The following is a 230686-nucleotide window of genomic DNA, read 5'->3' on the forward strand; positions in this document are numbered from 1 at the left end:
AAATTAAAAGAGGAAAATAAAGCCTTTGACGTCAAGAAATACGAACACTCCTATCCCCATTGCTGGCGTACAGACAAACCAGTATTATATTATCCGTTAGACAGTTGGTTTATCCGCACAACAGCTGTCAAAGACAAGTTGGTAGCGCTAAACCAAACCATTAATTGGAAACCAGAAGCTACAGGTTCCGGCCGTTTTGGGAACTGGCTAGAAAACCTCGTGGACTGGAACCTTTCCCGTTCCCGTTATTGGGGCACACCGCTTCCGATATGGCGTTCAACGGACGAGAATGAAGAAATATGTGTGGGCTCCTTACCGGAGTTAAAAGCACGGTTAGAACAGGCGGTACAGTCGGATGTACTGAATGCAGAAGAGAAAGCCGTAAACCAATCTTATCTGGATAAATTTGGGACGGATACGTTAGACCTGCATCGTCCATATGTAGACGATATTGTCCTGGTTTCTGACAACGGACAGAAAATGTTCCGTGAACCGGATTTGATTGACGTTTGGTTTGACTCGGGCGCAATGCCTTACGCACAATGGGGAATTGATCATGACAAATTAGCCCATGGAGACGAATACCCATTCAGGGACGGATACGAAGATGCCTTTCCAGCAGATTTCATCGCCGAAGGTGTAGATCAAACCCGAGGTTGGTTTTTTACACTTCATGCGATTTCAACCATGATTCGCGGATCGGTGGCATTTAAAAACGTCGTATCAAATGGTCTGGTATTAGATAAAAACGGCAACAAGATGTCCAAGCGTTTGGGCAACGCCGTTGATCCGTTTGTCACTATTGATAAATACAGTGCTGACGCAACCCGTTGGTATATGATCAGCAATGCGGCGCCGTGGGACAACCTTAAATTCAATGAAGAAGGCCTAGACGAGGTTCGTCGTAAATTCTTCGGCACCTTGTATAACACCTACGCTTTCTTCGCACTATATGCCAATATTGATAATTTCAACTATAGCGAGCCGGATATTGCTATAGAAAAGCGTCCGGAAATAGACCGTTGGATTATCTCCTTATTGAACAGTTTAACCAAAGAAGTGGACGGATACTATGCAGACTTTGAGCCTACCAAAGCTGCGCGTGCTATCCAGAATTTTGTCGACGAACATTTAAGTAACTGGTATGTACGCCTGTGCCGCCGCCGTTTTTGGAAAGGGGATTATACAGAAGATAAAATTTCGGCCTACCAAACATTATACACCTGTCTGGACACCGTTGCAAAGCTGATGTCACCTATTTCGCCGTTCTTCTCGGATCGCTTGTATCTCGATTTAAACGCGGCCTCTAAAAAAGAACCATACGACTCGGTGCATTTGGCGGATTTCCCTGTTTATCATGCGGACCTGGTAGATAAAGACCTAGAGGAACGCATGGCGTTGGCACAAGACATCTCATCACTGACATTGTCCTTGCGGAAGAAAACAGGTATTAATGTTCGTCAACCGCTAAACAAAATTTTAGTTCCGGTATTAGACAATGCTTTCCAGGAAAAAGTAGAAAAAGTCAAAGAACTTATTTTATCGGAAACAAATATTAAGGAGGTATCCTTCATTACGGATACGGCAGGGATCATCAAAAAGAAAATAAAACCAAACTTTAAGGTTCTAGGCGCCAAAGTAGGAAAGGATATGAAAACGGTAGCTGCGTCCATCCAATCCTTGAACGATGAACAAATTAGCTTATTAGAATACGAGGGATCGTTAAAGCTAGAAGGCACCCCATATACTATCCAACCGGAAGACGTAGAAATTATAGCAGAAGATGTTGCCGGATGGCAGGTCGCCAATCTGGGGAAATTAACCGTTGCTTTGGACATTAACATTACCCCTGAACTGAAAAAAGAAGGATTGTCAAGGGAGTTGATTAACCGCATCCAGAATCTCCGCAAAGAGAAAGGTTTTGAGGTGACAGATAGAATTAAAGTAACAATAACTCAAAATACTGAAATACAAGAAGCTGTAGAGAATAATTTATCGTATATTTGCACCGAAATTCTAGCAAACGCTATTGATTTTGTAGAAGCATCGTTGGAGTCTGGAGACACTATCGAGATCGATGGTAAGGAGTTAAGAGTAATTGTTGATAAAATTTAATTATGGAAATGAGTACAGAAAAAACACGCTACAGTGATGCCGAACTTCAAGAATTTAAAGAAATTATTCTTGCAAAACTTCGCGTAGCAAAAGAGGAACTGGCGGCTTTGACATCTTCGTTAAGTAGCAGCAACGCCAACGGAACAGATGATACTGCGGGGACATATAAGACATTAGAAGATGGCTCAGCGACGTTGGAGAAGGAACAAACAAACCAGCTTGCAGCTCGCCAGAAAAAATTCATCGACAATCTAGAAGCTGCTTTGGTACGCATTGAAAACAAAACGTACGGTATCTGTCGCGAAACCGGTAAGCTGATCCAAAAGGAACGTTTAAAAGCTGTCCCACACACGACGTTGAGCATTGAAGCGAAAAACAAACAGTATTAACAATTAATAGGAGATAGAATGGAGATGTTCAAAATACAACTTTTAAGCATCTCCATTTTTATATATTTATGAAAGGCTATAACCGACCACTCTTACTGATCGCCATTATCTTGTTCATTGATCAAGTATCAAAATTTTGGGTAAAACTCAACATGACTATTGGACAGGATTTTAATATCATAGGCAATAAGTTTCTCATCCATTTTATTGAGAACAACGGAATGGCCTATGGTATGGAATTTGGCGGAGAGTTTGGAAAGCTTTTTCTTACCCTGTTTCGAATCATTGCGGTAATCGGTATAGGATACGGGTTACATTATATGATTAAAAACAAATATCATCGTGGCTTTATACTCAATGTTGCATTGATATTTGCAGGTGCATTGGGAAATATTATTGATTCCACTTTTTACGGTGTTATTTTTAACGAGAGTACATTCTACAACACAGCTACTTTATTTCCGGAAGGCGGAGGCTATTCGTCGTTATTCCATGGAAAAGTGGTCGATATGCTTTATTTTCCTTTGATAGAAGGTAATTTCCCCGATTGGTTCCCTATTTGGGGAGGAGAACATTTCCTCTTTTTCCGTCCGGTATTCAATATCGCTGATTCAGCTATTTCTGTTGGGGTATTCCTTATTTTGATTTTTCAAAAACGTTATTTCAAAGAGGAACACGTGGAAAAAGAAAGCGTGAACAGCGAAGTTTTGGAAGATTAGGTATATTTAGGGCATGAAAAATAAAGCCCCATTTTCTTTTTATATAATAGCGCTACATTTTCTATTATTTATTCCCTTTCAATCTGTTTTAGCACAGATCAACCAAGAAAACCTAAAAAAACACATCTATTATTTAGCTGACGACAAGATGCAAGGCCGTGGCACGGGTTCTAAACAGGTCAAAAAAGCAGCAGAATATATTGAAAAGCATTTTAAGCAATACGGACTAAAACCTAAGGGAGAAAAAGGCTACCGTCAATCTTTCGAAGCGCGGGTACGCCGCGTCGTAGTAAAAGACAGTATTCGCCAAGCACACAACGTTATCGGTTACATTGATAACGACGCCCCGTATACCATCGTTATCGGCGCGCATTACGATCATTTAGGAGAAGGCCATCAAGGTGGCTCAAGGGATTCGCTCGGTGTGGGGCAAATCCATAATGGTGCGGATGACAATGCGTCTGGTGTTGCAGGTTTATTAGAACTCGCCCGCCATTACAGTAGCAACGCTATCATGGAGCCCTTCAATTTATTATTTATTGCTTTCGGAGCAGAAGAACTTGGATTGGTAGGCTCTCGATATTTTACGGATAATCCTACGATTCCATTGGAAAACATCCATTGGATGTTGAATATGGATATGATTGGTCGATACAATGCCGATAATGGTGTTGCCGTTATAGGCTATGGAACCAGTTCGAAATTTCCTACCATTTTTGAAAATATAACAAGCGATATCAAATTTAATCTCAGTCGTGACGGAAACGGTGGTTCTGACCAAACTTCCTTTTATAAAAAAAACATTCCTGTCTTGTTTTTCCATACTGGGGGCCATGAGGACTACCATAAGCCGGGAGATGATCCGGAAAAAATTGATTACGAGGCATTGGAATCGATCTTGAAATTGGAAATTGATGTCATTAACAATTCCATGAAACAGGATAAAATGGATTTTCAATGGACAAACTAAAACAAACAATTCTTATTACAGGTGCGAACGGGTTTCTTGGGCAGAAGCTCGTTGAAAAGTTAATCGATAAATTGCAATACCGTATAGTCGCTACTTCTAAAAGCGAAAACAGGAATTTTATCCAGAAGGGTTATACCTACATACCATGTGATTTTACAAACATGGATGCGCTTCAGGCATTATTAGATGAAGTTCAGCCAGATAAAATCATCCATACTGCAGCTATGAGTAGCGTAGAGGCTTGCGAAAAAGACCCCACACTATGTGAAAAGGTAAATATCGAAACCGTTTATCAATTGGGACAATATTGTGCGCGACATGACAAGCATCTCATCCACCTATCGACCGATTTTGTATTTGATGGGAAAGAAGGCCCCTATAGGGAAAGTGATACGACGAACCCTTGTAATGCATATGGAGAAAGTAAAGTGACGTCTGAAACACGTTTATCATCCACCGGTTGTCGTGCCGCGATCCTGCGTACTATTTTAGTGTACGGCATAAATGGAGATCGCAATCGTTCCAATTTGGTTCTTTGGGCAAAGAAACAATTGGAAGATAACAACCGCATCAACGTCGTAAGCGATCAGTGGCGTATGCCTACTTTCGTAGATGATTTAGCGGATGCCTGTATCCTTGCAATAGAAAAAGAAGCGACCGGTATATATCATATCTCCGGCGACGAAATGATGTCTGTATTGGACGCCGTTTACCATATCGCAGATTTTTGGCATTTGGACAGGACGCTTATTAATCCAATCCGCGCCGTTGATATCGGACAAGAAAACAATCGACCGAGAAAAACGGGTTTTATTCTCGACAAGGCAAAAGCAGAATTAGGCTACTCCCCTACTCCGTTTATAAAATCGCTAGAGGAAATAGAACAGCAGTTTAGTTTTTATAACAGATAACGACAACAAAAGCATGAATAAAAAATTCGCAAAAGAATCCTATACGGAAATGAATGAACTCGTACTTCCAAACGATACGAATACTTTTGGTAACCTGATGGGCGGACGGTTATTATATTGGATGGATATTTGTTCGGCTATGGCAGCCCAAAAGCACTCCAATAGTCCTGTAGTAACCGTATCGGTGGATAATGTTTCGTTTAAACGCTCCATCAAACTAGGCGAGGTGGTTACCATACAAGCGAAAGTAACACGTGCATTTAGTTCGTCGATGGAAGTACGCATGGAGATTTTTGCACACAACCTACCGGAAGGAACCCGTATAAAATCAAATGAAGCGTACTATACATTCGTGGCTATTGATGAGAACACAAAACCTCGAAAAGTCGCCGAACTGGTTCCAGAATCGGAAGAGGAAATAAAGCTCTTCGACGAAGCTTTACAGCGTCGCGAGCTACGATTGATCCTCGCCGGTAAAATGGCAGTTAAAGATGCGAAAAGTATCACGTCATTGATCAGTGCCATGAAGACCGTATAATTTTACCCTTTTAAAGATCGTCCTTTCAGGGACTATATATCACTTCTTCGCTCCAATCGCTTTCCATCTCGTCTTGGTCGACACAGGCGACATAGTAGAGATAGTTATTCCCTTGTTTGATGTCCGTGTCTTCGATGGCGGTTAAGTTTCCCTCAAGTGTTTTGTATAATACAGGTGAGTCCGTGTTGACGACCCGGTAAATATGGTACTTCTGTATAGGCGCTTCGCTCCCATCCCAAGTTAGGTACACTTTCCCCTTATTTTCCATAACTCTTACCTTAAGTGGCGGGAGCAACTTCTCGGGAATGCGTTCGATATGGATAGGCGTGCTCAATGCGCTTTGGTTTTTATGGATAGAGACCGATTGTACCGCGTAATCATACCTATCTTTTGCCCGCAGGGTATCCACATATTCATTGATTCCGACCGTGGCAAGTGGTTCTTCAGAAAACTCCGCACTATCTTTAGGTTTTCGATAGATATTGTAGCGGTCGATACTTCCCTCCCATCTGTCCATATCCCGCCATGTGATAGACACGGTGTTTTTATCCATCCAGATAACCTGCAACTGATCGGGAGCGGAAACCCTTCTATCCTTATGCTCGGGGATACTGATAGCAATCAGTTCAGACATCGGGCTTAAGGACTGGGTCTTGGATACAGCTGTGATGCCATAGTAGATGACTTCGCCGGCATCCGTTGCTGTACTGTCCAGAAAGGTCGTGACGCTATCCTTTTCGTAGGGAATCATGTTGCTCACCTGTTGTAATTCTCCGTTGCGGCCTACAGCCCGATACACATAGTAACCCGCTACGTTGAGGCTGTCTTGGTGCATCCAACTCAACTGTGGTTTATCGTCGATGATTTCGCCCCGTACGTAATGGGGTGGAACGAGATTGACCACTCCTTGGTATAAACCCGACGTACGAGCGGAGGCGAACGACATATTGGATTCACCTTGGATTAACAGTTGATAATAGTAGTTACCCCCACCGATAACATCATAGTCGATAAATTCCGTATCTGTTACGGGCAATGTTGCCAACAACGCATAACTGGTATCGTAGTCCGCACTTTTGTAGATCAAAATATTTTGTAGTGCATAGCGCTGATCCAGTGAATCCCAGGTAATGCGAATACCTCGGTCTACGGCGGTCGTATTGATATTAAAGCCAGCATTGACATTACGATTCCCCCCTACCTGCAGCGATACGGTATCGGATGCTATACCCAAATTACCCATGAGGTCTTTACCTCGGATAAAATAATCATATCGTACGCTCTGGAGGACGGTAGTATCCTGCGTAAAATAGATGACAGAATCCTGCATTTCATTAAGTACCATCCCTTTGGTCGTATGAATCTTTTCAAAATCGTCAAATCCACCACTTGCCTTTCGGTATAGTTCAAAGCTAGGTGCTCCATTTGCAGTTGATGAACGAAACCGAAGTTCGGGATAGCCCTCACCCGGATCGACATCAAAGCTCCGCATCGCAGCGAAATCAATCGTGTCTAACCGGTGGACAACAGAACCGCTGTACCGATCGCCGTCTTCGTTTTCGATAATATAATCATAGCTTTTACCCAACTCTACTGATGTATCGAGAAAGGCTAGCCCAACGTACAATTTGAGGTGGGGAGCCGGCGCCGTCACAAACTCGATCTGCGTCTCTTGATTATGCCAGTAGCTCCAAAGCATATTGACCGTGGAATCCGAGAGCGGTGAGGAGTCGGGCATATAGAACAGCAGATCATTGATCCGCTTAGCCAGTTCCTTGGCCGACCGAACCGGATCGTGTTGCAAGACCGGTTGGTATTCAGCTTGTTGAATCTCCTTCCGAAGCACGACATAGCTTTTGTTACCAAAGTCCATATTGTTCAGGTCGGCGTAGATGCCATTCGGCGTGCTAATCATGTTGATGACGGTGGCCTGCTCTTGCCCGGACAAGCTAGTTGCGTAAAGCAAAATAACACTAAAAAAACAAACTATATTTTTCATCTGTATAAATTTAATAATCAAAAGCATCACTATTACTACAGCTTCCAGATCCTTTGGTAAATTCGAAATCAACGCCTTTGGTACATCCACCGCCCACGCACAGGGTCAACAGTCCCATGACATCCATATCAAAGCCTTTCGAAAAAAGCGTACAATCGAGTTCCGCAGCTACCGCAGCGGAGAAGCATCCCTTGGCATCGAGTGAAAAACCGTTGTCGCTACTATTGGTAAACATCGCTTTGACCCCCACTTCGGCACGTACGTCCCCGCTGATGCTGCAACCGATGTGGGTGACCTTGGCATATGCATGAGCAAATAGCATGGCTCCTATCGATATCTGTTGATGTCGGGCCGCAAAATTTCCGTAGATACGGGCGTCCAACCCTACTGATGCACCTACTTCCACATTGGGTATACCCAACGCAAAAGCCGCAAAATCCCCTACACCGAATTTGATTTTAAACTCCGGTAGAAAATCCCGTCTACCAGTTATCAAGAAGCCTCTTAGCCCGTTCGAATGGAACGTCGACGGCAATTTCTTAACATACGACCTGCTGGTCATCTGCTGTTCGATCTGTGGCGTCAACTCAGGATAATAACCTATGCCGATCCCCACATCCACCGGGAATATGATAGGAACCGGGGCCGTTACTTTTGCGCCGGCAAAGAAGTACCAGCCTTTGGGTTCAAACAACATTTCAATCTGTATGTTATTTAATGTAACCACACCAGCCGTCAACAAGGGCATACTGAGACTTCCCGTAACACGACCGCTCTTGAAGTCAAAGTCAAACTTACTTCCCGAGAATCCACCGTTGCCTCCTGCCAATCCATCGGCAAGATTGTCAACCGGTAGTTCCTCCATAACGGCTTTCACCGTTTGCATCGCGACTTGCTTGACTTTCTGCTCTGCGGCATCTTTCACATTGATTCCGGTGACACCTTCGATCAAGCCGTTGAGCTGCATCATACTACCGATTGGATTGCCGTCAATCAGCGAATTGACTACGCCAAGACCTTGGCCGGCAAGCCGCATACGTCCCGCTAGGTCAGCTAATAGCTGCGAACCGGATTCCGCCATAGCCATCGCCTGACCATAGGTGCTCTGTCCTTGATCCAAAAAGCCGATAATCTCATCACGCATACCCGATATCGCCGGATCGTTCAAGACCTCATCAACCATATTGGCCGCAAAGTTCTCGGCTTCACTCTTAAAATTTCCGAGGAGTATCTCTGTTTGCTTTTTGACTTCAGCAGCCACTCGACCTGTCACTTCATCCGTCACCATACTGACCAGATGGGTATATATTTTCTGATCAGATTTTGGCAAGGTGATGACCCCGGCCATACCCAATCCCTGCGCATTAAACAGCTGGTCGTTTTTGCCCTTGCTGATTGTTCGGAATTCCGTTCCACCATCGCCGATAAAGGAAAAATCCAGATGTGACATCACCATTCTGTTTCTACCTCCATCTTCGGCATAATAGCTTAAAGTCGTGTTGATATTGTCCGGCGCCTTGGGTATGTGTAGGTTGGTGCTACCCGTAAACACCACCCGGTCGGTTGTACTGAAAAAGGAAACCGGACGGAACGATGCTTGATTGTACAAGGTAATCGGCGCAGCATTCTTTTTGAAGCTCGTCAGTTCCTCGTCATTACTCAATACAGATACATACTCAAATATAATTTTGTCACTTGATCGGGTCATACCCTCCAGTTCACTAACATAAGCCGCTTCGCCGCTTCTGTTCGTTAGTGTAAACTTAAAGTGTCCTTTACCAGCAACCCGTCCTACATCCGGATCGTAAATTAATACCGCTTCGGTACCGGACATCATGTTCAGTTTTACTTTCGCCGTACCACCCAGATACAATTTATCCCGGAGATCATTGGGATCGGCATCGTGAAATATCAATTCGCCAGGGATAATGGAGATTTTCCGCAGTGCGATATCCGCACGCCCGGTAAACAGCGTACTGTTATTCAAGATGATACCACCGGAATTTGGCGCCAGATTCCAGGACTTGCTGACAATTTTCCATTTATCCAGGTTGATCGTTACTTCCCCCATTCCGGTAAGCGGCCGGATGCCATCATGGGTAATCTGTGCCTTACCGGCTTCCATACTGATCGTGAGTCCGCCTTGTATCTTAGGGCTGAGCGTGAGGAAGAGATGTGCTCCTTCTTTATCCATAAAGGATTCCCGATCATCTTTGGTATCACTGACACCGTCAAAGCCGAGGTACTTGAACGAGATAGCCTCTCCCCGATCTCTGCTGATGGAATACTTACTAGACAGTGCTTCGTTTCCTGTACGGAATACGTCCAAAACCATTTTTTTGGTCCGATCCGTATCGCCGTAATTTCCTAAGTAGAAGTCCGTCTTTTCGATGGTCATGTAGCTCGTCGGGAAGTTAAACGAATTGTCTACCAGACGAACCTTCCCCTGTATCGTACCGGTGCTATCGGACGATAGCCGGTTAAGCACTATACCGGACGATTCGCCCATCAATTCAGCATTGTAGTGTTCAAAGGCTCGAATCTGTGTCTTTTGGTTGACAAATGTAATCTGTTCAGTTACAGGCACAGCAATCGGTATATTGCTCGCATTGCGCAGATTTGATTTGCGGACTTTGAGGTCGGACACTTTGAGTGCCAATCGTCTGTCAGCCAACGCGCGTAAGGCGAAATTGTCGTTTCCGGTTACCTGGATGACCTCGCCCGAGACCGTGTATTCCTCACCGTTCTGTTCGTATTTTTCCAATCGGAAATCAAAACCGTACAACTTGCTTATATCGATATTGCCCAACTCGGTGATAACAAGGTCTATATCATTTATGCTACTACTGCCGGCAACCATATTGACCATCCGCTCGGTTCCGACATAGGTTTTTGCATCCTCGTGGTAACTGCCTTTTATTTTTGCAGACGCAACTTCTAGGGTGCCAGTACCGCCATCCCAAAAGGTATATTTGGGTATCAGCAGCTCATATCTGCCATTGGCATTGGTATAGGCCTGACTTTCGGAATTGGAACCTTGCCCGAGATCCAGATAGACCAAGGCATCTTTGACAGGTGTATCACTTTGGGCAAAACGTACTGTTCCGGTGATTTTGACGGCCGGCATGACGGTGATATCGACGACCCTTTCTCGAAGGTCATCCTCGCTGTGTACATTGTTTTTGCTGGTCGGTATAAATGGAATGCCATTGAGCACCATCATATACATCCCGTTTGCCGTTATTTCTACACCACGGTTTTTGACATAGATATTGAAGTTGCTCTTCGAATTGTTAACAAACTCGAATCGGGCTTCTCCACTGCCATTGGTATTCACGTGTTCTTCCCCTGCCCCCTCGATATAGACACTTGCATTTGGTACCGTTCGCCCGTCTGTCGTTTTAACACGTACCTTAATTTTATGCTTGCGTTTTTGCAATTTGAAATCTCCGAGAAATGCGCCAGGTCCCGAAGGATTGACTGCCGCCGTGAGTGTCAGATATGCCGGATCGTAAGGCATGATGATGATAGAATCCGGACGGGTGGGCAGGTCTATAACAAATTTTTGCCGACCGATGGCTATGAGCTGGGTGCCGACCATGAACGTCTCGTTCACGGCGGTGCTTAGGCTCTGGCTCGCCGTACTGCTGAACGTACCTTGGTTAATCGTCTGGTTGGTAGCCGCATTGACAATTTGGAGATTTCCGTTTTGGTAGCTTGGCGAGTTAAACGCACTTTGTATCACGTGGTTGTTGCCGGTGTTCAAATTAACCTTAAAGACAGTAGAAATACCTGTTGCATTTTGTCCCTGCGTGGTAGTTGTAGTCTGTATGCTGCCGTATTTTCCGATAGTTGTAGCTTTGCCGGGATTCGCTTTGGTATCCACGATGGTATTTTCAAAATTCTTAGTTGCAAATGTGACAGCATGGCCGGTATACGCAGTTCCTGTATTCGTACTCCCCTCATGTTCGGCAAAAGTATCCACCCATTTGCCATTGACTTTCATCTTTACTCTCGCCGTGACACCCCTATTGGTTTCCGCGTCCATCACGTAGCCGTAGGCATTCGTACCGAGTGGATTCAGGTCAAAATTAACATTGATCTGCTCTCCAGACAAGCCATGCGGTATGAGGGGTAAATTATCTTCGGTCTGCCGTTCGAATCCTGGGGCAGACAAGATGGATACATTATTTTTACATCCATAACAAACACGTCCTGTATTGATCACTTCGGGGTTGAAAGATTCCAGTCTCTTTGCTAATGATTCAAAGCTATAATATCCCTGTTCGTCCGTAGTTGCCCAATCTTCGAGCAGAAAATTTTCTCGTTGATTTTGATAGGTCTTGCCGTTGATGAGGATTTGCGCCTTTACCTGCACGCCTTTAATGCCAAGTGTCGTCGTTTTATCGGTGACTCTCCCACGTATAGCCGTTGGTTTAGGTACCAGACGGAGAGCGTAATCCAGTGTTACATTCGGATCAAATTCATGGTTGAATACAATCTCCTGATCACTTATCTGATAGCCAAACGGAGGGAGAATAGCTTTCTTTTCGTTTTCTAATGCCATATTCATGGGACTAGAACGATGATTCACCTTGTGAATCAGTCCTTCGAATGTCACCATGTCTGTCCTTCCCTTGTTGTCGGCATGGAAAACATAGCTATCCTTGTAACCAGGTTTATTGGCGGGGAGCGTCACCACATTTTCAAAAAGAACATAGCTGTTGTTGGATGTCTCAGTGCTGTATACCATGTCCCTGACTTTGGTATAACTATACAGTGCGGAAAGCCCATTGTTGGTTACATTTTGTACCATTCCATTGTTAATCACCACACCTGTAAATGTCGCATTGACATTAGGAGTGTACATGGCTGCCATGGCAGTGATATTTCTCTTTCCAGTCGACGCTTGGCTCTGGGTACCTATTGGCTTGTTCGGCTCACGATCACCCGATAGGTTTGGCCCTTTGATGCCCTGGGCTGACAGGCTCGCGAATTGACCCGCGTTTGTCCAAGGAGCAGGGTCGGACGTGGTCACGCCTTGTATAGCAGAGGTAATACCGCTATTCGGCAATCCCGAATGGGGGCTGACGCCACTTTGATGGAGATCTAGGCCGGGAATGGTTGGTAACGCGGCCTTTGCTTTGGCATCGATATCCCGATAGAGGGCAACGGGCACATGAGGAAAAGCCGTTGCACTTGTCGGGTTAACGGCTTTATCCACCTTAGACACATTGACCCTTAGGTTGTATGTCCGGACAAAAGATACCAGCGTCCCCATGTCTTTGCTCTCCCACGGCTGTACAATCACATTCTCATCGAGCGCGCAGTAATACGGCTCATCCGGAACGATGCGGTAAACCCGTCGAAATGTGACATCACTAGCGCCATACAAATCTCCGCTCATGCCATTTGTGAGCACGCCACTTTCATACGTTCCATTTAGATCACTGTTTGGGAAATCAAATTCAAAATTACCCTGCGCATCGGTCGTGACCGTTTGTAGCACTTTACCATTATCTGCTACGTCCTTACCATTGATAAATACGGTGTTGCCCGTTGCGAGCTTGGCGGGTGTCCCATTAAGGTTGACCATAGCGGATAGTGTATAGAAATTGGTTGCACCGGCCGCAACCTGCATCGTCGTATTGTTTGTATTGGACGTATTTTGTTTCTGGTACTCATAGAAGACCATCAGCTTGACTTTCATATTGGCATAAGGTTGCTCGGGCACACCTTTCATATTCTTAAAGGCGTAGTTAAGCTTTCCGGTTACCTTCGTGCGCGGCGGTGTATGCAGTTCCTTTTTTAACGTCAAGTAGGCTATTTCAGGCTGATCACGATAACCATAGTCCGTCCACTTGCTCGCCGTGTAATTACGGGGTGTTTCCCGGTGTCCATATAAGGAACCCAAAGCGGCTTTCGTCGGGATGCCGTTCAATCCTCGCGTATTGGACGTCTGTACAGCTTTTGGATCCTTGTTGTTGTTCGTTGCTACGTCTTGGATCAACTTATTCATATCGAAGGACACTTCGGGTGCTTTTTGAATACCTGATAGCGCGCTGAGGTTGTTTGTATTAGTCTTTGCATCAGTACCAGTCGTATTGGTATGACCGGTTTTGCTTACCGCATTGACGGCTGTCGAAAAGTTCATTTCCCGGGCCACGAAGCTACCATCGACCAGCTCTAGTTTGTATTGATAAGCATCGGCGGGAAGGTTCTTAAATAGATTATTAAAAACTATCCTTGCCGCTTCAGCAGATTTTTTGTTGGTCAGTTCCGGTGTGGTGCGCTCCGCAATCAGCACCTTGTCGTCAGAAAGTGCCGATAGCAGGGTCGATTCATTTGTAATATCACCTTCATATAGCGGTATACCGTAGGTCTTGTCTTCTTTGAACCGCCGTTCACGATAAAGACGTATTTTGGCACCGGACACATAATCTCCTTCGAGACCATTGAATACTTCCCGCACATTAATGGACAGGGAGTAGCTATTGGCATCGATCATGACATCATCCAAATCCCTGACCGCTCCGGGCTGAATCTGCAGGTATTCCTGACTTTGGAGAAAGTGAGGATTATTGACCTTCACCTTATAGTAAACCCCTAATTGTCCTTTCAACTTTCCAATCTCTTGATTTTGCCTCATCATCAGGCCGTGTATGACTTGATTCCTTCCGAGGTTGACATTTTCTTCCCATTTTTCAGTCGGGATAACACCTGCGCTGTCAAGAGATGACATATAAATTTTAAGCTCAAAATTACCATCCGCATCCGTCATCACAGATTCGCCGTTCATCATATCCTCTCTTTGCAATGCCTGGGTCACCACCATCGAAGGATCGGTAATGCTGCTGATACCGTATTCATCGATATTGGCAATCCCATAGACTTTGGATAGGTATACCTCTTGGTTGGCTATCGGATAGGTTGCACCTGATGCGTCTCCTTTGAATCGGTACACCAACCTTCCCCGGATGGTCGTCTCTTGCTTGCCGGCGGTATCTAGATGTGCCAATTCAGCACCATATCTAAAATCAACGGGACTACTTTGCCCTTCATCGACAAACATAGCCGACCCATCGGGTGACATAGCGGTAACTTGCACACGATAGCGTCTCCCTTTTGTCAGTGCAGGCATCGTTACCGGATCGTAGGTAAGCTGTTGCGCATTGGCGACCGTGGACGTTATCAATGGCTGCGCCGATATAGCTTGCCCCGCGGAATCTGCCATTTCGAACAGTCGGACAGTGTACCGGGTGTTAGGGGGAGTTTCAAAATCTGCGTTCCAATCGAATCGGAGCTGTTGGGCACCGGTAAATTCACTGTTGTGGCTCGGATTCATAATAACAGGTGCTTTGATGGGATCGCCATAGGTAAAGGCAATGGCCTCACTCATCCCCTTGTTCCGGAAAAATGACATACCACTCGGATCCACCGCCTGCACAATCATGGCGTATTGGCGGCCACGAATCAGGGTGGGATGTGCCGGTCCGTAAAGCAGGCTATTGCCATTGACCGTTTCTTCGTAAATAGGTGGCGTGGACTGGATAGCATCGTTGGGATCTCTCGGCACAACCATTTCCACAATTTTCACCTTGTATTGGATGTGAGGCGAAGAGCCCGGAGGAGTAGCCCAGGTAATAGGCATGGCTTGCACTCCCCTTGTACTGACCGTCTGCTGATGCATCGGCATCAGAATGCGCGGCGGTTCCAGATCGGAAATCCTGAACATAGTACAGCCAATCGGTTCATTGGGGCTCATGGGCTGCATGGTCTGGTAGTCCAACGCCCGGATACAGAGCGTGTAGTTACCCTCCAATAGCCCCAGTCCACGCGTCATATCTGATCGGCTAATGCCGGTATATTCGATGGTGTTGACATCAAAAAGAAAGGCAATATCGCTTCCGTTCAAGCTCGCCGTTTGATTAGGGCCTAGTACGATCGGATTGGGGCTGCGGTAACCCGGTTTGACCCAAGCCGAGATACCGTTGTCACCGGTGATCTTCGCCGTCAGTTGTATATGCAGCTCTTGTGTGGTTGTGTTGGTCACCGTCACCAACATGAGCTCGGGACGAGACACGTAATCTGCAATCCTGCTCTGATAGGGCGGCAGTACGTGCGTCGTAATCTGTACTTGTGCCAACAATGCTTCGGCCCACAATAACATAGGGGCTAGCATCACGAATATCTTGTATATGCTGTGTGCTTTCATAGTCCAAAATTGAATTGGTAAGCTAGTTCTCCCCGGGTCTCCGAAAAAGAGGGACTTCCTCCGGTGATGGCGCTTCCGGGATTGTTCTTGGTGAAATACATCATCGCACGCAGTGATTGCCATTTATTGATCGTGTATCCGATATTAGCTGACCCGTTGAAGATCAAGCTTTTGTTTCCTTGGCTTTTCCCCTGCATGATGCTACTATTTATCCCCGTGGTCAACTTGTTGTTTGCAAAGGCGTAATTTGCGCCAAGGGTAATTCCTCGATAGCTGTTGGTCATCGCTTCACTGTTGAGATTGGTGTAGCTGAGTGAAGAGCTGAGCGAGAGTCTCTTTTGCGGGAATGAAATAGTATAGTTGAGTAGATATTGACTGGTGGTGATATCCCTACTCGGGACATCCGGGTTGTTGTCAAAGTAGCTGTTGTAATCGTTCATGCTGCTGATGTTAGCGGAGAGCAGAAAGATCTGTATCTTGTCTGTCTGCTGTAGGCTATAACGAGGCATGATACCGATCGTCCGGGTTGTCTGTACAATTTTGAGCGAATCGGCAAAGCGCAGGGTATTCGGTCGTTGGTTGTTAGAGAAATTATTGAAATTGACATCTAATCCCAGTTGTGACGTTAGTTCGCCCGATATTAATCCAGATGCTATTACCCGTCGGGAGGTAGCTTCTTTCTGTAAGCGGATATTATCTTGTTCCAGACCGAAGCTCACATTGGCCCGAAACTTTCCACTCGGGTGATTATACGAGGGGCTGATGGTCAGGTTTTCAATATCGTTATTGAAAAAATAAGCACCCATGGACGTGAATCCCGGTTCGATACGCCGGTAATTGGTCTTGATGGCGTAGTTTTTACTTTGATAACCGAGTCCCACATTGAATGCTAGAAACCACTCGGAACTACCGTTGATATCGAGCAGTCCAGCGAGATTGCGTAAGGTCTTGTCAGGAATGGAATCCAGCGTCAATGTCGAATTGAGGTCGCGGGTCAGTAAACTAATCGCTCCATCACTTTCTACAAAAAAACGCTTAAACAAGGTGAATTTTGTCGCATAAGCCAATACAGAATTGGCAGCAGGTTTGATCTGGTTCTCAAAGATAGCCAAATCTCCCGGCATGCTCGTGCTATCGTCCCGGGCGTGCAGAAAGCTGAGGTCGATGTAGTTGGTAGCGGATCCATAACCTATTTTTGCGGCTAAGCCTTTCCGGCTGAAGGAATATGGGACTAAAGACATAGAGGTCGTGTCGATCACTGTCGCGCGATTGAGCCGACCATACATCATACCGATACGTAATTTCCCTGGATTGATCTCGAATCCCCCTCCCAGCATAGTATGTCCAGCCAAGGTATAGGGCGAAAAGGTTACGTTGCGATACCCCGCGTGCAGGGTCACCCACTTATAGGTGGGGCTTAGTCCATATTGGTTAAAAGGTTGCTGGAAATTACGCTCCTGCTTGCTGAAAGTGAAGCTCGTCGGGATCGTCCAGCCGTATATCGACAGCGTAGGCGACCCACTTAGCACATAATTGTACGGATCCATCCGGTTGGGAATCCCACTAGCATTGTAGTACAATCCCCTTAGGCTGACATTTCCGTTAAAAGCAATAGGTTTTTGTTGTGCGATGTTAGTAAAGTCCTGGGCTACGAGGAGCCCGGGACTTAATACCAACAAACCATAAAACACTACAATATGAACTATTCTCTTCATGACAGATTGGTTAATCAGATCGTTCATTTCTTTAATCCGGAATATGGAACACCGTTTTCACTTGATTAAAATCACGGAGGTCTACGTTGGTGCTGGCCAAAACACTTCCCGGAATCAGCACATAACGGACGGCATGGTACCCATCAATAACTAACGTACCGTGATAATAAATAAAGATATTTCCCGGTTGAACGAAATACCAAACGGATGCACCACCTACTTCTCCGCCGAGTTGTTCCACATAGTCAACTTTACCGTTATTATATCGCCTATACACCAAAATCTGTCCACGATCCATAATGGCTTGGGTAAGTTGTGGTGCAGTAATCCCATAACCTTGCTGTATATAGGTATCAATCACATACCAATTGCTGTATATTACATTAGCTGCACCAGGTTCTCCATCCTTGCCAGGAGGTCCCTGAGGTCCTGCGGGACCTCTCAGATTCATGGTAGGGCTACCCCATCCAGAAGCCGTCTTGGGGCCGTAGAGATTGGCCGTGCCGGTATGGATATAAAAGTCTCCTACAGCGCCGATACTTGTGGTAGGTGTGGAAGCTCCACTCCATATCTTCGATCCGGGCGTACCGGCGGGACCTTGTGGACCAGTGGCTCCACTTAAATTGGTGGGGGTACCCCAGCTTGAAGCTGTTTTAGGACCGTAGAAATCGGACGTGGTCGTGCGGAAATAAAAATCGCCAACAACGCCTAATGAAGTTGCCGGAACCGTTGTTCCACTGTATATTCTAGAACCATCATCGCCTTTTACGCCTTTGAGATTAATAGGTGTTCCCCAGCTTGTAGCCGTCATAGGCCCGTAGAAATCACCGGTTGTGGTGCGGAAGTAAAAGTCGCCGACAGCGCCTGTTCCTGCCGTAGGAACAGTTGTGCCACTCAAAATCCTCGAGCCGGCTGCTCCGGCGGGACCTTGGGGTCCCTGTGCCCCCGTTGCACCGGTAGCTCCACGAAGGTTCGTTGCTGTTCCCCATCCAGCATCGGATTTAGGTCCGTAGAAATCGCTGTTGCTGGTACGGAAATAAAAATCTCCGATGTCTCCGATGTCGGCGGTAGGTGCGGCACTACCGGTGTAGATACGTGTGCCGTCCTCACCGTCGACACCATGCACACCGTCTTCGCCGCGAGGGCCTACATCGCCCTCTTTGGTACAACCTAATATAACGCACAGAAAAAGCAGTCCTGCGAAAACTGTCCGGATTTTTATATTCATCTTCATCATGTTTTATTTGTTGTTGTTAACATTAACCTAGTCTGGAATCTGAAATACAGCCTTTACTTGATTATAATCTTTCAAATCTATATTTGCATTTGCTTGTACGCCGCCCGGAATCAAAACATACCGGAATTGTACGGCTCCAAAGCCGAGGTACGGTTGCGTGTTGTCATGTGTAAAACGGGTCAGCAACAGACGTCCTGCACGGGGAACGAAATTGACAGTATTGGGTCTTGCGCCCGCGCGGGAGGTGTAGGGTAACGTAAGCACCGTGGTTCCAAACCGCATGTACACCTGGATCATTCCATTATCGATGATGGTCTGGGTCAACGGAGAAGCTGCAAGATGGTTGACTTTTAGATTTGTCCCATCAATCAAGGTATCCCGTTCAGCTTGGGGAAAAGACCTCCATCCACTATAAATCACATTGGCTGTACCGGCAGAACCTTGAGGACCACGCAGATTGATAAACGTCGTTGGCCAACCGCTGGCAGCCTTGGGACCGTACAGCGCAGCGTTGGAGGTACGCAAGTAAAAGTCTCCTACCGCACCGACATTAGCGGCTGGTACAGTCGTGCCACTCAAGATCTTCGCCCCGGCTGCTCCGGTAGCGCCGCGCAAGCTCGTCGGTGTACCCCAGTCTTCTGCTGTCTTAGGTCCGTAGAAATTGGAGTTGGACGTGCGGAAGTAGAAATCTCCAACACGACCTAGATCTGCTGGAGGAACAACCGTACCACTATATATGGTTGTTCCATCATCACCTTTTTCGCCCCGGATACCTTGCTCTCCTTGTGGACCTTCTGGGCCGATATCGCCTTTTTTGCAAGACGTAACTATAAATAGCACGCAGGTCATCCCGATGAATAATAATTTGCTGATGTTTATGTTAAACGTTTTCATATTGCTGTTTTTTTGGTTACATAGATATTGTCCAGTAAATCCCCTTATCTTTCCACTAAATTAAATCTTCCGCTACCCCGACACTATTGTCTATAGATAAACGACATTTTTAATAGACGAACGACATCTTTTTAATTATAAACACTATATTTATCCACCTGTAAATCTTATCTTTATATGGAATAATTGTTATGAAGCCTTTCAATTGCATAGTTGTAGACGATGACGAGATAGATCGCCTGATGATTGTTTCTTTTGTAAAGCGATATGAACAATTATGCCTTGTAGGAGTATTCGAAAGTGCGGAGGAAGCCTTGTCTAACGGTGATTTTAGCCAAATAGATGTTGTTTTTCTAGATATCGATATGAATGGAATGGACGGAATTTCGTTTCGCAGGATGATCCAGGAAGTTCCGGTCTGTATTTTCATCACCTCGCACCCTGAGTATGCTTTGGATAGCTTCTCGGTGGAGACTTTGGATTTTATAATAAAACCGATCACATTACAGCGATTTAATGAGGGTATAGTACGGTTACAAACCTTTTTAAGTATCCAACAGAAAGCACACCTATATGAAAATATGCTTGGAACCGATCATGTCTTTATACGTGAAGGACACCGAGAGACCAAAGTTGCTCTGCACGATGTGTTGTATCTGGAGGGACTGAAAGATTACACACTTCTGGTAACCGAAGACAAGAAACATTGCGTATTATCGAGTATCGGCAATCTATTAAAAGAATTACATTTCCATCATTTTGTACGCATCCATCGAAGCTTTGCCGTCAGAAAGGATCTTATTAAATCGGTTTCTGCCAAAGAGGTATTGTTGACAAACGATATCAATATCCCGATAGGCCGGAGTTTTAAGGATAATATTAAATCATTGTTGATATGACAAAATTGGAACTAGATTAAAAACCGATGAAACATATACTGACTATACTGCTACTAACATCTGCAATCTCTCTGTATGCACAAAAGCAGGGACAGGAGCGGGTTGACTCCCTACTTACTGAACTCGAAAAAGCAGAAGCCGATACCACAAAGGTGAATATATTGAATGAGGTGAGCAGGCAAAACATTAGTTTCGGGAATTATGAAATTGCTATGGAGCAGGCTGAAAAAGCCTTATTAGTGGCCCGAAAAGCCCAGTTTAAAAAGGGCGAGGCCGATGCCCACAGCAGCATAGGAATTATTTACAGCAACCAGGGAAATTATCCGGAAGCATTAAAAAATCATTTGGCATTGCTGAAAATAAGTGAAGAAACGGAGAATAAAGCGAATATGGCCAGTGCCCACATGAATATCGGGATTGTTTATGCCATACAGGGCAACTATCCTGAAGCATTGAAATTCTTTTTAAACGCACTAAAAATATTTGAAGAAATTGGGAATAAAAACAGAACAGCCAGTACTTACGGCAATATAGGTAATATTTACCGCATTCAGGGAAATTACCGGGAAGCACTGAAAAATCATCAGGCAGCATTGAAGATATTTGAAATCATTGAGGATAAACGAATGATTGCCAGCTGTTATATTAATATCGGGAATATTTATGTCGACCAGGATAATTATCCGGAAGCACTGAAAAATCATCAGGCAGCATTGCGAATATGCGAAGAGGTGGGCGCAAAAAGAGAACAGGCCCTTTCGTCTAATAACATAGGGGGAATTTATAGAAAACAGGGTAATTATGCGGAAGCATTGAAAAGTCTCTTTGCATCACTTAAAATAAGCGAGCAAATTGGGCACAAAGAACTAATGGCTATGACCTATTCCAGCATAGGATTTGTTTACGAGAAGCTGGGTGAACTACGGGAAAGCGAGAAATGGCTCTACAAAAGTTTACAGTTAGGCAAAGAAATCGGAATGACAGATAATACCCGGGATACGTACGAAGCGCTTGCACGTACCGACAGCGCACAGGGCAATTACAAAGGGGCTTTTGAAAACTACAAAATGTACACCGCCTACAAAGACAGCCTCTTCAACGAAGAAAACACCAAAGAACTAACCCGCCTGGAGATGAACTATGGTTTTGAAAAGCAGCAGGACTCCATCCGCCTTTTGAACGAAAAAGAAATCGCCGTACGCGATGCTTCTATAGCGAACGTACGCAAGCAGCGCTTGTTTTTTATTGGCGGAATAGTTGCCCTGACCATCATTGGAGGATTATTGTACTACCAAAGCAAACAACGGAAAAAACACAATGAAAAACTCCATTTGCTGAATACCGAACTCGATCAGGCTAACCGCATCAAAACCCGGTTTTTCAGCATACTGAATCACGACCTCCGTAGTCCGGTGGCTAATCTCATCCACTTCTTACACTTACAAAACGAAAACCCTGAACTGTTGGACAAAGAAACGAAAGAACGTCTGCAGGGCAAGACCATATCGGGAGCGGAGAACCTGCTTGCTTCGATGGAAGATCTACTATTATGGAGTAAAGGACAAATGGAAAACTTTAAACCCGAACCAAAACAGATCCAAATAAAACAACTGTTCGAGGATAATCAAAAAGTTTTTTCGGGATATCAAAATATTCATTTCGTATATAATAATCCAGATAATATAGAGGTATTTACAGATCTGAATTATTTAAAGACAATCGTCAGAAACCTGACTAGCAACGCCATAAACGTATTTACGACTGCAGAAAACCCTACTATAATATGGGAAACCCGGCAGGAAAACGGACGAGTATTGCTTTCCGTGACGGATAATGGTCCTGGTGCGGACAGCAAAAAATTCCGTGCCTTGTACGATGACAAGGAAGTTATAGGAATTAAATCGGGATTAGGCTTGCACTTGATTCGTGACCTTGCCAAGGCGATTGGCTGTACAATAGAGGTGGAATCCACGATCGGCAAAGGAACAACCATACGGTTGTTGTTTTAATGAATGCTACGCGTTCCCCAATTCCACGATACGGTCAAATTCTTCTGCTTTCAGTGGCATCACCGACAGCCGTCCTTGACGTACCAATGCAATTTCTTGCAGGAGTGGGTCGGCTTTTACCATTTCTAACGTTACAGGTGTTTTGAATGTCTCGACAGGTGCTAAATCTACCACTACCCAACGCTCATCGTCCGTAGTCGGGTCTTGATAAAATTCTTTAACAACCTTGGCGATGCCCACGACTTCCTTTCCTTCGTTACTATGATAAAACAACACCAGATCCCCCTTCTTCATCGCTTTCAGATTGTTTCGGGCCTGATAGTTGCGCACGCCGTCCCAAAACGTTTCTCCGTCTTTATTAAATTGCTCCCAGCTGTACTTAAATGGTTCAGATTTTACTAAGAAATAGTTCATTTTTCCTCCTCCAATACTTCCATTTTTTCCGCAAAATGCGCACAATAATCCCGCAAATCGCCAATTACTTTATCCGCCATCGGATCGCCGCCTGATGCACGTAAAAAAGTATCGCCCAAGGTTTGCAATGTCTCATAGAAAAATCGCTTCATTTCATCATAAGGCATATCTTTTGTCCAAAGGTCGATACGTAAAGAGTTCTTATATTGCGCATCCCAAAGGGCTAAGAACATAGCCTTTGACGGCATTTCTTCGGACGTCTCTCCGTCCGTCGACGACCAATCGATACGCTCCGGAATATTTTGTTCGTCTAATGTGACGTTTAGCTTTATTTCTGCTTGTTTCATTTCTTAAAATCAAATTTTAAATAGTTACATCACCCGTATGACCACCATCAATATCCCAACGACTACTATAAACGTCATCTGCGCATACCACAATTTTTTCAAATCTTTAAAAATCATACGAAATCCCAAATCTACCAACGACAAAATTACACATAGTGTAATTAACCACCCCCATGAGAATGTCATTTCGGTGTCCAAATTCATTTCTGAAATAACCCAGACCAGCACACAGGCCAATGTGATATTTAACGGTGTAAGCTTCACTAATAGTTACTTTTTCCGGAATTTAGCTGATTTCCCTTTAGAACTTGATGCTTTTCCTCTTGATGGCTTTTTTGCGCCAAAATTACCTTTTGGAACATGTTTCTTCTCATGAAAAGCTCCTTTAAAATCCGGATCTTCTTTTCTTTTCTGATTATCTATTTCACGTGCAATATCCTGTCCTTCCTTAAACTCCGTTTTTTCAACAAACACCTCTTCGGGAATAGCATATACGGGTATTCTCTGTCGAATAAGCTTCTCAATTTTGTCGACATAATATTTTTCCGCCGGGTTACAAAATGTAATCGCATCACCATTATTAAATGCCCGACCTGTTCGACCAATCCGATGCACGTAATCTTCGATAACAATAGGTACATCAAAATTGAACACATGACTCACATTAGAGACATCCAAACCACGTGCAGCGACATCGGTCGCTACCAAAATACGTATATTCCCTTCCTTAAAGGCATTGATCGAGTTTATACGTGTGTTCTGTCCCTTATTAGCATGAATAACCCGTACCTGCTCCTGTCCGTATTTTCGCTCCAGATAATGGAAAACATTATCTGCAACCGTTTTTGTTTTACAGAAAACAATAATCCGATGGAAAGATTCATCATCTTTCAAAAGATGTTGTAGGAGATTGAGTTTAGTCTTTAGGTTGGGTACTTCATAAAGCGCTTGGGTCACGGTCTGTGCAGGGGTTGCCTGTTCTGTTACTTCTATGATCGTCGGAAAAGCGAGGAAGTCCCCTGCGATCTTACGGACCAATTCACTCATCGTAGCAGAGAAAAGAAGATTCTGTCGTTTCCGGGGTACAATTTCTAATATCCGATGTATTTTACCAATAAAGCCCATATCCATCATTTTATCGGCTTCGTCCATCACTAAGAATTTCAAAGATTTGGTGTTAATATCACCTTCCAGATAAAGATCGAGAAAACGTCCCGGTGTAGCGACAATAATATCACATCCGCTGGCTAACTGCTCCTTTTGCGTCTTAGGCCCTAAGCCTCCATATAAAACTACCGTACGTAAATCCAGATAGGCCGAGAATAAGCGGATATGTTCTTCTATTTGCATGGCCAGCTCCCGGGTGGGTGATAATATCAAAGCACGGGGGTCATTCCCCTGCGCATATTTCAATTTCATAAGCATCGGTAGTACGAAAGCAGCTGTTTTTCCCGTACCTGTTTGTGCAATCCCCATCACATCCTGCCCCGCAAGAATAGGTGTGATTGCTTTTTGCTGAATTTCCGTAGGGACCGTGTAACCCGCTTCTGTAATCGCATTTTGCAATTGTTTATTGAGCTTGAAATCTTCAAATGATGCCATTGAACAAAGATAAGGAAAAGCACTATTATTTTGATTTAATAAGGAATTAAATCAAATTTGCATATCAAAATTGGTTGAATATGAAGAAAATTTGGATTTTTATACTCCTTACCACAGTGAGTATGACCACATTCGCTGATGAGGGAATGTGGTTTTTAATGCATTTAAAACGTCTGAATGAGGCGGATATGCAAAAGAAAGGGCTGCAGCTGACGGCCGAAGAAATCTACAGTATCAATAATTCCTCTCTGAAAGATGCCATCGTGCAATTTGCCGGCGGATGTACCGCCGAGATTGTGTCTGGTAAAGGATTGGTTTTCACCAATCACCATTGCGGTTACGGTGCCATCGCCGAGCTTTCTACACCGGAAAACGATTATTTGACAAACGGATTCTGGGCAAAATCATTGGAAGAAGAATTAAAGCCCAAATCTTTATCGGTTCGTTTCTTCGTACGTATGGACGACGTTACCAAACGTATTTTGAGTTTGGTAAATGATGACATGAACGAAAAAGAGCGGGAAAAAATCGTTAACCAGGAAATTGCCAAAATCGAACAGGAGAATAGCGAAAATGGTAAATACATTGTTTCCGTTAAATCGTTTTATAACGGAAACGAATACTACTATTTCGTTTACCAAGATTACACGGATGTACGTTTGGTAGGTACACCTCCTAACAGCATTGGAAAATTTGGTGGAGATACCGACAATTGGGAATGGCCTAGACACACCGGTGATTTTTCTGTTTTCCGCGTATATGGAGATAAAGATGGTAATCCTGCCGCTTATTCGGAAGACAACGTACCATTAACACCTAAGCATTTCTTGCCTATCAGCATTAAAGGTTTTCAAGAAGGTGATTTCTCTATGATTTTAGGCTATCCCGGACGTACAAACCGTTGGATGCCTGCTGCCGGCATAGATCAAAATGTCCAGTATGCATACCCGGCATGGGTAGAAGCCTCTAAAGTAGGGATGGACGCGATGAAGAAGCATATGGACAGCGATCAAGCGGTAAAATTAAACTACGCTTCAACTTATTCCGGTGTTGCAAACTATTGGAAAAACCGCCAGGGAATGATTGACGCATTGACTAAACACCGTACCGCAGCCACCAAACGCAAGCAAGAAAAGAAATTTCAAAAATGGGCAAATAAAAAGAATAATCGCGCAAAATACGCGGATGTCCTTTCTGATATCAACGCCTATTATGCGGCAACCAATGAAAAGGCGAAACACGACAACTATCTTATCGGCATGCTTCGTTCTTCGACATTTGCCCCATTGCCATACAGCTTGGGAAATGCATTGAAACAATACGCCGCTGCTGACGAGAAAGATCGTACAAATAGACGTCCAAGCCTGGAAAACGGAATTGCAGAGACATTTGAGGATGTCTATCTCCCATTGGAAATTGACGTCCTATCGGACGAGCTAAACCTATATGCTGCAAAAGCAGGTGATATCGCCCCCTATATACAAGAATTAGCCTCCAAAAATAACGGTAATTTTAAAACAGACATTCAGACGGCTTTCGACCAAAGTATTTTTTCTTCGGTTGATAAATTGCATTCATTTTTGTCCAATCCATCAATAGAAACGATTGATCGCGACCCACTCTATTTGATTTCCACTTCTTTGATGGATAAATATCGTGAACGAACACCAGAAACAGAAGCTTTGGATGACAAATTTCAATCGGCTTACCGCAAATATATAGCCGGCACATTGGAAGCTGATCCAAAAGGGAAATATTACCCGGATGCCAACTCTACTTTGCGACTAACGTATGGAACCGTCCGCGCTTTACCCAAAGATCCACGTAATGATGCAAAAACAAACAACTATACAACGTTAAAAGGTACAATCGCGAAATATCAACCTGGCGACGAGGAATTTGATTTGCCGCAACGTCTAATGGATTTGTATGAAGCAAAAGATTACGGCCGTTATGCCGATAAAGCCGGACACATGTCGGTGAATTTCCTAAGCGATCAGGATATTACCGGTGGTAACTCGGGGTCTCCGGTATTAAATGGAAACGGCGAACTGATTGGCTTGGCTTTTGATGGGAATATAGAAGCTATGGCGGGCGATGTGATTTTTGATCCGGTCTTGCAGCGTACCATATCCGTCGACATTCGTTATGTATTATTTATCATCGATAAATTTGCAGGGGCGCAAAATATCATTGATGAGCTAAAAATTGTCGAATAATAGCGTCAAACGAAATTTATTTTTCAATTTTAATACAAAAATTGTACTTTAAAACGTTGTTTTTGTATATTTAGCTTGTATTTATAATCAGCTTAAAATATAATATTCATAAAAACTAAATTTATTTTTAAAAAAATGGAAAACTACAACAAACTAAAAGACTTAGTAGCATCAATCGAAGCTGATGCAGACAAGTTCTTCAACAATGGTAATTCTGCAGCAGGAACACGTGTACGTAAAGGTTTACAAGAAATCAAAACGTTAGCTCAGGAACTTCGTAACGAAGTGACGGCGAAGAAAAATTCCGAGAAATAGTCTTTTGGCTTTTCGCTTATAAAAGCCCGATTGTGTGTACAATCGGGCTTTTTTTATTACGTTATTCGTTTCTCCTATAGAAACATGGCTGCAAACAGTAGATTAAGCTGTTGATCGCTCATCCAACGCCCTAAAATATCTTTTAGCCTACCACGTGCTTCTTGGCGTGTCATCGGTTCATCTCTTTTTCGACCTGCCACGGTTTTTATAGTTGGGGAGCCAAATTTTACATCTGTGGCGTAGATATTGAAATGCTGCTCCGGCACGACCAACCCTAAAATCATTCCAGGTAGCCCATGTACCGTGCCCGGGCCGGCAGACAATGGGATCTGATCGGTATAGAAAGCTACCACATATACAGAATCTAGGGTCACGCCGTTTGCTCTTCGACAATCGTATCCTGCAATATTACGGTACTCATTCGTGATTTTCCATTTTACATGAAGCAACGAGTCCTGAATGAGGACTGGCGAGCCGCCGATTTCAAAGGTTGATTTGGAAACGGATTTCGAAAGATCTTGATATAGCGTCTGCTGATAATCCAGCAAACCGGATCTTAAAAGATTGGAAACAATAGGATCATATGTTTCTTTTACACTTTCCAAGCTCATTTCTTCTCCCCGAAACGAAACTTTCTTTTTTAATACAGCTGTTTCGGAAACTCTATCCATCAATTCCTGATAATATTTCTGACTAAAATTATCATCTTTTAGGGTGGAGATATGTCTTTTCAACAGGTTCTTAACATGTACGGTTTTATCGTAAAGAATAGTACCTTCCGTAGGGAAGTAAGCGTGTTGTGCTTTTACTGTTCCTGCGACAAAAACCATCAGCACAATGACCATCATATCGGTTATCTTTTTCATTATTCTTTTCCTCCTTTCATGGATGTAAAATCCCAGCTGACTTTCAGCATAAAATAGCGTGATATCGTATTGTACGTATTTTGTGAAATCATACTGCCCGATTGGAATCTTCTGAACCCTTTATTCTGGTTAAAAATATCGTTGACGTATACATCCACGGCAAGACTTTCGTCTTTTAAAAATTTCTTTGATATCCCCGGTTTGAACAACAAGAGTTCAAATTTCTCGTTAAGCGCTTTTGTTGGTGCCTCATAATTATACGACATATCGCCGTAAAAACTTAACTTCCACGGCAATTTCCAAGAATACCAAACATTGGTGCGATAAACAAACCCTGAGCTATTTAACTCCGGTTGCAAAGAGGTCTCCATCAACCGCCATCCGGGGTTAAAGCCGATATTGAAATCGATATTCTTCGTGGTATTTTTATAAAGATTCAAACCAAAAGAATAATCATAGTTTGTATTCTCGTTCAACTGTGAATTGATATAATTATAATAATTATTGTAACTTCCGTTTCCTGAAATGCGCGCTTTCAACTGTATTTTTTTGCTGACGTCGAATCCTCCACCTAGCCATATCCTTCCGTTATTGGTGACGTAGCCATCTAAGTTTTCATAAAATAACGTCCGTACGCCGTTTTCAATCATTACATTCTGCTGAATGGCATTTCTTGTTTGTCGCCACTCCATATCGACATATAAATTCGTACCCTTCATCATATTGTAATTGCTGTAATACATATTATATCGGTCGTTACGTGCCGGGGTCAGATCCTCATTTCCGACAACAATATTTAAAGGATCCTGATTCTGCCGAAGTGGCTGGATCTGGGAAAGCGAGGGCAGTGTATTCGAATGATTGTAGTGAAAACCAATCCTTTTATTACTACTTAAATTATAGCGCAATCTTGCCGAAGGATTATACGTAAAAAAGTCACGGTTTGCGCTGAGGTCTTCGTAGTTATTTTGCTGAAACATATCATCGTTCCGAAAGTTATTCGTGAAATTAGCTTCGAATTTTTCCAGTTTGTAATTCAAAGCCACATTTACGGCATTTCTGACCGTATTAAAATTAAAATCACTACTAAATTCTTCATCAAAGTCTGTATAACCTCCATTGCCGTCGTTGTTATAAGAAGTATTGATGGCGTGCGCTCTAGACATATTATACTCATATCCAACGGAAGAGTTCAATTTGGAGGTAATCGGTTCTGTATAGGTCAACGAGCTGGATATACTATTCGACTGACGGTTCATTTCTTTCAACTGATCCGTATTTTCCGTCAGCGTATTCCCCTCTTCATCATACGTGTTAAGGGTCGAGTTCAAAAAGCCTGTCCCTTGGTTATCGCTGACATTGCCACCAAACCGAAAGGACATCGACCGTCCTGTTTTTTTGAACCGCCGCGTAAGATAACCCCGGTAGTTAAAGTCTGTATTATCGGATACCGAGCTTTCCGTCCGTTCGTTGTCGTTTATCGCATCACCATCCTGATTCCAAGACTCAGCCCGGGTATAACTTTCCGACTCTGACCGACCTTTCGATGCGGATAGATTGAGCGTAAGGGTGGTCAACGAATCTATTTTCAAATCGTATTTCGTATTAAAACGATGTCTGCGCGCATCGGTTTCCCGATTGGATGTACTGGATGTATTCAATTCCTCATTATCCGGCAAACTATTTCTGGATATAGAGCTCTCTCCCACCTCATTTTGAATCATGCCGTATTTATAGCTCCCATTGAGTTTATGCTTATTTTCTTTCCAGGCGTCCAGAAAACTCACACCCGTACTCAGTGCTTGAGGCCTACCTTTTCCATCCCAATAATCGAAACCGTCGCCTGATGAGTAAAAATACATGTTGCCGTCGTCCGACATCTCCGTTTCCATTGTCGACATTCCGAATTTCTCCGCTTCCTGCCAATTTAAACTTAGATTGCCGTCATTAGCCCCCATCAGGTAAGCTCCAATCTTCTGGCTACCATTAAATTTGTTGAGGGCTAGCTTTCCCAAATAAAAATCATCCGTTCCTCCGGCTCCTTCAACTTTTCCAAACATCCCTTTTTTAGCATCCTCCTTCAATTTTACGTTGATAGTCTGTATACGCTCTCCATCGTCCACGCCCGTCCGCTCGGTTTCTTCTGACTTCTTCTCGTATAGTTGTACTTTATCCACCATATCCGAACGGATGTTACGGGTTACGAGTGTCGGATCATCACCAAAAAATTCCTCTCCATCCACCAGTACCTTCTCTACCGTCTTTCCCTGGGCGGTTATTTTTCCATCGGCGTCTACCGAAATACCCGGTAGTACCTTTAATAAATCTTCTACTTTCGCATTTTTTTCAACAACAAAACTCGACGCGTCATATTCTGTTGTATCTCCTTTTATGACGACGGGGATTCTGCCTGTCACGATAACTTCTTCAAGAAGATGACTAATGCTGGTCAATTTGACATCGCCTAAATGCACATCCCCATCGTCTTCTATAGCCTTAAAATAATCGCCGTATTTAGGATAACTCACAATGAGCAAATAGGGAATGGTATCGGGTTTGAGCAATTTAAATCCGCCATTCTCCCCCGCTCTGGTATGTGCCACCAGAATAGAGTCTTTGGCCTGCAACAACATAATTGTCGCGTTCGTAAGCGAGGTTTGGTCATTTTCATCCAATACCTTACCGGTGATTTCCGTTTGTGCCTGTAAATGATTAAAACATAAGAGAAGGGAGAATACAAAAAGTATGGCAGATAGTCTTTTCATTAAATTGGTAGCTAAAATTCACAAACTAAAGTTTATGCGAAAATATATATAATTATATCACAATTCATACTTTTTCGAAATCTTTTGCATTTTTTAACATCTACCGATTACATCTTCCGTTTCGAAAAAATCGGTAACTTTGTAAAAACACAACATTATGCTGACAGTAAAAGAATATGTCCAATCCAATAAGGATAGATTTTTAGAAGAATTATTCATATTATTACGTTTCCCATCCATAAGTGCCGATTCTAAATACAAAGAAGACATTGTGAAAACGGCCAACTTTGTTGCTGATAAGTTGAAAGAGGCCGGTGCGGATGAAGTAGAAGTTTGCCCAACGGCAGGAAACCCAATTGTTTACGGCGAAAAAATTGTAGACCCATCTCTTCCTACAGTTTTGGTATACGGACATTACGACGTGCAACCTGCCGATCCCTTGGAGCTATGGGATACTCCACCGTTTGAACCTACTATCCGCGATGGTAAAATTTACGCAAGAGGAGCCGCAGATGACAAGGGGCAATTCTATATGCATATCAAGGCATTTGAATATATGATGAAAAACAACGCCTTGGCCTGTAACATCAAATTTATGATCGAGGGTGAAGAGGAAGTAGGCTCTGCCAATTTAGGAACTTTTGTCAAAGAGAATAAAGCGCGTTTAAAAAATGATGTTATTGTCATCTCCGACACATCGATGATCAGCTTGGAACAACCTTCGCTGGAAACAGGGTTGCGAGGGCTTTCTTATGTCGAAGTAGAAGTAACCGGACCAAACCGCGACCTGCATTCGGGTGTGTATGGTGGAGCTGTGGCTAATCCCGCAACCATCCTTGCCAAACTGATCGCATCTTTGCACGATGAAAACAACCATATTGCCATTCCCGGATTTTATGATGATGTGGTAGAATTAAGTCAAGAAGAAAGGGAAGCATTGAACAAAGCTCCGTTCGACATTGACGAATACAAAGCGGATCTAGGCGTTGAGGAACTCTGGGGAGAAAAGGGCTACACCCCGATTGAACACACAGGGATCCGCCCGACATTAGAAGTAAATGGTATTTGGGGCGGTTATATCGGAGAAGGAGCGAAAACTGTATTGCCCGCTAAAGCTTACGCTAAAATATCCATGCGATTGGTTCCCAATCAAAATTCAGAACGGATTACCCATCTCTTCAAAAAACATTTTGAAGAGATTGCTCCTGCATACGTTAAGGTAGTCGTAACACCACATCACGGGGGCGAACCGGTCGTAACACCAACCGATAGCATGGCTTATCAGGCAGCCGAGAGAGCACTGGAAGAGGCATTCCATAAAAAACCTATCCCCACACGCGGCGGAGGTTCTATCCCAATCGTTGCACTGTTTGAGAAAGAGCTGAATGTAAAGACGGTATTGTTGGGCTTTGGGCTTGACAGCGATAATCTACACTCACCAAACGAAAAATACGGCATAGAGAACTACCTGAAAGGTATCGAAACAATTCCGTTATTCTTCAAATATTATGCGGAATTAAATAAATAATAGATTATAATTGTAGAGACGCAATATATTGCGTCTCTACCTTTTAAATATGACCAGACTCTTAAGAAAGATACATCTTTATGCCTATTTTGCTGCTGTTCTATTCTTCTTTTCCCTAGGCTATCCGTTTCTATTTTATTATGCCCGAAATCCCCAAAAGAATTATAAAAAATTGGTATCTTTTCGGAGATGGATAAGTTTAGCCGGAATGTATGCTGTTGGCATCCAAATCCACGTAGAATATGAAACACCTATTGACTGGTCCAAAAATTATGTCCTTTGTGCCAACCACACTTCGTTTCTCGACATCACCATTTTAAATTATCTGTGTCAATCCCCTTTTTCCTTTATGGGAAAAATAGAACTTCTAAAAAATCCGGTCACGCGTATATTCTTTCAGACTATCGATATACCTGTCAAAAGAGACAGTAAAATATCAGCCTTTAAAGCCTACAAGAGGGCGCTGGAACTCCTTCAAGAGGGAAAATCATTGGCTATCTTCCCAGAGGGTAGAATTGACGACGATTATCCTCCACTTTTACATCGTTTTAAGTCCGGTGCTTTCCGAATGGCCTATGAAAATAAAACCCCTATCCTTCCTGTTGTTATTCAAGATGCGTGGCAAATATTATGGGATGATGGGAAAACTTACGGGGCAAAACCGGGTGTCATCCATGTCAAAGTACTCGCTCCCATTGCTCCGAATGCAGCAGGTGGTGAAGCCTTCAGTTCGTTGGAAGCCGAGGTCTATTACAAAATGAAGGAAGCATGGAACACCTGTAATAAATAAATTTTGTATCTTATCCCCACTTTAACGCGAAAGGCATGGAAGAGCATTACTTAATTCAGATAGAAGATATAGGAAGAGAATACGTCATCGGAGCAGAAAGGATACATGCGCTAAAGTCGGTATCCCTAAACATAAAAAAGGGAGAATTTGTTGCGCTTATGGGACCATCTGGTTCAGGTAAATCTACCTTGATGAATATTTTAGGCTGCCTTGATACACCAACTAAAGGACAGTATATACTGAACAACATTAACGTCTCCGAGATGAGTGAGAACGAACTGGCAGAAGTTCGTAACAAAGAAATTGGTTTTGTTTTTCAAACATTCAACCTTTTGCCAAAAAATTCGGCCTTAGAAAACGTGGCACTCCCCTTAATTTATGCCGGCTACAGTAAAAAAATACGGGAGGAAAAAGCATTACAGGCACTGGAAAACGTCGGGTTGGGAAATCGTGTAGATCATAAACCCAACGAGCTATCCGGCGGTCAACGACAGCGTGTGGCCGTAGCGCGCGCGCTCATTAATGATCCTTCCATTATTTTAGCAGACGAACCTACTGGAAATCTAGACACAAAAACATCCATTGAAATCATGGGATTGATGGAAGATATACATTCGAGAGGTAATACTATTATATTGGTCACCCACGAAGAAGATATTGCACAACATGCCCATCGAATCGTGCGTATGCGCGACGGATTAATCGAGGATGACTACCCCAATCCCGATATCAAATCTGTACACCCCAGACTTGATGCACTTAAAGAAAAAGGCTCTGATTTTGAAAACATATAATTTTATAAAGCTGTAACACAACAGATTACATCAAAACAAATTTAATAACAATCGTCTGACTTGATTTAGTGGATAATAATGTTATTTTTGCGAAAAAAAGGATTTCACTAAAATAGTAGATATATGTATTGGACACTAGAACTTGCTTCACATTTGGAAGACGCACCATGGCCAGCAACTAAGGATGAGTTAATTGACTATGGTATTCGTTCGGGGGCTCCAGTTGAGGTTATTGAAAACCTGCAAGCGCTGGAGGATGATGGAGAGCCTTACGAAAACATCGAGGAGATTTGGCCAGACTATCCAACAAAAGACGATTTCTTCTTTAACGAAGACGAATATTAAAAAAGAGAAGGTATTAATCCTTCTCTTTGAAAAGCTGTCTTATTTCCATAAAGTAAGCTTTTTATGTTAAAAATATTATCAAGTTTTCTTCTCTTCTGTTCCGTCGTACACGTTACAGCACAAACCACTGAAACGTCCACGCAAGACGATATTAAACGTATTAAAGATTTTATCGCGGACATAGCGGACGAAGCACTACGCCCGGACATCATTCTGAGCAGACATGTATTGTTGGAGCAGACAGAAACAGATGAAGAATACGACTATCTGGAAGCTAGTATAGAAGAAATACGCATCAATCTCCAACCCAAAAACCTTGATGAAATAACCTATATTCCTTTCCAAGCATTATCTAGGCGAGAAACTCGTGATATCGACCCTGAGGGAAAACCAACAGATAAAATATATTTTTTACATTACCGCAAGCGTCAAATGCTTGCCGTTTATATCGCACAGGATAAAATCGCGTCGTTTACCCTCGTATCTAAAGGAGATAAAGCACACTTTGTCACGTATTAAAGGAACCTATAACATCTTTTTTCATAATTTTTCTTGCATTTTATTAACAAATATTAGACATTTGCTATTGTATAGTAACAAAAATGAAACTGAACAATGTAAATAGAGCTTGGTGGTGGCACAACAGTTAATGTTGTGGCAAAAACCTATTGCTTGAAATTTTTACATCAAAAAATAGTGGGCTTGCCTAAAGATTAGGCAAGCCTTTTTTTATAGACTTTGTTTTGCATGATATGAAAGAAATACTAGCTCATTTATTTGAGTATAAAACATTCACGACGGAAGAAGCATATACTATTCTTACGAATATCGCAACTGGAAAATATGACTCCCATCAAATAGCGGCCTTTATGACGACCTATGGTATGCGCAGTATTCGGGTAGAGGAGCTTAGCGGCTTTCGAAACGCGATGTATGATCTTTGTCTTAAGGTAGAATTCCCAGGGTATGACTTGATTGATTTATGCGGCACCGGCGGAGACGGCAAAAACACGTTTAATATTTCCACATTGGCATCCTTTGTTGTCGCGGGAGCGGGTTATCACGTAGCAAAGCACGGCAATGTCGGTGTTTCTTCTGGATGTGGTTCTTCCAATGTAATGGAATATCTGGGTTATACATTCACCAACAACCGTGATGAATTACAACGCCAATTGGATGAAGCTGGTATCTGTTTTTTACATGCCCCTCTTTTTCACCCGGCAATGAAAACTGTCGCACCGATTAGACGGGCCCTAGGCGTTAAAACATTCTTCAATATGTTGGGGCCACTTACCAATCCTACCAACCCCAAATTCCAGGCTGTAGGTGTGTTTAGTCTAGAGCTCGCCCGATTATATAATTATCTTTATCAAAAAACATCCAAACAATATAGCGTTATCCATGCATTGGATGGCTACGACGAAATATCGCTCACAGGCGATTTCAAAATTATCGATAATCAAGGGGAGAAATACGTGAAGGTAGAGGATCTGGGTTTTTCGCAGATAGCTCCTGCTGATCTAGCTGGTGGAGACACCGTGGAAGAGGCGGCTGCTATCTTCCGTCGTATAATCAGCGGAGAGGGCAATGACAAACAGAATAATGTAGTGCTGACTAACGCTGCTTTTGCTATTAAAACCATACATCCCGAAAAAACATTTGGCGATTGTTATTACGAAGCGGAATCATCTTTGTTGGGAAAAAAAGCATTACAAAGTTTTCAAAAACTGGTCTCTGCATAACATGAATCATTTAAAAATAAAAGTATGTGGTATGCGCGAACCAGCAAACATTCAAGCGCTCGCGTTGCTTCCCATCGACTATATGGGATTCATCTTTTATGAAAAATCCGCTCGTTATACGCCGAATCTTCCAAACATCTCTATTCCTGCTTCCATTAAAAAAACGGGGGTATTTGTGAATGCAGAACAGGCCATGATCCATAAAAAAATTGCCCAAGGGCTACAAGCGGTCCAGCTACACGGACAAGAGTCCCCTATGTACTGCGAACAAGTAAAAACCCAACGTACAGAAATCATCAAAGCATTTGGAATTGACACGAGCACATCATGGGAAAGCCTTGCTCCTTATATGGGAATTGTCGACTATTTTCTATTTGACACGAGTAGCCCCCAGCATGGCGGCACAGGTCGCTCTTTCAATTGGGAATTGTTAAAGGCTTATCCATATGACGTTCCCTATTTTTTAAGTGGTGGACTCGACCTCGTTAATATTCCAAATGCACTAGCGATTAAAGACGAACGTTTGATCGGTTTAGACATCAATTCGAAGTTTGAAGTAGAGCCAGGAATAAAAGATATCGACAAATTACAGAAAGCATTGAAAATAATCAGACATGAGTAAATATCAAGTAAACGAAAAAGGATATTATGGTCCATTTGGAGGTGCTTACATCCCGGAGATGTTGTATCCAAATGTAGAGGAGCTCCAAAAAAAATATCTGGAGATCATGCAAGAGGAGAGCTTTCAGCAAGAATTTCAAGAATTGTTGAAAGACTATGTAGGACGTCCCTCCCCTTTGTATCTAGCCAAACGTTTATCCGCACGGTATGGCGCAAACATTTTTCTTAAACGTGAAGACCTCAATCACACCGGCGCACATAAAATCAATAATACGATCGGACAGATTCTCCTCGCCGAACGTCTAGGTAAAAAAAGAATCATCGCGGAAACCGGCGCAGGTCAACACGGTGTCGCTACGGCTACCGTGTGTGCACTAAAGGGACTAGAATGCGTTGTGTATATGGGCGAAATCGATATCCAGCGGCAAGCACCTAATGTGGCACGTATGAAAATGATGGGCGCCACCGTCGTTGCTGCTCAATCGGGGAGCAAAACCTTGAAAGATGCAACCAATGAGGCTTTACGTGACTGGATAAATAATCCAGTAGATACGCATTATATTATTGGTTCGGTAGTGGGTCCACATCCCTACCCCGATTTAGTAGCCCGCTTTCAGTCCATTATATCTGAAGAAACAAAAAAACAGCTTGCAGAAAAAACAGGCAATAGTCTACCGGACTATGTACTCGCCTGCGTAGGTGGAGGCTCGAATGCAGCGGGGATGTTCTACCATTTTCTAGCGGATGAGCAGGTACAACTTATCGCAGTGGAAGCTGCTGGGCATGGCGTAAATAGTGGTGAATCAGCCGCTACGACGGCTTTAGGAAAAGAGGGCGTGTTGCACGGAAGCCGCTCCATTCTTATGCAAACGGAAGACGGACAAGTCGTTGAGCCTTATTCTATATCCGCAGGATTAGATTATCCCGGTATTGGACCTCAACACGCTTGGCTGTATAAAAGTGGACGCGGAAAGTATGTCAGCATTACCGATGATGAAGCCATGGAAGCAGGGTTATTGCTCACCAAACTAGAAGGAATCATACCGGCAATAGAAAGCTCACATGCCTTAGCTTATCTGGAAAAGATGAAGTTTCAAGGAAATGAGAATGTCGTGATCTGTTTATCGGGTCGTGGCGACAAGGATTTGGACAACTATATGAAATATTTTGGATTTTAAAAATCATGCAAGTACAAGATATATTTAAAAAAGATACGTCAAAAGAACTGCTATCCATTTATTATACGGCAGGATATCCGCATTTAGACAGTACGATGGCTATCGCTGAAAAATTAGAACAGGCAGGGGCAGACTTTCTGGAGATTGGCTTTCCCTATTCCGATCCGGTAGCAGACGGGCCTGTTATTCAACACAGTTCGGAGGTAGCGCTAAAAAACGGCATGACACTCCCGCTGCTCTTTCAACAATTGGCAGCATTAAGATCACGGGTGTCCATCCCTATTTTCCTGATGGGATACTTTAATACAGTCTTACAATACGGTGTTGAAAACTTCTGTAAATCTTGCCAGGAAGTAGGTGTGAACGGCGCTATTATACCCGATTTGCCTATGTACGAATATGAAGAGCTTTATCAAGAGGTATTTGCGCAATACGGCATTAGTAATATCTTTTTGGTTACACCACAAACCTCCGCGGAACGGATACGAAAAATAGACGCACTCTCCAATAGCTTTATTTACCTACTATCGTCTAATGCAACGACAGGTAAAAACTTGGAAGTCGGTGAACAAGCGGAACAATATTTTCAACGCTTGAAAGACATGAACTTAACCAATCCATTGGTAATAGGTTTTGGAATTTCGGATAAGGGTACTTTTCAGAAAGCTACAAACTACGCCAAAGGAGCCATTATTGGAAGTGCATTTGTCCGCTTATTGGCAGACGATAACTACATAGACAAAATAAACCCTTTTATCAAAAGTATAAAAACCTCATAAGAGGTGTTTGTCTTTACGCCTGTCCTTATTTCACTGTTCGGACAGGCATAAAGATAAAATTTCTTACAGCTCTTTTACATACCTGGAGTATACCTTAAAGATACCAACAGCTATGATCAAGAGTGATACTGCTAAAGAAAGAAGAACCCTAGGTTCGGACAGTAATTGCTCCATATCGATTAGTTTTATGATGTGATAAATTTAATATCTTCTTTACTTAAATACAATATCTTACAAAGATTTTTTTCCACACAACTTTTCAGAGATAAAATATCTTTTCTATCTTTGTTTGACATGAGAGCATTCTTATCGAGCATTATATTATTCTTTTACACCCTTACGTGTACAGGAATGACTGTGTATATGCACCAATGCCATGGTGGCTCGTTCGTTATGCTTCAAGATAATGTGGAAAAACACCATCAAAGTTGCCCCGTTTGTCTGGATCAGGAGCATGAAACAGCGTCAAAATCGTCTCACGCCTGTGATATGGAAGGCGACGATTGCTGCAAAGACATCAAAATTGATTTAAAGAAAGGGCAAGAAGAAGTTGAAAGTACGCCTTCTTCTCTTAATTTCATGACATTATCACCTGCTACACTCTCTATTATATGGATAGTGGTTCTTCAACCACATTTCGATGCACAAAAAATAAATGTAGGGCCTGATCCCTTTCTCCTGACAAAACAGTCTACCCCTACCTATCTTCTCCATTGCAATTTTCGCGTCTGATTTCGCTGTAACAGCTTAATAACAACATTTCACTTGGGACCGCCTATAGGAAACAAAGGAAATGTCAGTATCATGTATTTAACAGTAATCAAATAACGAAATATAATGAACGGACTATATAAAGGACTTATTACCTTACTTTTTATTAGTATATATACCATCGGTTTTGCACAGCAAGATAGCACCATTACTTTCGAAGTAGCGGGAAATTGTGCCCTGTGCAAGCAACGAATTGAGAAAGCAGCGAAAATCAAGGGTGTTTCCCAAGCGACGTGGGATACACAAAGCGGCATGGCGACTGTTGTTTTCAACCCAAGCATCACCTCCTCTAAAAACATTAAGCAGTCTATTGCTGATGTCGGTCATGACACCGATGAGATACGCGCAAAACAAGAGGTCTATGAAGAACTCCATCAGTGTTGTTTGTACGATCGTCTCGGCGAAGAAAAAGATAAGGAGGATCACGACGATGATCATTTTAACCACGACCATGACCATATTGTACGAGGTGTTGTTGTGCAAGAAAACAACCGCGGTGATTTAACACCTATTGCTGGTGTCAACGTGCATTGGCTGGGCGATCAGTCCACACAAAAGCAGAGTAACGGCGAGGGGGTATTTGAACTTCTCCATAAAAAAGAGTCCAGACATCTCGTTGTCAGCTACGTGGGCATGCAGTCCGATACTATCGAAGTAAAGAACCTACACGAGATCTTGGTTATCCATGCGAAGAATAACGTTTTAGGAGAAGTGGTCGTTTCCAGAAGACAGCGCACGGCTTATGTAGATAAATTGAACGCTAACCGTGTGGAGACAATTACAGCAAGGGAACTGTTTAAGGCTGCTTGCTGTGATCTGAGCGAAAGTTTCGAGACAAATGCCTCTGTGGACGTCGTTTCAAGTGATGCGGTAACAGGCGCGAAGCAAGTACAATTATTGGGTCTGAGTGGCATCTACACGCAATTAACGGTCGAGAACCTCCCCGGTCCACGCGGCTTTGCATCTCCACTAGGATTAAATAGTATGGCGGGGCCGTGGATAGAAGCTATACACATCAGTAAAGGGATGGGATCCGTAGCGAACGGATTCGAAAGTATGTCGGGACAAATCAATGTCGAATTAAAAAAACCCCATGACACCGATCGCCTCTATTTTAATGCTTATGCCAATAACATGGGACGTACGGATGTTAATTTAAATCTGGCTCAAAAACTAAACGACAAATGGTCTGTAGGCCTTTTACTGCATGATAATTTCATGTACAACAAAAACATGAACTTTAGCCATAATGGTTTTAGAGATATGCCTGTGGGCAACACATTTTCGGGTATAAACAGGTGGCATTATGAAGATGGAAAAGGTTTCATTGCACAATTTGGCGTCAAGTATTTAAGTGATGACCGTACCGGAGGAGAAATCGATTTTAATAAAAGCACGGACAAATTGACCGCTAATCGTTACGGACTGGGATTCGATATCGACCGCGTGGAAGGTTTTGCGAAGATTGGCTACGTTTTCCCAAGCAACAAACTCCGCAGCATAGGTTTACAGCTCTCGGGGTCACATTTCCGTCAAAACAGCTTTTTTGGGTTAACAACTTATGATAACGAGCAAAATAGTGGATATGCTAATCTCCTCTACCAAGATGTCATCGGCTCGGTAAATCATAAATACAGAGTTGGAGCCTCCGTATCATACGATAAATACAACGAAAATATCCTCCAATATGATTTTAACAGAACGGAAACTGTCTCGGGAGCATTCCTAGAATACACCTATACGCCAAGTGAGAAATTTGATGCCGTATTGGGTCTTCGCCAAGACTACAATACTATTTACGGCTGGTTTACAACACCAAGAGCGGTACTTCGCTATGCCCCCACCAATACGACGACCTTTCGCTTAAGCTCCGGAAGAGGACAGCGGACGGCTAATATATTTGCGGAAAACCTCGGTATATTTGCCTCCAGCCGGGCAATAGACTACGGACAGCTTACCCACCAAAATGGTACGGCCTACGGGTTAAAACCAGAAGTATCCTGGAATACAGGATTTACTTTTGATCAAGATTTTCAATTGTTCGGCCGAGAATCAGGCCTATCCGTTGAACTTTTTCATAACAACTTCACCAACCAGGTGGTCGTAGACTGGGAGAATCCCAGAGCGGTATCTTTCTACAACCTGGACGGCAAATCATACTCCAATAGTTTACAAGCTGAATTTAGGTTTATGCCTGCTCAACACTTCGAAGCCAGAATGGCTTATAGATTATTGGACGTACAAACAGATTATCGAGAAGGACGTTTACAAAAGCCATTGACTGCCAAACACCGGGGTTTTGTGAATATGGCGTATAACCTTCATAGCGGATGGAGTTTCGATTACACCTTAAATGTGGTAGGCAAAAAACGTCTACCGTCTACCCTAGACAATCCTGTTGCATATCAATTGGCAGCCTATTCAGATGCCTATGTTACGATGAATGCGCAGATCAGTAAAAGCTTCGGTGCAGATAAAAACTTCACGCTATATATTGGTGGGGAGAATTTGACAAACTTTTATCAAAAAGATCCTATCTTAGCGTTTGAAGAGCCTTTCGGCAGTCATTTTGACACCAACTTGCTGTGGGGTCCGATAACCGGCCGGATGTTCTACACTGGAGTACGATATACGATTAAATAGCGGTATACTAAATAATAATAAGGGATAGGGGCAAAAAATTGCCCCTATAATTTTTTCATCTCCTGATACAACCGGGCTGTCGGCAATCCCACCACGTTTTCATACGAACCTGTAATAGATTTTACCCCGATAAATCCTATCCATTCTTGGATTCCATATGAGCCCGCCTTATCAAACGGGTGATAATTTTCCATATAAAAAATAATTTCTTCAGCTGACAAGGGATAAAATTCCACTTGCGTTTCTTCAACAAAAGAATGTCGCTTTCCTTGGTACTGTAATGCGACAGCTGTCAATACAACATGATGGGCACCTTGCAACTTGTCCAGCATATCAAATGCCTCTTTCTCGTCGTGGGGTTTACCTAAGATTTCATCCTGATGGACAACGATCGTATCGGCTGTGATAACCAGTGTGTCATGAAACGAAGTGCTGTCAAATCCTTGAATTTTGTTGGTAGCAATATGTTCAACGACTTCTCGGGGTGATTGCTGTTTATCAAAATGTTCATCTGTCTCTTTGACGATAACTTGAAAATCAAACCCCATCTTTTGCAGGAGTTCTTTCCGCCGAGGTGATTGGGACCCCAAGATAATAGGTATACCTTTAAACCTTTCTATTAACATCTAAATACTCTTTACGTGATCATTATCGTACCATTTCTTTTGAAGCTTCAGGATCTTTTCGATGACATCGCGAACACAACCCTCTCCACCATTTTTCGGAGAAACATAATGGGCAACAGCTTTTATCTCCTCCACTGCATCTTGTGGACACATGGGTAGCCCCACCTGTTTTAAGCAGGTCAAATCCGGTATATCATCTCCCATAAAAGCTACTTCGGTTAATGCGACTTTATAGCGGAGAATAATGTCCCGCATTACGGTCAATTTATCGCCTACACCAAGAAAAACATCTTCCACACCAAGCCCACGAAGGCGTTGTAACACACCTTGCGATTTCCCGCCACTTATTACTGCGATACGAAGTCCACGCTTCATCGCCAATTGTATGGCATAACCATCTTTAATAGAAAAACGCCTTAGCTGCTCACCTTGTTCCGTAACAAGTACGGAACCATCTGTAAGAACCCCATCGACATCCAAAAAAAGAACTTTAATATTGGCAAATGCTTGCAGCACCATAAAATAGCTAATTAATAAAAGTCAAAATTTTATCTAAAAACGTCATATCATCAAAGGTTTGTCACATATTGATTGCAAACGCAACTATACACACAATAGGCTTGACAAATATTATTTTTCGACGTACTTTTGTACTGTAATCGATAAGCAAATGTAAGATTACAGCATTAAAATTGTCTTTTCATAATTTAGGTTTATAATTGGTTAGTAGCAAACCCTGGCGCCCATCGCCAGGGTTTTGTTTTAAGAACAACTTTATTACCTTATGCTGTTATGATTTTCCTTTTCCACCCGATGTTGGCTTAGAAATCGAAGAACGCATTTCGGTATCAGCTTGTACATTTTGCATTTTATAGTAATCCATGACACCAAGATTTCCGCTCCGGAAAGCATCCGCCATGGCCAAGGGAACCTGCGATTCTGCTTCAATCACTTTTGCTTTCGCTTCTTGCGCCTTCGCACGCATTTCCTGCTCGGTAGCGACGGCCATAGCACGACGTTCCTCTGCCCGGGCATTGGCCACTTTCAGATCCGCCTCTGCCTGATCTGTTTGTAATTTCGCGCCCACATTTTCGCCGATATCAATATCAGCGATATCAATAGATAAGATCTCAAATGCCGTTCCCGAATCCAATCCTTTGGATAAGACCGTTTTTGATATACGATCAGGACTTTCCAACACTTCTTTGTGATCCGTGGACGAACCTATCGTCGAAACAATACCCTCTCCTACACGGGCAAGGATGGTTTCTTCTCCGGCACCTCCTACCAATTGATTGATATTGGCGCGTACTGTAACACGTGCCCGCGCAATGAGCTGTATACCATCTCTGGCCACAGCAGCCACAGGAGGTGTATTAATAACATTCGGATTCACCGACAATTGCACCGCATCAAAAACATCCCGGCCTGCGAGATCGATAGCCGTAGCCAACTTAAAGTCAAGCGGTATATTCGCTTTATCCGCCGAAATAAGTGCTTTAATAACTTTATTCACATTGCCTCCGGCAAGATAATGGGTTTCGATTTCATTTGTCGAAATACGTAAGCCAGCTTTTGTGGATGTTATCATCGCGTTGGTTACCAACGATGGCGGCACTTTCCGCAAACGCATCAACACCAAATTTAACAGGCTGATTTTTACATTGGAAAGTTGCGCCGTAAACCAAAGATTCACCGGCAACAAATAGATTAACACAAAAAAGGCTACAACTCCTCCTACAATAATTAAAACTAAGCTAATTTCAGGTTCCATACGATATATTCATTTAAGTAACTCCTTAAAGATATTATTTATTTTGCGTTTTCAGCAAGTCAATTACTATTTTTGTATCCAAGGGGATTTATTCTAAAAATATAACATGGTTATAATCATCAAGATTAGCCTTTAACATACCATAGGGACAACAAGCGGTATATCGTTAGATATGATATCAACAATAATTTATTAAGATGAAAAAAAACGTAAGCCTTAAATGGCAATTGTTCATTGGGATAACCATGACCTATGTCTTAATTATAGGCGCTGCTATATATTTTTTCTATGGAATTGACAAACAAATCAAGAGGTTCAAGGAAATCAGCTCCGAGATAGAAAATCAAGCAAGCTCCCTAAATGAACTTCATCTTATCGTTGATGAATTCAGTCAATCTGCTGATGCCCTAAAAACGAGAACCTACATATTAATCGGCTTCTTGATGATCATCCTGCTTTACATCATTAACAGGATCTTAAAAGCCATGCGTGAACTAGGACAACGTTCGAAAGAGACGCATTTATTGAACAAGGAAATTAAAACTGCCCAAAAGCATATTGAAGATACGAATTGGATCCTTACCGAATCCAGCAAACTAAACGAGCAGATTAGCGGTATTGATGATGAAAACCAGATTGCCCAGATTGCTTTTGAGAAAATCTTAGAAACGTTAGCCCCACCCGCTGCAGCCTTCTATATCCAGCAGGCAAACTCTTCGACATATGTCTTAAAGCAACACATTGGTGTGAATAGCACGGACAAGCTACCCGAAACTTTTCTGGATGGGGAGGGTTTGATGGGCCACGTTGCAAAAAGTAGAAAAATGCGGGTTATCCATGAAAATGCGGAAGAGCTATTTAGCTCCTCCAGCACCCTCAGTTCAAACCAGGTGCGAACTATCGTTTTAGCACCTTGTGTAGTGGACGGTCGCACATGGGGCATACTCGAAATCGGCGGCCATTATACGGACGAGGTTTTACCTAAAATCATCGGTTATCTAGAGCGTATTGCCCGTATGTTAGCGATTACGATAAAGAGTGGACAGGCACATATTTTGGTTGAGAATCTCTTGGGTGAAACGCAGCAACAAACGGAAGAACTGGAAGCGCAACAGGAAGAACTCCGCATTACCAATGAAGAATTGATCTACAAAACAAATTTATTAGAAGCATCAGAAGAAGAGCTACGTGTACAACAAGAAGAGCTACAACAAACTAACGCCAAACTGGAAGAAAAGGCTAAATTGCTGGCTTCCCGTAATGAAGAGTTACATGCGGCACAGCAGACCGTGGAAGAAAAAATTCGGGAAGTGGAGCTTGCTAGCAGGTACAAATCAGAGTTTATGGCGAATATGAGCCACGAACTCCGAACACCATTAAACAGTATCTTGATTTTAGCAAAGTTACTGCAAGATAATAAAACAAAAAATCTCAACACCGATCAGGTTAAGTACGCGGCTGTTATCCACAGTGCAGGAAGCGATTTATTGCAGCTTATCAACGAGCTATTAGACCTCGCCAAGATAGAAGCAGGGAAAGTAGAGCTCAACCATGACATCATCCGCACACAAGAATTTGCTAACAACATCGAAAGCCTATTTGCTACAGTTGCACAGAAGAAAGATATACAATTTGATATCAACATCCAGAAGGATGTCGCTTCAACTTTTGTCTGTGATGAGTACAGACTGGAGCAAGTCCTCAAAAATTTCCTTTCGAACGCATTCAAATTCACCGGCAAAAATGGAAAGATCCAGTTAACCATTACCCGTGAAAAAGAGTATTTGAAATTTGCCGTCTCCGATACGGGCAAAGGTATACCCAAAGAAAAACAGGCGTTAATCTTCGAAGCGTTTCGTCAAGAGGACGGCTCTACAAGTCGAAAATACGGCGGAACAGGATTAGGGTTATCCATTAGCCGGGAAATCGCTATATTATTGGGCGGGCATATCACCTTAATCAGTGAAATCGATAAAGGAAGTACATTTACCTTGACCATTCCATATCAAATAAACGAAAAAAACATCGTGTCGGATGGACAACCATTGGTAGCGAATCCGATTTCTGACGAAGAGGCATTAGATATACCTGACCCCGCTCCTACGCCAATCCATGTAACCGCGGGGAATATGGAAGAAGGAGAGGCAGTTCGAACACTCTTGATCGTGGAAGATGACATTAATTTTGCGGAAATTCTCCGTGAGTTTGCGGAGTTAAATGGTTTTCAGGTTATGTTAGCACACAATGGTGATGATGGTATAAAAAAAGCACAGCAATTTAAACCACAAGCTATGATATTAGACGTCATGTTACCCATATCTGATGGTTGGGAGGTATTGCGCACGTTAAAAGCAGATCCTGAAACAAAGCACATTCCTGTCCATATGATGTCTGCGGCTTCGTTCAACCAACGTGATTTCATTGAAAAAGGGGCTATTGGCTTTCTCTCCAAACCAGTTTCTGAAGATGCGCTAAAAAAAGCTTTTGGAAATATTCAACTTAATATCAAAAAAGGCATCAAAAAAGTACTATTAGTCGAAGATCAGGAATTTCAAAGTGATATTATTAAATCGGCATTTGCCGAGCATCATATTAACGTTATACAGGCATTCTCCGCACAATCTGCCCTCGTTAAACTCCAAGAAGAAGAACATATTGATTGTGTCATATTAGACATCAAACTCCCAGATGCGAACGGATTAGATTTACTAGATCAAATTAAGTCGATGCCGGCTTATGTCAAAACACCTGTTATCGTCAATACTGCTTATGATCTTTCTACAGAACAGATCGAGCACATTAGATTACACACAAAGGCAATGGTGCTTAAATCAGGCAAAAGCAATAGCCGGTTGATAGACGAAGTGACCTTATTCCTTAACAAAATTAGCACGGACGATTATACCCCTATAAAAAATATCGAGAAGCTTAAAAAGAATAATCTACAAGCGGGTAGTCTGGAGGGGAAAAAAGTGTTGATTGCCGATGACGATATGCGCAATGTCTTCGCATTGACGACTACGCTTCAGGAGTACCATATGGAAATTGAAATTGCGAACAACGGTTTAGAGGCTGTAGAGATTGTTAATAACAACATCGGAAAGATTGATATCGTACTGATGGATATTATGATGCCCGAAATGGATGGATACGAAGCGATCAAAAAAATAAGAGCACATAAACAAAATGCAAACCTCCCTATAATTGCCGTGACGGCCAAAGCCATGCAAGGAGACCGGGAAAAATCTATAGAGATCGGTGCAAGTGATTATATTAGTAAACCGATCGACATTGACAAATTAATATCGTTGATGCGTGTATGGCTAAGTTAACATCATCCCATATCAGTTTTCAAGAGCTGGAAGATATTATCGAATTATTGGGAAAAGTTTCTGGCTTTAATCTCGTGGGATACAGCAAATCTTCGCTAAAACGCCGTGTACAGCGCGTGCTGGATTTGGAGCGAATGGATATCGTTGATTTAAAGAATGCCATTGTCAATGTAGAAGGTTTCCGTACCTACTTGATGAATGAGATCACGGTCAACGTCACGGAAATGTTTAGGGATCCGTTTTATTATGCTGCCTTACGGACAGACGTCTTTCCCTATCTTGAAACCTTTCCCCGTCTAAAATTTTGGAGTGCCGGATGTTCCAGCGGAGAAGAAGTCTACTCATTAGCGATCATGTTAACCGAAGCGAGTTTATATAACCGTAGTTTTATCTACGGCACAGATGTAAACAGCCAAGTATTAGAAGTTGCCAAAAAAGCGATTTATCCGCTTAAAAATTTCAAACTATATACAGAGAACTATAATGCAACGGGGTCCTTCAGGAGCTTATCAGATTACTATACAGCTATGTATGATGCAGCCATTATCCATGCGGATATACGGAAGAACATGCTCTTTTCCCAACATAATCTCGCTACAGACTATGTATTCAATGAATTCCAATTTATATCCTGTCGCAATGTGCTTATCTATTTCGATTTGGAATTGCAAAACCGTATCTTTCATTTGTTCTATGAATCCTTAAGTGAATTCGGTTTTCTATGTTTAGGTACAAAAGAAACATTATTCAATCACGAAATCATGGCTAAATTCAAGGTGATTAATAAAAAATTTAATATCTATCAAAAAATAAAGTGATGGAAAAAGCGAATGAAGTTGTTTTAATTGGCGGGAGTGCTGGGTCCTATACACTAATTACCGACATGATGGCAGCTTTACCGGAGACTTTCTCTCCTGCAATTATCATCGTTATTCATCGCAACCCGAGGTTTACCACAAAAATAGAAGACACACTATCGACGAGGCTCCAGAAGGAAGTTGTCCAAGCAGCGGATAAAGCAGCCATCTTAAAAGGGGGGATATATTTTGCTGCACCGGGTTATCATTTACTGGTAGAGCCAGATAAGACCTTTTCGTTGGATATTTCCGAACGCATTCATTTTTCCCGTCCTTCTATAGACGTGCTTTTTGAGACGGCGGCAGACGTATTCCTCGACCGTTGTACTGCCTTTTTACTATCGGGGGCCAATCAAGATGGTACAGATGGCATTCGGCAATTGCAGCGGATGGGGGCAAAAGTCATCGTGCAATCTCCAACCGAAGCTTCTATTTCAACGATGCCGAAACATGCTATTGAGGCCAGTGAACGTGTCGATATATATAGTAACCGACAGATTATGTCGTATTTCAGAAATTTAAAATAAAATCAACATGAAGCATGTTAATCTTCTCATTTTAGATGACAAGGAAGAAAACATCGTCAGTTTATCGGCATTGCTTTCGGAAGTCGAACATATCCATATTATCAGTTCCACCGATCCCAATGAGGCGCTTAAAATTTGTTGGAAAAACGATATTGCCATTGCCCTGGTAGATGTGCAAATGCCCGAAATAAACGGTTTTGAATTTGTTTCTCTACTGAAATCAAATCCCAAGACAAATCATATTATGGCCATTATGGTGACGGCAATTTCAAAAGAAGACAAATACCTGTTGAAAGGATTGGAAAGCGGAGCGGTAGACTATCTTTACAAACCCCTCAATCCGGAGATAACGATCGCAAAAGTGTCTTCTTTTGTAAGCCAAATCCACATACAAGAAGAGATTAAGCAAAAGAACATCGCGTTGGAGGAATCGCAAAGACAACTCATCCTTGCAAAAGAAGAAGCAGAAGAGGCCCGCAAATCAAAAGAAAGCTTCCTGGCCAATATGAGTCATGAAATCCGAACACCGATTAACGGTATTGTAGGCATTATACACATCCTTCGGAATACATCCCTTAATGACGAGCAACGCGACTGGATCAATCGATTAGACAGTGCTTCAAATTCCCTTTTACTCATCATAAACGATATTCTCGATATTTCCAAGATTGATTCGGGTATGATGAGAATAGAATATGAAAACTTCTCCATCCACAAGAAATTGACAGATATCAATAACTTTTTCAAGATAAAGGCGCTAGATAAACATATTACCTTCGAAACAATTATTGATCCGCAATTACCGGAATATATAAAAAGCTCTCCGATACGTATACAGCAGATCATCGACAATTTCATATCCAATGCATTGAAATTCACGAAAGAGGGTAAAATTACATTGAAAGCAAGTGTTGTGGAACAAGAGGATGCTCAATGTACGATTAAATTTACCGTAACAGACACTGGAATAGGTATCAAATCAGAAGCCCTCGAAAAGATATTCCTTGCTTTCGAACAGGGAGATGACAGTATCACCAAAAAATATGGTGGGACTGGCTTGGGATTGGCTATTGTAAAACGGTTAGCAGATCTACTCGATGGAAAAATCGAAGCGGAGAGTACTTACGGCGTCGGGTCTACGTTCTCGTTCCAAGCAACGTTCCAAAAAATAGACGATTTTAAACAGCAGGAAACATTAGATACGGAAACTATACCGTCTTTGCATAAATTTGATCATGTTCGGATTCTCGTCGCAGAAGACAACGAATTAAACAGTTTTATGCTTGAACACATACTAAAATCTTGGGGATGCGAGGTCGATGTGGCCAAAAACGGACATATTGCCATCGAATATGTAAACCAATACGATTACGACCTTATCATGATGGACACACACATGCCTGTTATGTCGGGATTTGAAGCTATACAGGAAATTAAAACGCACCCCAATCCGCAAAAGGCCTCTACGCCCATTATCACGATTTCCGCTTCGGTATTAGAACATGAACAAGCCGCTGCATATGAAGCGGGAGCAGACAGTGTAATCGGAAAACCTTTTGATCCTATTGATTTATATCAGAAAATTGACAAACTTATCTCAAAAAGGGTGTAATATCTTGGTTATAAAATAATATTGGTTAAATTTGTTCAAAAGCATATACATAATTATATATTTAACTTTCTTTAAAATGAAAAAATTATTTGTTTTTCCAGCGATTGCTGTCGCATTGTCGTTCGCGGCTTGTGGTGGTTCAGAAAATAAAAGCACATCAACTACAACAGAAGAAACAACGACAGCTGATGCAGGAAGTACCTCTACAGAAACTGTTCCAGGCATTGAAAACGTGGAATTATCCAATAAGCCTGTTGTGGAAGGTAATGATCAAATGAAATTTAACACCGAGCTTTTACGCGTAAAAGCAGGTGAGGAAGTTCAACTAACCTTAAAAAATGTAGGTGAATTGCCGAAAGAATCCATGGGACACAACTTCGTGATATTGGCACCAGGTGTAGACGTAGCCACCTTTGGCGCGGAGGCTGTTGCTGCTGCAGACAACGATTACATTCCTAAAACATCTTTAAGTTCCGTTGTTGCACACACGAAATTACTAGGTCCAGGTGAAGAAGACAAAATTACCTTTACGTTAGAAAAGGGTGTGTATACATTCATCTGTAGTTTCCCTGGACATTTCGGCGTCATGCAGGGTAAAATCGTTGCCGAATAAATCGGCGTGATTCTTATCATATTGCCCATAGAGAAAGCATTTACAGCCGTAAATGCTTTTTTTATTTTACGCATTAAATACAATTAAATTTATTTAAATCGTTAACTTTGAGACCGTAACTACAATACTATTTTTATGCAATACGACGTAATCGTTATAGGAAGCGGCCCCGGTGGATATGTAAGTGCTATTCGCTGTGCCCAGCTTGGACTAAAAACGGCTGTAATCGAGAAATATAGCACTTTTGGAGGCACCTGTCTAAACGTAGGCTGTATTCCCTCCAAAGCATTATTGGACAGCTCCGAGCATTATCACAATGCCGCACACCATTTTGAAGCGCATGGTATCGGTTTGAGCAACCTCAAGATCGATGTCAAAAAGATGATGGCCCGTAAAAATGACGTCATTTCACAAAATACGGCTGGTATTACGTTTCTTTTTAAGAAAAACAAAATAGACACCTATGAGGGTGTTGGATCCTTCGTTGATAAAAACACCATTAAGGTGGCCCAAAAAGATGGTAGCACAACGGAACTAAAAACAAAAAATGTAATTATTGCCACGGGTTCAAAACCTACGGCACTTCCGTTCTTACCGATCGACAAAAAACGCATCATTACGTCTACCGAAGCGCTCAACCTTCAAGAAGTTCCTAAACATCTTATCGTTATCGGTGGCGGCGTAATCGGCTTAGAGCTCGGATCCGTATACGCACGTCTCGGCGCAAAAGTATCCGTTGTTGAATATGAAAAATCGATCATCGGCACCATGGACGGTGGCTTAGGAAAGGAATTACAGCGTGTATTAAAGAAAAATTTAGGTGTGGAGTTCTTTTTGGGACATAAGGTTACGGGGGCTACTGCAAAAGGTAAGAAAGTGACGGTAACTGCGGAAGATCCTAAAGGTGAAACCGTGTCCCTAGAGGGTGACTATTGTATTGTTGCCGTGGGAAGAACGGCCTATACGGAAGGTCTCGGATTAGAAAATATTGGTATCAAAACCGAAGAGCGAGGCAACAAAATCCCCGTTAATGAACATTTAGAAACTGCTGTGGAAGGTGTTTATGCGATCGGCGATGTCATAAAAGGAGCCATGCTTGCGCATAAAGCAGAAGACGAAGGTATTTATGTAGCCGAGTACATTGTCGGTCAAAAGCCGCATATTGACTATAACCTTATACCTGGCGTAGTATACACTTGGCCGGAGGTTGCTTCTGTCGGAAAAACAGAAGACCAACTGAAAGAAGCAGGTATAAAATATAAAACCGGTTCATTCTCTTTCAAAGCTTCCGGACGTGCTAAAGCTTCTGGAGACACTGATGGTTTCATCAAAGTTTTAGCAGATGCCGAAACAGACGAAGTATTAGGTGTACATATGATTGGGCCTAGAGCAGCGGATATGATCGCAGAAGCGGTTGTAGCTATGGAATACCGCGCATCAGCTGAAGATATCGGCAGAATATGCCATGCACATCCAACATTTACAGAAGCCCTAAAAGAGGCAGCATTAGCCGCGACAGCAAACAGAGCAATTCATGCTTAAATAATAAAAGGCAAGATAAATTATCTTGCCTTTTTTAATTAATATTAACATTATGAATTTTCACACTAGAAAATGGATAAAACCCGAAGATCTAAACCCCAATGGCTCCCTGTTCGGTGGCAGGTTGTTAAGTTGGATAGATGAAGAAGCCGTAATCTATGCGATTGTACAACTGAGCAATCCTTATGTGGTCACGAAGTACATTTCCGAAATCAATTTTGTAAGTTCCGCTAAGCAGGGCGATATTATAGAAATGGGCATCACGGCCACACATTTTGGCACAACATCCATCACCATGCGATGTGAAGTCCGCAACAAGATTACCCGAAAAACCATACTTTCGATCGACAAGCTTGTATTCGTCAATCTGGATGAGGAGGGCAATCCTGTACCCCATGGAAAGACAGAGATAACCTACGCTTACATGAGCATCGACTCCTTTCCGGACAGACAACAAGGCTAAAGTGAAGTACCGGTCGTCTTTTGTGCGTGGATCTGGCGCTTTACATCCCGCTCCACCCAAAAGGATACAACAGGTATCAAGGATGCTAAAAAGTATTTTACCACGCGGCTAAAAGGCCATTTATACTCATTCCAGCACATCACCAGCAGAACAACAAACAATACGACTAAAAAACCGTGAATAGAACCGGCGATTCGGACAGCTTCTGGTATATCGGCCAGATATTTCAAGGGCATAGCGACAAAAAAAAGAATAACAGTGGAGATAGCCTCCCATAATGCAATTTGCTGAAAAATCCGTAGCATAATGAACGATTAAAAGTTTCCGCAAACATACGGTCTAAAGTCCAATCGCGCTATATTTTAATCATCTATTGACCAAATGCTGACATGTTGCTAGGAATATGGCGAATTCTATATCGAAAACAATTTATTCGAATGAAAAAAATATGTATTTTTGGAACGTTCGCAAAGCGGGCAAGATCTTTTACTACAAAACGTTAACATTAAATGCGTACTCGGAATACACATTGTGTGATGAATATGCTTAAAAACAAATACACATTATGAACTACGATATCATAGTAATCGGTAGTGGTCCAGGAGGATATGTAGCTGCCATCCGTGCTTCTCAATTAGGTTTTAAAACTGCGATTGTAGAACGGGAAGCATTAGGTGGCATCTGCTTAAACTGGGGCTGTATCCCAACCAAAGCGCTATTGAAAAGTGCGCAAGTATTTGAGTATTTAAATCATGCTGAAGAATACGGCATTAAAGTGGAAGGTGGCGAAGCGGATTTTTCGGCCATTGTAAAGCGGAGTCGTGGCGTAGCGGACGGTATGAGCAAAGGTATCCAGTTCTTGATGAAAAAGAACAAAATTGATGTGATTATGGGTACCGCCAAAATTAAAAAGGGCGGTAAAATAGACGTAAAAGGTGCAGACGGTTCTACGAAAGAATATACAGCAAAACACACCATATTGGCAACCGGAGCACGCTCGCGTGAATTGCCTAACTTACCACAAGATGGCAAGAAGATCATTGGCTATCGTCAGGCAATGAATCTTCCTAAACAACCAAAATCTTTGGTTGTTGTGGGATCCGGTGCTATCGGCGTAGAGTTTGCTTATTTCTACAATGCGATCGGAACAAAAGTAACCATCGTAGAATTCATGGATAGGATAGTACCTGTAGAGGATGAAGAGGTTTCCAAACAATTGGAAAAATCGCTAAAAAAAGCAGGCATCGATATCATGATCAAATCGGAAGTCCAATCCGTAGATACCAAAGGTGACCTCTCGAAAGTTTCTATCAAAACAGCCAAGGGAACAGAAACTATTGAAGCTGAAGTTGTACTCTCGGCTGTGGGGATTACCCCAAACATCGAAAATTTAGGTTTAGAAGAAGTTGGTGTAAAAACAGATAAAGGTCGTGTCATCGTAGACGATTTCTATAAAACAAACATTGACGGTGTTTACGCCATCGGTGACATTGTAAAAGGTCAGGCCCTGGCACACGTTGCTTCTGCGGAAGGGATAACTTGTGTAGAGAAAATAAAAGGCTTACATGTAGACCCTATCGATTACAATAACATTCCGGGATGTACATACTGTTCGCCAGAAGTTGCTTCTGTAGGTTATACGGAAAAAGCCGCTAAAGAAGCTGGTTATGAACTTAAGGTGGGTAAATTCCCGTTTTCTGCTTCTGGTAAAGCCTCTGCTGCAGGTGCGAAAGATGGATTTATCAAATTGATCTTTGATGCGAAATATGGTGAGCTCCTAGGAGCGCATATGATAGGTGCCAACGTGACCGAAATGATTGCAGAAATTGTTGTTGCCAGAAAATTGGAGACTACCGGACACGAAATGATTAAAGCCGTTCATCCACACCCAACCATGAGTGAGGCCATTATGGAAGCTGCTGCTGCAGCTTATGATGAGGTGATTCATTTATAGTAATAGAAAAGCGAGGCATATGCCTCGCTTTTTATTTTAAAACCAACTTCGATTTAAACACGACCGTTTCCGGTTTCTGTCCATCATCGTTTGTACTTATATGATCAAACAGGATTTCAGCTGCTTTGCGGGCTTGCTTATCGGGATACTGTTCTATGCTACCCATCGGCGGATTTTCCATATATTTCCATAACGGATAATTTGCGTAGCTGATAAAAAACACATCTTTCTTTTGTACTAATCCTCGCTGACGTACATATTTTATCACATCTAACGTGACAAAATCATTAAACGACACAATGGCCGATGGGCGCTCCGACAATACCAATAACTTGTCTATCGCTTCGATATTTCCTTGCTCTGTTAAATCAGTGTGTACTTCATAACGCGCATTGTATTCCAGATTTTCACTTTTCAACGCTTTTCTATAAGCTGCTGCCCGTTCTTGTGAAGCCAGTAAATTTTCCGGACCGTTAATCAATGCAATATTTTTATGTCCTAAAGCGGCAAACGATTGGACAGCTTCCCGCATACCGGTAGAAAGATCACTATACACCTTATTAACGCCATCAATTCTGGGTACGCAATCAAAGAAAACAATAGGAATTTCTGCATCATTTAACATCTCGACAAAACCCAAATCTTCCGTATTTTTTCCTAATGACATCAAAATACCATCCACCCGATGCTTCTTGAATGTTTGGAGAATTTTTAATTCACGCGCGGCATTGTCATACGATTGTCCCATCAGCACAGTATAATCGTGTTCTCCCGCCACCTTTTCAATTTCACTAATGGCAGACGAAAAGAAAGGCTCAGAGAGACTAGGAAGAATAACGCCAATGGTAAATGTACGTCGCTGTTTAAAAAATATAGCGGTCTGATTGGGTTCATAATTCAGCTCTTCGGCCATCTTTTTTACCCGCATGGTCGTTACCAACCCAATGCTCGGATGATCATTCAGTGCGCGCGACACGGTGGACGGCGATATTTTCAGCCTACGTGCAATCTCCTTTATCGTTGCCGGTTTTTTCCTCATGCCTATACTTTTTTTGATAAACATCCCCTATCAAAATTCCAACTCCTTCCCGGTAACGATTGAAATTTCATCTGCCGAAACCTGATACTCCTCTTTAAGAAAATCAATAGGATTGATGTTGCGAAACATCAATTCACGTATAAAAAACACTTTTAATAACGGCAAAAACCTCGATAAGTCCTGCCAATCGATGTGTTTCAGTTTATTTAGTTGCTCTACGGGGTTTCCATCTGTGAGTATCCCCACATGCTTTTCTTTCTCAAATAAAGATAACAATAATCTTTTAATATTATCTTTCAATATAAGTTTCAAAGGAAGGTGCGCATTGGCTTTCAACCTTTCAAAATTTTCACGATAACCTTCATGTAACCCAAAATGTGCGATTGTCTTTGACAGGACTTCATCCTCTCCCATTGTCTCCAACGTTTCCTTCATAAAATCCACCATATCCTTAGCGACGGGCCGTCCTTCGGTATATTCTACGAAATTGGAAAACAGATAATAGACTTGTAATAAATATTCCGGCTTGGGATACAATACATCATCGATTTCAAAAACATAAACTGATTTATTAAAAGCGTGCATTCCGTTATTCATCATTTAAACCAAACATAATATCGGCTCGTCACCAGAATCTGGCAATATGCCTGCTCCTGAAAAATGATCCCCACATAATTGGTCACCTGTTAGTATATCTTTTCCGGATTTTAACACATGAATCTCTCCTGAGGGGCTTTCGAGCATAAAGCATTCTTCCAGGTCACGAGGCAATAAAACCGCTATTCCATATTCTTCTAACAAAATCTGGGCTTCGTTTATAGGTTGCAACTCCATCTCACCCAAAGGCAGTATCATTTGGCAGCCCTTATCCAAACACAGCTTTAATATCTCATGTGCGAACGTAGGGTTTGCCCCTGTAGGAATCCGATGATAGTTCTGTTTTAGCAATAAATCAGGAAACGGTTCCGAACTGGCATAAACCACTTCGTAACGTGAAGACAACAATCTGCTTACACGCTGTGCAAAAGGCCGTGTGCCATACGTGATCAAAATAGTATCCATCATTTTTTCAAAGAATCTGTCCGTCACGCATATGAATTGTTCTATCGGAGATATTAGCCAACTCCTCATTGTGCGTAACAATGATAAAGGTCTGTCCCAAGGACGCGCGCAGCTCGAAAAACAACTGGTGTAATGAAGCGGCATTCTCGGAGTCCAGATTACCGGAGGGTTCATCTGCCAGGATGAGTGCCGGTTGGTTGATCAATGCTCTCGCCACAGACACTCTTTGTTGTTCTCCTCCAGACATCTCCGATGGTTTATGTTGCGCTCGATGTCGTACGCCCAATCGTTCCAAAAGATCCATACCGCGTGCTTCTGCTTCTTTTTTCCCTACCTGGCTGATAAAGGCAGGAATACAAACATTTTCGAGTGCCGTAAACTCGGGCAGCAAGTGGTGAAACTGAAAAACAAAGCCAATATGCTGATTGCGGAATAGACTCATCTTCTTTTCACTCAGCGCCTTTACATCGGTACCATTAATGACTATCCGACCGCTATCCGGCCTATCCAATGTACCTATAATATGCAATAACGTACTCTTTCCTGCTCCTGATGCGCCAACGATCGAAACAATTTCCCCTCTCTCTACCGATAGATCTACACCACGCAAAATCGGCAGTTGACCGAAAGACTTATATATTTGGTTTGCTTCCAATATCATAATGCGAAGGTAATGAAGAAAAAACAATTCGGTGAAAAAACGAGGAAAAGATTACTTGTCCTTTCCATTTAAAAATCATAATTTTACGACAAATTTTTTAAGATGAACATTCACGAATATCAAGCAAAAGAAATACTTAAAAGTTTTGGCGTAAGAGTTCAAGAAGGAATCCTTGCAGAAACTCCCGAACAGGCTGTTGAAGCCGCACAGACATTAAAACAAGATTTTAACTCGGACTGGGTGGTTGTAAAAGCACAAATCCATGCAGGTGGCCGTGGTAAAGGTGGTGGTGTGAAATTGGCAAAAAACCATGATGAGGTATTGCAACGTGCAACAGACATCATCGGCATGCAATTGGTTACCCCTCAAACGGGGCCGGAAGGGAAAAAAGTAAACAAAGTTTTGGTAGCACAGGATGTATATTATCCTGGAGAAAGTGAAATCAAAGAATTTTATGTTTCTGTTTTATTAGATCGCGCAACAGGACGTAACATCATTATGTATTCTACCGAAGGCGGTATGGATATTGAAGAAGTCGCTGAGAAAACACCACATTTAATTTTCAAAGAAGAAATTGATCCTAAAGCGGGATTACAAGGTTTCCAAGCACGTAAAATCGCTTTCAATTTAGGTCTTTCTGGTGCAGCACAGAAAGAAATGGTGAAGTTTATCGCTGCTTTGTATAAAGCATATGATGCTATTGATGCATCGCTGTTTGAGATCAATCCGGTATTAAAAACGTCTGATGATAAAATTCTAGCTGTCGATGCGAAAGTTAATTTTGACGAAAATGCGTTATACCGCCATACGGATTATGCTGCTTTGCGCGACTTAGCAGAGGAAGATCCTACGGAAGTAGAAGCTGGAGAATCCAACTTGAACTATGTAAAATTGGATGGTAACGTAGGCTGTATGGTGAATGGCGCTGGCTTAGCGATGGCAACCATGGACATCATTAAACTTGCCGGTGGTGAACCCGCAAACTTCTTGGATGTCGGTGGTACCGCAAACGCAGAAACTGTCAAGGCTGGTTTCAATATTATCTTAAAAGATCCAAACGTAAAGGCTATCTTAATTAATATTTTCGGTGGTATCGTTCGTTGTGACCGTGTTGCACAAGGGGTAATAGATGCGTACCAAGAAATTGGAAACATCCCTGTGCCTATCATCGTTCGTCTTCAAGGAACAAACGCTGAGGAAGCCAAAAAATTAATTGATGAATCTGGCTTGCAAGTTTACTCTGCTATCTTGTTGAAAGAAGCAGCTGAATTGGTAACGAAAGTACTGAAAGGATAATAAGGATTAGATTATAAAAAACCGGTTTCCTTTCGAAAACCGGTTTTTTTTATTAAAATATTTTTTATGTTCTTTTTTCCCGTAAAAAAGAACCAAAAACCTCGTCGCTTCGGATGTTTTACATTTGGGGTAGTACTAAGGATGAGTTTATACAGTTGTAAAACATCCGGATGCGACATTAAAAGTTAAGGGAGGGGATCGTGCAATGCGTACGGGATACAGATTGACCCTTTGTATTGCGTGAATGAATTTGAAATAGTGGAGTTAAGGGTATTACGAAGCGTAGGGGATACAAATTGACCATTTGTTTTGCGTGAATGAATACGGTCATTAACAGACCGCGATGATGCGGACTAAAACGGCCTTGTATTTTTTCGCGGCCAGCTTTACGTAGACTATTCCGTTAAAAACAGAATGTTGTTTGAGCGAAGCGAGTTCCATTCTGTTTAGGAATAGACAAGTAAAGGTAGCGAAAACATACTAAGCCTTGATTTTTTGTCTCCTTTTTTATCAAGAAAAAAGGAGAGTATAATAATACTATTATGAAAATGAAACATACACGTATAAAAGAGTTATTAAAAACAGAAGAATTCGGTAAAGAAGTTATCGTAAAAGGTTGGGTAAGAACCTTCCGGAACAACCAATTTATAGCTATTAATGACGGTTCGTCTATTAATAATATACAGGCTGTTGTCGATTTTGAAAATACGGATGAAGCCTTGTTGAAACGAATAACAACAGGCGCAGCGGTACAGGTAAAAGGGCAGCTTGTAGAATCTCTAGGAAAAGGGCAGCGTGTAGAGATTAAGGTTAATGAACTGACTATCCTGGGCGATTCAGATCCGGAGAAGTATCCATTACAACCGAAAAAGCACAGTTTAGAATTTTTGCGGGAAATAGCGCATCTGCGCTTTCGTACAGGTACTTTTAGTGCCATCTTTAAAATCCGTAATGCACTAGCCTTTGCCGTCCATACATTCTTCAACGAGCGAGACTTCGTATATATGCATACACCTATTATTACAGGCTCTGATGCGGAGGGTGCCGGCGAGATGTTCCAAGTAACAACGTTGGATTTAAACAATCCACCCCGCACCGATTCGGGCGAGATAGACTTTAAAGAAGATTTTTTCGGTAAACCGACAAACTTGACTGTTTCGGGCCAATTAGAAGGTGAGCTTGCAGCAATGGCATTGGGCAACATTTATACATTCGGCCCTACGTTTCGGGCAGAAAACTCCAATACAACACGTCACCTAGCCGAGTTTTGGATGATAGAGCCCGAGATGGCCTTCTATGAGCTCGATGATAACATGGATTTAGCAGAGGATTTATTGAAATACGTCATCAAATATGCGCTAGATACCTGTCCAGAAGAAATCGAGCTATTAAACAACCGGGTACTGGAAGAAGAGAAATCAAAACCGCAGAACCAGCGTTCTGAAATGAGCTTGATTGAAAAATTGAACTTCGTTATCGAAAACGATTTTGAACGTGTAACGTATACAGAAGCTATTGAAATCCTAAAACGAAGCAAGCCCAATCAGAAGAAGCAATTCAAATACCTTATCGAAGAATGGGGTGCGGACTTGCAATCGGAGCACGAGCGCTATCTCGTAGAAAAGCACTACAAAAAACCGGTGATTCTTACGGACTACCCACGCGAAATCAAATCGTTTTACATGAAACAAAATGAACCCGATGCACATGGTCGTCATACGGTACGTGCCATGGATATTTTGTTTCCGGGAATCGGTGAAATGGTGGGCGGTTCACAACGGGAAGAAAATCTAGACAAGCTGCTCACACGCATGGCAGAAGTTGGTATCCCCGAAGAAGAAATGGATTGGTTTTTAGACACACGTCGTTTTGGATCTGCCCCACATTCGGGTTTTGGTGTAGGTTTTGAACGTTTGGTATTATTTGTAACCGGGATGACCAACATACGAGATGTTATTCCGTTTCCAAGAACACCAAAAAATGCAGAATTTTAATAAAAGGATAAAACCGCTGAACTTTTTCAACTTTCAGCGGTTTTATTTTTAGCGTCTTATTTATTTTATCAAATGCTTTTAAGAATACACGAAGAAAATCCGAATCCGAAATTTATCGAGCAAGCTGTAGATATCCTTAAAAAAGGAGGAGTCATCATCTACCCTACGGATACGGTATATGGTATCGGTTGTGATATCACAAATCAGAAAGCGATCGAACGCGTATGCAAGATAAGAGGCCTTAAGCCTGAAAAATCTAATTTATCTTTTATATGCTACGATTTGACCGATATCTCCCAATACACCAAACCTTTTGATACGGTGGTATTTCGTGTACTAAAAAAGGCCCTACCCGGTCCGTTTACTTTTATTTTTAACGCAAGCGGACAAGTTCCTAAACTGCTAAGCACCAAAAAGAAAACGGTGGGTATTCGTGTTCCCGATAATAATATTGTACGGGAAATCGTCAAAGAACTCGGTAATCCGATTGTTACCTCTTCTATTCGTGATGAAGATGACATCATTGAGTATTCTACCGATCCTGAGCTCATTCACGAAAAGTATGAAGAGCTCGTTGATCTAGTGATTGATGGCGGATACGGCGATAATGTTGCCTCTACAGTTGTTGATGTAACGTCTGGCGATTTTGAAATTATACGGGAAGGAAAAGGAAATTTGGACGAGTATTTATAAAATAATAAATTCTTCAACGACCACGTGTCCGACGTATTCGTTCACACGACCTATGATCTGACGGCGCATCATCGCCAGTTCATTCTTGATCACCGCTGATTCAACCTTAACAAACAATTTTTTATCGCGAATATAAATCTGCTGCGTACGATTGGCAATAGCTTTTCCGATAATATCCGGCCAAGCATTCACGATTGACGACTCATCATACTTAGAGCGTAGCCGATAAGTCTCAATCCACTTCTCGATAACCTCTTTAATACCTACATCATCTTTCGTATGGATTTCATCCAGTTTTTTCTTATACATTTATAGCGCCCCCTTTCACTTCAAAAATACGAATTGGTTGCGCTATTTCATCAAAAATATCTTTTATTCTTCCTGCATCTGTATCCGTAATAAATATCTGTCCAAATTCATCCTCTGAAACGAGCTGCATCAATTTTTTTGTCCGTCTGTCGTCCAATTTGTCAAAAATATCATCCAATAACAGCAGCGGCTTATCCTTTTTCTTATTCCTAAGGAAACTGTATTGTGCTAACTTTAATGCTATCAAAAACGATTTTTGCTGCCCCTGTGAACCAAACTTCTTTAAGGGCATCTCCTCATGAATAGTGAACAAAAGATCGTCTTTATGGATCCCTTGTGAGGTTCGCTCTAATACACGGTCTTTCTCTAAACTATTTCGTAACAAGGATTCAAAATCAGCCTTCATTAATGGCGATTCATAAACTAACGCAACTTTCTCTGCCCCTTCTGTTAAGAAGGCATAATATCGTTCGAATTCGGGATGAAATTCATCCATAAACTGCTTTCTTCTTTCGAATATTAGCTCCCCTACTTCGGTTAGTTGGAGATTCAAAACCTCCAATACACCCAAATCCAACATCCCTTTTTCCCTTACCTGTTTAAGCAATATATTGCGTTGCAAAAGAATTTTATTGTATTGGATAAGGATATCGAGGTAATGGTTGTCGGTTTGGGAGATAACATTGTCCATGAATTTACGTCGTTCTTCACTTCCTTCTGTTACGATAACCGTGTCATTAGGAGAGATCATGACCAACGGGAATAAACCGATATGGTCTGCTAGACGTTGGTAATCCTTTTTATTACGTCTGAACTGCTTTTTCTGATTTCTTTTTAGACTACAAGAAATGACGTCCGGCACCTGATCACGCTCGAACTCACCCTGCACAATAAACCAGTCAAAACCTTTTTTTATATGCTGTGAATCTATCGGATTGAAATAGGACTTGCATAAAGCAAGATAATGGATGGCATCCAATAAGTTGGTTTTTCCCGTACCATTTGCCCCAGCAAAGGCATTGATCTGGGGCAGAAACTCCAAAGAGGATTCCGTATAATTCTTAAAATTGAAAACAGAAAGTTGTTTCAACCACATTTGGAAATGTTCAGATATTATCTAATTTCCTCAAAATCGATAAATTCACCCGCAGTCTGTGTTCCCTTCTTTGCTTTCGCATCTTCTTGCGGAACATAGTCTACACGTACCTCTCCCTCCTTTTTGGGTGGCGTTTGTTGTTTAAATTGATCAAAGGGATTCCCTCCAGTCGTATAATATGTCCTGCTGCCTCCTGCAGACTGCTGTTGCTGGGCTTTATGCATAAGGCGCTCTGTCATTTTGCGCAGGGCAAAAGGCATCAGCAGGCGAAACAAATATTTCAATCCATAAAAAACCAGCAAAAATATAGCGAGTATTTTAAGTAGTTCCATTCTTTTTTACGTTTTCATCAAATTTAGTAATTTAATTCTTTTTTCACCGTCAACAGAATGTCAGCATCAAAATCGTTAACAAAATTTAAGTATTTAGCTTTCGCTTTGCTTCCATAACCGCCCGTGCCAGCTCTTCTGCTTTATGCGAACCAATAATATACCTTAATCCTTCTTTATCCGTCAGCCAAACGGCATCTTTACCTCCCGAATAAAAACGAATTTTCCCCCCTTTGTGCAAATTATAAACCGGGTTATTGAAAATAAAAGAACTATAGGGTTTCAATTCTACTTTCGCGATATTATAGAGATCAATTTTAACCAGTTTAGACGACCACAGTCCACTCAAAATTAGAAACTTCCCTTCTACGGTTGTTTTATAATGCACCATGTAAATCATGATGATCGAGACGATAATCACGCCTGTACCGACAATAAAAAATAATTGTCTGGAAGGTAGATTCTCTATATTTAAATAATAGGCGACAAAACAAAATAAAGCCAAAATCATCCGTACACTAATCCACGTAGCATCCCGCCCCAAATATTGCTTTTCCTGAAAAAGAGATTGTTCGCTCATAGCTTTTATTTACAAACTAATGTAAAGACTTTTTTTGTACTTTTCGTTATCCTATACCGATTATCTGCACGATAATCCACAATCCACACAATGTCCCCATTTCCATTAATTAAAATAGGAATTGTTTGCTTTTCGTATCGTCCTATTTTCTTTTGTACAAAGTAATCGCTAAGTTTTTTCCGTTTTCCGCCCATACCTATTGGATAAAAATAATCTCCCTCTTCCCAAAAACGTAATCTCAACGGAAACTTTAACCTATCAAAATCTACTTGTAGTACATTTTCTGATGGACGTATAGCCGTATCTTCTACTATTGATCCTTCAAACAGCTTACCTCCAAAAGAAAAAACGGAACTATCGTCTGGTATTTCTAACGTATTGTGCGGATAAAACTCATCTACCTTCACTTTCAACCAAAGGTCGTCTCTATCCAACAACAATTCATAATGTGATGCGTGGAAAATTTTACCCGACTCGCTGTACCAATTTGCTTGCACATCAGCCAAAATATTTTTGGAAAAACCATATGGTTTAAACAATTCGAATAATAAGGGCAGACGATGAAGATAAGGCTGCAATTTTAATTTGCTAATTCGGATCAAGTTACCTTCCGTTACAAACAATTCCGCTCGGATCGGGAAAATAAACGATTGGAGCAGATCGTGTGCTTCTTGAAAATGAACAATGTTCTCCTGCATGATAGTGTCAAATTCCGGACTAATTTCCCGAAACTTGGGCATAATTTCCAAGCGGACTTTGTTTCTTGCATATTTTGTAGAGAAATTAGATTGGTCATCCCGAAAAGGAATCTGTAATTGCTGTATACAGGCCGTAATTTCTGCCGATGATAAAAACAATAGCGGCCTAATTATTTTTCCTCTTTTAGGAAGGATGCCCTGCAAGCCCTGCAATCCTGTTCCTCGCGTCAGGTTAAGCAACACAGTTTCGATATGGTCGTCTTGATGTTGTGCGATAGCGACCCATTGTGTATTTTGTTGTATACGTAGTTCTTCAAACCAAGCATAGCGCAATTCGCGGGCTGCCATTTGGGTAGATAGACCATATTCCTGTGCATAGTCGTTGGTTTGGAAATGCCGGACAAAACAAGGTACGTTATGCTGCTCTGCAAACTCCCTTACCAACTGCTCATCTAAATCAGCATCTCGCCCGCGCAAATGAAAATTACAATGTGCGATTATACAGGAATAGCCACTTCTTAAAAAAAGGTGCGTCATCAACATCGAATCACGCCCACCGCTAACCGCCAGCAACACGTTATCATCCACACTTATATCCAGTGTTTCTTGCATGTATCTTTGAAAACGGTGAACCAAATCCATATGTCAAAGTTAAGAGATGTTTTTCTTAAACAACTTTTTTTAGAAAAAAGTTGTGCAAAAAAGCGTCCTTCGAATCTTTGAGGAGAGAGGATAGTACTAAGGATAAATTTCTACATGCCTCAAAAATTTGATGCGTCCCTCTGCCCCGCACTTATCCCGCATCGAGAATAGTACGCATGGACATCAGAGGCTAATAAGGGATAATACAATTGCATGACCCCTCCGTTAACACTGAAATGCCGCATCCGAATGTTCTACAACTGCACAAACTCATCCTTAGTACGATCCCAAATGTAAAACATTCGAAGCGGCGAGGTTTTTGCTTCTTTTTCACGGGGAAAAAGAAGATAATTACCTATTTTTGCCTTCGTGAAATACTGTTTTACACTTATTTTAAACCTCCTCTGGCTGACATCATTGTTTGCTCAGGAAGAACTACGCCTTATCTCTTCGAGGTACAGTACGATTATCGATCAACAAGGGTTCAGCAGTATTCAACCCGTCTATGCACACAAAGGAAATACGCTATCCGCAGACAGTGGTATTATCTACGAAGATGAGGTTGGCCGACAATTCTTTGAAGCGTTTGGGAACGTCGTGATTACGCAGCCATCCGGAACGATTATCTATTCTGACCGGCTACATTATGATGCCGCTCCGCAGATTGCGACGCTGACAAACAATGTCCGCATGGTCGATGCCAATTCGGTATTGACGACGAATCATCTCATCTATAAGATGCGCGATAAAATAGGCAACTATACCGGGGGAGGAAGAATTATTTCTAAAGGAGATACCATTACGTCGCGAACGGCTTATTACTTCGAAAATACAGAAGATGCTTATTTTCGAAATCAGGTTGTTGTACGGACACCTGATGTAAAGATTTATACGGATACCATGCGCTACAATTCTAATCAGCGCATGACCTATTTCTTTGGACCAACGAATATCAAAGGAAATAGCGGCGAAAACCTATATACCGAGAAAGGAAACTATAACACAGAGACGGGTGTTGCTAATTTCTCGAAAAACAATCTATACACCGAAGGAACACGTTTTTTAAAGGGCGACAGTCTTTACTACGATAGAGCAACGGGTGTGGGAAAAGCGTATAGAAACGTTGTATTTGTCGACACCTTGGATAAATTCTATGCGTATGGTGGCTACGGTTTATATGATCAAGCGGACGAATCTATTACCATGACAGACAAACCATTAATCACGATGGTGGTGGAAAATGATTCTACTCGTTCTGCACCAGCGGATAGTGCCGCCATAACGTCTGTGGATTCTATGGAGACAGATTCCATAGACATAAAGAAGGATACCGTAGCACAAGCGGAGATAACGCAAATAGAGGAACCCGATGTAACTACTGACAACGAGATCATTACCGTAACGGATTCCACACAAATGACTCTCCCCCGTGATACCGCAAAGGTAGATTCCGTTTATATGACTGCCGATACACTCTATTCGCGCATGATTATGCTACGTGATTACAAAGCATTAGATTTTAAACTGGACCGAAGTGGTGGAGAAATTGAGACCGACGAGGACGTTGATTACGGAGACGAGGGCGACTATGGATCGGATAATACGGACATAGAAACAGAAAATCTGACCCCTTTATCCGATTCTGTTAAAACGGCTATCGATAGTGTTTCGATGGACAGTATTTCTGTTGATGGGATCATAGACAGTATCCCCATAGATAGCACAGCGATTCATGTGGAGATGGATAGCGTAAAGACTATCGTGACGGAAAAAGCGGACGAAAAATTAACCATAGAGAAGCCGCAAGAAATCAAAAAAGTCGTTCCAGTGGACGCCGCTAAACGAGCAACAGTTATTAAGGAGGCGGCTAGAGCGGACATCTCTAGAAGCATGCGACAGGATTCGATATTACGGCAACAAGCGGTGATTCCAGAAGAAGCCACAGCGGACAGCCTAATTAATCAAGCGATAGCTACGGCTCAAACGCCCGATACTACGTTCAAAGATACGAGTGACGAAGCTTATCTTGATACCGCTCGAACACGGATTGTCAAGGCTTATTACAATGTCCGGATGTTCAAATCTGATTTGCAGGCGGTGGCTGATTCTGTTTATTACGGTATGGCTGACTCCATGTTTCGATTTATGGGGAGGCCTATGATCTGGGCGGAAGGATCGCAAATTTCGTCCGACACCATCTACATGCAGATTCAGAACCAGCGCATGGATAACGCCTTACTAATTAACAACGCTTTTATGGTAAACGCGGTGCTGGACACGGTCAAGTTCAATCAGCTCAAAGGTCGAAAGATTACCGCTTTCTTTGCCAATAACTCTATTGACCGAATGTATGTAGACGGAAATGCAGAGAATTTAAGCTTTGCCACGAATGATAAAACCCACCGGATAACGGAGATGTTCCACGACCGAGGTGCGCGTATTAAAATCAAAATGGAGGGCAAAAAAATCATTGACTACATTACGATACGAAAAGTAGACCAAAAGCTTTATCCTTTTAAGCAAGTGACACAAGAAAATGAAGTCTTACCTGGATTCGTCTGGCGACCACAAGACCGGCCCAAATCGAAAGAGGATATGATGAACCGGAAACGAGAGGTGGAAAAACCGGAAGCTCCTGCAGGAGGGCCTCAGGATGAAAGTTCGCTTGAAACACCGGGTGACGTGGTGGAACCCGAGGAACTGACGGAAACTGTGGAAGAAGCATCACCGTCGAAGGAGCAAAAGGAAGCGCCAACCCAAAAAGAGGAGAAAGAAGAAACGCCACCAGTCTTTAGAAACGAAGAAGAAGCTTCGCAGTCACCATCGACAGAAGAAGAAGGTGAAACGGAAGTAGAATAGGGAGTTGTTTAAAAATGCTTTTAGGTGTCCTGTTTGCATTTTGCACAACAACATGAGCATGGCGACAGCGTACTTTGACCAATCGCCGGGCAACATGACCAGCATCACAGACAACACGATCAGCCTGACAGACAACATGACCAACATCACCGACAACATCACCAGCATTACAGACAACTTTACGAGCTTGATGGGCATCAGCATTCCATTGAGGTAGCTCAAAGCGACAAAGAGAGGTGGATAACCGTCAAACTCGGGGTTCCCCATCAATATCTCCTCCTTCTATACGCTCTTGTCAGGCAACAATACCAGCTTGCGCCCCCTAAAGATCTTTTATCCACAGCACTACGCTGCGTCGAGGGGGGATAAGATCGTTTCGAGGCAGGGATGTGCGTGTAAGTAGGATAACCCTGCCACACACATGACTGTACACAATACATTGAGGATGCTAAGTGACGTATATACTGCCCTCAATGGCGCGAAGACCAACGACAAAAAAGCTTAGTCGACCATACACATCGTCAAATACCCCCGCAAGATGTCCAAGAAGCCCGGCGCCAAGCGAAAATACTACGACGACAAGGCCAAGTAGTCCCTCAAAACAACAAGAAATAGGTTTTCTAAAAAGGTCGTCGAGCACTGAAAAAACTTGCTATTCCCCCCTTATCAGCGATTATCTTCTTTCAAAAACGCCGCTAATTTCCCAACCGCAATCGCCCGATGGCTAATTTGATTTTTCTCTTCGGGGCTCATCTCCGCAAACGTTTTATCATACCCTTCGGGGATAAAAATAGGATCATAACCAAACCCACCCGAACCTCGGCGTTCATGAATGATGCGTCCCTCGATACTTCCCTCAAAGAAATATTGCTGTTGGTCTAGAAAAAGCGAAATTACCGTTCGAAAACGTGCCGTCCGTTTCGGATTATCCCCTAACCTAGATAATACCAGATCAATATTTTTTTCCATATCACGTGAACCGGAATAGCGGGCGGAATAAACACCCGGCTCTCCGTTAAGGGCATCTATCTCCAACCCAGAGTCGTCGCCGAAACAATCCAGCCCGTATTTATGGAAAAGATAGTCCGTTTTCTGTTTTGCATTCTCCTCAAAGGTCACACCGGTTTCGGGAATATCATCCGAACAACCAATATCCGTTAAAGATTTTATACTGAATTTATCCCCAATAATAGCTTGTACTTCTTCAAGCTTATGGGTGTTGTTCGTTGCAAATACTAATGCCATGTTTTTGTTGTTAGACAAGGTTAAGAGGTTAGGATTTTTTAACTCCTTACGTCCCAATAAACACTTTAAACTCATTCCAGAATAGCCTTTTCTTTTGCATGTCAGCAAACATTTCCTCGAAGCTAAAGGTATTGAAGACCGTTGCTACACGACCTTTCATATAGGAGTTATGTGCAATTTCGGGAAGCTTGAGTGAGATAGGTTCTACACCAAGCAAGGTAATCTTAGTTGGTTGAAAAAACTGCATGATCCGCTTGAAATCATTGGGATTATGCGAATTTGCAAGGTTGACGACCGCAACATTTTCAAACGACAGATTAAGCGCGCCCAACGTTTTTACAAAAGCATCCTGGGCCTGTGGTGAAAAATACGGAAAATCGGGGTAACGTAAGATAAAGAGGACACCTGTAGATTTATCGCCTTGATATATAAATTCTTCTGCTTCTTTTCCACTTGCATCATCCTTTATATTGCCGACAGATGAAACCATTGCCTCCTCTTTCTCCTTCGGAAGGAAAAGAGTTTCCGATAGAAGAGCTTGAAGTGCAATGGGATTATCTGTTTTTAAATGACTCATAGGTTGGAAAGATCCACTAATGCCCTAAAATATAAGAGAAAATCAACGGTGCTACGATCGTCGCATCAGACTCCACCACAAACTTAGGTGTGTCTATATCTAATTTACCCCAAGTAATTTTCTCATTAGGGACAGCACCCGAATACGAGCCATAAGAGGTTGTTGAATCTGATATCTGGCAGAAATAAGACCAAAAAGGCACATCTTCCCATTCTAAATCTTGATACATCATCGGTACGACACAGATAGGAAAATCACCCGATATACCACCTGCAATCTGAAAGAATCCTACACCTTTACCTTCTGAATTGGCACGGTACCATTCTGTTAAATAGATCATATATTCAATACCCGACTTCACCGTACTAGCTTTTAAGTTACCTTTAATCACATTGGCCGCAAAGATATTTCCAGTTGTCGAATCTTCCCAACCGGGACATACGATCGGTAGATTTTTCTCTGCTGCTGCCACAATCCACGAATTCTTCGGATCAATTTCATAGTATTGCTCCAATACCCCCGAATTTACTACTTGGTACAAAAATTCGTGCGGTAGATAACGTTCACCTTTTTCTTCTGCGGCATGCCAAACATCTTCCAAGTGCTTCTGTAAACGACGAAAGGCTTCTTCTTCCGGAATACAGGTATCCGTTACGCGGTTATAATGTTGGTCTAACAATTCGCGCTCTTGCTCCGGCGTCAGATCACGATAATTGGGTACACGCTTATAATGTGAATGAGCCACCAGATTCATCACATCTTCCTCCAGATTCGCACCAGTACAAGAAATAATATGGACTTTATCTTGACGGATCATTTCCGCCAGTGAAATTCCTAATTCGGCTGTACTCATCGCACCGCCCAAAGAGATTAACATCTTTCCACCTTCCAATAGGTGCGTTTCGTATCCCTTCGCTGCATCTACCAAAGCAGCTGCATTGAAATGCAAGTAGTTTTTCTCGATGAATTGAGAAATAGGACCTTTTTGTGTACTCATAGTTTAAAATTTTCTATTCTACCAGCAAAGGTACATATTTTATAGTGATACTCGTGAAATCGGTTACTATCACTTCCGCTTCAATAGACGGCTAAAAACTATTCCAAAAAAAGCCAAAATTAAGATCAGAATAGAAAGTATAATAATTTCCTGTGTGCCTATTATCCAAGTAAGTATATGCATATTCAAAGATAGGATTTTCCGTAAAAATACCCAGTAGTGGGTATTTCAAGTTTTATTATCCCGTTGTAGGTTTGCAAGGGTAAAGATTTGTTGAAATATAAAGAAAGCTACTGAAAGAAAGCTACTGACAATCTAAGATTAAATATTATGAAGAAATTCCTTTTAAAAACAAGTTGGCTTGCGCTCTGCTTCTTGACCTTGGTTGCCTGTGAAAAGGACAACCCGGGTGCGGATGAGGACGAAACACCAACAATCGACGAGACCACTTCCCTCAGCAAGAAATCCGGGCTTCCCGGGCAGATTTTTGAATTGACAACAGCGAACAAAATAACCGGAGAGAACTACCTTCTCCGAATCGGCAGCGAGGAAGTACCTGCCTATAAAACAAGTAGTAACACGTTGGTTTTTTCCTTGCCTTATTTATCACCCGGAGACTATTTCATCGATCTCAACATCATCGATGTCTATTTAGGCCAGCTACCCATCAAGGTTGATCAGTACACCCCCATTGCCGACATTGACCAGACATACAACGAGATCATGGCCTGGGTGGAAGACAAAGACGCCCCGGTAGCCGACCAGCAAATCGAGAACCTGATCAACCTGCGCATTGAACAAGCATTTAGCAGACTGACCGACGACGAGAAAAAAGCACAGCTCTTTCAGGTAAAATCGTTCATGGAGCAGGTAGAGCATGAAACAGCCGCTCTAGAGAAAAGTCTCGCCGCAACAGCAGTGGACGGCCAGCTCAATGGCATTAAAAAAAAGAGCAGCGTCAGCCTGAAATCATCTTCTAGGCCTTACCGCAATGCAAGGATGCAGGAAATCAACCGCCACGCTGCCGATTTTCTTGCTGCCGGCATGACTATAGGAGCCATCGGAGCCGTCGGTGTTATCGCCTCCTGGGCTAGCGGTCCGGCAGCACCAGTTGTGGGGACATTCTATGCCCTCGTCATGGTTAAGCAGGTAGGCCGGATGCTCGGTATCATGTTGGATTCTGTCGTGGGTATGAAAAACGTTGTTGGCATAGCCATATCGGATGCCTTTTCTTTCCGGGCGCACCATGTCAGACAAAGTACATCACCTTCAGGTATCTCTACTATGAGCAATGGAAACAGCATCGTATTCATCAAGGATACCCCTCAGGAAGTTGACATCACCTTCACCTTTGGCAGTGTGGCCTTGGAGCTTGAATCGCTTGTACAGAGTGAATTCTTCGGTAAGTTCTTTGCTACCTACCACAAATTTATTGAGCTCTATACACCCCTGTATAACGGGCAGCAGAAAGTGCAGCAGCTTCTCCTGACAGAACAGCAGATATTTCCGCCACCATCAGACTTCATGCCTACGGACTTTGTACAGGAAGACTTATCCGTAGACGCCGAAGAGATCAGTATCACAAATATCTCCCCGACAGGGCTAGATATACAGATCGCACAGGGAGAAAACGGCATCCTTTTTACGACAAGCAGTGCAACTATCATCGATAGCGTCGATATTTCCTTCGATATAGTCTATACACAGGAAGAATTTGAGCATACCGTTACCCAAACCATAAACGCATCGTATGACGGACGGGAACAGGAGACTTACCGCCTCGAGGTTGCCTCCGGCAATGAACAAACCGGGCAGTATGGCAACAAGCTGAAAGAGGCATTAATGGTTAAAGTGACTAATCAAAAAGGCGAACCCATGGTCAATGCCAAAGTCAACTGGCGTATAGTCGGTGGCAATGGACAAGTGATACCTCACGCCGATACGACCGACAGAACCGGAACCGCATACGCCGACTGGACATTGGGCACATCTGGAAATCAGGAGGTCATTGCCGAACTGTTGGACAATCAGGGATCGGCTATCGCTGAGGTACGATTTATAGCAGTAATTGAGGAAAATGATCTCGCGGGGGTATGGGTTATGAGATCTGCCAGAAGATGGGGATGGACTTGGGGAGAGAATGAAGATGGTGTTCGCGAGCGAAAACCTTATGATGGCGTGGAAAATTCTAGCGGACTCTCGATTACTTTAAATGAAGATTATACTTGCATTGTTATCGATGAAGATGGAGCCCGTTCCCAGGGTATCTATTCGACCAATGGAAGTAAACTGATATTGATGAATACGGAATATACGTATTCTTTGACAGGGAATACGCTAAAAACCATGTTTCGTCATGCAGATGCTTATGGCGAACATAACTCGGATACAACCTTTGAACGAATACGATAAAATAACCATATATAATGACTAAACAATTATTTATTGCCATACTTGTAGCATTAGCACTGCTTCCGATCGAAGCTGGTGCTCAAACCCTACCTTCCAACGAAGAAGCCGAAAAAAACATCGTCAAATTCAACCTGCTCACCTTGCTGGGTGGAAAGTTTGCTTTCGAATACGAGCGACTGTTAACCGACCACATCACGGTTGGTGCTACATTAAACTTACGACCAGAAAAAGGGATTCCCTTTAGTTCTACCGTAAAAAACATCGTAGATGATGATGAACTGAATAACCTCATCGATAACTTTAAGAGTTCCAATTTTTCCATCACGCCAGAGGCTCGTTTTTACACTTCCAAAAGAGGACCTTTCCGCGGATTCTATATTGCACCCTACGTCAAATACGCCAGTTATGGAACTTCACTGCCCTTCGATTTTGAGGTCGACATAGAAGATGGAGGAACTGACGTATACAGCCGGACAGAGACCATCCCGTTAAAAGGAAGTATTCAAGCTTTTACCGCGGGATTCTCCCTGGGCACCCATTTTAAGCTATCCCGCAATATCTATCTGGATTGGCGCATATTCGGACCGGGCTATGGTACAAGCAAAGGGAGCGTCAAGGGGAATATGTCATTGGACACTGAAGAACAACAGGAGTTACGCGAAAGTTTAGCAGATCTAAAGACCGATTTAGAAGACTTGCCCATAGGCATTAAGATCGACTATGATGTACGTGAGGATGGTGCGGACATTCATATTTTACGAAGCCCGTGGGCTAGTATCCGAACAGGCCTGTCCATAGGATATCGTTTTTAAACAAAAAAATAAACATATATAATATTAACCCTTAAAATAAAGCAAGATGAAATTCACTTTTTTCACCAGATTACTGTTCATCATAACAACCTTTTCCTTGATATCAATTTCCTGTTCAAAAGATGGAGATGACGATGGCGACATAACTGACCCAACAGAAGAACAACTACCTACCAACAAGCAGGATGCCGAAACGAAAATCCAAGGCAAGTGGGATGTTAATGCCTCTGGTGAAATACGTAGCGTGGAATTCCTTGATGGAGACACCTACGTATTGGAAGTAACCAGTTCCTCATCATTAGCATCACGCAAAGCTATGCTGTCCGCCCGCGCCACACTTTTCAGCGTCACCGGTGGATTTAAATCCGAAACAGGAGGAAACAGCTCTACCCAGAAAATATACGGCAAATTCAGCGTCAGCACAGACGGTAAGACAATTACTTTAGACGATATCGCGCGTATCACCATCAGCGGCATCTCGGAAAAGAGTTTTTCATTTACCATCACCTTTACCGAAAACAACCGTGAACAAAGCGTGTCCGCGACCATCGTCGCACCTGTAGCTACCTCGCAAAAGACGCAATTACTAGTCGGCAACTGGGGGTTCTCAAGCTGGATGTACTATGAACCAGCGGACGTACGGGTTTTAGAAAGCAAAGGGTTCAAACCGCAAGATGAAGGATTTACATTTACCGCAACGGGAACGATGATCATGCGGTATATAAATTTTGAGCAAAGCAGTTCCGACGATCCCGAAACCGGCCTGCCCAGCGAAGTGATTACGAACATAAGTCTGGACGCCGACGTTTACTCCTGGGAATGGAAAGACAGCCAGCAAACGGTTGTTAAGGTAAGCAGGAATGGAGAGACGTTCGAAATAACGATCGAGAATTTGACACAATCACGTCTGACCGCACGTCTTGACAACGACAATAATTGGGTATTGGAATCATTGTAAAGGTAATACCAAACCATTCAATAACATAAAAATAAAAAAATGAAAAAAAATCCTATTGTATACCTCGGCCTCGCCTTGCTGCTTGCAGCAAGCTCCTGTAAGACACCCCATGTACAACGTATGTCCGAAAATTCGGTAACCGATCTCAGCGGACGATGGAATGAAACAGATTCCAGAATCACGGCTGAAGAAATATCGGCAGAATTGGCATCCCACCCTTGGTACAACACCTTCTCGTCTACCAACCAAGGGAAGAAACCCGTCATCATCGTCGGTATGATCACCAATAAATCGCACGAACATATCCCTACAGAAACGTTCTCCCTAGATATCGAAAAAAGCATGATCAATTCCGGAAGAATCTCCGTGGTACAAGGTGGAGGCAAACGGGAAGAGATACGTGCTGAACGTGCAGATCAGCAGAACTATTCCTCAGAAGCAACTATGAAGAGTTTCGGCCTAGAGAAAGGTGCTGATTTTATGCTGCAGGGAACCATCAATTCAATCGTAGATCAATATGGAAAAGAGAAGACAATTTACTACCAGATTAACTTAGAGCTTACCCATTTGGAGAGCAACGAGAAGGTGTGGATCGGCGACAAGAAAATCAAAAAATACCTCGGCAACAAACGCATGCGGTAAGACAATTATACACCACCATACCCGTTCAGTAACAGCTTTCTAGGAGCTGTATGGTGGTGTATTGCCCTAACTTTAATCTAAAATGGATATGAAAAAATTATTGACCCCCACCCTTTCACTACTGACCGCACTTGTCCTCGCTTCTTCCTGTGCCACTACAGGAAGATATCAGGATAAAGCCAACGAAGTATTTGAAAATATCGAGTTTGCTGATTTTGATCAGGCGTCGGCTAGGATCGATCAGATCAGTTTCTACCAAAAAGACCGCAACAGGCTGCTATATCTGCTGGAAAAAGCAAAGGTCGAGCACATGCGCGGAAATTACCGGAGCAGCAACAGCTATTTCGAACAGGCCTATATCCTTCTGGATGATGGCATCAAAAATTCCGTAGGCCAGATTGCCCTTTCCAATCTTTCCAACCCCATGATGACCAAATACAAGGGGGAAGATTTTGAAAAGGTCATGCTCCACTATTACAAGGCGTTGAATTATTACTATCTGGGCATTCCCGATACCGCACTGATCGAAGCACGGCGCATCAACATCAAACTCAATGAACTGAATGACCGTTATGAAGACCATAAAAACAAATATCAGTATGATGCCTTTGCGCAGGTCCTGCAGGCCAGTATCTACGAGTCTACCGGGCAGCTGAACGATGCCTTCATTGCCTACCGGAATGCAGAAAAAGTCTATGATGACCATGACGGCGTCTACCTCGATGTATCCATGCCCGAGCAGCTGAAAAAAGATCTGCTGCGCACCACAAAAGCACTCGGCTTTGGTGAAGAATATGCACATTACAAAAAGAAATACGCGGATGTCCCGGAAGATGAACATACCGCCGCGGCCATTGTCTTCTGGGAAAACGGAACCGGCCCTAAAAAGAGCCAGATGATGATGACGGCCAACAGCTTCGAAGGCGTGTTCGTCGGAACATATAGCGATGACCAAACGCAGATTGTTATCCCCATCCCCGCTGGTGTTAATATAGGCTTCAATGCTGTAGCATTCCCCGAATACATCAGCGGAAAGAACTACTTCCACCGCGCCAGTGTAACGATTGACGGACAGCCGAAATACTTTGAACTGGCAGAGGATTTCAATGCTATCGCCAAACAGTCCTTAAAAGATCGTGCTATGCGCGAAGTCGTTCAAACGGTAGCACGGTTAGCGACAAAAAAAGCCGCTAGCAAAGGACTGAAGATGCTGGCCAATCATTATGGGGGAGGCTTAGCCGGCGACATCGTCGGTACCGCCACGGATATTGCCGGAGCTGCTATCGAAAAGGCCGATACCCGAAACTGGCAGAGCCTGCCTTCGCAGATCAGCTATGTACGCGTCCCCCTGCCCAACGAGGGAGAGCAGAAAGTAGTGATGACGAAATATGCCGAAAATGGCAATGTAGCTGATACACTGACGTTGAAAGCTGGGAAGAACAGCCACTTGATCAGCCTCTTTGATATGTCCAATTCCGGGTATTACGGGCAACAGGCTGTTGCATCCGCAAACGCTCCGGTCAATGATTATGCAATAGCAGGAGCTGAACAGACGATAGCAACTATAACTAGTAGACAAGACCCCATCGCAGCCCCCAAGGTAAAAGAACCGAAAATGATCCCCGATGATGTGATAGATTATACAAGTTTCGGTATCGCCGCATCGATTGGCTCAGGATCGTTTGCCGAGGAAGGAGCAATCGCCGACGCGCTGGAATTCATCGGAAAAACAACCTGGCAAGCTGAAGCACTATTAGGATTTAACAAAGGGACAAAACGATCTGTTTTTGGTGTATCGTTAGGTATTGCCAATTACGTTGACCCTTGGAGCTTTGATGAAGAAGCACCGGATAAAACCACCGATTTAAGCCTCGGGCTTCTCGGCAAGTTCTATGTTGCACCTACCAAAGGATATTACTTGACCGGATTCAATTTCTTTTTTCAGCCGTCAGTCCGCTACAGTATCTCCAACAACCTCAAGTATTCGTTCGAAGATTATGATGATTATGGATACACTACGGAAACATACGAACACAGCAAGCCTTTTGACATTGGCATCAAGACGGGGGTCGGATACACCTTCCCGATGAGCCCGGATAAAATGAGCAGATTGGGTATATCCATTTTCGGAGACGCCGGATTTTTAGAAAGAAGTGACTGGGGCAATAAAACGGGATTCTTTGGCCTTCAACTTTCTTATGATTTTGGAATAAAATAAGCATATATGAAAACATTACTGACGTTATATATGATCATCTGCTCACTTAACAGTACCGTACAAGCGGAATGGAGCAACTGGAAGAAAAGCCCCTGTTATGACAAGGTCGAATATCGATATAGATATATACGTACACATGGCACTCGTCAGATTTTCGAAATACAATTCAAAAATCGATATGAGCGAACGATTTACTTCGATTATGCGTTGGCAGGTTCCAAACAGGACGAAGACATGCATCACGCCCGGCGAACAAGCTTACCGGCCAATCGAGCATCAAAACCCGTCCAGCTGTTTAGTAATTCAGAAGAGTTTCTCATAGAGGTCGGGCGACTGAACTTCTCTCCTTACGACACGGAATATGAAGAATGTGATCCGGAAGCAACATAAACGATCATCCTATCTAAATGTGAAAGCGAGCTGTCCAACCTAATATAACAGACCTGACAGAAAGCTAGTTAAGCATTAAACTTGCTCTCCGGACGGCGTGGAGAATGGGAGTATTATAAAATAACCGACAACAAGTAACTACATTTTCCATAACTTTATAGTTCTATCTAACTATAAAGTTATGGAAATTCTCAGCTTCAATAAAGCAAAGGAGATATGGCAACGTATAGTAAAGTCTGATGATGACGAGGGGTTTGTCTTTGAACTGGAAATGCATCGCCGGTTATTGGATCTTTTCCACGTAGGTCCGCATTATTACTATATATTTAACTGTGGAACCGGTGAATTTGAGGTTTTAGATGAACGTGCATCGAAAGTGACCGGGTACCCGTTAGATTCCCTTTCTCCAAGATTTTTAGTGGACAGGCTGCATCCGGAAGATGTTTCCTACTTTTTAAATTTTGAAAATACCATTACGGATTTCTACTTCAACTTACCTGTCGAAAAGATACTGCATTATAAAACTTCCTACGACATCCGTTTTCGCGCGAGTAACGGCAAATATATGCGTATGTTACAACAAGTCACACCTATTCAAACAAGTGAAACGGGTTCTATTTTCCGTACGCTTGGTGTGCATACCGACATCTCCCATATGAAACAGGAAGGTAAGCCCGTGCTAAATATCATAGGGCTAAACGATGAACCTTCTTATTATAATGTACAGTCGAATGTTGTTTTTGAACCTGTAAAACCAATCCTAACCAAACGCGAACAAGAAGTCTTAAATTTAATCATCGAGGGAAAAATGTCAACAGAAATTGCCGATTCGCTTTATATCAGTGCCGAAACCGTAAAAACGCATAGGAAGAATATATTACGCAAAAGTGGAAGTAAGAACATTGCTGAGCTGGTATTACTGGCGGTGGATAAAGGATGGTTATAGCTGGTTACGCTCCCTAGTATATTAGAAAATACCCACTAGTGGGTATTTTCTTGCTGACGAAAAGCCTCTAATTTTAACCCTAAAAAAATAAACTGAGCAAGTCATGAAAAGAGTCTACATTATTATTGTCATGCTAACATTACTTGTTACAGCTTCCGGGATAATCTATAAACGTATACGATACGAGCAAAGCGGTTATATTGATGGGCGGGGAGCCGCACGGGCTATGTACGCCATCGAAGCAAACAACCACTTAGAAAAGCTCACGAAAAATATTCGATTTGCATACGACACCTCCATATTGCCCTCGGAAAGCTATGCCGCGCTGGACAGTGTTATTACTGTCATCAAAACATACGAAAAGGAAGGCTTTCGTTACATTTTCCACATACATAGCCACCAACAAAACCGCAACGATACACTAGAAACGGCCTATGCACAAGAGGTAGCATCATCCATCAAACAATATGTGGTGAACGCCGGTATTTCAAGCGATATCATCAAAGCGGTCGGTATTGGGCGGAAAAACCGTCTCTGCCTGGACGAAACCGAACCGGATTGCTTCCGTCAAAACAACCGATTGGAAATCCATGTTGATTAACTATATATGATCATGCACGCTATCTTACGCCCTATTTTCTTTCTTTGCTTATGCTTTCTAGCCGTGTCCTGCGGAATCACATCCAAAAGCCGGCTCCAACAGCTGCCCACTGCATTACCTCCGGCAAGTTATCCCAACACACACTGGCTTCCCACTATGGAACAAACCATAAAGCCCGATAAAAATGCGGTATATGCCAGCCTCCCCCTCCTTTGGTCTGCTTTGCAGGAACAACTTGGAAAAGCCATTCAGGCTAGCGAACGATCGCAGACTTTACAACAGCTTGCTCATGCCACGGTGGACAAAAACAGTGTCAATGAAAAACAATTTCAAACAGCTGTACACCGTGACGAAAACACCATATCCTTAACGGCAACGTTAGACGTCACGCTCCTGTTTGAACCGTATTTTGAACACATGGCTACCAGTGCCACGTTTAATGGTATACCGGTGAACTCATTCGGTATGAGCAAAAATTCCTTTGACCGTCTGCATAAGCAAATCGAAATCCACCGCTATCGCGACGATGATCATTTCATTATCGGTTTACTTCCAACCGACCGGAAACAACAGGTTTTAATCTACAGAACCGACAAGAAGTACCCGACATTGGCCGCTATGTATGTCGATCTTCAAGAAGAAATTCAGCACGGGCGGGCGGACATGACTGTTCCGGATCGTTTATGGCGTTATAGCTGGACACCTTATGACCGCGTGGTCATTCCTCGGGTAGCCTTGGGTGTTCAAGGGGAATATCCGCAGCTATCCGGCGGTGTGCTACAAAATGGAAATGAGCAGCTGACATTGGCTAATGTACAGCATAAAACAGCCTTTTTGCTGAACGAAACAGGCACCAAACTGGCAGTCGAAATGGACATTGGGGTGGATATAGATGGTCTGCCCCGAGGAGGCTCTAAACCGAAAAACATAATACTGGATAAGCCCTTTTATATCGTCGTCAAAAAACGGGACGATAATATTTCGCCATATCTGGTGCTATGGATCAGCAATACGGAGCTATTGGAGATAGATTAAAAGTATTATTAATCGGGTGCCGAAGAAGATAAAAGATTATTTTATTAACGTTTCATTTAGTTTGAACTCCAGAAATGTCCAGTTAAATAAAAGACCGTATCAATAAAATAGAGCATCCCATTTTGGGTAAGTACATTTTCATCGTGTAGGTCTTCTAATATAATCCCTAATTCAGCATTAAAATAGTCGTTATTACGGGTATTTGTAAAACCATTTTCTGTCAAAAAACGCCTTACATTCTCTAATTCTGTCGGAGCAGTTGCCTTCACAAAGGGCTGCTGAACAACAGCATATAGTATTCCTCGCTCTTTTACAAAGCCCAGAAGTTCATATGCCGTATCGGCAAAAAAATAGTTATGAAGAATAAGGTTCTTAAAATAATCTATCCAAGAGTTATAGTATATAGCATCGTTCAACTTAAAGACGTGTCTTTTATCTTTTAAGTACACTCTTTGTTCAGCGCCCTCGCTCACGTAGCATGAAAAATCTACATTTTCCATCCAAAGACCGTGTTGCGCACAAAACTTTTCTATATGCGTTTCTTCTTGTTTTTTGAGGTGCTTTTGGTCTTTAGATCTTTTGCTTGTTGACGTGCTTTCTCTAAGGTAACCGGCAATTGCTTGGATAATTGCTCCATACCTAACTTGACTCTTTCCTGAAATGATATCGAGTAATTCATCTTTCATTAAACCTTAACAACTATTACAAATATAATAAAAAATTCGATACTTGAAAAATACCTTTCATTGGGTATTTTAATAGATAATGGAAACCTTTAATTTTAGCCCAATTCAACAATTAGATTGAAAACAAAAGTGGATGACGATCCTTGTTTTGCTTTTGTATGGCATAAAACGAACCGAAAGAACATCACGATGGATAACAACAAACGCTTACTTTTAGAGCAACGACGCCAACAGCTACAGGTCGAGATAAAAGCGGAAACCTATATTGAACGCTATATAACACCTGTGCAGGAGATATTTGATTATTTACGCCAGCAAGAGGTTACATACCAGATCGCCGGAATCGTATATGTACCTGCAGAATATCTCCTTTATGTAGAACAGGCTATTACGAAGACACCCTACGATACCTATGGGTTCCAGTCCACCCATCTGCAAAAGCCCTATTTGGAACAGCTGATTGACACGATGTTCAATCGGTTCCCGTCTACCAACCCACTGCGGTATGTACCGGATCTACCGGAATATGCAAATTACAATGGCGTACGACCGGAAAACGGCTTCCGTGATGGATTACAGCAAGTAATGCAGGCACTCGGTCTACAAGACCAACAAGCATACATATATTACCTAAACTACGGGGTTGTACTGCAATTACCCCTTGCCGCGCTTTCCAACCACGAACACGAAGAACTGTTCAACGGCTGGCATGGTGAGGTCTTGATTTTCCCCATTGAGCTGGAGTGGCTGATCGTTTTTACATTGGAAGAAGAATGGTTAGGGGGTACTGGAGAATAGAGATTGGAAATTGGAAATTAGATAGGAGGATGAAAACGGACAAAAAATATAAAGCCCAAAATAGGAGAACTTCCGTTTGTATCGGGATATTATGCATGTTGTTAGCTATTCAAAGCTGCAAAAGAGAAGATATCCCTCCATTTACAATACATGTATATAATGCATACGATTTTGATATTACACTGTTTGGGTCGGCCAATCGATGTGATTACGGTGAAGATCGGGAGACAAACCCCTTGTGTAGGCTCCGGGCAGGCGAACAAAGAGCATACGAAACCTATGGCCCCGGTCGTCCTTTTACAATCACGACCTATAAAACGGGGACAAAACAGGAAGTGGGCTCTCTATATTATGTAGGTAAATCGGGCAAACATTATAGATGGGAGGTAGGTGAAGATAATCCCGTTGTAGAAATTCCAGAAAGAAGATAAAAAAATGATTTGTTCCATGTACACAAAGACGTCCTTGATTCTATTTTGGTTATTGTTGACCGTACTAGCTACACGCTGTCAATTGACCAGCGGAAATCAAATTGTTTATGCAGCAACACCAGACACCTCCGACCTTTACTTTACCCCCACTATGCAAGAGGTGCTTCCAGCAAATCAGAACGCTTTATACGCAGCTAGCTTCCCGTTCGCCTGGCAAACTATCCGCAAAGAACTTCGCTTATCGGATGACGTAAAAACGGAATCTAAAGACCTCCGTATGCTCGATGGCAGCGAAACGGTCAAAGACGCATTGAACGAAGACGGCATCAGCATGAAAACAGAGGCAGAAATCATCATCAATGATGGTGCTTCTCCTCCGGAAGAAACTCCAGTTCCCAAAAGACTCGTATTCGATAAGCCTTTCTACATCGTCATGAAGAAAACGGATAAGAAGAATCCGTACATGATACTGTATGTAGCCGATGCATCCCTATTAGAAAAAACAAATAATAAAACATGAACAATCCAATAACAAATACCTTATCCTGTTTTATACTCAGCCTGCTGAGCAGCATAAGCCTTGCCCAGCCGGCAAGCTCGCTGAAATCCTTTTTGGAAACGCGTTTGACCGAGTACATCGCCCCGTCAGATTTCGCGCAATATTTTCGCTTTGCCGACACAATGTTTCCCGATCGCTTTACGGTCATCCAGCAGAAAAACTCGATCTACACCGAGTACGACCTCAAACTGACACAAATCAAGACGATGGATATTATATCGCATGATACCGCTGTCGCCTTGGTACTGACTTTCCATACGCCGTTAACAGTTGTGCTGCGCGATGATATCCATGGTGAGGAAACCGGTACCGAAGAACGCCAAATACTAACCTTTCCGCTCGGGAGCTATCGAGAAGCCCTGCATGTACAGCGGGCATTACAGGACTCCGACAATAGACTCAACTTCCGTATTCGAAAACAAGAAGCGAACAAAAGCTATCCGGAGATGATGCCTATGCCGGAAATCAAAGCCCGTCCGGTTTGGCTGGGCAAATACCCGGTTACCGTGCAGCAGTATCGCACTTACTGCAAAACGCAACAAAAACCGATGCCCCCTGCTCCGCCCTGGGGCTGGCATGCCGACCATCCGATAGTAGGAATCACCTGGAAAGAAGCAAAAGACTATGTGCTGTGGCTGAGTAAGCAGACAGGACATGGGTATGATCTGCCGCCCAAGCATGTATGGCAGTATGCCGCATTGGACAACTTGGAGGAACGGGTGATCGATGAAGTCGCCTGGTGGGGTGAAAATGCAGCGGAAAGCACGCAAGCTGTCGGGCAAAAGCTACCGAATGGCTTTGGGCTTTACGATATGCAGGGCAACGTATGGGAATGGTTGGACGAACCAGAAGATAATAAACAGCGCACCGCGGCAGGAGGCAGCTGGGACAGTCATTTTGCGCAATGTCAGTGGAACAGTATCACACAATTGTATCCCAACGAACGGGATTTCAGTATAGGTTTCCGAGTCGTACAATACCAACGCTGAAAACATAAACCTCCGTAAAAGGGAGGTATATATATCCATTCCGGTTTATCAAAGAGACTTGCGCGTGTAACGGCATGTCAACAAGAATTTTCAAAATACCCATTACTGGGTATTCCATTGCTTGGCAATCACGTGTATCTTTACCATCTCATTACACGATAAAAACACATTATTAACATGAAGAAAAACTTACAATTATTGGTCATCTGTATATGTCTGTGTGGCATAGCACACGCCCAGCCCGGCAAAACAATGTACGGAATTAAAGGAGGTTTAAATCTCCCCAATATAAAAGGTCTGCATGAAGAATCCATGACATTGACTACATTTCATGGTGGTCTGTTTTACAATTTCGCGTTCGCCCCCCAATCGAGAGGTCGTGCACAGTTTGAGTTGTTGTATTCTGCGCACGGGGCAGATCTACGTGACGATAAGCAAGAGATACGGCTGAATTATCTTGCCCTCCCGATTTCCTTACAGCTCGGATTGGGAAGGAGCGACCGACCATTTTTGGATAACGTGTATCTAGAAGGCGGAATGCAGTTCGGTTATTTGGCCGCTGCTAAAATGAAAGATACAGAAACCAAAGAGAGCATAGACCTCCAAGATTATTACACCACTAAAAATCCAGATGCAAAATTATCTAAAATAGACGCTGCTGTTTTTGGCGGAATCGGCATTAATTTATCTTACACTTATCAAATCAGTTGTCGATATTTATATGGGCTAAATTCTTTTGTAAACTCTTCTAGTACGGAATACGATTTTTCCAATAGCGTATTTCAGTTATCAATGGCCTTTGCTTTTTAGATCATATTCCTGCTTATCTTGTAACGTAGAACAATGACGCGGAGTTGTTGGATATATTTTAAAATCCAAACTTAGATTGTATATTTGTTTGTTAAGGTTACAAATTCTTGGAAGATATGCCGTACAAAGAACGTGAAATAAACAAGCTATACTATACCATGGGTGAAGTGACCGCCATGTTTGGTGTAAACGCATCACAGATACGCTTTTATGAGCGGGAGTTTGATATTATACAACCCAAAAAGAACAAAAAGGGAAATCGCCTTTTCACGCAAGACGACATCGCTAATCTAAAAATTATCTTCAATCTGGTAAAAGATAAGGGATATACATTGCAGGGAGCAAGAGATTATATCCGCTCCAATAAAAATGAAGTAAAAGAGAACCAGCGGGTTATTGATTCGTTGGAACGATTAAAAAAGTTCTTATTAGAGGTTCGGGATAGCCTGTAAGTTTTACGAATTATCGTACGCCCAACTCAATTACTTCCAGGTTTTCTATTTTATCGCCGTTGATATCAAAACGCATTAACGTGCGTACCTTATGCCAGCCTTGTTTACCGGCGGCACCGGGGTTGAGGTGCAACAAACTCAGTTTTGGGTCAAACTGTACCTTTAGGATATGAGAATGTCCACAGATAAAAAGTTTCGGCGGATGAAGAACAATTTCCGGCTTTACCTGCACCGCGTATCGCCCCGGATAACCTCCGATATGCGTCATCCATACATCTACCTCTTCGCAATAGAAACGTTGATGCTCTGGGCATACTGCACGTACATCCTTTCCATCAATATTACCCCACACCCCCTTAAAAGGCTTAAAGGCGGCTAGTGTATCGACGATGGCGACCGATCCAAAATCTCCTGCATGCCATATCTCGTCACACCGTTCGAAATATTTAAAAACGGCATCATCTAAAAGACCGTGGGTATCCGATATAAGTCCAATTTTTGTCATGTCAGAATGCTAAAAAATAAGGCTTTAATAATGTTTTATAGTCGGCAGAATAAATACCTCTTTCTGCATAAATATGAAAAGCCTGTGTTTCCAAGAGTACTTCTTTCTTTCCAATCCCCCATATTTTCCGAATCGGCAATTCCTTCGAAAAAGACGATATGGCTATTTCATCCTGCACATACAGTTTATAGTCAGCAAGTATAGGCGCAATTTCTTCGTCTGCCAACGCGACCGGAATGATCAGTTTGAATTGCCCGTTATCTGTTAAGTAACGCGATACAAAAGACAACAGTTTTTCAAAAAACAATATGTCCGTATGTTTTGCTAGACGTTTTCGCGTATCGGGATTATGAAGTGAATTCGTATAAAACGGTGGATTCGATACGATCAAATCATAAGCTAATTCCGGTTGGAGATCAGCAAATGAACCTGGAAATACCTGCAGACGTTCTGCAAAATCTGATTTTTGAAAATTAATATTGGCTTGCTGACAAGCATCTTCTTCAATTTCGACAGCATCGATAAGGGCATGCGGATGACTTTGTGCGAGCATCAATGCAATAACACCAGTACCCGTTCCGACATCCAATATGCGTCTTGCTTCCGGAAAATTAGTTGAACTTCCCAACAATACACCATCCGTATTGATTTTCATCGCACAATTACCTTGATCTATCTCAAACTGTTTAAAACGAAAAATTGAACGCATACTGCAAAAGTAGCTTTTCTTATGCTCCTTTTTTAGAAAAAGGAGCGCAAACCGACTGAAAGGAGCTCATGAACACCAAAACAAACACTTGTTCATAAAATCGTCGCTTCAAATGTTTTACATCTGGGATGGTACTAAGGATGAATTGGTACAGTTGTAAAACATTTGGATGCGACATTCATGTTTAAGGATGGGACAATACAATTGTATGATAGGATAAACATAGGAGCTTTTTGTTTCTTTTTCGCGGAGAAAAAGAAAAATAAACAATTAATTCCGTACTTTGGTTTGCGATTTGTTGCACCATGGCTAAATTTTTAACATTTCTTCTGTTTATACAGCTTGCTTCCCTTCCCATGCATAGTTATGGGGAAGAATACCGGGTATCTAGAAGATGGCAAGATTGCGAACAGGTAACGAAAGTAGCTTTGGACAAGCTGGTTGATATTCTTCGCAAGAATGATTTTGAACAACTGGAAACTGTCTTAAATACCATTCAAAGCGTATGTGGCGAGAATGAGTTTACACAGCGTCTTCGCATTCTCCGTGCATTGGTGGAGAAAAAAACTACCGGAGATATCATCGCGGATTATTTAGCAAAAAATTACCAAGAGATATTGGTAATGCGTTGGGATTATTCGGTAGAAGAAAAGTATGTGGAAATATATCAAAACAACAAAGCAGATTTTGATTTTGTTCCCTTAAGACACCCTATTGATCCGCTCATCAAAAAGAAAGCGTTAGCACTTTTAAACTCCCCTTCTTATAATTTGACCGAACAGGAAGAGAAAATTGCGCTGTTGTTTGCCGACGATATCGATGCGTTTTATGAACTTCATGGCGGGATTTCTCCGTCGGTAGTACCAAGTGAGGACAAGCCAATAGCCGGATCTCCCGATAAATATCGACACGGCGTGAGTATTTATGCTGGCGCTGAAATTCCATTAACTGGGTCCAATCCCGTATTTAAAACAAGCCCCACTCTCGGTGTTTTATTTTCTTCTAGACTCTCCAATCCCTTTTTGTTTGAAGCGGGTTTAAAGGTACGTATCAATACCAGCCATGACAGGGAGGTGGAATATAGGCTATATGACGACGTAGAAATCATCAGATCAACTGCGAGTCTAGGTATTGGCGGGACAGTCGGGTACAAGATTTTTGACAATGATAAATTTATTATTGCGCCTAAGGCTGGGCTATTCTGGGAACTAGCAACCACCGGGTTGTCAGAAGTCAATGAAAGCTATTACGATGATGGTTATGACTATTACGAAACGCAGAATGTTCGCTATTTCTATATCAACACGATGCGGAGTACCCTGGCACTGTCCGTTATGCGCCATCTATCGGGAAAAACCTATGTAGGACTAGAAGCTGCTTATCATCACGTCCCCTACAACTGGGATAGTAATCTTCTGACGTCGGTTCAGCCAAATTACGGTAGTTTGCAACTGTTTTTCAGGTTCTAATATAGGGGACAAGAAACTTAAGGATTAGAAAAAAATGCACTATCCTCCCTTAACCCTAAAAGGTCGCATCCAGATGTTTGAGGTATGTAGAAACTCCTTCTTAGCACTATCCACTATCTCAAATATCTGAAGCGACGAGGTTTTTGCCAACTTTTTTACGGGAAAAAAGTTGAAAGTCTAATTTTTTAATAACCGCTGTATCTCATCCAGCTTCATAAGCGCTTCTACCGGTGTCAGCGTATTTACATCCAGATTATTCAACATATCCCTTATCTTTTCCAAAACAGGATCATCGATGGCAAACATTTGTAACTGATACGCTTGCTTTTGCATCTTGCGCATACTATCTTTAATCTGCTCTCCTCCTGTACGTTCTTGCTCCAGCCGTTTCAAAATTTCATTGGCACGTCCGATTAGCTTGGGGGGCATCCCTGCTAATTTCGCTACGTGGATACCAAAGCTATGTTCTGACCCACCGGGAATTAATTTTCGCAAAAAAATCACCTTATTATTCATCTCCTTGACCGTCACATTGAAGTTTTTGATACGTGACATGGAATTCGTAAGTTCATTAAGCTCATGATAGTGTGTCGCAAAGAGTGTTTTAGCACGAGCAGCAGGGTGGTTATGCAGGAATTCTGCGATAGCCCATGCGATGGATATACCGTCATAAGTACTTGTTCCTCGTCCGATCTCATCCAATAATATCAACGATCTGTCAGACAAGTTATTCATAATACTGGCGGTTTCATTCATTTCCACCATGAACGTTGATTCTCCTGAGGAAAGATTATCCGAAGCACCCACCCGGGTAAAAATTTTATCTACTAAACCAATAGACGCTTCTTTTGCCGGCACAAAACATCCTATCTGAGCCATCAATACAATTAGGCCTGTCTGGCGCAACAACGCCGATTTACCGGCCATATTGGGTCCCGTGATGATAATGATCTGTTGGTTTTCGGGGTCTAATAAGGTATCATTTGTAATATAATCTTCGCCTATTGGCAGATGTTTTTCAATAACGGGGTGTCGCCCTCCCTTGATATCGAGTACTTTTCCTTCATTAAGTTGGGGTTTGACATAATAGTTCTTCTCCGCGATCAATGCAAAGTTCAGCAGTACATCCAACTTAGCTATCAATTGCGCATTCAGCTGAATGGGTTTGATATAGGCGGCAATATCAAGCAAAAGCTCGGCGTAGATACGATTCTCAATAGCTTGTATTTTTTCCTCCGCTCCCAATATCTGCTCCTCATACTCTTTCAGCTCTTCTGTAATATAACGCTCGGCGTTTACTAACGTCTGTTTCCGTACCCACGATGTTGGCACCTTATCCTTATGCGTATTTGTCACCTCTAAATAATAGCCAAAAACATTGTTGAACGCTATTTTCAAAGAAGGTATACCCGTAGCTTCCGATTCTCGACGCTGAATTTCTAATAAATAATCTTTTCCGCCGAAAGCTACTTTACGTAGCTTATCCAAATCCTCATCCACACCGTTTGCAATTACATTCCCCTTATTCAGTGCTACCGGAGGTTCTGCTTGAAGGGTTCGCTCCATTTTGTCGCGGATGATCTGGCATACGTTCAACTGCTCTGAAATGACACGCAATGCTTCGGACGCTTCTTGATTAGTCAACGCTTTCAGTTTTTCTACGACATATAAGGCGCGCTTCAATTGTGTAATTTCGCGAGGATTCGCTTTTTGAAGACCAATTTTAGAAATCAAACGCTCCAAATCACCAATCTGCTTGATTTCCCTTATCAGCTCGTCCCGGAGTTCGCGGTTATTATAAAAATATTCCACCACGTTCAGTCGCTCATGTATAGACTTCAAGTCCTTCAGTGGCATCACCATCCAACGTTTTAACAGCCGTGCACCCATAGGTGAAGCGGTTTCATCAAGTATATCGACCAACGTCGCCGCATTTTCGTTTGCGGAGCCAATAAGTTCTAAATTACGTATGGTAAAGCGATCCAACCACATATAGTGGTCTTCCTCTATACGGGAAATATTCGATATATGTTGTAGATTACGATGTTCTGTTTCATTGAGATAATGCAGGGCAACACCTGCAGATAAGGTGCTTAAAGGCATTCGCTCAATACCAAAACCCTTCATGGATTTAACTTCGAAATGCTTCAATAGTGTTTCCGTAGCGTAATCTCCCGTATAAGGCCATTCATCTAATGTATAGGTATAATACTGGCCACCAAACTGCTCTACAAAATCTTTATATTGTTTTTTGGGCAAGATAATCTCCGTCGGTTTAAACCCCTGTAAAAGTTTATCTATATAGCTCGCACTTCCTTGTGCTACCAAAAATTCCCCGGTAGATATATCGAGAAAAGCCACACCATATTGCCCTCTTTCATTAAAAATCGATGCCAAATAATTATTAGCTTTCTGCTGGACAATGTTGTCGTTATAGGAAACCCCCGGTGTTACAAGTTCCGTGACACCACGTTTAACAATAGTTTTCGTTTGTTTGGGATCTTCCAACTGATCACAGATAGCAACACGTTGTCCTGCCCGCACCAATCTGGGCAAATAGGTTTCCAAAGAATGATGTGGAAAACCGGCAAGTGCTGTTTCCGATTCGGTTCCATTTCCCCGCTTAGTCAATACAATCCCCAAGATCCCGGCTGCTTTAACAGCGTCGTCTCCAAAAGTTTCGTAAAAATCGCCTACTCTAAACAGCAATAACGCCCCTGGATATTTCGCCTTGATCGTATTATATTGCTGCATTAAAGGTGTTTGCTTCTTCGCCTTTGCCAATGGTTTTATGATTTTTAATGAACCGTAAAAATAAGGGAAATGATGTGATTTGGCAAGGTGAATGATATTTTGAAAAAAATCTTCTAGTTTTGCTTATCGAACCAGAAAAAAAATGGCAATCAAACGGTCATCAACGAAAAAAAACACGAGGAAAAAAGCACCCCGTAAGACATGGCGCACAGCGGTCAAAAAATGGTCGATGCGTCTTATCATTGGCTTTTTCGGACTTACTATTACCTGGGTATTACTACTTACCTTCATCAATCCTCCCCTCACTTATCTTCAAGTCAAAAGGGGTTTTGAACGAAAAGCTGTCGGGAAAGAATGGAAAATAGATAAAAAATGGTTGTCCTATGACGATATGTCTGACAATCTCAAGCTTGCAGCGATCGCCGGAGAGGATGCGTATTTCTTAACGCATAGCGGATTTGATACAAAAGCCATCGAGAAAGCAATGGAAAGAAACAAAGCCGGAAAATCGTTACGGGGAGGCAGTACCATCAGCCAACAAGTGGCTAAAAATGTTTTTCTCTGGCCGCAACGTTCTTGGTTACGAAAGGGACTGGAGGCGTATTTCACGGTGTTAATCGAGGCGTTTTGGAGTAAGAAACGTATACTGGAGGTATACTTAAATGTCATCGAAATGGGACAAGGGGTATATGGAGCTGAAGCAGCAGCACAGTACTACTTTCACAAATCTGCTAAAAGCTTAACCAGAAAAGAAGCTGCACTTATTATCGCTATTCTGCCAAGCCCTCAAAAGTGGGATGCCAAACGCCCGTCAGCTTACGTTAACCGACGGGCGAATAGCATTGTAAGATATATGGGACATTATCGTATTCCGTGACAACGATAATCACCGGTACCTTTAACGTTTCGCGAAAGAAACTACTCCATTATCATTTCCTCCTGTTAAATCGACCGTAAGTACATATGTGGCGCCTTCCTCCAATGTCACACCATCAGCAAGCCCAATATTCCAACTACTGGTTAGTTTTATCAAGCTTTCCGAGCCTGCTGCTAAAGTCAGACTGCTGAACTCACCACCCCAGCCGTTCTGGAAGAAAAATTTAAAATCTAAATAATCTGTGCGGAAACGTTGTCCGAGTGATGAACCCTGCTCCGGTCCGGCAATACCGGTAAATTGATACTTTTTAGCTGAAATTTCAGCTACACAGTACGCCGCTCCCGGATTCCAGCCAAATTGTGAATCCAATGAAGGTGAACCTACACCCCAACCCATCAGCCAAAGCGCTCCATGCCCATCATCACCAAGCGTTGCTTCGTTCTCGCCTTCCATACGGGCAATCGCAAAAGATTTCGATTCCGTGTCGGCAACCACACGATATTCCCCACTCATCGGTAAGAACGTCAAACCACCATCCGTTCCTTTTATAAAATAATCCGGATCGACCCACCATTCGGCCAGCTCAACACCTGTGACCTGAATGGTTTGTCCCTGCGTCAGCGTCTTTTGTACATAGTAACTATCAGCATCCAAAGCGATCATATCCTCTCCATCAAACGTCATTTCCACCAAAGGTCCGTGCTCATAAGTCAGGACATTGAGGGTAACCTCATAAGCCGTTTCCGTACCGGAAAAGCTGATCAGATCGGCGGTTTCCCCTACGATTATTTGATTATCAACCGATTTTCCGAAAATCAGCTCATTACCGTTCTCTCCTACTTTTGGCGATTTTATACGTGCACGGAGTGCTTGCGGAAAATTGCCGGTTACGCTATAATGATACAGTGATTCTTTCTCCATCCGATACTCCTCTCCATCCGAATCCACTAAGGTCAAGTAAGGAAAGTCCGGACGGGAAAGTGCCAGATCTTTCTGCTGCTCGTTTTTCACCATCCCGACATTTTCCAGCACGAATTTCAGTTGTGCTGTTCCATCTGGAATATTTTTCAAGAATGGTACATAAATTTTACCATTGTAATTACCGTATTCCTTGGTACGGATAATCGTTTCTGAAACCAGATCACCACTGAAATACAATTGCGCTTTTAACGTAGACAAGGCCTTTCCATCATCCGATACATGCACATTAAAAGGGATACTATCGCCAAACAGGGCCGTTGTAGGCACCTCGTTTAACGTCATAATCGGGTTTCCACCCCCAAGAGGATATTCATAGTCTTCTTTACAGGCTACTACCGCAACCAAGCAGAGAAAAAAGCCTATATATTTCTTTATCTTGTTCATCATTTCCAAGTATATGAAACCACCGACTGTGCCGGAATTTCTGCTCCAAAATAGTTTGTTCCATCCGAAAAAGTAATACGTTTATCCGCCGTGTTCTCATTGAGCAACACCACCGCATAGCTGTTGTCTGGATTCTTAAAAGCTGACAGCACAACTCCATCTTCCGTAAAACCTTCCGTACCGATACGTAATGCGCCAGGTTTTACCACCGATGAGAGGTGCCCTACAATAAAGTAATGTGAATTTTTCTTTATCGTTTTATAGTCTGTCGAACTGATATCTACCGCTCCGAAACAAGTTTGACAACCTCCGTCCCGGTTCGGACCCCGTTCTGAATCTAACATCAAATTCCAAACGATAACACCACGACACCAGTTGTTAACCGTACCCAATGCGACCTCTTTCATATCCTCCAAAAGCCGTTTTCCAAGATTTTGACCGGTATTCCAGGTACCGATAGATGTTTCCGTGAACACCAGCTCTTTTTCGGGCGCTTTGGTATGTATATCCAATAATTCCGCTTTATCACCTCCATAATTATGATAAGCTGCTCCGGCAAAATAAGCTGCCGCCTCCGTATCCTCATAAATCTTAGCGGGATAATCGTCCTGACTACTTATATTGTCGTAATTATAGTTATGGTCAAAAGCATATATTTTTGCGCTGATGCCCGCTTGCTGAAACTTAGGTCCCAGTGCATCGCGCACAAAATCACGTTGTTCGTCCCAATACATCAACATAGAAGCCGAGTTTAAGGGATTCAAGGGTTCATTTTGCGGCGTGATGGAATAAATTTCAATGCCTTCCGCTTTCATAGCCTGAATCCACTTTACAAAATACGTGGCGTAGTCTTGATAATATACAGGATTCAGATGACCACCGGTCCAGGAATCGTGTGGTGCCAAATCCGTTAGATTATTTACTTTCATCCACTTGGGGGGTGTCCAAGGCGATCCCATGATTTTGATATCGGGATTAATAGCGAGAATTTCTTTCAGAATCGGAATAACATATTTCTTTTCTTCTTCCTGCAAAGCAAAATTTTCAATACCTGGTTGGTCGGCCAAGGTATATTCACTCATGGAAAAATCTGAACAGCCGATCGCGATACGGATATAGCTTTGCCCCATACCCTCATTTACATCGAACGTCTCTTTCAGAAATTTTGTCCGGTCAGCCTGTGTCATCTTCAACAGGTTATACGCCGTCGAACCGGTTATCGCAGCACCGAAGCCGTCCATCGTCTGATATTTTACATGCTCGTTCAGTAAGATAGTGCGTGGCGACATATTTACATCGGAACCGAAATCGACATATGTTTTTCTAAACTCTTGCGTACGCGCTGCTGTCGTTATATAAACGGTTACATCGCCCGAAGTTGGGCCTGGTAGATCCGGCGTCACATCATTTTTGGTACTCGATCCGCAAGCCATAACCATCATACTCAGCAGATTCCCTAATATCATTTTCTTCTTGAATGTTTTCATCTATTTTATTTCTTGATTAATAACCTAAATTCTGTTTTAAATTCGGATTCTGATCCAGCATGCTTTGCGGTATCGGCATACGATAAGAATATTCGTTGAACGGATATACCTGGGCTCTTCTACCCGAATCTTTGGCATATACGCTATTCATCACTTCTTCCACTTTATCTAAACGCCTTAAATCATACCAGCGCTGACCCTCAAAAGCAAGTTCCAACCTTCTTTCTGTCAACAACGCTTCCACCATAGATGTCTTATTACCGCGAACAGCAGACGAAAGCGCACTTAACCCTACCCTTGCACGTACTTGGTTGATAATAGTAGCCGCTGCATTCAGATCAGGACTGTCTTTCATAATCAGTGCTTCGGCTTTAAGCAGTAGAATATCCGCATAGCGATATTTAATGATACTGCTCACCGCTGAACGCAGCTTGTACATAAACGGATAATTATTAGCTGGATAGTAATTGCTCCAGGTCGTTTGGTAATACACCACAGATTCGCTGAAACGTATATCGTCGCCCTCCCGTTGAAAAGCACTGATCAGATCGCGCGAAGGTGTAACCCATTTTGCCCAGGTAAAATTTTCATTGTAGTTGATCAAATTTCTCCCAAACATCCAGGTAGCCCAGTTGCCGTTACCAGAGAAAAATTGCCCTTCCAATATAGATTCTGTAGTGTTACGTTTCTTTGCATCGGTCTGTTCTGTGTTCATACCAAACAGATTGGTAAAATCTTCTTCCAGCGCAAAACCATCTGCAGCCAGTTCATCGGCATACTGAATCACCTTATTGTAGTCGCGTAATGGTTTCTCTGCATATATTTTAGCCAGCAATGCGCGGGCAACCGACTTACTGAATTTTGTCTTGTCGCCTGCGTTATTGGCAGGTGCATCCGGAATAGCCTCCAACAGGTCTTTTTCAATTTGCTGGTATACTTCCTCTTCTGTATTCTGTTCTGGAAAATACGTAGGGTATACTTCTTCAATATTCTCGGAAGTGATGTCTTTAGCCACTGTCGTAATCACCGGCACATCACCCCATAGGCGTACCATATCGAAATAGATCATCGCCCGGAATATCTTCGCTTCTGCTTTATATTGTTTACGTTCGGCAGTGGTCAATGACGTATCATCTACAGAATCAATGTAGACAATCAGACGATTAGCGCGTCCTACATCCTCCATGAAACGATCCCAATCCCGCGCCAACACGCTGTTGGAACCGTCAATAGCATTATTCTCAAAGGGCAATACCTCAGCACCTGTCGTTCCGGCATAAGCATTATCGGCATGTGCGTCGCCGATCAGCAAATAATCCAGGTGCCAGTGTTCCTGCCGGTCACGAATCTGGTTATACAGCAGTTGCAGGTGGCTGACCACCGCAGCTTTATCACGAAACGCGACGTATTCACCTGCTTCGTTCACGCCTTCCGTTACATCCGAATAAGCATCCAACGGATCCCGTACCAGCGAACAAGATTGCGTCCAAGTCAGTATCACCATCAAAAGTATACTGTTGCATATAGTTCTATATCTTTTCATGTTCATCAGATTTACGAATTAAAACTCTACATTTAAGCCAACCACAAAAGATCTGTTCTGTGGATAGGTTCCCCAATCTATTCCCTGTACTGCACCAGAATTACCCCACTGATTCACTTCGGGATCGAAACCCAGGTATTTGGTGAGGGTAAGTATATTGTTCACCGATGCAAAAGGCTGCAGTCGGTTGATACCAATACGGTTCAACGCGGCGCTTTTCACATCGTAAGACAGGGCAATATTCTTTACCCGAAGGAAACTGCCATCTTCGACGAAATAGGTGGAATTTTTCAGGTCGAAGCCTGCTTTAGGAATGACCGTTTCCTGTCCCGGTACACGCCAGCGTTCCAATACACGTGTTGATTGGTTTTTACCGTCGTACATGCCTTCGGTTTCCATACGCGAGGCATTAAAAATATCATTTCCGTAAGAACCTTGCAGGAACACACTCAGATTAAAGCCTTTGTAAGAAAAACTATTCGTCAGACCGAAGGTAAAATCAGGATTCGGATCACCGATATATGTCCTATCAGACGAAGAAATTCTTCCGTCACCGTTCAAATCCCGGTACATCAGTTCGCCGGTTTCTGGATTTACACCATCGCTGATATAGCCGAAGAAACCGCCTAGAGCACGTCCGGGTTCATTGCGGACCGCATAATCATTAATAAAATCAGAAGTAGTCGCCGTATAGTATATCTTTTGCAGTTCCAATTTATCCAGACGATTACGGTTGAACGAAATATTGAAGTCCGTAGACCATTTAAAATCGTTCACCATATTCTTGCTGCTTATGTTCACATCCACCCCCTTGTTAGTTATCGCACCCTCATTCCGCCGAATGGCGCCTACATCCCGCGCGCCGCTCGGCACCGTGGCATACATCAGGACATCTCTTGTTTTTTTGTAATAATAATCTAGATTCACCGTCAAGCGATTGGCAAAAGCCGTGAAATCCACGCCCACATTGGTTTGCGCAGTTGTTTCCCAACGCAAATCACGGGTCCGCAAATTGGCTGCACTTATCACCGGTAAAGCATTTTCCTGTCCGGTTGTAAACCAAGACACGCGCGTTATATTATAGGTCTGTAGATAGGAGTAATCTCCTAACCCCGATTGGTTTCCCGTCTCACCCCAACCACCGCGGATTTTCAAATCATTAATCCAGCTAACATCCGAGAGAAAATCTTCTGATGATAGTCGCCAGGCTGCGGATACCGATGGAAATAGACCCCAACGGTAATCTGGATGCAATTTAGAAGAACCATCTGCGCGCAGATTGGCCGTAACCAAATACTTCCCGTCAAAATTATAAGCTGCCCGCCCAAATAGTGACATGATAGCCCACTGCGAACCACCCGATCCAGTTCCCGTCCACGAAATTTTATTCGCTGCGTTCAAGGTCTGGATCAGATCATTACGAAAATGCGAACCATTAATCCAACTATTCCGGTAGTCCGACGTTGTCCAAGAGGTTCCGCCCATCAAATCGATGCCGTGCTTGCCATATTGCTTATTGAAATTCAACACGTTATCAAAAGTCAGCACCGTATTGACATTCCGATTATCCGTTGCTTCGCCATATTGGTTACGCCCCCAAGAGGTCGATATCGGATCCAGAAAAGTCGTCGTCAACCCATTCCGGCGGTCGATAGATAGCATGGTTTTAAAATTTAGCTCCGACGTAAAGGTCGCCGTAGCACTTCCAGAAGCGATCAACCAGTTTTCCCGACCATTGTTATTTTTTGTCCGGGCGATATTCTCCAACGGACTAGTAATATTCACCCCATAAAAATCCGTGTAATATTGCGTCGGATTGTCCAGATCCCAAATTTCCGCATAGCTCGGGGTATTGATTACGGACAGCACTACACCTCCGCGATTCGCGCCATTACCGGTGTTGATGCCATTTATATTCTTGTCTGAATACGAGATATTGGCATTAATTTTCAGCCAGTCGCGTACATTATTCTCTATACTCGCCCGGATATTATAACGACGGAAAAAAGAGGATTTGATTACACCAGCCTCATCCAACATACCACCCGAAAGCATATAGCGGAGTTTCTCATTACCATCTGAAATCGATAGCTGGTAATTTTGCATCAGACCGTTTTGAAAAGTTTCGTCAAACCAGTCTGTTTTATCCTGAAGCCCCGTCGGCACATGCACAATACCGATTTCATCCTGCAAATCTTTATATTGTGCGGCATTCAGCGATTCTATCTTACTGATGACATTGTTCCGCGTCAGTTGTGTATTCAAGGCTATCTTGGCATCGCCTGCTCTCCCCTGTTTGGTGGTCACCAATATAACTCCATTGGCTGCCCGCGAGCCGTAAATAGCTGCTGATGAGGCATCTTTTAGGATTTGTATGTCGGCAATATCGTTGGGTGAGAGAAAGCTCATGTTTTCCACCGGTACCCCATCTACAACATAAAGCGGTGAATTGCTGGCGTTGAAAGAAGTTGTACCGCGTATGCGGATAGACGTTTCGCCACCGGGTGCACCATTAGGCTGTATAACAGATACACCTGCTGCCTTACCCTGAATAGCCTGTCCGGCCGATACGACGGGTCTTTCATTCAAGTCTTCCAACGAAACACTCGAAATCGCTGTGGTTACATCCTTCCTTTTGATGGAACCATAACCGATGACCACCACATCATCCAATGTAGAACTACTTGGTTCCAAAGCAATGTCTACAGCCGTACTATTCACAATAGTTGTAGATGTCTCATACCCGATATACGAAACAACTAAAGCTGCCCCCGAGGGTACGTTGGCAAGCGTAAAGGTTCCCGTGTTAGAAGTAGATGTTGTGATCGACAGACCCGATACCGTGACCGTGGCGCCTACGATGGGTTCTTGTGTCTGTCCATCTTTTACTGTTCCGCGCAAGGTGGTAATGGTCTGCCCAAACAGCATTCCTCCCCCCATCAGCAGTATTGTTAAAAGAAATAAAGGACGTAGCCTTTTCATCGAAAATACCATAAGTTTTTAGCGTTTGTTTTTGGATTATAACTGTAAGTTTCCTCTTCCCAAAAGGGATTACACAAAAGTAGTCAAGGAAGTGTGCAAAAAAGATAAAAAAAGCCTTCCTACACCAGAAAAGTAAACCAAAAAAAATTACAACTACTTAAAAAAAAGGTATTTAAGATAAAAAATCAGAAAGCAAAAAGTAAATAGTATACCCGTTTAAAAAGAACGAATGGTACCTATATCTCGAATTTTAGCTTCAAATTCATCCTTTGAACCGGCGACTTTATTACGTACTTTCACGCGATAATTGTATACCGTACGCAACGAGTACCGAAGAAAGGACGCAATCTTCGCAGAATCTGTGATGCCGAGGCGAATTAACGCAAAGATACGCAGCTCGGTATTCAGTTCCCCTTTATTTGTGGTCATGTGTTCCTCCGGTCGTAACAGTTTATTGAAATCGTCCAGAAACGACGGGTATAGATTTAAGAAAATAACATCGAAATTCCGGTATAGATCTTCGAGCTCATGTTTCACAACATCCTGTGATTTTAACATTTTGCCAATATCATCCAGTTGTCCTCGTGCGAATTTCTTTCGTATTGCCGCACGTTGTTCCTCAATCTTATCGATATAGCTGGAACAGATATCAAAAAACTGGGCAATATACTCTTCCTTAATATGGTTGGCTTCAGAGAGATCGGTATTGACATGCAGCAATTGCTCATTGAGATGTTGCAATGCTTGGTTGGCGTTATGCAAATCTGCCCGTGCAATTTTCAATTTTTTAATTTGCTGATATAAGGCGAACAAAACGAGCATGAGCAAGATGGTAAGCGCACTAATGATGATCAGGTTTTGCCGTAGTATACGCTTTTGTTCCGCCTCCTTTTCCTGAAAGGAAGCGTTAATAATGGAGTAAAACGACGAGTTCTCCAGTGTACGATAGCGGACATTGGAAAAGACCGCATCGTCGATCGCTTTCTGAATAAACGTAAAAGCCCTATCTATATCACCTGTCTCATAATAGCATAACGCCAAACTCTGCAAGGAAGCATTATCTTTCACCACCTGCTTAATATCGGTTATGGCCGAGACTGCAAAATAATAGCATTGTTTTTCTATATCTCCTTCGTTTTTATAAATAATCCCCATTAGGTAGGCAATTACAGCCCGTTCGGGTTGATTATCGGTTGTTTCACGGAGCAGCTGCGATAATATCTCCCGGGCTTTATCCGCCTCATGATGAAAGAGGTATTTTGTCGCCAACGCAATACTATAATCCAATGATGATGCATCCAAAACAGTCAATAAAGAATCTCGATAAATTTCACTTTGCGTAAAATAGCGTTCTGTATTGCTGCTTTGTCCGTAATGGCTGTTAAACGCTAGAAAAGCATCAAAATAATCGGGCAGTAATGCCGCAGACAGGCTGTCTCGTTCGATTTGTCGCAGCAGATTTCCAGATTCAATAAATTTTCCGGCGGAAGATAATAGGCGGGCTAATAAAATGGAGGCTTGGTTAATCCGTTCCGGATCTTGTAACCGCTCCACAACGTCTTTATATTGCTGCGTGTAACGAATAGCCGAATCGATCTGATATTTACGGTATTCCTGAATAAGCTGGAACAGCAAATCCGCTTGCTGCGCGATTACCTGGTTATGCTTCAGATTACGTTTTATTCCCTCTATTTTTCGCAGCTTATGCTGCTCAAACCGCTCACTGTCTCGAAGCGCCTGCTCCAATTCTCTTTGCACCGAATCTACATCCGTCCCTGCAGAACAACAGAACCAGCAGGAACATAAAATAGCGAATAGGGTTTTAGCTTTCTTCATCTTCCCACCAATCCGATTTCAAATCGTCTATCTCGCGACGATCTTTCTTTGTCGGTCGTCCCGTACCCCGATCACGCTTCAACACGGGAGCGTGGAATGTCGATTTAAACGCATACGTTTCTTCTACCGGTGTCTGGTCTTCGTAAAACTGCACCGCCGTTTTCGCATCTACACGTCTTTCTAATAATCCTAAAACATGAATCACTTTACGTTCGATCCCCTTCTGAACCGAATAGGTTTCCCCTATTTTGACAATATAAGAAGGTTTTACATTCTGCCCATTGAGTTTTACGCGTCCAGCTTTACACGCCTCCGTTGCCAAGCTTCTCGTCTTGAATATACGAATTGCCCACAAGTATTTATCAATTCGTAGTTTTTCCGTTTCTGCTGCCATATAGCAAAAATAAGTTTTTTATCTTCTTTTCCCCGCGAAAAAGAAGCAAAACCGAGCGAAGCGAGCTCATGGATGCCAAAATAAACACGAATCCATAAAGCTCGTCCTTCAGATTTTTGACAGGGAGGGAAGGTGCAAAGGGAAGATTTCTACAGTTGTCAAAATTCCGGATGGACGTCATAGGTTAAGAAAGGGACAATACAATTGCATGATCCCTTCCTTAATATTAAAGGTCGCCTCCGAATTTTTGAGGTTTGTAGAAACTAGTTCTTAGTACGAACCTTCTCCTCAAAGATTCGAAGCGACGACTTTTTTTGAGAGAAAAAAAGGAAAAGCAAGGATTTTTTTTAAGTTTGTATTCAACCTTTACATGTTATAACATAAAATAAAAAATGGATTTACACAAATTGCAAAAATTAATTGAAGATGCTTGGGAAAACAGGCAGTTATTAGAATATAAAGAGCATTACGAGGCTGTTAAAGTGGTCATCGATAAGCTCGACAAAGGTGAATTACGTGTAGCGGAGCCGATTGGCACCCGATGGCATGTAAATGACTGGATAAAAAAAGCGGTTATCCTTTATTTCCCCATCCAGGAAATGAAAGAGATCAATAACACCCCTTTTGTTTATCATGATAAAATGGAACTAAAAACGAATTACAAAGCCCTTGGGGTGCGTGTTGTTCCGGGAGCGAGTGCGCGCTATGGCGCTTATCTATCTAAAGGTGTCATCATGATGCCTTCTTACGTGAACATCGGTGCCTACGTGGACGCAGGTACGATGGTAGACACCTGGGCTACCGTAGGTTCCTGTGCGCAAATTGGTAAAAATGTCCATTTAAGTGGTGGAGTGGGTATTGGTGGCGTTTTGGAACCTGTCCAAGCAGCACCTGTTATCATTGAAGACAATGTATTTGTAGGCTCACGTGCCATTGTTGTAGAGGGTATCCGTGTGGAAACAGAAGCGGTTTTAGGTGCAAATGTGGTATTAACCGCATCCACAAAAATCATTGACGTTTCGGGCGCTGAACCGGTGGAATACAAAGGCTACGTTCCAGCACGTTCTGTTGTGATTCCGGGTTCTTATACAAAAGAATTTCCTGCCGGCGAATACCAAGTACCTTGTGCCCTGATTATCGGCCAGCGTAAGGAATCTACCGATAAGAAAACGTCATTAAACGACGCACTACGCGAGCACAATGTAGCGGTTTAATGAAACATACCACGGTACATAGAGAAGATGTGAATAAAGCCCTTGAAACATTGAAAAACGGAGGGCTTATTCTTTATCCTACCGATACCATTTGGGGTATAGGATGTGATGCTACCAATGCAGAAGCTGTAGAAAAAGTCTTTGCTTTAAAAGGACGCGATCAGCATAAAAGTCTAATCGTCTTGCTGCACAACGACAACCAACTTGCAAGCTACGTCAATGATATACCGGAGGTCGCATACGAATTGATAGAATACAGTGAAAAACCCTTAACTATTGTGTATTCGAATGCCAAAAATCTAGCTCCGAATGTTGTTGCTCCCGATGGCAGCATCGGCATACGTATTGTTCGCCATCCTTTCTGTGAACAATTACTACAAAGGTTTCGTAAACCTATTGTATCTACATCAGCAAATAGCAGTGGAGAGGTTTCTCCATCTTGTTTCGGGGAAATTTCCGAACAGATCAAAGCCGGTGTTGATTACATTGTCGAGTACGGTCAACATGAAAAGGGGGATGGCAAGTCTTCTACGGTGATGAAGCTGGACCCTAGTGGTAAATTTGAGTTTTTACGGAAGTAACGTGGAGTGAATTCATACATGAAGTATTTACAAACAACACCTACACAAACTATCAATGCGAGGGGGCAATTGATCACGTTCGAGAAGCCCTTGATTATGGGAATTCTAAACGTAACACCCGATTCCTTTTTTGATGGAGGAAGGCATAATGATCTTGATCATGCTTTGCGAAAAGCGGAAGAACTCATTCAGGAGGGGGTGGATATCATCGACATCGGCGCTTATTCTTCCCGTCCAGGGGCATCCCCTGTCTCCTCAGAAGAGGAAATAAATAGAGCCATACCGGTTATTCGGGAATTAACTAAAAGACACCCTAACCTTATCCTTTCTATCGATACGTTTCGGGCCGATGTCGCAGAAGCCTGTGTAGAAGCTGGTGTACACATTATCAATGATATTTCGGGCGGCACACTCGACGAGCATATGTTTGCTATCGTAGCTCGATTACAAGTGCCCTACATCTTGATGCACATGCGGGGCACACCAGAAACGATGCAAACGTTAACGAATTATGATGATATAGCTGTAGATGTGGCGACAGCATTAGGAGAAAAGATTTCTGCATTGCGAGCATTGGGGGTGAAAGATATTATTCTTGATCCGGGTTTCGGATTTGCGAAGACAATTGAACAAAACTATGAACTCTTGCATCGGGTAGATGAATTGCACTATTTTGGTTTGCCTATATTAGGTGGGATTTCCCGTAAATCGATGGTTTACAAAAAACTGGGTATTACTGCCGATGAGGCGTTGACAGGTACCATCGCATTAAACACACTATTACTAGCGAAAGGCGTACAAATGCTCCGCGTTCATGATGTGAAAGAAGCGAAACAATTGGTTGAGTTATTATTTTAGTATATTATTTTGAGAAAATTACGAGATATTACCACCATCGGTTTTGCTCTATTTGCGATGTTCTTTGGAGCGGGGAATTTGCTGCTGCCTCCTTTTATCGGTCTACAAATAGGCGATCATGTTTGGATAACTATCTTGGCATTTGGGCTTACCGGAATCTTACTCCCTTTTCTGGGAATACTCTCGGTTACTAATTCGGGAGATGATTTTAATGATTTAGGCCACCGTATCAATAAGAACCTCGCTGCTATCCTCGGGTCTGTCATCATGATCTGTATTGGCCCGCTAATCGCGCTTCCACGCACCGCGGCGACAACATTTGAAGTCGGGATACTCCCCTCCTTCCCTAACAGCAATCCGGTGTGGACATCTATTCTCTTTTTTGCTATCACTTGGCTGTTTTCGATTGTTCCGTCTAAGGTTGTGGATTTGGTTGGAAATATCCTAACACCTTTTTTACTCCTTGTACTTGTTATCTTAATTGGTATGGGCATCGCCAACCCTATTGCCGAGCCGCAAACCGATATACTTTCTGCTCCGGAAGCATTTACCCTGGGATTTATCGAGGGTTACCAAACACTCGATGTATTAGCGTCCGTAATATTTGCGGGTATTATTATCTCAGCAACGAAAGCCAAAGGTTACGAGCGTATTAGGGAAAAGAACAAAGTCGTCATTGCATCGGGGGCTCTTGCCGCCGCTTGTCTATTTTTTATTTATGGTGGATTAGTTTATCTCGGAGCTACTTCTGATATAGAAAACACCGACCTCACACGGTCAGCCTTGCTCATTCATATTTCTAACAGTATCCTCGGACAATATGGTACGTTAGCTATAGCTATCAGTATCGCATTGGCTTGCCTAACTACTGCCATTGCACTGACTACCGCCGTAGGCACCTTCTTTAGTAACTTGACCAATGGTAAACTAGGGTATAGGCTATTGGTCACTATTTCCTGTATTATTTCAGGCATCCTTTCTGTCACGGGAGTAGATAACATTATCCAGTTTGCTTATCCGCCATTGGCTTTCGTCTACCCTATTGTCATTACACTGGTTTTATATATCGTTATATTCGGACGGTTCGTCAAAACCAAACTACCGTATATCTTGGCATTAATTGCTTCCACGATCATCGCAACCTTAAATGTCATGAAGATATTAGGCATCTTACATACCGATAGTTTGACATGGTTCAACCACATCCCCTTCTTTGCTTATGAATTAGGTTGGGTAGTTCCTTCGTTCGTGTTTTTTGTTATTGGCTTTGGCGTTGATAGGATGAAGACAAATAAACACTAAAACACATAATGACAACATAACTTAAAATTGGCAAAACAAACGCGGTCTCCCAAGAGTACCCGTCTTTCAATACCCCTTGTAGATAAGTCATCATAGCGCCTCCAACAATCGCTGTTGATAATAATCCGGATGCCGTCCCCGTATTGTTTCCTAATCCAGCTATAGATAGCGAAAAGATGGTGGCGAACATAATAGAATTGCAAAGCCCTGCTAAAACCATACACCAAACAGAGAAATGACCTTGTCCTATAATGGAAGATAATACCAATAAGGCGGCAATAAAGGAAACTACAAACAACACCCTTGTACTTTGAAACCTTTGAAGAAAAAATGCACCTAGAAATCGTCCCACCAACATGCCTCCCCAATAATACGAAAGGTAAAAACTGGCGCTACTCTCCGTAATAGACAACCGATCTGCAATATAATTGGTTAGATACGTACCTATACCAACTTCTGCGCCTACATACATGAATAGCGCAAATATGCCGAATTTTAAGTTAGGAAAGCGTTGAATCACTTGTATCGTCGTCAGTCTTTTTACCAATTGACTTCCTTCGTTTTGTATAATTTTGACGACAGGGAGTTTTATAGAAAATATAATAATACCAATCAGAAATAAACCCGATCCTATAACCAAATAGGGTTTCACGAGAACAGAAGAAGCACTACCCTGCTCAGCCACCCGGGCCAGAATAAACTGCGCACCGAAAATAGGTGCTAACGTTGTTCCCAAAGAACCCACACCTTGTATAAAGGTTAATCGTGAAGCGGCACTTTTTGCTGGTCCAAGAATCGTAATATAGGGATTGGCCGAGACCTGAAGCAATACGATACCCATAGCGATGACAAACAACGCACCGAGAAACAATCCGTATTCATGAAATACAGAGGCTGGATAAAACAAAATTGTTCCGAAAGCTGCAATACAAAATCCTAATACCATTCCATTTTTATAACCGATTCTATCGACCACCTTACCCGCGGGAATGGAAATAAGTCCGTACGTCAGATAGAAATAAAATTGCACGAGGGAAGACTGGGCATAGGAAAGATTAAATCCTTCTTTAAAAAATGGAACCAATGTATCATTCAACACCGTGATAAATCCCAGCAAGAAATAAAGAATAGCCAATATTAACAGGGCTATTTTGTATGAAGGAACGTGTTGTTCCGCAGATGGATTTTGGATCGTAGATGATGTTTCAGGTATCATATCTATTTAAGTTAAAAACGAACAGGTTGCATATTGTGTATCTCATTAGCTATTGTCGCAAGCTGATACAACGCACGTGGCGTATGAAAAAAGCCTTTCCACTTACCGCCTTTTAATGGAAGCAATGCATCTCCTTCGCGTGTTAAATAGCCAAACATCTCCCCATAGGCTGGATCCACAAAATATTTCCAGATGTAATTGTGCAAACGTTGATACCATGCCAAACATTCGGGATTTTGGGTAAGCTGATAGCCTTTTAGCATGGCAATCGCTGCTTCAAGATGTACCCACCACAGTTTTTGATTCCATTCCAGTTGTTGAGGGGGATACCCTTTCATATCCAAAAAATAAAAAATACCTTCGTGTTTTGCATCCCAACCGTATTCAATGGTTTGAAGACTTATCTGGACACATTGTTCAATAAGCTTTTGATCGCCCCATTTTTTTGCGATATCCATAACAAACCACATCGACTCCAGTCCATGACCTGGATTCACTAAGCGGCCGTCAAACGAGTCATGAAGATTCCCCTGTTGATCAACATTTTCTACAATAACGCCCAACTCTTTTTTATAAAATACGTTCATCACTTCATTTACACCATAATGCAATACCTCTTCAACCTGATCGGCAGGTAAAAGATGTTCTATTTCCAAGACCAAGTTGCATAAAATCATGGGTAGAGAAAAACCTTTTAAAGATCTGGTTTCAGTCACCTGTTTGTTATAGCTACCCTTCGGATTGTCCTTCCTTTCCAAAATTCTAAGAAAAGTACTTTTAGCGATATCACGATACCGTTCTTCAGCTGTTGCTTTAAACAACTGGGCATAAGCCATCGTTGCGAAACAATCTGAAAATATATTATAGGGTTGAGTTAACGGATTGCCTTCTTTATCAAGTGAAAAATACCAATCACCATTTTTATCCCGACCATGTGCCAATAAAAAATCCGCTCCTTGCTTGGCGACTTCCAGATAAACCGGATTTTGTTCCACATTATTGTAGAGCATTGATAAGGTCCAAACTTGGCGATGTTGAAGCCACATAAATTTGTCTGTGTCGAAAATCTTTCCATCGCGATCCAGACAGGTAAAGAAACCGCCGTGTTCCTTGTCCAATGAATGGTTTAACCAAAACGGAATAATATCATTTTTTAAATAGTCGATATAGAAATTTGCTCTATCTTTAAAGTTCATGTTGATGATTACTAGTTATAGGAATGTATATAGCGTTAATCCTTATATTGTACCTTCATGACAACAGGTAAATGATCTGAAGCATAGGTTTCGGCAAATGTTTCGTAGGATTTTATCTTAAAAGCATTATTTGCTGTATTATTTAGGATAAGAAAATCTATGGCGGTTTGCGGATTGGTGGCCGAATGTGTACTGGGGCAGTTTGTACAAGGAACATGAAAAATAGCTTTCAGCGTATCCCAAACATCATTTGATTGATCCATATTAAAATCCCCTCCTAATACAATAGGGTATCGTTGGTAAGATTTTAAAGCTTTCAACAATTCACGCGATTGCAATTCCCGATTTTCATCGGATAAGTGGTCCAAATGGGTAGAGGCAAATACGAAATCTTCTCCATTTTCCAATTTGACCCGTATCCAACCAGCAGTTCTAATTTCAGCACCACTTCCTGGTACGATTGGAAGCGACACTTGCTGATGTTCTTCTATCGGGTATTTGGATAATATCGCCACGCCATATTCGCCATTCGAACGGTCAATAGCTTTAAAAAATTGATAATGCATACCCGTAAGCTCCGCTAATGCTGCAGCTTGATCCAGATCTTTGCCCGAACGGTCTGTAAACCGGTCTACTTCCTGTAAAGCAACAAAATCAGGTTTAACACTATTGATCGCTTTCGCGATCGCGGAAACGTCTACGACAGAAGCTGGTTGTGACGGAGGGTTTGCAATGTGTATATTATATGTCATAAACGTTAAGACATCTCCGTCTTCCTCACCGCCATTGTTTCCTTCGTTATTTTTTTCACATCCTGCAAATACCATAAGGACAGATGTAAAAAAAACAACCGCCAGTAAAAATAATTTTCTATTTGTTTTCATCATTACCAATTTGGATTTTGTCCTAGATTAGGGTTCATTATATAATCGTTTTCGGGAATCGGATATAAATACATGCGATCTTCCCAAATACGCGGAATCGTACGCATCCAGATTATTTCTCCGCTGTTGCCATTTTCGAGAATCATATTATTTGTTTGTCCATTTACTGTAGATGCAACATTGACATACATGACACCGGTTTCGGGATTTGCTGGATTACTCGTCACAAACGCCACATCATTTTTCCCGTCACTATTAAGATCGTAAGCGGTATTCAATGCCGGCACATACATACCTTGCCAGGTTTCTTTAAATAATTCTCCTCTTCTCCACCGCACAACGTCATAAAACCGGTGCCCCTCCAAAGCCAATTCTATTCCGCGTTCGCGTCTCACTTCCAAAATTGCAGGATCGTCTATTCCTGGAAAATAGGCGCTGCGCAGGTAACTGTCTATGGTTGTCGGCTTCGAATCCAAGCCCCCCGTAATGCCCGCACGACGGCGCAATAATCCGATAGTACCTGCCCAGTCGGCATCGCTCATTTCTCCTAATTCCGCTTTTGCTTCCGCATAGTTCAGCAGGACCTCTGCATAACGGATGATGGGAATATTGGTTGCATTTCTTACCCCTCCATCTAACGAAACATCTGCTTCCACCCATTTTATGGGCTGGTATCCTGTATACGTATGGGAAAACGTAGGCGGGGTTAAAACAGGTTGTCCACCATTTACGCGCGTATAGCCAGCTGTCCGAATCGTCTGCTGTAACCGTTTGTCTCTACCGGTTGTTTCTTGTTGAAATGTTTGCGTTTGATACGCTGGATCATTGGTAAATGGCGTACCATTTATATTTAAATAGGTATGGATAAACTTACGGGTAAAACTAAGTCGATCACCATAGGAAGCACTGGTATAATACCAATTGGCATCATGATAAACGCCGAGTTCCACACTATATGCTATATTAAGTATCGTTTCGTTATTTACTCCCTGCTGGATAAATAGATCCCGATAACTTGTTTCTGTGCTGGAACTGACCAGCGAATATTGCTGCGCATCCATCACGGCCTGTGCCGCAGTTGCCGCCTCTTCCAGCCAAAAATCAGCGGTAGATTTCAATCCTAATCCTTCGTGATATTTTCTAAATGTCCCCTCAAACAAACAAATTCTGGATTTAATGGATTGCGCAACTGTTTTCGTCATACGGGTCCGAGTAGGGTCCGATAGCGCAGTAATATGCGCTATGGCATAATCTAAATCCTTAAGTACTTCATTCATGACCAATTCCCGCGGATCTCTGCCGCTCGTCAACAATTCGTCTTCTGTACTTAATGTACGATCTATCCAAGGTACGTTGCCAAAACGCTTAACTTTCTCAAAATAAAACAATGCCCGAAAAAGCCGCGCGATCCCGTTGTAGTTTTCTCGGATCTCTGTCGGCACATTTTCTGATATATTGTTTTCCAAAAAATAATTAATATTTCTCAAATCAGTCCATGTCCAACCCGTACTTTGGCGTGGACCAAATGCCCCTGCACGAAAGAAATTCGGAACATCTTTACGAGCGACAAAATCGCTCATGTTATCTCCCCGGAGAATATCATTTGATGTGGGAAGAATTGTATAGAAAGAATTACTGTATAATTTTAGTCCTGATTCCGTATTAAATACAGCTTCCTTACTAACTGTCGATTTAGGCTCTTGTTCTAGTTTGTTACAAGAAGAAGCAATAGCCACGAGACATAAATAAAATAAATACCTTTTCATATTCATAAGATTAGAAGGTTAATGTGAGACCAAAAGAATAGCTTTTCAACATCGGATAGTTAAATCCGTCGCCTTGATTGGAGTCACCCAACAGCGTATCCGAATCTCCCGTGTTTTCTGGATCGATATTACCCTTGGTTATTTTAAACATCGGTGAATACGTGAACAGATTTTCGCCGGAGAAGAAAACAGACATCGATTTTGCCCTCATTTTCTGTACAACTGACTGTGGTAGCTTGTAGCCTACCTGCAAATTTTTCATCCGTACGTAAGCGATGTTTTGTAAGTAACGTGTCTGCGCTTCGCGTAGCGTTCCTCCTGCCGTCCACGCGAGATAGCCTGTATATCGCGGAAAATAAGCTTCGGGGTTGTCTTCTGTCCAGATATTACCCAATTGTGATACTAAAGGATGTCCATACGGCGCGTTATATTGTCCCCAGAAAGAATTTGATCCGCGGCTCGGATACCATGCCTGTTTACCTATTCCTTGGAAGAACGCCGAAACGAAGAAATTACTATAATCTATGCCTAAGTTCAGTCCGAAGCTATACCGCGGAGATTCATTTCCGATGATGACACGATCACCGGGATTATCAACCGTATTTTCCCCATTATTAATAACACCATCATTATTCACGTCCTTAAATTTAATATCCCCCGTTCTCCATACGCCCGATGCAGTCGTGTTGAAAAGGCGCTGATCAGGGGATGTACGAATCTGATGCTCACTTGTAAAAAACCCGTCCGTGACGTAACCCCAAATCTCGCCTAGTGTTTGTCCTTCATAGTAATCGGTCAATAACCGTCTTTCATTATTGAATTTTAGAATCTTTGATCTGCTGTCGGCAAGTGTTGCCCGAATATCAAAATTCAGCGGCTTGTCCGCCACATTTATTTTATCTCTATAGTTGACCGTTAATTCAAACCCTTTAGTTTCTAAATCCGCGTAGTTACCCCGTGGAGAGGCTGCTCCAAACACAGCAGGCAGTTCTCTTCCGGCCGTAAACATATTGGTCGTTTTACGGGAATAAAAGTCCGCATTGATCATAACCTTATTCTTTAGCAGACTTAAATCAATACCATAATTTACGGTAGTCGCGGTCTCCCATGTCAGCCCATCCGGTAAGACATTTGGAGCACTCGTACTCGCATTTTGCCTACCTTCTAATATCCTTGCCATTTGGCTAAGCGCCAATTGTTCTTGGAATACATAAGAGCTAATATTCCCATTACCTAATGATCCATACGAAGCCCGTACTTTAAAATCAGAAACAATAGCAGGATTAACTTTCCAAAACGATTCATTCGAAATCCTCCAACCAGCGGATATAGAAGGAAATAACGCATATCGCTCATGGGCCGGAAATTTAGATGAACCGTCATATCGGCCATTCACTTCCAATAAATAGCGATCGTCATAAACATAATTGAATCGAAAGAAACCACCCAGAATATTCCATTGTTCATACCCACCGGTCGTCGCCATATAGTCCCCCAATGCCAGATTTATGTCTTCGGCATCTTCGTAAATTAAACCATTACGCTCCATGCCAATACGTTTGTAGGTGCTTAATTCATAATTATATCCTGCCAACGCTTTAAAATAATGTTTATCCGCAAATACCGTCTCATAGTCCGCATACAGATTACTGGCGATATATTGTGTATTACGTTGAATTTCTCGAATATCATTATATTGTTCTCCTAGATATTCTACCACGCCCTGAATTCTGCTATACGGAACTGGAACACGTATCCGGTTTTCATTACTATTCGTATTCTGGTAAGTAAAATCTCCCCTGACATTTAGCTTATTATCTAAAAATTTTGCGTGAAATCCCGACATTGTACGGATAATGTTTCGATCGTAATCCATTCCGTTTTTGCCATACACATAATCACCTACCGTATACGCTGCCGAATGTGTCAATGTACCGTCCGGATTAAACATGGGCACCATCGGATGTCCTTCCGCGACCATATTTCGCCATATACCACCGCCTTCTCCGATATTCATGGGGATATGAAACAGATTTTTCGAAAACTCCGTGTTATTATGTATACTCAGCCAATCCGTTATTTCGATCGTACCTTTTGCCCGAATGTTATATCGCTTGAAATCGTCAGAATTATGTTTAAATAATCCCGGTTGCGTCAGATGACTGGCAGAGAATATATAACTCGTTTTATTGCTTTTACCGGAAATGCTTAGGTTTTGATTGACTGCATAGGTATTCTTTTTATATAAATCCGCCATCCAGTCATGACTATCGTAATAAATATACTCTCCTGTTGCCGGATCAACTTCCACCCTTGGAAGACTTGGATCTTCGGAGCGCCTTTTCAGCTCTTGGAGATACTCCTGCGAGAACCGCATGGTTTTATTGACATTTTGTGGATAGCTGGCGTAGTTGTTCCAGCTCGAAAATGCTTCGTTAAACATAGATGCCCATTGGTAACCATCGGTTACAAATTCGGGAATGTAAGTAGGGTCTTTTATGGCATAGTTACCACTGTAATTTATCTGCACCTGGTCTTCTGTTGGATTTTTTGTGGTGATAAGAACAACACCGAAGGCCCCTCTTGCACCATAAATAGCCGAAGAAGCGGCATCCTTTAGTACGGTAACAGATTCAATATCCTGTGGGTTTATTAATGCAGGATTACCTTCCACACCATCTATCAGAATGAGCGCAGAACCTCCTTGTCCGATAGAAGTTGTACCTCTGACATTAAAACCAGGTGATTGACTTGGGCGTCCATCTGCCGGTGTGATATTAAGATTGGCTACGACCCCTTGCAATCCTTGCGAGAGATTGGTTATCGGTCTATTTTGCAGCGCTTCACTATCGATATAGTCGACCGCACCGGTAAGATTGCCTCTTTTCTGCGTACCGTATCCAACAACAACGACTTCTTCGATATTCGTATTTTCCCCCTCAAGAAAAACCGTAACCGGATTTAGGTTTTGAAAAGGTATTATTTGTGTTTGATAGCCGACCATCGAAATTTCGATAGAACCTCGATCAGACGTAACCACAAGGATAAAGCGACCATCAGCACCAGACTTTGTTGACGTGGCCGTTCCTGTTAATTTTATGGTTGCGCCTTCAATTAAGTTTTGATCGCTATCCTTTATCACCCCAACAAGTTTTTGTTGAGACTGCGCCCATGATATGGCCATGTTTCCAAGAAAACAAAAAGCACATATAAGACACGTTATACTCCGTTTGAATTGATGTGTCATGATTTAGGAATATTAGAATTTAAAATGGATGTCATCTATATTAATCCGAGGTCTATTATTGTTGGCAAACGGCAGGGATGTATTTACAATACGTATCCGTACATTTTCGCCTAATCCAGCGTTGACCTCGAAAACAGTTGTTTCTAATGAAGTGCCTGATTTATCTACTTCACCTGTGCCGATCGGTGTATATGTATTCCCGCCATCTCTTGATACTTCGACTGTAAATACGGTAGGATTCACGTTGCCCGTCTCGGCCGCGGCTGGATAGATGCCATGCGAAACAGCAACGGTCTTGATACCTTTTAGATCAAAATTCATAGCAATGATTCCGTTTCGATTATTATTACCGACAGTACCTTGTAAACGAATACTTTGCCTTCCGTTTTTCGGATCCGCCGCGCTGGTTGCTGTTATACCGCCGTCAATTAACCAAGATCCTGTAATGAAGTTCATATTTTTCGAATCATAATTTGTATTGGACGAGAGTTCGAAATCCTCCAAAAGTTCTGTAAGCCCCACTTGAATATCGGCTATGTTCCGAGGCATTAAAAAAACTTCGTCTCCAATGATCCGGGCGAGACCTACCATAGATTCGACAAACAACGGGTTTGTCTCAACTGCGAAGACAGAGGCGTCACGAAATCTTGTTTGTATTTCTACAATCTCATCATCAATCAATAAGTCGCCACTTAGCTTTGTGGATCCATTATCGGATATATTGATCTTATTCAGACGCACCAACAATGGCCCCCAATATTTACAATTCGTCATCAAAGTAGCTATGCTTACAATTTTGGGGGTGAAGTTATTACCGGAACTTTCTACCGTTATGTTATTTAGGCTTAAATCGGAAACCGTAAGCTCACCATCCATGTATTTCAAAGTCGACTGCTCTAGATTGATCCGTACAATATCTCCCTGTTTGATGGCATCATTTTCTTCACGCAGTTGCAATAAAATAGCAGCATCATCCGTGAGATCCTGCACGACGATGATATTACCTTCAATATTTTTTGATTCGTAGTCAGATGTCACTATTGCCCGAATCGCTGTCGTTCCAAACTTCAGATTGTCGTCGGTTTGGATTCGTCTCAGCGCGTATATACTCGATGGACTCGAAGTTTCATAATGAGGAATTTGAGCGTCATCTCTACACCCTGAGAATGCTGACAGCAGCAACAGCATTCCAAATAAAAGGTCACGTGTCTTCATTGGTTAATCAGTTTAATTTTAACATGTGTTGTTTTCTATTTTCAAATATTTCCTGAAATTTTTTGTTCTTTCCAATATCCTGTGTTGTATCCCAAAAGTTGGTCTGTTTAATATGTGACATTAACGAATTCAGTACCCAGCTTTGCGTCCATCCAGTTTGTGTTCCCCAAGGCCCCCAGCCCGAATCCGCATTGCTTGCCCAATAATCCCATCGATTAAAATCAAAGGCACGGAACCATGCCCCGTCAAGATCGGGGTGAACCTCACTTCGTACTTGCGCTTTAACAAAAAAACTGTTTATCTTATCTAATGATTTTTTATAGAGCGTATCCTGCGTTGCAGCAAGCGCTTCGTTTAATCCAAAGGAGGCATAATTTAACGTGTATAGCAGATCTGTAACTTCATCACCGTATTCAGAAATTAAAGGGGCTTCTTTCACACCATATTCTGCATTACTTCTTACTTTATCGTATCGTCCTAAACCAACAATACCCAATCTTTCTTTGATCGCACCACACTCATCAAGATCCTGCAGCAAGGTATTAGCAACCATCTTAAGCCAATACCGATGCAATTCATTATCTTCAATCCGAACAAGCCAAGCCAAAGGCAATAACATCCTTGCATACTCCTGTTGGATACCATTCGTCCATTTCCAGACGGGAAAGTTCTCCATCGTCGTTTGAATAGCTTTAACCGCACGGGATTTGAGAGGTTCATATCCTGTTTTATCGTAAAGCCACAGGTAATTGGCCCAAAGCCAACATTCGTAATGAGGATGTATATTCGTTAATTCGCTATCAAAAAGTTCTTGCCAAGTCAACGTCTGCAATTTTGCATCTCTAAACCATGGGCCCCGAAAACCAGATTTTCCTGACGTACGAAAGTTGCCTAATATCCCTTCGATAATATAAGGGAAATACGTCTCTGTCTGTAAATTACTACTTGCCCCTATCGTCGCCAGTAAAACACGCGCATTATCATCGCCGTAATAAGCATCAGGATCTGTCGTGGCCCAGCCGATAAGGCCGTATGATGTGCTTGCTGGATCGCTTCGCTCTCCACCGCGTAAATTTGATGCTTTATAAAGGTATTGCAATAGATTATCTGCTATGGAAGCATATTGTTTGTCATCTGTTAATAGGTATCCTGAACTAAATGCAAAAGCCGTTTCTGCTTGGCAATCCGCCCTTATCCACCATCGAATAGGCTGCGTACCATCCTGATTAATATAAGAAGCATGCCCCTCCAATATTCCGAGTGAACCATCTCCAACAGGACTCCTATCGGAAACAGGTGGAAAAACAACATCTTCCCCATTTTTTTTTGTATACTGCCCAACAATGTCTACCCAATCTTCGTGAATTAACAATTTCGAATGCTGATACCATTGGAGACCCCTATTAATGGACTGCGTAAAATCTTCCGTATGAAGAATAGCATTCCTTTCGAATGTAGGCCTTACATCAACGTTTAAGATGAGCGTATCCACCTCAATTCCCACATGCCGAAAAACAAACTGCCATATCCTGTTCCAAACTTCCGTTGGCCCAAAACGAGATTTCGGTTGATTGCTTAACGCCACACTTGAAACGAGGAACTGTCCTTCTTGAAACATTCCCGGATAGCTCTCGGTATCGGTAAGCCCATATTCTGCTTTATCAAATCCAGCTACCTTTGCGATACTCATTATAGAAGAAGGATGCGTATAACAATAAAAATATTGATCGTTTAGTGTGACAATACTCATCGGAGCGACACCAGCTATCGTATTGGAAGAAATAACCCCCCGTTCCAAATTGATTTTTTTTATTTCCGGCTTATCGCTCGTTAAATAGCTTGGATATTCTACATAAACTTTCAGTTCCCTATCCTTCATTTGATGAGCTTGTCGCTTCGAGATAGCTCCTGTCGTTCCAGCTAAAACCATCAGCCCATCACCTCGATTTGCGTTGGCTAATGCTTCATCTACTGTCTGATATTGCTTGTAAGATATTCCATTATCCGCTAATAGTCCTTGGAAATTATTCGTGTTCTGATCGGTTACCAACAACAGTTGCGCATACGTCATACAAGCAAACAACATAAAACTTATCGTCAAAAAAAACCTGTAATTGCTCTTCATAATTGTCTATATCAACCATTCAAATTTATTAAATAGAATTTTTAATATCAAAATTATTTTTAAAAATAAATTTTAATATAACAATCATTTTAAATTTATTTTATTTAATAAAATATCGAATACGAGAATAACCATCCTAGTTCCGCATTTTTATTCATAAAAGGATTATCATAACAAAATATTTTTCAATACAACCTATCATCAGCATCATTTTTTGCTTTATTCTAGCTTTTACGCTATCAATTCAGTATAATTGCATTTCTAGGGATTGTCGGATGAAGTCAATAAATGAAGTTTTTTCTCCACTAAAGTTGGAGATGACACAGAGTAACGCGGTGCTATATAAAACTGCACTTTTAAAACAGGAAATAATAGTTTTCTTAATCAAGCATGAAAGAGCTACTATTGCCGAACTTGCGCAAGCAACAAAAACCAGTATACCCAAAATCAATGAAACGGTAACAGAACTTATTGAAGACGGTCTCGTACTTGATTATGGCAAAATTGTAAATGGTGTTGGCCGAAAACCGAATATATATGGCCTTAATCCCGATTGTGCTTATTTCGTTTCCGTGGAAGCGAACAGGCATCATATGAATATTGCCATCATCAACTTTGCTGAAGAAATTACACTCATCAAAAAAGATATACCTTTTATATTGGAAAATACACCGGCTTCTTTTGACACCCTTTGTTCTCTGGTGGAGGATTTCATACAGGAATCAGGATATGAGCGTTCTAAATTTGCGGGCTTAGGGTTGAACTTAACAGGTCGTATAAACCACGATACGGGAAATAGCTACAGTTACTTTAACTTTCATGGGAAACCATTGAGTACCGTATTGGCCGAACGGTTTTCTATTTCCGCCTATATAGAAAACGATACACGCGCTATGGCTTTTGGAGAGTATGCTAAAGGTATTGTGAAGACAGAAAAAAACATACTTTTTATAAATCTGGACGAAGGAATCGGGATGGGTATCATCATTAATGGTGTCTTATATTCCGGTAAATCGGGTTATGCGGGTGAGTTCGGACATATGCCTTTTCTTAACAATGATTTGTTGTGCCATTGTGGCAAAAAAGGATGTCTTGAAACAGAAGCTTCCGGCTTAGCGCTAATTCAACAAATGAAAACGGCCATTTCCAAAGGTGTATCCACACTTTTAACCGATACAGTACCTGATCTCGAACAGCTTAAATTGCAAGACATCGTGACCGCGGCATTACGGGACGATATGCTATCCATCGATCTTATATCCCAAGCAGGTGGGAAAATAGGCAAAGGAATCGCTATATTATTGAATCTTTTTAATCCAGAGCTCGTCATTCTAGGTGGAAAGATAGCAAGGTCTGGATCGTTAATTATGTTACCCGTACTTTCTGCGATCAACAAATACTCGTTAAGCTTGGTCAATACCGACACGCAGTTCAAAACATCGCAATTGGATGATACAGCTGGACTCCTTGGCACAAGTCTTTTGATCAGAAATCGGCTGTTAGGCATTTAGCCTAACCTACCTTACCGAACTACCCGGTTTAATCGTCGAAGTTGGATTAACGAAATCTAACCTACCATCTGCATCTTCCGCCATTAGGATCATCCCTTGTGATGTAATGCCTTTGATAACACGCGGCTCCAGATTCACTAATATAGAAACTTGTTTACCGACAATGTCCGCTGGATTGAAAAACTCGGCGATGCCCGAAACAACTGTTCGTTGATCAATACCCGTATCGATTTTAAGCTTCAAGAGCTTCTTTGTTTTCGCTACTTTCTCAGCTTCCAAAATTGTTCCTACACGAATATCCATCTTTAGGAAATCTTCGTAAGTGATATTTGCTTTCGCGGGTTCGGCTTGTGCCGCCGCCGCTGCGTTTTTTGTCTTCGCCTCTTCTAGTTTTTGCAATTGGAAGTCCACTTGTTCATCGGTAATCTTTTCAAATAACAGTTGTGCTTCACTTAACACATGTCCTGCTGCAATAAGATTTTGCTGCCCTGCCCTCGACCAATCTTGCGATTCCATATCCAACATCGCAAATAACTTGTTTGCTGTTTTCGGAAGAAACGGCTGTGACAATACCGCTAGATTAGCGACAATCTGTGCGGCGACATACATCACGGTTTTTACGCGCTCGGGATTTTCCTTATATACCTTCCAAGGTTCTTCATCGGCCAGGTATTTATTGCCCAAACGGGCGACATTCATAAAATGGCTCAATGCCTCCCGAAACCGATATTGTGCGATCGTTTGGCTGATTAGTGGTGGATAGCTTGCTAACTCGTCCAATGTCGCTTGATCCCCTTCCGTCAATGCCTCTCCTAAAGAAACCTGCCCTTCAAAATATTTATGAGACAACACCATCACACGATTCACAAAGTTACCGAAAATGGCCACAAGCTCGTTATTTACGCGCGCTTGAAAATCCTTCCATGTAAATTCACTATCTGATGTCTCCGGCAGAATCGAGGTTAACACATAACGTAACTCATCTTGTTTACCTGAAAACTCCCGTAAATACTCGTGCAACCATACTGCATGATTTCGGGACGTAGACAATTTATCTCCTTCTAGGTTTAAAAACTCATTCGCCGGAACGTTCTCAGGCAATATATAGTCACCATGTGCATGTAATATCGCCGGAAAAGTAATGCAGTGAAATACAATATTATCTTTCCCGATAAAGTGAATGAGGGTGGAGTCATCCGATGTATCAGCTTGTTTTTTCCAGTACTTTTCCCAATCTTGATTGTTATCGAGAGCCCATTGTTTCGTAGCCGAAATATATCCTATCGGTGCATCCAGCCAAACGTACAATTTCTTTCCTTTCGCTTCCTCAAGTGGAACATCAACGCCCCAATCTAAATCACGTGTCATAGAACGGGGCTGCAAGCCCGATTTTAACCAAGATTGACATTGTCCAAAAACATTCGGTTTTAACACACCTTTTTTTCCCTCGATCAGCCATTTTTCTAACCAAGGTTGATACTTATCCAACGGGAGATACCAGTGCTTAGTCTCCCTCAATACAGGTGTTTTTCCACTTAATGTTGATTTAGGATTGATGAGGTCTGTTGGGTTCAATGAGGTTCCGCATTTCTCACATTGATCGCCATAAGCACCTTCATTATGGCAGTGCGGACAGGTCCCCACAATATATCGATCAGCTAAGAATTGATGGTATTCCTCGTCATAATATTGTTCAGAAAATTTTTCGATAAATTCGCCTTTCTCGTAAAGATTCATAAAAAACTCTTGTGATAGCTCGTGATGTACCTTTTCCGAAGTACGGTGATAAATATCAAACTCAATCCCGAATTCCTCAAAGCTCTCTTTGATTTGCTGATTATACTTATCAATAATCTCCCGTGGTGTTACCCCTTCTTTCTTTGCTTTAATCGTAATAGCCGCCCCATGTTCATCCGAGCCACAGACAAACACTACATCTTTATGGTTCAAACGAAGGAAACGTGCGAAAATATCAGCAGGTATATAAGCGCCCGCAAGGTGCCCGATATGTAAAGGGCCATTTGCATAAGGCAAAGCCGATGTAATAGTAAAACGATTTTTAGATAAGATACTCAACGTATACAGATTTTTAAGTTGACAAAAAATTAAACCGAAGAAATACTTGTTTCTTTGGCAAAGATAACTCAAATTGCGCGTATAATAATAAGGACGGGGCATGAAAACACCAGAATTTCTTAAAGAAGGAGATAAAGTCGCCATTGTTTGTCCGGCGAGTTATATCAAAGGAAATATCGATATAGCGGTGAAAGTCTTGAGTGACTGGGGACTTCACGTCGAAATAGGCAAAAGCGTAACCTCCCAATTTCACCAATTTGCCGGAACAGATGATGTACGCAGACAGGATTTACAGGCTGTACTTGACGATCCGGACATTAAAGCTATTTTCGCTGCTCGCGGTGGTTATGGTACAGTTAGGATTATCGACCAATTAGACTTCCGAAAGTTCAAAAAACATCCGAAGTGGATTGTCGGATTCAGTGATGTTACCGTACTTCATAGCCACCTTCACAACAAAGTTGGTATATGCAGTATACACGGACAGATGCCGAAGTCTTTTGATGAAAGTACTACAGCAGCCTTAACATCTTTAAGACATGCCCTTTTTGGAAAAAAAACAGATTTCAACTACCGTCAAAATACATTCCCCAACCGCTCTGGCAAGGGATATGGCCGCTTAATTGGCGGTAACCTAGCCATCCTTCACAGTATTTTAGCCTCTCCCTCCGATGGAAAATATGATAACAAGATACTCTTTATCGAAGACGTGGGAGAACAGCATTACAATATCGATCGCATGTTATGGACACTTAAGAGGGCCTATAAACTTTCCAAATTACAGGGTCTAATTGTAGGTGGCTTTACGGCATTAAAAGACAGCAATCCACCCTTTGGCCAACGGTTTGAAGAGATTATCATGGACAAAGTCGCCGAATACGATTTCCCGGTGTGCTTCGGTTTTCCTGCTGGACACATGGAGAATAATCATAGCCTTATTTTTGGAAAAGAAGTGATGCTGAAAGTGAATCAAAAAGAGGCTTGGTTGAGCTATAGCGACATCAAAGCTTGATGTGTTAATTATTCTGCAAAACACAACAAAAACCAAATATTCATCTATTTTATCCAATAGTATACGAAAATTATCCTGCACTGTCTTTCCATAGATATTCTCCCTACTTTCGTTTCATAAACTAAATCATGATTCTTATGATTATGGAAACGAAACATCCGAACCCATTTCGCGCCGATTATTTCTTGGCTGCTGCTTCTTCAACAATCTATCTTAATCAAGATGCAAATACGTTAGTCCAACAGACGCTAGATCGCGGACAAGGGAAACTAAGCGACACCGGGGCGCTTTGCATCCAGACCGGAAAGTTTACGGGACGTTCTCCTAAAGACCGGTTTATCGTTCGCGATAAATTCACGGAAAATACCGTTGACTGGGGAGAAATCAATATTCCGATCGCCCCCGAAATCTTCGATAATCTGTTGGAGAAAATGGAAGCGTTTATTCAAGACAAAGAATTGTGGGTACGCCATTGTTATGCCGGAGCAAATCCCTCCTACCGACTCCATGTTACGGTTATTAATACCACACCTTGGGCGAATCTGTTCTGTCATCATCTTTTCTTACGACCTGCTGTCGATGACCCTGAAAACGATCAACAAGAATGGACCATATTACAGGTACCGGAGTTCTTAGCGAATCCCGCAATTGACCAAACACGACAGGAAAATTTCACCATGATCAATTTCAGCAAAAAAATGATTTTGATAGGCGGCTCCGCCTATACCGGTGAAATGAAAAAAGGAATCTTTTCTGTCTTGAACTTCATACTACCTCACCAATATAATGTACTTCCGATGCACTGTTCAGCAAATGAAGGAGAGCAGGGCGATGTTGCTCTATTCTTTGGATTAAGTGGTACAGGTAAGACGACACTATCCGCTGACGTTAACCGGAAGTTAATTGGCGACGATGAACACGGCTGGGCCGACGATAGCGTTTTTAATTTCGAAGGAGGTTGTTACGCCAAATGTATCGATCTACACCCGGACAAAGAACCCCAGATATATGCTGCCATAAAACATCCTACACTTCTGGAAAATGTAGGTTTTTTTTCAGGCACAAATAAAGTTGATTTTAGTGATGCTGGTATTACGGAAAATACGCGGGCAGCCTACCCTATTGATCATATTAAAAATGCAAAAGAATACGCTGTCGGCAACATACCGAAAAATATCTTTTTCTTAACTTGTGACGCTTTTGGCGTGCTGCCCCCGATCGCTAAACTTACGAAGGTGCAGGCAATGTACCACTTCTTATCTGGATATACGGCCAAAGTGGCTGGAACAGAAGTCGGCGTCCGCGAACCGCAAAGTACCTTTTCCGCATGCTTCGGAAGAGTTTTTCTTCCGCTTCATCCGACAAGATACGCCGAATTATTAGGGAAGAAATTAGATGCATATCCCGAAGTGAACGTTTGGCTAGTGAACACCGGCTGGACAGGAGGTGCCTATGGGATTGGAAAAAGAATCAGCCTACATCATACCCGTGCGATGGTACAAGCGGCTATTCAAGGACACCTTACGGATCAACCCTATACCCGCCACCCTCATTTTGGTGTTCTAATGCCCAAAACATGCCCCGGTGTTCCGGTAGAAATACTTAACCCGCGGAATACTTGGAAAAATAAGGAAGCATACGATAAACAAGCTGAAACGTTGGCAAAGCTTTTTGTTCAGCATTCTGAACAATATCAGGCAGAGGCCAGTCAGGAAATACGAAATGCTTCACCTGGACTGATCCAGAAGGTTTGATTCTATAAAAATACTTTGGAGTGCCAACTTGCTTTCATTGGCACTTCCCATTTTGTCGCCAATTCTTCAGCAGAGGTTACCATATTATTAAAGACAACAACGGTATCGGAATTAACCTCGTCCTTCGCCAACAAGCTCCGAAAAACATTTTGTGGAACTACCTGAATAGGTTCGTTCGCCGATCTTCGAAAGGCTATTTGTAAGCGATCAAATAACGATACCTCCAACGCTTGCTCTATTTTCTTTAAGAGATGAACCGACTTATCAATAGAACATCCTGTTACCATTGCCTTCTCTTCGTCTACCATTAGGACAATAAACAAGTCGTAACGAATTTCGAATGATCCCGCCAATTGGTTGCCATGGGCTGTCCATTGTGCTACAAATTCCTGTAAAATTTGCTCTATTTTACGAATCTCATCCTGTAGAAAAAAACGATTGCTTTGATAAATCCAAACTCTTTTCATTTTTTTAGTATTGTGAAGTTGTTATTTACAGCTCTCAACTATAATAAGGTGAAATCATCAAATAGACAATAACCCCCGTTACGGCCACATATAACCACATAGGGTAGGTAATACGCGCCAGCTTCTTATGCCGCTCATACGCGCCTGCAATACCGCGTACAAATGTAAACAATACAAACGGTATGATGATAATGGACAATAGAATATGGGATATCAATATAAAGAAATAAATATACCGGATTACCCCTTCACCACCGTAAGATGTAGATTCGGAGGTCATGTGGTAAGCGACATACATCAATAAGAAGGCAACAGAACAGCCCATACATACCTTGATAAGATTTTCGTGCAATTTCACATTGCCTCTTTTAATCGCCGATATCGCTACCACCAACAATACAGCGGTTATTCCATTGATCGTGGCATAAATTGGCGGTAGAAAGGTTAAGGGTTCTACATCATAACCCAATTTTCTTAAATTGACCCCAAATAGCACCGCTACTGCTAACGGAATAATGATGGAAAGCGCTACAATCCACTTTTTGTACTTCTTCTCTTCTGCTGTCATCATGCGAATGTATACTTATTGTTTTTCTACTTTCATTGGTCTGTTCCTGATCTCCTCTACCATCAGCAATTTTATCTCATCTTCCAAGCGATCTATCTCCCCCTTTAGACTTATATCGTAGAAACCACGAATACGGCCTTTGGAGTCCAGCAACACCAATTGGTTACTAATCAAAAAACGTGTTGAATCAGTCGGATCCGGCATTGCATCAATAAGCAATTGTTCCCGAGCGTAGCCAAAGATATCCACATTCGCATTATGGACAACATGCCAATGCTTCCCGGTCATGTTTTTATATCCATGCATAAAGGCGTTCACATCTGCTTGGGTATCTGTACTATCAACCGAAATAGAGAAAAAATTCACCTTAGAATTCTCTTGAAAACGCGTGGCTAACATATCCATGTGATCTAACATCAATCGTGAAAAAGCAGCGTCCCGAGTATAAAAAAGATGTGCTATGCTTATACAAGTATCTGGTGCGGGAAACGCCACATTTGCTCCTGCTCCATCATTAAAGCCAATATGGGATACCGTATGAAAAATCGTATCCGGGTACTCCCTGCCCCAGTTACGTTTCATTTCGCCACTCAGCTTCTTCTCTCCAAAAACGGGTAGCGAAGCATATTCATTAAAGCCAAATCTATTAACGGCTATATATAAAAATCCTGGCACCAGTAAGATTAATGCCAGGATAATTATCTTTGATTTACCTCTTTGAGTATGCTTACTCATTTAAAGCCTCCTCGTTACAACTTAATTATTGGGAAATAATGGATGTGATTGTAAATGATATAATAAATAATCACCTTCGATCAACATCAATACAATAAAGTATACAATAAAGATGAAACCGATACTCACACAGACAATAAAACCCGATTTCTCAAACTTCAGGTGCATGAAATAGGCAATGATGTAAAAAGCTTTTACCAACGTCAATGCAATATAAATTACATTAACGAATATCCCTTTTTGGAGGATACCCCAGTGGTGAACAAAACCTAAAGCGATCAAAAACTCTAGGGCGGTCAACGCTAAAAGGATAAAGAAAACTCTCCAAATTCCTTTTTTATCCATACCACCATGATCATGGTGGTCATGTGTTGTTGCTATATTTTCGTGATTAGACATTTCTGTTATATAGTAATGTGATAAATTCCGTAACCAATTAAATCAAATAGAAGAACGTAAATACGAATACCCATACTAAGTCTACAAAGTGCCAATAAAGACCTACCTTTTCAACCATTAAGTATGTACCTCTTCTTTCGAATGTATTATTGAGCGTCATGCTCAAAATGATAATATTCAATAAGATTCCGATCGATACGTGAAATCCGTGAAAACCTGTTATCGTGAAGAACAGATTAGAGAACTGTAAAGCAGCAGTATAGGATATATCCTTTGTAAAATAAGGCGCCAACGCTTGTGCTACAGCATCACCTTCCAAACCTGTTGCCGGGTTTCTTCCAAACCAAAAACCTTGATGATGTAAGTGTGTCCACTCGATAGCCTGACAGCCAACAAAAGCTAAACCACCCAAAATCGTCCACAGCATCCATTTTACGACCTCATCTTTCCTGTTCCGATGACCTGCATCAACAGCCAATACCATGGTTACAGATGACATAATCAAAATAAAGGTCATGATACCGACGAACACCAAAGGTTGTCCAGACTCGGCAATACCTGGAATAGATTGGAAAACCTTATCTGCATCAATCCACGTAGGCTGCGCAAATTTTTGCGCGCCATAGTAAATCAGAAATGCAGAAAACGTAAAGGCGTCCGACACCAAGAAAAACCACATCATGATTTTTCCATACTCCAAGTTCCAAGGCGACTTACCACCACTCCAAGGGCCGTCTTTTACCTTATCCAATTGCGATACAGTTGTTGTACTCATTGTTTACTATTATTGATTCAAAAGTAAGAAAACATAAATATAAATCCACAAAAGACCGAGAAAATGCCAAAATATAGTGGCTAAGTTCATGCGGAATTGGTTGTCCGGAAATGGGATCGGCTTCATAGCTCCCCATAAACATCTTACCAACACGATCAAACCCGCAATAATATGTGCCAAATGCATCCCCGTAAACACATAAATAAACGACTGCGATGCATTATTATTCACAAAATAAATACGTCTGTCTGCCAGTACGGACCAAGCATCGGTCTGTAAGACAAAAAATACGATACCCAATACTATAGTCAGCAATAAAAATAACTTTTGCTTGCCTAATTGCTCCAGTTTCGTTGCACGATAAGCCAAATGCAAGGTTAAGCTACTCGCCACAATAATAATCGTACTATATATAAAAGTATCCGGCAAAATAGTTTTTATCCCTTTATCTACTCCACTAGCCGTATACACGATGAATCCACTGGACAATGCAGCAAACATCATAAACATACCAATCATACCTAGCCAGAGGTTAAACTTCTTGGCTTTCCTTGATTGAATTAATTCTTCTGTTGTATAATCGTCCGTATGCTCCATCTATTTCAAAGGAATAAAATCAAATAACAAAACCAATTGCGTTAATGGCAAATAAATGAACGATGTAAACATCACTTTCTTTGCCGTAGCATCGGTCATTTCTTTTATGTGCTTAAAACCATAATAAGCAAACAACAATCCGCCCAACAACGACACCACCGTAAATACCCAACCGCCAAAACCGTAGTACATAGGTAATACACCCACTGGAACCATCAATACAGCCGAAATAAAAATCATCCAAGCCGAGATTGTGTCTTTTCTTGTTGTCGGCAATAACCTAAACCCCGCTCGCTTATAATCCTCGTCAGCAACCCAGGCAATCGCCCAAAAATGTGGAAACTGCCAAAAAAACTGAATCAAGAACAATACCCAAGGTGTGATAACAATCGCTGCCTCACTAACAGCAGCATATTCAAAACCAAATCCCGCAGATTTAAAAGCAGCATAATAGCCAATTAACGGAGGCAATGCACCTGGAAAAGCACCGACAAACACAGCTATAGGCGATTTTTGCTTTAACGGCGTATACACAAACGCATATAGGATGATCGCGAAAACCGAAAGCAAGCCTGCTAAAAAATTAAGCCGGACAAGTAATAAGGTTCCAAAAATCCCCATAAACAAACTCAACACCAATGCTTGTCCTGTTGTCATTCTTCCTGCCGGCAACGGTCTGTCCTCCGTACGTTTCATCAGTTTATCGAGATCACGCTCAATAATTTCATTAAAACCGTTTGCAGAACCTGTTATCAGAAATCCACCAATTGTCAAAATCAACCAGTTTATCCAAATAATATCGCCCTGTTGCTTGGCTCCAATCAAAAACGAAATAGAAGCCGAGAAAACAACGGTTAAGGTCAACCTAAGCTTAACTAATTTATTAAAATCAGAGATGAACTGCTTCATGAAAATCTTTATCCTCTTCTAAAAATGAACAAATATGCGTTAAAACCACAAATGTCTGTAACTTTGTTCATACTATCGTTTTAATTTTGTCATTAATAGCATCAAATAGTACAAGGCGCCAAAAAACAAGCTAGCGATAACCAAATGTGTAGTTTGCGCAACCGCCGGCACATTAAAACGAGCTAGAATAATTCCGGACATCATCTGAATGCCAATTAAAATTAGTACAGCCCAAGCGTATTTACTTTGCAATGTCAATGAACTAAACTTATTTTTTACCAGGAAGAACAGTAACACTGTCGTTCCTAACGATACATAAGCCAATATACGATGTATATCATAAGACGATCCTAACCGGGAAATCCATTCCTGACGTGAAACGCCTTCATCGTTTAAATGATCTATAGCTTCCCTCACTTCTGTGCCATAGACGACTTGTATCACCGTCAATACCAATAGGAATATCGCTATGCCTTTTAGCAAATCAAAACGATGATTAATCAGGATGCTTTTATTTCGCATGGTTGTGGCTAGATAGAACGTATATATACTAATGGCCACAATAACCAATGCTAAAAGCATGTGTACCGTAATAATCCAAGGCATCAAGTTCGTCGAAACAACAATAGAACCGAGCCAAGCCTGAAGAATTACTACAAAAAGATTTAGAACGCTCCACCATACAATAGATGGCTTACTTTTCCAATACGTAAACGAGAACAAGGCAGAAAACAACAAACAAAAGCCTACAATAACACCAACCAACCGGTTAATATACTCTGTCCAGGTTTTTGCGGCATTAAATTCTTCGTGCTGTAGAATGGACTCATCGTGGCGTATTTTATCCGCCATTTCAGGATAGCCAAAGAACGCAACGATTTTTGCAAAACGCTGATTCTTTTTAGCCCTTCCTTCCATATAATGTTTCTCATATCCCGAGGGAAGTTGTGAAACATCTGTCGGCGGGATTATGCGATTAAAGCATTTGGGCCAATCGGGACATCCCATTCCTGATCCTGTACTTCTGACGATTCCCCCTGCTGTGATAACAAGGAACAGAACAAAGATCGTAATCCTGTTTGTTCTAATGAATCGCTTCTCCGTACCGGGATACATAACACACCTCTTCTCTCTACTTCTACGTTAAATTTATCCTTCTATTACTTCTCTATTATTCTCTTTGTTCCATTCATTCTGAATGCGGATAGCCTCTTCGTTACCTTCAAAATCGTGTGGTAAATTTGAGCTCATTGTTTCAGAGAACGGTACTGTTTGCGGGATGAAATCCGTATCATGCCCTGGTTTACTATAATCGTAAGGCCAACGATAAACCGTAGGAATCTCACCTGGCCAATTTCCGTGTATATGTTCTACTGGTGTAGTCCATTCCAATGTATTGGAATTCCACGGATTTTGTGTCGCCTTCTTGCCTTTCCAAATAGAAGCAAAGAAATTCCATAAGAAAGCTACTTGTGCTAAGCCCGCAACAATAGCAGACCAAGTAATTAGCAAGTTTACGGAAATCCATTTATCCATGAACGGGAATGCCGTAAATGTGTAATAACGACGAGGTACACCATCGATACCCATAAAGTGCATCGGGAAGAACACCAAATATGCGCCGATAAATGTTAACCAAAAATGAAGATATCCTAATTTTGTATCCATCATACGTCCAAACATTTTTGGATACCAATGATAGACACCAGCCAACATACCGAAAATCGATGCCGATCCCATCACTAAGTGGAAATGGGCTACCACAAAATAAGTGTCATGTAGATTAATGTCCAATGCAGCGTTACCCAAATACAAACCTGTAAGACCACCCGACACGAAGAATGAAACCATACCGATAGCGAACATCATCGCCGGTGTGAAACGTATATTACCTCTCCATAGTGTAGCTATATAGTTAAATGCTTTCACCGCAGACGGTACAGCAATAATCAACGTCGTAATCATGAATACGCCTCCTAAAAACGGATTCATACCGGTCACAAACATATGGTGACCCCAAACGATAAATGACAACACGGTAATACCAACCAAAGAGTATACCATCGCATGGTATCCGAAGATTGGTTTGCGAGAGTTTGTAGAGATAATCTCAGAAGTTAAACCTAATGCTGGCATAACCACGATATATACCTCTGGGTGACCTAAGAACCAGAACAAGTGCTGGAATAAAATAGGTGAACCACCTTCGTTTGGTAAAATTTCCCCTTGAACTACTAAATCGGAAAGGTAGAAAGATGTGCCTACCGAACGGTCAAAGAATAGAAGCACAACAGCCGAAACTAATACTGGGAATGACAACAAACCAACGATAGCTGTTAGGAAGAATGCCCATATCGTTAATGGCATTTTCCAAAGATCCATCCCTTTTGTACGCATATTCAATACAGTACTGATGTAGTTTACACCACCCAATACTTGAGAAGCGATAAACAAGGTCATACTAATCAACCACAATGTCATCCCCAAACCAGACCCCGGAATGGAAGTCGGCACGGACGATAATGGAGGATAAATGGTCCATCCAGCAGAAGCAGGCCCACTTTCTACGAAGAAAGATGCCACCATAATAACACACGCTGTAAAGAAGAACCAATAGGACAACATATTCATTAAAGGTGACGCCATATCGCGTGCACCCAACTGATATGGAATCAATAGGTTACTGAATGTACCTGACAAACCAGCTGTCAATACAAAGAATACCATCATGGTACCGTGAATAGTCACCAACGATAGGAAAAACTCGGGTTTCATCCGTCCACCTTCGGCCCATTTACCTAAGAAGACCTCTAAAATCGGAAAATCTGTATCCGGCCACGCTAACTGGATACGAAATAAGATAGAAAGCAACATAGCGAAGACTGCCATCACAATACCTGTGATCAAAAATTGCTTCGCAATCATCTTGTGATCCTGACTGAAGATATACTTCGTCAAAAAGGTCTCTTGATGATGATCATGTGCGTCATGATGCGCTGCGCCGTGCGATATAACTGTACTTGACATATTCGTTTTATAAATTTCTTTAGTTTAATGAAGCTGTAGTGAATTCTTTCGAATCTCCCGAATCTACCGCGGCAAATTCTTTCTGCAAATCTTCAGTAAAATACTTGTTCTGCGTACTCAACCATTCTTTATATTCTTCCTCCGTAACTACCACAACTTTTTTCTGCATATTGTAGTGACCCGATCCACAAATCTTGTTACAAAGCATGACAAAATCATACTTCGGATCGTTCATTTTCTCACGCATATCTTCCGTAGTCATTGTTGGCGTAAACTGGAAGTAGTTGGTCATTCCCGGTACGGCGTTTATCTGTACACGGAAATCAGGAATATAGAACGAGTGAATAATATCTTTTGAAATAATATGGAAACGCACAGATTTATTTACCGGAATAACAATGTCTGATGCCTGGATATCATCCCACGCATGCTTATCGTTAAAATCGATACCATAAGAGTTCATCGGTGTCGTCATTTTATAGTTACGTTTCCCGATTACCCCATCAGCTCCCGGATAACGAATTTGCCATTGGAACTGCTCACCCAAAACTTCCACCTGAATAGCAGATTTCTGCAAATCCTCCGGAACATTGGTAATAGACCTCCAAGTAAAGAAACCGAACAATACCAAAACCGTTAAGACAACAGCTGGTACAATTGTCCAAATTTTCTCTATCGTATCGTTATGTGGATAATAGTACGCTTTTGTTCCTTTACGCATTCTATAGATATACGGGAACGTCAATAGTAAAATATGTACCAGTACCAATACAATGGTGATGATCACCGTCGTAATGATAAACATGGTATCTATACGTTCACCGTGTTCCGTAACCGCCGAACGCCAGGCCCAATCTCCCCAAACTGCATATCCATAGTATACAAAGCCTAAAAAGGCAACTAGGAATATAACCAATAGAACCGACTGAAACGTGTTGTTCGCAAAAGGATTGTATTTGCCATTCATTTTACGAGTAAGCTCATAAATAGCCAACACCTTACCAACAACCGCCACAACTGTACAAACAATTAAAAATAAAAGAATGTAGTAAGTCATGTTTTTGTAAACCTGTGGGTCTATCTGAGGCCCCTCATCAACTACCGTAGAAGATGATGATGACGATGATGAGGTCGTTGTTGTTGCGGTCGCAGCCTCACCCTCCGCCGCCGTTGTATCCGCTACCACTCCTGTTGCAGCAGTATCAGCCTCACCCTCATCAACCGTATCAGCAGTGGCTGAAACAGCAGTATCTTGGGCTAATGAATCTTGCTGAAATGCAAAACTTGGTGTAGAGAACAACAATCCTACGGCTAGTAAGCATCCCAACACGGCTCTGAATCTGTTATTAATTTTAAATTTCATTTCTTATTAAAACGTTTAAACGTATTCTTATGCAATGATTAGAAACTATATTTGATGATGTAAACTCTCTTCCAAAAACGGATGATTTTTAGGAGCCAACGCATGTTTGCTCAACTTACTCATCACGAGGAATGTGAATAATCCGACAAAACCTATAGCTGTTCCAATCTCGATAAATCCGAACCCGCGATGATTCTCCACAGTACCCGGCATAATCATGATATAATAATCTAGCCAGTGTCCGCACAGCAACAAGATGGCAACGAACAACATTATTCCTTCCTTACGCTTCACATCGCGATCCATCAATAGCAACAACGGTGCTAAAAAGTTAATAATAATATTCAACCAGAACCAAGGCTTGTACTCTGGCTCCCATCTCTTGTAGAAATAAACTGTTTCCTCCGGAATGTTGGCGTACCAAATCAGCATAAACTGGGCAAACCATACATAAGTCCAGAAAATCGAAAAACCGAACATTAACTTCCCTAAATCATGTAGGTGGTTTTCGTTTACCCAAGCCAAATATCCAGCTTTTCGAACCAAAACGAGGATAATAACAATAGTCGCGATTCCACTAACCCACATTGCCGCGAAATTATACCAGCCGAACATGGTTGAAAACCAGTGTGCCTCCAATGACATAACGGTATCAAATGACCATATAGGTGTAGTAAAACCAAAGATGACTAAGAAAATAGCAGATAACTTAAAGCTCGTTTTATAAGAGTTCAATCCTCCCTCTAAGTCTTCTTTGTAGGACAATTTAGCTAAAATGAACGCAAATATACTATATGACCCCATGAACAAGATCTGACGAATCAAAAATCCAGGAATATTTAAGAAAGCTGATTTGCCAGCCACAAGCGCATCGTAATGTGGACTATCGGGATCTGTCAAGCCGTCAGCGTTCCAATGATGATATAAATTATGTGTGAATAATCCTACGCCAACAATCACAAACAAAATGATTGCTGCTATCGGTAACACGCTAGCCATAGCCTGTGGTATACGGATTAAACCCGCTGACCAACCTGATTGCGTGACAAATTGCAATGCTAAGAAAAACGCGCCCGCGGCACATACACAAGTGAAATAATAACCCATCAATAATAGGTTAGCGTATGTACGTTCAACCATAATATGGTCACTTGATAGAAGGCCGAAAGCGATAGCTACCACCCCTACAGCAATTCCAACCAAGCTGAGTATCTTAGCGATACCAGCGAATTGAAATTTTTCGCCGAAATTATAATCGTGATGATGATTGTGAGTTCCCATTTACTATATTGATGTTAGATTATTTTTTTTGTAATTCCTGTACGTACATGACAACCTGCCAACGTTCCTCCGGTGACAACTGTGAAGCGTGCGAGCCCATCGAGTTGTGCCCATAATAAATCGTATGGTATATTTTACCTACCGAAAGCTCACTCATTGCTCCACCGCGTGAAGAATTTGCCCCATCCGATTTTTGATAAGACGGCGGAGGAGGGAAATTCTCTAAGGCGCGCGTACCACGAGAATCCGTTACCGAACGGTCTTTCGTAATCGGGCCATCACCTTTACCATCCTTACCATGACACACCGCACAGTATGTATGATATAAGGCATCCCCTTTCGCCAAGTTTTCCTCTGTAACAGTCAATGGATTGGCCAACTCTCTACCTGCACGTTCGTATTCCTCTAACGAGTTATCGAATTCAAACCGCTCAAAACCAATTGGAGTCGTTTTTTCCGGTGGTAATTGCGCCGTCATTTTATTTTTAAAATTATTATTAGGCTGATCCGGATTGTAAGCAATCGGATCATACATATTTCTGGAGAATTCCCATCCTGTACTACGCGTCTTTCCATCGCCACAGCTGGAAACTACCGCCGCCAAAGCAAATGCGGCGCATACAGATCCAAGAAAATTCTTCTTATTCATAGCTAACATATTTTCTTTCATTGTATTTAACTTCAACCGCACCGGCATCCTTTAATAACGATTCAATTAACGCATGGTCTGCGTTCTCATGCGCATCAATGGCAATAATAAAACGATCATCTGAAGCTCTCAAGTCCATCACGCGCGGTGCACGACCAGGAAACAAATGGTTGCGAAAGAAAAACGTCGCCACCATACCTAATGCACAAAGCAAAATTGTAACCTCGAATGTAACCGGCACAAAGTTTGGCAACGGCAACGATGGTTTCCCCCCGATATTCATCGGCCAGTCATGCGCCATTGTATAATACAATAAGCTAAAACCTAAAACCGTACCTAATGCGCCAAAACAAAACGCCGCAATTGGTAAGCGCGATGGCTTAACACCCAACTTAGCTTCTATTCCATGAATAGGCATGGGCGTAAAACAATCATATATGCTGATATTGTTCGCTTGCAACTTGTCGATACCGTGCATCATTTCATCAGGATCGGCAAAACTACCTAATATATATTTTGTATTGCTCATTGCTTATTATTTTCTAACATCTAATGCCTTAATATCTTCTTCTGAAACAGAATCATATTTATCTAATGAATTCTGGAAGAATTTCACTTGTTCGTCTGGGAATGCACCCTCTTGCACCAACTTCGTCTTCTGTTGTAAACTTGCAGATTTCAATAATAATTTAACCTCTGCAATAGCGATACCCGGTAAGAAACGTAAGAACAACAAGAACAATGTGAAAAATAACCCAATGGAACCCACGAATATTCCAACGTCGACCCATGTAGGATAGAACATCGCCCAAGAAGATGGCAAGTAATCACGGTGTAAAGATGTCACGATAATCACGAAACGCTCAAACCACATCCCAATATTCACCACGATAGACAATACCCAAGAGATAGGAATACTCGTACGAATCTTCTTAAACCAAAACAACTGTGGTGAAATAACGTTACAGGTCATCATCGCCCAATACGCCCAAGCGTAGGGACCAGCAACACGGTTGGCGAACGCATACATCTCATATTCCGAGCCTGAATACCATGCAATAAACAACTCTGTCAAGTAAGCAACACCCACAATAGAACCGGTTACCATAATAATCTTGTTCATCGACTCGATGTGGAACATCGTAATGTAATTCTCAAAGTTCATCACCTTACGGAGAATTAACAAGAGGGTTTGTACCATCGCAAAACCGGAGAAAATCGCTCCTGCAACGAAATATGGAGGGAAGATGGTCGTGTGCCATCCCGGAATCACCGAAGTAGCAAAGTCCATAGATACAATCGTGTGGACCGAAAGTACAAGTGGTGTCGAAATCCCCGCCAAAATCAAGGAAACGATTTCAAAACGTTGCCATGTCTTAACAGAACCGTTCCATCCGAAAGACAGGACGCTGTATATCTTTTGTTTAAGGCCTGTAGCACGGTCACGTACCGATGCGATATCAGGTAAAAGACCACAGTACCAGAACACCAATGATACCGTAAAATAGGTAGAGATCGCAAATGCATCCCATACCAATGGTGAATTGAAGTTTACCCATAAGGATCCAAATTGGTTCGGTAATGGGAAAATCCAGTACGCTAACCATGGACGTCCCATGTGTGCAACAACATACGTAGCCGCACAGATAACGGCGAAGATCGTCATCGCCTCTGCAGAACGGTTAATGGAGTTACGCCAATTCTGACGGAAAAGTAATAACACGGCTGAAATCAACGTTCCGGCGTGACCGATACCTACCCACCATACAAAGTCGGTGATATCCCATGCCCAACCTACCGTTTTATTCAGTCCCCAAGCGCCGATTCCCGTCCAAAAGGTATATCCGACACTCACTACCCACAACATGGCTCCTAGAGCGGCTACAATAAAACCGATCCACCAAGCTTTGTTTGGTTTATTTTCAACCGGAAGCAAGATATCATCTGTCACTTTAGCATAAGTGATATCCTTGCCGGTTACTAATGGTTCTCTTAATATTGATTCGTTATGCGATGACATAGTTGTTTTATTTCAGATTAGAATAAAATTATGCTTCAAAGGTGTTTCTAACTTTCGTCATATACCCAATGTTAGGTTGAACGTTGATTTCTTCCAACACATAGTATACACGTTCGTTACGTAAAGCTTTTGAAACCTCTGATTCCGGATCATTAACATCACCAAAGATGATAGCATTTGCCGAACAAGCCTCTTGACAAGCCATTTTCACATCGCCGTCTCTCAACTTGCGATTTTCCATCTTCGCCTGTAGTTTACCGCCTTGAATACGTTGGATACACATAGAACATTTTTCCATAACCCCACGCGAACGTGTTGTTACATCCGGATTCAACACTAACTGTGTAAACTCGCTATTCAAATAGTTATCAAAACGGGAATCATTCCAGTAATTAAACCAATTGAAACGGCGTACTTTATACGGACAGTTATTTGCACAGTAACGTGTACCGAAACAACGGTTGTAAGCCATGTGGTTAAGTCCTTCTGAAGAGTGTACTGTCGCCAATACCGGACATACCGTCTCACAAGGAGCATGATCACAGTGTTGACACAACATCGGCTGGTGAACGACCGTAACGTTCTCGTAATCGTATTCTGTAGCTTTCGCTATTTCTTTTTCTTTCGTTAATTTCGAACCGTCTTCTTGTTCTAGCGTATAATAGCGATCGATACGCAACCAGTGCATCTCACGACGACGGCGAACCTCGTCTCTACCAACAACAGGAACATTGTTTTCCACACTACAAGCGACGATACAAGAACCACATCCTGTACATGCGTTCAGATCGATTGCCATCACCCATTTGTGACCAGGTGATTCAAATTTATTCCACAAGTCATACGTTTTATGCGAATCTGCAAAACGTCCTGACTCCGAGTTTGGATCTTTCAAATATTTAGCAAATGTCGTTTCGCGGACAATGTTACGACCTTCGATAGTATGGTGTGTTTGCGTTTGTGCTAACTCATAGGTACCACCTGCTTTCGCAACCGTAGCTTTTGCTTCAAACTGAACAGTACCATTAACCAAACGTGCGAATGGATAGGCGTTCTGTCCTACGTTGTTACCGGCTTTACCTACTTTTGTACGGCCATAACCAACAGCGATAGAAACCGTACCTAAAGCCTGCCCCGGTTGCCACACAACAGGTAGCTCTACCGTGTAGCCATTTGCTTCCACAGTTACCTTACCATTTTCGCCCAAACCTAGCTTTTCTGCATCACGAGGGTTCAATGCCGCATAGTTGTCCCAAGTTACCTTAGAAACAGGATCAGGTAACTCTTGCAAGAACGCATTGTTTGCATAGCGACCATCACGCATGACAGTTGATTCATACAACTTCAGTTCGAAATCACCAACGACAGCTTTAGAAGCTGCACCAATAGCAGTTACTACTGCATTGACATCCACATTAGCCGTATAGGAAGATCCTACCGACGAACCTTTGTAAATAAAGCCCGTTTGTAAAACATCATTCCATGATTTACCTGTGCCTGCAAGGATATTTTCTTCCCAATTCCTTCTTACGAAATCATAGATATTGGTATTGTCACCTGCCCAAACCAACAAGCTCTGTTCTGCTTGACGCGTATTGAAGACAGGATTGATGGTTGGTTGTATAATCGTAAAATACCCTTCTTTTGAAGAAGCATCTCCCCATGACTCCAAGAAGCTAGAGGCTGGGGCAATCGCTTTCAATGTAGATGCCGTTTCGTCGGCACGGTCAGCAAAAGAAAGCGTGAAATCTACTTTTGCAAGTGCATTGGTTACATCTTCCGCTTTGAAGTAATCATAAACAGGATTACTGTTTAAGAAAAGAGCAGCACCTATTTGTCCCGCTGCAGCTGTAGCTATAAACTGTTGAAATGCAACATCCGAACCTTGATATTGCTTCGAGTAATTATCTAAGTCAATGATAGCACCGTAAGCTCCTAGCGCACTATTGATGGCATTCGTTAGAAGCTGAATATTGACGTCATTAGAACCTGCAACCACAACCGCATTACCTCTATTATTCATCAGCTCTTTCGCTGCTAAGGCAATCGCAGTCTGTGCTTTTTTATTAGAAACACCACCAGCTATAGACTGCCCAGTAATCGCATTGTATAAAGAAACCAACACCGCACCTTCCTCTGAAGGTTTAATAGCAATACGCACATCCGCATTAGAACCCGTCATACTCAACCCGGATTCAAATTGGATATGACGTGACATCTTACCGTTTTTCAACGATTTATAATCACGATTCTGAATATAATCTTGTGTATGTTCTTCACCTGCCAACCAAGAACCTAAAAAGTCAGCAGCCACCGAAACCACAACATTTGCATTTGCTAAATGGTAAGAAGGTATAACAGCCTTTCCAAAGCCTGTTCTATTGGCCTCTATTATACCGCTGTACGACACCGCATCAACCTGTACATGCGTCGCTGTTGGGTATTTGGCGACAAACGCTGCAATTGCAGCCAATGCCGATGGACTATTTACTGTATTCGATACAATCGCAATTTGCTTTCCTGCTGCTGCAGCCTTATTTAACGCATCTATTACCGTTGCATCTAATGTCGACCAATCTACATCCTTACCATCCAATTGTGGGTTTTGCAATTTGGACATATCGTACAAATCCAAAACAACAGCGGCAGTAGTTGCGTCTGTACCTTGGTTTAATCCAATAGAATTTGGATTTGCGGCAAGCGAAATCGGACGCCCTTCACGGGTTCTAACCAATACACTTTGACCATTAAAAGAAGAAGCGTAATAATTCGGTATACCCGGTGTTACTTCCTCTGGTTTGATTACATATGGTACTGCTTTATGAACAGGTGTACGATTACACGCTGCCAATGTCACAGCCCCTAAACCGAATCCCAAAGCTTTCAAAAAGTCACGACGGGGTGTTCTCGTGCTTAAGCCTGCTTCATTTAATACATCTTCTACAGGAATAGGTTCAGCAAACTCACCTTTATTACTTTCCATGAAAGCAGGTGTTTGTTGCAATTCTTCCAAACCTTTCCAATATTTTTTATTGCTATCCATTTAAGCTGTATATAAGATTGCGTATTTCTAAATTAATTATTAATAGTGACACTTACCACACTCCAAACCACCGATCATCGCAGCAGTCATCTTCTCACCTTTCTTCAATTTCTCGTGTGCCTCGATCAATTGGTCGTAGTATTCATTGTTCGTATTCACCTCCGTCGTTTTGTGACAATCTACACACCATTTCATGGTTAAAGGAGAATACTGATAAACTTCTTCCATAGTCTCTATCGGCCCGTGACATGTTTGACACTCTACCCCAGCCACAGAAACGTGCTGCGAATGGTTAAAGTAGGCAAAGTCTGGCAAGTTATGGATCCTCACCCATTCAATAGGTTTCGGATTATTTCCGTACTCACGTGTAGCCGGATCATAATCTAATGCTTTATATATCTTCGCAATTTCCGGAGAGGTTTCACCATCATAGTGGTCTGCAGCAGTAACCGTGTTATGACAGTTCATACATACGTTAGCCGAAGGAATAGATGCATTTTTCGATTTAAACGCTCCTCCGTGACAATATTGACACTCAATCTGGTTAACACCCGCATGGATCTGATGCGAAAACTTAATAGGCTGTACAGGCTGATACCCTGTGTGAACCCCTACATTCCACATGGTATTCCATCCCCAAACACCTAAAAGTGCTACCAACATCAACACTGCGAAACCAACTAATTTCTTATTGCGTACAAAAGCTCTGGCAAATTTACCAAAACGATTCTCCTCATATTCTTCGTTCTCCGCTTGCGCAGCCTCAATCGCAGCCTGATTACCAGCGATGACCTTCTCTAAGGTACGGATTACGCGATTTAAGACAACAATGACGATGACAGCCAAAACAACAATAGCAAGCAAACCAAGAATCATTAATGTATTCGCGTCACTTGATTGCGCTCCAGCAGCACCAGCACCCGTGCCTTCAGCCGGCCCAGCAGCAGCTTTAGCTTCTTCTGCGTCTACATAAGCAATGATACTTTTAATTTGGTCATCAGACAAATCCGTAAAAGATGTCATGACCAATTTGTTCCAATCATTAAAAAGCTGAACCGCGGCCTCATCGCCAGAAGCAATCATTGCCTGCGAATTGTGAATCCAAGAGATCAACCACTCTTCCGAATGTCTTTCCGACATCCCTGCCAACGCTGGACCCACCATGTTCCTCGTCACACTGTGACAAGTTGTACATTTCGATTTGAAAAGGGTCTCTCCCTCTTTAACATCCTGCGCATGCGCCATTGTAACGGCAAAAAACAGTACCAGACCAACCGATACCGACTTTGCAAGTCTTCCCAAAACGGATGAGATATTTCTCATATTTAGCACTTTATACTATTTATTTGTGATATAAAACTTTTTAAAACATGTCGTCTAGACGGTCTAGACCCTTCAAACAATGCACAAAAGTATAACTATTTAAGCAATCAGTGACAATTTAATGACGCAAATTATCAATTTAAAACAATTCTAAATAATTCCAAAAAACCCTATAAAAACGGCATATCTACCCCCTCAAAAATACACGGTACAGAACCTTCCTTCTTAAAAAAAGTAACAATTCTTGACATATACCAAACAAAATTATACGGAAAGTTCGCGAACTTAGACTCATGTTTAACTACAGGGTACTTTTACTGTTATTAGCTGCTACCCTATATGCTTGCAGCCAGGCATCTGTATCGCAAACAGATAGTAAACAAATATCAACACTTTTGACTATGGATGACAGCACAAAATACAACAAACTGACTTCGGAAGAGGAATACATTATTGTACATAAAGGTACAGAAAGGCCTTTTACCGGGGAGCTGCTTAATAATAAGGAAGAGGGAACCTACATATGCAAGAGATGCGAAGCACCTTTATATCATTCACACGACAAATTCGAATCGCACTGTGGGTGGCCAAGTTTTGACGACGAAATCCGGGGAGCTGTAAAACGTGTGCTCGACGCGGATGGACGGCGTGTGGAAATTCTTTGTGCTAAATGTGATGCTCATCTTGGGCACGTATTTGAGGGGGAAAGGTTTACACCAAAAAATACACGGCATTGCGTCAATTCACTCTCTATGAAATTCGTACCTGCTAATAAATAGAAGATTCACGTACAATCAATGTACAAGGAACACGTATTTTACGTACCTCTTCCAGCTTTCCTTCGATTTCCATCAGCAATGTCTGCGTCAGTTCCGCAGCTATGCGTTCCGTATCCTGCACGATCGCAGAAACGGCTGGTGCGTGGAGCGAATACAGCATATGGTCGTCAAAAGCTGTCATTTGAGGCCAAACAGCAGCCTGCCCTTTCATAGCATTCAATCCGTTAATGGTTAAATGATGGTTGACAAACAATACAGCATCCAGTTTATTATCCACAATAAACTCCCGTACCTGTTCCTCCCGCTCTCCAACCGGACTTTCAGCGCTCAGTTTTCGAATAAAAGATTGCATTCGAAATTCGTCCATAGCATCCATGTAACCGTCCAACCGACCACGTATATGCGTCTGATTGGAGTACAAGGAAACTAGGCCGATCCTTTTGTTTCCCTGCTCCAACAAGTATTTAGTTGCATCATACGCTCCTTTCCTGTTGTCCGAAACCACATAACTTATTTCTGCTGCCGGCAGACAACGATCGAACAGCACCATCGGAATACGCCCCTTGATCTTATCGATTACTTCCTCGAAATCTTCTGGCGGAACAACGATCACCCCATCAACCTCTTTTTCTATGCATAACTGAATATGTTGCCTCGTCTTATTGGCATCGTTAGCTATCTCGCAATAAAGAATTTGATACCCGTGTTCAGCAGCTATGTTTTCTATATACCTCCCTATTTCGGTAAAGGGAGGGTCCCCTATGTTCTCGACCAAGAACGCAATCACTTTTGTCCGGCCTGCTGGCTTTCTGACCAACTGGCTTGGTTTATATCCCACCTTTTTCACGTAATCCAATACCCTTTTATTCACGGCATCGCTGATCCTTCTTTCTTTCGCCTTGCCATTCAAAATAAAAGACACCGTCGTAATGGATGTTCCCACTGCCTTTGCTATATCATTAATTGATATCCGTTTTTTAGCCGCCATAACGGATCCAATCTACTAAAAATTTCCCACACCCCATGGTACACTTATTGATAAAGTATAACAAAGGAGAAAAAATAATGAGTGAATTTAATAATGATATTCATATTCAAGACCTTCCGGATGACGGAGGCAACAACGCAACAGATTTCTATGACAACTTCCGCGCGAAGTTAAATGCCGTAGAACAGTTTCCCTCGATGTATACTTTTAAATTTATTGTAAAGGCTACAAACAGTGCGGAGAACGATGTAAAACAGATATTTACACACGACAGCACAAAGTTTTCAGAGAAAGATTCTTCTGGCGGAAAGTATAAATCCATTACCGTGGAAACGTTCGTAAACCACGCAGAAGATGTAATTGATTATTATAAAAAGGTATCGAAGATAGAATCAGTCATTATGCTTTAGGGGAACTATAGGCTGTAGGTTATAAGTACAAAAGGAAAGAGCTGTCAAATTGACAGCTCTTTCCTTTTTATAATGTTTTATTATCTATGATATAAAAATACACGCGATTGGCCATATAGGGGTTATAATAAGAAACATTAATCTGTTTCCCTCCTAAAAACGTGACGAGTTGCTCCAATTCGTTTACAGAGCCTTTATGAAAAACCGGTGCGACATAACTACGGTTTTCATACGCTACAGACAATATCGTGCGGACATCTTTCTCTCTAGGCAACTTATAACCAAAACATACTATTTTCTCTTCGTCATTTATATTTATACGTGTACGGAGTCCCGCATGTTGTTTATACATTAATTTATCATAGTCCATCCCGTGAGACGGTATCTGTAACGCTACATACTGTACCAAAGGTCGTCCACTCATGATACCGGGTGCCCAAGGCTTTTCATCTCGGATAAATTGCCGAAGCAACTGCCCGGTCTCCGAAGTATCCCGGCAAACTAGAGATCCGTCTACTTCGACAACCAAATACACGAAACTATCAAGACCTGTATGTTTATCATCAAACTTGTCGATCCTCTTCAAGGAGTCTAAAAAACCTCCCCACCGTTTCATGAAACCTCGCATTCCACCTCGCGGCTCTGCCATCACATGCATCGCATTAATAAGCAAAGCAGCACCAATCACCTCCGAACGGATAAAGATGGCGCTAGTATAGTCGTCAAAACGAATCGTTCCTTTGTATGAAGCCGCCGTTGTTCGAGGCAACGCATTCACCTTACTGTCAATCCTTATACGCATAATAGAATCGACAAAAAGCTGCGGAGCTTGGAAGACATACTCCAGTTGTAATGAATCGTACAATAGAGAGTAAGATACTGTTAAATCCCTATAGGGCAGTGTCCGCAACTCTTTTTTCAGCAAATTGACATAATTGGATTCAAAATCCTGCCCCTTACACCTCCAAGACATATTCATGAACAGAATTAAAAACGCTGGCAGCAAATATCTTTTCATATTTCAGTGATGTAAAAAAGAACTATATTCCATAAAAAAGCCTGCTTTTCAGCAGGCTTTCTATATAATCCGTTATCCTTTCGGCGTATCTTTCGCCTCTGTTTCTGCTTTCGGCTTATCCTCTTTTGGCGGCCTTGGCAACAAAACTTTCCGGGATAATTTTAATTTACCTTGTTTATCAATATCCAACAATTTAACCTTTACGACATCTCCCTCTTTCAACACCCCGTCCATGCTCTCCAGACGTCTCCATTCTATTTCAGATATATGTAACAGGCCGTCCTTACCCGGCATAATTTCCACAAAAGCGCCAAAAGGCATAATCGATTTCACTTTACCTTCGTAGATTTCGCCCACCTCCGGTTTTGCTACAATAGCTTTAATACGTGAAACGGCAGCATCGATAGCGGCTTTGTTATCTGCAAATACTTGTACGATTCCTTTTCCGTCGACTTCCTCAATAGAAATAGTAGAACCTGTTTCCCGTTGCATCTCTTGGATAATTTTTCCACCGGGTCCGATGATCGCTCCGATAAATTCTTTATCGATACTGAAGGAAACAATACGAGGCGCATGCGGTTTATAGTCTTCGCGAGGTTCCGCAAGTGTTTTCTTCATCTCCCCCAAAATGTGCAGTCGCGCTTCTTTGGCCTGATCCAAAGCTTGCGTCAATACTTCCCACTTCAATCCGTTAATCTTCAGATCCATTTGACAAGCCACAATACCATTTTCTGTACCGGTCACTTTAAAATCCATATCACCGAGATGATCCTCGTCGCCTAAGATATCGGAAAGGATAGCATACTTACCTGTTTTCTCATCGGTGATAAGCCCCATCGCGATACCCGAAACTGGCGCTTTTAATTTCACACCTGCATCCATTAGTGCCAACGTACCTGCACACACTGTCGCCATCGAAGACGAACCATTGGATTCTAAAATATCAGAAACCACACGGATAGTATAAGGATTTTCGTTCTCCGCAGGTAACACCTGCTTCAACGAGCGCATAGCTAAGTTACCATGCCCTACTTCACGACGACCTGGCCCACGGTTTGGACGCACCTCACCTGTAGAAAATGCCGGGAAATTATAGTGTAAAATAAACTTATTGTATCCATGAATAAATGCACCATCAATCATCTGCTCATCATCTTTTGCCCCTAGTGTCACCGATGTTAATGATTGCGTTTCTCCACGCGTAAAAACAGCTGATCCATGTGCTGCAGGCAGATAATCCACTTCAGACCAAATCGGACGAACGGTACGCGCATCACGACCATCCAAACGGACACCTTCATCCAACACAAGATTACGAACAGCATCATACTGCACATCATGGTAATATTTCTTTGCCAAGAATGCTGTTTCATCGTCAATATCCTCGCCCATTGTTGCAAAAAACTCCTCTCCTATTGCTGCAAATTGTTCCGTACGCTCGTGTTTCGTAGAACCCGATTTCGCTACAGCATATACCTTATCATAGGTAGCTGCAAAAATCGCATCACGTAAATCAAGATTCGAGGGTTCATGGTTACCGTCACGTTTTACAACGGCACCAACCAAATTTGCCAACTCTACTTGAGCCGCCACTTGCTTCTTTATTGCCTCGTGCGCAAAAGCAATTGCTTCCACCATTTCCGCTTCAGAAATTTCTTTAGCCTCTCCCTCTACCATGACAATATCTTGCGCAGAACCTGCCACGATATACTCCAACGTCGCATTTTCTAATGCAGATAAACGAGGGTTAATAACCAATTGACCATCAACTTTGGCAACACGCACTTCCGAAATAGGCCCGTTGAAAGGAATATCGGAAACCGCTATTGCCGCCGAAGCGGCCAAACCAGCTAACGCATCTGGCATGATATCTTTATCAGCAGAAATCAAGGAAATCATCACCTGTGTATCTGCATGGTATGTTTCAGGGAATAACGGACGCAACGCTCTATCGACCAAACGGGAAATTAAAACCTCATAGTCCGACAACCTTGCTTCCCGGCGAAGGAAACCACCTGGAATACGACCTGCCGCTGCATATTTTTCTTGATAATCGACGGAAAGTGGAAGAAAATCCACCCCCTCTTTTGGTTCTCTTGCAGATACCACCGTCGCTAATAACATGGTATCCCCTTGTTTCAACACTACTGAACCATCAGCTTGTTTCGCCAATTTACCAGTAGACAACTCGATCGGAGCCAATCCATTGCCCAAGTCGATCGTTACTTTTTTTTCGTTATAACTCATTTGTGATTCCATTCGACATACGGGTTCATCTTTTTACTATTCTTTCGTATGTCACCTTATTTATAGACTTTTAAAATTCTTACAAATGTAATAATTTTTTTTAAGTTCTTTTTTCCTAACAAAAAAGCCGTTTACAATCGCAAACGGCCTTTTCTTGTTGATCAACTAAAAGCTTATTTTTTGATAATATCACGTAAGCCTAGTCCTTTGATAATCGCACGGTAACGCTCGATATCTTTTTTGTACAGGTAAGCTAATAATGAACGACGCTTACCTACCAAAATCTGTAGAGCACGTTGTGTGTTAAAATCTTTTCTGTTTTTTTTCAAATGCTCCGTTAAATGAGCAATTCTTTTAGTGAATAAAGCCACTTGTCCTTCTGTAGAACCTGTGTTTGTTGCTGAACCTGCAAATTCTGCGAAGATATCAGCTTTGTATTCTTTACTTAAATACATCTCTTGAATAATATTAAAGCGTTAAAAAATTATTAATTGAGCGCAAAGATAGAAATTAAAATTCTAAATTTTAAGCTTTACACTTTAATATATATCTTTTTCTTATCCAACACATAACAAATCCCCCACATTACACCTAAAAAACAAAGGGAATAAACAAACGAACCTAATTCCGGCGGCCCCGGAATTTTTGCACAAATATATTTATAAAACCAAGACAAAGCCGTTACATACTGTGGCACACCCTCTGAAGAAACACCATCCGAGATCCGAAATAATCCCAAGAACCGAGGCAATAAGCCGCTAAGCACAAAAATAAACAGTGGGTTTTTACCGAAAACATCAAAAAACTTTGTTGTGCTGTTTTTTATATGCTGTATTTCCAGAAACCAAATCATCATACCTAGCGAAAGAATACCCAACCCTGTCGTATAAAGCACATAGGAACTTGTCCATATTTTCTTATTGATCGGAAACCCAAGCGACCACGCCCAACCCAACACCAACATGATGAATCCGGTCACGAATAATCCGGATAGCAGTTTAAAATGAGGTTCGCTTGTTGCAGGCACCTTTGCCCATAACCAATCAACTTGTCCCTGCTTCCGAATAAACATCCCTATCAAATAACCAAATACCACTTGCACGATTGCAGGTATGGTACTCATCAGACCTTCGGGATCAAAAGGCACCCCCTCTCCTTTATACATATGCGCAACACCCAATACTAATTTGTCAATAGCCGTTCCGAACCACCCTTCCAATGAATAGGGATCTTCCTGTCCTAAAAACGCGCAAAGCCCCCAATAGCCGAATAATAGTATAGTCGATATATAAATTAAACTTTTGGGCTTAAAGAAATAGACTAAAATAGAAGCAAAAAAATAGGAGACGGCAATACGTTGCAAAACACCGAAGATACGGACACCACGCTCCACATTATCCGGATCCACCCATTCCCGAAACTGCAAATCATCCCCTACCCACTGTACAAATGGCCACCAGTTCAGAAACAAACCTATGGCAAAAATCAACAAGGTTCTTTTGATTACTTTCCTCCAAAACACCGGTTGTCCCGCATCTTGCAGCTTAGGTATCACAAACGCCATCGCATTTCCAACAGCAAACAAAAAGAACGGAAACACCAGATCTGTTGGCGTACAACCATGCCAGGCTGCATGCTTTAAAGGTGTAAACATATACGCCCAAGTGCCTGGATTGTTAACCAAAATCATTAACGCCACGGTTGCTCCTCTAAATACGTCTAAGGAATAATAACGTTGCTCTGTCATCAACATTTAGATTTTATATAAAAACGAATCTATAAAATTAAGCAAATATCCTCTTCTACGACCACAACTTTGTTACAATAGCACGAATGTTTATATAAAAAAACATATGTGAAGCTATACTTTTAAAAAATTTTAAAAAGTATTTGGAAGTTAATAATAAATACATATATATTTACAACAGCTAAGTAAACAGGAAAACTACACAATAAACATATAATCACCATGGAGAGCCTAAAACTATCTATCTTACGGTCTTTATATTTTTCTCCGAACCAGTCTATTGCGGAATTGAGCAGTCAGATTGGCAAGAGTATCCCCCTCATCACGAAAGCGATTAATGAACTTCTTGTTGCCAAACTAGTTATAAGTTGTGGTCTGCGGGCATCTACCGGTGGACGGCGTGCTATACACTTTATGCTGAACAGTGACAAACAGGGGTGTATTATCGCTGTGGCTATGGATCAATATGCTACCCGTATTTCTGTCGTTGACCTCGCCAATCAGCAGCTTCTGCCTACAAAGAAAATATCGTCTCATTTATTGGATGACCCAGATATTTATACCAAAATAATCGACACGTTGACGACGGTTATTTCTGAATTTTCAACCGATAAAATCTTAAGTATCGGCATTACGATGCCTGGCTTTGTAGATTCAAAAAAAGGCATTAACAACTCGTTTTCACCACAGTCTCCTTTATATAACCTTCGTGAAAATATTCAATCACATTTCGAAATCCCGACTTACCTGGAAAATGATTCTGCCGCAATAGCTATTGCAGAAAGGAACTTCGGCTTGATCCAGGACGCACCAGACGCATTGGTTGTCAACTTAAACTGGGGTGTTGGTCTAGGCATGATTGTCGACGGAAAGCTTTTTAAGGGGCATAGTGGCTTCGCGGGCGAGTTTAGCCATATCCCTTTGGCAAGTGAAGACAAACTCTGCTCATGTGGCAAGAAAGGTTGTCTGGAGGTAGCCGCATCGTTATTATGCGCTATTGAATATATCATTGACGCTATACAAGAGGGACAACCTTCATCGCTGGAGGCGACCTACCATCAACACCAAAACATTTCATTGGAGGATGTTTATGAAGCGTACGTCAGGGGTGATCAGGTAACAATTATAGCCATCAGGAAGATAGCTTATATGTTGGGAAAAGGTATCGCTACGCTCATTCATATCTTAAATCCCGAAACCATTGTTATCAGTGGAAGGGGTGCCATGTTTGGGGATGTATTGTTACCCCAAATTCAATCGTCCATTCAGGAGTATTGTATACCACGCTTGGCAAAATGTACATCCATACAAATATCAGAAATCAAGGATATCCAATTGCTCGCCTCCACGTGCATAGCCGTGCAGCAAATGGATTGGGACATACACACACAACAAACAATTAACTAATGTAAAACTATGAACAAATTTTACAAACAATGCTGCAGTTTAATGTTAGTTATGCTTTTTAGCGTAACGACGTTATTTGCACAGCAGACCGTTACGGGGAGAGTAACGGATGCAAACGGAGCACGCGCCGGTGTTACTGTTGCTGTAATTGGCACCACGGTCGCCACGCAGACAGATGCGGAAGGTAACTACGCTATCCAAGCAAACAATGGGCAAGTTTTAAGATTCTCGATGGTTGGTTACTTATCACAAGATTTATCTGTATCTAGGACAGTATTAAACATCACCCTGCAGGAAGATGCCGGGGCGATTGACGAGGTTGTGGTAACGGCCATGGGAATCAGACGGGAAAAGAAATCTCTTGGTTATGCATTTCAAGATCTAAAAGGTGATCAATTAGTTGATGCAAAAGAACCGAATATTTCTAATGCGCTCACTGGAAAAATAGCAGGTCTACAGGTAGTAAAAGGTTCTAATGGTCCCGCTTCTTCTTCAAAAATCATCCTTCGTGGATTTAACTCGTTAAAAGGAGACAATCAGCCTCTTATCGTTGTAGATGGTATTCCAATGAATAACCGCGCAGGTAACCCCGATAAGAACAATGACTTTTGGAATCCGTCTACTGATTTAGGAAACGGTTTAGGTGATTTAAATCCGGAAGATATTGAGAGCATGTCCGTTTTAAAAGGTGGTGCAGCGGCTGCACTTTATGGTTCTAGAGGAGGAAATGGTGTAATAGTTATCACGACAAAATCTGGGAGCGCACAAAAAGGCTCCGGAATCACTTACTCTTCCACGTTAGGAATTGAAACTTTATTCATGATACCCGAACTTCAAAACGATTTTAGTCAAGGTACGGATGGAAGTTTTGTAAATACACAATTTAATAGCTGGGGTGCAAAAATAGAGGGACAAACCGTAACCAATTGGAACGGACAAAACACGACTTTAAGAAACCACGACAACATCGGAAATTTTTTCAACACCGGGATTAATCACACACAAAACATCACATTTCAACAACAATTAAACAACAACACTAACCTCTACACGTCGGCTACTTATCTCAATGATAAAAGTTTAATCCCAGGATCGTCCATGAGCAGATTGAATTTGATGACACGGGTTACAACGACTTTTGGCGAGAACAAAAAATGGTCTTCCGATGTGAAAGCCCAATACATGAAAATCGATGCAAAAAATCGCCCAATAGCTGGGCAGAATCAATCCAACATGTATAACTCATTGTTTTTGTTCCCACGTTCTTTAGACATTACAGAATTTGATGCAGCTTCTGCGAGTAACGGAGATATGCTATGGTTTGGTAATGGGAACGAAATAAACCCGTATTGGATTGAAAGATATCGGTTAAACAATGACAAAAGAGATCGGTTTCTTTTAAGTGGATCTTTAAAATATGATTTCAACGAATGGTTAAATGCAGAAGCGAGATTAGGCTCAGACATATACTACACCACCATTGATAACAGAACCTATGCAGGAAGTCCATTAACAAATGATGGCGAAGGCAGCTATTCATTTGGCAACAACAATTTCTATGAAAATAATTATATGCTGTCTGTAAACGCCAGAAAAGACAACCTTTGGGGAAAATGGGGAGGAGCCGCCTCGCTATTTGGTCAAATTATGCGTACGAAATCAGAATACAGAACAACTGACATCGGCCAATTGATTATTCCGAATGTTTTCAATCCTAACAATGGCATTAGTAATCCAAATATTAAAACAACCCCCAGCGAAAAGCAAATAAACTCTGTTTTTGCCACAGCCGAACTCAATTATGATGGCATTTGGTTTGTAAACCTGACCGGAAGAAATGATTGGTCTTCGGCTTTGAGTAGAGAGAACCGTTCTTTTTTCTATCCCTCCATTAACACGTCTTTAATCGTGACGGATTTAATCAACAAAAATGGAGGTTCTCTGCCTAACTGGCTGAGTTACGCTAAGATCCGAGGATCCTATGCTGCTGTAGGTAATGACTTAGATCCGTTTCAATTGTACAATACATATAAGTTGGAAAAAGATCCAAATGGCAATACGGTAACGACACGAGAAGACGTCATGTATAATGAAAACATCAAATCCGAACTGATCAAAACGTATGAGGCAGGTATCGAGGCGAGGTTTTTCAACAGCCGTATCGGAGTAGACTTTACCTGGTACAAAACCAACGCAACAAACCAGATCATTGATGTTCCTATGGATCCTTTCAGCGGATACCAACGTCAATATATCAATGCCGGAAATATCGAAAATAAAGGTGTAGAAATTTCGTTGAATGCGAGAATTTTAGAAAGTTCAGAAAAACTGAACTGGAACATGGACGTGAATTTCTCCAAAAATAGAAATAGGATCATTGAATTATCCGAGGTCACAAAAACATATAATCTAATCGCATTAGAAAATATAGCCATAAAAGCAGATGAAGGTTATGATTACGGCGAAATCTATGGTTCATCGTATGCCAGAGTAGAAGATCCTAATAGTGAGCATTTCGGAAAAATGATTGTGGCCGCCAATGGCTTACCAACAGAAGGACCTTCCACATTCTTAGGAAAGCAAAATCCTTCCGCGCTTTTAGGTATTACTAACTCCTTCTCCTATAAAAATTTCGGACTAAGTTTTCTCGTCGACGGAAGATTCGGTGGCAAATTCTTCTCCGGAACAAATGCAGCGTTACAGCAATTCGGAGTTGCGGCAGTGACAGTAAATAACGGGAATAGAGATCGGTTTGTGGTAGACGGTGTCGTAAGTAACGGGAGCGGCGGTTACAACGTTAACACGGTAGAAGTGAATCCTCAACAGTATTGGAGTGCAATTGGCAATCCTAATCTAGGTATCACAGAGCGCAATATATATGACGCGACAAATGTGCGTTTGCGAAACGTATCATTAAGTTATTCACTACCAAATGCTATGCTCAAAAACACTGTTGTACAACGTGTTAAAATAGGATTAACCGCCAACAACGTATGGATGATCAAAAGCTATGCAAATGGTGTAGACCCTGAATCTGTATTTGCAATCAGTTCAAATGCGGTTGGTTTCGAAAACTTTTCTACCCCAACGGCGCGATCTTATTTTCTTAATTTAACCATTGGATTTTAATTTAATACCGAATTAAAATGAAAAATAACATAAAAAAAATTGCAGTCGTCATAGCATTAGGTACCGGATTTATCGGGTGTTCTAAATTTGACGAAATAAATACACATCCTTATAACGTCAATGACGCATTAACTCAACCAGAATACTTTTTTAACAAATCGTTGACCGATGCGCAACAAGACCCTAATATTGCTGAAAGGATTTTCGTATTAGATTGGAAAACGGCGGGCCGACAACACTTAAGCAGTGGTTTAGCCGTGGGTGCAGCAAACGACTCTTGGTCGGCTGAATATTGGAAATACTCGAGTCAATGGCACAGTAATATCCATTTAGCAATCCAAAAAGCTGAGGGGCAAATAGCTGAGGACGCGGCGTTTGAATACACTGCGAATATGCTACAGGTTTCTAGAATTTGGCGAGCTTACCTACTAACGGAGATATCCGATAACTTTGGTCCAGTGCCTATCGAAAACTCCGATGGAACGAATCCCACTCCTTCCTCGACACGAGATGTTTATTATTACGCATTGGCTGAACTTAAGGATGCGGTTAATAAGTTAGATGTTTCCGCTCCTACGGATGATCGAATAAAAAAATACGATCGTGCTTATCAATTTTCTTGGGAAAAATGGAAAAGATATGGCAATTCCCTACGACTCCGCTTAGCTATGCGACTTTCGGAAGTAGAACCTGCAAAAGCAAAAGAGGAATTTGAAGACGCTGTTTCTGTCGGACTATTTATTGAAGATGCCGCTCATAACTTTACGGTAGCAGAAAGACCAGGTTGGGATCCGCTATCGGGGGTCATGTCCAGATCTTGGAACTCACAAGTTCTCCCAACTACACTCAATAATATTTATATTGGTTTAGGCGGTATTCCTTCTTCTGACCAGCTGAGCAACGCATCCATGCAAAGCTATATAAAGCCGGAAAACTATTTGGGTAAAAAGTATGATAGGCAATTCACCCTCATGACCAATGATCCTTCGGCGGGATATTGGCTCGATGGTCTTCCTAATAAAATAGATCCCAGAGCTTACAAAGCATTCTTCATTCCCGGTGATTTTACCAATCCAAATTTTTTAGCGGATAACAATGAGGCGAAAATTACAACAAGTTATCTTGTGAATGCACCCGGAGATACTATTAAACTAGATACAAAATTTACCTGGAACGCTTTTGCGATTGGAAGCTGGGGAGAAAAAGGGAGTAAAAACAATATGTATAATGTGTTGGTAGGTAAACTACCGGCGCTTTCACAAACTTTTCGTGGATCTACAAATTCACGTATATTCTTCGCCAATTGGGAAACATATTTTCTTTTATCCGAAGCGTCTCTGCGAGGCTGGAACACTGGAACTACCGCACAAGAGGCCTATGAAGATGGCGTGAAAGCAAATTTTGATTATTGGGATGTGGGCCAATATGCAACACAGTATTTAGCATCTGAAGATTTTAATCGTGTTGGGACTTCTGTCAAATTCACACACACTGCCGAACCAGAAGCAGGGAAGGACATGATTTACATCGATGGTTATTCGAATGCAAACCGGACGGTTACGATTAAATATCCGACAAATAACTTATATAAAAACGGAACAGTCAAAAATGATGCGTTGACGAAGATTATCACCCAAAAATTTATTGCTAATTTGCCTTGGTTACCATTGGAATCTTGGAATGACCACAGAAGACTGGGTTTACCGTTTTTCGAGAATCCTGCCATAGAAGTTGCACTTACTAATATGCCAGATCTCACAAGTGCTAATTACATGACTAACAGTATCAAATTCTACCCACAGAGACTACCTTATCCATCCAATTTTAAAAGCGGATCATTAGAAGGTTACAATGTAGCTGTCTCACTTTTAGATGGTCAAGATAACGTATTCACTCCCCTTTGGTGGGCAAAACAAAATTAATTATACATTGCAATTTGAATAAAAACAAAGAATCCCCGAGGCCAGCGAGCATTGGGGATTTCTCTTTCTCACCAACCCTTTTAGGCCCCGCAGATAAAACAAGGAAGGTTTCGATTTACGTGGATATTATTTATATTAGGGTTAATAAAATCTTTCCTTGCATGACACAACATATCCCGTATAAAACATGGTGGCTTATCATATCGCTGTATTGTTTTACATTTTTCTTCACTCAGGCTCAAGTATCCCGTACCGAATGGTTCGAGGAAGCGCGCTATGGAATGTTTATTCACTGGGGGCTATACAGTGCTGCCGAAGGACTATGGAAGGGTGAGCCACTCCGTTATGCCAACAATTACGCGGAGTGGATCCGATACCGGAATCGTATTTCCAAAGAAGAATATGGCGCTCTAGCAAAGCGTTTTGTATGGGATAGAATCGATCCAGAAGAATGGGTTTTACTCGCCAAGAAATCGGGCATGAAATATATTATCATCACTTCAAAACACCACGACGGCGTAGCGCTATGGGATACCAACATAGGCGATTATTCCTTACCGAAACTGTCTGGAACGAACCGTGATGTCATCAAAGAGATTGCCGACGCCTGTCGCAAACATGATATGAAGCTCGGATTTTATTACTCTCATTGGCTCGATTGGGAACACCCCTATGCATGGGATCATAATCAGGAATTAACCGGACATGTAACAGACGAACAGTTTGACGAGTACTGGCAAGAAAAAGCTATCCCGCAGATGCGGGAACTTTTGACCAATTATGGCGATATCGCTATCATGTGGTTCGATATGTGGATTCCCTACGAGAAGACAATATTTAAACGAGAGCAGCTGGAACAAGCCGTTGCTCTTATCCGTGAACTACAACCCAACTGCCTGATCAATTCCCGTCTTGGCCTACCGACCGATGCTAAATACGTTGACTTTGAGACATTAGGAGACAATCAATTTGGCACGAGCTATGTTGATCACCCCTGGGAGACACCCGGCACCATTGCCCATTCCTGGGGTTACAACGGGCAAGAAAAAGAGTGGAAATCAACCGGTCAACTTTTTGAGTCATTGATCAGCAATGTAGCCCTCAACGGAGGTTTCACGTTAAACATTGGTCCCAGAGCCGATGGTGCAATACCTTATGAGAGTATCAGCCGCCTCAACGATATAGGAAAATGGCTTGGGCAATATGGCGAAGCGGTCTACAATAATACCGGGCTTGATCTGCGGTTTGATCAACACGACTGGGGTAAGATCACTAAAAGTAGAAAAAGTAATACGGTTTATCTCCATATATGGAACTGGCCGCTGGACGGAAAGCTTCGTTTATCGGGAATAAACAATAAGCCTCAAAAAGCAGAATTGTTATCCGTCGAAGGAAACCAATCCTTATCGTTTGAACAATATGGCCCGTTGACACATATAAAATTGCCGCAACAGCAGAGCGACCCTTTTGTATCGGTTGTGCGATTAACCTATGGCAATATCGTAACATCTCCGACTATCGTAGCAGAATCTACTTTCGGAGGATTTACACTGACGGGTCAGAACGCTACAAATAGCGGAAACCTTTCAATTTTGAAAGCGGATAATACACGTCCGGCTCATGTACAGACAGCTGGCGAAAAAATAACCTGGGAACTGTATCTTCCGGAAACGGGCACTTACCGTGTTGATCTATCAGCGCACAACCCTACAAACGAACACATTTCCCTCTCGGTACGCGCAGGTGACCATACGTTGCGCGGTTCTATTGCACCAAATGGAAAAGTGGTCGCCGAACCCAACGAAAACAATTACACCGATGAATTTGTGGACAACCGCATCGGCGAAATCACTATCGGTCAAGCCGGCCAATACAAAGTGGAATTTCAAGTAGACGGAAACGAAGAATTATGGCTAAACCGGATCTGGATAGAAAAAGTGAAAGGTATCAAAAAAGCCAGCCTATCTGGGCAAGAAAGACCCTTAATTATAGAACAGATTAACCCTAGCCTCTACCTTTACACTACGTATCAAGAATATGAAGGCACAAAAGTTTCAGCAAATGCGCTATACCTTATCACAAAAAAGGGTGTATTGCTTTTCGATACCCCGTGGGATCCTTCCCAATATCAACCCCTCTTAGATAGCATACAGGAAAAACACGGTCTGCCGGTCATTGGCGTATATGCTACCCATTGGCACGAAGATCGCGCGGGAGGTTTCGGTTATTATAACAAAGTTGGTATCCCGACTTACGCAACAACGCGTACAAACGAACTATTGCGCGCGAATGGTAAGTCACTGGCGACGCATAGCATCAAAGAAGGTAAGACTTATTCTATCGGCGGAGAATCTTTTGTGTTTGATTTCTTCGGTCCGGGACACTCCATGGACAACGTAGTGGTGTGGTTTCCCGATTACAAAATACTGGACGGCGGTTGCTTTATCAAAAGTGCCGACGCGAAAAATCTAGGCTTTACGGGCGATGGCAATGTCAAAGAATGGAAACCTTCTATGGCAAGATTACTGGCCCACTATCCAGCAATCAATTTAGTGATACCTGGCCACGACGATTGGAAAGCTTCCCGACAGCATATTGAAAACACCTTTCAGCTTTTGAAAGAGGATTAAATGCTGTATGTATAATAAAATGAACCACTGGTGATATCTGTTAGTCCGAAGTATCCCCATTGAGCTTTCGTCCCTACTCTTTTCTCCATTGCACACGGTCTTCCACGACTCCTTTAAATCCGGAAACGCGGTATCCCGTTTCTTCGGTTTGTACTGCCTTTGGTAAAGCCTTGCTCCGGAGGGAAGCCGATGTACCGCTTATGTCCGATAACACCACCGATAAGCTCGCTTCACGAACGTCACCGAAGTCATAACCAATATCATCTGTAGCAGGGATATCGGGTATAATGCCATCATAATAATCTCCTTCTCCGTCACCATTACGGATATGGAAACTGCTGAAATAAACCGTGTATTTATCGACGTTGACTCCAAAAAACCCGACGGGTTTACCATAGGTTGTCATACCTACAATCTTGACGTCCACATAAGGTCTAAAGATCTGTATCAACATTTCGGAAGCCGAAGCTGTATTTCCACTCACGATAAAATATACTTTCTTCAAGGATTGGAAGTTCCCTGTTTTTTGGAAAGTCCTGGTGTTCCTCGTGGTACTGTAATCCACATCATGATACGTCGCCGGGCGGCCTTGGATCGTGACAGGTTTGCCATCTGCGCCATAATATGGCTGATTTTTGAGGATAGTGGCTTTACCCTGTTGCATGGTCTGATTAAAATGCTCGGCATACATCGTTTTACCATTCAGCGTGGATGGAGCCATCAGGTTGCCAAGGGTTTCGACCACCTTAACGTATCCCCCGGTATTATAGCGCAGGTCGACGACCAACGTCTCCACCGATTGTACGGCAAAGGTCTGGAATATATTTTCCAGATCCTCTTCCAGACCATGGACGTTGGCAAATCTTGCCAATGCAAGATAACCTAGTTTTTGACCACTGGATTCTATCACCTTATTTTTTAAGACGCCATTGCTCGAATAGGGGCCCTTTCTTAGTGAAGCTGTTTTAGTCATACCATCTGGGCTTATAGCTTCCAAGTTGATTTCGGATTGGCCTATTAAGGTACGTACCACCCCAGTAGTCGTAATCTCTACACCATTGATACGCAGAATACGGTCACCACGTTTAAATCCTGCATGATGAGCAACTGAACCGGGATTAACATACAATAAGCGTACATCTCCCGACACATATTGCCCCACTTCAAAACCATAGTCGTCACCGATGCCTTCTAGCGATACGGCTGCCAGCTGATCCGATGATCCGCTACCCGAAACCTCCATATAAGAATATTTCAGGCGGTTGCTTCCAACGGGTTGCTCGTAGGGTGTACCGTTATCCCTTCTTGCATATTGCAGGAGGTTGAAGAGGCAATTTCGGTAGGAAGCTAAGTCAGACTCCGTCGTATATTTACGTGGGCTAAAAGCATCATATCCAGGCAATGCGGTATTCCACAACCATATTTCATTGGCATACATGTAGATCGAATCGAGTGTCAGCTCGGTGCGATCATCTGTAGGCGGGATGTAACCATAAGGATCGGATATATCATCGTCCTTTTTACAAGCGGTAAACGCCAACAAAAACACAAATGCATAGTATTTGACTCTTTTCTGCATTTTTTCAATAAATAAAAAGCCAAAAAACGACCCGCTATCCGATTCGTTCAATGCACAACTTTCTAAAAGCGTATCTTATAATTTGGTGTTAGCAGATCGAGTTTATTATTATCTGTTCAGTACCATAACTGATTACGATTAATCATATCGACACAGGTACGACGTCTGTGTAGCAACCTTTACCTGAAAAGTAGAATTTCCCGGCACGTCAAAGCTATTTCCATCCCCGTAAGTTGTCCAAGTGTCTTCACCGTGCAGCAACACTTCCATTCGACCTTCTATCACGATCATGGTCTCTGCACTTCCCGTGCTGAATGTATACTCTCCTGGCTCCATAACGCCCACGGTTGACTTTCCATCAGTCCGTGTGTATCCCAGAGACTTTACACTTCCTTCAAAATACTCATTTACCTGTATCATATTTCTTTGTTAAATCCGTTTAAAAAAATCGTGCTAACCCAGCATCGAACTTGCGGGAAGATCAGCACCATCAAACACATTTCCAAATCTACGAAATGTTTCGTTTGCTGTATCAATAGCTTTTACCTTATCCAGTTCATTTTCGGGCAGTGCATTCAGTACGGCTGTAAACGATCCCCATTTCTGTCCGGATTCTGCCCCGTAACCGCTAAAAAAGGAAAAACCTTTTTCGATACCTTTTTTCTGCAACATCTGCACGATATATGGCCCGCCCATAATAGAGCCTTCCAATACGTACAACGCGCCCATAGCCTGCACGGCATCGTTGACTTCCGGGGCAATGGCGACAGGCAATTCATCTGTCGTTCCCCCAAGCGCTTCGATATCCGCCTTAATATAGGATGAATTTCGACGTTCGCGGTAATCCGGCAATACCTTTTCGATATAAGGTGCTATAGCCTTTTCCACCGCATGGAAATACGCGTAAAAGCATTTCAATAATTCCACATAGTCGGCATCATTGCTAATGCCCTTGATACGGAGGACCACTTTTTTCTCCGTTTCTTGATGACCTACTTTTGTGGTCTCTTTGATTTTTGTACTTAACATATTATCTCTCTTTTTATTTAGTTGAAAATTATCACCTCTCCATTCTTCAGTTCTCCATTATCACATAGACCTCATGCATCAACAATGCCTGCTGAACGGCGTGCTTGAAATCCGAAAATTCATTTTGCTCCATCGCAAAACGTATTTCCGGGCTAGGGGTATCTATGATGACTTTCCATTCACCACTGGGAAATTCCACACAATCCGCCTCAAACAGGATTCCATTCAGGAATTTTGAAAAATTTCTTAATCCTGTAATGCTCAACCGCAGAATGAGGTTGTTGTGCCATATATGTATGACTCCACAACACGCTGCCTGTGTGACGAGTGTTTCTCCAATCTGACTCAGCGTTCTTAGGCTACACATTGTTCATATAAGTCACGTAAAAATGATTAATTATTCGGTTACGTAAATATTACGAGTTCCCGATCCAAATCCTTCCTCTATCCTTCCATTCACCGGCGCTACTATAGTTTTTACTCCCCAGTAATTATATCTTCCTGCCGGGGTATCTTCTGGAATTCTGAAGGTGATACTGGTCAGTGTATAGCTTTCTATAACGAGCGGGCGGTACACAATAGGAGACTCGAATGTACTATACATAATCGCCGTATTTTCTTGTAAAAACCTGATATTCGAACCGCTAAGCGTAAAAGTTTCGCCACGTTTTACATCAAGTCTTGCATTCAACCTCGCAACATTCATCGGGGAATAACCGACCTGGAGCGTGTCATAGCCGTTAAAAAGATCACTCACGTAGCCCGACCGTGTCCCGTGCACCATTTTTATCCTGTACAGGGCCGTGTCCACCGTATTGGGTATGGTAGTACTGTAGGTGTTTGTCGATACAGCAAATGTAGGTATCGGGAGCTCGTAGACTCGTGTACCGTCTGCCTCCTCGAGGAATACCTGTGTATTCAGCCCTCCGAAAAAACCATCGCCATTTAGGTAGATTGTGCTCCCCAAGATGACTGAATTATTTCCAGTTTGGTAAAAGTAAAATGGAGGTTGCTGATCTGTTACTTTGAGCGTGTATATTCTTTGCTCTCCGCTTTCGGAAGTCACGGTATAGACCACCTCATCACCAAACGGCACACTTTCTCCCGATTCAGGGCTAATGCTAGCCTTGATCGGCAGTGCTATCTCGGGAGAAATGGTTTCAGGCTTGGCTTTCCATACTGGCCAGTAGACGAGGATGCTGTCTCCTTTTACGGCTGCGTATGTCATATCGTCTGTCTCAGGTTCGGGGACCGCAAAGGAAACGATATTGTTGAAGCCCTGTACCTCTACCGTATCTGTATATACGGTTTCATAAACGTCGGTATATTCCTTTTTGCAGGAATGCAATAGCGCAATACTTAATAATATAAATAGAGCCGGAAAGATGCTGATTTTCTTTATCACAGATTGTTGTATCAAATTATCCATTTTTTATCATCCATAACTTTTAATATACATATATCAAAGGGTTTCTGCCCTTTGATATATGTAATCTTAGTAACTTTAGTTGTTGTTATCTTCGCATGTTGTTAAACATTCCCAACTAAACTTAACGGTACTGGTCCACAATCCTGTCCCTGAATCCTGAGATGGTTTGAACTCAATATCTTTTATACGGTAAGCTACTGTAGCGGTACTGTCATTAGCCAAACAATTGTCTGAAGAACCGCATACCTTCCATATCAGTATATCTCTGAATACATCTGGATTGGCCACAGAAACGTAATGATAATAGCCTAAACCGTAATCTCCAGTTACTGCGGTACTTGGCGTATATGGCCCGTCTAATCCAATTACGGTCTCTAGAGGAGAATAGGGGCCATAAGCTGCAGGACTAATGGTAGTACCGGTGTTGCCACATCTTTCTGCAAAGCTTAAATCTGCTATAAGCGTACAGAAATCCGTACCGACTGCTGCTGTATCAATTACCCCGATATTCCATCCCGATCCTACACGCAAGAAGGATCCGAATGTACCCTCCCAAGTTAACGTCGGGCCTCCAGTACATAAAGTAAAGGGCTGGTCTCCCCATACGTCGTATTGACCTACGAATCTTGATTCTATCCCATCTGTAAATTCAACGGAATCGGTTCCACTATTGCAGCATTCACAGTTGGTATCTGATAAAAGACTAACGTTAGCCAAGCCGGATACCTCCAAGTTATCAGCCGGTCCTTGTTTCTGGCAACTTGCAGCGAAGAATAGGGTAAAAATAACAAGTGTAAAAATGTGGATAATTTTTAGACTATTTGCATTATTGTCTTTAGCTTTGTTCGATTTTTTATTTATTGTTATCATAATGATAAAGATTATGTTTCCTTTAATCTGTCTTTATAGGAAACGAATTAAACATTAGTTATCAACTCATTAGATTGCACGGCGTAACCTTGCGTCTTGCAATCTTTTTAGTTCTCTTTCATTTCTTCATAGGCTCCTGTTTTGTTAGTTATTAATTTAATATACACGTGTACTAGATTTGTTCTATTGGACTCTAACAGGATTTGTCATTCTTTTTGTCAGAGCATAGCTGCGTACTTCTACCCAGTATAACCCGGGTTCCAAAGGAGGCTTGTTAAAACTAGAACCCCATCCAAAGTGCACCTGATATGAAAAAGCAGGAACATTTCCTACATCAGCAAAAGCATAAACTTCATTACCGTCTTCATCCATTAAGAATCCTTTTGTCACAACTTGATTCCCCAACATACCCCTGCCTTGTACGGTTATCGTTCCTCCGGCGTTGGGTAATGTTCTGGGGCTGTTAATGTTTGTCGTCAATTCATTTATTGTGAAGTCCTGTTGCTGTACAATAATATTCAGTGTATAAGTTGCTTTTTCTCCTGCTGGAGATGTGACTTCATAGGTGAAAGGTGCTTCAGAAAATACCGGTACAGGTTCATCGGCAGTCGGTGAAATAGCAGTTCCTTCGGGCAGTACGATTTCCGGTTGTATAATTCCTAACATGTAATAAGCAGGTAAGTAAACCGTGATAGTTTTTTTACTGTCATCAATAGCGCTATATATGGTAGTTTCGTCAATATTAGTTACATTGTACTCTATTATCCTATTGACCGGTAATGTCCTTAATGTATCGTATAATGTTTCTTCTACTGTAATAAGGTTTTCTTGTTCTTTGGTACAGCTGCTGCTGCCGACTATAATTAGGGAAAATAAGGCTATGTGTATAAAACGTCTCATTTTTGTGTTTAATGTTTAATATGATTATTTTATCTATTTAATTTCAAATTTTGTACTCCCTGCTGGTACAAGGACGTATTCAAATGTGAAGTAAGGATACTGTGTCTTTCTGAACATTTTATCCGGCGTGAAAGCATCTTTATACAGACTGATCATCTTTACTTTTCCATAATTGCCCTTTGCGGTTTTGACAATCAATGTCCTTACTAGAGTTCTTCCACTGTTCAATGTTAATGGATTGCCGAGAGCATAAGCGACATGCTGCTTTTCATAGTTACCATCAGCCACCTGCTCTCCACCCCAGTCGTACAATGCCCACCCAAGCCCATCACCAAAAGTGCCGTTTTCATCTAATCCAGCTCCAATTTTAAAAAGGTTATCAGCAGGGATGTCTATTACTTCATCAAATGGTTTATCGGTGATATATATCATTCCGACACCGGATGAGCCATATCCAGGGCTCTTTAAATTCTTTCCATTATTAGCCACAATACCTGAGTTGGCAATGCCAATAAATGACATATCCCATAAATTACTTTTCTGGTAGAGGTCAGGTAACCCTTTCTTAGATTCTAGCGAGAAATATATAGTTGCTCTATTTCCATCCACTGGTCCATCATATTCCGTATCTCCTGCAAAGCTCTCCACACGGTGCAGTTTGTAAAACATGCTTTCATCGGTAGGTGTGGTGTCTTCAATAGGTTCTTCTTCCTCGGGTTCTGGTTCAAGCGTTGGGTTATCCTTACCGCATCCGATAAATAGAACAGGCAAACTGATAAATGCTACCAGTATCCATAATCTGTTCAGTTGTTTGTATATATATTGTGTATTCATATCCTATTGTGTTCTTAAATTCTTACTTCCATCCTGTTGCACATAGTACCGAAAGGAAAAATAAGGTGCCGGCCAATTGAGATTGGTTACTTCCGGAGGATTGCCTTGATAGGCGGTTATCAGTTCCAATTTGGCATATTTTCCATCTGGAAGCTGGATCGCATAAGTTCTATTCTTGATGGGGATCATGATATGCGTATCCAGTGAATAAAAGAACCAACCGTTCGCATACTGATCAGACGCCCATCCGATCTTGTTGACGTCACTTTGTTCAAAATCTCCATCTGACGGCGCATCATTCACCAGATTATAGGCTTTGTCCAATTGTACGACAGCACTGGTAGCGGGTCCACCATAGCCCGGATTAAATTCATAGCTTCCCTTGTTCACAAACACCTCACTATTATACGGCCCGGTAAATGCCAAGTCCCATTCGTCGGTTTTTAACCAACGAGCCGAGTCCGCCGCATTGCGCAACCAGATCTGCTTTTTGTCCGAAAAACGGAAGAGGAAGACATCGAAACCTTTCTTTGTCTTACCTTCTGCTTCATCACCCATTGACCCATTGGTATCGCCTGCCAGATCCTTGATCAGTGTACTCTTGCCGTCTTCCAAGCCAGCCCAGGGATCGAGATCTTCATCCTTTTTACAGGAAGCAAAAGCCAAGGGCAGAAGCAGTAGCATCATCAATCGGTATGTGCTTTTTGTTGTGTTCATTGTACTTTTTGTTACTCCTTTCTTTTTTATTTTTTATAATGATGTTAGTTTTTATAAAACCGATACGTCAATCCCAATAGCAATACCCTTCCCGGTTGTCCGGGCATGAGCCTGTCCGTGTAGTCCATCATGTTGTCGGCAGTAAGCTGCACGCTCAGATGCTGTTTCATCAGTTTCTTTTCCACGCCCGCATTGACCAAGAAATGCCCATTCACAAAGGTGTCGTACCGGTCAAGGAAGCGATTGTTGTTACGATCGACAAAGCCGTACTTGCCTCTATAACTGACTCGCACATTGGCGGTCATGTCCCATGGTGTATAGCGATAGGCCACACGCAGGTTGGCCATATGGCGGGAGCGGTTTTCCAATCCGAAATAATCGGATAGTTTTGATTCCCGGAACAGTCCAGTTGCATTGTCCCTGATAGAAGCATAAGCCCCCGTGCCATTACGGATGCTGTCCATCACGCCTCTGTCCTTGGTCACGAGGTATTGATACCCCAATGTGATGTCCATGTTTGTAAACGGACTATAGGCCACACTCCCTTCCAGTCCAGTATTGAACGATTCGGGCAAGTTTTCGTAGGTATAGATGTCCCGTATCGAGATACCCGTAGCCACCCGGATGCTGTTGATTTGATTATACAGATTATGGTAAAATGCGTTGACATTGATCTTCAGGTTTTGCGATGGTGTAAAGTCAAACCCACCGTTGAAAGACAACGACTTTTCTGCCTGTAGGTTTTGATCCAGCTGATTGACAAGGTACTCCCGGATCTCACTGATCTGACCGGCATCCTTCATGTCTTCGAGTGTTTCGCGCAGCAGTTCAGCTCCGATGACCAAGTAGTTTGCCACGGGATTCATAAACACTTGGTAGCGCTGGCGATAGTCGGGCGTTTTGAAACCACTGCCCAGTGCCATCTTGAAAGTCAGTGTAGGTAGGATGTGATAATTCAGTCCAAGACTCGGATTCAGCCGTCCGCCAAAGCTGTTGTGGTGATCATAGCGCAGTCCGCCCACAGCATCCACACGTTCATTGATCCGCCAATCCCCCTGTAGATATCCAAATCCGCTCCACAGCCCACCCGGCACATTAAAATCGCGATTGTCCATCTGCTCTACGCTTCCACCAAGTCCACCTGTCAATTTCAGATTACGCACGGGGCTGTAGGCAAATTGCTGTTCAAAGCGGTGCAGGGTTTGTGCAAATTTTTCAGCAGAAGCCTGCGTACCTGACTGTTGCCACAGGATACTCATGTCCGATATATACCGGGTGAGGTAATAACGGCTAATGCTGCGCAGGCCACTGCTAAAGGTCTTATCGTAGGTCAGGGAAACATTAACATCGGTAATGTCCTGGCTATCGCCCGCTGTATTCCGGCTATCGCCCGAACCAAATATCTGCTCCATATAGGACTTGCGCAGGGCGTAACGTGCAGAAGTACCGATGGTACTGGTTTCGGTCAATCTATATCTTGCCCTCCCTTGCACGGTATAGTCGTCATAAGGAGGTGCTGTTGTACCATTCATAAATCTAGGGTCTGTATTAAAACCATCCGTTCGGTAGTAGTTGGCCGATAGATTGACCGAACCACGTTGATGGTGAAATGGCGTCTCGCCTTCCAAGGTAGCATCCACGATGTTCAGCGATCCGTAGCGCAGCGAAGCCAGCGCCTGCGGTTGTATGGCGCCGTGACGGGTAACGACATTGATCGCACCACCCAGCGCCTCGCTGCCGAACAGGCAGGAGGAAGCGCCTTTTATAATTTCGATACGCTCGATATTACTTACACTGATACGGGAGAGGTCAAAGTTCCCGCTATTGCGCCCCACCATCGGTTGTCCGTCGATGAGGATCATGACATAGTCGCTGCCGAACCCCTGCATCTGCACACCTACGGCTCTTGCACCGCCGCCGATATCATTGACCACAGCAATACCTGTTTGTTCTTTCAGCACCTCGTCCAACCTCCGGCTCCCCATCTGGGCAATGGCCTCCCTACTGATAACGGTCACGGGCATGGCACTGCGCTGTATGTCGAGCAAGTGATCTACCGCGGCGACTTTTTCCTGTACAACTACCGCTTCAAGGGATGTTTCATTAGGTTTCAGCTGTATGGACAGCGTAGCCTGTTGCCCCACCCGAATATGTACTTTGGTGTTGTATGGCTGATAACCTAGGTTGTTTGTTTTAAGAGTATAGTCCCCGACTATGATATTTTTGAATTGGAAGTTTCCTTTATCATCTGTCTGTGCCTGATGCAGGTCCGGTTCCAATTGGATAATCGCCCCCGCAATGGGTCGTCCATCTGCATCGGACACGCCCCCATTCAGGCCACCACGGATACCGGATTGTGCCTGAATAAGATTTGGCGATATAGACAAGAGCATCAACATCTGACAATAGATAATAGCTTTCAATTTCAATGTGATAACAATTACTTTTTTTATTTATAATCTTTCTAAATAAATACAGTGCAAATATGTCTATAACATCCTGTAGGTAGTTTATCTCATCCGTTTTTTCTTTTATCCTATCCGTTTTATTTTTTATCCCATCCGTTTCCTTTCAAACCTATTTTAGACGATATCTTATAGAAAAACAATCTCACACAACGACCCAAATAAATGTATATCAAACAATTAACACACAAATCATTATCCTATAAAATAAGATCTCTATTTATCTTATCCGTTTTTTCTACTGGATTACAAATTTGTATTTAGAAGCATTAAGTCCTTTTTTTGTGCCTTATTGTTCGAACGTTTAAACTATGGAGATAAGATCATGGAGCTGGATTTACGCCTTCTGCTTACTGTTTTTTTATGCCGCTGCGGGTACAGCACAACCTAAACGCATCATCACCTTGGGTGGTGCTATCACAGAAACGGTCGCGGCAATGGGTTTTGAAAAGCAAATCGTTGCCGTTGATGTGACCAGCGAATTTCCGGCTAACATTACAAAACTGCCCAAGGTCAGTAAGAACCGTTCCGTATCTGCGGAAGGGTTGATGGCCTACCGCCCCGACTTGGTCATCGCGCCCGAGGGTGATGTACCTTATGGTGTTATCGAGTCATTAAAAGGGGCAGGTATACGCTTTGTGGCACTCAAACAGGAATATTCTGTCAAAGGAGCGTTGACGTTTATCCGTGCAGTAGGTGCCGCACTTGGCGTAAAAGCCAGGGCCGAGAGGCTGGCTTTGGATACAGAACAGCGGGTAAACAAGGCGTTGCAGACAGTCAAAGCGAGTACACAAAAGCCTAAGGTGCTTTTCATCTATGCCCGTGGTACGGGCACAATGACCGTCGCCGGTAAAGGAAGCAGTATGGCAGCGATTATCGAGCTGGCCGGGGGTCGCAATGCGATACAGGAATTTAACCAATATAAGACGTACAGCACAGAAGCCTTAGTATACGCCAATCCGGATGCACTGTTGCTGTTCGATTTCGGAATGGAAAGCCTCGGCGGGAAAAATGGTGTGCTGGGCATGCCGGGGGTAGCTTTTACGACGGCGGGCAAAAATAAAAATATAGTTTCCGTAAACGGACCGCTGATGATCAATTTTTCAACACGGCTAGATCAAGCAATACTGGCTTTGCACAGGGCGATTAATTAACAAGCGGATAGCTCACGACGAGAATACATGACAAAAACGAAAGTTATATATATAAGCCTGACCATCGGATTGGTTTTGGTTATCTTGTTTTCATTGGGAATGGGTGCCATGAAAATAGCGGTTATGGATACCGTAAAGATCCTTGCTAAAGGCGCAGGATTGGTAAAGAATGTCAGCGTAGATAATCTGGCTGAAAATGTGCTGTTGTATGTACGCCTGCCTCGTGTTCTGTTGGGATTGCTTGTTGGTGCGGCGTTGGGTATTTCGGGCGCGGCCATCCAAGGCATCTTTCGCAATCCGCTTGCCGAACCGGGATTGATCGGCATATCGGCCGGAGCTTCACTCTTTGCGGTGCTTATCATTGGATTCGAGGCAGTCCTGTTTGTTACACTGGGTAATATATTAGGATTTTACTTATTGGCTTTCGGCGCATTTGCCGGAGCAGGACTGGCTGCGATGTTGGTCTACCAGTTTTCCAAAACAGATGGCAAACCGAATGTAGCGACGATGCTGTTGGCAGGGATTGCCATCAATGCTTTGGCGGGTGCTTTGACGGGTCTGGTCACCTATATGGCAGACGAACAGCAATTACGTACCATTACCTTTTGGATGTTGGGCAGTCTCGGAGGGGCAAACTGGAACATGATATGGGGAATTACCCCCTTCGTGCTGATCCCCGTATTTTTGCTTCCCTTTTATGGTCGTGGGCTGAACCTCTTTGCTATTGGCGAGCATCAGGCTGAACAGATCGGTATGAACCCTAATAAGATAAAAAGCGGCGTGGTCATTTTGTCTACATTGGCTGTGGGAGCCTGCGTATCAGTAACAGGCATTATCGGGTTTGTCGGCTTGTTGGTTCCGCATATCATCCGTCTGGTAGGTGGTGTAGATCACCGCGTAGTATTACCTGCCTCGGCACTATTGGGAGCGTTGGTGCTGACATTGTCTGACATGCTGGCTAGGGTACTTGTCGCTCCTGTAGAACTGCCTATAGGGGTGATCACGGCATTGCTGGGCACACCGGTATTCCTGTACATTCTGTATAAGGACAAAAAGAAGATATTACAGTAGAACAATACGATAAGATATGTTAAGGATAGCGTCCGTTAGTTATAAAATCGGTAAGCGGTACTTGTTGAAAGACATCACATTCAGTATCCGAAAAGGAGAAATGGTCGCCATACTCGGTGCCAATGGCGCTGGCAAATCGACGTTAATGAAAATCCTCTGCCGGGAGAAACAACCCACGGAGGGGAACATAGTCTATGACGGTAAAAACCTCAACGATTATACCGCAAAGGAATTAGCCGTAAAGCGCGCTACGCTCTATCAGCAGAATGCCATTAGTCTCGCGTTTACAGTGGAGGAAGTCGTACTGATGGGTAGGTATGGGACAGAGGGGACAGATGCTGATCAACTCGACCGGACGGCGTTGCGGGAAACCATGGAGATATGTGGTATCAGCCATTTGGCGGAGCGATCGATGCTCACATTGTCCGGCGGTGAGCAACAAAGGGTACACCTCGCCCGGGTATTGGCACAAGTATGGGATAATAAAGAAGCACTCCTTTTACTGGACGAGCCGATTTCCAATATGGATATGCTCTATCAGCACCAGACGTTGGCCATTGCCAATGCGCTGGCGAAGAAAGGTTACATGGTCATATGTGTACTGCACGAAATCAATTTGGCAGCCCAATATGCCGATAGGGTCATCATGCTGAAAGGCGGGCGCAAATGGTGGGACGGTGCTCCCGAAGAGGTTTTTACCGCACGTAATATATTTACTGCTTTTGGTGTACACACGACGGTACAGACCAATCCCCGCACTTTGATCACCCAAGTCACACCGAACGGTATCAAGTTCGACGCAGCGGCTTTTAACTCCAATCTCGCCCGAGAATACAACAAACTTTCACTCAAAGAGCGGTTTGTTTCCTATCGAGACGAATACCCCGCACAACCGCTCTGGCAGGTTGCAGATGTACTTAGTGTTAGCGAGGCCGATCTGATGTTGTTGGGCTTAGGTGAAAACGTTACGTTGTTACGACCTGAAATGGATCATATTTTGCAATGTATCGAGGGTATCGGTGTGGTAAAAGCCGTAACCTACAATCCATATTGCGAAACAGAACGATGCGGGGTATACCGCAATTTCTCCAAAGAAGATTTCACCACATTGTTTTTGGACGAGGACATAGACCTGCGCATTTTTACAAGTAGGTGGAAGATTGCGCTGGCGGCGGAAGAGATGGGAAAAGAGAGCTTACAATTCTACGATGTCTCGGGACGGGCAGTGCATAAGGTTTACCTGACAGATGCCAGCTATCGCCAGGTCTATCTCGGTTTGATTACCCGTTTCCGTGACGACAGGCAGGCCGTTCCACGTATCGAAAAACCTGTGCGGAAGCGCATGGAAGAACGCCGGGATGCAGAGATCGACATCGAAGAATTCCAGAAAGCATGGAACAACATGCAGGGTACACATGATTTCTTTGGCTTGATCCGAAAGTTTAGGCTGACACGTATGCAAGCGCTTAGGCTTGCACCACCACATAGAGCCATGCAGATAAGCTTAGAATCTTTTCGCCGAACCATTATACAGTGTTCGGTAACCGAGACGCCGGTCATGATGTTCACGGCCAATGAGGGCTGTGTACAGATCAATACGGGGAAGCTGGATCGCATCAATCAAAACACTTCATGGTTAACGATCAGCGAGGCATCCGGTGGAAAGGTAAGCTTCAACGAAGATGCGGTGCATAGTGTATGGCATGTGGTCAAGCCCACGGCCGATGGAAATGTAAACTCACTTGAACTTTATGATACGGAAGGGGAACTGATCGTACAATTTTTCGGATACCGCAAACCAGGTATCGCTGAATTGGAACGTTGGCGTGAGGCATTAGGCAGTAATCTGTTATAGGCTGAAAACAATTCTATGGAATACCATGACGAAGAAGATCCAATGTGGAAACGGTTAAACGAATACTGTACTGGCAAGTATATGACCTACTCGGAAAAGAGATGGCTAGTGGCCCGTTCATTGCGAAAACATCAAGACGTTATTGAGGTAGAAGATTTGTGGATCTCCTTAAGAACACAAGGTTATCAGATAAGTCTTAGTTGTGTGTATACCTCACTTAATATTTTGGTGGAAGCTGGTGTTGCCATTGTAGAACGGGAGAATAGGCGGAATTATTATATGGTACATCCAGGCTATACCCCCACTTCGGTAGGAGAAAGTCCGTAATACCGCTTGAAGGCCCTCGTAAAATTACTCTGGTGTTTGAACCCGACCAACATCGCGATCTCATTCATGTTGTTGTTTTTTTCCTCCATGATTAGCCGACGAGCTTCCACCATGCGCAGCCGGGTTATAAAATCGTAGATGGTCGTACCATAATATTTCTTGAAGCCTGTACGCAGCTTTGATTCGTTGATGGTTGCAACCCTTGCCAATTCCTTTTGGGCGGGTGGATTCACATAGTTTGATTCCAAAAGCTCCCGAACGACCTCTAGTTTTTCGATATCCTCACCATGGAATATTTCATTTTCGTTCTGCAGGAACTGGCTGAACTGTTCAAGCTGATAGATAATCAATTCCATAATACGGGCATCCGTAAACATCCGTTTGAGTCCGCCATCGTGCTTGCATTCCCGTATTCCCTCAATGGATTTTCGCATTTCTGGCGTGATATAAAGGTCTTCGTCCATAAACGAAATAGTCACGCCTTTTTCCATCTCGCGCATGAAATCCTCGTGCAGAGGTGAAGAGGTATCCACAAGATTGAGATAATAGTCTTTGGACAGCACGACCAAAAAGTAAACATATTCCTGATCGGCCTTTACTTCGTATGATTCCCTGCTGGCCGGAATATAGCGGATATTGTGTCGACCACGGGCGTATCGCGCACTTTTCGACGGTGTTGGATTACCTTTTTCCTTACAAAAGATAAATTGGCTGGCTATGGCATCTCCTTCAACTTCTGTCTCTATCCTTATATTCTCCGTGAAATTCATCTCTGAATACAACAAGAATAATCCGTTCGTGGAGAGCTGATAGTTTTTCATATCGACAGGCGCATGCTTGATGCTTATCTGCCGTTCGGATAAACGATGATTGGGAACGTATTTTTCGGGAATTTCTTCCAGAAATAACCATTCATTATGGTTTTCGAGCTTCGCCTTGACCAGCATTTGTTTTCTTCTTAATTTAAAGGATATAAATTGACAATATCATATATCAGCATCAAATATACACATTATTTATATACATTCTAAATAAGAGTTTTTTATTTAAATCGCCTTCGTCTTTTCCTTCAGCCACGCGGCTTCCTCCGTATTTAAATGAGGCGCCAATTTCATAAATACCCAAGCATTATAGTGGTTCAACCATTCCACGTCTATGTCGTGTAACAACGATTTATCCACTAAATCTGTAGCAATATAACATATCGTCATCGTTTCGAAGTGCATAAAATTCCCGAATTGATTAGTGTCCAACTCTTTGCTCAATACCAAATTTTCAATACGAATACCATACTCTCCTTCTCGGTATAAGCCAGGTTCAATTGATGAGATCATGCCCTTTTCTATCGAAATATCGACGTTTGTCGGATTAAAAACATGCGGACCTTCGTGTACATTCAGGAAGAAACCCACGCCATGCCCTGTTCCATGTCCATAATTTCGTAACGCATCCCACAACGGACGGCGCGTAAGTGCATCGATTTGATAACCGCGAGTGCCTTTCGGAAATATAGCCGTAGAGCCAGCAATAGTTGCTTTCAACACAAGAGTATAGTCTACTTTTTCCTCGTACGTAATATTACCTAACGATACCACCCGGGTAATATCGGTTGTACCATCTCTGTATTGTCCACCCGAATCCACCAGCAATAAGCCTTCTGCTTTCAAAGTAGCATTACTTGCTTCGGTGGCCTTATAATGTGGTAACGCGCCATGAGCTCGGTAACCAGCAATTGTATCGAACGAGATGTCGACAAATCCCTCCCCTTTTGCACGAATCTCCTGCAATTTATCGGCGATGGATATTTCGGTCAGCTGCCCCTGTTGCACCTCTTCCTCTACCCATTTAAAAAAACGTGTCATAGCCACACCGTCTTTTATCATTACGTTTCGTGTGTGGGCAATCTCCACTTCGTTTTTTACAGCTTTCATCAATGTAGACGGATTGATGTCTTCTATTATTTTAGTCGATACTGGAATCGAATCGTACATCGCGAAACAGGTTCGTTTGGGGTCTAGCAAGATCGTATCAACTTCTAACGATGAAACCGCAGAATAAGCGTCTGTATACGGCCTGATCTGTACCGCTGCTTGCTCAAATACAGCCTTATTCTCCTCGCTTATTTTTTCAGTATCTATAAACAAGATTGTTTCTTTCCCAGCTAACAGTACAAAACCTAATACCACGGGGTTACACGGCACATCGTTTCCCCGAATATTCAACAACCATGCTAAATCATCTAGAGAAGAAATTAAATGCGCAGAAACACGCTTCGTTTTCATTTTTTCACGAACTCGGTTTAATTTACTGATCGTGTTTTCCCCTGTTGTGGATTCATCCAACAAAAATGCCGGAGAGGCCGGGAGTATGGGTCGATCGCTCCAAATTGTTTCTAAAATATCTACATGTCCGTCCACCACGATATCTAATGGCAAGAGGGTATCTTTAACGGTCTGTGCCACGGCTACGGATGCTAAATTACCATCGAACGCTACTTTACTGCCGGAAGTAAGCTGTTCTACCAGCCAAGTGGCGTACTCTGCAGCGCCCTGCGTCTTCAATTTCACGAGCTCGAAGCCCGTTCCGGCCAACTGTTCATTCGCCTGTACAAAGTAGCGCGCATCCGTCCATAAACCCGCAAAATCAGCCGTAATCACTAATGTACCTGCCGACCCGGTAAAACCAGAAGCCCACGCAATACATTTGTAGCGTCCGGGCAAATACTCACTAATATGGGGGTCTGACGACGGAATGATATACGCATCAATCCCTTGCAACTTCATCTCTCTTCGGATAGCATCTAAGCGTTCTGTATACGACATATTAAATCAATTCTAGTATTCACGCAAGTTAATTTAATCTTTTTTTCCCGCAAAAAAAGAAAGCAAAAATCACATCACAGCGAATCAAACATCCAGGACGATGTACATTTTGGAATGCTTCTTGAATAGAGAAACCGGCATAAACAGAAAAAAGCACATATGTTAAAGAAAGCAATTTACACGATATTATTCCTTTTTATATTTTTACCCCTGCATCCAAGTTATGGACAGATAAGCAAAGACAACATCAACAACGCTTATCAACAGTTTGTAAAAAGTGGCAAATTTCCGAACGGCATAGCATCACTCACCGTACTGGACGGTAAAACAGGGCAACCGATATTTACGAACAACGCTTCCATTGGGTTACCAACCGCTTCGACGATGAAAGTCATCACGTCTATCACTGCTTTGGATATATTGGGCCCCGACTATACCTATCAAACCAAGTTAGCCTATACGGGCGAAATTGACAGTTTGGGTGTGTTACATGGCGACATTATCGTGATCGGTTCCGGCGACCCTACACTAGGCAGTAATCGCTATGCTGCTACTAAATCCGAAACCATATTAAACAAGTGGGTGTATAAAATTCAGCAGGCGGGTATCACCCATATCGATGGGCATGTGGTGGGTGACGATCTGTATTTAAACGGCAATGATGTCCCCTCTACGTGGAACTGGGTCGACATGGGAAACTATTACGGCGCGGGCATTTCGGGATTAAACTGGCGCGAAAATAAAACCGGTATCACTTTCTCTCCAAGTTCTGTAGGACAACCTACCACTATTTCTTCCACCTCATTGACCGGAATGACCGTAATCAATGAGGTGACAACAGGTCCAAACGGCTCCGGCGACAAGGTATATGCCTATTCGGCCCCCTACTCCAACATCATTTACCTACGCGGAACTTACGGCAGGGATCTTAAAAAGGTGATCGAAATCGCTATACCCGATCCAGCTTTGGAACTAGCGCTACAACTGACAGCTTCTTTATCGGATGCGGGTGTTGTCGTAGACAGTTTACCTACTACTGGAAAACGTCTGTTAAACCAAGGGATACGTCTAAACAATCCTAAACAAGAACTTGACGTCCATCAATCTCCCGCTTTGAAAAACATCATACATTGGTTCAACCAAAAAAGCATTAATCTGTATGGCGAAGCCATGCTGAAAAGTTTTGGTATCATCAGCCACAATAAATCCAATAGCGAAGAAGCCGCTACATTGCTTAGTAAATATTGGGAACAAAAGCTAAAAATTCCCGCTAGCGAACTGCACATCCACGACGGATCCGGTCTTTCGCCGCAAAACCGTGTCACTACACTAGCTATGGCGAAAATAATGCATTATGCACAAAGCAGACCTTGGTTTGCCGATTTTCAAAAAAGTTTACCTACCATCAATGGTATAACCATGAAGAGCGGTACCATCGGGGGAGTTTTAGGATATACGGGGTTTCATACGAATAACGCGGGTACGCCGGTTACTTTTTCACTCTTAATCAATAACTATACAGGAAGTACTTCCGCCATGCGGCAAGAGATGTTTACATTATTGAATAGTCTTAAATAACCTAAAAAATTCGCTAATCTTCTTTTGAAGTTATAGATTTGTAGCTATAGAGATGACGATAATTTACGTAAACAGATGAGTATTAATAGAAAAAAAGACGCTTTAGACTACCATTCTAAGGGAAGACCTGGCAAGATTGCAGTCGTTCCGACCAAGCCTCACAATTCACAACGGGACTTATCATTGGCGTACTCACCCGGCGTAGCTGAACCCTGTTTAGCCATCGCTGAAAATAGTGAAGACGCGTATAAATACACATCCAAAGGAAACTTGGTCGCCGTTATCAGTAATGGTACGGCTGTGTTGGGGTTAGGTGATATTGGAGCGCAGGCAGGTAAACCTGTCATGGAAGGAAAGGGTTTATTGTTCAAGATATTCGCAGACATTGATGTTTTTGATATTGAATTAGATACTAAAAATGTAGACGAATTTGTCAATATCGTTAAAGCGCTCGAGCCAACTTTCGGAGGTGTAAACCTGGAAGATATTAAAGCTCCCGAGTGTTTTGAAATAGAACGTCGTCTAAAAGCAGAAATGAACATTCCGGTCATGCACGACGACCAGCATGGTACAGCTATCATTTCAGGTGCGGCGTTAATCAACGCTTGCGAACTGATTGGAAAAGATATCAGCCAGGTTAAAATCGTTGTTAACGGTGCCGGAGCTGCGGCCATCTCCTGTACGTCCATGTATATGGCTGTTGGTGCAAAAAAAGAAAACATTGTGATGTTGGATAGCAAAGGTGTTATCCGTACCGATCGTGAAAACTTGGATGCCACAAAAGCGCAGTTTGCTACGGAGAGGGACCTCTATACTTTAGCCGATGCGGTGAAGGATACAGACGTCTTCATCGGATTATCTGCAGCAGATGTACTGACACCGGAAATGCTGCTTTCTATGGCGCCGAGGCCCATCGTATTGGCGATGGCAAACCCTAATCCGGAAATCGCTTATGATCTGGCCGTGGCTACACGCGACGATGTGATTATGGGCACGGGCCGCTCGGACTACCCCAACCAAGTTAACAATGTGTTGGGATTTCCGTATATTTTTAGAGGGGCCTTAGATATTCGCGCAACGAGTATTAACGAAGAAATGAAGATTGCAGCGGTTCACGCCATTGCTGCATTGGCGAAGCAGCCTGTTCCGGAAGAAGTAAATCAAGCTTACGACACCAATAATTTGAAATTTGGCCCAGAATACATTATTCCAAAACCAACAGACCCTCGTCTCATTACAGAAGTATCCGTAGCCGTAGCAAAAGCAGCGATAGCCTCCGGTGTCGCTAGAATAGAAATCGAGGATTGGGAACACTATAAAGAGGAGTTACGCAAACGTCTGGGCAAAGACGATCGGATTATCCGTAATTTGACAAGCCGAGCTAAGAAAAACCCGAAACGTGTCGTTTTTGCTGAAGCCGACAATTATAAAACGCTCCGGGCCGCTCAGATTGTAAAAGAAGAAGGAATCGCATTCCCTATTTTATTGGGTGATAAAGAGAAAATACAAAGTTTAATTCAAGAATATAGTTTCGATTTGAACGATGTAGAAATCATTAACCCAACAGAACAAAAAGGTTCTGAGCGCTTCAACAGATTTGTCCAACACCTTTATGCCAAAAGGCAACGCCGCGGTCTGACAGAGCACGAGGCGACCAAATTGATGGCGACCAACCGTAACTATTTTGCGGCAAGTATGGTGCAGTTTGGCGAAGCGGATACCTTGATTTCCGGACTGACTCGCAACTATGCAACGACTATACGGCCTGCTTTGCAGGTTATTGGTGCAAAACCAAACAGTCGTGTGGCGGGTATGTATATCATGTTGACTTCAAAAGGACCACTTTTCTTTGGCGACACCACCGTCAACGCTGATCCTACACCAGACGAACTGGCGGATATCACCATCTTATTGGATGAAGCTATCAGACGTTTTAATATTACGCCACGCATTGCGTTGCTGTCCTACTCCAACTTTGGGTCAAACGATGGCCATACTGCCGTTAAAGTGCGTGAAGCTTCAAAGATCCTTCGTGAAAAAGCGCCACACATCATCGCTGACGGAGATATACAAGCAAATTTTGCTTTAAATAGCAATCTTTTGAAAGATAACTTCCCATTCAGCACCTTAAATGGTGAACCGGCTAATACCCTCGTATTTCCCAATCTTGAATCCGGCAATATTGCTTACAAACTCTTGCAGGAAGCAGGTGATGCAGAGGCTTTAGGTCCTATTCTATTAGGGATGAATAAGCCAGTCCACGTATTGCAACTGGATAGCTCCGTCCGAGAGATTGTCAATATGGTGACCATTGCTGTGGTTGATGTGCAAGAACACGAGAAGAACAAATAAAATGTACGATTATTTCAACGGAAAATTAATATTCAAAGCCCCCACCCATGTCGTCTTGGACGTGGGTGGGATCGGTTATCATATCCATATCTCGCTGACAACCTTTAGCCAGATCAAAGACCAGGAGCAGTGTAGACTATACATCTCTTTTCAAGTCCGAGAAGATTCTCAAACGCTATATGGGTTCTCGACAGAGGGAGAACGACAACTGTTCAACCATTTGATTTCGGTGTCAGGTATAGGTCCGAATACAGGGCGGATGATGCTTTCTTCCATTACACCGGAAGAAATCCAAAGCGCCATCATTAACGGGCAAGTACAGGTAATCCAGAAAATAAAGGGAATAGGCCCGAAATCTGCACAACGTGTTATCCTCGAACTGCAAGATAAACTGAAAAAACAAGGGCCGGATGCGCTCATTCCGCTTCCGATTGCCAAGCAGTCTGTACCCGAAGAAGCACTCACGGCATTGGTTATGCTAGGCTTTGGTAAACCACAAGCAGAAAAAGTATTAAACAGCTTGGTAACGAGTGATCTGGAACAAACCGTGGAACAGCTTATTAAAGCGGCGTTAAAGCGTTTGTAAACACATAGGTTAATTCTCCTGTGCAGAGATCTCCCACACTTTCACTAACTTATCGTCGCCGGCGGTAATCAACTGGCTACCTATCCAGGTCGCCGTATTGATAGACAAACGGTGGGCATCATAACCACGTTCTATGCTTATATTTTTGAGCAAAGACAACGATAGCACATCCCATATTTTGATGGATTTATCCCGACTAATGGTGGCTACAATAGGTAAGGTGGAATGTGGAAGAATACCATACACGGTAAACATATGCGGGGTTAGGGATTCCAAAACGGACAGATCGTTCTTTGCCAACCGAACGAGCTTCGCATCTCGACCGCCCGAAAGCAAGCTGGTGTCAGCCGTAGCCAATGCTGTTACAGGTAGACTGTGTATTTGTTGCTTTGTTATCTCCCGAAAATCTGTCGTGTCGTATAGATGTACGATGCCATCCTTATCACCAAACGCGACTTGCTTCGCCTTCACAGAAGGTTCGATGACACGCACAGTCGTGTCTGTTATTTTGAATCTGTACAACAAGGCGTAGGTATCTAATGACCATACATAGGCCATACCTTCTTCTCCTGTAGCGATGATTTCCCGTTTTCCAGGGAGTACTTTAATCGCGAAGACCGCTCCCTTTTCCGTTTGCACCTTGCTGATAAGGGATTGCTTTTCTATATCTACAAACCACACTTCGCCATTGCGCAAACCAATGACCAAGATCCCTTCTCCCTCCAAAAGTTGCAACGCATAAACCGATGCCGGTACCGCACACAAAATACGTCTGAATTTCCCTTCTTTCAAATCCCATTCCACTACCCCCTTATCGTTTCCACCTGTAAAAATGGTCGCCGCATCCATTCCGGGGGATACCGTAAAAATAGGGTTTTGATGACCGGCTAGCGTATTAGATAAAGAAACATCGATCCTAAGCATATCTCCGTTCTTTCTTATTGGTGCCGGCTTTCCAGATTCTTGGCAATCGTTTGTAAATCCAGTCCTTTTTCCCGAAGCAATACCAAAAGGTGAAAAAATAAGTCGGAAGATTCGTTTATAAAATCCTGTTCTGTTTCCGCTAATGCAGCAATAACGGTTTCTACAGCTTCTTCACCTACTTTTTGTGCGATTTTATTCAACCCGCGCTGACGTAGTTTGTTGACATACGACTCTTCGGTAGGCATATCATAACGTTGCTGTATAATACGCTCCAATTGCAAGAGAAAATTTTGGTTATATTCCGTTTGGAAACAACTACGGGCACCTGTATGGCAAGTAGGCCCTGCTGGTTTAACTTTAATCAACAAGGTATCCTGGTCACAATCTACATGGGCGGAAACGACATCCAAAAAATGGCCGCTTTCCTCTCCTTTTGTCCACAACCGATTTTTACTTCGCGAATAGAACGTTACGCGCCCCTCTTGTTGGGTTTTCGTCCACGCTTCCTCATTCATATACCCTAACATCAGTACTTCTAGTGTCTGATTATCTTGTATAACAACGGGAATTAATCCGTCTCCCTTTTTAAAATCCATTTTTATTTATTTTTTATTCCTCCCTCACCACAATCCCATTGGCTCGTAACGTTTCTTTCAGTTCTGGAATCAATATTTCTCCGTAGTGAAATACCGAAGCCGCCAATGCTGCATCCACATTTGCCTGTTGAAACACGTCCACAAAATGCTGTTGTTGACCTGCTCCACCCGATGCTATTAACGGAATATGTATCGTATCGTTAATTTTCTTTAAAAACGTATTATCAAAGCCGTTCTTTGTTCCATCGTGATCCATCGAAGTCAATAGAATCTCTCCTGCACCCCGCTGTTCGGCTTCTTTGATCCAGTCCTCCGTATGTATATCCGTTTTATCCCGTCCGCCACGTAGATAAACAAAATTTGCACCGTCCACGACACGCGTATCTACCGCTACCACGACAAACTGCCTACCAAACGAACGGGCAAGTTCATCAATTAGGTTCGGATTGCGTACCGCGGCAGAATTAATCGAGATCTTATCCGCCCCTGCGTTAAGCAACACTTCCGCATCTTTCAATTCATTAATTCCTCCACCTATTGTAAAAGGAATATTGACCTGACGTGCTACCGCCTTGACCAATTCTATGGTCGTTTTCCGTTTTTCATGTGTGGCCGTAATATCAAGAAAAACCAGTTCGTCCGCGCCCTGTTGTGAATATTGCCAAGCGAGCTCGACAGGGTCTCCCGCATCCCGAAGGTCAACAAAATTAACGCCTTTCACCGTACGGCCATCCTTTACATCCAAACAGGGGATGATACGTTTTGCCAACATACTAAATACTGATGAGGGTCTTCAAGTTCCAATCTTTAATCTCATCAATGGAAATCTTGTTTTCGTAAATAGCTTTACCCACCACGCAGGATTCTATTCGACTTAACGCATTCAAAGCACGAATATCGTCCATGGAGCTTATTCCACCTGAACCAATTAGTTTGATGATCGGCGAATGATCCAAAAGTTTCTGATAGAGTTCAACACCGGCTCCTCCTAGTTTACCGTCTTTACTGATATCGGTACAAAGAAAGCGGAAGAAACCTAACGAAAGACACTTATCTATGTATGAGATCAGCTTAATAGGTGAACTTTCCAACCAACCGGAATATTTGATAACCTCGTCTAACACGTCAATCGCAATAACAATATGTTTTGCATATTTTACACGTCCTTCGTTCAGCTTAGCCAACTCCTCCAAAAAAGTAGGGTTGGTAATCGCTTGCGTTCCCACGATGACACGATAGATTCCCGCATCAACCAATTCCTTTACTTTCTCAATACTTCTTACTCCTCCTCCATATTGCACTTTCATATCCGTTTTACGAATAATATCAAACAGATAGTCCTGATTGCTGAAATCGCCCTTTGCTCCATTCAAGTCAATGATGTGCACGAGTTCGGTACCATTGGCATGATACATTTTAATTTGTTCTTCCAATGATATGTCATACGTCGTGACGTCATCGTAATTGCCCTCTCTCAGACGGACAACCTTTTTATCCAAAACATCAATAGCAGGAATGATATACATATTTTAAAGTAATAAGTTAAAAGTCAAAACTTGTAAAGTCGTCAATTATTAATCAACAATTATAAGCAATATCTACCTATAATCTGGAAAAATTAAGCAATATCTGCTCGCCAACCTTTCCAGATTTCTCAGGATGAAACTGCACGCCATAAAAATTACCCTTTTTTATTGCTGCAGAAAAAACAACATCATACGTGCAAAACGCACTGGTATACTGCTCATCAGCTTCAATAAAATAGGAGTGTACAAAATAAAAATAGCTATTATCTGCAATATTCTCAAAAAGAGGACAATCCTTTTTCGGCGACACACCATTCCAGCCCATGTGCGGAACTTTTTTGCCAATACGTTTATCAAAATGTAACGTCTTCAATGGCACGATGTCCAAAAGCTCGGCATTCCCCTCTTCCGAAAAGGAAGTTAGCAATTGCATACCTACGCAAATTCCCAATACGGGTTTCTTCAAGGATATTATATGCTGAACCAGACCTGTTTCCTCCAGCTTGTGCATGGCAGCGCCGGCATGTCCCACACCCGGAATAATAATACGGTCATAATCATTAAATTCATCCAATTTATCGATCATGCCATAGCTTATCCCCACGCGATCCAATGCCGCTGTCAACGAAAAGATATTCCCTGCTCCGTAATTTACTATTCCAATCATTTTTTACAATCTACAAAACTCCTTTAGTACTCGGTAACTGCATATTTTCTGCATCTCGTCGTACGGCTTTCTTTATCGATTTCGCAAAGGCTTTGAAGATAGCTTCAATTTTATGATGCTCATTATCGCCCTCTGCTTTGATATTCAAGTTCGATTTCGAAGCATCGGAGAACGATTTAAAGAAATGGAAAAACATTTCGGTCGGCATATCTCCTATTTTTTCCCTGTTGAAAGCCGCATCCCATACAATCCAATTCCTGCCCCCAAAATCAATGGCTACCTGCGCCAAACAGTCGTCCATAGGCAATGTGTAAGCATAACGTTCGATACCCCGTTTATCACCCAATACCTTCAGAAAAATTTCACCCAATGCGATACCCGTATCTTCAATGGTGTGGTGCTCATCGATATGCAAATCACCCTTAGCTTTTACCGTAAGATCGATTGCACCGTGTCGAGCAATTTGGTCGAGCATATGATCGAAAAATGGTAATCCGGTATCTATATCCGATTTTCCGGAACCATCAAGATTCAATTGGACAAAGATATCTGTTTCATTCGTTTTACGATGGTGCTCCCCGGTACGTGTACCTAATTTTAAAAACTCATATATAGATCTCCAATCAGTTGTCTCCAACGCAATGGAATCGCTTTTTATACGTAGGCTTTCGGCCTGACCTAATGCATCATTATTACGCAACCAGATAGCCTTAGCACCTAAATTCTCTGCTAATTTCACATCATTGACACGATCCCCGATCACAAAAGATTCGGTTAAATTATATTGTACGGCATCAAAATATTCATGCAACATACCAATACCGGGCTTACGTGTCAGCGCATTTTCGTGCGGGAATGTGCGATCGATGTGTTCTTTCACAAAACGAACACCTTCTCCGGAAAATGTGTCGACGATAAAATGATGTACGGGCCAAAAGTTCTCCTCTGGATGAGAAGAAGTTCCCAATCCATCTTGGTTAGACACCAACACCAATTCAAAATCAAGTTCTTTCGCGATACGCGGGAGATATTGCAACGCTCCTGGGTAAAATTTGAGCTTGGCAAACGAATCTATTTGTTCGTCCTCGGGCTCCAATATCAATGTACCATCGCGATCTATAAATAATACTCTTTTCATTTATCCATTATAAAATCTCTTCACTTCTTTCAACAGCGTATTGTTTTCCGCTGGTGTGCCGATAGTCAGACGTAAACATCCTTCGCACAACTCTACTTTGGAGCGGTCTCGTACAATAATTCCCTTATCTACCAAAAAATTGTAGAGAGCTCGAGGTTCTTCCAATTTGACCAGTATAAAATTGGCATCCGACGGTGTTACGTGTGCAACTTGAGGTAATACCTGTAAAGCTGCAGACAACTTCTCCCGTTCGCCAACGACTTCCTTAATCCATTCGTTTACAATCTCCACACCTTCCAACGCCTCCAAAACAATGTCTTGGGTGGCCTGATTAATATTATAAGGTGGTTTTATCTTGTTAAATATCTCAATAATTTCTTTATTGGCAAAAGCCATTCCTAACCGCAATGCCGCTAGCCCCCATGCCTTCGATAGCGTTTGTAACACAACTAAATTCGGAAACTCTACCAAATCTGTGGTAAAGGATGGTTGTTTTGAAAAATTGATATACGCTTCATCTACCACTACAATCCCATCAAAATTGACCAAGATCGTTTCGATATCTTGCCGACGGATACTATTTCCGGTAGGGTTATTTGGTGAGCAGATAAAAATCAGCTTCGTATGCGCATCAATCGCCTCTGCGATTCCGTCTAAATCTAGCTGGTAATCGATCGTTAAGTTTACCTTTTTATAGGCTACATTGTTGATGTTCGCCGAAACTTCATACATACCATAGGTAGGCGGCACCAAAATAACATTATCCCTTCCCGGTTCACAAAATGCGCGAAAAAGGATATCGATAGCTTCATCGCTACCATTACCTAAAAAGATATTTTCTACCGGAACACCTTTAATACGATGCAACTTTTCCTTCACCCGATGCTGAAGCGGGTCTGGATAGCGATTATAATTTCTAGCATAAGGTGAACCAAATGCATTTTCGTTTGCATCTAATAAAATAGAGGCCTCTCCCTTAAATTCATCTCTTGCCGATGAATAAGGTACTAATTTTTTTATGTTATCCCTCAGCAACAGGTTAAGGCTAAAAGACGTCTTCATATTTTTCATTAGAATAATGTATTCTTTATGGCAATGAAGCTTGCATGAGCTAAGTTATTCATATCCTTTTCTTAGCGGCAGCTCATGCAGGTTTCAATTGAGCGTGTAAAGATGGGGAAAAATCTACAAAAAGCCTATACTAAAAACCACTTACCTTCTTCAGACAACTCTGTGTGGGGAAAAATTGTTCGAGATTCGTCCAAAAGAGGTTGCAAATCTTTATAACGGGCGGAGAAATGTCCGAGCAAAAGTTTCTTGGCATTTACGGCTTGTGCTACCTGCGCTGCCTCCAAACTGGTGGTATGAAAGGTTTCCTTAGCCCGTTCTATACGGTCGTGCAGGAATGTCGCCTCGTGATATAATAAATCTACGCCCCGAATAGCGCCTAAATAATCCGCATTCATCACCGTGTCAGAACAATAAGCATAACTTCTAGGCTGTGGTGGCGCATAGGTTAAATCTTTGGCCGAATAAACAGTACCATCGTCTGCAACATAATCGATGCCTCTTTTCAAAAGGCGCCTATAGGGAACAGGTATATTCAACCGCTCTACTTCTTCTTTCTTCAATGACGCCGACCGTGGCTTTTCATCAAATCGAAAACCAGTACACGCAATACGGTGTTGTAATGGGAAGCTGGTCACCTGGAGTTGTGTATTTTCGAATATCACTTCTTGACGATACGCATTCGTCGGGTGAAAAATCAATGGATAACGTAACCGCGTATCAGAGTGTTTAAATTGTAAATCTAATATCTCCTTCAACGCGGAAGGACCATAAAGGTGTAGTTCGCTCTGGCGCCCTACCAAATGTTGCGAAGAAAGTAGCCCAACAAGCCCCAAATAATGATCTCCATGCAAATGGCTGATAAAAATATGACTTATCCGGCTACCTTTAATTCCATAGCGGAGCAACTGCATCTGTGTACCTTCCCCACAATCTATGAGGAAGAACTGTTCGTTAAAGTTTAGAACTTGGGACGTCGGATGACGACCATACATAGGTGTCGCCGAACTATTCCCCAATATCAAAACCTCAAACCTCGTCATGTTGGCCCGTTCTTAAATCTAATCGAATCTCATTGCCAAAAATCATATCTTCGGCAGCAGAAACCGTCGGTGCAGTTTTGAAATAACCCTCCATATTGGCCATTTTAAGTAGGGTCAAGAGTCGGTCGTTTAATCCGGTAAGAATAAAGAGTCCGCCAGAGGCTTTACATAGCCGGCGTGCCAATAATCCCATGCGTAAACCATCTTCATCCGCATCCGCCACATGACAAAGATTTAATACAATATTACGTTGCCCACCTGTATTGCGCAACATAAACTCACCTTTCAATTTCGCCGCCGCTCCTCCATCTAGGAAATCTGTCAATGGTTCAATAACCACATAGCGTTCATGCTTGTCAACCGTAAATTTCATCAGTATATTTTTATCTTTTCGTCTCTAATCTACAATAATTTGTTTAAAGCTTCCATTATATTTCGCTCTACCCGCGAAATGGTATCTTCATCTGCCGGATATTGAAATTTTTCACCCGCTATATGTTCATACAGTTCAATATAGCGTTCGGATATGGATTGAACAATATCGTCGGTCATTTCAGGCACGGTCTGCCCGTCCTTTCCTTGAAAACCGTTATCCATTAACCATTCTCGTACAAATTCTTTAGACAACTGCCGTTGCGGCTCACCATTCGCCTGCCGTTCTTCATAGCCATCAGAATAAAAATAACGAGACGAATCTGGCGTATGGATTTCATCCATCAAGTATATTTGATCATCTTTTTTGCCAAATTCATATTTCGTATCCACCAATATCAACCCTCGCTCCCGTGCCATTTCCGTACCTCGCTGATATAATGCATGGGCAAATTTCTCCAGCTGTATATAGTCTTCTTCAAGTACAATACCCTTAGCTATAATATCTTCCCGTGAAATATCTTCGTCATGTCCCACATCGGCTTTCGTTGTCGGTGTTATAATAGGTTCTGGAAGTTTATCGTTCTCTTTCAATCCTTCCGGTAGGGTTACTCCACACAGCGTTCTGCCTCCGTCGCGGTAAGTACGCCATAAATGCCCAGCCAAATATCCTCTAATCACCATCTCCACCTTAAATGGTTCGCATTTGTACCCTATGGTAGCATTCGGGTCTGGCACGGTAATGACCCAATTTGGAATAATATCTTTTGTGGAAGAGAGGAATTTCTCTGCAATCTGGTTAAGCACCTGTCCTTTATAAGGAATAGGGCGCGGCAAAACGACGTCAAAAGCAGAAATTCTATCTGAGGCCACCATCACCAGATATTCATCGGCTATGGTATATACATCACGCACCTTCCCTTTATAAAAGGCCGTTTGTTTATCAAAATTAAATGTTGTTTCTTTTATTGCGTTCATTGTATTAAATCTTATATATCTCCATAAGCCTCCAAAATACGTCTCACCAATTTATGCCGAACGACATCTGATCCGCTTAAATGGATAATATCAATACCATTGATGTTTTCCAACAACTTCACCGCTGTTGCCAATCCGGACTGGCTTTTCTTTGGTAAGTCAATTTGCGTAAGGTCACCCGTAACGATAAACTTCGCCGTTGGTCCCATCCGGGTAAGGAACATTTTTAACTGCATATCCGTGGCATTCTGCGCTTCATCTAGGATAACAAAACAGTTGTCCAATGTGCGTCCTCGCATAAATGCTAATGGAGCCACTTCTATTACGCGGCGTTCCAAATAATCTTTCAGCTTATCAGCGGGAATCATATCATCCAATGCATCATAAAGCGGACGTAAATAGGGATCCACTTTTTCTTTGAGATCACCCGGTAGGAAACCTAGATTTTCCCCCGCTTCGACGGCAGGACGCGTCAAGATAATACGTTTTATCTCTTTATTTCGCAATGCCCGAACCGCCAACGCGACCGCTGTATAGGTTTTGCCCGTACCTGCGGGGCCAATGGCAAACAGAATGTCATTTTTGGCTATACTCTCCACCATTTTAAGCTGATTTGGTGTACGGGCACGAACAATCAGTCCATTAGGCCCGTATACGATCGGCTCCCCTTTAAAAACAGCGGGTTCTCCGATTTTCTTTTCCGCCGACCTTTCAGTTGCACCATTTATCCCCACCAAATCCTCCAGTGCATTGGAATCCAAGTTTTGGAATTGTTCAATATGTCGCAATATACCCTCAAAAACTTGTTTAAACCGTTGTTGTTCGGATTCCTCTCCCAACACCTTCAATTCATTTCCACGTGCCACCAACCGCAGTTTCGGAAACCCTCTTTTTATCCACTCAAAATGCTCGTTTTGAGCGCCCCATAACGTCACTAAATTAACGTCGTCTAATGGTATACGTATTTCGTTCAAATTGTCTATTTTATTTTTTACGTAATAAAGATAAATCAAAAATACAAACTATAATCATCTATTTGTATCTACATAACAAAAAATGGAAATTTAGCTTTGCAGCAATTAATATTGCACTTTCTTTTATTACTTTTGTAGTTCTTTTAAGAAGAGGGCAGCATCGTATTTTAATGTTTTTAGTATCTTTAAAGGGGTACATAGTGTATGGGAGTAATAACGCTTACAACAGATTTGGGGCATCGTGATTTTTATCAGGCGGCATTGAAGGGCAGCATCATATCGCAATTGCCGGATGTCCGTCTAGTAGATATTACGCATGAAATTCCTTCTTTTGATATACAGCGTGCCGCTGTGGTACTTCGTAACGCCTTCCGTTACTTTCCGAATGGCACCGTTCATCTTATCGGTATCGACACGGTTTTTCAAGAGGATTCGCATTATGCCATGATGAAATATGACGATCACTTTTTCGTGGGCGCAGACAACGGCATTTTCAGCATTATCCTTGGAGAAAATGATCCGCAAGAGCTGTATGAAATTGACATCATGCAGGACTTGCGCTATCTACACTTTCCACTTGCCGATATATTATCTAAAGCTGCCTGTCATATTGCGAAAGGGGAACCGCTGTCCGCCATTGGGCAACCGATCGACAAACCGCTTAAAAAAGTACTTGTACAGCCGTTGGTTACCTCTAATGCAATAAAAGGCCATGTATCTTATATTGACGCTTTCGGGAATGTCATCAGTAATATCAGCAAAGAACTTTTTAACGAAATACAAAAAGGCCGGAGTTTCAAGCTGCATTTTAAAAGAAATGAAACTATAAATAAGCTGAGCTGGCATTATAATGAGGTCCCAGAAGGCGAAAAGCTCTGTTTATTTGGGATTAGCAATTTTCTGGAAATAGCTATCAACAAAGGGCATGCGAGTCGGCTGTTGGGCTTACAGCAAGATGAGGTTGTTATGGTAGAATTTTTAGATAGCTAACATGAAACCCCTTTCTTTATTTCTTGTTTTTTTCATGGGTTTGCTCTATATGGGGAAGTCCCAAAGCCATATCGATATAGATTCCATCAATTTCGAACAGCAGCGAGAGCATGTCAACAATTTATTGGAACAGCGTAGTAAACGTTTTGGAGAGTTTGACCATAGTCTGCGGCAAAAGACGGGTGTATTTGGTATTTTCAAAAGAAAAAAAGATATGCAGAAGTCGATTGACATCCTTCGGGAAATCGTCTTAACAGATAACGACATCTTTTTGGAAACAAAGAAACTACTCGACATCAAGGAAAACGAAAGTGACCGAAAAGAAAACTTAGCTTCCGCATACGACGAGCAGATCTCCGGCTACATGCACACGATTACGAAGCTCCAAGCGGAAAACGAAAAACTGCGCAACCAAATCAACGATCTAGAAAGCAAACAACGAAATAGGCACCAAACCATCCTCCTGCTCGTCATTATCATTTTAGCGTTAAGCTTTACATTATATCTGCGTATGAAGCCGCATAAGCCGAAAAATTTGACGCAAGAGTGATAAGGGCACATAAATAATACTGTATTTTTGCTCTCTAATAATTCGAGTTGAAGAATGGCGAGATCGCGTTTGAATAGTGGCAATACACAGTCGGAAGACTTACCCAAACCCAGGCTTAGTAAAGAGTTACTCAAGAAAGCGTTAAAAATTTTCACCTATTTGAAACCATATAGAGGAAAATTTATATTGGGTATGCTTTTTCTTATCTTATCGAGCTTGACTATGCTGACTCTCCCGGCTCTGGTGGGGGCGATGATTGACGCAGCGCAAGGGCAACAAAGCTATCCTTGGTTGCCTGCCAGTATAATCAGCATCGGCGCAATTTCGATGGTATTACTCTTGTTTCTATCGATTGTATCTTTTGCCAGAATACGGCTATTTGTAGAAATAGCGGAGAAAGCCCTCGCCAATATCCGTAAGGATACGTATCATAAGCTCATCACACTACCGATTGAATTTTTTGCCAATAGGCGGGTAGGAGAATTAAATAGCCGCCTTTCTACGGATTTGGCCCAGATTCAAGATACGTTAACAACGACATTGGCCGAAATATTAAGACAGACAATTAGTCTGGCATTAGGCGTATGTCTCTTGGTATTCGTTTCTCCGAAGCTTGCATTAATGAATTTATCGATTCTGCCTATTATCATCGTCATCGCCATTATTTTCGGACGCTTTATACGTAACTTATCTCGGCAAGCACAAGATCAACTAGCAGATTCCAACACCATTGTACAAGAAACCCTCTCCGGCATCAGTAACGTTAAAGCATTTGTTAACGAATACTACGAAGCAAATCGCTACGCCCATAAACTCGATGCTGTAGTCAAGCTGGCGGTCAAAGGAGCAACATACCGTGGTATCTTTGCATCCTTTATTATTTTCTGTATTTTCGGTGCTGTCATCGTTGTGATCTGGTACGGCGCATCGCTGGTATCTGCCGGTGAAATCTCCGTAGGCGACTTAACAACCTACATCTTATACTCCTTTTTTGTAGCCGGATCCATGGGTAGCTTTCCTGAATTATACGCCAATATACAACGTTCTATCGGTGCAAGCGAACGGGTTTTAGACATATTGGATGAAGAACCGGAACCGATAGCGATAGCGGAAAACAATAATGATATCGAGATGTCCATGCAGGGCGCACTTACCTTTAATCACGTCGGATTCACCTATCCTTCTCGTCCGGACATCCCTATCCTAAAAGATATTTCGTTTCATGTAGAGGCCGGAAAAAAATTAGCGTTAGTTGGACCAAGTGGCACAGGAAAATCAACCATTGCCTCGCTTATTTTACAATTTTATATGCCTACGTCAGGGACCATTGCTTACGACGGTAAGGACAGTACAGCATATTCCCTAACAGACATTCGTAATCAGGTAGCTATTGTCCCGCAAGATGTGCTATTATTCGGAGGCACTATCCGTGAAAACATTGGATATGGCCGTCTAGATGCCAACGCGGAAGACATCATAGAAGCCGCAAAACGGGCTAACGCACACGAATTTATTATGGCTTTCCCACAAGGTTATGACACGCTAGTAGGAGAACGAGGCGTAAAACTATCGGGCGGACAGCGTCAACGTATCGCTATCGCACGCGCACTACTGAAAGACCCTGCCATTCTTATTCTGGATGAAGCAACCTCCTCTTTAGACTCAGAATCCGAGAGATTGGTACAACTGGCTTTAGAAGAACTTATGCGCAACCGCACATCTGTCATCATTGCACATCGGTTAAGTACGATTAAAGATGCTGATCAAATTGTAGTAATTGAAAACGGAGAAGTATCGGATATCGGAAATCATGTGGATCTAATGTCCAAAGGCAGCGGACTCTACCACCACCTTTATTCCTTACAATCCATCCAACATGTCACACGGGATTAAAAAATCCTTTTTGCCCATAAAAAACACCGACATGAAAACTTTTTCCAGATTTTTTTGTTAGATTTAAGAAAGGATGATTATTTTTTTTAGAAACGACAAAAACAACAGGATATTATGGAAAATAAAAATGGATTCATTGCATTCGCGCTTCTTGGTTTAGCTGCTGGAGCAGCTGCTTATTACTTACTAGGTACAGATGATGGCAAACGCCAATTGGAACGTGCAAACGAGGGTGTCAAAGACCTGACAAAATCAATTAAAGAGCTCTCTAAAAAAGAAGCAAAACGCGCTGCTAAAATAGCAAAGTCTACTAAAGCGGAATTGAACAACTTGAAAGCCAAAGCGAAAGATGCCGGTGTACGAGCAGTAGATGCCGCTGCCGAAAAGGCTCATAAATTAGCTGATAAAGCGTCACAAGCCGTGCATAGTGCAGAGGACAAAGCGGAAGAGATAGTTGCTAAAGCAAAATCAGAATTAGACAAAGCCTAGCGCTTATTTTGTGGAGTTGACGCGGTTTCGAAGACAAGTATTTGTATCTTTGCTGCGTACATGAATACACTCCAGCAAGTAAGGACTTTAGTTTATAAAGATATCGTTTTGGAATGGCGTTCAAAATACGCAATAAATGGTATCTTATTATATGTTGTATCTACAGTATTTGTTTGCTATCAAGCATTCCAATCTGTAGATACACTTGTTTGGAACGCGCTGTTCTGGATTATTATGTTGTTTGCCAGTGTTAACGCCATCAGCCGCAGCTTCGTCCAAGAAAACCAAAGCAGACAGCTTTATTATTATACCTTGATTAGCCCCCGGGCGATTATATTATCAAAAATAATTTACAATACGCTGGTCATGATACTCTTGTCAGTGATCGCATATATTGCCTATAGTATCACATTTAGTAACCCTGTCGGCGATCCCTTTTTGTATACAGTCTCCGTATTGTTGGGGAGCATGAGCTTTGCTTCCGTTTTTACAATGGTATCTGGTATTAGTGCGAAAGCAGGCAACAATAGTACCCTTATGGCTATATTAAGCTTTCCGGTTATTATACCGTTACTCATCGTCTTAATTACCTTATCCCAAAATGCCCTAACAGGGATTCCAAGAGATGAAAGTACCAATGAAATACTCGTCTTACTGGCAATTAATGTAATTACGATTACCATTTCTTTATTGTTATTTCCTTATCTTTGGCGTGATTAATTCTTTCGAATCATGAGAAAATCTTGGTGGAAAATTTTGGGACTGGTGATGGTGGCTGCTAGTATTGTGGTGGGCTTTCTGGGCCCGGTTCCCGCTTTGTTCCTTTTACACGAAACCATCCGTAATGTGTATTTCCATGTACCGATGTGGTTCGCTATGTTTGCCCTTTACCTTATTTCCGTTATTTATAGCATACGTTATCTGAACAGCGGACGTATCAACGACGATTTAATTGCCGTTGAGGCTGTCAATACCGGTATCGTTTTCTGTATCATAGGTTTGCTAACCGGCATGCAATGGGCTAATATTACTTGGGGAATGGCTTGGCCTAACGATGCTAAAACAAATGGTTCAGCAATAGCGACGCTTATGTATCTAGCTTACCTCGTTCTACGAAATGCTTTAGAAGAAGAACAGAAAAGAGGTAAAATATCTGCCATCTACAATATTTTTGCGTTTCCTATTATGATCGTATTGATGTACATTATGCCCAAAATGACAGACTCTTTACATCCTGGAAGCGGCGGCAATGGAACATTTGGCGATCTCGATATGGACAATCAAATGCGTCCCGTGTTCTACACAGCGATTATCGGCTGGATACTCATAGGTGTTTGGATATGTACTTTACGTTATCGTGTACGCCTAGTAGAAAACAAAAGAAACGTCATCGATTAATCTCATAGCCCATGATCATCATGAAGAAGATAATTACAATTTTACTACTTTTTTTTCTAACCAGTAGTTATACATTTGCCCAAAGTCAAATCGAAATGGCCACAGCGCTTCGTAGCTCTGGAAAGATATACGTCGTGGTACTTGTACTATTGACCATTTTTATCGTTTTGGGTATATTCTTATTTATGCTGGATAGACGTATTAAGAAGCTAGAGAAGTAGTCAAGCATGATCATAAACCAACATCGAAAGTTTTCGCCGGTCAATATTGTATTCGTCTCGGCTATCGGTTTGGTTCTGTGCTTAGGCATTTTTCTCAGTCTGCCGGATCATATCACACCTATCCTATTTGAGCCTGCTATTAATAACCTCATCGGGATACGTATAGGCACCGGCCTTTCGCCAGGTGCAAATGTGATGATTACATTAATTCTTACACTGTTGCAGGGATTTTTCCTAAACCGGATTGTCAACAACTTCAATCTTTTAGGTAAACCTAATTTCACTCCGGCGTTGATGTATATGACGTTGGTAAGTTTGTTCACCCCATTTTTGGTACTTTCCCCTCCCCTTATCTGTAATTTTATTACGATATGGATGCTAGGCAAGCTGTTTAATATCTATAAGCAACACGATATAAAAGGATTAATGCTTGATTTAGGGATGATTGTGGCAATCGGGAGCCTGATTTATTTCCCCTTTATGGTGATGATGATATTGCTGTGGATAAGCCTATTGATTTTCCGCCCTTTTAATTGGAGAGAATGGATAACGCCTCTATTAGGCTTTTCGACGATATATTTCCTTTTAGGTGTCATTTATTACTGGACAGGACGTTTACAGGATTTTTTCGCGATTTTCAGCCCTCTTGGTTATGCTTTCCCGACCGAGTTATCCCTTAATATGTATGATTATCTTGTGATCATTCCCGTAGCGATTACTTTACTGTTTTTTCTGGTGGTATTAAAAGAGCATTTCTTCAAGAGCGTTGTCCATCTGCGCAAATCTTTTCAGCTTTTGTTTTTTATGATATTGCTGACTTTGGGCTCCTTCTACCTTAATGATCATATTACCATTAATCACTTCTTACTCTGCGCACCACCCATTGCTATTTATCTGGCATTTTATTTTACCAATTCCAAGTCGAAATGGATATACGAAACCCTTTATCTTGTTATCGTAGCAGCCATTATTTATTTCCAGTTTGTTTAATATTAAAACGGCGGCATCTAAAAAAATAAGGATGTAAAACACTACGCATCAACCGATTAACCTTTTTTAACAAATAGAACTAACGGAATAGTTAAAAAATAGATAGTTTTGTAGCAAATTTTGACCATGCACAGACGTTCGATTGAAAGTTTCACCAAAATAGCATTGCAGTTCTTGTTAGGATTAGGTTTATTTGGCATCCAGCAAGGATATGCACAACGATCCACCTCCCATTCTCCTTATTCACAATTTGGATTGGGGCAGATGCGGAACGACTTATTACCACAAACCCGTGCTATGGGTGGGATTTCTACCGGTGTGCGGTATCTCACAGGGCTGCCGACATTGAATATTGCCAATCCTGCTTCTTATTCGGGACTAAATCGTACTGTCTTGGAAGCCGGTATGTACGGTAATTTTACGCAGCTGTCAAGAGATAATATGAGCGACAATACCGCTGATTTTGCCTTCGGACACCTTGCCATTGGTATCCCATTGCAAAAATACGGTGGCTTTTCCTTTGGATTACTTCCTTTTTCGGACGTGGGATATTCCTCAAGAAACGTAGAATCTATCGACGACTTGGTTTATGAAAAGCAGATATTCGGAGAGGGTGGGATCAACAAAGCTTATCTAGGTTACGGTGTATCGCCTATCAAAGGGTTAAGTATAGGTGCCAATGCCGGTTTTCTTTTTGGAAATCTTTATGATATTACGCAGGTCAAGTTTCTAAGCGATCTTTCTGCTTATCCGGCAGAACTAAAGGAAACACGCAATATACGTGGTGTGACTGTTGATTATGGTATTCAGTACAGTAAATCTATAAACAGGAAATATAATCTAACATTGGGTTACACAGGAACATTAAACAACACCATCAACGCGAGACCAAGCAGGTTCATCACCATATCGGAAAATAATTTTGACGACGAATATATTGCACCGCCATTAGACACCATCAGTACAGGAACTTTTCCTACCAGAAAAATCCAACTTCCTTTAAAACATAATGTCGGCTTCACATTATCAAAAGGGTACAACTGGCTGATAGGTGCTGATTTTAAATATGCCGATTGGTCGAATTTTGAAGTACTGGAGGGTCAGAACAAATTGGAAAAAAGTTACGGTTTTGCGGTAGGGGGGCAAATCAAACCGGATCCAACTTCGGTACGTTATTGGAACCAGGTCGATTACCGATTGGGATTCCGTTATAACCAAACGCCCGTTGTATATAGAAACCAACGAATTAACGACATGGCTTTTAGCGTAGGGGTAGGCCTACCGCTACCGGAAACAAACTTCGGACGTACATTTTCTCAAATCAATATTTCAGCTGAGTTCGGACAACAAGGTTCACTCAACCACAATCTGGTACGGGAACGGTATATTAATATTAATTTTGGTTTCACGATTAACGACTCTTGGTTTATCCGCCGAAGTTTAGATTAACGATGCGTTTTCTTCTGCTCCATACTAAAAAACTATCCGCTCCCCTATCTATATTATTAGGTGCAGTTTTATGTATGGCTTGTGAAAATGACCTTCGTGACGTCGAGAAAATTGCGAATATACAGCAAGAAGAAAATGTAAATATCTCGAAAGATGTAACAGTAGTATATAGTGATTCTTCGAAAGTAAAAGCAGAATTGACTTCTCCTGAACTGCGGGAATACCCGGATAGTATCGCGATGTACGAATTTCAAAAAGGTGTATTGATTCGTTTCTTTGATGAAGAAGGTAAGGAGTCGCAGCGCATACGTTCGGATTATGCCGTCCAAAAAGTAAATGAGGAATTAATTGAATTCCGCAAAAACGTGGTGGTCAATATGGTAGACGGCTCAATAATAAAAACGGAAGAGCTTTTTCTCGACCAAAAAAAAAGCATCTATTATAATACTGTCCCTATAACCTTCGACTTCAAGGACGAACGAGGCAGCTTACAAGCCACCTCATTCATTTCCGACACGGATTTTAAAAAAATTGATGGACAGAATATGACTGGTTTTTATATTCCATCAAGCGGCCAACAACTTCCTTCGTTCGGTAATTAAGATGTCTCAAACAATTTTTTACTTTTTTTTTCATAAAAGTTGTATCTTGCGCCTTGTTTTTAATAAAGGTCAATTAAGTAACTGAATAAACAGAGTATATAGACTATGGGATTAATGAGCTATTTGCGGAACCGAGCGGGGCTGGTAGTAACTGTCATTGGTTTAGCAATTATTGCGTTTTTATTGGGAGATATCATCAGCTATGGGACTCCCTTTTGGATGAAGAATCAAAATCAAGTGGGTAGCGTCAATGGAGAATCCATCGACTATCAAGTATTTAACGCACAGGTTGATCAAACAACTGCCATGTATCAACAACAGATGGGGGGGACTTCATCTCCTCAAATGCGTAATTATGCGGTACAGCAAGTTTGGAATCAATTTATCTCACAAGAGCTTTTAAAGCAAGAGATTGAGAAAATAGGTCTTTCCGTCGGACGGGATGAGTTAAACAGCTTGGTATCTGGTATCAATCCTTCTCCACAAATTGTACAAGCATTTACCAATCCACAAACAGGTGTATTTGATAAAACACAGTTGAATACGTTCCTTTCACAAATCAACAGTCAGGGAACACCGGAAATGCGTCAGCAATGGGAAATGCTTTTAGAAAACATCCGCAATGAGCGTTTGAATGAAAAATACTCGAACTTATTGACCAACAGTGTATATGTTACGTCGTTGGAAGCACAAGAAGAGTATATCCAACGCAATAAATTGGCAAACTTTAAATATTTGATGCTGGATTATTCTTCGGTAAAAGATTCTGAAATCAAATTAACTGATTCAGATTACAAAGCTTATTATGACGCACATAAAAATACATTTGACAATCCAGAGGAAACTAGAACGATCGAATATGTATTGATTGATGCCAGAGCTACTGCTAACGATACAGCAGCAACTAAATCAGTTATCGAACAATTAAAATCAGAGTTGATAAATTCTACTACAGATTCTCTATTTGCTGCAATCAATTCCGACACAAAATATCCGTTTGCTTATATCCGCAAAGGGCAAGTGAGTCCAGCGTTGGATTCTGTGATTTTCAATGCATCTGTTGGTACAACAGTGGGACCGTTCTTGTCTCAAGATAGATTTGAAATTGCTAAAGTTGTGGATGCGAAATTTAGTCCAGACTCTGTAAAAGCTTCGCATATTCTATTGAATACAACCGCAGAAGGCGGTATTGATAAAGCACAAGCGAAAGCGGATTCTATCAAAAGATTGATTCAGCAAGGAGAAAGCTTCTCCGCTCTTGCTATACAATTCAGTTTGGATGAAGGCAGCAAAATAAACGGAGGTGATCTCGGTACTTTTCCGCGCGGACAGATGGTTCCCGAATTTGACGAAGCGGTATTTTCGGGAAAGGCTGGCGATGTCGTTATCGTTAATAGCCGTTTCGGAACACACATTATTCGTATCGAAAAACAAATCGGCAATTCGAAAATTGTTAAAGCAGCTATTGTAGACAAGGTAATCAATAGTGGTAAAGCCACAACAGATGCTGCATATGCAAAAGCAAACAACTTCTTTGGCGACGTAAATAGTAAAAATTTTGCAGAAGTTGCCAATAAACAAAGTACCACAGTACATAAAGCAGAGCGCGTAGTACCAATGGACAATACATTTAACGGGGTGGAAGTTCCGAGAGAACTTGTGCGTTGGGCTTTTGAAGCTAAAGAAGGAGAAGTTTCCGAGCGGATATTTGATACCGAAGATAATTTCATCATTGCGCGAGTGGCCAATATACAACCAAAAGGCACACACTCATTAGATGCGGTAAAACCACAAATTGAAGCGCGCGTACGCAATGAAGTAAAAGCAAAAATGCTTACTGAAAAGCTAAATAACGCTTTAAATGGTGCATCCTCTATAGATCAAGTAGCTCAAAAACTAGAGAAAACACCGGTCGATATAGAGAATATCGTTATGGCCAACCCAGTGCTTCCAGGTATTGCAATGGAACCAGCGGTTGTAGGAACCGCATTTGGCTTGCAACCGAATAAGCTGTCCAAAGCAATAAAAGGTGAGCAAGGCGTTTTTGCAGTGCAAGTGACTGGTTTTGTTAACCCTGCAGAACTTGTAGCCAGTGATATGAATAATCAAAAGCAACAAATGCAAACGTCAAAAGCACAGCGTTCCTGGGGAGCTATTTATCAAGCGCTCCAACACAAAGCCGATATTCATGACAATCGCATTAGATTCTATTAGGATATAATAAGTAACTTTATAGCCGGACATATTTTTGTCCGGCTTTTTGTTTTGTATCATGGACATTCAAGAAAACATCGTTAATAAAGTAGCCCAAAGTGGCCTAATTACCATTGACTTGGCGCATTATGCACCCAAAGAAGAAATTTTGATATATGACATCAAGGACAATTTATTTCACGGGCTTATATTAAAGGAAAAAGATTTTCGAGCGTTTATTAAGGAACACGATTGGAGCCAATATCAAAACAAGCATATCGGTATTATCTGTTCAACAGATGCTATCGTCCCAACCTGGGCATACATGCTCCTCGCAAATAAGCTAGAGCCTTACGTGCTTTCTGTACATTTCGGCAATAAAGAAACAGTAGTGGACAATTTATTTAGCCAAGCATTGGACGAGATCGACTTCAGCATCTATCAGGATGAACGTATCGTGGTAAAAGGATGTGGAGATATTTATATACCAGAATCTGCCTTTATTAAATTTACACTTGGTTTAAGCAAAGTTGTCAAGAGCATTATGTATGGCGAGCCCTGCTCTACCGTACCGGTGTATAAGCGCAAAAGTTAAACTATTGTCGACTATCTTTGTCCATTACTATATGAGAAAAATTTACACGTTTATCGCGTTTTTCATTTGCAGCATAGGCTTGACCATCGGACAGACTTTACCATACTTGGCACAACCTACCTACCAAGCTGGTGAAAACTTGACCTATAAATTAAAGTATGGGATATTGTCTGTTGCGACGGGTACGTTAAAGGTGGAGAAATCTAAATTGCGCTTCAGCAATCCTAACGCTTTTCACCTATCCGCCTTCGGCCAGACATCCGGATTATTTGCTGTTTATAAAGTAAGAAACAAATACGATTCCTATATAGACGGTGATAATTACCTGCCCTATCTATATATAGAAGATATACACGAAGGCAGTTATACGCGTGAGGAATATGCTACTTTTGACCATCGAAATAAAAAAGTTTCGGGGAAGAAAGGTACATTCACCAGCCCGACCTCACAATTTTTCGATTTACTATCCGCTTATTATTTTTCCCGTAATTTGGATCTTTCCTCTCTCAAAAAAGGAGATTCATTTAAACTTACGTACTTCTTAAACGATGAAGTCGCACAGTTGGGCATCAAATATATCGGTATTGAAAAAATCAAAACATCGTTGGGGGAATTGGAATGTATTAAATTTAGTCCCGAGATTACACCAGGTCGGATATTCCGAAAAGATAGCCAGCTTTTCTTATGGGTTACCAACGACGGCAACCGGATTCCGGTAAAGGCACAGGTAGAGATTTTAGTGGGCACCGTGACGATGGAATTAGTGGATGCAAGTGGATTAAAACATACACTTGGAAAACGCGTCAGTTATTCAAAATAAACAATATGATTGAAGTAGGCAACGTATTAGTGCATGAGGATATCATTAAGAATGACTTTGTTTGTAATTTAAACAAATGTAAAGGCATCTGTTGCGTAGAGGGTGACGCAGGAGCACCCTTGAACGAAAACGAAACCGATATTCTACGGGAAATCTACCCAAAAGTTAAGCCCTATATGACCGAAAAGGGCATTCAGGCTATCGAAGAACAAGGAACCCATGTTATTGATATGGACGGTGATCTAACGACTACCTGTGTGGATGGCAATAAGGAATGTGCTTATGTCACTTGGGATAATGGCATAACAAAATGTGCTATCGAAAAGGCATACGAACAAGGTGAAGTGAATTGGAAAAAGCCTATTTCCTGCCACCTCTACCCTATTCGTACCACACGTTATCCCGCGTTTGATGTTTTGCATTACGATCGTTGGCATATCTGTAGTGATGCATGTACATTCGGCAAAGAATTGGGCGTTCCCGTATACAAGTTTCTCAAAGAACCCCTCATTCGTGAATATGGCGAAGAATGGTACAAGGAATTAGAATTAGCTATCGACACTTTATAAGCTATTTATTATTTTCATTCGTGTTTATGTTCATGCTACGTGGATATTTCTTATATTTATTGCAATTTTAACTGCTTAAAAAGCCATGGTGATTTAGCCATTTTTCATGCTGAAATTAAAAGATATACAAACCCCGATAGCACAGGAGCTAAAAGAATTTGAAAGTCGGTTTAAAGAATCGATGCATAGCGCTGTCCCGTTATTAAACCGCATTACGCAATATGTTTTGAAACAAAAAGGAAAACAGATGCGTCCTATGTTTGTTTTTCTTTCGGCCGGATTATGTGGGAACATCAACGATTCTAGCTATCGGGCAGCTTCATTGGTTGAACTATTACATACGGCGTCCCTAATACACGACGATGTGGTGGATAACGCAAATGAACGTCGCGGGTTCTTTTCGGTCAATGCTTTATGGAAGAACAAAATAGCCGTATTGTTAGGTGATTTCTTGCTTTCAAAAGGCATGTCCCTTTCTGTTAAACATAATGAACTAGACCTGTTAAAGGTCATGTCTGACGCAGTAGAGGAAATGAGCGAGGGTGAGTTGCTACAAATAGAAAAAGCACGTAAACTTGATATTCAGGAAGAAGTATATTTTGAAATTATCCGTAAGAAAACAGCGTCTCTCATAGCTGCATGTTGCGCTTGTGGTGCTTCATCTGCAAAGGCACCGCAAGAGACTGTCGATCGCCTGCGTCTGTTTGGAGAAAAAGTAGGTATAGCCTTTCAAATAAAAGATGACCTTTTTGATTTCGGCCTAGACGATGTTGGAAAACCTGTAGGGAATGACATTAAAGAAAAAAAGATGACCCTACCGCTTATCTACGCCCTCAAAAACACCAGCTCCTCGGAGAAAAGGCGTATTATCAATTTGGTAAAAAACCACAGTGAAAACAAAGATAAGGTCGCGGAGGTTATTACCTTTGTACGAAGTAGCGGGGGCATGGACTATGCACGGGAAAAAATGTTGCAGTACCAACAGGAAGCCTTTGCTATATTGTCTGCATTTCCAGATAATATCTACAAAGTAGCACTGGAACAATTAGTTAGGTTTACTACAGAAAGAAATAAATAGAATCTACATCATATGAGTCACGAACTGTTATTTTTTGGAGGGTTTATTGTATTCATTGTCCTCATGCTCGCCATTGATTTAGGATTGTTCTCTAAGAGTGACAAGCCCGTATCATTTAAAGCAGCGGCTATTATGAGTGCCGTTTGGGTTTTCTTTGCCCTGGCATTCGGTTTAATACTATACATCTGGGGGAATGAGCTACACAATGTCCATGATTTCGCTCGACTGAAAGAAGTTATTGCGAAGCATTATCACAACATTCGTATCAATGAAAACGATTTGGCCGCCAGTATTCAACTCTACAATAAGACACTAAGTTTAGAATACCTTACGGGTTATGTAGTGGAATATGCCTTGTCGGTGGACAATATCTTCGTTATGGTACTTCTATTTTCGTCTTTTGGTATACCAGAGAAATACTACCATAAGGTCTTGGTCTGGGGAATTATTGGTGCTATTATATTACGTTGTATATTCATCTTTGTTGGAGCAGCCCTAATTGCTAAGTTCGGGTGGATTCTCTATGTTTTCGGTGCATTTTTGGTCTATACGGGGATTATGATGTATCTCAACCGAAATAAGGAGGAAGAAGTCGATCCTCAAAATCACCGTGTCGTAAAATTCATGTCCAAGTACTTTAAAGTAACTTCCCGTATGGACGGCGGTCGTTTTTTCCATATAGAAAACGGTGTGAGATACATGACGCCTTTGTTTTTAGTATTATTGGTGATCGAATTTACCGATTTAATTTTTGCGGTGGACTCTATACCGGCTATCTTTTCTGTAACAAAAGATCCTTATATTGTATTCTTCTCCAATATCTTCGCCGTCTTGGGATTGCGTTCGATGTTCTTCCTTTTGGTGAATATTATTGATAAATTCCATTACCTAAAAGTTGGGTTGGCATTTCTATTGATTTTCATTGGAGCAAAAATGCTACTGCACAGCTGGCTGGAGGAGTTCGGTTTCCAAACAGTTCACTCCTTGATTATTATTATATCGATTCTGGTAATTAGTATAGTGGCTTCATTGATGTTTCCAAAAAAAGAAGAGGTGTAATTTCTTCATTTTTTTCCTTGAGTGACTGTTGCGCAAAAAATAATTTTTTGTGCAACAGTCACGCGGAGAAAAAGAACAGACTAATTAATAAAATCTCCTTGTTGATTTACTGCTTTTACATAAGGGTTAGCATACTTATCCATAATAATAGCAAATTGATAGCGGCTAACAAAAGCTTCTTCGTCAAAACTGCCTTCAAATTTTAACCTTGCCGACCATTCCTTCTCTATCTGCTGGCTTATTTCGTCTCCTCGGAGCCCTACGAATTTAATTAATGACAGAAAATCTTTCCATTGGAAATAGTCACCCTTATTATCTAAAAACCACAATTGACTACGGGAGTATAATCTATCGAAAATAGGTTCTACTTCTTTAAAACTAACATGTTCATCTTTTTGGAAACGAAAACCTTCATCTTTATGTAGATTTGGCAGTACACTTGCTAATCCAAAGCGTTGTAACGCATAAAAATGTATATCGCTGATCGGTACATCTTGATAGGGTAAAATACGGCCTTTATATGTCATTAATTCCGTTTGCAATTTTCGAACGTCCACCTTATCCGCAGAAGTTTTAAAAAATGCTAAGTAAGCTGCCGTCGCGCCAACAGCTTGCCCCACGGCAGCACGAAAAGGACTTAACGCAAGATCGTCCTGGAGCAACTCCGTTACTCCTCTAAAATCAAAAAAACCTTCTTTTTCTCCTGCAAAAATATTTTCCAATTGTATACCATATAAACTACCACCGATTTCTCCTGCGGCCACTAATGTACGTACTTGGGCCAAAGATAATGTGCCGAGCGGTTGCATTCGTCTGATATTATTATCCCAAGATATAGCCGCTAATTTGTATAGCGCTTGCTGTCGGGATGCATCTACTATACACCTTATCACATGCTTGTGTTTACTGGATACCTGTATCTCCCAATCGCGCTTCCGTCGCTTGATTGACAATACATCTTCTCCCCTTATTACCGTTAATTGAGGTAGCTTTCTTACTATTTTATCTACCGCATTCTGAAATAGCCGAGGATTCATTTCTCGTTTGACAACTGTCGCCAGTGAATCATCCGGGGATTTCGCAAGTGCCATTTCCATCAAGATCTCCATCCAAATCCCACCATCTGTATGCGTCATGCTCTCTATCTGTACCTGTCCACCAGAAAATTCAGGCATCAGTTGTTCTCCATCCACCAACCATATTGTCGGAACACTCGATTTAGCACTCTGCACAGCCGCCGAAAAAGCTAACAGATCCGACCCGTATACGAGAACTTGGGGTTTCTTTGCTTTTTGCCCAAAACAGGGTTGTGGAACGATCAATAATAAAAGAAAGATATTGTTTATGAGATGTTTCATATTCGAAAATACAGAATTTTCTTCTTCTTTTCCCATTGATGGAAAAGAAGCAAAAGATCTAGGCTTGCAAGGTTCCGCTACCTTTACTTGCCTATTCCTAAACAGAAAGAAACTCACCGCCCATCGGCGGCTCAAACAACTTTCTGTTTTTAACGGAATAGTCTGCGTAAAGCTGGCCGCGGAACAATGCGAGGCCGATTTAGTCCGCATCACCGCTAGTCATTATTGAGCGCGTTAGCTGCCGCTATACCCCTTCTTTGGAGGGGTGCCCGTTTAACGGGCGGGGTGGTCACTTTGCCCTATCCCATCCTTAACGCTTAATGTCGCATCCGGATGTTTGAGGTATGTAGAAATTCATTCTTAGTACTATCCATTATCTCAAATATCCGAAGCGACGAGTTTTTTTTGGTTACTTTTTTTTGAGGTAAAAAAAAGTAACTTTGTAGTTATGTTAAACGAAGAAAAACCACTAAATTTTATTGAGGAGATTATCGAAGAGGATCTCCGCAAAGGCACCCATGACGGGCGTGTTCTGACACGTTTTCCGCCGGAGCCGAATGGTTATCTCCATATCGGTCATGCCAAGTCCATTTGTTTGAACTTCGGGCTTGCCCAGAAATACAATGGAGCGACCAACCTACGTTTTGACGATACAAACCCGGTCACGGAAGATACCGAGTATGTGGAGAGTATTAAACAGGACATCCAGTGGTTAGGTTTTCAATGGGTAGAAGAATTATATACGTCGGATTATTTTGAGACGCTCTATACATATGCAGTAGATTTAATTAAAAAAGGATTGGCATATGTAGACGATAGCAGCTCTACGGAAATTGCTGCTGCTAAGGGTACGCCAACCGAGCCGGGTATTCCTACTCCTTATCGCAACCGTAGTGTGGAAGAAAATCTTACGCTTTTTACGGAAATGCGTGAGGGCAAATATAAAGACGGTGAAAAGGTGCTCCGTGCAAAGATAGATTTGGCAAGCCCGAACATGCATTTACGTGATCCCTTGTTATATCGTATAAAACACGCTCATCATCACCGCACAGGAGATAAATGGTGTATTTATCCGATGTATGATTTTGCACATGGTCAATCAGATTCCATCGAAAAAATCACACATTCTATTTGTACGCTGGAGTTTATTCCACATCGGCCGTTATATGATTGGCTTATTGAAAAACTAGAAATATTTCCGTCCAAACAATACGAATTTGCTCGTTTAAATATGACTTATACCGTGATGAGCAAACGTAAATTATTACAACTGGTTAACGAGAAATTTGTAGAAAGCTGGGATGATCCCCGTATGCCAACTATTTCGGGACTAAGGCGTCGTGGCTATACGCCAGCCTCTATACGTAACTTCTGTGAGCGCATCGGTGTTCAAAAACGAGAGAATATGATTGATGCCGGCTTACTGGAATTCTGTATCCGGGAAGATCTCAATGCCACCGCTTGGCGCCGAATGGCCGTATTAAACCCAATTAAACTGGTTATCACCAATTATCCAGATGGGAAAACGGAGGAATTAATCGGGGAAAATAATCCGGAGGTAGAGGGTGGCGAAGGTTCACGTATTCTTCCATTTTCCAACGAACTTTGGATAGAACGGGATGATTTCATGGAAGAACCTCCGAAGAAATTTTTCCGTTTGGGTCCTGGCCTTTCCGTACGCTTAAAGCATGCATACATCGTTCAATGTCACGATTTCAAAAAAGATGAAAACGGGAACATAACAGAAATACATTGTACATATGTACCTGATTCGAAATCAGGAGAAGACACTTCGGGATTAAAAGTAAAAGGAACTATCCATTGGGTATCAGCAGCACATGCTAAAGAAGCCGAGGTTAGGTTGTATGATCGTTTGTTTAATGAAGAAAACCCTGCTGCTGCAGAAGATTTCAAAGCCTCTATTAATCCAAATAGTTTACAAATTATTAATAAGGCGTATATAGAACCCGATTTATCGACAGCAGAAGCGGGTAAAGGGTATCAGTTTATCAGATTGGGTTATTTCACCCTAGACACTAAATCTACAGCAGAGCAGCTCGTGTTTAACCGCACCGTTACGCTAAAAGATAGCTGGGCTAAAGAGGTTAAGAAAGGATGATAAAAAAGAGACCGCCTCATAATTGACTTATGAGACGGTCTCTTTTATTACTTAATCTATTCCTAAGCCAGTCGTTCCACAATTTTCTTTGTCGGTCCGGGATTACTCATCGTATAAAAATGTAATACAGGTGCACCAAACTTGATAAGCTCTTTACATTGTTCTACCAGCCATTCCTCTCCTACCTGACGCACATCCGCATTGGTTGTACAATTCTCAACCGCTTCACTTAATTCTTCCGGGATATCCAAATGAAAAATCTTAGGCAATGTAATCAATTGCCTTTTAGTCGTCAATGGTTTGAGTCCTGGAATAATAGGCACATGAATACCATGATCTCTACATTTTGTCACAAACTCTTTATATTTCTCCACATTGAAAAACATTTGTGTTACGATAAACTCCGCTCCCATCTCCACTTTCTTCTTGAGCCATTTAAAATCCGTATTGAAATTAGGTGCTTCGAAATGTTTTTCCGGATAACCTGCTACGCCAATACAAAAATCTGTTTTTGCCGAGCTTTCAATATCTTCATGTAGATATTTTCCACTATTCATATCAACCACCTGTTGAAGCAATTCGGTCGCATAAGCGTGGCCACCCGGGGTGGGGACAAAATCGGGATCACCCTTTCTGGCATCACCCCGAAGCACCAACACATTATCGATACCCAAAAAGTTTAAATCGATAAGTGCATTTTCCGTCTCTTCTTTCGTAAATCCTCCACAAATCAAATGCGGCACAGCATCGACTTTGTATTTGTTCATAATGGCGGCACAGATAGCGACCGTACCGGGTCGTTTTCGATACGCGACACGTTCTAAGAGTCCGCTAACATGTTGTTTATAGAGGTAGTCCTCCCGGTGATAAGTGACATCAATGAACGGAGGTTTGAACTCCATAAGCTCATCCATTGTCTTAAAAATACTCTGAATGCCCTGTCCCTTTGCGGGAGGTAATAACTCGAATGAAAATAAGGTTTTTCCGTTTGCGTTTTTTATATGGTCTACGATCTTCATTTTTATATAAAAGTTACGAAAGATATGGAAGTTATAGAAGTTATGCAACTCCTGTTATCACTATCGATACATTTCCACCAATCCGTCCGGCAATTCTACTTCTATTACTTGTTCCTCCTCATCAATTCCCAAAATAAGATCTTCACTTAAGGGAAACATTAATTCCTTTCCATCAAAATCAACCGTAGCGATAAATTGCTGCGGAAATTCCTGTACCGCGGTTATTTCACCAATTTCACCTTCGTGCTCATCAATAACGAGATAACCCACTAAATCGGTGTAGCGAAAATCGTCCGGATCTCTTTCCGGCATTTTATCGTTTGGCAGATATACCTTCTTTTTTATAAGCTCTTTTGCTTTGTCCACATGATCTACGTCTTCTAGGTTTAGATAGGCCGTACTATTGTTATGCAACTTTATGCTATCCACAAAATAGGGCACCAATTTTTTGTCCAATTCCAAAAAGAGCACATCCAAATCCAGTTCTCCATAATCTTCAAACTCGAAAAACAGCTGCATTTCGCCCTTTAACCCACGTGTTTTCGTGATATAACCAATATAGAATGCGTCGTTGATGTTCATAATATTGTATTTAATCTCCTTTTTTCTTGATAAAAAAGGAGACAAAAAATCAAGACTTGTCTGCTTTTGCTATTTTTATTCGCCTATTCCTAAACAGAATGAAACTCGCTGCGCTCAAACAGCATTCTGTTTTTAACGGAATAGTCTTCATAAAAATGGCCGCAAAAAAAGACGATGTCGTCTTAGTCCACGTAATCGCAATCAATCAATGACCGCGCTCATTTACGCAATTGCACCTCCCCTCCTTAACACGTCAATGTCGCATCCGGACATTTGAGGTATGTAGAAACTCATCCTTAGTACTATCCCATTTCTCAAATATCCGAAGCGACGAGTTTTTTTGTTTACTTTTTTTGAGGGAAAAAAAGTAAAAAAGCCGAATTTTCATAAACTCGGCTTTCTTGAATCTGTATGAATAATAATTATCCTTCAGTTTCTTCTGTGTTTGCAGCATCTTCTGCTGTTGCTTCAGGAGCCTCAGCGGGAGCTTCCGCCTCCACTTCTTCTTCTGTAGCTTCAGTTTCTTCTTCAGCTGGTGCATTTTTAGCAGCAAGAGCAGCCGCTTTTTCCGCATTTTTCTTTGCTTCTGCAGCAAGAGCAGCTTTTTTAGCGTCCTCTTTCGATTGAACTAAACCTGTTTTCTTACCTTCAATCTTCGCGTCTTTTTCTTCTAACCATTTAGCGAATTTCTCTTCCAATTGAGTTTCGTCAAAAGCACCTTTCTTCACACCACCTTCTAAGTGTTTTTTGTAAAGAACACCTTTGTAAGAAAGGATCGCACGAGCTGTATCCGTAGGTTGTGCACCTACATTCATCCAGTACAATGCTCTGTCGAAATCCAAAACGATAGTTGCCGGGTTTGTGTTCGGGTTGTAAGAACCTAAACGCTCAATGAATTTACCATCACGTGGAGCACGTGAATCTGCTACTACTACGTGGTAAAAAGGTTTTCCTTTTTTACCGTGTCTTTGCAATCTGATTTTAGTTGCCATTCTTTTTTAATTTTTTATGTATTCAACATATCCCCCGTACTTAGCGCAAGAGGGGATGCAAAGATAGCAATTAAAAACTAAAAAAAGAAAAAATAGAGCTTATGAGTTGATCGAAGATAATTAAAATTTATCTATAGTAATCGCTTGCTTAAAAACTACTCATACGTAATAACTGTACGCTGCATGATTCCATCACCTTCTCCAACAATTTCCGTCGGCAATTCTAATGCATTGAAACGATAACTGTATGTGGTTTTTCCATTAAATACGGGCGAATTAATCCCCACCTCTCCATCAGGGTAGAGATCTGTCCAACGAATATCTCCATTCTCCGGCGGGGTCCATCTATCATCCACCCCTTCCGTGTCTACCTCAACCTTACTTGTCGCCATCACCTGGCCACTTATCACTTCACGCAGATGATAAGGATGGAATCCTAACTGGGCATAAATCTTTGCTAAATGATGAGGGTTTATTAAATAGGTATAGGAACTATTCTTTTTAAAAGGATGCGGTATATAAGAAATATCTCCCGTAGAGGATAGCGGAAGCTGCAGATAACTCATGAGTTGACTACCGACAACATTTGCACCGTCATAAGCATATTTCACCTCTTCTTCCACTCCTATATAAAACATAGAAGAGGAAGGTGTCTTGCTTATCTCCCGGTACCTGATCGAAGACGGTTTACGGTTCGTTCCCTCGTAATTATACGTCGCCAATACTATATCGGCGACCATACCACCTTCATCAGAACTTACAGCCCCTTGCTCCGAAAAGTATTTATATCGCTGATAAAGACTGTCCACCCGAACCTCATTTAATCTACCTTGTGTATCCCAATGATAGCTTAAGCGCTCTATATACTCTTCATTCCGATATTCATCTTCAGCTTTTCGTTCGACTCGGGAATATTCTACACGTCCGTTAGCACCATAGTAGAACGCCTTATCATTAACTTTATTTAAACGTCCGGCGGCATCATATTCAAAGGTGTAAGTCAATTCTGCTGGAGAGGCTCCATAACCACCCACCGTGCTGATCTCCAAGCTGGAAACCCTATCCGTCATGGGAGCTTCCATATCATCAGAGGCACAGGCTGTTAATAAAACGCAAACCAGTAGGATGTACAGTACTTTTTTCACAATGTTAATTAACTAGTAGTTACCGTAATACACAAACTTACATAAAATGCTTAGCATTTACGAATTGAATTTTAAATGAATTTATGCATGCTTCTATAAAGAAACAAAAAGCATAATGCTAAAAAGGTAAAATAATGAAGAGTAATTCACTTTTATCTGCATTATAATTGCGATACATATATAAAAGAAGGGGGAAAATAGTTACTTTGTAGCATGAAGACTGTTGCGCCTTTAAAGATATTGAAAGCCTCGGCCGGCTCAGGGAAGACCTTTAGCCTAACACTCCACTACCTTACCTTACTGTTATCCAATGAAAACAGCTACCGGGAAATTCTAGCGGTGACGTTTACGAATAAAGCCACGGCAGAAATGAAAGAACGCATACTGGGTGTCCTACACGGGTTGGCAATAGCTGATAAGCGTCAAAAAACTGAGGATTTCAGACAGTTATTACTCGAACAATTCGTGGAATGGGATGAATCACAATTGCAACAAAAAGCGCATACTATATACCGAAAAATATTACACGATTACAGTCATTTTACCATCAGCACAATCGACGGATTTTCACAAAAGGTAATCCGGAGTTTTACGTATGAACTTAATCTCGATGCGGCCTATAAAATCGAGATGAATACCGCGAAGGTTAAGCAAGATTTATCGGTGATGCTCAACCAGCTGTTGGACGAGCGTCCAGATCTGCTCACCTGGATTATCGCATTTGCCGAGCAGAAAATCGCCAACAATGAAAACTGGAACTACCGGCAACAGCTGGTAAATTTGGCTAGCTTGATTTTTACAGAGAATTTTCAGGAGTTTAATGCTCATCTGGCATCTGCACCAGTAGAAGATGTTTTCACGCTATTGAATAGAGATGTACAAGAGAAAACTGCCTTTTTTCTAGACACGTTAAGCCAGACCATCCGGACATTCTCCACGACATTCCGTTCATTAGGTATCACGGCCGATGAATTAAAAGGGAAAACACGCAATAAGTTATATACAGCTAGTAGAATCAGTATCAATGTTCATAAAACATCGACTACCGAACTCCAAAAGCTTTTTACTCGATTTTTAGCTGTGGTAGATGATGACGATGCTTATACCGCATCTGATAAGCGTTTTCGTCAGGACATTAAACAGGCTTTGCAGCCTATTCTCGAGCAATTTGTAGAACTCTATCGTCTATTCCCTAGCTATATCGGTTATCAAGCAGTGCAGAATAACCTATATTATCTACGCTTATTAAAGGAAATGAGCGATCTATTAAGTCAATGGAGAAAGGAAAATGGTGCCCAACTCATTTCTGACGCCCAAATCCTACTCAATCGACTTGGCTTAGACGAACAAAATGATCCCACCTTTATCTGGGAAAAGATCGGTAACCGATACAACTACTTTCTGTTTGACGAATTCCAAGATACTTCCCGTATTCAATGGAAAAACTATAGCCCACTGCTTATCAATGCACTCGGACACTCAAAACAGCAATTCAATGAACATCTGATTGTTGGTGACGTGAAACAGAGTATCTATCGTTGGCGCAACGGCGATTGGCGTATATTATTGCAACAGGTAGAAGATCAGGTAGCACAGGCCTTTCACTTGTCCGAAAAACAACGATCCGATTTTATCGAAAACGGTTCTCTGGAGACGAATTTCCGGAGCTATCCCCATATCATAGCGCTAAATAATTACCTTTTTGGTAGCATACCCCAAAAACTACAGGCCGTGCTGAACGAAAAAGTACGAGAAGAACTAGATGAGGATGGGCAGCATTGGTGGGCGGCATCGGGAAATGCGCATATGCTCGTCAAAGCGTATGAAAACAGCACACAGCAGGTGCCTCCAAACCGGCAAAACTCACCCGAAAAAGCGGGTTCCATTGAGATTCAATATTTGCCGGTACAAGATGGCCGTTATAGACGGAATCAGGTAATAGAAGACGCACTTCAGCTTGTTTGTGAGAAAATCAATAGCTGGATTTCTTCTGGTCGTTATACTTCCAAACAAATAGGCATACTGGTTAGAAGCAACACGCAGGCACGTTTGGTGATCGAATCATTAATGCACTACAAAAATAAAGAAGGTCTTGACTTCGATATCATATCAGGCGACGCGCTGTCCTTATCTTCCAACGATGCCATTTCATTAATCATCGAAACGTTGAAAGCCTTGGTATATACTTCCGATAAACACATCGTGTACCGGGCAAGGATGGCTTACCTATATCAAACTATCCGCAAACAAGGCACATTTGATCCTGATTTTTGGTTGGCATTTAAAAATAACGATATCCAGGAGCTAGCAGCAATTCTTCCCTCGTCTTTGGTAGCGCAATGGGCAAAACTTCAGCAATTCCCCCTCATACATCTCATCGAACAGCTTATAGAGATATATGGCTTACATGAAACCGACAACATCCACCTTCCTTATATCTTGGCGCTTAAGGATATCGTTTCGGCATTCTCTGCCCGGGGCGAGCGAGGCATCAGCCAGTTTTTACAATATTGGGAGGAAGATGGTAGCCATGCTTCCTTGCCCGCCAATGGCAAAGTAGACGCCATTGAGGTAACGACTATACATAAATCAAAAGGTCTGGCCTATGACGTTGTGATGCTTCCATTCTGTTCTTGGGATCTAGATGGAATGGTGAACGGTGATTTCTGGATCGATACCGCAGATTCTCCTTTTGAGGTATTCGGAAAAATCCCTATTAAATATAACGGTAGCGTAGGGCACTCTATCTTTTATAAGCAATATTATGAGGAGATGCTATTTAACTATATGGACGCCCTGAATACTTTTTATGTAGCCAGCACACGCGCTATACAGCATCTATACATTCTGGCTCCGGCTTTTAAGGAAGCGGTCGATAAGAAAACGGGAGAAATACTCGGATTCGATATCAAAAGCGAATACATCAGCGATATGCTCCATCGAGTTTTATCAGATACCAACTCGCCGTTTCCGCTTCAAAACAATCAGCTGCTGATGGATCACCCTCTTCCTCAGCCCGCCAAAGACGATGCGCTATCCCAGCAAGATGGTGAAACGCTAATTGCTTTATCTTCTTATCCTATTTCATCCGAGCTGCAAAATGCTTTCGATAAATCCCACAAACGGAGTATCAATAATATATTGATGCTCGAAAAAGCTGCGCAATATGGCATACTGGCGCATGAAATCATGTCTGAAATCTCTACGGAACGAGAAATTGACGCATTGGTCCATGATTATATCGAGAACGGCATCCTAACAGCAGAAGATCGTCCGTTTATTCTTCAGGAAATTCATCAGATATGGCATCATCCGGTGATTAACCGCTGGCTTACCGGGAACTACAAAATATGGAATGAAGCAAGCATCATTTTGGAGAATGGAGAGACCATCCGTCCGGATAAGGTTTTTACCAGCGACCAAGAAACAATAGTACTCGATTTTAAGTTTACAAAAGGCGATTATGCCGACCATCAATGGCAAATAGATAGCTATAAAAAAGCATTGCGTAACTTAGGCTACAGCCATATAAGGGGTTACCTATATTATGCGAAGATTAATGAATTAGTTGAAGTTGAATAATCGTGAACAAATAATGAACAAACCTTTCTTATATACTGTTGCAGAAGATATATACCGTCGTTTTGGAAACGATCTGTCCGACATCGCCATCGTATTCAACAACAAGCGTCCGATCACTTACCTCAAGAAACACTTAGCAGAGGTTTATGGCAAAGCGATCTGGTCACCCCAGTTTTTCACGATCCAATCATTTTTTAAACAGGCTACGGATGCCTCGGAAGCATCTCCCCTCAGTCAATTCTTCTATCTTTTCGAGCTACACAACGAACTGCTAATTGCAGAGGGTTCTGAACCGGAAACATTGGAAGATTTTTATCCAATTGCAGAAATCATATTACGCGATTTCGGACAATTGGACTATGAGCTTGTCGATGTCGACCAGATATATATGGAACTCTATGACACGACAAAAATTGACATTGCCTTTCAACATTTCACGGTCGAACAGCAGCATTTTATCCGGCAATTTTGGCAATCGTTCTCTGTTGCAGGCCATAGCGGACTGCAACAGCGCTTCCTGAAACTTTGGCGACGGCTTCCGATATTGTATAAAGCATTCAAACAGAAGCTAACACAAGAAAAACAGCTGCATTATCCCAGTCTATACCGGCAGCTTGTAGAAGGTAACGTAACCCATCCTCATTTTACAAAAGCATACAAAAAGATATTGTTTGTGGGGTTTAATGCCCTCAGCAAAGCAGAGGTTCATCTTTTCCAAAGATGGCAAGCGGAAGATGAAGCCCTGTTCTATTTTGATGCCGACACCTATTACCTGGATGATAAAGAACAAGAAGCTGGTCTGTTTATCCGTCGCAACATAAAAAGCTATGGGTTAGTCAACGCCCTGGGAGAAAGCCAAGCGATATTAGGCCATAGACAGCGTACCGTCCATCTCTATGCCTGCAGCGGTAAAAACAGCCAGACCAAGCTTTTACACGATATATTGCTAGCTTCAGCGTCGTCCGCGAAAAGTGCAGCTATCTTGCTTGCGGATGAAAGCTTACTGGTACCCTTGCTGCAAAGCTTGCCGGATGTAAAACCAAACATTACAACAGGCTACCCGCTAACACAATCGCCAATATATGGCTTGCTAGACTTATGGATGGATGTACAGGAAGAAATTTCGCACTACAAAAGGCGCAAGATCGCTTTCCAATATGTAGAAACTTTTGTGAATCATCCATTAACCGGCGTTTCCGCAAAAGAACGGGAGACCCTATTCAAAGACATCACCGATAAGCAGCAGTTTGAAATCGATGTGGATAGCATCAGCTTGACGAGCACGGTGTTTACGTCGTTCTTTAAACCATTATCGACTTCCGCTCTACTCATTCCGACCCTCATTCAGTTGCTAGACAGTTTGCTCGTTTCGCTGACAGCGCAGGACCGTGTGGGCCAGATTGACAGCAACCTTATCATCGAGACCAAGAAAGTGCTCAACCAGTTGCATCAAGGCTTATCAAACTTAGGCTCCACATCAATAGCCTTTCAGCTCGGCTTAATTCGAAAAGCCATCAATCCAATCAATGCAGCCATCGAGGGAGATCCGCTAAACGGACTACAGATTATGGGTTTATTGGAAAGCCGCTGTCTCAACTTTGACCAAGTGTACATACTCGGTGCAAACGAAGGCATCCTTCCCCAAACATCTAGCTCCCCGACTTTTTTGCCCAATAGTTTACGACGAGCTTACCAACTCCCAATCTTAGAGAACCAAGACGCACTTTCGGCGTATCTTTTCTATCGACATTTTCAATATAGCGATGGTCTTCATGTATTTTACAATAGTTTAGTCGACGAGAGTAGCACCGGCGAAGAAAGCCGTTTTATAAAACAGCTGCAGTTCGAGAGTAATTTTCATTTCAAGATATACACCCAACAGCAAACAATTCGTTTCCAAGACACTCCTGATGAATTAGTTATCCCTAAAGCGGGTGTCGTATGGAAGCAATTATGGGAGATGTTCGTCGTACGAAAGAAAAGCTTATCGGCTACCGCCTTAACCAGCTACCTGCAATCGCCACTACAGTTTTTCCTGAAGTACGTTGCCGAGATCAAGGAACCTCCCACCATTTCACAGGAGTTTGAAATGAATCGGTTAGGCACGGTTATCCACAATGTGATGGAGACGATCTTGAAGCCCTACAAAGGATTGTCTGATTTTACACCTACGAAACAACTCGCATCTACCTTAGATCAGTTGGACAGCTTAGTAGTTCGCGAGATCGGCACACAATACCACAACGAATTATTAACGATCGACGACTTAAATAGCATGCAACGTATTATGCATAAAATCGCTTCCGCCTATGTCGCGGTCTATATTGAATACGACATTGCCCATTACAAAGCCTTTCGCATCATAGAACTGGAAAATGATGAGGATTACAGCATCGATTTCCCGATCCTTATCAACGGAAAAGAAGAAACCATCCGGCTGTTCGGTATCATTGACCGTGTAGATGAAGTCCTTACACACGAAAACCAAGTAAAAACCCGCATAGTCGACTACAAAACTGGAGGCGACCAGGTAGAATTTAAGAGTCTGGAAAAGGTATTAGCCGCCAACACGGAAAACAAAGCGCTGGTACAAACCTTATTCTACAGCTACGTATTTGAGCAGGTGACAGGACGGGCACAATTAGAACCGCACCTATACGTTGCACGGCGTATGCGGGAAGACGGAACATTGTTTTATAGCAAAGAGGTATTGGAAGCAGAAACCCTTGCACTTGCTAAAGAAGCCTTCATCCCTTTTCTACGCAGTACCTTGGAAGAGATTTTTAATCCCGATATCCCGTTTAAGCATTCTCCCGAGAGTAAGGTCTACCCGTCAGACCCCTATACATTATTTTATCGAAATGCAGTGGAAGATGCAGAGGAGTGATTACTCTACATTCTCCGCTTCTTTGCCAAACAGCCTTTCCAATAGACTTCTACGTCGGGCTTCGTCGCGTTCCATCTCTTTCATAATAGCCTCTTGTTCCGGATCAACCTCTCTGAAAGTGGTATCTATCAATCCTTTTGGTCTCGGCGGCCGTAATCCCGGTTCCAAAATAACACCGTAAAAACCATAGGCTTCCGGCACCAGTTCATCCTGCAGCTGCCCAAGCTTACTCATAATATAACCATACGTATTAAAATGCCGCTGTACCCAAGGTTTTAGATGTCCAGTATAGTCAAAAGAAGAAAGTCCAGTCTTCGGGCGAGGAATAATACTGGAGAGAAATAAACTCTCCCCGATGTTTAGCTGAGCAGGTGTTTTGCCAAAATAATAGGAAGATGCCTCCTGGATACCATATACGTTTTTACCCCATTCAATCACATTTAAATATACCTCAAACATCCGGTCTTTGCTCACTTGTTCCGAGGTCTCCATGAGCCAAACCAACAAAATCTCTTCAAATTTTCGCATCATGGTTTTGTTGCGGTTCAAAAAAACATTTTTCACCAACTGCATCGAGATGGTACTTGCTCCACGTTTGAACGCCCGTTCTTTCACATTCGTAGCGATAGATAGCTTAAACGCTTCTTCTTCAAATCCATTATGCTGATAGAAATAGGGATCTTCCGTATTCAGCACCGTTTTCTTCAAGATAGAGGCCACTTGATCTAACGGCGTGAATGTTGGATTTGGAGGACCCACCACAATCTCCCGCATGAGGACGGTGTCTTCATATGCTTTATAGGTAAACGCCTGGTTTAATTGGCTGATATCCGCTTTTCCCCATTTGATGATTTTCAATTCCTTATCATCTATTTTGGAATGAAACACCAAACTATCCGGTTCCGCAAAATTGATCGCAAAATCGAGATCATACGCTATTTTTCCTTCTACCTGGATGCCGTCCAATGTTTCAAACAACCCCTGCGGAATGGCGTCGAATAATTTTTGTGCTTCGAACTTACCAGTATGAACGGATAAACTCACTACTTTATCAGGTTTGGGAATAAATTTTACATAAGGTTGAAATTCAAATTCCTTCACCCGGATTTTACTCGCTGGATCAATTTCTATGGCGGCTTTTCCGATATTCAGTTGTCCTTCTCCGATAGCTTCAGGAAGTACAATCTCATCCTCCGAAAGACGACGATGTTTCACATGCAGATTATCAAAAGACCATTTGCCGGCAAGTGTTAAAGAATCTGCCGTGATGCGTTTCACCTGTGCGAGATCAAACATTATTTTATCGAAACTTACCCCTAGGCCAAATTTCCGACGTAGAAAAGGGAATTCGACATTTTCTTCCTCGGACGAAACTTCAACCCGTAGTTGCTGTTTATCAGGATTTACACGTCCACTCAAGTTCCACTGGGCATCATGGTCATTCAAAAAAAGGCTCGTTTCAAAATCGCCTCCGTCCATTACGGCTTCCGGCAACCGAATGCGTTGATGCACACTATCATCTTGGTAGGAAAGCTGAAAATTCTCCAATTCCATATTGCGAGGGATCTTAAAGAAAATCTGCTTTATGATCCCATCAATCAACGCCGCATAATTGCTTTCTACATCTTCTTCTACCCTAACCGTGGTATCTTTTGCTTGCTTTTGAAATAGAAAATCATAATTACTGATCGTATCGCGCTTTAAAAGAGTCACATCTGCATTTTGTAAAGCTAAATTTCCAATTTTCACATCACCAAATAGTAGCGGAAACAAACGCACCGACACGGCCATTCGCTCGATTTTTGCCAAAGTATCCCGCTGTTGCGGTATAACTTCGATGTCCCGGAAAGTAACAGTGGCCAGCCCCGTAAACGAATATTCCTGTACATTAAAATCGATATGATACCGATCACGCAAGGTATTTTCTACTTTCACCATTGCCTCATCTAGCATTCGTGTACGAACCGACAGCGCTACTGTAAATCCTAATATCAACAGTAAAAGGAAAATACCGCCAGTTATTAGGATGATTTTCTTTTGTTTTCGTGTTAACGAAGGTAGCTTTTCGAATATCCTCATACCAATCTATTTCGGTTTAAAAATAGAATATTTTTCTGAAAGTATATAACAAAAGAGGGCGGCCTTTATGCCACCCTCATCATCTAAATTTTTTCGTACAAGTTGCTTACGGATTCAACAAATCATATACTCGCACATAGTCTATCTGCAACTGCGCAGGGAAAGCTTCGTCATCTATCCCCTGCTGCCCTCCCCAATTACCACCGACAGCCAGATTCAACAGCCAGTGAAACTTCTGGTCGAAAGGCCATACTTTATATCCTGTGCCTTCATTAGGAAAATTGAACAACTGCACATCATCCACAAAACCACGTATGTATGCCGGCGTCCAATCTACCCGAAAGGTATGAAACTCCGTCGTTGCATTTTCAATTTTCTTAAAAGCAGTTTTTTGTGTTCCGATAACATGATTGTAATCTTCCGTATGCACACTGATGTGTACAACATCCTGATCATACCCTACATGCTCCAGAATATCTATTTCGCCTGATGCCGGCCAGTCCCCATACGTCCAGTCGGTAGGCAACATCCAAGCAGCGGGCCAGGTTCCGCGGCCCTGTGGTACTTTGGCTTTGACCTCAAATCGACCGTATAAAAAATCGCCCTTCCCTTTGCTTATCAAGCGTGTAGAGGTATATTCGCTACCTTCGTATGCTTCTTTACGGGCGGTAATGGTTAACAGGCCGTCCGCTACCTTTACATTTTCGGAACGCGCTTCGGTATAATACTGCAATTCATTGTTGCCCCAACCACTTCCTCCGATATCATAGCTCCATTTTTCCGTATTGGGAAGCCCTTCATAATCAAACTCGTCTGCCCATACAGGATGCTCCGTAAAACGATATGCTTGTGAAGCAAATGTATCAACAGCTGATGTAACATAAAAAGGGATATTCGCCGTTGCCACATTGTTGTGTCCGTCCGTCACATAAACAAACAGACGATAGGCTCCTACTTGATCCGGAGCTGTCAACCGTGCTCGCATACCATCTTCTGCTGTCACTAAGCCTGACAGGGCCGCCGGACGTTCCTCCCGGTCCCCGCCTTCTTTCAAATCTGTGCTTTCTTCCAAAAGCTCCCAACGTACTGCCAGCTTATCGTCATCCGGATCAGATACAGAAGCGGAGATGGCATAGCTTTTTCCAGGCTCAACGACAGGAAAATCTGACGCCCGCTTACCATCTAATGTCAATGCCTCCAAATGGGGAGCCCTATTTGCTGGCCAACCTCCCGACCAGAGATACTGCATCACATCCACTACTTCGTTTTCCTCTCCGTCTTCCGTAAAAAGCCCATACCAAGTGGGCGTTCGTTCCTGTTTTTGTCCCCAAAGAAAGACATAAGAACCCAAACAAGATTTGTCATTTGCGATGGAAGCCTGATAACGCTGTTTGTATACCATCGCTTTTTCTCTGCTTGTTTCCTCTATCGGTGCCCCCCAGGGTGTCGAAACAACTTCCCAATGTCCGGTAGGACCCCATTCCGTAACGATATATGCTTTGTTCCATCCAGCATCTTTGATCTGTTGGGGTACAGAAGCAAGACCGCCGTATACCTGCACAGCAATCAAATCCAGTGCTGGGCATCGTTCTTTAATGTAATCGATTTCCTTTTTGTTCACACCGGCTAACATGGTTGTCACCAAGTGGTTTCCATCCACTTGATGAATCATGTTAGCAATATCGTTGACTGCATCCCACACTTTCGGATTGGTATAATGCAAATTCAGTTCATTGCCAATACCCCAAGCCAGAAGTGCCGGATGGTCCTTATACTTCAAGATGACCTCACGCGTTGCTTCCAATTGTTTTGCCACGGCTTCACCATTATTATAATCAAACCCGTGACGTTCCGTTTGTATGGAAAGTCCTAATGTAACAGTCAGCCCTAAATCATATGCCTCATCCAGAATTCGACCCGCATCGTGAGGGCTCCAAGTCCGTATAGAGTTTCCACCGTAAGCCTTTAAACGTTTCAGATACTGACTCCCACCCGCACCCTTTATAAAGTAAGGCTTTCCTCCTCTCATTAACGTATAATCGCCCTTTTGTTGTACAATCGTCGTCTTGATGGGCTTATTTTTCTTTGCGGAGACGAGCGGAATTCCCAGAAAAAAAGGTAGCGCCACATATAATAACATTCTGAATAGCATCATGGAGTATTTAGATTTAAACGTTTTATCTTAAATTGGGATTAGCATCTATCTGTGTTTGCGGAATAGGGATAAATTCGCTCTTACCGGGCACAAATCTAGCTCCAAACACCTCCGTAGCTTTACCGGTACGCACCAAATCATTGAAGCGCTCTCCCCACCATTCACAAGCAAATTCAGCACGTCTTTCATCGATGATCTGATCTAAGGTCACATTGGAAATCGGTTCTAATTCAGCACGCTCACGAACCAATCGGAAAGGTTCATCACCATTCTGCCCCTTCCGTACCTTTGCTTCAGCATTCAGCAACAGTGCATCCGCATATCGCAGGATACGTACGTTATTATTCGCACCATATTCCATGCGGCCCGGTGTCATATCCGACTTCGGTAAATACGCCTTCCCGTTGAAATATTTGACACCAAACTCATTGCCATACACCTGATCTCCGCTGGGTGTCGTGGCAAAAGTAGTCGGATTTCCATCCTCACCGCAATATTGAATCGTAGCCTTCAACCGTTCGGCATCACCTCGCGCGGTCAGGAAGTCGACTATATTCTGTGAAGGTGGTACCCAACCTGCTCCCGATATCGGACTTCCCTTCTGGTCCCCCGGAGGGCCCTGCCATCTAAAAAATGTTCCCCAGTCTATCCCCGGACGTACAATGTCACCCGTCCCAAGACCAAAGTCAGAATATTGTAGCTCAAACAAAGATTCATCAGCTAATTTACCCTTGATCTTAAACAACTCGTATAAATCCGGGTAGAGCGAAAATTTATTACTGCTGATAATCTCATTGGTCGCCTCGAGTACATCATCCCAATAGGGGCTACTATTATCATTCCCGGCAAGATCCGCTGCCGCCTTCGCTTTAAGCAGCAAAGCAGAATAACGTGTAACGGCCCCAATGTGTTTTGATTGGTTCGGACGGGCATCTTCCAGATCCGGTACACAAGCATTCATTTCATCCAAGATAAATTGCCGCACAGCATCCTTAGTGCTTTTGTTAATAGTAGCCAAACTGCCGATATCCTCGCTGTCGATCAGAATAGGCACATCCCCAAAAAGTCGGGAAGCCATCAGATGGGCATAGGCTCTCAAAAAACGGACCTCGGCTTTGTATTGTCTATTGAGAGCCAAATCCGCTGCATTTCCCTCCGGAATATGTTCAGCGAACTGATCTAGCTCAACAAGCGCATTGTTCGCGGCAATAGCCAGTCCATAATAGCTGTTCCAAGACTGGTTTAGTCCCCAATAAGATTGTACGGTCACATCACTCTGGAAATTTTTAATCGCCATCAGTTCGGGGTTATCATTGGGAGTAGGCGCTCCCTGCTGATAGTCATCATCCCGGACGCAACGGATAGAAAGATCTATCCAGTGAACGAGATTATCATCTGCTGCCGAACGGTACACACCAGATACCGGGGCATACATCTGCGCCGTATTTGTATAGTCGATTTCTTCTGAACGTTGTTGGTTCTCCAGGGGTTTATCCAGAAATTTGCTGCAACCTGCTAAAGAAAAGCTACTTGTAATACATGCCCCCAACAAAATATATTGTACTGTGTTCATATTTTTAATCCTTTATAAGTTAGAAAGATAGCCTTAGACCTAAACTGTATGAAGATGCAATTGGATAAACATTCGCATCAAATCCCATTTCTGCCACTTCGGGTGTAAAACCGTTGTATTTGGTGAAGATAAATGGTCTATCTGCCGTTAGAAATATCCGTGCAGGTATACCTTTTGCCAAATCCACATTATATCCTAGTTGAATATTCTGTATACGCAGATATGCTCCACTTTCCACAAAGAAAGAGCTCGCCTGCAAATTCCACGGTGCTACCGAACCTGCTGCCGAAGGAGAAGAATTGCTTGTTCCCTCACCCGTCCACAAATCCTTGATAAAGGCAGCATCCGCATTCATCTGGCTATATTTCCGGCGCATAGCCCGATTCAGATTATGAATCTTATTACCAGCTACGCCTTGAAATGCGATACTGAAATCGAACTTTTTATAATCCAATGCGATATTGAAGCCATATGTCAGTTTAGGCAAGTAGTTTCCCAAGTTGACGCGGTCTTCTTCGTCCAGCTCACCATTTTGATTTTGGTCCTTGTATTTCAGATAACCCGGGAGGATAGGATTGTCCGGATTTTGCGTGTTGTATGTACTTGCTATCGGATCAGCCTCAATCTGTGCCTGGTTTTGATAGACACCCTCTACCTCATAACCATAGTAGAAATTAATCGGCTGGTCGAGTTCAATCCGAGAAGGAAATTCCGCCGACCACTCTGGATAACCATTCAGGATACTTTCAAGCCCCCCAAGGTTATTCACTCGATTTTTCAGCGTAGTGAGGTTTCCACCTATAGCATAGCCGAAGTCATCTTTTCGATCTTTCCATTGCAGGCCGATCTCCCATCCACTATTGGTTACACTACCCCAGTTGCCATATACACGATCCCAGGAGAACGGAATCGGACGGTCGAAGGCCAGATCGTTCGTTTTCCGGTGATAATAATCCACCGTTCCACTCAGGCGGTTATTCAACAAGGCGAAATCCAGACCTCCATCCCACTCTTCCACCACTTCCCAACGCACATGCGTAAAGAATTTGCTGATGCGGTATCCCGGAATACGGCTACCGTTTGTGGTGCCTATACTCCCGAATATCCCCGAATAGTTATTTCCCGAAAAGACGGTTGCATAGCCGGCATTGGGCTGGATACCATCATTCCCCAATTTACCCCAGCTTCCGCGGATTTTAAGTTGATTGAACAGCGTTTGGCTTTCCATAAATTTCTCCCGGCTCAATACCCAGCCTAAGCCCAAAGAAGGGAAATAACCCCATTTCGTCTGATACTTGGAGCTTCCGTCGGCGCGGAAAGTAGCGGTTAGTAAGTACTTATTATCATAGTCATAGGTACCCCGCGTAAAGTATGAGATTCCGGCATTCCGAAAACCACCCTCACCATAGCCCGTTGCCGAGGCCGTTCCCTGCGCACCCACACCGATATACCAGAATTCTTCCGATTCCGGCACATCATTAGCCTGTACCCAAGTCTCCCGCCAACGATCCTCCCTTGTCGATTGTCCCAAAAGCACAGACCAATGGTGTTTTTCTTTTCCGTCCTTATAGGTCAGCAAGTTGTCGAAGATATAGTTTGTACTACGCTGCTGGGCAGAACGCAGAAAAGAATTGTTGTTACGCTGGTCGTTGTCGATATAATATACCGGCTGATAGTTGATGTTATGTGTAGAGTGATAACGTTGGCTCCATTGGGTGCGAAACGTCAGCTTATCTTTCCACAGCTGAATCTCCGCATACGCACTTGGCAATATCTGGAATCCCTTCGTCTGGTTGTTGTTATAATATGCTGTAGCGACGGGATTTGCAAACCAGAAGCTGGAAGGCATACCAATAACCGTACTGGATCCAAATTTTTCCGGTTGAGCCAGTTCTAACGATGGATCATAAACCGGATAGAGTGGTGAAGCAAAATAAGCCTGGCGAAAAGCCGCATTATTCGCCGAATAATTACGGAAATTATTGAAGTGTGCGGTGAAACCGAGTTTCAGCCAATCGGTGACATGCGCCTCTGTTTGCATCCGAATATTATACTTACGATGATCATTTCTAGCATCCATAATCCCGTCCTGATCAAGGTAATTTACACCGAAGGTGTAGGTAATTTTATCTGCACCGCCCTGTATATCAAGATTATGATTAGTCAATAATGCTTTTGAACGCAACAATTCTTTATACCAGTCGGTATCCATGGCCGGATTTTCGGCTGTTCCACCAAATTTGCTGACCGAATTATTCACAAACGCTTCATTTCCGGTCGCCATGGCATAAGCAGCAAATTCCTGTGCATTCGCCATCTTCAGCACATTCGTTGGCGACTGGAAACCGACGTAACCATTGTAGGTTATCCGCGGTTTCATATTCAGCGTTCCCTTCTTGGTGGTTACCAAAATCACACCGTTCGCTGCTCGCACACCATAGATAGCCGCTCCGGAAGCATCTTTTAATACAGACATCTCGGCAATATCATTGGGATTCAGGAAGTCGATATTATCCATAAACATCCCGTCCACCACATAAAGTGGACTTTCGTTGTTGAACGACCCTACACCTCTTATCCGAACAGTGGGTGATGTCCCGGGAGCGCCAGAGCTGACCACCTGCACTCCTGTTACGGAGCCTTGCAACGCCTCCATGGGATTAGTTACCGTACGTTTACCCATTTCCTCCATATCTACCGTAGCGATTGGCGCTGTGAGATCACCTTTCCGTTGCGTGCCGTATCCCACCACGACGACTTCTTCCAGCTCGTCCGAACCTTCCTGCAATCGAACATCATAAACACCACTCTGTGTCACCACAATCTGGGAAGAGAGCATCCCCAATTGGGAGAATACTAAAGTGGCTCTATTCCCGGCTACCTCCAAGGCATACTGTCCAGATTGATCTGTACTGGTAGCCGTATTACTCCCTTGAACAGCTACCGTGACACCCGCTAACGGTTCTTGATTAACGGCAGACGTGACCCGTCCCCGTACTTGCATTGTCTGTGCCGTAAGTTCCATAACAGAAAAGCACATACACAGCAACATACATGCATGTAAAATTCTAATCCTCATAAGTTGAATTGTTTAACATGGTTTATAAAATTTAGTTTCGCTGTTGTTCTCCCTAGTGCGGAGAACTATAATCCAAAAATAGGGCGGTAATTCGGTAAAGCATATTTTTTCCGAGACTACAATTACCACTACAAAAGATCATATTGGAAGAAAAAAAGTGTAAAACACCACTACAAACACGCTACACCAAAAAAATAAAACACTTATTATCAGTATACTACAAAAAAAACATCATCACCCGTTACTCATCACTCCTCGTATATTGCATCAGATAATCATACAGGATAACCTCCGAATCGATCTTTAATTTTTTTCGCAGGCGATAACGGCTTACTTCCACCGCCTTGACCGTGACATGCATGAGTTGGGCAATTTCTTTGGAGAGCAGATTCATCCGTAATAAAGCACATAGTTTCAATTCATTTGCTGTCAGATCAGGATGTTGTTTTTTAAGCTTAAAGAAGAAATTTTCATTCGCATGGTGGATATGCGCATTAAATTTCTCCCAATCATCATTTGTTCTTTCCGCAGAGCGGATAAGACGAATCAATTGCCGAAAGTTTTGTTGCCCCTCCTTGTCTTCCAGTCGATTCATTGTTTGCGTGACGTTATCCTTAATTTTATGCAGTACTTCGCCACGCTGAATGATATTCATGGTTAAATTGGCCAATTCTTTGTCCTTGAAACCTAATTCAGCTTCCAGCTTTTCGTTACGAAGTTTGATAACCTCTTTTTCTTTCTTTTCAATTTCCAATTGTCGCACGTGGAGCTCATCTCGATGTCTTTCTTTTAGATTTTTACGCTGTAACCCTAGCAGCCAGAAAATAAATACGAGTAGCAGCCCAACGTACAACATATAACTAATCGGATGCGCATACCAAGGGGGTGCAACACGAAACGAAAATCGCTGTTCCTCTGATTCATTCCCCATCCCGTTTCTAGATTTCACTTTAAAAACATAGGTTCCTGCCGGCAGATTAGTATATTCTTTTTCACTCCTATTGCTCCAGGCCGACCATTTTGTTTCCAGCCCCTCCAACATATAACTGAACTCCACTTGCTCCTGTTGATCATACATGGTGGAACTAAAGTTAAATTGAAGAGAATTAAAGGTGTAGCGCAACTCTTTGTCTGGTACATCTAGATGGTGATAACCCCCAAACAACAATTGTTCTTTTTTATCGCTATCAAACGCTTTCACCATACGGAGAAGCATACTAGGTTTCGATGCATGTGCCTGATAAGCTTTATAATTCAATATTATACCGCCCTTTTGTCCACTTATAAATACATTCTCTGCATCATGTACATAAACCGACTCAAATCCGCCTAATATTTCCCCGTTCAATTCTGGAAAATAAGAAACTGTATACGGCGATTCTTCTAGCGGGCGGGAGAAATCTAATAAGCCTAGTCTTTTATTGCTCGCAAACCATACGTTTCCCATCTTATCCTCCGTCATGTACTGAATAGGTATATCAACAAGTGCCTGATATTGTTTCGTCGGCATAAAGTTATCGTGTTCGGCATCATATATATACACGCCCTTGGGCGTCGAAACAAGAATATCATTTCGAATATGGAAGACATAGTTGTGCAATATAGCAGGTAATCCGTCCTCGACCTCATAACGCTTGTGCTGGATGATTTTCTTAAAGTCTGCCGACAAGGATAGCCTAAAAACACCTCGATAAGGGTGTGACACCCACACCACGTGGTTTTTATCATCATAGTACACAAATCTTAACGTTTCGTCCGAACCGCTGATAGGTCCATTATCCACAAAATTCCGACCGTCGAATAAAAGATGTCGTAATCCTAGATAAGAACCCACCACCACATTCTGGGATGGGAAAACTCGGGAAGTCGCCTGATATGTCCAGATCCCCGTAGCGGTATGAATCGGCCTTACTTCATCATCTACCACCTCAAAAATTCCCTCTTCATGTCCAATTAGCAAGCGCCCATTCACCTCCTGGACAGACCATATTTGGCCATCGCTATGCCTAATCTTTTCAAACTTTGCTTCGGACATGCCGATATTATCCAACGCATTGCCTCTATACGGGGTTGCATACAAACCGTTGGATGTTCCGAGATATAACTTATGATTGAAAATGCGTAGACTATAGGTTCCCAGCTTCGTATTTTGGTCAGGATAAATATATTTTATGGCGCTATTGACTGCAATATAATCAATCCCATCGTCTAAAGCTAACCATAGATTTCCATTTCTGTCTTTAAATATATCGCGGATATTATTCGTTTGCAACCCCTCTCCGTAACTATATCGCTGAACAATCTCACCGCTTTTATCGATGATCAACATCCCGCCGGGATACATACTCACGGCAAACAAATCATTTCCTAAAAATCGGATACTGGAAATTCGGTTTGTCGAAAACCGGGAATCCATAGATGTTGGTTTCGGAACAAAATTGCCTTTTATTAAGTAAAAAAGACCATCTTTCATCGTCGCAACCAATAAGGTATCAACCCCATAAGCAGCTATACCCGTGATGATCGCACCTTTTTTCAACGGATTTTTTTCGGCTATTGTTTTCCACACACCATTTTCGTAGTGCATAACCCCTCTTTCCATATCCTGCGCATACAATGCACCTTCAACAGATGCCATATACTGCCAGCTGCTATGCGATCGATCTACATTGATTTTGTCCTGATAATAATGAAAGATATGGTTATTAGCTTGAAAAAAGATGTGCTCTCCCGATAAGGCAATATGCCATACATCTGCAAATTTCCTGTCCTTCACAGGGATTTTCTCCACTAGAGAATGATAAATCAACATGCCCTTTTCATCGGCCGCGAAATATCCTATCTCATCTTGTCCCCCGACATAAATTCTTCCCTTTCCGTCATAACAAACCGAGCGCACAATAGTCAAATTGGGCAATGGGTACACATGCCAGTATCGTCCGTCAAAAGAAAGTAACCCTTCATTATTAGCGAAATACATAATACCCTGTGTATCTTGGGTTATACCCCAGTTTTGGACACCTCCCTGATATGCTTTACTAGAATAATTTACGATCTGCGGCATCGCAATCGTGCGTTGCGCATCGGCTTTCCCACAAAAAATCAAAAGGAAAATTGAAAGAAGAAATATATATCTGTTCATCCGTATCCGGCTATATCGTTAGCATTGGTAGACGAAGATAGCAAAATCCCTTTAGATGACAATTTAGCTTAACAACAAATCGATGACAAGATTGTCTCTTTCAATGTGTAAATTTGTAACGTAACAAACCATCGTCATGATTACAAAAGAACAAATATTACATGCTTTGAGTCACGTAGAAGAGCCCGATCTAAAAAAAGATCTCGTGACGTTGAACATGATTCAAAATGTAGAAATTCTACCCGATAAGATTAAGTTTGATGTGGTGTTAACCACCCCCGCCTGCCCTTTGAAAGGGCATATCGAACATGCCTGCCGGAACGCTATTGGTCTTTTTGTAAGCAAGGAGGTGGAAGTCGACATCAATATGACGTCTAGGGTGGTTGGCGTAGATGCGGCACAATTGGATGGCATTAAAAACATTATTTTGGTTTCGTCAGGAAAAGGCGGTGTGGGTAAATCGACCGTGGCGAGTAATTTGGCATTAGCATTGGCAGAAAGCGGAGCGAAAACAGGCTTACTGGATGCTGATATTTATGGTCCTTCGTTACCGTTGATGTTCGGGTTAGAAGGTACACGTCCAGCATCCATTCAAATTAATGGGAAACAGAAAATAGCCCCCGTAGAGAAATTTGGATTGAAACTATTATCCATTGGTTTTTTCACAGACCCCAACCAGCCCATACCGTGGCGGGGACCGATGGCTACATCCGCTATCAAGCAACTCTTTGGCGACGCCCACTGGGGTGAATTGGATTATCTCGTTGTCGATATGCCTCCCGGAACAGGTGATATACATATTACGGTGGCACAGTCATATCCTATCTCTGGTGCGGTTATCGTGACCACACCACAACAGGTTGCCTTAGCCGATACGATGAAGGGTATGGCCATGTTCCGTATGGAAGGCATCAACATTCCTATTATTGGTATTGTAGAAAATATGTCGCATTTCACACCAGCTGAATTACCGGACAACAAGTATTATATTTTTGGCAAAGACGGTGGAAAACGTCTGGCAGAAGACAACAACGTTCCTTTTTTAGGTGAAATACCATTGGTAAAAGCCGTCGCCGATGCGGGTGACAATGGTTTTCCTATCCTTTTAGATGCGGATGAGCCTGTTGTCAACGCCTTTAAAGAAATAGCCGGTCGTACGGCGCAGGAATTGAGCATATTAGCAAATCAAGTGGATTAAACACCAAAAGCGCCGTAATAACCAGCACCGATCAATGCGGCCTGACTATTTAAAATAACGCTGATAGAGACCTTTTCCAACAGATGCGTCATATGTGCATTTTGGATGAACTGTTCCCGGAAAAGATCTTTTTTCAGCAATGGAAATATCCTCGGCGGAATACCTCCCCCCAGCCATAAGCCCCCTACCGCTTTATGTTTCAGGACCAAACTGGCAGACTCACGTGCCATGTAGCTTACGAAAAGGTCCATCGCTAAACTACAGGTAGCA

At 42.3% G+C, this 230686-nt stretch carries 192 protein-coding genes and 1 pseudogene (2 of these 193 only partly in view); 93 read left to right on the forward strand and 100 right to left on the reverse strand.

What is annotated here, in order from left to right:
- From ileS to EWE74_RS10505, 6 genes are all read left to right on the forward strand, one after another.
- Positions 1-2115 carry the 3' portion of an isoleucine--tRNA ligase gene (gene ileS, locus EWE74_RS10480; RefSeq protein ID WP_130141499.1) on the forward strand. The gene continues 1302 nt to the left of window position 1, outside the view, so the window shows 2115 of its 3417 coding nt (coding positions 1303-3417); the start codon falls outside the window, past its left edge; the stop codon is at positions 2113-2115.
- Positions 2116-2117: 2 nt separating this feature from the next.
- Entirely contained in the window at positions 2118-2504 is a 387-nt protein-coding gene (locus tag EWE74_RS10485; protein ID WP_130141500.1) for a TraR/DksA family transcriptional regulator, read from the forward strand.
- Positions 2505-2572: 68 nt separating this feature from the next.
- A complete protein-coding gene (locus EWE74_RS10490) occupies positions 2573-3223 on the forward strand; it encodes a lipoprotein signal peptidase (protein WP_130141501.1) in 651 nt (216 codons plus the stop codon).
- Between the two features lie 13 nt (positions 3224-3236).
- Complete coding sequence (locus EWE74_RS10495) at positions 3237-4193, forward strand: M20/M25/M40 family metallo-hydrolase (RefSeq protein WP_130141502.1); 957 nt, start codon at positions 3237-3239, stop codon at positions 4191-4193.
- Positions 4181-5104, forward strand: coding sequence for an SDR family oxidoreductase (locus tag EWE74_RS10500; protein WP_130141503.1), 924 nt, complete (start codon positions 4181-4183; stop codon positions 5102-5104). The genes EWE74_RS10495 and EWE74_RS10500 overlap by 13 nt, the downstream gene beginning before the upstream one ends.
- Positions 5105-5117: 13 nt before the next feature.
- On the forward strand, positions 5118-5642 hold the full coding sequence (locus EWE74_RS10505) for an acyl-CoA thioesterase (RefSeq protein WP_130141504.1): 525 nt from the start codon (positions 5118-5120) through the stop codon (positions 5640-5642).
- 25 nt (positions 5643-5667) lie between these two features.
- Here the strand turns inward: EWE74_RS10505 and EWE74_RS10510 are convergent, their stop codons facing one another.
- From EWE74_RS10510 to EWE74_RS10530, 5 genes are read right to left on the reverse strand one after another with little or no spacing between them, the layout of a single operon-like run.
- Complete coding sequence (locus tag EWE74_RS10510) at positions 5668-7641, reverse strand: fibronectin type III domain-containing protein (protein WP_130141505.1); 1974 nt, start codon at positions 7639-7641, stop codon at positions 5668-5670.
- A 10-nt stretch (positions 7642-7651) separates the two neighbouring features.
- Positions 7652-15856, reverse strand: a complete 8205-nt coding sequence (locus tag EWE74_RS10515; protein ID WP_130141506.1) for a carboxypeptidase-like regulatory domain-containing protein — start codon at positions 15854-15856, stop codon at positions 7652-7654.
- Entirely contained in the window at positions 15853-17571 is a 1719-nt protein-coding gene (locus EWE74_RS10520) for a hypothetical protein (protein ID WP_130141507.1), read from the reverse strand. Before EWE74_RS10520 ends, EWE74_RS10515 begins: the two co-directional genes overlap by 4 nt.
- Positions 17572-17602: 31 nt before the next feature.
- Positions 17603-18799 (reverse strand): collagen-like domain-containing protein, encoded by a 1197-nt coding sequence (locus EWE74_RS10525; protein WP_130141508.1) that lies wholly within the window; start codon positions 18797-18799, stop codon positions 17603-17605.
- Positions 18800-18835: 36 nt separating this feature from the next.
- Positions 18836-19702 (reverse strand): collagen-like domain-containing protein, encoded by an 867-nt coding sequence (locus EWE74_RS10530; RefSeq protein ID WP_130141509.1) that lies wholly within the window; start codon positions 19700-19702, stop codon positions 18836-18838.
- A 191-nt stretch (positions 19703-19893) separates the two neighbouring features.
- On the opposite strand from EWE74_RS10530, the gene EWE74_RS10535 reads away from it, so the two are divergent.
- Complete coding sequence (locus tag EWE74_RS10535) at positions 19894-20601, forward strand: LytR/AlgR family response regulator transcription factor (protein ID WP_130141510.1); 708 nt, start codon at positions 19894-19896, stop codon at positions 20599-20601.
- 26 nt (positions 20602-20627) lie between these two features.
- A complete protein-coding gene (locus tag EWE74_RS10540; protein WP_130141511.1) occupies positions 20628-22610 on the forward strand; it encodes a tetratricopeptide repeat-containing sensor histidine kinase in 1983 nt (660 codons plus the stop codon).
- 6 nt (positions 22611-22616) lie between these two features.
- On the opposite strand, the gene EWE74_RS10545 is transcribed toward EWE74_RS10540, so the two are convergent.
- From EWE74_RS10545 to EWE74_RS10560, 4 genes are read right to left on the reverse strand one after another with little or no spacing between them, the layout of a single operon-like run.
- Positions 22617-23024 (reverse strand): EVE domain-containing protein, encoded by a 408-nt coding sequence (locus tag EWE74_RS10545; RefSeq protein WP_130141512.1) that lies wholly within the window; start codon positions 23022-23024, stop codon positions 22617-22619.
- The gene (gldC, locus tag EWE74_RS10550) at positions 23021-23371 is read right to left on the reverse strand and encodes a gliding motility protein GldC (protein ID WP_130141513.1); all 351 of its coding nucleotides are present in this window, start codon (positions 23369-23371) and stop codon (positions 23021-23023) included. Before gldC ends, EWE74_RS10545 begins: the two co-directional genes overlap by 4 nt.
- Positions 23372-23395: 24 nt before the next feature.
- The gene (locus EWE74_RS10555; protein WP_130141514.1) at positions 23396-23635 is read right to left on the reverse strand and encodes a hypothetical protein; all 240 of its coding nucleotides are present in this window, start codon (positions 23633-23635) and stop codon (positions 23396-23398) included.
- Between the two features lie 6 nt (positions 23636-23641).
- Positions 23642-24973 (reverse strand): DEAD/DEAH box helicase, encoded by a 1332-nt coding sequence (locus EWE74_RS10560; RefSeq protein WP_130141515.1) that lies wholly within the window; start codon positions 24971-24973, stop codon positions 23642-23644.
- 80 nt (positions 24974-25053) lie between these two features.
- Between EWE74_RS10560 and EWE74_RS10565 the strand changes: the two genes are divergently transcribed.
- Entirely contained in the window at positions 25054-27192 is a 2139-nt protein-coding gene (locus EWE74_RS10565; protein WP_130141516.1) for a S46 family peptidase, read from the forward strand.
- A 135-nt stretch (positions 27193-27327) separates the two neighbouring features.
- Positions 27328-27507 carry a histone H1 gene (locus EWE74_RS10570; RefSeq protein ID WP_130141517.1) on the forward strand — a complete coding sequence of 60 codons (180 nt, stop codon included), beginning with the start codon at positions 27328-27330 and terminating at the stop codon, positions 27505-27507.
- Between the two features lie 74 nt (positions 27508-27581).
- Here the strand turns inward: EWE74_RS10570 and EWE74_RS10575 are convergent, their stop codons facing one another.
- On the reverse strand, positions 27582-28373 hold the full coding sequence (locus tag EWE74_RS10575; RefSeq protein WP_130141518.1) for a GLPGLI family protein: 792 nt from the start codon (positions 28371-28373) through the stop codon (positions 27582-27584).
- On the reverse strand, positions 28373-31138 hold the full coding sequence (locus EWE74_RS10580; protein WP_130141519.1) for an outer membrane beta-barrel protein: 2766 nt from the start codon (positions 31136-31138) through the stop codon (positions 28373-28375). The genes EWE74_RS10575 and EWE74_RS10580 overlap by 1 nt, the downstream gene beginning before the upstream one ends.
- 157 nt (positions 31139-31295) lie before the next feature.
- Here EWE74_RS10580 and EWE74_RS10585 point away from each other — a divergent pair, with 157 nt between their 5' ends.
- The 11 genes from EWE74_RS10585 (at position 31296) to EWE74_RS10635 (ending at position 42329) form a co-directional block, all read left to right on the forward strand.
- The gene (locus EWE74_RS10585; protein WP_130141520.1) at positions 31296-32666 is read left to right on the forward strand and encodes a dipeptidase; all 1371 of its coding nucleotides are present in this window, start codon (positions 31296-31298) and stop codon (positions 32664-32666) included.
- A 49-nt stretch (positions 32667-32715) separates the two neighbouring features.
- Entirely contained in the window at positions 32716-33456 is a 741-nt protein-coding gene (locus tag EWE74_RS10590; RefSeq protein ID WP_130141521.1) for a lysophospholipid acyltransferase family protein, read from the forward strand.
- Positions 33457-33491: 35 nt separating this feature from the next.
- On the forward strand, positions 33492-34250 hold the full coding sequence (locus tag EWE74_RS10595) for an ABC transporter ATP-binding protein (protein ID WP_130141522.1): 759 nt from the start codon (positions 33492-33494) through the stop codon (positions 34248-34250).
- 123 nt (positions 34251-34373) lie between these two features.
- Positions 34374-34595, forward strand: coding sequence for a DUF2795 domain-containing protein (locus tag EWE74_RS10600; protein ID WP_017258669.1), 222 nt, complete (start codon positions 34374-34376; stop codon positions 34593-34595).
- Between the two features lie 63 nt (positions 34596-34658).
- On the forward strand, positions 34659-35114 hold the full coding sequence (locus EWE74_RS10605; RefSeq protein WP_130141523.1) for a hypothetical protein: 456 nt from the start codon (positions 34659-34661) through the stop codon (positions 35112-35114).
- A gap of 233 nt (positions 35115-35347) precedes the next feature.
- A complete protein-coding gene (gene trpD / locus EWE74_RS10610) occupies positions 35348-36337 on the forward strand; it encodes an anthranilate phosphoribosyltransferase (protein WP_130141524.1) in 990 nt (329 codons plus the stop codon).
- Between the two features lies 1 nt (position 36338).
- Positions 36339-36959 (forward strand): phosphoribosylanthranilate isomerase, encoded by a 621-nt coding sequence (locus tag EWE74_RS10615; protein WP_130141525.1) that lies wholly within the window; start codon positions 36339-36341, stop codon positions 36957-36959.
- The gene (gene trpB, locus EWE74_RS10620; protein WP_130141526.1) at positions 36952-38136 is read left to right on the forward strand and encodes a tryptophan synthase subunit beta; all 1185 of its coding nucleotides are present in this window, start codon (positions 36952-36954) and stop codon (positions 38134-38136) included. Before EWE74_RS10615 ends, trpB begins: the two co-directional genes overlap by 8 nt.
- Positions 38137-38141: 5 nt before the next feature.
- The gene (gene trpA / locus EWE74_RS10625) at positions 38142-38915 is read left to right on the forward strand and encodes a tryptophan synthase subunit alpha (protein ID WP_130141527.1); all 774 of its coding nucleotides are present in this window, start codon (positions 38142-38144) and stop codon (positions 38913-38915) included.
- 363 nt (positions 38916-39278) lie between these two features.
- Positions 39279-39647 (forward strand): hypothetical protein, encoded by a 369-nt coding sequence (locus EWE74_RS10630; protein ID WP_206365199.1) that lies wholly within the window; start codon positions 39279-39281, stop codon positions 39645-39647.
- A gap of 105 nt (positions 39648-39752) precedes the next feature.
- Complete coding sequence (locus EWE74_RS10635) at positions 39753-42329, forward strand: TonB-dependent receptor domain-containing protein (RefSeq protein ID WP_130141529.1); 2577 nt, start codon at positions 39753-39755, stop codon at positions 42327-42329.
- Positions 42330-42373: 44 nt separating this feature from the next.
- On the opposite strand, the gene EWE74_RS10640 is transcribed toward EWE74_RS10635, so the two are convergent.
- The 3 genes from EWE74_RS10640 to floA form a co-directional block, all read right to left on the reverse strand.
- Positions 42374-42955 carry a Maf family protein gene (locus tag EWE74_RS10640; RefSeq protein ID WP_130141530.1) on the reverse strand — a complete coding sequence of 194 codons (582 nt, stop codon included), beginning with the start codon at positions 42953-42955 and terminating at the stop codon, positions 42374-42376.
- Complete coding sequence (locus EWE74_RS10645; RefSeq protein ID WP_130141531.1) at positions 42956-43474, reverse strand: KdsC family phosphatase; 519 nt, start codon at positions 43472-43474, stop codon at positions 42956-42958. It lies immediately after the preceding gene.
- Between the two features lie 271 nt (positions 43475-43745).
- On the reverse strand, positions 43746-44729 hold the full coding sequence (gene floA, locus EWE74_RS10650) for a flotillin-like protein FloA (RefSeq protein WP_130141532.1): 984 nt from the start codon (positions 44727-44729) through the stop codon (positions 43746-43748).
- Positions 44730-44926: 197 nt separating this feature from the next.
- Between floA and EWE74_RS10655 the strand changes: the two genes are divergently transcribed.
- From EWE74_RS10655 to EWE74_RS10685, 7 genes are all read left to right on the forward strand, one after another.
- Positions 44927-48061: a GAF domain-containing hybrid sensor histidine kinase/response regulator gene (locus tag EWE74_RS10655; RefSeq protein WP_130141533.1), complete on the forward strand. Its 3135-nt coding sequence runs from the start codon at positions 44927-44929 to the stop codon at positions 48059-48061.
- On the forward strand, positions 48049-48879 hold the full coding sequence (locus EWE74_RS10660) for a CheR family methyltransferase (RefSeq protein WP_130141534.1): 831 nt from the start codon (positions 48049-48051) through the stop codon (positions 48877-48879). Before EWE74_RS10655 ends, EWE74_RS10660 begins: the two co-directional genes overlap by 13 nt.
- Positions 48879-49445, forward strand: coding sequence for a chemotaxis protein CheB (locus tag EWE74_RS10665; protein ID WP_130141535.1), 567 nt, complete (start codon positions 48879-48881; stop codon positions 49443-49445). The genes EWE74_RS10660 and EWE74_RS10665 overlap by 1 nt, the downstream gene beginning before the upstream one ends.
- Positions 49446-49452: 7 nt before the next feature.
- A complete protein-coding gene (locus tag EWE74_RS10670; RefSeq protein WP_130141536.1) occupies positions 49453-51057 on the forward strand; it encodes a response regulator in 1605 nt (534 codons plus the stop codon).
- 76 nt (positions 51058-51133) lie between these two features.
- Positions 51134-51670 carry a plastocyanin/azurin family copper-binding protein gene (locus EWE74_RS10675; RefSeq protein WP_130141537.1) on the forward strand — a complete coding sequence of 179 codons (537 nt, stop codon included), beginning with the start codon at positions 51134-51136 and terminating at the stop codon, positions 51668-51670.
- Between the two features lie 135 nt (positions 51671-51805).
- A complete protein-coding gene (gene lpdA, locus EWE74_RS10680; RefSeq protein ID WP_130141538.1) occupies positions 51806-53212 on the forward strand; it encodes a dihydrolipoyl dehydrogenase in 1407 nt (468 codons plus the stop codon).
- Positions 53213-53264: 52 nt separating this feature from the next.
- Positions 53265-53675, forward strand: a complete 411-nt coding sequence (locus tag EWE74_RS10685; RefSeq protein WP_130141539.1) for an acyl-CoA thioesterase — start codon at positions 53265-53267, stop codon at positions 53673-53675.
- On the opposite strand, the gene EWE74_RS10690 is transcribed toward EWE74_RS10685, so the two are convergent.
- Positions 53672-53980: a DUF3817 domain-containing protein gene (locus EWE74_RS10690; protein WP_130141540.1), complete on the reverse strand. Its 309-nt coding sequence runs from the start codon at positions 53978-53980 to the stop codon at positions 53672-53674. The two genes, EWE74_RS10685 and EWE74_RS10690, sit on opposite strands and share 4 nt — an antisense overlap.
- A 260-nt stretch (positions 53981-54240) precedes the next feature.
- On the opposite strand from EWE74_RS10690, the gene lpdA (EWE74_RS10695) reads away from it, so the two are divergent.
- On the forward strand, positions 54241-55629 hold the full coding sequence (lpdA, locus tag EWE74_RS10695) for a dihydrolipoyl dehydrogenase (protein WP_130141541.1): 1389 nt from the start codon (positions 54241-54243) through the stop codon (positions 55627-55629).
- A 31-nt stretch (positions 55630-55660) separates the two neighbouring features.
- On the opposite strand, the gene EWE74_RS10700 is transcribed toward lpdA (EWE74_RS10695), so the two are convergent.
- Genes EWE74_RS10700 through EWE74_RS10715 form a run of 4 tightly spaced genes read right to left on the reverse strand, consistent with a single transcriptional unit; the run spans position 55661 to position 58391 of the window.
- A complete protein-coding gene (locus tag EWE74_RS10700) occupies positions 55661-56668 on the reverse strand; it encodes a LacI family DNA-binding transcriptional regulator (RefSeq protein ID WP_130141542.1) in 1008 nt (335 codons plus the stop codon).
- Between the two features lie 30 nt (positions 56669-56698).
- Positions 56699-57268 carry an HAD family hydrolase gene (locus EWE74_RS10705; protein ID WP_130141543.1) on the reverse strand — a complete coding sequence of 190 codons (570 nt, stop codon included), beginning with the start codon at positions 57266-57268 and terminating at the stop codon, positions 56699-56701.
- A complete protein-coding gene (locus tag EWE74_RS10710) occupies positions 57269-57733 on the reverse strand; it encodes a hypothetical protein (protein ID WP_130141544.1) in 465 nt (154 codons plus the stop codon).
- Between the two features lie 4 nt (positions 57734-57737).
- Positions 57738-58391, reverse strand: a complete 654-nt coding sequence (locus EWE74_RS10715; RefSeq protein ID WP_130141545.1) for an ABC transporter ATP-binding protein — start codon at positions 58389-58391, stop codon at positions 57738-57740.
- Between the two features lie 102 nt (positions 58392-58493).
- On the opposite strand from EWE74_RS10715, the gene sucC reads away from it, so the two are divergent.
- The 3 genes from sucC (at position 58494) to EWE74_RS10730 (ending at position 62374) form a co-directional block, all read left to right on the forward strand.
- Positions 58494-59687: an ADP-forming succinate--CoA ligase subunit beta gene (gene sucC, locus EWE74_RS10720; protein ID WP_130141546.1), complete on the forward strand. Its 1194-nt coding sequence runs from the start codon at positions 58494-58496 to the stop codon at positions 59685-59687.
- Positions 59688-60235: 548 nt separating this feature from the next.
- Complete coding sequence (asnS, locus tag EWE74_RS10725; RefSeq protein ID WP_130142363.1) at positions 60236-61681, forward strand: asparagine--tRNA ligase; 1446 nt, start codon at positions 60236-60238, stop codon at positions 61679-61681.
- A gap of 72 nt (positions 61682-61753) precedes the next feature.
- Positions 61754-62374 (forward strand): L-threonylcarbamoyladenylate synthase, encoded by a 621-nt coding sequence (locus tag EWE74_RS10730; protein ID WP_130141547.1) that lies wholly within the window; start codon positions 61754-61756, stop codon positions 62372-62374.
- Here EWE74_RS10730 and EWE74_RS10735 read toward each other — a convergent pair.
- The 5 genes from EWE74_RS10735 to tilS form a co-directional block, all read right to left on the reverse strand.
- The gene (locus EWE74_RS10735) at positions 62369-62683 is read right to left on the reverse strand and encodes a DUF721 domain-containing protein (protein ID WP_130141548.1); all 315 of its coding nucleotides are present in this window, start codon (positions 62681-62683) and stop codon (positions 62369-62371) included. The genes EWE74_RS10730 and EWE74_RS10735 overlap by 6 nt on opposite strands.
- Complete coding sequence (gene recF / locus EWE74_RS10740) at positions 62676-63779, reverse strand: DNA replication/repair protein RecF (RefSeq protein WP_130141549.1); 1104 nt, start codon at positions 63777-63779, stop codon at positions 62676-62678. Before recF ends, EWE74_RS10735 begins: the two co-directional genes overlap by 8 nt.
- Before the next feature lie 17 nt (positions 63780-63796).
- Entirely contained in the window at positions 63797-64111 is a 315-nt protein-coding gene (locus EWE74_RS10745) for a DUF4834 family protein (protein WP_130141550.1), read from the reverse strand.
- A gap of 85 nt (positions 64112-64196) precedes the next feature.
- Entirely contained in the window at positions 64197-64688 is a 492-nt protein-coding gene (locus tag EWE74_RS10750; protein ID WP_130141551.1) for a hypothetical protein, read from the reverse strand.
- Between the two features lie 5 nt (positions 64689-64693).
- Complete coding sequence (tilS, locus tag EWE74_RS10755) at positions 64694-66028, reverse strand: tRNA lysidine(34) synthetase TilS (RefSeq protein ID WP_130141552.1); 1335 nt, start codon at positions 66026-66028, stop codon at positions 64694-64696.
- 369 nt (positions 66029-66397) lie between these two features.
- Between tilS and EWE74_RS10760 the strand changes: the two genes are divergently transcribed.
- Both EWE74_RS10760 and EWE74_RS21100 read left to right on the forward strand, forming a co-directional pair.
- A complete protein-coding gene (locus tag EWE74_RS10760; protein ID WP_239018621.1) occupies positions 66398-68887 on the forward strand; it encodes an OstA-like protein in 2490 nt (829 codons plus the stop codon).
- Positions 68888-68945: 58 nt separating this feature from the next.
- Entirely contained in the window at positions 68946-69104 is a 159-nt protein-coding gene (locus EWE74_RS21100; protein WP_165384692.1) for a hypothetical protein, read from the forward strand.
- Positions 69105-69553: 449 nt separating this feature from the next.
- Here the strand turns inward: EWE74_RS21100 and EWE74_RS10765 are convergent, their stop codons facing one another.
- Genes EWE74_RS10765 through EWE74_RS10775 form a run of 3 tightly spaced genes read right to left on the reverse strand, consistent with a single transcriptional unit; the run spans position 69554 to position 71706 of the window.
- On the reverse strand, positions 69554-70132 hold the full coding sequence (locus EWE74_RS10765) for a non-canonical purine NTP diphosphatase (RefSeq protein WP_130141553.1): 579 nt from the start codon (positions 70130-70132) through the stop codon (positions 69554-69556).
- Between the two features lie 46 nt (positions 70133-70178).
- Positions 70179-70709, reverse strand: coding sequence for a hypothetical protein (locus EWE74_RS10770; protein WP_130141554.1), 531 nt, complete (start codon positions 70707-70709; stop codon positions 70179-70181).
- A 16-nt stretch (positions 70710-70725) separates the two neighbouring features.
- Positions 70726-71706: a deoxyhypusine synthase family protein gene (locus EWE74_RS10775; RefSeq protein WP_130141555.1), complete on the reverse strand. Its 981-nt coding sequence runs from the start codon at positions 71704-71706 to the stop codon at positions 70726-70728.
- 330 nt (positions 71707-72036) lie between these two features.
- Between EWE74_RS10775 and EWE74_RS10780 the strand changes: the two genes are divergently transcribed.
- The 9 genes from EWE74_RS10780 (at position 72037) to EWE74_RS10820 (ending at position 81720) form a co-directional block, all read left to right on the forward strand.
- Positions 72037-74118: a hypothetical protein gene (locus tag EWE74_RS10780; RefSeq protein WP_130141556.1), complete on the forward strand. Its 2082-nt coding sequence runs from the start codon at positions 72037-72039 to the stop codon at positions 74116-74118.
- A gap of 14 nt (positions 74119-74132) precedes the next feature.
- Positions 74133-74930: a DUF3575 domain-containing protein gene (locus EWE74_RS10785; protein ID WP_130141557.1), complete on the forward strand. Its 798-nt coding sequence runs from the start codon at positions 74133-74135 to the stop codon at positions 74928-74930.
- Between the two features lie 46 nt (positions 74931-74976).
- Positions 74977-75888, forward strand: coding sequence for a hypothetical protein (locus EWE74_RS10790; RefSeq protein ID WP_130141558.1), 912 nt, complete (start codon positions 74977-74979; stop codon positions 75886-75888).
- A gap of 39 nt (positions 75889-75927) precedes the next feature.
- Positions 75928-76530, forward strand: a complete 603-nt coding sequence (locus EWE74_RS10795; RefSeq protein WP_130141559.1) for a penicillin-binding protein activator LpoB — start codon at positions 75928-75930, stop codon at positions 76528-76530.
- A gap of 88 nt (positions 76531-76618) precedes the next feature.
- Positions 76619-78748, forward strand: coding sequence for a hypothetical protein (locus EWE74_RS10800; RefSeq protein WP_130141560.1), 2130 nt, complete (start codon positions 76619-76621; stop codon positions 78746-78748).
- Between the two features lie 6 nt (positions 78749-78754).
- A complete protein-coding gene (locus EWE74_RS10805; protein WP_130141561.1) occupies positions 78755-79138 on the forward strand; it encodes a hypothetical protein in 384 nt (127 codons plus the stop codon).
- 181 nt (positions 79139-79319) lie between these two features.
- Positions 79320-80084 (forward strand): LuxR C-terminal-related transcriptional regulator, encoded by a 765-nt coding sequence (locus EWE74_RS10810; RefSeq protein ID WP_130141562.1) that lies wholly within the window; start codon positions 79320-79322, stop codon positions 80082-80084.
- A 103-nt stretch (positions 80085-80187) separates the two neighbouring features.
- Complete coding sequence (locus EWE74_RS10815) at positions 80188-80685, forward strand: OmpA family protein (protein ID WP_130141563.1); 498 nt, start codon at positions 80188-80190, stop codon at positions 80683-80685.
- A gap of 12 nt (positions 80686-80697) precedes the next feature.
- The gene (locus tag EWE74_RS10820) at positions 80698-81720 is read left to right on the forward strand and encodes a hypothetical protein (protein ID WP_130141564.1); all 1023 of its coding nucleotides are present in this window, start codon (positions 80698-80700) and stop codon (positions 81718-81720) included.
- 56 nt (positions 81721-81776) lie between these two features.
- Here the strand turns inward: EWE74_RS10820 and EWE74_RS10825 are convergent, their stop codons facing one another.
- A complete protein-coding gene (locus EWE74_RS10825; RefSeq protein WP_130141565.1) occupies positions 81777-82406 on the reverse strand; it encodes a putative polyvalent protein kinase domain-containing protein in 630 nt (209 codons plus the stop codon).
- 189 nt (positions 82407-82595) lie between these two features.
- Here EWE74_RS10825 and EWE74_RS10830 point away from each other — a divergent pair, with 189 nt between their 5' ends.
- The 6 genes from EWE74_RS10830 (at position 82596) to EWE74_RS10855 (ending at position 86445) form a co-directional block, all read left to right on the forward strand.
- Positions 82596-83204 (forward strand): hypothetical protein, encoded by a 609-nt coding sequence (locus EWE74_RS10830; RefSeq protein ID WP_130141566.1) that lies wholly within the window; start codon positions 82596-82598, stop codon positions 83202-83204.
- A gap of 29 nt (positions 83205-83233) precedes the next feature.
- Positions 83234-83635 (forward strand): hypothetical protein, encoded by a 402-nt coding sequence (locus tag EWE74_RS10835; RefSeq protein WP_130141567.1) that lies wholly within the window; start codon positions 83234-83236, stop codon positions 83633-83635.
- Between the two features lie 16 nt (positions 83636-83651).
- Positions 83652-84155, forward strand: coding sequence for a hypothetical protein (locus tag EWE74_RS10840; protein WP_130141568.1), 504 nt, complete (start codon positions 83652-83654; stop codon positions 84153-84155).
- Positions 84152-85183 (forward strand): formylglycine-generating enzyme family protein, encoded by a 1032-nt coding sequence (locus tag EWE74_RS10845; protein ID WP_130141569.1) that lies wholly within the window; start codon positions 84152-84154, stop codon positions 85181-85183. Before EWE74_RS10840 ends, EWE74_RS10845 begins: the two co-directional genes overlap by 4 nt.
- 177 nt (positions 85184-85360) lie before the next feature.
- A complete protein-coding gene (locus tag EWE74_RS10850) occupies positions 85361-85993 on the forward strand; it encodes an outer membrane beta-barrel protein (RefSeq protein WP_130141570.1) in 633 nt (210 codons plus the stop codon).
- Positions 85994-86109: 116 nt separating this feature from the next.
- Positions 86110-86445, forward strand: a complete 336-nt coding sequence (locus EWE74_RS10855) for a MerR family transcriptional regulator (protein ID WP_130141571.1) — start codon at positions 86110-86112, stop codon at positions 86443-86445.
- A gap of 10 nt (positions 86446-86455) precedes the next feature.
- Here the strand turns inward: EWE74_RS10855 and EWE74_RS10860 are convergent, their stop codons facing one another.
- Together EWE74_RS10860 and EWE74_RS10865 are read right to left on the reverse strand one after the other, a co-directional pair.
- Entirely contained in the window at positions 86456-86950 is a 495-nt protein-coding gene (locus EWE74_RS10860; protein WP_130141572.1) for a metallophosphoesterase family protein, read from the reverse strand.
- Between the two features lies 1 nt (position 86951).
- Complete coding sequence (locus EWE74_RS10865) at positions 86952-87659, reverse strand: tRNA1(Val) (adenine(37)-N6)-methyltransferase (protein WP_130141573.1); 708 nt, start codon at positions 87657-87659, stop codon at positions 86952-86954.
- Between the two features lie 305 nt (positions 87660-87964).
- Here EWE74_RS10865 and EWE74_RS10870 point away from each other — a divergent pair, with 305 nt between their 5' ends.
- On the forward strand, positions 87965-89128 hold the full coding sequence (locus EWE74_RS10870; protein ID WP_130141574.1) for a hypothetical protein: 1164 nt from the start codon (positions 87965-87967) through the stop codon (positions 89126-89128).
- 177 nt (positions 89129-89305) lie between these two features.
- On the opposite strand, the gene mutS is transcribed toward EWE74_RS10870, so the two are convergent.
- Complete coding sequence (mutS, locus tag EWE74_RS10875) at positions 89306-91912, reverse strand: DNA mismatch repair protein MutS (RefSeq protein WP_130141575.1); 2607 nt, start codon at positions 91910-91912, stop codon at positions 89306-89308.
- A gap of 112 nt (positions 91913-92024) precedes the next feature.
- On the opposite strand from mutS, the gene mtgA reads away from it, so the two are divergent.
- Positions 92025-92759 carry a monofunctional biosynthetic peptidoglycan transglycosylase gene (gene mtgA / locus EWE74_RS10880; protein ID WP_130141576.1) on the forward strand — a complete coding sequence of 245 codons (735 nt, stop codon included), beginning with the start codon at positions 92025-92027 and terminating at the stop codon, positions 92757-92759.
- Between the two features lie 21 nt (positions 92760-92780).
- Here the strand turns inward: mtgA and EWE74_RS10885 are convergent, their stop codons facing one another.
- The 6 genes from EWE74_RS10885 to EWE74_RS10910 form a co-directional block, all read right to left on the reverse strand.
- Positions 92781-94127 carry a DUF5125 domain-containing protein gene (locus tag EWE74_RS10885; RefSeq protein WP_206365201.1) on the reverse strand — a complete coding sequence of 449 codons (1347 nt, stop codon included), beginning with the start codon at positions 94125-94127 and terminating at the stop codon, positions 92781-92783.
- A complete protein-coding gene (locus EWE74_RS10890; protein ID WP_239018622.1) occupies positions 94124-95611 on the reverse strand; it encodes a glycoside hydrolase family 30 protein in 1488 nt (495 codons plus the stop codon). Before EWE74_RS10890 ends, EWE74_RS10885 begins: the two co-directional genes overlap by 4 nt.
- A gap of 16 nt (positions 95612-95627) precedes the next feature.
- Positions 95628-97154, reverse strand: coding sequence for a RagB/SusD family nutrient uptake outer membrane protein (locus tag EWE74_RS10895; RefSeq protein ID WP_206365202.1), 1527 nt, complete (start codon positions 97152-97154; stop codon positions 95628-95630).
- A gap of 18 nt (positions 97155-97172) precedes the next feature.
- The gene (locus tag EWE74_RS10900; RefSeq protein ID WP_239018623.1) at positions 97173-100136 is read right to left on the reverse strand and encodes a SusC/RagA family TonB-linked outer membrane protein; all 2964 of its coding nucleotides are present in this window, start codon (positions 100134-100136) and stop codon (positions 97173-97175) included.
- A gap of 216 nt (positions 100137-100352) precedes the next feature.
- Complete coding sequence (locus EWE74_RS10905) at positions 100353-101972, reverse strand: DUF6377 domain-containing protein (protein WP_130141579.1); 1620 nt, start codon at positions 101970-101972, stop codon at positions 100353-100355.
- Complete coding sequence (locus EWE74_RS10910; protein ID WP_130141580.1) at positions 101959-102366, reverse strand: RNA-binding S4 domain-containing protein; 408 nt, start codon at positions 102364-102366, stop codon at positions 101959-101961. The genes EWE74_RS10905 and EWE74_RS10910 overlap by 14 nt, the downstream gene beginning before the upstream one ends.
- A 392-nt stretch (positions 102367-102758) precedes the next feature.
- Here EWE74_RS10910 and EWE74_RS10915 point away from each other — a divergent pair, with 392 nt between their 5' ends.
- Genes EWE74_RS10915 through brnQ form a run of 4 tightly spaced genes read left to right on the forward strand, consistent with a single transcriptional unit; the run spans position 102759 to position 106321 of the window.
- Positions 102759-103580, forward strand: a complete 822-nt coding sequence (locus tag EWE74_RS10915; RefSeq protein ID WP_130141581.1) for a 2,3,4,5-tetrahydropyridine-2,6-dicarboxylate N-succinyltransferase — start codon at positions 102759-102761, stop codon at positions 103578-103580.
- The gene (locus EWE74_RS10920; protein WP_130141582.1) at positions 103580-104161 is read left to right on the forward strand and encodes an L-threonylcarbamoyladenylate synthase; all 582 of its coding nucleotides are present in this window, start codon (positions 103580-103582) and stop codon (positions 104159-104161) included. Before EWE74_RS10915 ends, EWE74_RS10920 begins: the two co-directional genes overlap by 1 nt.
- 18 nt (positions 104162-104179) lie before the next feature.
- Positions 104180-105019 carry a dihydropteroate synthase gene (gene folP, locus EWE74_RS10925; protein ID WP_130141583.1) on the forward strand — a complete coding sequence of 280 codons (840 nt, stop codon included), beginning with the start codon at positions 104180-104182 and terminating at the stop codon, positions 105017-105019.
- Positions 105020-105028: 9 nt separating this feature from the next.
- Positions 105029-106321: a branched-chain amino acid transport system II carrier protein gene (gene brnQ / locus EWE74_RS10930; RefSeq protein ID WP_206365203.1), complete on the forward strand. Its 1293-nt coding sequence runs from the start codon at positions 105029-105031 to the stop codon at positions 106319-106321.
- Here brnQ and EWE74_RS10935 read toward each other — a convergent pair.
- The 7 genes from EWE74_RS10935 to EWE74_RS10965 form a co-directional block, all read right to left on the reverse strand.
- The gene (locus EWE74_RS10935) at positions 106278-107537 is read right to left on the reverse strand and encodes a sugar MFS transporter (protein ID WP_130141585.1); all 1260 of its coding nucleotides are present in this window, start codon (positions 107535-107537) and stop codon (positions 106278-106280) included. The two genes, brnQ and EWE74_RS10935, sit on opposite strands and share 44 nt — an antisense overlap.
- Positions 107538-107548: 11 nt before the next feature.
- On the reverse strand, positions 107549-108733 hold the full coding sequence (locus tag EWE74_RS10940) for an AGE family epimerase/isomerase (RefSeq protein WP_130141586.1): 1185 nt from the start codon (positions 108731-108733) through the stop codon (positions 107549-107551).
- Positions 108734-108768: 35 nt separating this feature from the next.
- Positions 108769-109620, reverse strand: coding sequence for an endonuclease/exonuclease/phosphatase family protein (locus tag EWE74_RS10945; protein ID WP_130141587.1), 852 nt, complete (start codon positions 109618-109620; stop codon positions 108769-108771).
- Positions 109620-111383: a RagB/SusD family nutrient uptake outer membrane protein gene (locus EWE74_RS10950; RefSeq protein WP_130141588.1), complete on the reverse strand. Its 1764-nt coding sequence runs from the start codon at positions 111381-111383 to the stop codon at positions 109620-109622. Before EWE74_RS10950 ends, EWE74_RS10945 begins: the two co-directional genes overlap by 1 nt.
- A 10-nt stretch (positions 111384-111393) precedes the next feature.
- Positions 111394-114567 (reverse strand): SusC/RagA family TonB-linked outer membrane protein, encoded by a 3174-nt coding sequence (locus tag EWE74_RS10955; protein ID WP_239018624.1) that lies wholly within the window; start codon positions 114565-114567, stop codon positions 111394-111396.
- 75 nt (positions 114568-114642) lie between these two features.
- Positions 114643-115845: a DUF5689 domain-containing protein gene (locus tag EWE74_RS10960; protein WP_130141590.1), complete on the reverse strand. Its 1203-nt coding sequence runs from the start codon at positions 115843-115845 to the stop codon at positions 114643-114645.
- A 7-nt stretch (positions 115846-115852) separates the two neighbouring features.
- Positions 115853-117970, reverse strand: a complete 2118-nt coding sequence (locus EWE74_RS10965; RefSeq protein ID WP_165384693.1) for a hypothetical protein — start codon at positions 117968-117970, stop codon at positions 115853-115855.
- A gap of 275 nt (positions 117971-118245) precedes the next feature.
- Between EWE74_RS10965 and EWE74_RS10970 the strand changes: the two genes are divergently transcribed.
- Positions 118246-119481 carry an ROK family transcriptional regulator gene (locus EWE74_RS10970; protein ID WP_130141592.1) on the forward strand — a complete coding sequence of 412 codons (1236 nt, stop codon included), beginning with the start codon at positions 118246-118248 and terminating at the stop codon, positions 119479-119481.
- A 6-nt stretch (positions 119482-119487) separates the two neighbouring features.
- Here EWE74_RS10970 and metG read toward each other — a convergent pair whose 3' ends face one another.
- Positions 119488-121557 (reverse strand): methionine--tRNA ligase, encoded by a 2070-nt coding sequence (gene metG, locus EWE74_RS10975; RefSeq protein ID WP_130141593.1) that lies wholly within the window; start codon positions 121555-121557, stop codon positions 119488-119490.
- Between the two features lie 100 nt (positions 121558-121657).
- Here metG and EWE74_RS10980 point away from each other — a divergent pair, with 100 nt between their 5' ends.
- The gene (locus tag EWE74_RS10980; RefSeq protein WP_130141594.1) at positions 121658-122569 is read left to right on the forward strand and encodes a S66 peptidase family protein; all 912 of its coding nucleotides are present in this window, start codon (positions 121658-121660) and stop codon (positions 122567-122569) included.
- Between the two features lie 143 nt (positions 122570-122712).
- Positions 122713-124323 (forward strand): phosphoenolpyruvate carboxykinase (ATP), encoded by a 1611-nt coding sequence (gene pckA / locus EWE74_RS10985; RefSeq protein WP_206365204.1) that lies wholly within the window; start codon positions 122713-122715, stop codon positions 124321-124323.
- A gap of 2 nt (positions 124324-124325) precedes the next feature.
- Here pckA and EWE74_RS10990 read toward each other — a convergent pair whose 3' ends face one another.
- The 16 genes from EWE74_RS10990 to EWE74_RS11065 form a co-directional block, all read right to left on the reverse strand.
- Positions 124326-124790, reverse strand: a complete 465-nt coding sequence (locus EWE74_RS10990; protein WP_130141596.1) for an ABC transporter ATPase — start codon at positions 124788-124790, stop codon at positions 124326-124328.
- Positions 124791-124824: 34 nt separating this feature from the next.
- Positions 124825-125361: a DUF420 domain-containing protein gene (locus EWE74_RS10995; protein ID WP_130141597.1), complete on the reverse strand. Its 537-nt coding sequence runs from the start codon at positions 125359-125361 to the stop codon at positions 124825-124827.
- 12 nt (positions 125362-125373) lie between these two features.
- Complete coding sequence (locus EWE74_RS11000) at positions 125374-126093, reverse strand: SCO family protein (protein ID WP_130141598.1); 720 nt, start codon at positions 126091-126093, stop codon at positions 125374-125376.
- 21 nt (positions 126094-126114) lie between these two features.
- Complete coding sequence (locus tag EWE74_RS11005) at positions 126115-126492, reverse strand: cytochrome C oxidase subunit IV family protein (protein ID WP_130141599.1); 378 nt, start codon at positions 126490-126492, stop codon at positions 126115-126117.
- A gap of 37 nt (positions 126493-126529) precedes the next feature.
- Positions 126530-127267 carry a cytochrome c oxidase subunit 3 gene (locus EWE74_RS11010; RefSeq protein WP_130141600.1) on the reverse strand — a complete coding sequence of 246 codons (738 nt, stop codon included), beginning with the start codon at positions 127265-127267 and terminating at the stop codon, positions 126530-126532.
- A gap of 9 nt (positions 127268-127276) precedes the next feature.
- The gene (locus tag EWE74_RS11015; protein ID WP_130141601.1) at positions 127277-127864 is read right to left on the reverse strand and encodes a cytochrome c oxidase subunit 3; all 588 of its coding nucleotides are present in this window, start codon (positions 127862-127864) and stop codon (positions 127277-127279) included.
- Positions 127865-128773 carry a heme o synthase gene (gene cyoE / locus EWE74_RS11020; protein WP_130141602.1) on the reverse strand — a complete coding sequence of 303 codons (909 nt, stop codon included), beginning with the start codon at positions 128771-128773 and terminating at the stop codon, positions 127865-127867.
- Positions 128774-128845: 72 nt separating this feature from the next.
- Complete coding sequence (locus EWE74_RS11025) at positions 128846-129889, reverse strand: COX15/CtaA family protein (RefSeq protein WP_130141603.1); 1044 nt, start codon at positions 129887-129889, stop codon at positions 128846-128848.
- A gap of 33 nt (positions 129890-129922) precedes the next feature.
- A complete protein-coding gene (locus EWE74_RS11030; protein WP_206365205.1) occupies positions 129923-131800 on the reverse strand; it encodes a cytochrome c oxidase subunit I in 1878 nt (625 codons plus the stop codon).
- 19 nt (positions 131801-131819) lie between these two features.
- On the reverse strand, positions 131820-133163 hold the full coding sequence (locus EWE74_RS11035; RefSeq protein WP_239018625.1) for a cytochrome c oxidase subunit II: 1344 nt from the start codon (positions 133161-133163) through the stop codon (positions 131820-131822).
- Positions 133164-133208: 45 nt separating this feature from the next.
- Positions 133209-134444 carry a quinol:cytochrome C oxidoreductase gene (locus tag EWE74_RS11040; RefSeq protein WP_130141604.1) on the reverse strand — a complete coding sequence of 412 codons (1236 nt, stop codon included), beginning with the start codon at positions 134442-134444 and terminating at the stop codon, positions 133209-133211.
- Between the two features lie 19 nt (positions 134445-134463).
- The gene (locus EWE74_RS11045) at positions 134464-135093 is read right to left on the reverse strand and encodes a c-type cytochrome (protein WP_317125952.1); all 630 of its coding nucleotides are present in this window, start codon (positions 135091-135093) and stop codon (positions 134464-134466) included.
- On the reverse strand, positions 135086-135622 hold the full coding sequence (locus EWE74_RS11050) for a DUF3341 domain-containing protein (protein ID WP_130141606.1): 537 nt from the start codon (positions 135620-135622) through the stop codon (positions 135086-135088). Before EWE74_RS11050 ends, EWE74_RS11045 begins: the two co-directional genes overlap by 8 nt.
- Before the next feature lie 6 nt (positions 135623-135628).
- Positions 135629-137113 carry an NrfD/PsrC family molybdoenzyme membrane anchor subunit gene (gene nrfD, locus EWE74_RS11055; RefSeq protein WP_130141607.1) on the reverse strand — a complete coding sequence of 495 codons (1485 nt, stop codon included), beginning with the start codon at positions 137111-137113 and terminating at the stop codon, positions 135629-135631.
- A 28-nt stretch (positions 137114-137141) separates the two neighbouring features.
- Entirely contained in the window at positions 137142-140156 is a 3015-nt protein-coding gene (locus EWE74_RS11060) for a TAT-variant-translocated molybdopterin oxidoreductase (RefSeq protein WP_130141608.1), read from the reverse strand.
- Positions 140157-140195: 39 nt separating this feature from the next.
- Entirely contained in the window at positions 140196-141479 is a 1284-nt protein-coding gene (locus tag EWE74_RS11065) for a cytochrome c3 family protein (protein ID WP_130141609.1), read from the reverse strand.
- 401 nt (positions 141480-141880) lie between these two features.
- Here EWE74_RS11065 and EWE74_RS11070 point away from each other — a divergent pair, with 401 nt between their 5' ends.
- Positions 141881-142258 (forward strand): methionine-R-sulfoxide reductase, encoded by a 378-nt coding sequence (locus EWE74_RS11070; protein WP_317125953.1) that lies wholly within the window; start codon positions 141881-141883, stop codon positions 142256-142258.
- Here EWE74_RS11070 and EWE74_RS11075 read toward each other — a convergent pair.
- Positions 142248-143246, reverse strand: coding sequence for a LacI family DNA-binding transcriptional regulator (locus tag EWE74_RS11075; RefSeq protein WP_130141611.1), 999 nt, complete (start codon positions 143244-143246; stop codon positions 142248-142250). The genes EWE74_RS11070 and EWE74_RS11075 overlap by 11 nt on opposite strands.
- Positions 143247-143323: 77 nt before the next feature.
- Between EWE74_RS11075 and EWE74_RS11080 the strand changes: the two genes are divergently transcribed.
- Positions 143324-143656, forward strand: coding sequence for a DUF493 domain-containing protein (locus EWE74_RS11080; protein ID WP_165384694.1), 333 nt, complete (start codon positions 143324-143326; stop codon positions 143654-143656).
- A gap of 67 nt (positions 143657-143723) precedes the next feature.
- On the opposite strand, the gene EWE74_RS11085 is transcribed toward EWE74_RS11080, so the two are convergent.
- The 4 genes from EWE74_RS11085 to EWE74_RS11100 all read right to left on the reverse strand — a co-directional run bounded on the left by EWE74_RS11085 (position 143724) and on the right by EWE74_RS11100 (position 148668).
- Positions 143724-144674 carry a hypothetical protein gene (locus EWE74_RS11085; protein ID WP_130141613.1) on the reverse strand — a complete coding sequence of 317 codons (951 nt, stop codon included), beginning with the start codon at positions 144672-144674 and terminating at the stop codon, positions 143724-143726.
- 72 nt (positions 144675-144746) lie between these two features.
- On the reverse strand, positions 144747-146921 hold the full coding sequence (gene pnp / locus EWE74_RS11090) for a polyribonucleotide nucleotidyltransferase (protein WP_130142369.1): 2175 nt from the start codon (positions 146919-146921) through the stop codon (positions 144747-144749).
- 173 nt (positions 146922-147094) lie between these two features.
- On the reverse strand, positions 147095-147376 hold the full coding sequence (gene rpsO / locus EWE74_RS11095) for a 30S ribosomal protein S15 (RefSeq protein WP_130141614.1): 282 nt from the start codon (positions 147374-147376) through the stop codon (positions 147095-147097).
- 77 nt (positions 147377-147453) lie between these two features.
- Positions 147454-148668, reverse strand: coding sequence for an acyltransferase family protein (locus EWE74_RS11100; protein ID WP_130141615.1), 1215 nt, complete (start codon positions 148666-148668; stop codon positions 147454-147456).
- Between the two features lie 222 nt (positions 148669-148890).
- On the opposite strand from EWE74_RS11100, the gene EWE74_RS11105 reads away from it, so the two are divergent.
- The 5 genes and pseudogenes from EWE74_RS11105 to bla all read left to right on the forward strand — a co-directional run bounded on the left by EWE74_RS11105 (position 148891) and on the right by bla (position 157756).
- Entirely contained in the window at positions 148891-150075 is a 1185-nt protein-coding gene (locus tag EWE74_RS11105) for an ROK family protein (RefSeq protein ID WP_130141616.1), read from the forward strand.
- Positions 150076-150126: 51 nt separating this feature from the next.
- The gene (locus EWE74_RS11110; protein WP_239018626.1) at positions 150127-153204 is read left to right on the forward strand and encodes a SusC/RagA family TonB-linked outer membrane protein; all 3078 of its coding nucleotides are present in this window, start codon (positions 150127-150129) and stop codon (positions 153202-153204) included.
- A gap of 17 nt (positions 153205-153221) precedes the next feature.
- On the forward strand, positions 153222-155126 hold the full coding sequence (locus EWE74_RS11115; RefSeq protein WP_130141618.1) for a SusD/RagB family nutrient-binding outer membrane lipoprotein: 1905 nt from the start codon (positions 153222-153224) through the stop codon (positions 155124-155126).
- Between the two features lie 161 nt (positions 155127-155287).
- Positions 155288-156325, forward strand: a pseudogene (locus tag EWE74_RS21550) (alpha-L-fucosidase); the annotation flags it as partial.
- 723 nt (positions 156326-157048) lie between these two features.
- Positions 157049-157756, forward strand: coding sequence for a BlaB/IND/MUS family subclass B1 metallo-beta-lactamase (bla, locus tag EWE74_RS21555; RefSeq protein ID WP_394343227.1), 708 nt, complete (start codon positions 157049-157051; stop codon positions 157754-157756).
- Positions 157757-157829: 73 nt separating this feature from the next.
- On the opposite strand, the gene EWE74_RS11125 is transcribed toward bla, so the two are convergent.
- The 10 genes from EWE74_RS11125 to EWE74_RS11170 all read right to left on the reverse strand — a co-directional run bounded on the left by EWE74_RS11125 (position 157830) and on the right by EWE74_RS11170 (position 167543).
- The gene (locus EWE74_RS11125) at positions 157830-159335 is read right to left on the reverse strand and encodes a S41 family peptidase (protein ID WP_130141619.1); all 1506 of its coding nucleotides are present in this window, start codon (positions 159333-159335) and stop codon (positions 157830-157832) included.
- Between the two features lie 138 nt (positions 159336-159473).
- Positions 159474-159755 (reverse strand): pyrimidine/purine nucleoside phosphorylase, encoded by a 282-nt coding sequence (gene ppnP, locus EWE74_RS11130; protein ID WP_130141620.1) that lies wholly within the window; start codon positions 159753-159755, stop codon positions 159474-159476.
- A gap of 33 nt (positions 159756-159788) precedes the next feature.
- Positions 159789-160364, reverse strand: a complete 576-nt coding sequence (locus EWE74_RS11135; RefSeq protein ID WP_130141621.1) for a biliverdin-producing heme oxygenase — start codon at positions 160362-160364, stop codon at positions 159789-159791.
- Positions 160365-160410: 46 nt separating this feature from the next.
- Positions 160411-160731, reverse strand: coding sequence for a DUF6686 family protein (locus EWE74_RS11140; RefSeq protein ID WP_130141622.1), 321 nt, complete (start codon positions 160729-160731; stop codon positions 160411-160413).
- Positions 160732-160761: 30 nt separating this feature from the next.
- Complete coding sequence (locus tag EWE74_RS11145) at positions 160762-161793, reverse strand: hypothetical protein (protein WP_130141623.1); 1032 nt, start codon at positions 161791-161793, stop codon at positions 160762-160764.
- Positions 161794-161868: 75 nt separating this feature from the next.
- A complete protein-coding gene (locus EWE74_RS11150; protein ID WP_130141624.1) occupies positions 161869-162663 on the reverse strand; it encodes a hypothetical protein in 795 nt (264 codons plus the stop codon).
- Positions 162664-162846: 183 nt separating this feature from the next.
- Positions 162847-163563, reverse strand: coding sequence for a hypothetical protein (locus tag EWE74_RS11155; RefSeq protein WP_130141625.1), 717 nt, complete (start codon positions 163561-163563; stop codon positions 162847-162849).
- Between the two features lie 33 nt (positions 163564-163596).
- Entirely contained in the window at positions 163597-164397 is an 801-nt protein-coding gene (locus EWE74_RS11160; protein WP_130141626.1) for an HmuY family protein, read from the reverse strand.
- Positions 164398-164400: 3 nt separating this feature from the next.
- The gene (locus tag EWE74_RS11165; RefSeq protein ID WP_130141627.1) at positions 164401-165114 is read right to left on the reverse strand and encodes an HmuY family protein; all 714 of its coding nucleotides are present in this window, start codon (positions 165112-165114) and stop codon (positions 164401-164403) included.
- Between the two features lie 44 nt (positions 165115-165158).
- A complete protein-coding gene (locus EWE74_RS11170) occupies positions 165159-167543 on the reverse strand; it encodes a TonB-dependent receptor (RefSeq protein ID WP_239018627.1) in 2385 nt (794 codons plus the stop codon).
- A gap of 347 nt (positions 167544-167890) precedes the next feature.
- On the opposite strand from EWE74_RS11170, the gene EWE74_RS11175 reads away from it, so the two are divergent.
- Genes EWE74_RS11175 through EWE74_RS11190 form a run of 4 tightly spaced genes read left to right on the forward strand, consistent with a single transcriptional unit; the run spans position 167891 to position 171986 of the window.
- Positions 167891-168733 (forward strand): heme/hemin ABC transporter substrate-binding protein, encoded by an 843-nt coding sequence (locus EWE74_RS11175; protein WP_130141628.1) that lies wholly within the window; start codon positions 167891-167893, stop codon positions 168731-168733.
- A gap of 27 nt (positions 168734-168760) precedes the next feature.
- The gene (locus tag EWE74_RS11180) at positions 168761-169804 is read left to right on the forward strand and encodes a FecCD family ABC transporter permease (protein WP_130141629.1); all 1044 of its coding nucleotides are present in this window, start codon (positions 168761-168763) and stop codon (positions 169802-169804) included.
- A 16-nt stretch (positions 169805-169820) separates the two neighbouring features.
- The gene (locus tag EWE74_RS11185) at positions 169821-171659 is read left to right on the forward strand and encodes a heme ABC transporter ATP-binding protein (RefSeq protein WP_130141630.1); all 1839 of its coding nucleotides are present in this window, start codon (positions 169821-169823) and stop codon (positions 171657-171659) included.
- A 15-nt stretch (positions 171660-171674) separates the two neighbouring features.
- Positions 171675-171986, forward strand: a complete 312-nt coding sequence (locus EWE74_RS11190; protein WP_130141631.1) for a transcriptional repressor — start codon at positions 171675-171677, stop codon at positions 171984-171986.
- Here the strand turns inward: EWE74_RS11190 and EWE74_RS11195 are convergent.
- Both EWE74_RS11195 and EWE74_RS11200 read right to left on the reverse strand, forming a co-directional pair.
- Positions 171953-172933 carry a helix-turn-helix transcriptional regulator gene (locus EWE74_RS11195; RefSeq protein WP_130141632.1) on the reverse strand — a complete coding sequence of 327 codons (981 nt, stop codon included), beginning with the start codon at positions 172931-172933 and terminating at the stop codon, positions 171953-171955. The two genes, EWE74_RS11190 and EWE74_RS11195, sit on opposite strands and share 34 nt — an antisense overlap.
- 99 nt (positions 172934-173032) lie before the next feature.
- A complete protein-coding gene (locus EWE74_RS11200; protein WP_130141633.1) occupies positions 173033-174808 on the reverse strand; it encodes an aminopeptidase P family protein in 1776 nt (591 codons plus the stop codon).
- 159 nt (positions 174809-174967) lie between these two features.
- Here EWE74_RS11200 and dacB point away from each other — a divergent pair, with 159 nt between their 5' ends.
- The 3 genes from dacB to ruvA all read left to right on the forward strand — a co-directional run bounded on the left by dacB (position 174968) and on the right by ruvA (position 179324).
- Entirely contained in the window at positions 174968-176386 is a 1419-nt protein-coding gene (dacB, locus tag EWE74_RS11205; RefSeq protein ID WP_130141634.1) for a D-alanyl-D-alanine carboxypeptidase/D-alanyl-D-alanine endopeptidase, read from the forward strand.
- A gap of 75 nt (positions 176387-176461) precedes the next feature.
- On the forward strand, positions 176462-178738 hold the full coding sequence (locus EWE74_RS11210) for an NADP-dependent malic enzyme (protein WP_130141635.1): 2277 nt from the start codon (positions 176462-176464) through the stop codon (positions 178736-178738).
- Position 178739: 1 nt separating this feature from the next.
- A complete protein-coding gene (gene ruvA, locus EWE74_RS11215; protein WP_130141636.1) occupies positions 178740-179324 on the forward strand; it encodes a Holliday junction branch migration protein RuvA in 585 nt (194 codons plus the stop codon).
- Between the two features lie 9 nt (positions 179325-179333).
- Here the strand turns inward: ruvA and EWE74_RS11220 are convergent, their stop codons facing one another.
- The 11 genes from EWE74_RS11220 to EWE74_RS11270 form a co-directional block, all read right to left on the reverse strand.
- Positions 179334-180248 carry a WD40 repeat domain-containing protein gene (locus tag EWE74_RS11220; RefSeq protein ID WP_130141637.1) on the reverse strand — a complete coding sequence of 305 codons (915 nt, stop codon included), beginning with the start codon at positions 180246-180248 and terminating at the stop codon, positions 179334-179336.
- A 14-nt stretch (positions 180249-180262) separates the two neighbouring features.
- Positions 180263-180850: a bifunctional phosphoribosyl-AMP cyclohydrolase/phosphoribosyl-ATP diphosphatase HisIE gene (gene hisIE / locus EWE74_RS11225; RefSeq protein WP_239018677.1), complete on the reverse strand. Its 588-nt coding sequence runs from the start codon at positions 180848-180850 to the stop codon at positions 180263-180265.
- A gap of 7 nt (positions 180851-180857) precedes the next feature.
- Positions 180858-181616, reverse strand: a complete 759-nt coding sequence (gene hisF / locus EWE74_RS11230; protein ID WP_130141639.1) for an imidazole glycerol phosphate synthase subunit HisF — start codon at positions 181614-181616, stop codon at positions 180858-180860.
- Position 181617: 1 nt separating this feature from the next.
- Complete coding sequence (locus EWE74_RS11235; protein ID WP_130141640.1) at positions 181618-182370, reverse strand: 1-(5-phosphoribosyl)-5-[(5-phosphoribosylamino)methylideneamino]imidazole-4-carboxamide isomerase; 753 nt, start codon at positions 182368-182370, stop codon at positions 181618-181620.
- Between the two features lie 76 nt (positions 182371-182446).
- Positions 182447-183037 (reverse strand): imidazole glycerol phosphate synthase subunit HisH, encoded by a 591-nt coding sequence (hisH, locus tag EWE74_RS11240; RefSeq protein ID WP_130141641.1) that lies wholly within the window; start codon positions 183035-183037, stop codon positions 182447-182449.
- Positions 183038-183047: 10 nt separating this feature from the next.
- Positions 183048-184175 (reverse strand): bifunctional histidinol-phosphatase/imidazoleglycerol-phosphate dehydratase HisB, encoded by a 1128-nt coding sequence (gene hisB, locus EWE74_RS11245; protein ID WP_130141642.1) that lies wholly within the window; start codon positions 184173-184175, stop codon positions 183048-183050.
- The gene (hisC, locus tag EWE74_RS11250; protein WP_130141643.1) at positions 184176-185237 is read right to left on the reverse strand and encodes a histidinol-phosphate transaminase; all 1062 of its coding nucleotides are present in this window, start codon (positions 185235-185237) and stop codon (positions 184176-184178) included.
- Between the two features lie 134 nt (positions 185238-185371).
- Positions 185372-186286 carry a ribonuclease Z gene (locus tag EWE74_RS11255; protein ID WP_130141644.1) on the reverse strand — a complete coding sequence of 305 codons (915 nt, stop codon included), beginning with the start codon at positions 186284-186286 and terminating at the stop codon, positions 185372-185374.
- Positions 186273-186659: an STAS domain-containing protein gene (locus EWE74_RS11260; RefSeq protein WP_130141645.1), complete on the reverse strand. Its 387-nt coding sequence runs from the start codon at positions 186657-186659 to the stop codon at positions 186273-186275. Before EWE74_RS11260 ends, EWE74_RS11255 begins: the two co-directional genes overlap by 14 nt.
- 29 nt (positions 186660-186688) lie before the next feature.
- The gene (locus EWE74_RS11265) at positions 186689-187636 is read right to left on the reverse strand and encodes a phosphoribosylaminoimidazolesuccinocarboxamide synthase (protein ID WP_130141646.1); all 948 of its coding nucleotides are present in this window, start codon (positions 187634-187636) and stop codon (positions 186689-186691) included.
- Between the two features lie 11 nt (positions 187637-187647).
- Complete coding sequence (locus EWE74_RS11270) at positions 187648-188610, reverse strand: PhoH family protein (RefSeq protein ID WP_130141647.1); 963 nt, start codon at positions 188608-188610, stop codon at positions 187648-187650.
- 204 nt (positions 188611-188814) lie between these two features.
- On the opposite strand from EWE74_RS11270, the gene EWE74_RS11275 reads away from it, so the two are divergent.
- From EWE74_RS11275 to EWE74_RS11350, 16 genes are all read left to right on the forward strand, one after another.
- The gene (locus EWE74_RS11275) at positions 188815-189600 is read left to right on the forward strand and encodes an SAM hydrolase/SAM-dependent halogenase family protein (RefSeq protein ID WP_130141648.1); all 786 of its coding nucleotides are present in this window, start codon (positions 188815-188817) and stop codon (positions 189598-189600) included.
- Between the two features lie 49 nt (positions 189601-189649).
- Entirely contained in the window at positions 189650-190150 is a 501-nt protein-coding gene (locus EWE74_RS11280; RefSeq protein ID WP_130141649.1) for a hypothetical protein, read from the forward strand.
- Between the two features lie 54 nt (positions 190151-190204).
- Complete coding sequence (locus EWE74_RS11285; RefSeq protein ID WP_130141650.1) at positions 190205-192043, forward strand: ABC transporter ATP-binding protein; 1839 nt, start codon at positions 190205-190207, stop codon at positions 192041-192043.
- Positions 192044-192157: 114 nt separating this feature from the next.
- Positions 192158-192532, forward strand: coding sequence for a hypothetical protein (locus tag EWE74_RS11290; protein WP_130141651.1), 375 nt, complete (start codon positions 192158-192160; stop codon positions 192530-192532).
- Between the two features lie 60 nt (positions 192533-192592).
- Positions 192593-193252, forward strand: coding sequence for a heme exporter protein CcmB (locus tag EWE74_RS11295; protein ID WP_130141652.1), 660 nt, complete (start codon positions 192593-192595; stop codon positions 193250-193252).
- Positions 193253-193264: 12 nt separating this feature from the next.
- Positions 193265-193930 (forward strand): cytochrome c biogenesis protein, encoded by a 666-nt coding sequence (ccsA, locus tag EWE74_RS11300; protein WP_130141653.1) that lies wholly within the window; start codon positions 193265-193267, stop codon positions 193928-193930.
- A 20-nt stretch (positions 193931-193950) separates the two neighbouring features.
- Positions 193951-194151 (forward strand): CcmD family protein, encoded by a 201-nt coding sequence (locus tag EWE74_RS11305; RefSeq protein WP_130141654.1) that lies wholly within the window; start codon positions 193951-193953, stop codon positions 194149-194151.
- 6 nt (positions 194152-194157) lie between these two features.
- Positions 194158-195141 (forward strand): DUF6427 family protein, encoded by a 984-nt coding sequence (locus tag EWE74_RS11310; RefSeq protein ID WP_130141655.1) that lies wholly within the window; start codon positions 194158-194160, stop codon positions 195139-195141.
- A 126-nt stretch (positions 195142-195267) separates the two neighbouring features.
- Positions 195268-196590, forward strand: a complete 1323-nt coding sequence (locus tag EWE74_RS11315; protein ID WP_130141656.1) for a porin family protein — start codon at positions 195268-195270, stop codon at positions 196588-196590.
- 2 nt (positions 196591-196592) lie between these two features.
- Positions 196593-197192, forward strand: coding sequence for an LPS export ABC transporter periplasmic protein LptC (gene lptC / locus EWE74_RS11320; RefSeq protein ID WP_130141657.1), 600 nt, complete (start codon positions 196593-196595; stop codon positions 197190-197192).
- Between the two features lie 114 nt (positions 197193-197306).
- Complete coding sequence (locus tag EWE74_RS11325; protein ID WP_239018629.1) at positions 197307-199406, forward strand: peptidylprolyl isomerase; 2100 nt, start codon at positions 197307-197309, stop codon at positions 199404-199406.
- 58 nt (positions 199407-199464) lie between these two features.
- The gene (locus tag EWE74_RS11330) at positions 199465-199980 is read left to right on the forward strand and encodes a DUF2480 family protein (protein ID WP_130141659.1); all 516 of its coding nucleotides are present in this window, start codon (positions 199465-199467) and stop codon (positions 199978-199980) included.
- A gap of 31 nt (positions 199981-200011) precedes the next feature.
- Positions 200012-200800 carry a DUF3108 domain-containing protein gene (locus tag EWE74_RS11335; protein ID WP_130141660.1) on the forward strand — a complete coding sequence of 263 codons (789 nt, stop codon included), beginning with the start codon at positions 200012-200014 and terminating at the stop codon, positions 200798-200800.
- 5 nt (positions 200801-200805) lie between these two features.
- Positions 200806-201369: a DUF3109 family protein gene (locus tag EWE74_RS11340; protein ID WP_130141661.1), complete on the forward strand. Its 564-nt coding sequence runs from the start codon at positions 200806-200808 to the stop codon at positions 201367-201369.
- 106 nt (positions 201370-201475) lie between these two features.
- Positions 201476-202447: a polyprenyl synthetase family protein gene (locus EWE74_RS11345; RefSeq protein ID WP_130141662.1), complete on the forward strand. Its 972-nt coding sequence runs from the start codon at positions 201476-201478 to the stop codon at positions 202445-202447.
- Between the two features lie 12 nt (positions 202448-202459).
- The gene (locus EWE74_RS11350; protein WP_130141663.1) at positions 202460-203506 is read left to right on the forward strand and encodes a TerC family protein; all 1047 of its coding nucleotides are present in this window, start codon (positions 202460-202462) and stop codon (positions 203504-203506) included.
- 80 nt (positions 203507-203586) lie between these two features.
- Here the strand turns inward: EWE74_RS11350 and EWE74_RS11355 are convergent, their stop codons facing one another.
- A complete protein-coding gene (locus EWE74_RS11355) occupies positions 203587-204864 on the reverse strand; it encodes a hypothetical protein (protein WP_130141664.1) in 1278 nt (425 codons plus the stop codon).
- On the opposite strand from EWE74_RS11355, the gene EWE74_RS11360 reads away from it, so the two are divergent.
- Together EWE74_RS11360 and EWE74_RS11365 are read left to right on the forward strand one after the other, a co-directional pair.
- Positions 204851-205093 (forward strand): hypothetical protein, encoded by a 243-nt coding sequence (locus tag EWE74_RS11360; RefSeq protein ID WP_130141665.1) that lies wholly within the window; start codon positions 204851-204853, stop codon positions 205091-205093. The genes EWE74_RS11355 and EWE74_RS11360 overlap by 14 nt on opposite strands.
- A 219-nt stretch (positions 205094-205312) precedes the next feature.
- Positions 205313-206983 (forward strand): glutamine--tRNA ligase/YqeY domain fusion protein, encoded by a 1671-nt coding sequence (locus tag EWE74_RS11365; RefSeq protein ID WP_130141666.1) that lies wholly within the window; start codon positions 205313-205315, stop codon positions 206981-206983.
- Positions 206984-207045: 62 nt separating this feature from the next.
- Here EWE74_RS11365 and metF read toward each other — a convergent pair whose 3' ends face one another.
- From metF to EWE74_RS11385, 4 genes are all read right to left on the reverse strand, one after another.
- The gene (metF, locus tag EWE74_RS11370) at positions 207046-208002 is read right to left on the reverse strand and encodes a methylenetetrahydrofolate reductase [NAD(P)H] (protein WP_130141667.1); all 957 of its coding nucleotides are present in this window, start codon (positions 208000-208002) and stop codon (positions 207046-207048) included.
- 60 nt (positions 208003-208062) lie between these two features.
- Positions 208063-208584: a ribosome maturation factor RimM gene (gene rimM / locus EWE74_RS11375; protein WP_130141668.1), complete on the reverse strand. Its 522-nt coding sequence runs from the start codon at positions 208582-208584 to the stop codon at positions 208063-208065.
- Between the two features lie 422 nt (positions 208585-209006).
- Positions 209007-209576 carry a 30S ribosomal protein S16 gene (locus tag EWE74_RS11380; RefSeq protein ID WP_130141669.1) on the reverse strand — a complete coding sequence of 190 codons (570 nt, stop codon included), beginning with the start codon at positions 209574-209576 and terminating at the stop codon, positions 209007-209009.
- A 155-nt stretch (positions 209577-209731) separates the two neighbouring features.
- A complete protein-coding gene (locus tag EWE74_RS11385) occupies positions 209732-210721 on the reverse strand; it encodes a putative periplasmic lipoprotein (protein WP_130141670.1) in 990 nt (329 codons plus the stop codon).
- A gap of 213 nt (positions 210722-210934) precedes the next feature.
- Here EWE74_RS11385 and EWE74_RS11390 point away from each other — a divergent pair, with 213 nt between their 5' ends.
- Both EWE74_RS11390 and EWE74_RS11395 read left to right on the forward strand, forming a co-directional pair.
- Entirely contained in the window at positions 210935-214303 is a 3369-nt protein-coding gene (locus EWE74_RS11390) for a UvrD-helicase domain-containing protein (protein ID WP_130141671.1), read from the forward strand.
- 13 nt (positions 214304-214316) lie between these two features.
- Positions 214317-217190 (forward strand): PD-(D/E)XK nuclease family protein, encoded by a 2874-nt coding sequence (locus tag EWE74_RS11395; protein WP_130141672.1) that lies wholly within the window; start codon positions 214317-214319, stop codon positions 217188-217190.
- Here the strand turns inward: EWE74_RS11395 and EWE74_RS11400 are convergent, their stop codons facing one another.
- The 5 genes from EWE74_RS11400 to EWE74_RS11420 form a co-directional block, all read right to left on the reverse strand.
- Positions 217191-219269, reverse strand: a complete 2079-nt coding sequence (locus EWE74_RS11400) for a transglycosylase domain-containing protein (protein WP_130141673.1) — start codon at positions 219267-219269, stop codon at positions 217191-217193.
- 106 nt (positions 219270-219375) lie between these two features.
- Complete coding sequence (locus EWE74_RS21310; RefSeq protein WP_130141674.1) at positions 219376-221424, reverse strand: family 16 glycosylhydrolase; 2049 nt, start codon at positions 221422-221424, stop codon at positions 219376-219378.
- A 22-nt stretch (positions 221425-221446) separates the two neighbouring features.
- Complete coding sequence (locus EWE74_RS11410) at positions 221447-222997, reverse strand: RagB/SusD family nutrient uptake outer membrane protein (RefSeq protein ID WP_130141675.1); 1551 nt, start codon at positions 222995-222997, stop codon at positions 221447-221449.
- 19 nt (positions 222998-223016) lie between these two features.
- A complete protein-coding gene (locus tag EWE74_RS11415; RefSeq protein ID WP_130141676.1) occupies positions 223017-226076 on the reverse strand; it encodes a SusC/RagA family TonB-linked outer membrane protein in 3060 nt (1019 codons plus the stop codon).
- Between the two features lie 241 nt (positions 226077-226317).
- On the reverse strand, positions 226318-229218 hold the full coding sequence (locus tag EWE74_RS11420; RefSeq protein WP_130141677.1) for a triple tyrosine motif-containing protein: 2901 nt from the start codon (positions 229216-229218) through the stop codon (positions 226318-226320).
- A 136-nt stretch (positions 229219-229354) separates the two neighbouring features.
- On the opposite strand from EWE74_RS11420, the gene EWE74_RS11425 reads away from it, so the two are divergent.
- A complete protein-coding gene (locus EWE74_RS11425) occupies positions 229355-230416 on the forward strand; it encodes an Mrp/NBP35 family ATP-binding protein (protein ID WP_130141678.1) in 1062 nt (353 codons plus the stop codon).
- Here the strand turns inward: EWE74_RS11425 and glk are convergent.
- Positions 230413-230686: the final stretch of a glucokinase gene (gene glk, locus EWE74_RS11430; protein ID WP_130141679.1), read on the reverse strand. The gene runs 764 nt beyond the window's last position; only the last 274 of its 1038 coding nucleotides appear in the window; its start codon lies beyond the right edge, outside the window — the gene reads right to left on this strand; the stop codon is at positions 230413-230415. The genes EWE74_RS11425 and glk overlap by 4 nt on opposite strands.

Origin of the sequence: Sphingobacterium corticibacterium, assembly GCF_004208525.1 — a bacterium.
Lineage (GTDB): Bacteria > Bacteroidota > Bacteroidia > Sphingobacteriales > Sphingobacteriaceae > Sphingobacterium > Sphingobacterium corticibacterium.

Excerpts from the sequence above, each read along its gene's own strand:
- lptC (WP_130141657.1), top strand. The coding sequence starts at position 196,593 with ATGCGTTTTCTTCTGCTCCATACTAAAAAACTATCCGCTCCCCTATCT.
- EWE74_RS10995 (WP_130141597.1), bottom strand. The coding sequence starts at position 125,361 with ATGATGACAGCAGAAGAGAAGAAGTACAAAAAGTGGATTGTAGCGCTT.
- cyoE (WP_130141602.1), bottom strand. The coding sequence starts at position 128,773 with ATGAAGCAGTTCATCTCTGATTTTAATAAATTAGTTAAGCTTAGGTTG.
- EWE74_RS10545 (WP_130141512.1), bottom strand. The coding sequence starts at position 23,024 with ATGAACTATTTCTTAGTAAAATCTGAACCATTTAAGTACAGCTGGGAG.
- EWE74_RS11100 (WP_130141615.1), bottom strand. The coding sequence starts at position 148,668 with ATGACAGAGCAACGTTATTATTCCTTAGACGTATTTAGAGGAGCAACC.
- EWE74_RS10540 (WP_130141511.1), top strand. The coding sequence starts at position 20,628 with ATGAAACATATACTGACTATACTGCTACTAACATCTGCAATCTCTCTG.
- trpA (WP_130141527.1), top strand. The coding sequence starts at position 38,142 with ATGCAAGTACAAGATATATTTAAAAAAGATACGTCAAAAGAACTGCTA.
- EWE74_RS11185 (WP_130141630.1), top strand. The coding sequence starts at position 169,821 with ATGTTAAGGATAGCGTCCGTTAGTTATAAAATCGGTAAGCGGTACTTG.
- EWE74_RS11395 (WP_130141672.1), top strand. The coding sequence starts at position 214,317 with ATGAACAAACCTTTCTTATATACTGTTGCAGAAGATATATACCGTCGT.
- EWE74_RS10730 (WP_130141547.1), top strand. The coding sequence starts at position 61,754 with ATGCTTTTAAGAATACACGAAGAAAATCCGAATCCGAAATTTATCGAG.
- EWE74_RS11360 (WP_130141665.1), top strand. The coding sequence starts at position 204,851 with ATGAGATGTTTCATATTCGAAAATACAGAATTTTCTTCTTCTTTTCCC.
- EWE74_RS11115 (WP_130141618.1), top strand. The coding sequence starts at position 153,222 with ATGAAAAATAACATAAAAAAAATTGCAGTCGTCATAGCATTAGGTACC.
- EWE74_RS10950 (WP_130141588.1), bottom strand. The coding sequence starts at position 111,383 with ATGAAAAGGTATTTATTTTATTTATGTCTCGTGGCTATTGCTTCTTCT.
- EWE74_RS11135 (WP_130141621.1), bottom strand. The coding sequence starts at position 160,364 with ATGTTAAGTACAAAAATCAAAGAGACCACAAAAGTAGGTCATCAAGAA.
- EWE74_RS11220 (WP_130141637.1), bottom strand. The coding sequence starts at position 180,248 with ATGCTTAGGATCGATGTTTCTTTATCTAATACGCTAGCCGGTCATCAA.
- hisC (WP_130141643.1), bottom strand. The coding sequence starts at position 185,237 with ATGAAGACGTCTTTTAGCCTTAACCTGTTGCTGAGGGATAACATAAAA.
- EWE74_RS11050 (WP_130141606.1), bottom strand. The coding sequence starts at position 135,622 with ATGAGCAATACAAAATATATATTAGGTAGTTTTGCCGATCCTGATGAA.
- lpdA (WP_130141538.1), top strand. The coding sequence starts at position 51,806 with ATGCAATACGACGTAATCGTTATAGGAAGCGGCCCCGGTGGATATGTA.
- EWE74_RS10585 (WP_130141520.1), top strand. The coding sequence starts at position 31,296 with ATGCTGACAGTAAAAGAATATGTCCAATCCAATAAGGATAGATTTTTA.
- EWE74_RS10850 (WP_130141570.1), top strand. The coding sequence starts at position 85,361 with ATGAAGAAAAACTTACAATTATTGGTCATCTGTATATGTCTGTGTGGC.
- nrfD (WP_130141607.1), bottom strand. The coding sequence starts at position 137,113 with ATGTCATCGCATAACGAATCAATATTAAGAGAACCATTAGTAACCGGC.
- ppnP (WP_130141620.1), bottom strand. The coding sequence starts at position 159,755 with ATGATACAGGTAAATGAGTATTTTGAAGGAAGTGTAAAGTCTCTGGGA.
- EWE74_RS10965 (WP_165384693.1), bottom strand. The coding sequence starts at position 117,970 with ATGAAGAGCAATTACAGGTTTTTTTTGACGATAAGTTTTATGTTGTTT.
- EWE74_RS11085 (WP_130141613.1), bottom strand. The coding sequence starts at position 144,674 with ATGAAAAGATATTTGCTGCCAGCGTTTTTAATTCTGTTCATGAATATG.
- EWE74_RS11140 (WP_130141622.1), bottom strand. The coding sequence starts at position 160,731 with ATGTGTAGCCTAAGAACGCTGAGTCAGATTGGAGAAACACTCGTCACA.
- EWE74_RS10790 (WP_130141558.1), top strand. The coding sequence starts at position 74,977 with ATGAAATTCACTTTTTTCACCAGATTACTGTTCATCATAACAACCTTT.
- EWE74_RS11210 (WP_130141635.1), top strand. The coding sequence starts at position 176,462 with ATGAGTATTAATAGAAAAAAAGACGCTTTAGACTACCATTCTAAGGGA.
- EWE74_RS11295 (WP_130141652.1), top strand. The coding sequence starts at position 192,593 with ATGAATACACTCCAGCAAGTAAGGACTTTAGTTTATAAAGATATCGTT.
- EWE74_RS11345 (WP_130141662.1), top strand. The coding sequence starts at position 201,476 with ATGCTGAAATTAAAAGATATACAAACCCCGATAGCACAGGAGCTAAAA.
- EWE74_RS11350 (WP_130141663.1), top strand. The coding sequence starts at position 202,460 with ATGAGTCACGAACTGTTATTTTTTGGAGGGTTTATTGTATTCATTGTC.
- EWE74_RS11415 (WP_130141676.1), bottom strand. The coding sequence starts at position 226,076 with ATGAGGATTAGAATTTTACATGCATGTATGTTGCTGTGTATGTGCTTT.
- EWE74_RS10535 (WP_130141510.1), top strand. The coding sequence starts at position 19,894 with ATGAAGCCTTTCAATTGCATAGTTGTAGACGATGACGAGATAGATCGC.
- tilS (WP_130141552.1), bottom strand. The coding sequence starts at position 66,028 with ATGGATTTGGTTCACCGTTTTCAAAGATACATGCAAGAAACACTGGAT.
- EWE74_RS10485 (WP_130141500.1), top strand. The coding sequence starts at position 2,118 with ATGGAAATGAGTACAGAAAAAACACGCTACAGTGATGCCGAACTTCAA.
- EWE74_RS10805 (WP_130141561.1), top strand. The coding sequence starts at position 78,755 with ATGAAAACATTACTGACGTTATATATGATCATCTGCTCACTTAACAGT.
- EWE74_RS10660 (WP_130141534.1), top strand. The coding sequence starts at position 48,049 with ATGGCTAAGTTAACATCATCCCATATCAGTTTTCAAGAGCTGGAAGAT.
- EWE74_RS10800 (WP_130141560.1), top strand. The coding sequence starts at position 76,619 with ATGAAAAAATTATTGACCCCCACCCTTTCACTACTGACCGCACTTGTC.
- gldC (WP_130141513.1), bottom strand. The coding sequence starts at position 23,371 with ATGAAACAAGCAGAAATAAAGCTAAACGTCACATTAGACGAACAAAAT.
- EWE74_RS11175 (WP_130141628.1), top strand. The coding sequence starts at position 167,891 with ATGGAGATAAGATCATGGAGCTGGATTTACGCCTTCTGCTTACTGTTT.
- trpB (WP_130141526.1), top strand. The coding sequence starts at position 36,952 with ATGAGTAAATATCAAGTAAACGAAAAAGGATATTATGGTCCATTTGGA.
- EWE74_RS11340 (WP_130141661.1), top strand. The coding sequence starts at position 200,806 with ATGATTGAAGTAGGCAACGTATTAGTGCATGAGGATATCATTAAGAAT.
- EWE74_RS10560 (WP_130141515.1), bottom strand. The coding sequence starts at position 24,973 with ATGGCATCATTTGAAGATTTCAAGCTCAATAAACAATTGCAAAATGCG.
- EWE74_RS11040 (WP_130141604.1), bottom strand. The coding sequence starts at position 134,444 with ATGGGAACTCACAATCATCATCACGATTATAATTTCGGCGAAAAATTT.
- floA (WP_130141532.1), bottom strand. The coding sequence starts at position 44,729 with ATGGAACCTGAAATTAGCTTAGTTTTAATTATTGTAGGAGGAGTTGTA.
- EWE74_RS10510 (WP_130141505.1), bottom strand. The coding sequence starts at position 7,641 with ATGAAAAATATAGTTTGTTTTTTTAGTGTTATTTTGCTTTACGCAACT.
- EWE74_RS11420 (WP_130141677.1), bottom strand. The coding sequence starts at position 229,218 with ATGAACAGATATATATTTCTTCTTTCAATTTTCCTTTTGATTTTTTGT.
- EWE74_RS11010 (WP_130141600.1), bottom strand. The coding sequence starts at position 127,267 with ATGAGTACAACAACTGTATCGCAATTGGATAAGGTAAAAGACGGCCCT.
- EWE74_RS10885 (WP_206365201.1), bottom strand. The coding sequence starts at position 94,127 with ATGATGAACAAGATAAAGAAATATATAGGCTTTTTTCTCTGCTTGGTT.
- EWE74_RS10745 (WP_130141550.1), bottom strand. The coding sequence starts at position 64,111 with ATGGAACTACTTAAAATACTCGCTATATTTTTGCTGGTTTTTTATGGA.
- asnS (WP_130142363.1), top strand. The coding sequence starts at position 60,236 with ATGAAACATACACGTATAAAAGAGTTATTAAAAACAGAAGAATTCGGT.
- EWE74_RS11105 (WP_130141616.1), top strand. The coding sequence starts at position 148,891 with ATGGAGAGCCTAAAACTATCTATCTTACGGTCTTTATATTTTTCTCCG.
- EWE74_RS10840 (WP_130141568.1), top strand. The coding sequence starts at position 83,652 with ATGTACACAAAGACGTCCTTGATTCTATTTTGGTTATTGTTGACCGTA.
- EWE74_RS10935 (WP_130141585.1), bottom strand. The coding sequence starts at position 107,537 with ATGATACCTGAAACATCATCTACGATCCAAAATCCATCTGCGGAACAA.
- EWE74_RS10735 (WP_130141548.1), bottom strand. The coding sequence starts at position 62,683 with ATGTATAAGAAAAAACTGGATGAAATCCATACGAAAGATGATGTAGGT.
- lpdA (WP_130141541.1), top strand. The coding sequence starts at position 54,241 with ATGAACTACGATATCATAGTAATCGGTAGTGGTCCAGGAGGATATGTA.
- EWE74_RS10630 (WP_206365199.1), top strand. The coding sequence starts at position 39,279 with ATGCACCAATGCCATGGTGGCTCGTTCGTTATGCTTCAAGATAATGTG.
- EWE74_RS11380 (WP_130141669.1), bottom strand. The coding sequence starts at position 209,576 with ATGGCAACTAAAATCAGATTGCAAAGACACGGTAAAAAAGGAAAACCT.
- EWE74_RS11190 (WP_130141631.1), top strand. The coding sequence starts at position 171,675 with ATGGAATACCATGACGAAGAAGATCCAATGTGGAAACGGTTAAACGAA.
- EWE74_RS11065 (WP_130141609.1), bottom strand. The coding sequence starts at position 141,479 with ATGAGAAATATCTCATCCGTTTTGGGAAGACTTGCAAAGTCGGTATCG.
- sucC (WP_130141546.1), top strand. The coding sequence starts at position 58,494 with ATGAACATTCACGAATATCAAGCAAAAGAAATACTTAAAAGTTTTGGC.
- EWE74_RS10640 (WP_130141530.1), bottom strand. The coding sequence starts at position 42,955 with ATGTTAATAGAAAGGTTTAAAGGTATACCTATTATCTTGGGGTCCCAA.
- EWE74_RS10890 (WP_239018622.1), bottom strand. The coding sequence starts at position 95,611 with ATGAAAACATTCAAGAAGAAAATGATATTAGGGAATCTGCTGAGTATG.
- EWE74_RS11235 (WP_130141640.1), bottom strand. The coding sequence starts at position 182,370 with ATGTATATCATTCCTGCTATTGATGTTTTGGATAAAAAGGTTGTCCGT.
- EWE74_RS11045 (WP_317125952.1), bottom strand. The coding sequence starts at position 135,093 with ATGAATAAGAAGAATTTTCTTGGATCTGTATGCGCCGCATTTGCTTTG.
- EWE74_RS11200 (WP_130141633.1), bottom strand. The coding sequence starts at position 174,808 with ATGTCGTATACAGAACGCTTAGATGCTATCCGAAGAGAGATGAAGTTG.
- EWE74_RS10990 (WP_130141596.1), bottom strand. The coding sequence starts at position 124,790 with ATGAAAAGAGTTTGGATTTATCAAAGCAATCGTTTTTTTCTACAGGAT.
- EWE74_RS10915 (WP_130141581.1), top strand. The coding sequence starts at position 102,759 with ATGGATTTACACAAATTGCAAAAATTAATTGAAGATGCTTGGGAAAAC.
- EWE74_RS11145 (WP_130141623.1), bottom strand. The coding sequence starts at position 161,793 with ATGGATAATTTGATACAACAATCTGTGATAAAGAAAATCAGCATCTTT.
- EWE74_RS10520 (WP_130141507.1), bottom strand. The coding sequence starts at position 17,571 with ATGAAGAGAATAGTTCATATTGTAGTGTTTTATGGTTTGTTGGTATTA.
- EWE74_RS10675 (WP_130141537.1), top strand. The coding sequence starts at position 51,134 with ATGAAAAAATTATTTGTTTTTCCAGCGATTGCTGTCGCATTGTCGTTC.
- EWE74_RS10795 (WP_130141559.1), top strand. The coding sequence starts at position 75,928 with ATGAAAAAAAATCCTATTGTATACCTCGGCCTCGCCTTGCTGCTTGCA.
- EWE74_RS11275 (WP_130141648.1), top strand. The coding sequence starts at position 188,815 with ATGGGAGTAATAACGCTTACAACAGATTTGGGGCATCGTGATTTTTAT.
- EWE74_RS10565 (WP_130141516.1), top strand. The coding sequence starts at position 25,054 with ATGAAGAAAATTTGGATTTTTATACTCCTTACCACAGTGAGTATGACC.
- hisH (WP_130141641.1), bottom strand. The coding sequence starts at position 183,037 with ATGATTGGAATAGTAAATTACGGAGCAGGGAATATCTTTTCGTTGACA.
- EWE74_RS10905 (WP_130141579.1), bottom strand. The coding sequence starts at position 101,972 with ATGAAGAAAGCTAAAACCCTATTCGCTATTTTATGTTCCTGCTGGTTC.
- EWE74_RS10870 (WP_130141574.1), top strand. The coding sequence starts at position 87,965 with ATGGCTAAATTTTTAACATTTCTTCTGTTTATACAGCTTGCTTCCCTT.
- EWE74_RS10835 (WP_130141567.1), top strand. The coding sequence starts at position 83,234 with ATGAAAACGGACAAAAAATATAAAGCCCAAAATAGGAGAACTTCCGTT.
- EWE74_RS10775 (WP_130141555.1), bottom strand. The coding sequence starts at position 71,706 with ATGAGTACACAAAAAGGTCCTATTTCTCAATTCATCGAGAAAAACTAC.
- EWE74_RS11410 (WP_130141675.1), bottom strand. The coding sequence starts at position 222,997 with ATGAACACAGTACAATATATTTTGTTGGGGGCATGTATTACAAGTAGC.
- EWE74_RS10820 (WP_130141564.1), top strand. The coding sequence starts at position 80,698 with ATGCACGCTATCTTACGCCCTATTTTCTTTCTTTGCTTATGCTTTCTA.
- folP (WP_130141583.1), top strand. The coding sequence starts at position 104,180 with ATGAAGTATTTACAAACAACACCTACACAAACTATCAATGCGAGGGGG.
- EWE74_RS11005 (WP_130141599.1), bottom strand. The coding sequence starts at position 126,492 with ATGTCTAATCACGAAAATATAGCAACAACACATGACCACCATGATCAT.
- EWE74_RS10810 (WP_130141562.1), top strand. The coding sequence starts at position 79,320 with ATGGAAATTCTCAGCTTCAATAAAGCAAAGGAGATATGGCAACGTATA.
- EWE74_RS10575 (WP_130141518.1), bottom strand. The coding sequence starts at position 28,373 with ATGAAAAAGATAACCGATATGATGGTCATTGTGCTGATGGTTTTTGTC.
- EWE74_RS10970 (WP_130141592.1), top strand. The coding sequence starts at position 118,246 with ATGAAGTCAATAAATGAAGTTTTTTCTCCACTAAAGTTGGAGATGACA.
- EWE74_RS11125 (WP_130141619.1), bottom strand. The coding sequence starts at position 159,335 with ATGCAGAAAAGAGTCAAATACTATGCATTTGTGTTTTTGTTGGCGTTT.
- EWE74_RS10780 (WP_130141556.1), top strand. The coding sequence starts at position 72,037 with ATGAAGAAATTCCTTTTAAAAACAAGTTGGCTTGCGCTCTGCTTCTTG.
- EWE74_RS11155 (WP_130141625.1), bottom strand. The coding sequence starts at position 163,563 with ATGAGACGTTTTATACACATAGCCTTATTTTCCCTAATTATAGTCGGC.
- EWE74_RS11000 (WP_130141598.1), bottom strand. The coding sequence starts at position 126,093 with ATGAGTAAGCATACTCAAAGAGGTAAATCAAAGATAATTATCCTGGCA.
- EWE74_RS11315 (WP_130141656.1), top strand. The coding sequence starts at position 195,268 with ATGCACAGACGTTCGATTGAAAGTTTCACCAAAATAGCATTGCAGTTC.
- EWE74_RS10920 (WP_130141582.1), top strand. The coding sequence starts at position 103,580 with ATGAAACATACCACGGTACATAGAGAAGATGTGAATAAAGCCCTTGAA.
- EWE74_RS10600 (WP_017258669.1), top strand. The coding sequence starts at position 34,374 with ATGTATTGGACACTAGAACTTGCTTCACATTTGGAAGACGCACCATGG.
- EWE74_RS11290 (WP_130141651.1), top strand. The coding sequence starts at position 192,158 with ATGGAAAATAAAAATGGATTCATTGCATTCGCGCTTCTTGGTTTAGCT.
- trpD (WP_130141524.1), top strand. The coding sequence starts at position 35,348 with ATGAAAGAAATACTAGCTCATTTATTTGAGTATAAAACATTCACGACG.
- EWE74_RS10825 (WP_130141565.1), bottom strand. The coding sequence starts at position 82,406 with ATGAAAGATGAATTACTCGATATCATTTCAGGAAAGAGTCAAGTTAGG.
- EWE74_RS11080 (WP_165384694.1), top strand. The coding sequence starts at position 143,324 with ATGAGTGAATTTAATAATGATATTCATATTCAAGACCTTCCGGATGAC.
- EWE74_RS10910 (WP_130141580.1), bottom strand. The coding sequence starts at position 102,366 with ATGGCAGCAGAAACGGAAAAACTACGAATTGATAAATACTTGTGGGCA.
- EWE74_RS11075 (WP_130141611.1), bottom strand. The coding sequence starts at position 143,246 with ATGGCGGCTAAAAAACGGATATCAATTAATGATATAGCAAAGGCAGTG.
- metF (WP_130141667.1), bottom strand. The coding sequence starts at position 208,002 with ATGAAGATCGTAGACCATATAAAAAACGCAAACGGAAAAACCTTATTT.
- pnp (WP_130142369.1), bottom strand. The coding sequence starts at position 146,921 with ATGAGTTATAACGAAAAAAAAGTAACGATCGACTTGGGCAATGGATTG.
- EWE74_RS10615 (WP_130141525.1), top strand. The coding sequence starts at position 36,339 with ATGAATCATTTAAAAATAAAAGTATGTGGTATGCGCGAACCAGCAAAC.
- EWE74_RS10655 (WP_130141533.1), top strand. The coding sequence starts at position 44,927 with ATGAAAAAAAACGTAAGCCTTAAATGGCAATTGTTCATTGGGATAACC.
- EWE74_RS10765 (WP_130141553.1), bottom strand. The coding sequence starts at position 70,132 with ATGGCATTAGTATTTGCAACGAACAACACCCATAAGCTTGAAGAAGTA.
- EWE74_RS10960 (WP_130141590.1), bottom strand. The coding sequence starts at position 115,845 with ATGAAGACACGTGACCTTTTATTTGGAATGCTGTTGCTGCTGTCAGCA.
- mtgA (WP_130141576.1), top strand. The coding sequence starts at position 92,025 with ATGGCAATCAAACGGTCATCAACGAAAAAAAACACGAGGAAAAAAGCA.
- EWE74_RS10955 (WP_239018624.1), bottom strand. The coding sequence starts at position 114,567 with ATGGCCATATCATGGGCGCAGTCTCAACAAAAACTTGTTGGGGTGATA.
- EWE74_RS10770 (WP_130141554.1), bottom strand. The coding sequence starts at position 70,709 with ATGAGTCATTTAAAAACAGATAATCCCATTGCACTTCAAGCTCTTCTA.
- EWE74_RS11195 (WP_130141632.1), bottom strand. The coding sequence starts at position 172,933 with ATGCTGGTCAAGGCGAAGCTCGAAAACCATAATGAATGGTTATTTCTG.
- EWE74_RS10670 (WP_130141536.1), top strand. The coding sequence starts at position 49,453 with ATGAAGCATGTTAATCTTCTCATTTTAGATGACAAGGAAGAAAACATC.
- EWE74_RS11110 (WP_239018626.1), top strand. The coding sequence starts at position 150,127 with ATGCTTTTTAGCGTAACGACGTTATTTGCACAGCAGACCGTTACGGGG.
- EWE74_RS10855 (WP_130141571.1), top strand. The coding sequence starts at position 86,110 with ATGCCGTACAAAGAACGTGAAATAAACAAGCTATACTATACCATGGGT.
- EWE74_RS10710 (WP_130141544.1), bottom strand. The coding sequence starts at position 57,733 with ATGATGGATACTATTTTGATCACGTATGGCACACGGCCTTTTGCACAG.
- EWE74_RS10515 (WP_130141506.1), bottom strand. The coding sequence starts at position 15,856 with ATGAAAGCACACAGCATATACAAGATATTCGTGATGCTAGCCCCTATG.
- hisB (WP_130141642.1), bottom strand. The coding sequence starts at position 184,175 with ATGAAAAGAGTATTATTTATAGATCGCGATGGTACATTGATATTGGAG.
- EWE74_RS10830 (WP_130141566.1), top strand. The coding sequence starts at position 82,596 with ATGGATAACAACAAACGCTTACTTTTAGAGCAACGACGCCAACAGCTA.
- EWE74_RS11310 (WP_130141655.1), top strand. The coding sequence starts at position 194,158 with ATGATCATAAACCAACATCGAAAGTTTTCGCCGGTCAATATTGTATTC.
- EWE74_RS10895 (WP_206365202.1), bottom strand. The coding sequence starts at position 97,154 with ATGAAAAGATATAGAACTATATGCAACAGTATACTTTTGATGGTGATA.
- EWE74_RS11025 (WP_130141603.1), bottom strand. The coding sequence starts at position 129,889 with ATGTATCCCGGTACGGAGAAGCGATTCATTAGAACAAACAGGATTACG.
- EWE74_RS10945 (WP_130141587.1), bottom strand. The coding sequence starts at position 109,620 with ATGATGAAAACAAATAGAAAATTATTTTTACTGGCGGTTGTTTTTTTT.
- EWE74_RS10595 (WP_130141522.1), top strand. The coding sequence starts at position 33,492 with ATGGAAGAGCATTACTTAATTCAGATAGAAGATATAGGAAGAGAATAC.
- EWE74_RS10525 (WP_130141508.1), bottom strand. The coding sequence starts at position 18,799 with ATGAATATAAAAATCCGGACAGTTTTCGCAGGACTGCTTTTTCTGTGC.
- EWE74_RS11255 (WP_130141644.1), bottom strand. The coding sequence starts at position 186,286 with ATGACGAGGTTTGAGGTTTTGATATTGGGGAATAGTTCGGCGACACCT.
- EWE74_RS10865 (WP_130141573.1), bottom strand. The coding sequence starts at position 87,659 with ATGCGTTCAATTTTTCGTTTTAAACAGTTTGAGATAGATCAAGGTAAT.
- EWE74_RS10940 (WP_130141586.1), bottom strand. The coding sequence starts at position 108,733 with ATGAACTTTAAAGATAGAGCAAATTTCTATATCGACTATTTAAAAAAT.
- EWE74_RS10500 (WP_130141503.1), top strand. The coding sequence starts at position 4,181 with ATGGACAAACTAAAACAAACAATTCTTATTACAGGTGCGAACGGGTTT.
- EWE74_RS11400 (WP_130141673.1), bottom strand. The coding sequence starts at position 219,269 with ATGAGGATATTCGAAAAGCTACCTTCGTTAACACGAAAACAAAAGAAA.
- EWE74_RS11260 (WP_130141645.1), bottom strand. The coding sequence starts at position 186,659 with ATGAAATTTACGGTTGACAAGCATGAACGCTATGTGGTTATTGAACCA.
- EWE74_RS10605 (WP_130141523.1), top strand. The coding sequence starts at position 34,659 with ATGTTAAAAATATTATCAAGTTTTCTTCTCTTCTGTTCCGTCGTACAC.
- dacB (WP_130141634.1), top strand. The coding sequence starts at position 174,968 with ATGTTAAAGAAAGCAATTTACACGATATTATTCCTTTTTATATTTTTA.
- EWE74_RS11365 (WP_130141666.1), top strand. The coding sequence starts at position 205,313 with ATGTTAAACGAAGAAAAACCACTAAATTTTATTGAGGAGATTATCGAA.
- hisF (WP_130141639.1), bottom strand. The coding sequence starts at position 181,616 with ATGTTGGCAAAACGTATCATCCCCTGTTTGGATGTAAAGGATGGCCGT.
- EWE74_RS10690 (WP_130141540.1), bottom strand. The coding sequence starts at position 53,980 with ATGCTACGGATTTTTCAGCAAATTGCATTATGGGAGGCTATCTCCACT.
- ruvA (WP_130141636.1), top strand. The coding sequence starts at position 178,740 with ATGTACGATTATTTCAACGGAAAATTAATATTCAAAGCCCCCACCCAT.
- EWE74_RS11180 (WP_130141629.1), top strand. The coding sequence starts at position 168,761 with ATGACAAAAACGAAAGTTATATATATAAGCCTGACCATCGGATTGGTT.
- EWE74_RS10815 (WP_130141563.1), top strand. The coding sequence starts at position 80,188 with ATGAAAAGAGTCTACATTATTATTGTCATGCTAACATTACTTGTTACA.
- EWE74_RS11330 (WP_130141659.1), top strand. The coding sequence starts at position 199,465 with ATGGACATTCAAGAAAACATCGTTAATAAAGTAGCCCAAAGTGGCCTA.
- EWE74_RS10685 (WP_130141539.1), top strand. The coding sequence starts at position 53,265 with ATGAATTTTCACACTAGAAAATGGATAAAACCCGAAGATCTAAACCCC.
- EWE74_RS10495 (WP_130141502.1), top strand. The coding sequence starts at position 3,237 with ATGAAAAATAAAGCCCCATTTTCTTTTTATATAATAGCGCTACATTTT.
- EWE74_RS10635 (WP_130141529.1), top strand. The coding sequence starts at position 39,753 with ATGAACGGACTATATAAAGGACTTATTACCTTACTTTTTATTAGTATA.
- EWE74_RS10705 (WP_130141543.1), bottom strand. The coding sequence starts at position 57,268 with ATGATGAATAACGGAATGCACGCTTTTAATAAATCAGTTTATGTTTTT.
- rimM (WP_130141668.1), bottom strand. The coding sequence starts at position 208,584 with ATGAACATCAACGACGCATTCTATATTGGTTATATCACGAAAACACGT.
- EWE74_RS11160 (WP_130141626.1), bottom strand. The coding sequence starts at position 164,397 with ATGAATACACAATATATATACAAACAACTGAACAGATTATGGATACTG.
- EWE74_RS11285 (WP_130141650.1), top strand. The coding sequence starts at position 190,205 with ATGGCGAGATCGCGTTTGAATAGTGGCAATACACAGTCGGAAGACTTA.
- pckA (WP_206365204.1), top strand. The coding sequence starts at position 122,713 with ATGGAAACGAAACATCCGAACCCATTTCGCGCCGATTATTTCTTGGCT.
- EWE74_RS10590 (WP_130141521.1), top strand. The coding sequence starts at position 32,716 with ATGACCAGACTCTTAAGAAAGATACATCTTTATGCCTATTTTGCTGCT.
- EWE74_RS10580 (WP_130141519.1), bottom strand. The coding sequence starts at position 31,138 with ATGAAAAGACTATCTGCCATACTTTTTGTATTCTCCCTTCTCTTATGT.
- EWE74_RS10645 (WP_130141531.1), bottom strand. The coding sequence starts at position 43,474 with ATGGTGCTGCAAGCATTTGCCAATATTAAAGTTCTTTTTTTGGATGTC.
- EWE74_RS21100 (WP_165384692.1), top strand. The coding sequence starts at position 68,946 with ATGGCGACAGCGTACTTTGACCAATCGCCGGGCAACATGACCAGCATC.
- EWE74_RS11305 (WP_130141654.1), top strand. The coding sequence starts at position 193,951 with ATGAAGAAGATAATTACAATTTTACTACTTTTTTTTCTAACCAGTAGT.
- EWE74_RS11355 (WP_130141664.1), bottom strand. The coding sequence starts at position 204,864 with ATGAAACATCTCATAAACAATATCTTTCTTTTATTATTGATCGTTCCA.
- recF (WP_130141549.1), bottom strand. The coding sequence starts at position 63,779 with ATGTGGTTGAAACAACTTTCTGTTTTCAATTTTAAGAATTATACGGAA.
- EWE74_RS11265 (WP_130141646.1), bottom strand. The coding sequence starts at position 187,636 with ATGAACGCAATAAAAGAAACAACATTTAATTTTGATAAACAAACGGCC.
- EWE74_RS10860 (WP_130141572.1), bottom strand. The coding sequence starts at position 86,950 with ATGACAAAAATTGGACTTATATCGGATACCCACGGTCTTTTAGATGAT.
- EWE74_RS11390 (WP_130141671.1), top strand. The coding sequence starts at position 210,935 with ATGAAGACTGTTGCGCCTTTAAAGATATTGAAAGCCTCGGCCGGCTCA.
- EWE74_RS10700 (WP_130141542.1), bottom strand. The coding sequence starts at position 56,668 with ATGAGGAAAAAACCGGCAACGATAAAGGAGATTGCACGTAGGCTGAAA.
- EWE74_RS11280 (WP_130141649.1), top strand. The coding sequence starts at position 189,650 with ATGGGGAAGTCCCAAAGCCATATCGATATAGATTCCATCAATTTCGAA.
- rpsO (WP_130141614.1), bottom strand. The coding sequence starts at position 147,376 with ATGTATTTAAGTAAAGAATACAAAGCTGATATCTTCGCAGAATTTGCA.
- EWE74_RS21310 (WP_130141674.1), bottom strand. The coding sequence starts at position 221,424 with ATGATGCTATTCAGAATGTTATTATATGTGGCGCTACCTTTTTTTCTG.
- EWE74_RS11015 (WP_130141601.1), bottom strand. The coding sequence starts at position 127,864 with ATGGAGCATACGGACGATTATACAACAGAAGAATTAATTCAATCAAGG.
- EWE74_RS11335 (WP_130141660.1), top strand. The coding sequence starts at position 200,012 with ATGAGAAAAATTTACACGTTTATCGCGTTTTTCATTTGCAGCATAGGC.
- EWE74_RS10900 (WP_239018623.1), bottom strand. The coding sequence starts at position 100,136 with ATGAAAAGGCTACGTCCTTTATTTCTTTTAACAATACTGCTGATGGGG.
- EWE74_RS11425 (WP_130141678.1), top strand. The coding sequence starts at position 229,355 with ATGATTACAAAAGAACAAATATTACATGCTTTGAGTCACGTAGAAGAG.
- EWE74_RS11060 (WP_130141608.1), bottom strand. The coding sequence starts at position 140,156 with ATGGATAGCAATAAAAAATATTGGAAAGGTTTGGAAGAATTGCAACAA.
- EWE74_RS11070 (WP_317125953.1), top strand. The coding sequence starts at position 141,881 with ATGGATGACAGCACAAAATACAACAAACTGACTTCGGAAGAGGAATAC.
- EWE74_RS11150 (WP_130141624.1), bottom strand. The coding sequence starts at position 162,663 with ATGATAACAATAAATAAAAAATCGAACAAAGCTAAAGACAATAATGCA.
- EWE74_RS11035 (WP_239018625.1), bottom strand. The coding sequence starts at position 133,163 with ATGAAATTTAAAATTAATAACAGATTCAGAGCCGTGTTGGGATGCTTA.
- EWE74_RS10785 (WP_130141557.1), top strand. The coding sequence starts at position 74,133 with ATGACTAAACAATTATTTATTGCCATACTTGTAGCATTAGCACTGCTT.
- ccsA (WP_130141653.1), top strand. The coding sequence starts at position 193,265 with ATGAGAAAATCTTGGTGGAAAATTTTGGGACTGGTGATGGTGGCTGCT.
- EWE74_RS11325 (WP_239018629.1), top strand. The coding sequence starts at position 197,307 with ATGAGCTATTTGCGGAACCGAGCGGGGCTGGTAGTAACTGTCATTGGT.
- EWE74_RS11030 (WP_206365205.1), bottom strand. The coding sequence starts at position 131,800 with ATGTCAAGTACAGTTATATCGCACGGCGCAGCGCATCATGACGCACAT.
- EWE74_RS10750 (WP_130141551.1), bottom strand. The coding sequence starts at position 64,688 with ATGAGCGAACAATCTCTTTTTCAGGAAAAGCAATATTTGGGGCGGGAT.
- EWE74_RS10490 (WP_130141501.1), top strand. The coding sequence starts at position 2,573 with ATGAAAGGCTATAACCGACCACTCTTACTGATCGCCATTATCTTGTTC.
- EWE74_RS10570 (WP_130141517.1), top strand. The coding sequence starts at position 27,328 with ATGGAAAACTACAACAAACTAAAAGACTTAGTAGCATCAATCGAAGCT.
- EWE74_RS10980 (WP_130141594.1), top strand. The coding sequence starts at position 121,658 with ATGAAAACACCAGAATTTCTTAAAGAAGGAGATAAAGTCGCCATTGTT.
- EWE74_RS10530 (WP_130141509.1), bottom strand. The coding sequence starts at position 19,702 with ATGAAAACGTTTAACATAAACATCAGCAAATTATTATTCATCGGGATG.
- EWE74_RS10845 (WP_130141569.1), top strand. The coding sequence starts at position 84,152 with ATGAACAATCCAATAACAAATACCTTATCCTGTTTTATACTCAGCCTG.
- EWE74_RS10665 (WP_130141535.1), top strand. The coding sequence starts at position 48,879 with ATGGAAAAAGCGAATGAAGTTGTTTTAATTGGCGGGAGTGCTGGGTCC.
- EWE74_RS10715 (WP_130141545.1), bottom strand. The coding sequence starts at position 58,391 with ATGATATTGGAAGCAAACCAAATATATAAGTCTTTCGGTCAACTGCCG.
- EWE74_RS11165 (WP_130141627.1), bottom strand. The coding sequence starts at position 165,114 with ATGAACACAACAAAAAGCACATACCGATTGATGATGCTACTGCTTCTG.
- EWE74_RS10505 (WP_130141504.1), top strand. The coding sequence starts at position 5,118 with ATGAATAAAAAATTCGCAAAAGAATCCTATACGGAAATGAATGAACTC.